Consider the following 230,686-nt stretch of genomic DNA (forward strand, 5'->3'; position numbering starts at 1 on the left):
GAAAATACCGGCGTAGGGCTGTTCTTTCGCACAACGCGAAGCGTCTCGTTGACGGCGGCGGGCTCTCACCTTCTCTCTCAGGCAAAAGACTGGCTTGCGTGGCTGGACAGTATGCCTGACGAGCTACGCCAGGTTAACGACGGCGTAGAGCGTCAGGTCAATATTGTGGTTAATAACCTGCTCTATAGCCCGCAAGCGGTCGCCAGTCTCTTATCGTGGCTTAATGCGCGTTACCCTTTCACTCAGTTTCACTTTTCCCGGCAAATTTATATGGGCGTCTGGGATTCGCTCCTGTATGAAGGTTTTTCGCTGGCGATTGGCGTAACTGGCACCGAGCCGTTGGCTAATACCTTTATGCTCGATCCTTTAGGTTCCGTACAATGGCGTTTTGTGATGTCTGCGGATCATCCTTTAGCTCACGTCAGCGGGCCTCTAACAGAAGCGCAGTTGCGCCGTTTCCCGGCAATTAATATCGAAGACAGCGCGCGTACGCTGACCAAACGGGTAGCCTGGCGCCTTCCGGGGCAGAAGGAAATTATCGTGCCTGATATGGAAACCAAAATCGCCGCTCATCTGGCAGGCGTCGGTATCGGTTTTGTCCCGCAGCCGCTCTGTCAAACGCTGATCGACAAAAACGAACTGGTAAGCTGTACCATCCCGACGATGCGTCCGCCCTCACCGTTAAGCCTCGCCTGGCATAAATTTGGCGGAGGCAAAGCGGTAGAAGACATTGTGAAATTATTTACCCAACGACAACCCGAAATAGCCGGTTTTTTATCCATTTTCAACACGGTACGCTGTTAAAAATCAAGCCACTTTGCGAATTGGCGCGTAAAATAGCGCAAAGGATGATTTAAGGTTACGTTTTACGTTATGCAAGACAGACAAAAAGCACAGGACTATCGCGCGCTCCTCCTTGCCGATACGCCTTTAATTGATGTACGCGCGCCGATTGAGTTTGAACAGGGCGCCATGCCGGGCGCCATCAACCTGCCATTGATGATGGACGACGAGCGAGCCGCCGTCGGCACCTGCTACAAACGTCAGGGCGCGGATGCGGCGTTAGCGTTGGGGCATCGGCTGGTTTGCGGCGACATTCGCCAGCAGCGGCTTGAGGCCTGGAAAGCCGCGTATCAACGTTTCCCCAACGGGTATCTGTGCTGCGCGCGCGGCGGTCAGCGGTCACATATCGTACAACGTTGGCTGAAAGAAACAGGGATTGACTGCCCGCTTATTGAAGGCGGCTATAAAGCGCTGCGCCAGACAGCAATTCAGGCGACCTGGCAACTGGCGCAAAAACCGATACTTTTAATTGGCGGCTGTACGGGCAGCGGCAAAACGCAACTGGTGCGACAACAGCCCAACGGCGTGGATCTGGAAGGTCTCGCGCGTCATCGCGGCTCCTCTTTTGGCCGCACGCTGAACCCCCAGCTCAGCCAGGCCAGTTTTGAAAACAAACTTGCCGTTGAATTGCTGAAAATTAACGCGCATCAGACGCTAAAAAGGTGGGTACTGGAAGATGAAGGGCGAACGATCGGCGCCAACCATCTGCCTGAGTGTTTACGCGAAAGAATGGCGCAGGCCCCCATTGCGGTAGTGGAAGATCCGTTTGCGCTTCGTCTGGAACGACTGCGTGAAGAGTATTTCATCCGTATGCATCACGACTTCACCCACGCCTACGGCGATGAAGCCGGTTGGCAGGCGTATAGTGAATATCTTCATCATGGACTGTTCGCTATTCGCCGCCGTCTGGGGTTGCAACGCTTTGCCGAACTGACGGACACGCTGGATAGGGCGCTGGCAGAGCAATTATCCAGCGGCAGCACCGACGGCCATATGGCATGGCTGGTTCCGCTACTTAACGAATATTACGACCCGATGTATCGCTATCAACTGGAGAAAAAAGCCGCGAATATCGTTTTTCGCGGCCCATGGCAAGAGGTTGCCAACTGGCTAAAAGCGCAATAGCTTACTTTTATTGCCGGCTGACGCTACATTGAGCCGGCTTAGTGTCTGTCGCGCTTGTCGGCACGTTTTGCCAGCCAGTCGCCCAGCATCTGAACGACCTGAACCAGCACAATCAGCGCCACTACGGTAACAACCATCACTTCGGTTTCGTAACGGTAGTAGCCATAGCGAATCGCCAGGTCGCCTACCCCGCCGCCGCCGACAATCCCGGCCATCGCCGAGTAGCCGATTAAGCTTACCAATGTAATCGTCAGGCCGCGCAGCAGCCCTGCGCTGGCTTCCGGCAACAGTACGGTACAGATAATACGCATCGGACTAGCGCCGAATGCCAGCGCCGCCTCAATAATCCCTTTATCGACTTCACGGAGCGCGCTATCTACCAGGCGTGCATAAAACGCGATTGCGGCCACCGACAGCGGGACGGAGGCTGCAATCGGGCCAATGGTATTGCCCAGCAAAAGCTGCGTTAGCGGCAGTAACAGCACCAGTAAAATAACAAATGGAACCGAGCGGATAATATTCACCAGAACCGAGGCGACGAGATAAATAAAACGGTTCTGCCAGAACAGATGACGATCGGTGACAAAAATCAGAAAACCGAGCGGTAGACCGCCAAGAATCGCCAGCACCGTTGAAATACTCAACATCTGGAAAGTTTCATTGAACGCCAGCGTTAAATCCGGCAATAAATCATCCACGGATCACCTCCACCTGTGCGGTACGTTGACGGATATGCTCCACGGCGGCGGCCACCGCCGTTGGATTATGCGGCGCGGTTAATTGCACCACCAGAATGCCCAACGCGCGTTCGCCGATATATTCAATCTTGCCATGCAGGATATTGACCGCGACGCCAAACTTGATCGCCACCTCCGACAGTACCGGCTGCTCCGCCGAATCGCCGATAAACAAAATTTTCAGCAACTGCCCGGGCAGGTGTTCCCGTAAACGTTCCGGCAGGGTCAAATTAAGGGTATGAGACACCAGTTGCTGTGTGAAAGCGTGTTGCGGGTGGGCAAACACATCAAACACCTCGCCCGATTCCACAACCTTACCGCCCGACATCACCGCCACGCGATCGCAAATAGATTTGATCACGTTCATTTCATGGGTGATCAGTACAATAGTAATCCCGAGCTGTGCGTTGATCTGTCTGAGCAGGGCCAGAATCGTGGCGGAAGTTTCCAGATCCAGCGCGGAAGTCGGTTCATCACACAGCAAAACATCCGGATGGTTAGCGATGGCGCGGGCTATCCCCACCCGCTGTTTTTGCCCGCCGCTGAGCTGTACCGGGAAACGGTTCGCTTTATCGGCAAGGCCCACCAGCGTTAAAATTTCCGCCACCCGCGGCGCGATTTTGCTGCGTTCCCAGCCAGCCGCTTTCAGGCTAAACGCCACGTTTTGCGCCACTGTCCGGGTATGCATTAAGTTAAAATGCTGGAAAATCATACCAATACGCTGCCGCGCCTGGCGTAACGCTTTTCCGTCCAGCGCCGAAATTTCCACGCCGTTGACGTTGACGCGCCCCTGGCTGGGACGCGTTAAGGCGTTCAGGGTACGCAGCAGAGTGCTTTTTCCTGCGCCGCTGGTACCAACAATGCCAAAAATCTCGCCCGCGGCGATATGCAGGCTCACATCATCCACCGCGCGCGTGGGGGTACCGCGACCGGCGGTAAAATCGACGCAGACTTTTTCTATTTCAATCATATTCACCTCAGAAATTGGGGATGGCTACCGCTGCGATCAGGGTGTCGCGGTCATCCATTCCGGTTTCTGGAAGGCGCTATAAATATTCTTTGGATCGTCGATAACCGCGCGATAAGCCGGCGATTTCACCGCCTCGACAATATCTTTGGCAAACGGCTTATCGGCATCTTCACTGCGTACCGCAATGATATTTTTCAGGTTCTCATCCAGGTGTTCCTGCTTAATCGCGCTGGAGAGATCGAGTCCTGCCGCCACCGCAAAGTTCCCGTTAACCAGCGCGCCGGTCACGCCATCCAGCGTGCGCGGTAGCTGTGCGGCTTCCAGCGGTTTGAAAACCAGTCCTTTTGGATTGCTGGCGATATCTCGTTCAGAGGCTTTGGTCGGATCGATATTGTCCTTAATCGTGATAAGCCCCAACGATTGCAGGAAGCGAAGGCCGCGCGCCAGGTTAGTCGGATCGTTGGAGAGGGTAATAATGTCCCCTTTTTTAAGCGCATCCAGACTGTTGATTTTACGTGAATAGAAGCCCATCCCGGCGGTCGGTACCACAATAAGTTTGCTGAGCTTCAGCCCTTTGTCAGCGGTGAATTTGTCAAAATAGAGGGTATGTTGAAAGAGGTTGGCGTCAATGCTGCCGTTAGCTAACGCCATATTGGGCTGGACATAGTCGCTAAACTCGCGCACCACGACCTTATACCCTTTTTCTTTTAATGTCGGCGCAATCGCCTGCTTCACCATGTCGCCATACGGCCCTGGCGCGACGCCAAATACGATCGTTTGCGGGGAACCATCGGCATGGGCAAACTGTAATCCGCAGGCCAGTAATAGCGTGCTGGCCGCAATGCGTAAACTCTGACGCAATCCCATAATTTCTCCATTTTAAATAGTGTGATGCTGTGCCGGATGCCGTTCATGCGGCATCGTCTGTTTTGGCCCAAACGAAAGGCTATTTCTTAACATGACACAGATCACAGCCTGCTGTCCTTGAAATTATTTCATGATGTTTCCTGGTGTGTCGTTAAATGTACGAGGCAGGCGCTCAGGCGTGTGTCAGGCGGGAATAGCGTAGAGGGAAATGCCGGATAAGAGGTCTTAACGCCAACATCCGGCAGAGGAAAACGCTTTAGAAATCGTAACGCAGACGCACCAGGTTCATATCGCCCAGATTGTCAGTGCTGGAGGTGAAAACATGTTCATAATCAACGCGGAAACCATAATCCAGTTGGAAGGTGATCCCCACGCCGTTATCGGTGCGCAGATAGTCGCGGCCATTCACATATTCAATGCGGTCGCCCATAAAGTACGGTTGAATAGCTTTCACGGCATACTGACCAATCGGGAAAGCGTAACCGACAAAATATTCCAGACCCCACGCATCGCCGGCAAAGTAATCATTCACAGACACTTTTTTGGTCGTCATAAAGTTCTGATACCAACCGCCGCCTGCGGCGATAGTCCAGTTTTCCGGCGTCCAGCTTAACGCGGTACCGACAATATTTTGATCGTAAGTTTTATTGCCGTTGCCGCGCATCTCCGCACGGGTATAGTTCCATGCCGTCCCCCAGGTCAGATCGTCGGTGAGATGGTAATCCGCGCCTAAAGAACCGCCGCCTTTACGTTTGTAATTCAGACCGTTATTGGCATTATAATCGTCGCTGAACAGATAAGACGCGTAGAGATCGACATTGCCAATGCTTTTCTTATACTTCAATGACTTACGCGTACGGTAAGAACCATCGTAGTCGCCGTTAATCCCGTTGCCCGGCGCCTGACCTATCATGTCGTAATCCCAGATATCGGTTTTTACGCCCACCACATCGTAATAAATGCTGTTCTGTTGACCGAAGGTCAGCGTTCCCCACGTCGCGCTCTTGAAGCCGGTATACAGCATACGGCGAGTGGTATCAGTCGCGCCCTTCGCATAATGGTTATCCCAGTCAAATACCGCAGGGATATTGACGCCCAGCTCGTAATAGCTAATCCAACTGATATCATCAAACAGATAGTAATCCGCGGCGAAGCGGAAACGCGTCCCGCCATCAAAACCATTACGTTTATAACCGTTCGCGCCGTCATTGCCGGTCATATTCTGGAACTGCGGACGAATACTCCCGCCGACGGTGAAATTGAGTCGGCTGAGTGGATTACCCGCCTGGGGATCTTGTTTTAAAACGGTGATTTCCGCCTGAGTGGCGAAAGGCATGAAAGCCATTGCCGCGCCGATCGATGCCGCCAACGCTGTTATTTTAATTGTCATTATATTTTCCTTGATAGATAGCCAATCCAAATCATTTAGCAGGCAAATAATAACTGTTATAAAACCTTACGTGTTGTGTATTTTTTAATGATTTGTGCTACTAAAAATCAAGGAGTTATCAATTTGTGCGACTAAAAAAGTACGCGCCGTTTTAAAAACCGGCGCGAAATTATTCACATCATGAATCATCCGTTAAACTGTCGGAATAGCGCTTTGCCTTTCAGCAAACGAACGCCAAGCCAGCCGCCGCATACGGAAAGCAGCAGCGCGCCGCAAAACGGCAGTGCGCCCCATAAACGCCAGTCCGGCTCCCAGGGGAAATCAAAAACGTTGATTTGTAAGATCGCCAGCGCCGTTTCCGCGCCAATCGCGGCGACCAGCCCGGCAACTAACCCCAGCATGGCGAATTCGCACCAGAGTGTGGTACGCAACAGTTTCTTTCCGGCTCCTAACGTGCGCCACACCACCAGCTCCTGATGGCGCTGACGCATCCCGACCTGTACCTGGGCCAGTAATAGCAACATGCCGCAGAGGGTGACTAGCACAACCATCACCTCCAGCGCCCGACTGACCTGCTCCAGCACCTGTCCCACCTGTTTCAGGATCGCCCCGATATCTAACAGGCTGACGGTAGGAAACTCGCGGTTAAGCTGCGTTAACATGCCGTTGCCATTCTCCCAGCGAAAACTGGTCAACCAGCTTTGCGGTTGCCCGTCCAGCGCCCCGGAAGGAAAAATGAAGAAAAAGTTGGGCCGCAGGCTTTCCCAGTCCACTTGACGCAGGCTGGTGACTTTAGCGCTAAATGCCTGGGTATCGCCCATAAAGGTTACGCTATCGCCGAGTTTGACGTTCAGCCGCTTCGCCAGCCCCTCTTCCATGGAGACTTCGCCCGGTTTTGGCGGCCAGTGACCAGCGACCAGCGGATTATGCGCCGGGCGCGTATCCTGCCAGGTCAAATTCAGTTCACGGTTGAGTGACTCATCCTGCTGACCTTCCGTCGGATTACCGTTTATCCTGGTTAACCGCGCCCGCACAATCGGATAAAACGTCTGCGGAATCACCTGATGTTCCGCCAAAAAGGCTTTCAACGGCGCGACCTGCTCTGAAGCAATATTGATAAGGAAATAGTTCGGGCTTTCCGGCGGGAGCTGCTGTTGCCAGCGATCAAGGAGGTCGCCGCGCAGCACCAGCAAGAGCGCCAGCAGCATAAACGAAAGCGAAAACGCCGAAAGCTGACTCAACGTTGACCACGGCTGACGCAGAAGTCGGCTGACGGCCAGACGCAGCGGTAGCGACGTCAACGTCATGCCGCGCAGCACGTTAAGCAGCATCCAACCCACCAGACCGCACAGCAGCGCCAGTATCACGGCGCCCGCCAGAACCGCCCACAACAGCATGCTTCCGCCCATCAATCCGGCGAGCAGCGCCACCACGACGGCGCAGGCGACAGGCAAATAAATTTTTAACGGCCAGACGCGAGCGACAACGTCGCGGCGCAGCACCCGTAGCGGCTGGGTCGCCAGCAACAATCGATAAGGCCGTAAACCGACCAGCAGAGAGATGACCGTCATCGCGCCCAGCGCCCACAGCCAGGGCCACAGGCTGGCGGGCGGCAAATCGGCGGGCAGTACCGGTTTTAGCAGCACCAGCAATATGTTTTCAAACAGTAACCCAATCGCGCCTCCCGTGACGGCGGAAAGCCCCAGCACCATCAACCACTGTCCGATGATAAGTTTACGTAACTGGGCCCGGCCCGCGCCCAACGTTTTTAAAATCGCCACCAGATCGTAGCGGCTACGGCAGTAATGGCTCATCGCCACCGCGACGGCAGCTACCGCCAGCAGTAGCGTTAATAACGCCGAAAGCAGCAAAAACTGCTGCGAACGTTCGAGCGATTTCCCCAATGCCCCGTCATCCTGCTCCAGTCCGTACCAGCGATGTTCCGGTTTAAGCTGCGGTAACAGCCAGCTTTCATAGCCAGCAAGCTGTTGCGGCGTTCCGCCGAATTTATACCGCCACATCACGCGGCTCCCCGGCTGTATCGCACCGGTTTTTGCCACATCGGCCATATTCATCATCAGACGCGGCGCCATCTGAAAAGGGTTAAATCCGGAATCCGGCTCCTGCACCACTTCACCGGCAATACGCAAGGTCACGTCGCCGACATCAATGGTATCGCCCGTTTTCAAATTAAGCAGCGCCATCAGACGCGGCGCCAGCAGTACGCTACCCGGCTGCGGTTTCACTCCGTCAGGACGGGTTTGCAATTCGCCGTACATCGGATAAACGCTATCTACCGCCTTCACGCTGGCCAGTTGCGGCGTATCGCCGGCAAACGTCATGGTCGCAAAGGTTAACTGCTCGCCCACGTTAAGGCCGCGTTTACGCGCCTCTTCAAGCCAGGCTTTCGGTACCTCCCGCGAACTTTGCAGCGTCCGATCGCCTGCCATAAACTCGCGGCTTTGCTGACTTAACCCTTTTTCCATCCGGTCGCTAATACTGCCGAGCGCCAGTACGCAGGCCACCGCCAGACTCAACGCCAGCCAGACAATAATCAGCGACGGCGAGCGCCATTCGCGCCAGAACCAGCGAGCTATCATGCCTCCTCCTGTAACTGACCGTTGACCAACCGCAGCCGCCGGTCGCAGCGCGCCGCCAGCGCCGGGTCGTGCGTCACCAGAATCAGCGTGGTGCCGTGCTCGCGGTTAAGCGAAAATAGCAGGTCGGCGATTTTATCTCCGGTCTGACGGTCAAGGTTGCCCGTCGGCTCATCGGCAAACAGCACATCAGGACGCCCGTTAAACGCGCGCGCCAGCGCTACACGCTGCTGTTCGCCGCCGGAAAGCTGTGCCGGAAGGTGGTCAAGCCGTTTTCCCAGTCCCAGTTGTTCGAGCAGCGCTTTCGCCCCCGCCTTACTCTGACCGCTGTTTTCACCGCGTAGCAGGGCCGGTAGCTCAACGTTTTCCAGCGCGTTAAGCGTAGGAATAAGCATAAAGGATTGAAAAACAAAACCGACATGCTGAGCGCGAAGCTGCGCCCGCGCCTCTTCGTCCATCTGGTGAAGCGGTTTCCCCACCAGACTAACCTCTCCGCTACTGCCGTCATCCAGTCCGGCGAGAATCGCCAGCAGCGTAGATTTTCCCGATCCTGATTCGCCAATCAGCGCAATGGTTTCGCCGCGTTTGACAACCAGTTCAACTCCGGTAAGGATGGAAAGCTCATGCTCACCCTGACCGACGGACTTCCTGAGACGATGAACTTCAACACTGTTTTCCGCTGGCATTTGCCCTTCCTGTTTTTGATCCTGTTAACTTTCCGTGCCGCCGCCGCAGACACCTTATTAATTCTGGGCGATAGCCTCAGCGCCGGTTACCGTATGGCCGCCAGCGCGGCATGGCCGTCGCTCCTTAATGATAAATGGCAAAACAAAACGTCGGTCGTTAATGCCAGTATAAGCGGAGATACCTCGCAGCAGGGACTGGCGCGTTTGCCAGCGCTGTTGCAACAGCATCACCCGCGCTGGGTAGTGGTGGAACTTGGCGGCAACGATGGCCTACGCGGTTTTGCGCCTGCGCAAACCGAACAGACGCTACGTAAAATCATTCAGACGGTGAAAGCCGCCGATGCCCAACCGTTACTGATGCAAATTCATCTGCCCGCTAACTACGGTCGCCGTTATAATGAATCCTTTAGCGCCATTTATCCTAAGCTCGCCAAAGAGTTCGATATTCCTCTGTTACCGTTTTTTATGGAAGAGGTGTATCTGAAACCGCAGTGGATGCAGGATGACGGCATTCATCCCAACCGCGACGCCCAGCCGTTTATTGCTGACTGGATGGCGAAGCAGTTGACCCCTTTTCTCTCCTGAATAATTCGAGTTGCATGAAGGCGGCACGTAAGAGAATTTCCAGGAGCACAGATACCTATGTGACTGGAGTAAACGAACGCACAGGCAACTTGAAGTATGACGGATATAGTTAACCACGACTCTTAAATCAACGGAGATCCTGACAGGTAAAGTTATGCAAAAATCGGTCTTAATAACAGGATGTTCCAGCGGAATCGGTCTGGACAGCGCGCTTGAGCTTAAACGCCAGGGCTTTCAAATCCTGGCGGGCTGCCGCAAACCTGATGATGTCGCCCGGATGAACAGTATGGGATTTACCGGCGTGTTGATCGATCTCGACTCCTCTGAAAGCGTGGATCGTGCCGCCGATGATGTGATCGCCCTGACCGATAATCGTCTGTATGGGATCTTTAACAATGCCGGCTACGGCGTGTATGGCCCCCTTTCCACCATCAGCCGTGAGCAGATGGAGCAACAGTTTTCCAGTAATTTCTTCGGCGCGCATCAGCTTACCATGCGCTTACTTCCCGCCATGTTGCCGCATGGCGAAGGACGCATTGTGATGACCTCATCGGTGATGGGGCTGATTTCCACCCCAGGGCGCGGCGCTTACGCCGCCAGCAAATATGCGCTCGAAGCCTGGTCTGACGCGCTACGTATGGAGCTACGGCACACAGGCATTAAAGTGAGCCTGATAGAACCGGGGCCGATTCGTACCCGTTTTACGGATAACGTTAACCAGACGCAGCGTGATAAACCGGTAGAAAATCCCGGCATCGCCGCACGTTTCACCCGCGATCCTGACGCGGTAGTAGCGAAAGTACGTCATGCTTTTGCAAGCGATAAACCCAGGCTGCGCTATCCCGTTACGCTGGTCACCTGGGCGGTGATGGCGCTGAAACGCCTATTGCCGGGCCGGATGCTGGATAAAATTTTACAAAGCTGAGTTGAAGCGCGCCAGTCAGCCCCCATGTAAACGTGACACAGACAAAAGAGAGCGACGCCATGTCCGTACAGAACATTGTCAATATTAATGAATCCAACCTGCAGCAGACCTTAGAGCAGTCCATGACCACGCCGGTACTGTTCTATTTCTGGTCTGAACGCAGCCAACACTGTCTGCAATTAACGCCAGTGCTGGAAAGTCTGGCTGCCCAGTACCACGGTCAGTTTATTCTGGCAAAGCTGGACTGCGACGCCGAACAGATGATCGCCGCTCAGTTTGGTCTGCGCGCCATCCCGACTGTCTATCTGTTCCAGAATGGCCAACCGGTCGATGGTTTCCAGGGGCCGCAGCCGGAAGAGGCGATCCGCGCTCTGCTGGATAAAGTACTGCCGCGTGAAGAAGAGCTAAAAGCGCAACAAGCGATGCAGTTAATGCAGGAGGGCAACTACATTGACGCTCTGCCGTTGCTCAAAGACGCCTGGCAGCTCTCTTCGCAGAACAGTGAGATTGGCCTGTTACTGGCGGAAGCGCAAATTGCGCTGAACCGCTCTGAAGAGGCCGAAGCGGTGTTAAAAACTATCCCGCTACAGGATCAGGATACCCGTTATCAGGGGCTGGTTGCGCAGATCGAACTGCTTAAACAGGCGGCGGATACGCCGGAAATTCAGCAACTTCAGCAGCAAGTCGCGGAGAATCCGCAGGATGCGGCTTTGGCAACGCAACTGGCGTTGCAGTTGCACCAGGTCGGACGTAATGAAGAAGCGCTGGAATTGCTGTTCAGCCATCTGAGAAAAGATCTTGCCGCCGCCGAGGGACAGACGCGCAAAACCTTCCAGGAGATCCTTGCCGCGCTCGGCACCGGCGACGCGCTGGCGTCGAAATACCGCCGCCAGTTGTACGCGCTACTGTATTAATCCTCTCTTGCCTGATGGCGCGCTTATCTGGCCTACCTGTCGTCCTCAGGCCGGATAAGGCGCTTGCGCCATCATCCGGCAACTATCATGATTTCTTGAGCGGCATCACTACCAACTGATGACGCGAATTATAGAACTTCCGGTAGGTTAAATAGCAGGCAATGATGGTAGACAGGCTGGCTGTCGACAACAGCATAAACGTTACCATAATTTGATATTTAATCGCTTTTACCGGATCGATCCCGGCAAAAATCAGCCCGGACATCATCCCCGGCAGGCTCACCAGCCCAACGGTCTTTGCCGAGTCGATCGTCGGGATAAGCGATGCGCGGATGCTATCGCGGATAAGCCCGGCGGAGGCCATTTTCGGCGTTGCGCCCAAACTTAACTTTTCCTGGATTTGCTGCTGCTCGCTATGAAAACGCAGCCCCAGTTGGTTGTAGCACAGCCCTACCGCTACCATCGCATTACCGGCGACCATGCCAGCGATGGGAATCACCTGCATCGGCGCAAATTCAATCGAACCGGTAAGCACCAGTACCGTCAGCGTTAGCCCGGCACCGACGGTGATGGCGATAAACGAGGAGAGAAATGCCTTATCGATATATTTACTGCGCTTTTGCGCGTTCCATGCGGCGTTAAAACAGATGAACAGCACCATCAGTAGCGTCAGGGCGGCATGATTAACGCCAAAGATGTATTTCAGTACATAGCCGACAATAATGAGCTGTATCACCGCCCGGCATACGCTCCACAGAATATCTTTTTCCAGCGCCAGCTTTTCCTTGTGACTGATGAGCATCGCGACCACCACCAGCAGCATCGATAACGCCAGCGAGATATTGGTAATATTATGCTCGTTCATAACGCGCCTCCTGCATCTCTCCGGCAGATGGCGTTAACGTTATCACCTTATCCGCGTGTTGAATTTCATCTTTATCATGCGTTACCCACAAGACAGCGACCTGCTTATCGCGAACATAGCGATGAATAATATCATTCACATTCCGTTTGTTATGTTCATCCAGCGCGCTGGTTATTTCGTCGAGTAACAGTATTTTCGGCAGAAACTGTAGATTACGAATTAGAGCAATACGCTGTTTTTCCCCGCCGGAAAGCGCGGCAATCGGTTTTTGCAGAATCGTCTCCGGCAGTTCAAAACGCGCCAGATCGTCTGCGAAGGCTGTCGGCTGCGGGCGCTGATGGCGAATTTGCCAGGGAAAAATCAGGTTATCGTAAACCGTATCGCCAAATAGCGCTGGCGTCTGAGCGCAATAAGAAACGTGCTGGCGATAGGCTTCCGGACTCAGAGTAGTAATATCCTGCCCCTCAAAAAGAATCACGCCGATATCAGGGCTTATTAACGAGGCCACCATTTTCAACAACGTACTTTTTCCGCAGCCAGAAGGACCGGTAATTAACTTAAATTCGCCGCGTTGCAGCGTAAAACTGATGTTATTCACTATTTTTGTCGTCGCAGTCCGGTAACCGACCTGCTTTAACTCAAGCAACATGCTACGTTCTGTCATTTATTGCGCATCCGTTGTTCATATTTTTATAGCGATAGTGTATCCCTGTAATTAATAAGGGGGGAACATGCTTTACTGAATCAGGTATAATTCGCTTAATTCGTCAGCAAAATCGGTTTATGGACAACGCAACAGGAGGTTTAGCTATGCTCATTCTTATCCCTATTCTCATTTTCGTCGCGCTGGTGATCGTCGGCGCGGGCGTCAAAATCGTTCCGCAGGGGTACCAGTGGACGGTGGAGCGCTTTGGACGTTACACCAAAACCCTGCAGCCGGGATTAAGCCTTGTTGTACCGTTTATGGACAGAATTGGCCGCAAGATCAATATGATGGAACAAGTGCTGGATATTCCGTCGCAGGAGGTGATCTCAAAAGATAACGCCAACGTCACTATCGATGCGGTCTGTTTTATTCAGGTTATCGATGCGCCGCGCGCCGCTTATGAAGTCAGTAACCTGGAACTGGCAATCATTAACCTGACCATGACCAATATCCGTACGGTGCTCGGTTCGATGGAGCTGGATGAAATGCTCTCCCAGCGCGACAGCATCAACACGCGGCTGCTACATATTGTCGATGAAGCCACCAATCCGTGGGGAATTAAAGTTACCCGTATCGAAATTCGCGATGTCCGCCCGCCCGCGGAATTGATCTCCTCGATGAACGCCCAGATGAAAGCGGAACGTACCAAACGCGCCTATATCCTTGAGGCCGAAGGGGTACGTCAGGCGGAAATCCTGAAAGCCGAGGGGGAAAAACAGTCGCAGATTCTGAAAGCCGAAGGCGAACGTCAGTCCGCTTTCCTGCAGGCGGAAGCGCGCGAACGTTCCGCCGAAGCGGAAGCCCGCGCTACGCAGATGGTGTCTGAAGCCATCGCCGCCGGGGATATTCAGGCGATAAACTACTTCGTGGCGCAGAAATACACCGAAGCGTTACAGCAAATCGGCTCGGCGAATAACAGCAAAGTGGTCATGATGCCGCTGGATGCCAGCAGTCTGATGGGCGCTATCGCCGGGATCAGCGAGCTGGTTAAGGACAGCGCCAGCGAACGGAAAAAAGCATGATAGCGATGATTCTGGTACATCCGCATATCTTCTGGCTTAGCCTCGGCGGCCTGTTGTTGGCTGCGGAAATGCTCGGCGGTAACGGCTATTTGCTGTGGAGCGGCGTGGCGGCAGTGATTACCGGCTTAACCGTCTGGCTCTTACCGCTCGGCTGGGAATGGCAGGGCGTGCTGTTTGCGGCCTTAACGTTGCTGGCGGCCTGGCTTTGGTGGCGCTGGCTGGCGCGTCGCGTGCGGGAGCAGAAGCCGACCGACAGCCGCCTTAACCAACGCGGACAACAACTGGTAGGCCGCCGGTTTATGCTTGATGCCGCGTTAGTTAACGGACGGGGTCATATGCGTGTCGGCGACAGCTCGTGGCCGGTATGCGCTGACGAAGACCTGCGCGCAGGTACGCATGTCGAAGTGATCGCCGTGGAAGGCATCACCTTACGCATTCGCGCCGTTTAATCAACGTGACTTTTGCGCCTTGTGATGACAGCAGCCGGAAAGATTATCAATAATCGGGCAGTCGGCGCTGTCATCGCCGGGACAACTCTCCGCCAGCGCCAACAGTTGATCGCGCATTGATTGCAGCTCGCTGATATGGCGCTCGATCTCCGCGACCTTTTCCAGCGTCCGCTTTTTCACATCTGCGCTATGGCGTCGCGGATCGTTAAACAGATTGACCAGTTCGCCACACTCTTCCAGATTAAACCCCACCTGCCTCGCCTGTCGCAGCAACGTCAGCTCGTTTAAATGCTTCTGCGTGTAGGTGCGATAACCATTTTCGCTACGTAATGGCGGCGTCACCAGCCCTTTCTCTTCATAAAACCGAATGGCTTTGCTGGTTAAACCGGTTTTTTTCGCCACATCGCTAATATTCATATTTCCCCCTTGACCTTAACCTTGCTGGAAGGTTTAACCTTTATCACAGTGAGTCACTACGATTACTAAGGTCAATGAATTGATGACCAATCATAAAGGAGTTTTTACTATGTCTCAAACTATCGACCTGACCCTGGACGGTTTGTCCTGCGGTCATTGCGTTAAACGCGTGAAAGAAAGTCTTGAACAACGTCCGGATGTTGAGCTGGCGGACGTCACCGTAACCGAAGCGCACGTTACCGGTACCGCCAGTGCGGACGCGTTAATTGAAACCATCAAACAAGCCGGGTATGGCGCGACGTTAAGCCACCCAAAGGCTAAACCGCTGACGGAGTCATCAATCCCGTCGGAAGCACTGGCAGCGGTTCCTCATGAGCTTCCGGTAGCGACGGCCGATGAAGAAAGCCAACAGTTGCTGTTAAGCGGCATGAGCTGCGCCAGTTGTGTCACCCGCGTACAACATGCGCTACAAAGCGTACCGGGCGTCACGCAGGCACGGGTAAACCTGGCGGAACGCACTGCGCTGGTGATGGGCAGCGCGTCCGCCGCTGATTTAGTGCAGGCGGTGGAAAAAGCCGGCTACGGCGCAGAGGCGATTGAAGATGACATCAAACGCCGCGAGCGCCAGCAGGAAACCGCCATCGCCACCATGAAACGTTTTCGCTGGCAGGCCATCGTCGCTCTGGCGGTCGGTATACCGGTCATGGTCTGGGGGATGATCGGCGATAACATGATGGTGACCGGCGACAACCGCAGCCTGTGGCTGGCTATTGGCCTGATCACGCTTGCGGTGATGGTCTTTGCGGGCGGTCATTTTTACCGTAACGCGTGGAAAAGCCTGCTGAACGGCACGGCGACGATGGATACGCTGGTGGCGCTCGGCACCGGGGTCGCCTGGCTCTACTCCATGAGCGTCAACCTGTGGCCGCAGTGGTTCCCGATGGAAGCGCGGCACCTCTATTACGAAGCCAGCGCGATGATTATCGGTCTGATTAATCTCGGACACATGCTGGAAGCGCGCGCCCGTCAGCGTTCCTCAAAAGCGCTGGAAAAATTACTCGATCTCACCCCGCCCACCGCACGCGTCGTGACAGAAGACGGCGAAAAAAGCGTCCCGCTGGCGGACGTTCAGCCTGGGATGCTGCTGCGGCTCACTACCGGCGATCGCGTGCCGGTGGATGGCGAAATTACCCAGGGCGAAGCGTGGCTTGATGAAGCCATGCTGACCGGCGAACCTATTCCGCAGCAAAAAGGCGAAGGCGACAGCGTTCATGCCGGCACCGTCGTCCAGGACGGCAGCGTCCTGTTCCGCGCCAGCGCGGTGGGCAGTCATACCACGCTGTCACGCATTATTCGCATGGTACGCCAGGCGCAAAGCAGTAAACCGGAAATTGGCCAACTGGCCGATAAAATCTCCGCGGTATTCGTTCCCGTCGTCGTGGCCATTGCGCTGTTCAGCGCCGCTATCTGGTATTTCTTCGGACCGGCGCCGCAAATTGTTTATACGCTGGTCATCGCCACCACCGTACTGATTATCGCCTGCCCTTGCGCATTAGGCCTGGCGACGCCAATGTCGATTATTTCCGGTGTAGGCCGCGCTGCCGAATTCGGCGTGCTGGTACGCGACGCCGATGCCCTGCAACGCGCCAGTACGTTGGATACCCTCGTTTTTGATAAAACCGGGACGCTGACGGAAGGCAAGCCGCAAGTGGTGGCGGTAAAAACCTTTAACGGCGTTGATGAAGCTCAGGCATTACGTCTGGCAGCCGCGCTCGAACAAGGCTCCAGCCACCCGCTGGCCCATGCGATTCTGGAAAAAGCCGGCGACGATAAACTGCCGCAGGTGAACGGTTTCAGAACTCTGCGCGGACTGGGCGTCAGCGGTGAAGCGGAAGGCCATCAACTGCTTCTGGGGAACCAGGCGTTGCTGAACGAACAGCACGTCGCCACGGATGATATGACGGCGGAAATCACCGCGCAGGCCTCGCAAGGCTCGACTCCGGTCCTGCTGGCGATTGACGGTAAAGCGGCGGCGTTACTGGCGGTACGCGATCCATTGCGCAGCGATAGTATTGCCGCGCTTGAACGCCTGCACAACGCCGGATACCGTCTGGTAATGCTCACCGGGGATAACCCAACGACGGCTAACGCGATTGCCAAAGAAGCGGGTATTGACGAAGTCATTGCGGGCGTTCTGCCGGATGGCAAAGCCGATGCGATTAAACGTCTTCAAAGCCAGGGTCGTCAGGTTGCGATGGTCGGCGATGGTATCAACGATGCGCCCGCGCTGGCGCAGGCGGACGTCGGTATCGCGATGGGCGGCGGCAGCGATGTGGCGATTGAAACCGCGGCGATTACGCTGATGCGCCATAGTCTGATGGGCGTGGCGGATGCGCTGGCCATTTCGCGCGCGACGTTGCGCAATATGAAGCAAAACCTGCTTGGCGCATTTATCTACAACAGCATTGGTATCCCGGTGGCCGCCGGTATTCTGTGGCCGTTTACCGGTACCTTGTTAAACCCGGTAGTAGCGGGCGCGGCAATGGCGCTGTCTTCCATTACCGTCGTAAGCAATGCCAACCGGCTATTGCGCTTTAAACCGAAAGCGTAAAAACGCTATATCAGGCAGCATTAGCTGCCTGATATATTATTAAGCCATCAGTAATTTACCGTATCAATATATAAAAATTTAACCGCACATCCTATAGAAAAATAAAAATCAACATTTTATAATGTTTTTTTGAATCATAAGGATGTGTTATTTATGTTTAGAAAAGCAGTTACGCTTCTTTTCCTGCTTTCTCCCGCCGTCAGTTATGCAGGGTTATTTGATTCCACTCCAGAGTTAAAATGTGGCAACGATAATGCAGTCACGGCGGCAAAAGAATGGATTTACAATGAAGCATTAGGTCGTTTACAGCAAGACTATATTAAAGAGCCCTCCACGCTTTTCTTCGATATCCCCCAGACTCAATACGAGCAACAACTCCGGGCTATTCCTGTTCAATTCAGTGATGTAATCACGCAGAACCCTCAAGCAGAAAATGCCAACTTACGAACTTGCTCGGCTACCGTCGCCATGGGTATTCCTCAGCCATTATTTAAATTAATGAAAGACTTACCAAACACTCTATTCTATATTTCACAAGGGGATGGACAGGTAATAAACAATACGGTGACCTGGAAACAGGTTAACTACAATATTCAGCTAGCAGACAACAACAAAGATATTGTTGTCACCCCTGTGCAAAAAACCGATAAATTGGCGCGGTCTATTTATGTAATGGCAAGAATGACGGTATCTGGTGATAGCATTATAAAGAAAAAAAATAACTCACTGATTGAAATCGCAGCAAAGAAATTTGAGAGTAGAGATCGCGAGCTTAATCAGGTCTGGAAATCGCTACCCGCTTCTGCCCGAACGGCATTAAAACAAGAGCAGCGAGTCTGGGTGACAAAAAAAGAGCAGCAGTGCGGCAAACTTAGCGATGCAAAATCCGAGGCCATACCCGCTGAAAAGCGCATCAGTATTTATAAATGCCAGCTTGAAATGACCATCGCCAGAACGGCCTATCTCGACGGCAGCGAATAACCCGACCGATCGTTGACGTCCCGTCAGGGCGCATTGCGCCCTTTTCTCCAACGCGCTAGCATGAGCTTTTTCAAAGGGAGCGCGTATGGAGTTATTAAATCAACTTAAACGTTTATGGCGCGCGCTGCGTGGTACCCCAAATAGTTGGCCTGCTATCGATCTCTCCCTGCCCGGCGGTCGTCATCTGCATCTGGTTGGCAGTATTCATATGGGGACACGCGATATGGCTCCTCTTCCAGCAAAGCTGGTGAAAAAGCTACGCCAGGCCGACGCGCTGGTCGTTGAAGCGGATATTTCCGGTAACGAAACGCCATTCAGCAATCTCCCCAAATGCCCGCCGTTGGTCGAACGTCTCAGCGCCGGGCAGCTAAGCGCACTGGAAAAACGGGTCAGTGAGTTGGGTATGCCGCTGATCCATTTTGATAATCAACCTTTATGGCAGATAGCTATGGTTCTACAGGCCACGCAGGCGCAACGGCTGGGATTGCGTCCGGACTATGGCATTGATTATCAGCTATTACAGGCTGCCCGCGAAATGTCGCTGCCGGTGCAAGAGCTGGAAGGGGCGAAACACCAGCTCGAACTACTCTGCGATCTGCCCGATGGCGGGATGGCACTGCTCGACGACACGCTGACGCACTGGCACACCAACGCACGGCTTTTGCAGGTGATGATCGGCTGGTGGCTTGAGCAGCCGCCGACCAGCGTCGGCGCTTCGCTCCCCAGAACGTTTAGCCAGCCGCTGTATGATGTACTGATGGTGAAACGCAATGAAGCCTGGCGCGACGCGCTGCTGGCACTGCCGCCGGGACGCTACGTGGTAGCCGTAGGGGCGCTACATCTGTACGGCGAAGGCAACCTACCGCAAATATTGAAATAAAAAAATGGCCAATATCGCTATTGGCCCGTCAAAGAGGAATTTCATCGTTATTATTATCCCGACGCTTTCGCTTCGGATCTTCAGATTGTCGCTCAAAGTTGCCGCAACTGCCAAGACCTAATGCACAAGATTATACTATTTTTTAGTCCGCTTTCGGGCGTATGCTGATGGCAAATCACGTCTGTAGTAAGAAGGAACGTTATGACACCCGCAGTTAAGTTACTCGAAAAAAACAAGATTCCGTTTAACATTCACACCTACGATCACGATCCGAATGAAACTAACTTTGGCGATGAAGTGGTGCGTAAGCTCGGGCTAAACGCCGATCAGGTGTATAAAACGCTTTTGGTTGCCGTGAATGGCGATATGAAGCAACTGGCCGTCGCCGTGACGCCTGTAGCCGGGCAGCTGGATTTGAAAAAAGTCGCCAAAGCTCTGGGCGCGAAAAAGGTCGATATGGCCGACCCGATGGTGGCGCAACGCACCACGGGATATCTGGTCGGCGGGATCAGTCCGCTGGGACAGAAGAAACGGCTGCCTACGCTGATTGACGCGCCAGCCCGCACGTTTGCCACTATTTATGTTTCCGGTGGTAAACGCGGGCTGGATATTGAACTGGCGGCTGACGATTTGGCCGCCATACTGGGGGCTAAATTCGCTGATATCGCGCGTCGGGATTAAGCCTGCGTAAAATACATTGCCGGATAGCGGCGCAAACGCCTTATCCGGCCTACAGCAGACATAATCCGTAGGCCTTAAGGCTGCGCGCCATCAGGCAGTGATGGCTATCCGTACCGCTACAACCAGCTCACCTCGCCTTTTGGCGTAAACGCCGCCGCATCCAGCGGTGAATTTTGCTGAATAAACTCTTTCAGCACTTCCGCATCAATAAACCCGGTATTCACGTATCCCGGTTTGTTATCGATGCGCGGATAACCATCGCCGCCCGTGGCGTTGAAACTCAGCGTCGCCATGCGGTAGGTTTTGGCCGGATCAACAGGCTCGCCTTTGATTTTCAGATCGGTGAGCTTGCCCTCTTTGGCGACAAAGCTCACATTGGCGAACTGTGGATAGGCGCCGGAGTCCGGTTTCATCTGTGCTACGGCGGTGAGATAATCAACTACCTCTTTGCCGCTCATATCGGCATACACCACAATGTTGCCGAACGGCTGTACCTTGAGCACGCTTTTATAGGTAATATCTCCCGCCTCAATCGAGTCGCGAATACCGCCGCCGCTCATCACGCCAAAATCGGCGCCGGTGCGCGCGATCTGCGCAGCCAGAATCACCCGTCCCATATTGGTCTGGACAAATCTGACCTTACTGCGATCGCCTTCAAGAAGGCCATTCACGCTACCAATTTTCACCTCCAGTTGCGCTTTACCTTTATTCTGGAACGGCGTTAATAACGAGAGCATTTGCGGATTTTCGGCGATTTCCGGCGTGTAAAGTACACGCTCGCTTTTCCCGTTATCCCAGGTCACTTTTTTCTTGAGATTTACCGGAATAAGCTGGTAGTTAACCATTTTCATCTCGCCGTTACGGAATTCGAAATCCGCGCGGCCCACATATTTACCCCACTCATGCGCCTGCACGATCCAGATGCCATTTTGCTTATCCGGCGCGCAGGGCGTTCCCGGTACGTAATTCACCTGTTTTTTATTTTCCGACGCCATGCATACCGGGTCTTGTGAGTGACCGCCCACAATCATCGCCAGCGAACCGGCAGGCAGGCTACGCGCCATCTCAACGTCGCCCGGCGCGTTCGAACCGTGATCGCCGTTGTCATAATGCCCCATATGTGTGGTCGCGATAATCACGTCCGGTTTTTCATTCATATTAAGTTCCTGAATCACCACCTTTGCTTCTTCAGCAGGTTTACGAAACTCAATATCGGTGAAATATTCCGGGTTGCCTATTTTCGCCGTGTCATCGGTGGTTAAGCCGATTACCGCGATTTTTATATCCTGGCGTGTAAAAATAGCCCACGGCTTAAACAGACGCTCGCCGGTACTTTTTTGATAAATATTGGCGGAAAGAAAGGGAAACTTCGCCCACTTTTCCTGCTGGCGCAATACGGTGAGCGGATTATCAAATTCATGATTACCGACGGCCATAGCGTCGTAGCCAATCAGATTCATCCCGCGGAAATCGGGCTCCGCATCCTGGAGATCGGATTCCGGCACCCCGGTATTAATGTCGCCGCCGGATAACAACAGGACGCTTCCCCCCTCTTGCGCCACCTCTTTACGGATACTGTCCACCAGCGTTTTTTGCGCTGCCAGACCATATTCGCCATATTCGCTGCGCCAGAAGTGACCGTGGTGATCGTTGGTATGCAGGATAGTAATTTTATAGGTTTTATCTTTTTCGTAAGCCTGTGCAGGCTGAGTCGTCAGCGCGAACGCCGCCAGTAACGCTAGCGCCACACCCCGTTTCAAAAATTTCATCTTTCTCTCCCTGACTCAATATCAACCGCAGAAATTACCTTTCCTTGCAATAATAGACAAATATGTTTTCAGAATTGAGACTTCCTTCAAACACATTTCACAGGTATGTTAGGCAAGTAATAATTACACATCCTACTATCTCCAACATCGCATAAAATTTAAGTGACTTTCTATGGCCATGAGTGAACCAACCCAGCCGTTAGCCGGCGCGCCCGCAGCGGCCGCTAAAGCACGTACTTCGTTTGGTATTTTGGGCGCGATCAGTCTTTCCCATCTGCTGAACGATATGATCCAGTCGCTAATCTTAGCCATTTATCCCCTGTTGCAGGCGGAGTTCTCACTGACTTTCGTCCAGATAGGTTTGATCACCCTGACGTTCCAGCTCGCCTCATCGCTACTGCAACCGGTCGTCGGCTACTGGACGGATAAGTATCCCATGCCGTGGTCGCTGCCTGTCGGCATGTGTTTTACCCTGAGCGGGCTGGTACTGCTGGCAATGGCGGGAAGTTTTGGCGGCGTATTGCTCGCTGCGGCGCTGGTGGGTACCGGCTCGTCCGTTTTTCACCCGGAATCATCCCGCGTGGCGCGCATGGCCTCCGGCGGACGTCATGGTCTGGCGCAGTCTATCTTCCAGGTCGGCGGTAACTTCGGCAGTTCGTTGGGCCCGCTGCTGGCCGCCGTGATTATCGCGCCCTATGGCAAAGGGAATGTCGCCTGGTTTGTGCTGGCCGCGCTGCTGGCGATCGTGGTGCTGGCGCAGATCAGCCGCTGGTATGCCGCCCAGCACCGGATAGCGAAAGGTAAGCCAAAAGCGATAATCGCTAACCCGCTGCCGCGCAATAAAGTCGTGCTGGCGGTCAGCGTGTTATTGCTACTCATTTTCTCGAAATATTTCTATATGGCGAGCATTAGTAGCTATTACACCTTTTATCTGATGCAAAAATTCGGATTATCAATACAAAACGCGCAGCTCCATCTGTTTGCCTTCCTGTTTGCGGTGGCTGCTGGGACGGTTATCGGCGGGCCGGTGGGCGACAAAATCGGCAGGAAATATGTGATTTGGGGCTCTATTCTCGGCGTCGCGCCGTTTACCCTTGTTTTACCCTACGCCACGCTGTACTGGACGGGGATTTTAACGGTGATTATCGGCTTTATTCTCGCGTCGGCGTTTTCCGCCATTCTGGTGTATGCCCAGGAGCTGCTGCCAGGACGCATCGGTATGGTTTCCGGCCTGTTTTTCGGGTTTGCCTTCGGGATGGGAGGCCTGGGCGCAGCGGTGCTGGGGCTGATTGCCGACCATACCAGTATCTATTTAGTTTATAAAATCTGTGCTTTCCTGCCGCTTCTGGGGATACTGACCATATTCTTACCTGATAATCGACATAAAGCGTGATTTTATGGCGGTTAAAGGTACGCTTTAACCGCCTGTACATCCTGATGCCATCTTGCTTTGTCCATCTCATACTTATCACTTTTACGTTCCGTGCTCTTTTTGCCTTCAGATCGTATCTTTTTATAAAACACAACCATTTTTTATAAACATCCTGATTGAAATTGTCATAAACTATTACCCGGAGTTTTGGAGTCCAGCAACCAAAGGAGACGGAATGCATCACGCTACCCCGCTTATCACCACCATTGTCGGCGGCCTTGTGCTCGCTTTTATTCTCGGCATGATTGCCAACAAATTGCGTATTTCTCCACTGGTGGGATATCTGTTAGCGGGCGTTCTGGCGGGACCTTTTACCCCGGGTTTTGTTGCGGATACCAAACTGGCGCCGGAGCTGGCGGAGCTCGGCGTGATTCTATTGATGTTCGGCGTCGGGCTGCATTTTTCGCTGAAGGATTTGATGGCGGTAAAGTCTATCGCCATTCCCGGCGCTGTCGCTCAGATAGCGGTGGCGACATTGCTGGGTATGGCGCTTTCCGCCGTGCTGGGATGGTCATTAATGACCGGCATCGTTTTTGGGCTTTGTCTGTCTACCGCCAGTACCGTCGTCCTGCTGCGCGCGCTTGAGGAGCGACAACTCCTTGATAGCCAGCGCGGGCAAATCGCCATCGGCTGGCTGATTGTCGAAGATCTGGTGATGGTGCTGACGCTGGTCTTGCTGCCCGCCGTTGCCGGCATGGTGGAAAAAGGCGATGTCGGCATAGCCTCGCTGGCAGTCGATATGGGGATAACCATTGGTAAAGTGGTGGCGTTTATCGCCATCATGATGCTGGTCGGACGCCGCCTGGTGCCGTGGATTATGGCCCGCAGCGCCGCCACCGGCTCGCGCGAATTATTTACCCTTTCCGTACTGGCGCTGGCGTTAGGCATTGCGTTTGGCGCGGTAGAACTGTTTGACGTCTCTTTTGCGCTGGGCGCGTTCTTCGCTGGAATGGTACTTAATGAGTCGGAACTGAGTCACCGGGCGGCGCACGATACGTTGCCGCTGCGCGACGCCTTTGCCGTCCTGTTTTTTGTTTCCGTCGGCATGTTGTTCGATCCGTTAGTCTTGATTCAACAGCCGCTGGCGGTGTTGGCGACGCTTGCCATTATCGTCTTTGGTAAATCGATCGCTGCGTTTTTCCTGGTGCGTATGTTCGGCCACTCGCCGCGAACCGCGCTGACCATTGCCGCCAGCCTGGCGCAAATCGGTGAGTTCGCCTTTATTCTCGCCGGACTCGGCATGGCGCTCAACCTGCTGCCGCAGGCGGGACAGAACCTGGTGCTGGCAGGCGCTATTTTGTCGATTATGCTTAATCCCGTACTGTTTACCCTGCTGGAGAAGTATCTGGCGAAAACCGAAACGCTGGAAGAGCAAACTCTGGAAGAGGCTATCGAAGAAGAGAAGCAAATTCCGGTGGATATCTGTAATCATGCCCTGCTGGTGGGTTTTGGCCGCGTAGGCAGTCTGCTGGGAGAAAAATTACTGGCGGCGGGGATTCCGCTGGTGGTTATCGAAACGTCCCGTACCCGCGTGGATGAACTGCGCGAACGCGGGATTCGCGCCGTGCTGGGCAACGCTGCTAACGAAGAAATCATGAATCTGGCGCATCTGGACTGCGCTCGCTGGCTGTTATTGACCATCCCCAACGGTTACGAAGCCGGTGAGATTGTCGCCTCAGCGCGGGAAAAAAGTCCTGATATCGAGATAATCGCCCGCGCGCACTATGATGATGAAGTGAAATATATTACCGAGCGGGGAGCTAATCAGGTAGTGATGGGCGAGCGAGAAATTGCCCGGGCGATGCTGGAACTGCTTGAAACGCCGCCCGCGGGTGAAGTCGTCGCCAGTTAAGGGTTTGCCGGGCGGCCCGATGCGCGCAGCGCCATCGGGCAAGACAGATTAGCGATCCCAGTACGACTCTTCCAGGCTGTCCTCACGCTCCGGCAGCCCGCGTGTCAGACGCGGAGAATGCTGGTTCAGTACCTGATAACTGACACGGTTAGCATATTTACACACCTGCGCCAGCGACGAATAGGTCAGCCAGGTGAATTTGTGCTTACTGGAGTTCGGTACGTTGCTACGATGGTAACTGTTCGCCGTAATATCGTGCAGCAGCGCCGCCAGCGCGCCATCGCCCGCGCCGTTGGTGTTCATGATTTTTTCCGGCCCGCCCATATACGGCGCAATATGCGAATAAACGCGTAGCGGATTAATACAATCTTTATGGCGCATTGCCCGGCTAAATTCATACTGGTTAAATTCAGCAATAGCCCCCGGCAGCAGCGGATGCTGGGTTTTACGTTTTGCTTCCTCTTCGGTGAAGCCCGCCATATATAACCCTATCGGTCCGGCGGTGCATAACACCAGGTCGACCCAGTCCAGCGCCTTATCCGCCGCCAGCAGCGGGTCGTTTTCGCCGGTCAGCGCTTCCGCTTCTTCTTCATTCATTGCCAGAATCGAGACATTCTCTTTGAGAAACGCCTGCCACCACTGCGGATTATCGGCGATCACAAATTTGGTGCCCAGCGTCATGACAACCGGCACGTTATGCTTTTTCGCGTATTCGATCGCTTTCATCGTCGCGTCAGGCATCGGTTCGCCAGGCTTACAGCGCACCAGATATGAGGTCAACACCAGCGCAGAAGCGCCAGCGATCACCGCTTCCGGAATACTTTCCGCCCGTAGCTGATTCATATGGCCGGGGCTGATAGCGAAGGTACGCTCGCCGGATTCGCCAATCAGCGTGAAACAGCGGCCAATCGGGCCATCTACCGCTTGCAGATAATTCAGGTCGGTACGGCTGGAAGTATTACACAGGTAGCGATAAGCGTAGCTGCCAATCTCAATGTTGCTGCACATCACGCCCAGTAACACCGAACGGTCATCCGCCAGTACCGAGTAATTGTGCATCGTATTGCCTATGGTGCCGCCAGCAAACTGATGGGTGATCAGATTTTCCCGCGTCAGTTCCTGATACAGCTTCTCCGCCACCTCGTCTTCTATCACCAGAGAATGCCCGGCGCTTAATCCATAGCGTGTAATAAAATCGTCATCCACTTTCGCCTCAATATCCACCAACGTCTGGTCGATACCGACGACCCAGGAGGCGTTGGTTTCCTGTTCTGGCTGAATTTGTTGCAACAACGGGTCACGCGCATTGACGGGAAAATAGTGTTTGGATTTACGTTTACCGGGAAATTTCATGATTGTGCTTACGGATGAATAACGGAGCGCTGCATGGTAGCACATTCCCCCTGCTGCGCGCGACGGACGATGGCGTTTCAATATCGGACGACGAGATCGCAGTTTCTCCAGCCGCGTTTTTTACAATGGTTCACTTTCACAAGGAGCGTTTTATGAAGCCGGAAAATAAAATTCCCGTACTCACCCGACTGTCTGACGAAATGAAAGCCGTCGTAAACTTCCAGCAACCAGGCCTTCCCCCCTGGCCTGCCGATGGCGATATTGAGACCCAGCGTCAGTATTATCTTCTTGAGCGCCGTTTCTGGAATGCCGACGCGCCGTCCATGACCACCCGCACCTGCGTCGTCCCTACGCCTTATGGCGATGTAACAACCCGGCTCTACTCGCCGCAGCCGACCAGCCAGGCCACCTTATACTATCTGCACGGCGGCGGATTTATCCTCGGTAACCTGGATACGCATGACCGGATAATGCGTCTGCTGGCGCGTTATACCGGCTGCACCGTGATCGGCATTGATTATTCGCTGTCGCCGCAAGCGCGTTATCCACAGGCCATTGAAGAAACCGTCGCGGTATGCAGCTACTTCTCTCAACATGCCGATGAATACTCGCTCAACGTGGAGAAAATCGGTTTCGCCGGGGATTCCGCAGGCGCCATGCTGGCGCTTGCCAGCGCGCTCTGGCTACGTGATAAGCACATTCGCTGCGGTAACGTTATCGCGATTCTGTTGTGGTATGGGCTGTATGGGTTGCAGGACTCGGTAAGCCGCCGTCTGTTCGGCGGCGCATGGGACGGCCTGACGCGTGAAGATCTGGACATGTACGAAAAGGCCTATCTGCGTAACGATGAAGATCGGGAATCGCCCTGGTATTGTCTGTTTAATAATGATCTCACGCGGGATGTGCCGCCCTGCTTTATTGCCAGCGCGGAGTTTGATCCGCTCATTGATGACAGCCGCTTGCTGCACCAGACATTACAGGCGCACCAGCAGCCCTGCGAATACAAAATGTATCCCGGCACACTGCACGCCTTCCTGCACTATTCGCGAATGATGACAATCGCCGACGATGCCTTGCAGGACGGCGCGCGATTCTTTATGGCGAGGATGAAGACACCGCGTTAACGGTACGGCGCCGTGAGTTTCAGCATCATATCAATATGTTCCGGCGTCGCGTTCAGCGCCGGAATGTACGCATATTTTTTACCGCCCGCTTCAAGGAAAATCTCGCGGTTCTGTTCCGCTATCTCTTCCAGCGTCTCCAGACAATCCGCGGCAAATCCCGGACACATGACCTGAATATGGCCAGTCCCCTTTTCACCCAACATTTTTAGCGTTTCATCGGTGTACGGCGTCAGCCACGGTTCACGGCCAAAGCGCGACTGGAACGTCATCATTACCTTTTCCGGCGGCAGTCCCAATGCGGAAACCAGTTCGCGCGTGGTATCGCGACAGCGCTGCGGGTAGTCATCGCCTTCATCCGCATAACGTTGTGGAATGCCGTGATAGGAGAGCAGAAGTAAATCCGGCTCGCCGTGTCTGGCGAACGACTCACGCGCGCTTTTCGCCAGCGCATCGATATAAGCGCCGTCATCCGCGTAATCGCGAATAAATGAGATACCGGGAATACGACGTTTACGCGCCAGTATCCGCCCCAGTTCGTCCCAGACTGCGCCCACCGTTGAGCAAGAGTATTGCGGGTACAACGGCAGCACGACGATATGGTCGACGTCGCTTGCTAACAGTTCATCGACAGCGCTTTCCAGCGAGGGCGAGCCGTAGCTCATCCCCAGCGCGACGGGCGTGTCTGGCAACCGCGCGGCCAGCGCCTGTTGCTGTTCGCGGCTATATACCATGAGCGGCGAACCGCCATCCATCCAGATAGATTGATAGAGTTTCGCGACGCGCGGCGAACGCAGCGGTAAAATAACGCCACGCAGCAGCGGCCACCACAGCAGACGAGGAGTATCCACCACGCGTCTGTCGCTTAAAAATTGTTTCAGGTAGCGCTTTACCGCTTCAGGAGTTGGGGCATCTGGCGTGCCAAGGTTAGCCAGCAGGATACCGGTTTTCGTCTGACGCATTGCCGCCTCTTATCTATTCAAATTGTTGATAATTGTAGCGGAAAAGCGATAAAGAAGAACTAATTGCTGCGAGAGGTAAGACGAGAATTTGCCGAATGGCGCTAACGATACCAGCAGGCCGGATAAGGCGTTCAGGCCGCCATCCGGCACCGATTGCCTGATGGCGTTACGCTTATCAGACCTGTGGGATAACAGCAGGCCTGATAAGCGGTTCACTACGCGAAAAAATTAACCGAGGATTTTTTCCAGCGCTGCGCGCACGTCGGCAACGGCCTGCGTACCGTCAACTTTAGCGTATTTGGTGTTGCCCGCTTCCGCTTCTTTCTGGTAGTAGCCAATCAGCGGCGCGGTCATCTGATGATATTCCACCAGACGTTTGCGAACGGTCTCTTCCTGATCGTCTTTACGGGTGGTCAGATCTTCGCCGGTGACGTCATCTTTGCCTTCCACTTTCGGCGGATTAAACTTTACGTGGTAAACGCGGCCAGAGGCGGCGTGTACGCGACGACCCACAATACGGTCAACGATCAGTTCGTCCGGTACGTCGAATTCCAGCACGTAATCCACGACAATACCCGCTTCTTTCATCGCGTCAGCCTGCGGGATCGTGCGCGGGAAACCGTCCAGCAGAAAACCGTTACGGCAGTCTTCCTGGGCGATACGCTCTTTAACCAGCGCAATCACCAGTTCATCGGTCACCAGTTTACCGGCGTCCATGATATCTTTCGCCTGTTTGCCCAACTCGGAGCCTGATTTCACTGCGGCGCGCAGCATATCGCCAGTGGAGATTTGCGGAATACCATATTTCTCCATGATGAACTGAGCCTGAGTTCCTTTACCCGCGCCCGGAGCGCCAAGCAGAATAATACGCATTACGAAAATCCCCTCAAAGGTTGTCGATATTTTTTAAAAAGCGCTAAACGATACCACCATCACGCATTTCGCTCAAGGAAGCCGCCTGATGCTGAAACGGTTAACGAAGAGAAATCCAGAAAAGAGAAGGTATTATAAAAAATGCCGGATGGCGCTGGCGCTTATCCGGCCTACAAACAGTACCAGTCCGTAGGCCGGATAAGATGCTTCGCGTCGCTATCCGGCAATCAGATGAGCGTTATCAGGACACCAGCAACTGGTTCATACGGCGGATAAACTGGTTCGGATCTTCCAGCGTACCGCGTTCAGCGAACAGCGCCTGATCCAGCAGCAGCTCGACCCACTCTTTAAACTGCGCTTCATCCTCGGTATCGGCAGTGCGTTTAACCAGCACATGATCCGGATTGAGCTCAAAGATGTATTTCACTTCCGGCACGGACTGACCGGCCGCGGCGAACAGTTTCGCCATCTGGGTGCTCATTTCATCCGCATCGGTGGTGACAATCGCCGGCGTGTCGGTTAAACGGTGCGTCAGACGCACCTCTTTCACGCGATCGCCCAGCAGGGTTTTGACACGCTCCACGAACGGCTCAAGCGCCTTTTCCGCTTCTTTCGCATTTTCGTCGACTTCATCCGCCAGTTTTTCGATGGACTCATCGGCTTTAGCGACCGACTGGAATGCTTTACCGTCAAACTCGGTCAGGTAGTTCATCATCCACTCGTCGATGCGATCGGAGAGCAGCAGCACTTCGATGCCTTTCTTACGCAGCAGTTCCAGGTGCGGGCTGTTTTTCGCCGCCGCATAGCTGTCTGCGGTGATGTAGTAGATTTTTTCCTGCCCTTCTTTCATCCGGGAGACGTAATCTTCCAGCGACACGGTCTGGGCGGAAGAGTCCGTATGGGTGGAGGCAAAGCGCAACAGTTTAGCGATCGCTTCCTGGTTGGCGTGATCTTCCGCCGGGCCTTCTTTCAACACCAGACCGAACTGTTTCCAGAAGGTTTGGTATTTTTCCGCGTCATCTTTCGCCAGTTTTTCCAGCATTTGCAGGACGCGTTTGGTCAGAGCGCTACGCAGATTACGCGTTACCGTGCTGTCCTGCAGGATTTCACGGGAGACGTTCAACGGCAGGTCATTAGAATCAATCAGGCCGCGCACGAAACGCAGATAGTTCGGCATGAACTGCTCGGCATCGTCCATAATGAACACGCGCTGTACGTACAGCTTCAGACCATGTTTGTGATCGCGGTTCCACAGATCCCACGGCGCCTGCGTCGGGATATACAGCAGGCTGGTGTACTCCTGCTTACCTTCCACGCGGTTGTGGCTCCAGGTCAGCGGATCGGTGAAATCATGCGCGATGTGCTTGTAAAACTCGTTGTACTCGTCGTCTTTAATTTCCGACTTGTTGCGGGTCCACAACGCCTGAGCCTTGTTGATTTTCTCCCAGGAAATCACGGTTTCGCCGTCTTTTTCTTCCCGTTTTTCAATCTCTACCGGCAATGCGATGTGATCGGAATATTTACTGATAATTGAGCGTACGCGCCAGTCATCAAGGAATTCATCTTCGCCTTCACGCAGGTGTAAGGTGATTTCCGTACCACGGTCATTTTTGGTGATATCGGCAACGGTGTATTCGCCTTCGCCTGCCGATTCCCAGAACACGCCATTTTCCGGCTTGTCGCCTGCCGCACGAGTACGTACGGTCACTTTATCGGCCACAATAAACGCGGAGTAGAAGCCTACGCCAAACTGACCAATGAGCTGGCTATCTTTCGCCTGATCGGACCCCATTGATTCGAGGAAAGATTTGGTGCCGGACTTGGCAATGGTGCCTAAGTGGTCAATCACCTCATCACGATTCATCCCCACGCCGTTATCGGCAATGGTCAACGTACGCTTATCTTTATCGAAAGAGACGCGCACACGCAGCTCGCCATCTCCTTCATACAGGTCCGGGTTTGACAGAGCGCGGAAACGCAGCTTGTCCGCCGCATCTGAGGCGTTAGAGATGAGTTCACGCAGGAAGATTTCTTTATTGGAATAAAGAGAATGGATCATCAGGTGCAGAAGTTGTTTAACTTCTGACTGAAAACCACGCGTTTCTTGTCCTTTCATGTGGATAGACCTCAACAATGCCATTTTTAATGGTAAAAATACGTTGAGGGTGAGATGGGGACAAGCGGGTGTGATTTCAAGCGGAGGCCGCGAATGCCGCCTCCGTTTGTTCAGAAAATAATCTTATGGCGTCCCGCCAGCGAGTGGGACAGCGTCGTACCGTCGACCATCTCCAGTTCGCCGCCAACCGGCACGCCGTGGGCGATACGACTGGCTTCGACGCCGGCCTCCGCGCACAGCTCGGCAATATAGTTCGCGGTAGCCTCCCCTTCAACCGTCGGGTTGGTCGCGAGGATCAGCTCACTGATTTTTTCTGACGCCAGCCGCTGTTCCAGACGATCGAGACCGATATCATCCGGCCCGATGCCGTCCAGCGGCGACAGGTGGCCCATCAGCACGAAATACCGCCCGGAAAATTGCCCGGTCTGCTCAATGGCGTAGATATCCGCAGGACTCTCCACCACGCAAATCTGGCCGTTTTCCTGACGCCGCGGGTTCGAGCAGATATTACAAACCTCCTGCTCGGTAAAGGTGCGGCAGTCGGCGCAGTGGCCGATTTCCGACATCGCCCGGGTCAGCGCCTGCGCCAGGCGCATTCCGCCGCTGCGATCGCGCTGCAACAGGGTAAACGCCATCCGCTGCGCCGACTTAGGGCCAACGCCCGGAAGGCAGCGCAACGCTTCCATAAGCTGAGTTAACAGCGGACTGGTTTGCATCAGAATGGCATCTTAAAGCCTGGCGGCAGTTGCATACCGGAAGAGACGGAAGCCATCTTCTCTTTTTGCGTCTCTTCAATGCGGCGCGCCGCATCGTTGAAGGCCGCAGCGACCAGATCTTCCAGCATCTCTTTGTCATCTTCCAGCAGGCTTGGGTCAATTTCCACGCGGCGGCAGTTATGCGCGCCGTTGATGGTAACCTTCACCAGACCCGCGCCGGATTCGCCGGTCACTTCCAGCTGCGCAATCTCTTCCTGCATTTTCTGCATTTTTTCCTGCATCTGCTGGGCCTGTTTCATCAGATTGCCCAGACCGCCTTTTCCAAACATAAGCTCTCTCTCTTGATGGTTCACAATCGCAAGCCGGGCTTACGATCAAATGGGGCGGATACTCTCTTCATCCAGCTCGGCGTCGAAGAATCGACGCAGCGTCTGAATGTTATTATCCGCAATAATTGACTCACGCGCTTGCGCGAGTTTCTCTTCATAAATGGCCTGACGCCATTCCAGCGGCGTACGCACCGCGGGATTATCATCTTCAACGATGGTCAGTTCAACCGTCGTTCCCGTCAGATCGCTGAGCGCTTGCGCCAGCTTTTGCTGCGCGCCGCTGGAATTGAGGTGCCGCTGCGTCGAGCGCAGATGCAGACAAACCGCGTTGCCGTTCTGCTCCTTCCAGGCATTAAGCGCCACCTGCTCCACCAGCTTAGGCAAAGAAAGCTGGCTTACCTGCGCCGCCCACGGATCGCGCTCAATCGCTTCCGCCGCCAGTTTAGCCGCCAGCTCCGGCGTTTTTTCATGCTCCAGAGCTTTCTTAAGCGCTTTTGGCGTAGCCACCACTTCTTTGGTTTGCACTACCGGCGTGGTGGCCTTCCAGCGATAAGCCTCTTTCTTTACTGGCGCCGTTTCCAGCGCAGACGGCGCCGGGCGAGCCTGTACGCGCTCCGAAACCGAGGCCAGCCGCTCCAGCGCAGAGTTATTCACCGGCCGCGCGCGGGATGCGGCTGCCGGTTCACTCTTTTTTGTTTTGGTTACTCCCTGCGCGCGCTGTAGCTGATTGCGCGCCGCCAGCACCTGACTGGTAGACGCCGGCAGCGGCGCTGGCGATGTCTGCGGCGCGGGCACCGACGGCTGCTGCAGCTGCGGCGGCGTCATTACCGCCGTTGGGGCCACGGGTGCAAAAGACTGCCGCGGCGTTTCAGGCTCCGGCAAGGGCATACGCGGGTGAAACGCCAGCGCACGCAGTAACGTCATTTCAACGCCCATCCGCCGGTCCGGCGCCCAGGGCAATTCTTTGCGACCAATCAACAACGTCTGATAGTAGAGCTGAAGATCGCCGGGAGGCACCGTCCGGGCAAGTTCGCGCATCCGTTGCTCGATAGCCGCCCTATCGCTGCCTAACGCGGCAGGCGAAAGTTGCACCATCGCAATACGGTGCAGCAGGCTAAGCATTTCGACCAGCAGCGCTTCCCATTCAATACCGCGCGCCGCCGCCTCGTTGATAAGCGACATGACGCGTTCGCCGTTAGCGTCAACCACCGCCTCGACTAATGACAAAGCCTGGTCGTCGTCCAGCGTACCGAGCATGGCGCTTACCGCCTGCGTCGAAACCTGCCCGTCGCCGCTGGCGATCGCCTGGTCAGTCAGACTTAATGCATCGCGCAGGCTGCCGTCAGCCGCACGTGATAACAACTGCAACGCGCGGGGTTCGTGAGCGATATGTTCCTCATTAAGAATATGCTCAAGCTGATGGCGAATCTGTTCAACATCCAGCGCTTTGAGATGAAACTGTAGGCAGCGCGACAAAATGGTCACCGGCAGCTTCTGCGGATCGGTGGTCGCCAGTAAAAATTTCACATGCGCTGGCGGCTCTTCAAGCGTTTTAAGTAGCGCATTAAAGCTGTGGCGCGACAGCATGTGGACTTCATCGATCAGATAGACTTTAAAGCGACCGCGCGCAGGCGCGTACTGGACGTTATCCAGCAGGTCGCGGGTGTCTTCGACTTTGGTACGCGATGCGGCGTCAATCTCAATGAGATCGACAAAACGCCCCTGCTCAATTTCCCGACAGTTATCGCAAACGCCGCACGGCGTCGCGGTAATACCGGTTTCGCAGTTCAGCCCCTTCGCCAGCAGTCGGGCGATAGAGGTTTTACCGACGCCGCGCGTGCCGGAAAAAAGATATGCGTGATGAATGCGCCCTAACGACAAGCCGTTCGCCAGTGCGGTCAGCACATGTTCCTGGCCGACGACGTCAGCAAAGGTTTGTGGGCGCCATTTTCTGGCTAAGACCTGATAACTCATTGGCAGGCTCTGAAACGCTGGAAGGTGGATTCATAGAAGGGTAATGCTAACACAACCTCGCCGATACAGCGAGGTTGTCTCTCTGGCTAAAATAGCAGTGTGGATAGCCTGAATCAATGCCCTGGAAACGGCACCAGGCTGTAACAGGTAATCCCCTGCTTTTCCAGACGCTGCTCGCCGCCTAGATCGAACAAATTGATGATGAACGCCGCATCGGTGACTTTCCCGCCCAGACGACGGATCAGCTTCACGGTCGCCTCAATGGTGCCGCCAGTCGCCAGCAGATCGTCCACGACCAGCACGTTGTCGCCAGGTTTAATCGCGTCGACATGGATTTCCAGCTGATCGGTGCCGTACTCTAATTCATAGGTCTCGGCAATAGTTTCACGCGGTAATTTGCGCGGTTTACGTACCGGAACAAAACCAACGCCCAGCCCAAGCGCAACCGGCGCGCCAAACAGGAAGCCACGCGCTTCGGTGCCGACCACTTTGGTGATACCCGCATTTTTATAACGCTCAACCAACAGTTCAATACTGAGCGCGTAGGCTTTCGGGTCTTCCAGTAAGCTGGTGACATCACGGAAAAGAATGCCCGGTTTCGGGTAATCCTGAATGCTTTTGATGCTGTTTTTGAGAAACTCAAGCTGCTGTGCAGTCGCGGTCATGGATATATGCCTGCTAAGTACGGTGTTACTCACGGCGCAATACTTTTCGGTCAGGGGTAACGCTCGGTTACTCTTTGACCGCCTGCGCCTGTGCTCGAAAACGGTCGAATTTACTGGCTGTGAACGACAATTGCAACAGCGATTCGTGTGCTTCAGCGCTTTTGTTGCTTTTCATCAATCACCGGTATCCGCCACATAAAAATCAGCAGACAGGCCAAAATAACCAACAGCAGCACCCGCACCCACATCATATTCACCAGCCACAGCGAGATACCAAAGGTCAGCAATATCAACGCGATCGCTCGCGGTTTCGCTCCCGGCGGCATGGCCCGATAGCGCTGCCAGTGGCGCAGATAACCGCCAAACCATGAGCGGTATAACAACCAGGCATGGAAACGCGGCGACGAGCGGGCGAAACACCAGGCCGCCAGTAAAATGAACGGCGTAGTCGGCAACAGGGGCAAAACCACGCCCAATGTCCCTAATACTACCGCCAGCCAGCCAATGATGATTAAAATAGTACGTTGCATAATGCGAATCGTTATCAAACAGAAGGCTACTGTAGCACAGCCTGTCTTATTTTCATCGGGGTGTTGAATTGAAAACCGCTATGCTGTTACAGACGCTGGAAGAGAGGCTGGCGACGCTACGCCAACGCTGCGCGCCGCTGGCGCAACATGCGACGTTAAGCGCGCGCTTTGACCGACATCTTTTCCGTACCCGCAGTACTCTGTTGCAGGGATATCTGGAAGAGGCTGACGCCAATCTCGCCGCGTTGCGTCAGGCGGTAAAACATGAGCAACTGCCGCAAGTCGCCTGGCTGGCGGAACATCTGGCTTCGCAACTGGAGGCGATATCGCGTGAAACCGCCGCCTGGTCGCTGCGCCAGTGGGACGCCGCCGCGCCAGGGCTTGGCCGTTGGCAGCGCAGACGAATACAGCATCAGGAGTTTGAACGTCGACTACTGGCGATGACACAGGAGCGCAAAATTCGTCTGGCGCAGGCGACCGGCCTTGTCGAACAACAAACGCTGCAAAAGGAAGTCGAGATCTATGAAGGACGGCTGGCGCGCTGCCGACATGCGCTGGAGAAAATAGAAAACGTACTGGCGCGTTTAACCCGTTAATCCTGGAGAAAGTATGTCGCTTGAAAATGCCCCTGATGAAGTCAAACTGGCCGTGGATTTAATTGTGCTGCTTGAAGAGAATCGCTTACCGGCACGAACGGTGCTACGCGCGCTGGAAATAGTTATGCGAGATTATGAAAACAAGTTAAAAAGTACGGAAGACGACTCGCAAACAGAGTAATTGCCCTCTGGTTTGTCCTCGTTGTCGCTGACAGAGTGGTCGCTACAGTCAGGCAACAAGGGATGGGTCATGGAACGTCTACCCACCACGCCGCACGATGCGGTATTTCGACAAATGCTGATGCAAAAAGAGGTCGCCCGCGACTTTCTGGCTCTCCACATGCCAGAAGACTTTCTTGCAATCTGCGATCTGGATTCACTGAAGCTGGAGTCGGGGAGTTTTGTTGAAGACAATTTACGCAGCCGCTATTCAGATATTCTCTACTCTCTGCATACCCAACACGGCCCCGGGTATGTTTACGCGCTCATTGAACATCAGAGCAAATCAGACCGGCTGATGGCTTTTCGCCTGATGCGGTACGCCATTGCCGCCATGCAGCGTCATCTGGATGCTGGTCATGATACCTTGCCGCTGGTGGTGCCAATCCTTTTTTATCACGGTCCGGAAAGCCCGTGGCCCTATAGCCTTAACTGGCATAATATGTTTGTGAAACCGGATATGGCGAAGGCCTTATACAGCCGCGAATTTGCGCTGGTCGACCTGACGACAATGCCGGATAATCAGCTTTTGCAGCATCGGCGGATAGCGATGTTAGAGCTCCTGCAAAAACATATTCGTCAACGCGATTTAAGCGAACTGCTCGACCCCCTTATCACGCTTTTAACGCAGGATCATTTGACGGACACGCAGCTCAGTGTGCTGATCAACTATATGTTGAAAGCAGGAAACGCCGCAGAACCCGGGGCGCTAATTCGTCAACTGGCGCAGGGCGCGCCGCAGTATAAGGAACAACTGATGACAATAGCGGAATGGCTGGAAGAAAAAGGCCGAACGGAAGGGTTGCAAAAAGGCCTTGAGCAAGGGTTAGCACAAGGCCGAGAGGCCGAAGCGCGCGCTATTGCCCGCAAAATGCTTGCCAACGGGCTGGAACCCGGGCTCATCGCCAGCGTCACTGGCATTACGCCGGAAGAGCTTTCTACGCTTTCGCATTAGCGGCGCCGCGCGCACTCATAAAGCGCGCGGCCCACCGCCTTTTAGCTTGCCGTAGGCGCCAGATCGCCGCCGTTGAGATCGCGCTTCACTTCAGTGACTTCGTCACCCTTCGCGTTATGCAGATGCACCTCAAGCTGGTTAAAGGCGATATTGATATCATTTTCACGGCACAGTCGATCGATCGCGCGGTTCAGTTCATCCACCGTATGGCTACGATCGCGCAATTCACGCACGTACAGACGCAGTTCATGATCCAGAGTGCTGGCGCCAAAGGTGGTGAAGAATACGGCAGGTTCCGGATCGTGCATCACCTTCGGATGCTCCATCGCCGCCTGTAGCAAGACTCTTTTCACTTTCTCCAGATCCGAGCCATAAGCCACGCCAAGCCGGATAACCAGACGGGTCGTGGTATCGGAGAGGGACCAGTTAATCAGCCGCTCCGTTACGAATGCTTTGTTCGGAATGATCACTTCTTTACGATCAAAATCGGTAATAGTGGTGGCGCGAATACGAATCTTACTGACCGTGCCGGAATAGGTGCCGATCGTTACCGTATCGCCAATGCGTACCGGACGTTCGAAGAGGATGATTAAACCCGAGACAAAGTTACCGAAGATCTCCTGTAGCCCAAAACCGAGACCCACCGACAACGCCGCCGCCAGCCACTGGAGTTTATCCCACGAGACGCCGAGCGATCCGAATACTGTCATCGCGCCAACAGCGATAATGACGTAGTTAAGGATCGTGGTGATCGCATACGAAGCCCCCTGGCGCATATTCAGGCGTGAAAGCACCAGCACTTCCAACAGGCCGGGTAAGTTGCGGATGAGCGCCCAGGCCACCATCGCGGCAATAATGGCGAATAGCAAACTGCCCATCGTCACGCTTTTCACCACCGCAGCGCCAGCTTCGGAGCCGTTGTAGTGCCACAGCGTGATGCTATCAAGATAGCTGAATACGGTGATCAAATCGGACCAAATCGCCCAGAACATAACGCCGAACAGGGCAAGCATTAGCAGCATCGTGATACGTAATGTTTGCTGGTTAATCTGCTCCAACGCGATGGCGGGTTCTTCCTGTGGCTCCGCGCCTTCCGCTCCCTCTTTTACCAGGTTCTGACGACGAGCCAGCGCGCGTCGCCAGGCAATCCGGCGCGCCGCTACGCTTAACCCGCGCAGCACCGTTTGATAAAGCAGGTTCCAGATAATGACCAGATAGACGGTTTCAATCCAGCGCCCCGCCAGGCGCAGCGTGGTATAGAAATAGCCGGTCGCCGTTAATACCATTAACGCCACCGGAATAATGGAAAGAATCGTCACGGTCACCAGTCGAATGCCGTGAGATTCTTTATCGCGCCAGCTTTCCCGGCACAGTGGCCACACCAGCAATGTTATGACCAGCAGATTGAGGAAAATAACCGCCTGCCCCAGCACGTCATCCATCAGATTCAGCGGCGACAACTCCGCCACCACAGACCAAAAGTGCAGCGGCAGCAATGCGAGGCTAATGCGTACAATCTGGCGACGCCAGTGGCTGGTCAACTGCGCTGGCATACCAAAATGGCGTATCGCCACGCCCTCTTTTTCCAGCACCTTCCAGCACAGCCCAAAGACCAGCCAGAACATTGCGAGCTTTTTACTAAAGGCCCAGAGCAGATCGCTGATATTTAGCTGCATGGTCAGCAGGATCAGTCCAAGCGCGAGGATAATCAGACACACCGGCAGCGCGCGGATCAGATCGATCAGAATAGCTTTTGGCGTATTGAGTTGACTATCGTTACGCAGCGATCCCACGGCGGCGGCCAGCTTCTGTTGATACGCTTTTAACCATTTCAGACGCCAGCGGATTAAACCGGCGATGAGCAAGAGCGGCAACCCGGCCAAAAAAGCAATAAATACCGCGGGCCAGGCTTTTTGCCAGTTCACCGTGATTTTCATGGCGCTGAATTGCTCTTTTAACGTTTGGGGGAACGCTTTAAGCCAGTCCCAGTCCATAGGGCGGTTACTGTTCACCCAAAAAATCTGCTGCGTCAGAATGGCTTTCAGATTTTTCGAGACGCTCATCAACTGCTGCTGGTTAACTTGCAGGTTAATCGCCATCATCAGCTGGTTACCCAACTGTTTATTTAGCTGATCCAATAGCTCACGGCGCATCTCCACCACCTGAAGCAACGCATCATGAACTTCATCATTTACCTCGCTGGTATGCCCCTCCTCCAGCTTGTCGACAAAGGCATCGCTTTGGAATAAGGCATCACGCTGCTGGTTGATTTCAAACTGCTCCAGACGCAAATCCGCAATACGGTTGGTCATATCTTCGAGTTCGTCGGCGGAGGGCAGGGTTTGCTGCTGTTGATAAAGAATACGCGACAGCAACAGGCTGCCTTTTAAGACGGCAATCTGTTCTTTGATATTTCTTTCCGACTGCAGCGCGCGATCGAGCCAGTTTTTTACTTTAATGTTTTGCTGCATCAACATATTGCCGTTTTCGGTCGCGACAATCAGACGCTGGCTGAGTTGATGGTTAATATCCAGTTCCTGTTTTACCAGCGGGTTCGCCTGGATACGCGCCGTTTCGTCCGGCGAAATGGCCTCCTGGGCCGTTTTTTCCGTTAGCGTAAGTCGTTTGCTGTTGACCGCCTCCTGTAAAAGTTGAAGCTGATGTTCAAGGCGATTACTGTTGGCCGTCACGTAATCCCGCTGTTTTTGCAGGGTGTCCTGCAAAACGGTATTTCCTTCAAGACTCTTACGTTGCTGGTCGATCTGCGCATTAAGCAGCGCCTGTTGTGCCTGTAATAACACCTGTTGGCTGGGGCGAAGCGCGGCTTCGCCGACGTTATTGCCGTCCAGACGGTTACGGATTTGCTGTATTTGCTGTGAGGCGGTATACATGGCGTTTTGCACGCGCTCAGGCTGGGTCTGTAGCGAAACAAGCTGGCTGTTATAAGCGGCAAGATCGTTTTGCGAATTTTGCAAATCATCCAGTACCTGCGCCACGCGCAGCTCAAGCTGACGTAGCGAAAGCGCACTCAGCGTTTTTCGCATTTCATCATCATTATCGACGTCGCTCAGCGCATTCAACGCAGCCGTCGCCTGACGCATTTTTTCAGGCGCCTGCGCCACCTTCTGCCGTAGCTGTACGGTCTCCTCTTTCACCCGCTCGATTTTATCCAGCGTAGCTAACGTATCAATAAGGTCCTGCTGGACGAGCTTATCCTGGGCGGAGAGATCTTTTTGCTTATTCAGCGTATCCAGCTGGTTTTGCACATCCGCTTTTGACGGCAGGTCGCCATTCGTTTGCCCCCGGGCAAATGCCAGAGGCTGACAGGACAGCAGGATAATAAGGACGCTAATTGTAATAAAAACAAAATGCTGTGAACGTTTATAAAGCTGCAACATAGTCATGAGAATGAAGTGTCTGAACCGGCAAGCAGACCGGAAATAATTGAGTCGCAAGAATATCACGCCTGTAACAAACAGAATAGCGACACAGAAAATGTCCAGGAGTTTTCCTGGAATATTATCAGGGGGAGCCGTTGACCGTCGACGCGCGCAGCGTCGGACACAATTGATACATCTCCAGCAGGATCGTGACGTAGGCGCGAGCTTCTTTTTTTAAATCAAACGATTGCGGAGCAAATAACCAGTTTTCCATGAGCCCTGAAATAAAGCTGCGCATCAGTATCGCCGCACGACGGGTCAGCAGATTTTCAGGCAGCATTTTAGCATTAATACAATGTTTTAACGTTTGTTCAATCCGATCGTAACTTTCCAGACAAAGGCTACGTTGCGCCTGTTGAACCACAACCATTTCTCCGACAAACTCACATTTATGGAATATAATCTCCATCAATAAGCGGCGTCGTTCTTCTGTTACAGTAGCTTCAAGAATATGAACTAAAATTTCTCTTAATACAGATAGTGGATCGTCGGGGAATTTTGCCTGATACTCAATCTCAAGCTCACCAATATTGGATTCTGATAGCTCCCAGATCTCACTGAATAAATCCGACTTATTTTTGAAATGCCAATAGATTGCGCCGCGCGTCACGCCAGCAGCGTTCGCAATCTCCGCCAGCGAGGTTGCTGATACGCCTTGCTGCGAGAACAAACGCAGGGCCACATCCAGGATGTGTTGTCGTGTCTCCAGCGCTTGTTGTTTGGTTTTTCGTGCCATATGTCGGTGAATTTACAGGCGTTAGATTTACATACATTTATGGATGTATGTACCATAGCACGACGATAATATAAACGCAGCAATGGGTTTAAGGACCTTTGACCATTGACCAATTTGAAATCGGACACTCGAGGTTTACATATGAACAAAAACAGAGGGTTAACGCCTCTGGCGGTCGTTCTGATGCTCTCAGGCAGCTTAGCGCTAACAGGATGTGACGACAAACAGGACCAGCAAGGCGGCCAGCAGATGCCAGAAGTTGGAGTTGTCACACTAAAAACGGAACCACTGCAAATCACAACTGAACTTCCGGGTCGTACCGTTGCTTACCGTATCGCCGAAGTTCGCCCACAGGTAAGCGGCATTATCCTGAAGCGTAATTTCGTTGAGGGAAGTGATATCGAAGCGGGAGTCTCTCTCTATCAGATTGATCCTGCGACCTACCAGGCGACTTACGACAGCGCTAAGGGCGATCTGGCAAAAGCGCAGGCCGCCGCGAATATCGCTGAACTGACGGTGAAGCGTTATCAAAAGCTGCTGGGTACGCAGTACATCAGTAAGCAGGAATACGATCAGGCGCTGGCTGACGCACAACAAGCGACTGCCGCCGTTGTCGCAGCAAAAGCCGCCGTTGAAACCGCACGTATCAACCTGGCGTATACCAAAGTCACCTCGCCGATTAGCGGTCGTATTGGTAAGTCGTCCGTAACGGAAGGCGCGCTGGTACAGAACGGTCAGGCGTCGGCGCTGGCGACAGTGCAGCAGCTGGACCCTATTTATGTCGATGTGACCCAGTCCAGCAATGATTTCCTGCGCCTGAAGCAGGAGCTGGCAAATGGTTCGCTGAAGCAGGAAAACGGCAAAGCGAAGGTCGATCTGGTGACCAGCGACGGTATCAAATTCCCGCAGTCCGGTACGCTTGAATTCTCCGACGTGACCGTTGACCAAAGCACCGGGTCTATTACTTTGCGCGCCATCTTCCCTAACCCGGATCACACCTTATTGCCAGGAATGTTCGTTCGCGCACGTCTGCAGGAAGGGACAAAACCGACGGCATTACTGGTTCCACAACAGGGCGTTACCCGTACTCCACGCGGCGATGCCACGGTGCTGGTGGTTGGCGCTGATAACAAAGTGGAAACCCGCCAAATCGTCGCAAGCCAGGCGATCGGCGATAAGTGGCTGGTGACTGACGGATTGAAAGCGGGCGACCGCGTAGTCGTCAGCGGGCTGCAAAAAGTACGTCCTGGCGCACAGGTTAAAGTGCAGGAAATTACCGCGGATAACAAACAGCAAGCCGCAAGCGGTGATCAACCTGCTCAGCCCAGGTCTTAACTTAAACAGGAGCCGTTAAGACATGCCTAATTTCTTTATCGATCGCCCTATATTTGCGTGGGTGATCGCCATCATCATCATGTTGGCAGGGGGGCTCGCGATCCTCAAATTGCCGGTAGCGCAATATCCGACGATTGCGCCACCAGCAGTGACGATCTCCGCAACCTACCCTGGCGCTGATGCGAAAACGGTACAGGATACCGTCACGCAGGTTATCGAACAGAATATGAACGGTATCGATAACCTGATGTATATGTCCTCCAACAGTGACTCCACGGGGACCGTGCAGATCACGCTGACCTTTGAATCCGGCACCGATGCGGATATCGCGCAGGTTCAGGTTCAGAACAAGTTGCAACTGGCAATGCCGTTACTTCCCCAGGAAGTACAGCAACAGGGCGTGAGCGTTGAGAAGTCCTCAAGTAGCTTCCTGATGGTAGTGGGCGTCATTAACACCGACGGCACCATGACCCAGGAGGATATTTCGGATTACGTTGCCGCCAATATGAAAGATCCGATCAGCCGTACCTCTGGGGTGGGCGACGTCCAGCTGTTTGGTTCGCAGTATGCGATGCGTATCTGGATGAATCCGACAGAGCTAACCAAATACCAACTGACGCCGGTCGACGTGATTAACGCGATCAAAGCGCAGAACGCCCAGGTCGCGGCAGGTCAGCTCGGTGGTACGCCGCCGGTAAAAGGCCAGCAGCTTAACGCATCGATTATTGCCCAAACGCGTCTGACCTCAACGGATGAGTTTGGCAAAATCCTGCTGAAGGTGAATCAGGATGGCTCTCAGGTTCGTCTGCGGGATGTAGCGAAAATTGAGCTTGGCGGCGAAAACTACGACGTCATCGCGAAATTTAACGGTCAGCCAGCGTCAGGTCTTGGCATCAAACTGGCTACCGGCGCCAACGCGCTGGATACCGCTACCGCTATTCGCGCCGAACTGAAAAAAATGGAACCGTTCTTCCCGCCAGGGATGAAAATCGTCTACCCGTATGACACCACGCCGTTCGTGAAGATCTCTATTCATGAAGTGGTAAAAACGCTGGTCGAAGCGATTATCCTCGTGTTCCTGGTGATGTACCTGTTCCTGCAGAACTTCCGCGCGACGTTGATTCCGACTATTGCGGTTCCGGTGGTGTTGTTGGGAACCTTTGCCGTACTTGCGGCATTCGGTTTCTCGATAAACACGCTGACGATGTTCGGGATGGTGCTCGCCATCGGCTTGCTGGTGGATGACGCCATCGTGGTGGTCGAGAACGTCGAACGTGTTATGACGGAAGAAGGCCTTCCGCCGAAGGAAGCGACGCGCAAATCCATGGGCCAGATTCAGGGCGCATTGGTGGGTATCGCGATGGTACTGTCGGCGGTATTTATTCCGATGGCCTTCTTTGGCGGCTCAACCGGGGCAATTTATCGTCAGTTCTCTATCACCATCGTATCGGCGATGGCGCTGTCGGTGCTGGTCGCGCTGATCCTGACGCCCGCGCTGTGCGCGACGATGCTCAAACCCGTCGCCAAAGGCGATCATGGCGAAGGGAAAAAAGGCTTTTTCGGCTGGTTTAACCGCCTGTTTGATAAGAGCACGCATCACTACACCGATAGCGTAGGCAATATTCTGCGCAGCACCGGGCGTTATCTGCTGCTCTATCTCATTATCGTCGTCGGTATGGCTTATCTGTTCGTTCGTCTGCCAAGCTCTTTCTTGCCGGATGAAGACCAGGGCGTATTCCTGACAATGGTCCAGCTCCCCGCCGGCGCGACGCAAGAGCGCACGCAAAAAGTGCTGGATGAGGTCACGGATTACTATCTGAACAAAGAGAAAGCCAACGTTGAATCGGTATTCGCCGTCAACGGCTTCGGTTTTGCAGGGCGCGGTCAGAATACCGGTATTGCATTCGTGTCGTTGAAAGACTGGGCCGATCGTCCAGGCGAAAAAAACAAGGTTGAAGCGATTACCCAGCGGGCAACCGCAGCGTTTTCACAAATTAAAGATGCGATGGTCTTCGCCTTTAACCTGCCGGCGATTGTTGAACTGGGCACCGCAACCGGGTTTGACTTCGAGTTGATTGACCAGGCGGGACTTGGTCATGAAAAACTCACCCAGGCACGTAATCAGTTGTTCGGCGAGGTGGCGAAATATCCTGATCTGCTGGTCGGCGTTCGACCTAACGGTCTGGAAGATACGCCGCAGTTTAAAATCGATATCGACCAGGAAAAAGCTCAGGCGCTGGGCGTGTCTATTAGCGACATTAATACCACGCTGGGCGCAGCATGGGGCGGCAGCTATGTAAACGACTTTATCGATCGCGGTCGTGTGAAGAAAGTTTACGTGATGTCCGAAGCGAAATACCGCATGTTGCCGGATGATATTAACGACTGGTACGTTCGTGGTAGCGATGGTCAGATGGTGCCGTTCTCCGCATTCTCCTCTTCCCGCTGGGAATATGGTTCGCCGCGTCTGGAACGCTATAACGGTCTGCCTTCGATGGAAATTCTGGGTCAGGCGGCGCCAGGCAAGAGTACCGGTGAAGCGATGGCGATGATGGAAGAACTGGCCAGCAAGCTGCCGTCAGGCATTGGGTATGACTGGACCGGGATGTCCTACCAGGAACGGTTGTCCGGCAACCAGGCCCCTGCCCTGTATGCTATCTCGCTGATCGTCGTCTTCCTGTGTCTGGCGGCATTGTATGAGAGCTGGTCTATCCCGTTCTCCGTAATGCTGGTTGTTCCGCTTGGGGTTATCGGCGCGCTGCTGGCTGCGACCTTCCGCGGACTGACTAACGACGTTTACTTCCAGGTGGGCCTGCTCACAACCATTGGGTTGTCGGCGAAGAACGCGATACTTATCGTCGAATTCGCCAAAGACTTAATGGATAAAGAAGGGAAAGGTCTGGTAGAAGCGACGCTGGAGGCCGTCCGGATGCGTTTGCGCCCGATTCTGATGACCTCGTTAGCGTTCATGCTGGGGGTTATGCCGCTGGTTATCAGTTCCGGCGCGGGTTCCGGCGCGCAGAATGCGGTAGGTACTGGCGTACTGGGCGGGATGGTAACGGCAACCGTACTGGCTATTTTCTTCGTACCGGTCTTCTTCGTGGTGGTACGCCGCCGCTTTAGCCGTAAAAGCGAAGATATTGAGCATAGTCATTCGACAGAACATCGCTGATTTGCTCACTGTTGATAAGGCCGCGCAAGCGGCCTTTTTTACACAAAAATCATAAAATACGCTTATTGTTAGATTGATTATTTTTTGCCATATTAATAAAAGGTATAATCCTTACTGCGTTAAAGGCTTTTCTTAGGAAAGTTGGCCATTTCTTAATTCAGCCATTAATTAAGAAATATTAAGAATATTCCTGGCTATTTTCTCCTGTCAGAGTCTATTGTTTTAGCCTGAAAAGCTAAAAAACGTTAACCCAATGATTACACAAACAATAAAACTGGTTCCTTTTTAGGCGACCGACGATCACTGTTAAAATTCGAAAAAGTATGGCAACACGCGGCTTTCACGCAATTGTAATTTTTCGTAATATGACGATGAAAAGTTTTTTAGAGTAGATTATAGTTAAATCATAAGGTGACGTGGGAAGTACCAGGTTAGTTAGTTGTATCCATCCCGAAGGTGTTCGGTTAGTTTAAGCCACTAAAAAGGGGATGCATTATGGACGAATACTCACCCAAAAGACATGATATAGCACAGCTTAAATTTCTTTGCGAAACCCTGTATCATGACTGTCTTGCAAACCTTGAAGAAAGCAACCATGGCTGGGTTAATGACCCGACCTCAGCAGTCAACCTGCAGCTCAATGAGCTGATAGAGCATATTGCAACTTTCGCGCTTAATTATAAAATTAAGTACAATGAAGACAATAAATTGATTGCGCAGATAGATGAATACCTGGACGACACCTTTATGTTGTTCAGCAGCTATGGTATTAATACGCAGGATTTGCAAAAATGGCGTAAATCGGGCAACCGCCTGTTCCGTTGTTTCGTCAACGCCACCAGGGCTAATCCTGTTAGTTTGTCTTGTTAAAAATTATTACAATCATAGGTAGAATTTATGTCTGATAAACCATTAACTAAAACTGATTATTTGATGCGTTTACGGCGCTGTCAGACAATTGACACTCTGGAGCGCGTCATTGAGAAAAATAAATATGAATTGTCCGACAATGAGCTGGCTGTATTTTACTCAGCTGCGGATCACCGTCTTGCAGAATTGACGATGAACAAACTCTACGACAAGATCCCCTCTTCAGTATGGAAATTCATTCGTTAATCACGCTACATTACTTTTTAGAGAACACGCAGGTGTTATCTGCCTCCTCGTTCTGGCTAATAACACAACGGGCTATTATAGAACAGTGATATAGATCACATACCAATAGCAGGGAACGTTCCCTCTAATACTTTATTATTGCTTCTATTGCGATAATATCCACCAAGGGGAGCGCGCGATGAGTGACGAAAAACAAAAAATGATCGCTGGGGCACTGTATTGCCCGACCGATGAAACTTTATGCCAGGATCGACTGCGGGCGCGTCAACTCATCCATCAATACAATTATACTACGCCTGATGAAATAAATAAGCGTCAGGCGATTTTACGCGACCTGTTGGGTCGATGCGAAGACGCCTATATTGAACCTTCCTTCCGTTGCGACTACGGCTATAATATTTTTCTTGGCCACTCCTTTTACGCTAACTTCGACTGCGTCATGCTTGATGTTTGCCCAATTCATATTGGCGATAATTGTATGCTCGCGCCAGGGGTACATATCTATACCGCCACGCACCCGCTGGACGCCGTCGAACGCAACAGCGGCAGAGAATTAGGTAAACCCGTCACTATCGGAAATAACGTCTGGATAGGCGGACGAGCCGTCGTTAATCCTGGCGTAACCATCGGCGATAACGTCGTCGTCGCTTCAGGCGCTGTGGTGACAAAAAACGTACCGCCAGACGTCGTGGTAGGCGGAAATCCGGCGCGAATCATTAAAAAATTGTAGTCAAAATGATAACTGTTATGCTAATTCGTGGTTAATCTGTTACTTTTTTCACGTTACACCTCCCTTTAAAATGGGCTGTTACTACCCCTATGTCGCAGAAATCATGAAGGCAAAAGATGACAGAGATACAGCGCCTGCTTAGCGAAACTATTGATGACTTAAACGTCCGTGAAAAACGCGATAACAGGCCGCGTTTTAGTATCAGTTTTATCCGCAAGCATCCTGGGTTATTTATCGCGATGTATGCAGCCTGGTTTGCGACGCTGGCGGTCATGCTGCAATCAGAAACGCTGGTGGGGTCAGTGTGGCTGTTAGTGGTGTTATTTATCGCATTTAATGGCTTCTTCTTTTTCGACATCGCCCCGCGTTATCACTATAACGACATCGATGTGCTGGACCTCCGGGTCTGTTACAACGGCGAATGGTACAACACCAGGTTTGTTCCCCCCACGCTCATTGAGACGATTCTTCAGTCTCCACAGGTGGATAATGAACATAAAGTCCAGCTGCAAAAAATGGTTGCCCGTAAGGGCGAACTTTCCTTCTACGATATTTTTACGCTGGCCCGCGCAGAAGCCAGCCGGTAATAAAAAAGTGCGCACCCTCCCTGGTACGCACTGCTTTCCCTGAACCGTTGGTTTTTAACGTCTTTTTTTACGCCCCTGAACCGCCTTAAAACGCGGATTTGTTTTACAAATCACGTATAAGCGTCCTTTGCGTTTGACTATCTGGCAATCCGGATGCCGTTGTTTTGCATTGCGAAGTGAGTTTAACACCTGCATTTCATTTACCCCCTTTTAGCGCCGATAAAATGACCAAAACGTTTCTGGAAGCGTGCGGCGCTACTTTCGCTATCAAACGTTTTCTGTCTACCGGTATAAAAAGGATGCGATTTTGATGACACATCAATAGTGACATACGGATATGTCACGCCGTCCAGTTCGATTTCACGTTCAGTTTTGATAGTTGATCCCACTTTCACATATTCATTTACGCTGGTGTCGTGAAATACGACGGTGCGGTATACAGGATGAATATCAGGTTTCATTGCGCCCTCTCAATTATGTTATAACATAACAATAAAATACGCTATCAACGCTCCTTTTTCAACCGGTAAACATTCACGATCTCTTCCTGGCGGCAAAAGCAACGTGGCGTAACGCGTTAGTCTGGCCCCTGTATCTGTAAAATCGATAAAATAGCTTTATCATTCAAGGGCGCGATTTACGATCGGATATACTTTCTCTACGCTGTGTTTATAAGGACATCACTGTGACAACACGACATCTGGTCAGCCTGGTAACGGGAGTGCTTATCCTGTCTGTCCTTTTCCCGATAGGATTGAGCCTGTGGCTGGCGCACCGTCAAGTTGAAAAAAGGTTTAACGAAGAGCTGGATATCTTCTCGTCCCGGGTGGCGCTACGTACAGAAAGGGTCAGTGACCAGGCAAAAGCCGCGTTAACGCATATTGCCTCCTTTAAAGGCGAGCCCTGCAGCAGCGCCCATTTACTCGCCATGCGCCGCGTGTCTTATAGCTTTCGGTATGTCCAGGAAGTTCTGTATCTTAAAAATTCGATTCCCGTTTGCTCCTCACTTGAAAAAGAGAGCCATATTCCCGCGTTCCCTCCGCCCATGAAAATCACTCGCGACGGTTATCGCGCCTGGTTTACGGCGCAAAACGATCTGGGTATAAAACGCTATATGGCGGCACTCGGGAGCGACAGCTATATCGTGATGATCGACCCGGCGTCCTTTATCGATGTGATTCCGTTTGGCGCATGGCCGATTGACGTCGCTATTATTGGCCGGGAACGCAATACTGTGGTTGCCAGCAGCGGTAACCTTGACCCCGCTATTCTTCCGCTCATTCACCATGAGACGCCCCTGCGGCTGGAAAACCGAGGCATTCAGTATGCTATCCACCCCTTTCCGGAAATGGGCATTACTATCGTAAGCTGGGCACCGACCGCTCCGCTGGAAAGGAGCTGGTATCGACAGGCGTTTATCTGGCTACCGGCGGGCATCGTAACGGGTCTGCTGGCCGCGGCCTTTATTCTGCGTATTTTGCGTCGGCTACAGTCGCCCCGCCACCGTCTCCAGGATGCGATAGACAATCGCGAAATTAACTTACACTATCAGCCTATTGTCTCCCTGAGCAGCGGAAAAATTGTCGGTGCCGAAGCCTTAGCTCGCTGGCAACAGGCGGACGGCACCTTCCTTTCGCCGGAAATTTTTATCGCGCTGGCTGAACAAACCGGGCTCACGGAGCCGCTAACCCGGCTAATCATCGAAACCGTTTTTGAAGACATGGGGAGTTGGTTAAAGTCCCATCCCGAACAACATATTTCAATCAATCTTGAGGCATCCGATCTGGCGTCGGAAACGTTGCCGACGCTGTTAAGCACGCTGCTGAACCGTAGCCAAATTTCTCCGTCGCAAATCGCGCTTGAATTAACGGAACGCGAGTTCGCCGATCCGAAAACCAGCGCGCCAATTGTCGCCAGATACCGTAACGCGGGACATTCAATTTATATTGATGACTTTGGCACCGGCTATTCCAGCCTCAGCTACTTACAAAATCTGGATGTGGATGTCCTTAAAATTGATAAATCTTTTGTCGATGCGCTGGAATATAAAAACGTCACGCCGCATATTATTGAAATGGCGAAAACGCTCAAACTCAAGATGGTCGCAGAAGGCATCGAAACGACCAGGCAAGAACAGTGGCTACGCCAGCATGGCGTACATTATGGTCAGGGCTGGTTATACAGTAAGCCCCTACCCGCTACGGCATTTATTCTTTGGGCGGAACAGCGGCTATAACGTCGCACAGCAGAAAAGAACAGTGTGGAGAGGCACAAATGGGTGGGGGCCCTGCCAGCTACATCCCGGCACACGCGTCATCTGCCTTGGCTGCTTCCTTCCGGACCTGACCTGGTAAACAGAGTAGCGTTGCGGGAGAACCAACAGAGCCCCCATTGAGAGCGTTGTGAACCAACGCGCAGGCGCATTATCACTGCTATATCGTGCAATTGCAACCCATCAGGCATCGGATGCTGGTTTCTTGCGCATCCGGGCTTTCCTCCCCCCTTATTCCAGATTATCCTGAAGCATTAACGCAGGATTCTATTATGGATATTCAGGACACTTTTCCTCAACGCGTCTGGCAAATCGTCGCCTCGATCCCGGAAGGATTTGTCACGACCTACGGTGATGTCGCCCGGCTTGCCGGTTCGCCTCGGGCGGCGCGTCAGGTCGGCGGAGTTTTAAAACGTCTGCCGGAAGGCAGCACTTTACCATGGCATCGGGTGGTGAACCGCCACGGCGCAATATCACTTACCGGGCCGGATCTACAGCGGCAACGTCAGGCATTACTGGCGGAAGGCGTGGTGGTGTCGGGAAGCGGACAAATCGATTTACAACGCTATCGCTGGGTGTATTAACCCTCTCCGTAACGGAGAGGGTTGGCGCAGGATTAATACTGGGTAGGCGCAGGAACGGCAGAAGACGGATTGACCTGGGTCGGTGAGGTCGATGGAACCGTCGTCGTCGCACCGCCGCTGGCCTGCACAGGCACCGCCGTTTGCTGTACCGGTACCAGCGTCAGATCCGCTTTAGTGCCGCCATTATTAATCACCGGTTTCACGCTATCGGTAATAAATACCAGCTTATTGTCAACGGTGATGGCCGCGCTCAGGAGAATACGCGCGTTAGGTTGAATATCTGATGGGTTAAACGGCAACACAAAACTGAAAGGCGCCTGTTTACCTTCGGTACGTACCGCTTTTTGCGACAGCACCTTAGACGGCACATCAGCCAGCGAAGCATCTGAAAGCGTCACGGTCAGCACCGCATCTGGCGGCAGAGCGACCTTCTGGCGGATCCAGACGGTACCGGAAACATTGGGTTGCTGAATAGTAGACTGGTTAGCTGTAATCGACATGTTAGGGTTTGGCGCAGGCGTCTGGATATCAGCGCTTTTATCAGCGCAGGCCGCCAGAGATATCGCAACCGCTAAACCACTTACGATGTGCACGAGTTTCATTCAATTCTCCTTATCATCAATGCACCAGCAGGCCTTTCCCCCCGCCGGAAGAGTGGTTAACAGAAACATAACGTGATTAAGTGTGGCACATGTCACTCATTTTTGCCTGGAATTGGTCTGTTATTCAGACTTTTGTACCCATCGGACCACTTGCAAAATTGCGTTATACTCTGCCCTACCTCGCTTCGGCATCGTTGTCACCTGGAGAGTATGTATGAGTCAGACACTGAATAATTTGCTGACATTATTGAATCTGGAAAAAATTGAAGAAGGACTCTTTCGGGGCCAAAGTGAAGACTTAGGGCTGCGCCAGGTATTTGGCGGTCAGGTGGTGGGCCAGGCGCTCTATGCCGCCAAAGAAACGGTGCCGGAAGCGCGACTGGTACATTCATTCCACAGTTATTTTCTGCGGCCCGGCGATAGCCAAAAACCCATTATCTATGACGTAGAAGTGCTGCGCGATGGGAATAGCTTCAGCGCCCGCCGCGTTGCCGCTATTCAGAACGGGAAACCCATCTTTTACATGACCGCCTCATTCCAGGCGCCGGAACCGGGTTTTGAACATCAAAAAACCATGCCGACGGCAGTCGGGCCGGAAGGACTACCGTCAGAAACGGAAATCGCGCAATCGCTGGCGCATTTACTGCCGCCGATTCTGAAAGAAAAGTTTCTCTGCGATCGCCCGCTGGAAATTCGTCCCGTCGAATTTCACAATCCGTTGAAAGGTCACGTCGCCGCGCCTGTGCGTCAGGTATGGATTCGCGCCAACGGCACCGTTCCGGATGACATTCGCGTCCATCAATATTTACTGGGATATGCCTCGGATCTGAATTTCCTTCCCGTCGCGCTTCAGCCTCACGGCATCGGTTTTCTGGAAAAGGGCATTCAGATCGCCACTATCGATCACTCTATGTGGTTCCATCGTCCGTTCAATTTTAATGAATGGCTACTTTATAGCGTGGAGAGCACTTCCGCCTCCAGCGCCCGGGGCTTTGTTCGCGGCGAGTTTTATACTCAGGATGGCGCGCTGGTCGCTTCAACCGTGCAGGAAGGGGTAATGCGTAATCACAATTAAAAAACATGCCGCTATGCGGCGTTAATGGCCTGATGACGCTGCGCTTATCCGGCCTACAGTAGACTGGGTAAGCGCAGCGCCATCAGGCATGTTGCGCAATCACGCGTTATACGCATTCTCGCCGTGACTGTTCACATCCAGCCCCTCGCGCTCCTGCTCTTCCGGTACACGCAGTCCAACAAGGATATCCGCCAGTTTGTAACCAACAAACGCGACAACGCCGGACCAGACGACCGTAATAGCAATACTTTCCAGCTGTACCATCACCTGATGTCCCATCGTAACGCCGTCGACAAAGCCAACGCCGCCCAGCGAACTGGCGGCAAAAACGCCGGTCAGGATACAGCCGACTATTCCGCAAACACCGTGAACGCCAAATACGTCGCACGGATCATCTACCCGTAGCAGACGTTTAAGCATGGTGACTCCCCACAATCCCGCCAGACCCGCAATAACGCCGATAACCAGCGCGCCGCCAACGCCAACATAGCCACAGGCTGGCGTCACGCCGACCAGACCGGCAATCGCGCCGGAACAGGCTCCCAGCAGGGAAGGCTTACCGCGTAGCGTCCACTCGCCGATAATCCACCCCAGAATCGCGGCGGCGGTCGCCACCACGGTGTTCACAAAGGCCAGCGCTGCTATCTCGTTTGCGCTACCAGCAGAACCCGCGTTAAATCCAAACCAGCCGATATACAGAATTGCAGTACCGGTAAAGACCATCGGCAGGTTATGGGGTTTAAATGCTTCTTTCCCAAAGCCGACGCGTTTGCCAATTAAGTAAGCCCCCACCAGCCCGGCGATAGCGGCGTTAATATGCACCACCGTACCACCGGCAAAATCCAGCGCGCCGTGAGCAGCCAGCAGGCCGCCGCCCCACACCATGTGCGCAATCGGAATATAAGAGAGCGTGAACCACACCACGACAAAAATCAGTACCGCCGAAAAACGAATACGCTCCGCCAGCGCGCCGACAATCAGCCCGACGGTAATACAGGCGAAAGATCCCTGAAACGCGACATGAATATACTGATAAATCGTACCCGTTACCGCCGTCAACGCGATATTCTTCAACATCGCCCCATCAGCATTACCGAAGAAATGATTCCCTTCGCCAAAAGCCAGCGAATAGCCGTACACCACCCATAAAATACAGACCAGCGCAAAGGTGACGGTCACTTGTGTTAACATTGACAGCACGTTCTTGGCGCGAATTAATCCGCCGTAAAACAGCGCGATACCCGGTATCGTCATGAACAGCACCAGCGCGGTGCAAATCATCATAAAAGCATTATCCGCTTTATCGGCAACCGCCGGCGCGGCTATCGTTAGCCCAGGCAGCAGCGCCAGTGAAGCCAGTGTGGTTTTTATCATCGCTATCTTCATTTTTTCATTTCCTGTTGCTGTGTGGCGGGTCTTACAGCGCTGCTTCGTCAGCTTCGCCGGTACGAATCCGAATAACGCGCATGAGCTCCGCGACGAAAATTTTGCCGTCGCCAATTTTTCCGGTGTAAGCCGCTTTACTGATGATATCGATCACCTCTTCCAGTTGGTCGTCGGCGATAGCCACATCAATTTTGACCTTCGGCAGGAAATTCACGCTGTACTCCGCGCCGCGATACAGTTCGGCGTGTCCTTTCTGACGGCCAAACCCTTTCACTTCGGTGACGGTCAGTCCCTGAATGCCAATGGAAGAAAGCGCCTCCCGCACGTCCTCCAGCTTGAACGGTTTGATAATCACGGTAACCAGCTTCATAGAACCCTCCAGTCAGAATTAGGTAACGGCTGCCGCCGCGCATGGACTCTTCAGAATGGATATTGCAAAGGATGTGCCAGAAGCTGGCGAGCGAGGAAAAGCGCGGTTAGCGGCGCGTCTTTATATTGACGCGCCCCAAAATCGAAGCAGGGAAAGAAAAACGCACCATGACGGTGCATGATGGGCGAGGCTTTGCCCTGTGGTGCCAAACCTTATGCCGCAGGGCCGGGTTCTTCGTGTACGCTGGCGGCTAACTCCTCGCCAACTAACTGTAATTGATACATTTGCCAGTAGCGCCCTTGCGCCGCCAGCAATTGTTGATGCGTCCCGCGCTCCACCGCCTGGCCGCGATGGAGAACCAGAATGGTATCCGCCTCCACGATTGTCGATAGCCGATGGGCAATAACCACCAGCGTGGTGCGCTCGCGAATCGCCGCCAGCGCCTGCTGTATCGCCTGCTCAGTGCCGGAATCGATGCTGGCCGTCGCTTCATCAAGAATTAATATTTGCGGGGCGTCAACCAGCACGCGCGCCAGCGCCAATAGCTGTTTTTGCCCGACGGACAGCGTATTTCCCTGCTCGCCGAGATGCGTATGCAGCCCGTCGCTCAAGCCGCGCGCCAGATCTGCCAGTTGTACCGTTTCCAGCGCCTGCCACACCTGCGCCTCGGAGACATCGCGCCCCAGCGTCACATTAGCCAGAAAGGTATCCGCCATCACTACCGGGTCCTGTTGAACCATCGCCACGCCCTGGCGTAAAACGCGATGATTAAGAGAGGAGATCTCTCGCCCATCCAGCCGAATTTCGCCTTGTGTCAGGGGGTAATACCCCATTAATAAGCTGGCGAGCGTGCTCTTCCCGCTGCCGGTGTGCCCCACCAGCGCCACAAAGCTACGGGACGGTACTGAGAGCGTAATGTCCTGTAAAACAAGATTATCGTCGCGGTAAGCAAACGACAGATGATCAATATCAATCGCCCCGCTTTGTAACGGCCTGTCGTCGCTGCCATAGCGCTGGCGCGGGCGATCCATCAGTTCAAAAACACGCTCTCCCGCCACAACCGCCTGCTGTAGCATGGATTGCTGGGTGGTCAGTTCAATGAGCGGCTCGTTCAGACGTGACAAATAGCTAATGAACGCATACAGCACCCCGACCTCAATCGTGCCGGCAGACGTAAAGCTGAAAAGCATCAACAAACCGCATAAAATGAGCGCGGAAAAGAGGCTAAGCAGCGGACGCAATAAAAAGCCGTCTAAGCGTAGCGTCTGCATCCGCGCCATGTAGTGCGAGCGGCTGGCCTCGCCCATGCGTTCGCCGAAGCGCGCCTGCTGGCGAAACTGCTGAATTACGCTCATCCCGTTGATGATTTCGTTAAAGCCGTCGTTAATATCCGCCAGGTATGCCCGCACGCGGCGTACAATCGGCGTGCTGTAGCGCTGATAAATGATCATCACGGTCAATACCGCCGGAAAAATCAAAATCGCCACCAGCGCCATCCGCCAGTCAAGGCTGAACATGGCGACCAGCATGGCGCCGATCAACGCCGCGCTACGTAATACCGTTGCGACGACCGTGACGTACAGATCGCGGATGACTTCCGTATCGTTGGTCACGCGTGAAATTAATTGTCCGACAGGCTGCGTGTCGAAGGCGCTTAGCGGCTGGCGCAAGGCGGCATCCATGACGTCCGTGCGCAAAGACTGAACCACGCCAACGGCCGCCCGGTTAAATAATAAAGACTGGGCGTAATGCAGACCCGCCGCCAGAAACTGTAGCCCCACATAGGCGGCCGCCAGCCCCGCGACCTTGCCCAACGGTAAATGGTGGCGGGCCACCATGTTATCAATGAAATAGCTGATCAGCAGCGGACCGCTAACCTCCGCCGCCGCCGCAATCCACAGCATCATCACCGCGACAGAGAGCGGTTTTCGCCATGGCGAGCCATACGCCAGCAACCGTTTCAGCGTCGGCCATAGCTGTCCAAAACTACGCATTCACCGCCTCCTCGCCGCGTTCCGGCGCGTCATCCAGAGCGGCCTCCAGTTGCTGATAGCGATACATATCGCGATACCAGCCAATCTGCTGCGCCAGTTGATCGTGATCGCCGCGCTGAACAACATGACCATGTTGCATAACGATAATTTCATTGGCGTCGGTCAGCGCGGATAAACGATGCGCGCTGATGATGACCGTACGCCCTTCGCCCCACTGGCGCAAATTATGCAAAATCTGATGCTCCGTGCGACCATCTACTGCTGAGAGCGCATCATCAAGAAGCAGAATTTCCGCATTCAACAGCAGCGCTCTGGCAATCGAGATACGCTGTTTTTGCCCTCCCGATAACATGACGCCACGTTCACCTACCTGCGTGTCGTAGCCCTGAGGCAAACGGAGAATATCCTCATGTACGCTGGCTAAACGCGCCACCCGTTCAATCTCTTCCTGGGTCGCCTCCGGGCGTCCGAGCGCAATATTATTGGCAATAGAGTCCGAGAACAAAAACGGCGTCTGGCTGACGACCGCCAGTCGGCTACGCCAGCTATCCAGTTGCAGATGCGTCAACGGCATGTCATGGAATCGGATCTCTCCCTGCGTCACATCAAAATGGCGCTGGATAAGCGACAATATTGTGCTTTTCCCCGCGCCGGTCGGACCGCATATCCCCAGCATCTGACCCGGTTTAAGACGAAAGTTCACATTCTCCAGCGCCGGATGCGTCGTTTGCGGATAGCAAAACTCACGAATGGCCGCCGTCAGTTCGCCGCGCCCCGCCGGGACCGGCTCTTCGCCATCCTTAACTACCGGCGCTTCCGCCAGCATGGCGCGGATGCGGCTGTATGCGGCGCTACCCCGCTCCACGATATTAAACATCCAGGCCAGCGCCAGCATCGGCCAAATCATCAACCCCAGATACATCATAAAGCTGGTGAGTTCGCCCAGCGTCAGGCTGCCGTTAACCACCATCCAGCTTCCGCCGCTAATCGCGAGCAGGTTCGCCATGCCAATGGCGATGTAAATGGTTGGATCAAAACGCGCGTCAATACGCGCCACGCGCATATTTTTCTTGCCGGTATCTTCGGCATCCGCCGCAAACAGCGAAGACTGGCGATCCTCCAGACCAAACGCTTTGATCATGCGGATGCTGGTCAGACTCTCCTGCGTGCGATCGTTCAGGCTGGAGAAGGCGGCCTGCGCCAGTTTGAAATAATCATGCAGCCGATCGCCGTAACGTTTGATCATCAGCGCCATAATCGGCATCGGCAACAGCGCTAATAGCGTTAGCTGCCAGCTAATTTGCGTCGACATGACAATCAGTACCGCGCAGCCCATTACCAGCGAGTCAACCAGCGTCAGAACGCCCTCGCCCGCTGCAAATACGACGCGATCCACATCATTCGTCGCGCGCGCGATAAGATCGCCCGTCCGATGGCGCTGATAAAATTCAGGATGCTGACGACTCAGCTGGCGATAATAATCTTCACGCAGTTCGACGGCTAATTGATAAGAAGCGCCAAATAGCAGCACGCGCCAGACATAGCGCAACAAATAGACCACTACGGCGATCAGGGCAATGGTGCCAATCCACATCGCTATTCGGCCTGGAGTAAAATGCTGTGCGGTTACGCCATCCACGACAATCCCCACCACTTTGGGCGGGATCAGCTGAAGCATCGCAATAAGCATAAGCAGGGCCACCGCGCCAAGATAGCGACGCCATTCCCGGCGAAAGTACCAGCTTAATTGAGCAAATAATCGCACGCGTTATTTCCTGATATGATTTCCGGCAATACCGGGAGAATTATTCAATGGGCAGAGAGGTGGTGTACTTAATCTGTTCCATCGCAAAACTGGAGGTGACGTCTGACAGTCCTGGGACGCTATTGACCAGACGTTTATAGAAGTCGTCATACCGCTTCATGTCGGCCACCTGAACTCGCATCAGATAGTCGTATTCCCCCGCCATTCGCCAGAAGCCAAGCACTTCCGGCATCTCAGAGACGACGGTCACGAACCGACAGTACCATTCACTGCTGTGGTGCTGCGTTTTTATCAACACAAAAGCGGTTAATCCCAGACCCAGTTTTTCCGGGTCCAGCAGCGCGACCCTGCCAAGCAGGATACCGTCATCTTCCAGGCGTTTAAGCCGCTTCCAGCAAGGCGTTGTCGTCAGATTAACGGCATCCGCCAGCGCCTGCAAAGAGAGGGTACAATCCTGCTGCAATAAGCAAAGCAGCTTACGGTCAATTTTATCTAACATACCCACTCCATAGAGAATATTTTTCTCCTTACATTGTAATTTAAAGGTCAAATAGCAACAATTTTTTCCGTACTTTTCGCTACTCTTGGCACAAAATGATAAATGGATATTAATGATGAGTAGCAATTGGGTTAAAAATGCCATTAATGAAATTAACGCTGACCACCAGCGCTCAGCGGATACGCATCTTATTCGTTTGCCCCTGCCGGCATTTCCAGGTATCCAGCTTTACCTGAAAGATGAAAGCACGCATCCCACCGGTAGCCTCAAGCATCGCCTGGCGCGCTCGCTGTTCCTTTATGGGCTGTGCAATGGCTGGATTAAAGAAGGCACTCCGATTATTGAAGCGTCATCAGGCTCAACGGCGATTTCCGAAGCCTGGTTCGCGCGTTTACTGGGACTGTCGTTCATCGCCGTCATGCCCGCCTGTACCGCAAAACGTAAAATCGAACAGATTCAATTTTACGGCGGCCACTGTCATTTTGTGGAGAGCGCCTGCGAAATTTATGCCGCCTCCGAGCGGCTGGCACATGAACTGAACGGTCACTATATGGACCAGTTTACCTACGCAGAACGAGCTACCGACTGGCGGGGCAACAATAATATTGCCGACAGTATTTTCCGCCAGATGCGCAACGAACCCCATCCGGTACCGCGATTTATCGTCATGAGCGCCGGAACGGGCGGAACCTCTGCGACGATTGGGCGCTATATTCGCTGCCAGGGCTATGATACTCAGCTCATGGTGGTGGATCCGGAAAATTCCGTCTTTTTACCTTACTGGCAGGATCGCGACGCTTCATTACGCAGCCCGGTGGGCAGTAAAATTGAAGGAATTGGTCGTCCGCGAGTAGAGCCTTCTTTTATTCCGGATGTCGTGGATGAGATGCTGCGCGTGCCGGACGCCGCCAGCGTTGCCACCGCACACTGGCTGGAAACGCAGCTAGGCCGTAAAGTCGGCGCCTCTACCGGCACGAATATGTGGGGAGCGCTGCAGCTTGCGGCCCGGATGCGCGAGGCTGGAGAAACCGGCGCTATCGTGACGTTATTGTGCGATAGCGGCGATCGCTATCTGGATACCTATTACCATCCGTCCTGGGTTAGCGACCATATCGGCGATTTGACGCCGTGGTCAGCGGCCATCGAAAAATTACTTACCGGCGACTAGAAACAAAAAAAAGCCAGACTGAATGTCTGGCTTGCTGGAAGAGATCTCTCATTCGGGGGAATAAGGTAGATGCGGATTGTCCAGCCAATGCGTCAAAAAGTGTGATACCGCTTGATTACCACAATGTCCGATAACCGAAAGGTGTGGCAGCGCGGCGATAAGCTGCGGCATGGCATTGCCCATAATGAGCCCCCGCCCGACGCTGCCCAGCATTTCCCGATCGTTCATCGCGTCGCCAAACGCCATGCAATCTGCCAGTGAAAGCCCTAAATGGTTGCTCAATACCGCCAGCGCCGATCCTTTATTGCACCCCAGCGGTAGCACTTCCAGGCAGTCGACGGCAGAGAAACAGAGGTGAGCGCGTTCTTCCAGCGCCTCATTGAGCTGAATGCGCAAACGGATCAGATCGTCATGATCGCCGCAAAAACAGATCTTCGTCACCTGATGGGCCGGAATGCTTTTTATATCGATAACCTGATAACGAAAGCCGCTGTAGACGTGCGCCTGGAGTAGCGCGGGGATCTCCTGGCCTGTAAACCAGCCGTTGTCATTAAACACATGCATACTGGCTCGGGTATCCCAGGCATGGTGCATCACCGTATCGGCAACCTGAGGATCGAGATCCTGACGATGCAGCACGTCGCCTTCCAGCGAGTGAATTCGCGTCCCGTTACCGGTAATAAGATAAGCATCCAGTGAAAGCGTCCCCAGAATATGCCGCATTTCCAGCACATGACGACCCGTAGCGAATGTCAGGGTGATATCGCGTTCGCGCAGACGCGCCAGCGTGGCGATCGTTTCTCTACCCAAATGGTGATCGGGCATTAATAACGTGCCATCCATATCAAATGCTGCCAGACGGGCCATCTCTTTCTCCACACTGTGACGCGGTTAACTTGTTGTTCAGTATTACCTGAGATATACGGAAGTAATAGTGAACAGATAAAAGGAAGTGTTCCGGGTTTCTATGAGGCTACTGAATCGGCTTAATCAATATCAACGCCTCTGGCAGCCTTCCGCCGGGGAAACGCAACATGTCACCGTTAGCGAACTGGCCGAACGCTGTTTTTGTAGCGAGCGCCATCTGCGAACGCTGCTGCGTCAGGCCCAGCAGGCGGGTTGGCTAAGATGGGAGGCGCAGTCCGGGCGCGGGAAACGTGGACGGCTCCAGTTTCTGGTCACGCCGGAATCGCTCCGCACCGCCATGATGGAACAGGCGCTGGAAAAAGGGCAGCAGCTCAACGTACTGGAACTGGCGCAGCTGGCGCCGGGCGAGTTACGGGCGATGCTCCAGCCTTTTATGGGCGGCCAATGGCAAAACGATACGCCGACATTGCGTATTCCATACTATCGTCCGCTTGATCCGCTGCAGCCGGGTTTCCTGCCAGGCCGCGCGGAACAGCATCTCGCAGGGCAAGTTTTTTCCGGGTTAACGCGCTTCGACCGCGATAGCCAATATCCTTGCGGGGATTTGGCGCATCACTGGAAGGTTTCCGCCGACGGTTTACGCTGGGATTTTTATATTCGCTCCACGCTGCACTGGCATAATGGCGATGCGGTGGATACCGCGCAGCTACACGAACGCCTGGAAAGGCTGCTTACCCTACCCGCGCTAAGCAAATTGTTTATTAGCGTCGCACGGATCGAAGTAACGCATCCTCAGTGCCTGACCTTTCTCCTTCACCGACCTGATTACTGGCTGGCGCATCGTCTGGCGAGCTATTGTAGCGGTCTGGCGCATCCTGACCTGCCGCTTATCGGCACCGGTCCTTTTCGCCTGGCGTTGTTCACGCCGGAACTGGTGCGTCTGGAAAGTCATGACCATTATCACCTCAGCCATCCGCTGCTGAAAGCGATTGAATTCTGGATCACCCCGCAACTGTTTGCCCAGGATCTGGGCACCAGTTGCCGCCATCCGGTGCAGATTGCCATCGGCAAACCGGAAGAGCTGGCGACGCTGAGTCAGGTAAGTAGTGGTATCAGCCTGGGCTTTTGTTATTTAACCCTCAAAAAGGGCTCACGGCTCAACGTACAGCAGGCGCGGCGTCTGATACATATTATCCATCATACTTCGCTGCTGAAAACCTTACCGGTAGATGAGAACTTGATTATGCCAAGTCAGGGGCTGCTACCCGGCTGGACAATCCCGCAATGGCAGGACGTTGATGAAACGCCATTGCCGAAAAAACTTACCCTGGCGTATCACCTTCCCGTAGAGCTGCATACGATGGCGGAACAGCTTCGACATTACCTGGCGACGCTCGGCTGTGAGTTAACGTTGATTTTTCATAATGCCAAAAACTGGGATAACTGCCCTGCGTTGGCGCAAGCGGATCTGATGATGGGCGACAGGCTGATCGGCGAAGCGCCGGAATATACGCTGGAGCAGTGGCTACGTTGCGATCAGATCTGGCCGCATGTCCTGGACGCGCCTGCGTTTTCCCATCTGCAGGCTACGCTTGACGCTCTGCAAATTCAGCCCAATGAAAAAGATCGCCGCGCCGCGCTACAACAAGTTTTTGCCAACCTGATGGATGACGCCACACTTACGCCGCTGTTTAATTATCACTATCGCATCAGCGCCCCACCGGGCGTTAACGGCGTTCGACTCACCCCTCGCGGCTGGTTTGAATTTAGCGAAGCCTGGCTTCCGCCGCCTTCGCCGTGAAGAAGCTGGTCGGGATTATCCGTACGCGTTACCATATTGGCTTTCGTCATTGATCAGGATAACTATGAAACGCGCCGTTGTTGTATTTAGTGGAGGTCAGGACTCCACCACTTGTCTGGCGCAAGCGCGGCATCAGTATGATGAAGTGCATTGTGTCACGTTTGATTATGGTCAGCGCCACCGCGCAGAGATTGATGTCGCGCGCGCACTGGCGTTAAAACTTGGCGCACGCGCGCATAAAGTGCTGGATGTCACTTTGCTGAACGAACTGGCGGTCAGTAGCCTGACGCGGGATAGCATTCCGGTGCCGGACTATGAACCGAACGCTGACGGTATCCCCAATACTTTCGTACCGGGACGCAATATTCTCTTTCTGACGCTGGCGGCGATTTACGCTTATCAGGTCAAAGCCGAAGCGGTGATCACCGGCGTTTGCGAGACCGATTTTTCCGGCTATCCAGACTGTCGCGATGAGTTCGTCAAAGCGCTGAATCACGCGGTGAATCTGGGCATGGCCAAAGATATCCGTTTCGAAACGCCCTTAATGTGGATTGATAAAGCTGAAACCTGGGCGCTGGCCGATTATTGGGGCCAACTGGATTTGGTTCGCGAAGAGACGCTGACCTGCTATAACGGCATTAAAGGCGATGGCTGTGGTCATTGCGCGGCCTGTAATCTGCGCGCTAACGGCCTGAATCATTATCTGTCGAATAAAGCGGCGGTGATGGCAGCAATGAAGCAAAAAACCGGGTTAAGGTGATTGTTTTGCCGGATGGCGGCGCACGCACCTTATCCGGCCTGGCGATATTCACCATGGTCAATATCGCCAGGCCGGACAAGTTCAACGCCATCAGACTGCGAGGCGTTATTGCACCATCTGTTCCAGCTTTTCACGCAATTCGCCTTCCAGCGGCAGCGCTTTTTGCGTTTTTAAATCAATACAAACAAACGTGATGAGCGCATCAGCCACCACCTGCCCTTCTGGCTCCAGCGTAATCGTCTGGCTTAATACGCCGCTTTTACCGTTAAGCTGTTGTACCTGGCTGGTCACGGTCAGTAGATCGCTCAATACCGCCGGATGACGGTAATTTATATTGATGTTTACCACCACAAAGGCAATATTGCGGGCCGTCATCCACTGAAAGCTGTCGCTGTTTTCCAGCCCATCCCAACGGGCCTCTTCCAGAAACTCCAGATAGCGGGCATTATTAACATGTTGATAAACATCAAGATGATATCCACGAACTTTGATTTGTGTTTGCATAGCGCAATAACCTTACGTTGTTGTTATAAGTAAACGACAAGTACAGAGGTCATAACTGGTATGACCTCTACAGTCTGGCAAATTTTGGCCACTGTGCAAGTGATTACAATGTTAAAACTGCCAGATTACGCTCCACCAGCGCGCTTCCCATTCCCGGCACCTGCTTTAAATCATCCACCGTTTTAAAAGGACCATACTCCTCCCGATAGCTCACAATAGCCTGCGCTTTTTTCAGCCCAACGCCGTTCATCACCCGCGCCAGATCCTCCGCAGACGCGGTATTAATGCTCACCCTGGTACCTTCATCATCGCTGGCTTTAGCAGGTAATGCCGCTTTGGCGGAGGATGAAGAAGGCGTATCCGCTTTTGTTTCCACCGCTGCATTTTTTGCGACAGGCGTCGCCGCCAGCGCGCTATGGGCCATGCCCGCGCAGGTTAAAGAAAGCGTAATAAGCAGTGCTTTAATTCCGTGTTTCATACTGTTTTCTCCTTGTTTGTTAACAGTGCAGCCACGATAGCGGGGCGGAGAAAAACGAACAAACGGCAATTCTCAGAAATGGAAAAGGCCGCGAAAGCGGCCTTTGTGGGATACAACGTTTTGCAATTTTTTGCGAAGCGCCTCGACGATTACTGCTGTTCCAGAGCGTCGCCGATTTTGATTTTCGCCTCTTTACGCAGATTGCTCATCAGCGCCTCAAAGACAATTTGCGCATTGTTCTGCGTGATGCCCTGCACCATCGCTTTTTTCTGCGCTTCCGGCATGGCGCCCGCTTTCACCTCGTCAAACGCCAGCAGAACGACGTTACCCTGCATATCGTTCGCCACGCCATAAACTGGCTTATCTTTCGTCGGAAGGCTTAACGCAAAGGCCGCCTGACTCACCGGATCCTGACTGGTACGACTTAACGTTTTAGGCTCGCCAAAACTCAGACCCGCCGCTTTCATCGCTTCCGCGCCTTTGCCCGCTTTCAGCTCGACCAGCAGTTTTTCCGCATCCAGCTTCGCCTGTTGTTCCGCTTTGTTATGCTTCACCAGGGCAGTGACCTGTTCTTTCACTTCTGCCAACGGCTTCACGGCTTCAGGTTTATGTTCGCTCACGCGCACGACAAAAGCCCGGTCGCCATCCACGGTGATAATGTCTGAATTCGGCCCCGGCGTACCGTTTTCGCCCACCAGACCGCCATTAAAGATAGCATCGGCTACCGGTTTGAAGTTCAGCTCTTCCGGTAAGGTGTCACGGCTAAACCAGCCGGTTTCAACCGCTTTTACGCCAGCGACCTGTTCAGCGCCTGCTAACGACTCATTGTCGTTGCTTGCCGCATCGCTCACCTTCTGCTGCAACGCATAGTAAGCATCCAGCGCTTTTTCTTGTTTCACTTTCGCGGCAATGTCGTCGCGAACCTCGCTTAACGGTTTCACTTTGGCAGGCTGAATATCATCCAGACGCGCCACCAGAAAACCGACAGACGACTTAATCACGCCAGATATCTGGCCTTTTTCTTTTAATCCGGCGTTTTTCAGTTCCGGCACCGTGGCAGACTCTTCCAGCCAGCCCATGTCGCCGCCATTACGCGCAGAGATGATATCGGTGGATTTCTCTTTCGCCAGCGTGGCGAAATCTTCGCCCTTGTTCAGCGCATCCAGTACCGCTTTCGCATCATCTTCCGTTTTGGTCTGAATAATGCTGTAACGAATGCGCTCCGGCTGAGTAAACTGATCTACATGCTGGTCATAATAGGCCTGAATATCCGCATCGCTGACCGGTGCCTGCATCGTCGCGGCATCCAGCTTGATATAGCTTACGCGGAACTGTTCCGGCGTCATAAAGCGGACTTTATTCTGATCGTAGTAGCTGGACACTTCCTGATCGGTCACCTGCTGCTTCGCCGCCAGCGCGTTGACATCAATAACGGCTTCACGCACCACGCGCTGTTGAGAGACTAATGCCGCCAGTTCGTCGGTTTCCCCTTTCAGCATAAAATCAGTACCGGCCACGCCGTTGATCAGTTGCTGAGTGGTAAGCTGGTTACGCAGCGCCTGAGCATACTGATCGGCCGTCATTCCCATCTGATTCACAATCGCGTTATAGCGGTTGTTGTCAAACTTACCGTCCACCTGAAAAGCGGGAGTGGCGAAAATCGCCTGCTTTACCTGCTCATCGCTGATGCCCAGTTTCAGTTCGCGGGAATATTGATCCAACAGCGCTTCATCTATCAGACGATTCAGCACCTGCTGGCGCAGGCTTTTCATATAACCTTCGTTGGCCGCCAGTTCAGAATACCTGTCGCCCAACTGCTGCTGCATACGGTTACGTTCGTTATTAAACGCATTCTCAAACTGTGCCCGGCTGATTTCCTGGCCATTCACTTTTGCGGCGTAGTTATTGCTTCCGCCAATCAGGTAACCACTAACGCCGGTCAAAATGAACGACACGATAATGATAACGAAAATAATCTTGAGCACGAGACTGTTTGCAGCCGTGCGTAAGCTGTCCATCATGGTGTAACCACACTCCGCTGTAGGTGACTTTACACTTTATCTTTCAGGCGGCTTCTCTGCTGGCTACCGAGTGATTCGCTCAGTTGCCGCGTCGACGCAACCTGAATGATTTGCGTATAGAGACTTCACGCGCATCGCATTTTCTGAACGCGGCGCACAAAAGCCTATTGTGACAAGAAACGAGGGCAATTGTCAGCCCGCAACGCACAGAAAGTCCCGAATCGCCAATAAAAAAGGCACATCAGTTGATGCGCCCTTGTACTTTGTCACATCCCCCGAGGGGATCACGCTTAGTTTACCGCGTCTTTCAGCGCTTTACCTGCACGGAAACTCGGCACTTTGGCAGCGGCGATGGTGATCTCTTTACCTGTTTGCGGGTTGCGACCAGTACGGGCAGCACGCTCTTTAACAGCAAAAGTACCAAAGCCTACCAGTGCAACGTCATCCCCTTCTTTCAGAGATTCGGTAACAGAAGCAATAATCGCATCTAACGCACGTCCAGCCGCAGCCTTAGAGATATCAGCCCCTGCAGCAATTTTTTCGATCAGTTGAGATTTATTCACTCTTCTCTTCCTCTTTATAATTTATATCGCACCTGAATCCTTCGAAGTACGACCGCGCAGCAGTTATATCAGGCCTGCCACGCCCTTACAACACCCGTTAATGGTGGCAGACCCAATCAACCATCTAAATTAGCTATACAAAAAAAGGCTGGCAAGTCCGAAATAGCCTGCCAGCCCTGTTTTTATTAGCGCTATTTGCGCGAGGTCACTATTTTGCGGTTACAACCTGCATTCCAGACGGTTCGTTTTGCAGAGCAAGCGTCAGAACTTCCTCAATACGCTTAACCGGGTGAATATCCAGATCGGCAATGACGTTGTCCGGAATTTCCTCCAGGTCACGTTTATTTTCGAATGGAATTAAGACCGTTTTAATCCCGCCGCGATGCGCCGCCAACAGTTTTTCTTTCAGGCCGCCGATCGGCAACACCTGACCACGCAGCGTGATCTCACCGGTCATTGCCACATCTGCGCGCACCGGATTACCGGTCAGGCAGGAAACCAGCGCGGTACACATCGCGATACCGGCACTTGGACCGTCTTTCGGCGTTGCGCCTTCCGGCACGTGAACGTGGATATCGCGTTTTTCGTAAAAGTCCGGATTAATACCCAGTTTTTCCGCGCGCGCGCGCACCACGGTCAGCGCCGCCTGAATAGATTCCTGCATCACTTCACCGAGCGAACCGGTGTAGGTCAGCTTGCCTTTGCCCGGTACGCAGGCGGTTTCGATGGTCAACAGATCGCCGCCCACTTCCGTCCACGCCAGCCCCGTCACCTGACCTACGCGGTTTTCGCTATCCGCGCGGCCATAATCAAAGCGCTGCACACCGAGGTAGTCGTGCAGATTATCGCCGTTAATTTCGATATGTTTTAACGACTTATCGAGCAACAGTTGTTTAACCGCTTTGCGGCACAGTTTGGAGATTTCACGCTCCAGACTACGCACGCCCGCTTCACGCGTGTAATAGCGGATAATACCGATAATCGCGCTATCGTCGACCGTCAGTTCGCCTTTCTTCAGCGCGTTACGCTCGATCTGCTTCGGCAACAGGTGACGTTTAGCAATATTCAGCTTCTCGTCTTCGGTATAACCGGACAGACGGATCACTTCCATACGATCCAGCAGCGGCGCCGGAATGTTCATGGAGTTGGAAGTGGCGACGAACATCACATCGCTGAGATCGTAATCCACTTCCAGGTAATGATCGCTGAACGCCACGTTCTGCTCCGGATCCAGCACTTCCAGCAGGGCGGAAGCCGGATCGCCGCGCATGTCAGAAGACATTTTGTCGATCTCATCGAGCAGGAACAGTGGGTTTTTAACCCCCACTTTGGCCATTTTTTGGATCAGTTTACCCGGCATAGAGCCAATGTAAGTCCGGCGATGACCGCGGATTTCCGCTTCATCACGCACGCCGCCCAGCGCCATACGGATGTATTTACGCCCTGTTGCTTTAGCGATGGACTGGCCCAACGAGGTTTTACCTACCCCCGGCGGCCCCACCAGACACAGGATCGGCCCCTTGATTTTATTTACACGGCTTTGAACCGCGAGATACTCAAGGATGCGGTCTTTCACGCGCTCCAGACCATAATGGTCAGTATCGAGGATTTCCTGCGCCTGACGCAGGTCTTTTTTGACCTTGCTACGCGCATTCCACGGCACCTGCACCATCCAGTCGATGTAGCCGCGCACCACGGTCGCTTCCGCCGACATCGGAGACATCATTTTCAGCTTCTGCAGTTCCGCTTCCGCTTTCTCTTTCGCCTCTTTCGGCATTTTCGCCGCGTCGATCTTACGCTTCAGCGCTTCGTTTTCGTCCGGCGCGTCGTCCATCTCGCCAAGCTCTTTCTGAATCGCTTTCATTTGCTCGTTCAGATAGTACTCGCGCTGGGATTTCTCCATCTGCTTTTTCACGCGGTTGCGAATGCGTTTCTCAACCTGCAGCAGATCGATTTCAGATTCCATCATCGCCATCAGATATTCCAGACGTTCGTTAACGTCGGACATCTCCAGTACGGACTGTTTATCCGCCAGTTTCAGCGGCATATGCGCGGCGATGGTGTCAGCCAGACGTGCAGGGTCGTCAATGCTATTGAGTGACGTCAGCACTTCCGGCGGAATTTTTTTGTTCAGCTTGATGTAGCCTTCGAACTGGCTGATAGCGGTACGCACCAGCACTTCTTGTTCTCGCTCATCAATGGCTGGCGAATCAAGGTACTCCGCCTTCGCGGAGAAATGTTCGCCGTTGTCAGACAGCGCGGAAATACGCGCGCGCTGTAACCCCTCGACCAGCACTTTTACGGTGCCGTCAGGCAGTTTCAACATCTGCAAAATAGAGGCCACGGTCCCGACGGTGAAAAGATCGTTTACACCCGGCTCATCCGTTGATGCTTCCTTCTGGGCGACCAGCATGATTTTTTTATCATGGTCCATAGCCGCTTCCAGACAACGGATAGATTTTTCCCGCCCTACAAATAAGGGTATGACCATGTGCGGATAAACCACCACATCGCGCAAGGGCAATACGGGGATTTCAATGCGTTCAGAACGCTCAGGATTCATAGAGCTCTCTCTTAGTTTAGTGTCCGCCAGGTAATCAGATAGTATAGCTGTGCTCCATACCACCTATAACATGTACGTCAGTATATGGGGATGTTTCCCACACATTCAACGGCGTGTTTACAGGAAAAACGAAAGGGGAGATAAAATCCCCCCTTTTTTGGCTAACTGATTGTATGAATGTTTAATTATTCGCCAGAAGCCTGCGCTTCCGGTTTGCCGTAAATCAGCAACGGCTTACTCTGACCGGCAATAACGGACTCGTCGATCACCACTTTTTCGACGTCTTCCATAGATGGCAAATCGTACATGGTATCCAGCAGCGCCGCTTCGACGATAGAACGCAGGCCACGGGCACCGGTTTTACGCGCCATTGCTTTCCTGGCGATAGCGTCCAGCGCTTCGTCACGGAATTCCAGATCGACGCCTTCCAGGTTAAACAGCGCCTGATACTGCTTGGTCAGCGCATTTTTCGGCTCTTTCAGGATTTGAATCAGCGCTTCTTCGCTGAGTTCGTTCAGCGTCGCCACCACTGGCAGACGACCGATAAACTCAGGAATCAGACCAAATTTGATCAAATCTTCCGGTTCAACCTGCGACAACAGCTCGCCTTCGCTGGCTTTGTCGGACTTCGCTTTCACCGTCGCGCCAAAACCAATGCCGGAGCCGGTTTCAACACGGTTAGCGATCACTTTATCCAGACCGGCAAACGCGCCGCCGCAGATAAACAGAATCTTAGAGGTATCTACCTGTAAGAACTCCTGCTGCGGATGTTTGCGACCGCCCTGCGGTGGAACCGCGGCGACAGTGCCTTCGATCAGTTTCAGCAACGCCTGCTGTACGCCTTCGCCGGAAACATCGCGGGTAATGGACGGATTGTCTGATTTACGCGAAATCTTATCGATTTCATCAATGTAGACAATCCCACGCTGCGCTTTTTGCACGTCGTAGTCGCATTTCTGCAACAGTTTCTGAATGATATTCTCGACGTCTTCCCCCACGTAACCCGCTTCGGTCAGCGTGGTCGCATCCGCCATAGTGAACGGCACATCCAGCAAGCGCGCCAGCGTTTCCGCCAGCAGCGTTTTACCGGAACCGGTCGGTCCAATCAGCAGAATGTTGCTTTTACCTAACTCGACGCCATTGCTGGTATCGCCGTTACGCAGACGCTTGTAGTGGTTATAGACCGCCACCGCCAGCACTTTTTTCGCCTGCTCCTGACCGATAACGTAATCGTCCAGGTGGGTACGAATTTCATGCGGCGTCGGCAGCGCACTACGTTCACGGTGCGGAGCAACTTCTTTAATTTCTTCGCGAATAATGTCGTTACATAAATCGACGCATTCGTCGCAGATATACACGGATGGACCGGCAATCAGCTTGCGCACTTCATGCTGGCTTTTGCCGCAAAAAGAGCAGTACAACAATTTGCCCGAGCCATCTTTGCGTTTATCTGTCATGAGTCAAAACCTCTTCTTTGTTCTTTGTGCCGCACACGACGACGCAAATGCCATTCTCAGGCGCAAGCCGCTAATCAGCGTTGTGCCGCCCTTCATTAGTATATACACAAAATCATTCGAGCTACATCAAGGCGGCAACTCGGCGACTCCGCAGGCGCTTACATAAGTAAGTCACCGGGAGGCGCGCTGGCAACCAACACCGAGGTAGCGTGAAGGATGAAGTGTATAGCGGCACACTTGCGTCCAGGGCATCAATTACGATGGGTCAAAATTGAGTCAACCAAACCGTACTCTACCGCTTCAGGCGCGGAGAGGAAGCGATCGCGCTCAGTATCACGTTCAATCTGCTCAAGAGATTGACCCGTATGATGCGCCATAAGTTCATTCATGCGCCCTTTTACTTTCAAAATTTCGCGGGCGTGAATTTCAATATCCGTCGCCTGGCCCTGGTAGCCGCCCAGCGGCTGGTGGATCATGACGCGAGAGTTCGGCAAGCAGAAACGTTTGCCTTTCGCCCCGGCAGTCAGCAGAAACGCCCCCATAGAGGCCGCCTGTCCCATACAAATGGTGCTGACGTCTGGCTTAATAAACTGCATGGTGTCATAGATGGACATCCCCGCAGTAATTACGCCGCCAGGAGAATTAATGTACAGATAGATATCTTTTTCCGGGTTTTCCGCTTCCAGGAACAGCATCTGCGCCACGATCAGGTTAGCCATATGGTCTTCGACCTGGCCGGTCAGAAATATGACGCGTTCCTTAAGTAGACGAGAATAGATATCAAAAGAGCGCTCACCGCGTGAGGTCTGTTCAATGACCATCGGCACCAGCGCCATATGAGGGGCCAAATTATCTCGTTCTCCGCTGTATGACATTTCCGTCTCCTGGATAAAAATTGAAAAAATCTGCTGTACTGATTGTAACCTGATGGACGGATTATCAGCCAGTCCCTCTGTAATGGGTACGGCATCGCCATAATTCAAGCATAACAATCTTTTGTTCTAACGCTAACACTGAAACGCGGTTTTCGCACCCTTACCATGCAAAATGCGTGACAAAAAAAACCCGTCACTGAAAGGTGACGGGTTTTTGTGCAAATTTCGTGCTTTTAACGCGAAAAATTACGCCTGCTGGTTCATCAGCTCATTGAAGGAAGTGGCTTTTTCAGACACTTTCGCTTTTGCCAGAACCGCTTCAACAGCCTGTTCTTCCAGAGCGACGTTACGCATATTGTCCATCAGCTCTTTATTTTTGCTGTAAAACTCAATCACTTCTTTCGGATCTTCGTAAGCAGACGCCATCTCTTCGATCAGGCCTTTAACGCGTTCTTCGTCCGCTTTCAGCTCGTTGGTACGAATGACTTCGCCGAGCAGCAGACCGACAACTACACGACGCTTAGCCTGTTCTTCGAACAGTTCGCGCGGCAGCTCCAGAGCCTGTTTCTCGTTACCACCAAAACGCTGCGCAGCCTGACGACGCAGAACGTCGATTTCGCTGTCGATCAGCGCAGACGGTACGTCGATGTCGTTAGCTTTTACCAGACCTTCGATCGCCTGAGACTTAACGCGGTTACGCACCGCGCCTTTCAGCTCGCGTTCCATGTTTTTACGTACTTCAGCGCGCAGACCGGCTACGGAACCATCTTCAACGCCGAAACGTTTGATGAATTCTTCGGTCAGTTCCGGCAGTTCGCGTTCTTCAACTTTCTTCAGGTTGATAACGAACTTAGCCGCTTTACCTTTCAGGTTTTCAGCGTGGTACTCTTCCGGGAAGGTCACATCGATAGTGAACTCTTCGCCAGCTTTGTGGCCTTTAACGCCGTCTTCAAAGCCCGGAATCATACGACCCTGGCCCATCGCCAGAACGAAATCGGTCGCTTTGCCGCCTTCGAACTCTTCGCCGTCTACAGAGCCGGTGAAGTCGATGGTCACGCGGTCTTCCGCATCCGCAGCGCCGTCTTTTTCTTTCCAGGTCGCCTGCTGCTTACGCAGGGTGTCCAGCATCACATCAACGTCAGCGTCGGTGACTTCAACAACCGGCTTTTCAACTTCGATAGACTCGAGGCCAGTCAGCTCAACTTCCGGATAGACTTCAAACTCGACGGAGTAAGTGAAGTCTTCACCCACTTTGTATTCGCCCGGAACATAGTTCGGCGCGCCTGCCGGGTTAATTTTTTCTTTGATGATCGCGTCAACGAAGTTGCGGCTCATCAGATCGCCCAGCACGTCCTGGCGAACAGAAGCGCCATAACGCTGAGCGACGATATTCATCGGTACTTTGCCTTTACGGAAGCCGTCAATACGTACTTTTTTCGCTACGTTGACCAGCTCGCTTTTTACAGCGGTCTCGATGCTGTCAGCAGCGATTGTAATCGTTACACGGCGGCCAAGGCCCTGAGTGGTTTCAACTGAAACTTGCATCTTGTTACCTCAAAAAATCACAGTGCTCGGTCAACTCTACTCCGCAAGCACGTGCTATTTGCTTCGCGGAACCGGGATGTTCTCATAATCAATCACATTCCCTGTCGTCAGAATCATCCCGAAGACGTTCATATATAAGACGGCGCATTATAGCGGCATCACTTTTGTGAGTCGAGAACGGTGATTGTGCGATGCTGCGGCGGTTTTCACAATTCTCGGCTAATTTTTGTCTGAATACTGTACGACACGCTCAAAATTCAGACAAAACAAAACGGCCCGCAGGCCGTTTTCACATAATTCTGTAGCAACATACTGGAAAAGCGGAGGTAGTTGCAAATCCGTTTTGCTACGCGATGCTTCCCGCGCCGCGACAAGGAGGCGACGCGAAGATAGTATCCTGCAACCCTTCCCACTCTTTGAGGGTATAAGTATGCAGTGCCAGCGCATGTACGGTTGTGGAGAGTTCCGCCGTTAACGTACCGTAAATCATCCGATGACGATTAAGAAAACGTTCGCCTGTAAAGCGATCGCTCACCAGCACGACCTTAAAATGGCTTTCCGATCCTGCAGGAACATTGTGACGATAGCTTTCATCCACAACTTCGAGAAACACGGGGTCGAACGCTGTCCTTAATTTTTCTTCTATTTGCTCACGTATCATCATGAAAATCTCCTCCGACAACGCTGTGATGTCACCCATCCCTTTAAATACTAGCCGCTTTTACCGTTTCCATTACAGCATGACAACAAAAATTTAGCTTTCGTCTGGTTATTTCAGCCAAACGTATGAAGTTTACTGCCTTAATCATTCTTTTAGCGCTCAAAATCCCCGCTCGCGCCGTTATCAATACCAAATCGGACATTACGACGAATTTACCTGCGTTGACCACTTCCCCTCGCCGTTAGCGGTGTTATGATGGCGGGAATTTTTACCTATCACGTTTTAAGCGTCATTGAGAGCCTGAATATGTTAAAAAAACTTCTCTTTCCGTTAGTCGCTCTGTTTATGCTGGCAGGATGCGCCACACCGCCGACGACCATTGACGTCGCGCCGAAGATCACCTTGCCACAGCAGGACCCGAGCCTGATGGGCATCACCGTTAGCATTACCGGCGCGGACCAGCGCCAGGATCAGGCGTTAGCGAAAGTCACGCGTAACAACCAGCTGGTAACGTTAACCGCCTCCCGCGATTTACGCTTCCTGTTACAAGAAGTCCTGGAAAAACAGATGACGGCGCGGGGCTATATGATCGGGCCTAACGGCGCGGTTAATCTGCAGATTATTGTTAACCAACTGTATGCTGATGTTTCCCAGGGCAGCGTGCGCTACAACATCGCGACCAAAGCGGATATCGCGATTATTGCGACCGCGGCAAATGGCAACAAGATGACCAAAAACTATCGCGCCAACTACTCTATTGAAGGGGCGTTCCAGGCCTCTAACCAGAATATTGCCGACGCGGTGAACAGCGTTCTGACCGATACCATTGCTGATATGTCTCAGGACACCAGTATTCACGATTTTATCAAGCAAAACGCCCGTTAATAGCAACAACAAGACCCGGCAGAAGCCGGGTCTGTAGATGCCTATGTCAAGTCAATATTTACGTATTTTCCAGCAACCGCGTTCAGCCATTCTGCTGATATTGGGTTTTGCCTCCGGTCTCCCGCTGGCGCTCACTTCCGGTACGCTACAGGCGTGGATGACCGTCGAGAATATCGATCTTAAAACGATTGGCTTCTTCTCGCTGGTTGGTCAGGCCTATGTGTTTAAGTTTCTCTGGTCCCCGCTGATGGACCGCTACACGCCGCCTTTTTTAGGTCGTCGTCGCGGTTGGTTACTCGCCACCCAACTGTTGTTACTGGCGGCGATTGCGGCGATGGGCTTTCTTGAACCCGGCACGCAGCTACGCTGGATGGCGGCGCTGGCGGTGGTGATTGCTTTTTGCTCCGCCTCGCAGGATATCGTGTTCGACGCCTGGAAAACCGATGTTTTACCCGCAGAAGAACGCGGCGCTGGCGCGGCAATCAGCGTGCTTGGCTACCGGTTGGGAATGCTGGTTTCCGGCGGACTGGCGCTATGGCTGGCCGATCGCTGGCTCGGCTGGCAGGGCATGTACTGGCTGATGGCGGCATTGCTGATCCCCTGCATTATCGCCACCTTACTGGCGCCGGAACCGACCGATACTATCCCGTCCCCGAAATCGCTGGAACAGGCCGTCGTCGCGCCGCTACGCGATTTCTTTGGCCGTAACAACGCCTGGCTGATTTTACTGCTCATTGTGCTTTATAAACTGGGTGACGCCTTCGCCATGAGCCTGACCACCACCTTTTTGATTCGCGGCGTCGGCTTTGACGCCGGCGAAGTCGGCGTGGTCAATAAAACGCTGGGCCTGCTGGCAACGATCGTCGGCGCGTTATACGGCGGCATATTAATGCAGCGTCTTTCGCTGTTTCGCGCGCTGCTGATTTTCGGCATTTTGCAAGGCGCGTCCAACGCCGGTTACTGGTTGCTCTCCATTACCGATAAAAACATGTTCAGCATGGGCGCGGCGGTCTTTTTCGAAAATCTGTGCGGCGGGATGGGTACTGCCGCCTTTGTCGCCTTATTAATGACGCTATGTAATAAGTCGTTTTCCGCAACACAGTTTGCCCTACTGTCGGCCCTCTCCGCAGTAGGCCGGGTTTATGTTGGTCCTGTAGCGGGCTGGTTCGTTGAAGCGCACGGCTGGCCGACATTCTACCTCTTCTCGGTTGTCGCCGCCGTTCCCGGGCTGTTACTGTTGCTGGTCTGTCGGCAAACGCTGGAATATAGCTGGCAGAGCGAGCGTTTCATTCCCCGCACGCAATACCGTGGCGCCTACAATTTCGCGCTTTCAATCCTGCTCGCGGGCGTCGCTTTGCTGGCGGTCTGGGTACTCCTGCTGACCATGAACGCGTTGGATTACACTAACTTCTCATTCCTGTCCGGATTGCTTGAGACTGCGGTAGCGGTTGCCGTGTGCGGCATTGTCTTTGGCGGGTTACTGGATTACCTGGCGCTACGAAAAACACGCCTGCTCTAAAACATTATTTGCCGTTGTAATAACGACCCGGAATTATAACGGCTAAATAACCATCAATTGATAAAAAATATATTTGTCTTTTTGTGCGCAACAGAATTTTGGAAATTATTGGTAATTTCTACGCTACCTATTTTCTTTACACGATTCAGCCGATTAAATTTAAATTTCTGCCGTTGATTGTCCTTTTATTGATAATAAATTGTTAAGTAATTGTTTTATTTTTACATTGGTTATACCAATTATCCCTCAACATCCCACTTACAGACCTCATCCGTTATAACGCAAAGTTTCAACAGTGTCTTAAAGTTATTTCGACATACTTGGCAACATATGTGACATGCGCGGCAGAACTTGGTAACACAGAACCAATCATGTTTACAGTAATGTAACCTTACCGTAAAATGCCCCTACACTTTAAACGCCACCAGGTCCCGTGGAATTGAGGTCGTTAAATGAGACTCAGGAAATACAATAAAAGTTTGGGATGGTTGTCATTAATTGCAGGCACTGCATTACTCAGTGGCTGTAATTCTGCGCTGCTGGATCCCAAAGGACAGATTGGACTGGAGCAACGTTCGCTGATACTGACGGCATTTGGCCTGATGTTGATCGTCGTTATTCCCGCCATCTTGATGGCTGTTGGTTTCGCCTGGAAGTATCGTGCGAGTAATAAGGATGCGAAGTATAGCCCGAACTGGTCACACTCCAATAAAGTGGAAGCCGTGGTCTGGACGGTGCCTATCTTGATCATCATTTTCCTTGCCGTACTGACCTGGAAAACCACGCACGCGCTTGAACCAAGCAAGCCGCTGGCGCATGACGAAAAACCGATCACCATCGAAGTGGTTTCCATGGACTGGAAATGGTTCTTCATCTATCCGGAGCAGGGTATCGCCACCGTCAACGAGATCGCCTTCCCGGCGAACACGCCGGTTTATTTCAAAGTGACCTCCAACTCCGTGATGAACTCCTTCTTTATCCCGCGTCTGGGTAGCCAGATTTATGCCATGGCCGGTATGCAAACACGTTTGCATCTGATCGCCAACGAACCCGGAACCTACGATGGCATCTCCGCCAGCTATAGCGGCCCGGGCTTCTCTGGTATGAAGTTTAAAGCTATCGCCACCAAAGACCGCGCAGAATTCGACCAATGGGTCGCAAAAGCGAAGCAGTCTCCGAACACCATGAATGATATGGCGGCGTTCGAGAAAGTGGCTATGCCAAGCGAGTACAACAAGGTGGAATATTTCTCCAGCGTGAAACCAGATTTGTTCAAGGACGTTATTAACAAATTCATGGGCCACGGTAAGAGCATGGACATGACCCAACCTGAAGGTGAGCACAGCTCGCATGAAGGAATGGAAGGTATGGACATGAGCCACGCGGAATCCGCCAACTCCAAGGGTTGAGGAAGATAAGATGTTCGGAAAATTATCACTGGATGCAGTACCGTTCCATGAACCTATCGTCATGGTAACGATCGCTGCAATTATCGTCGGGGGACTGGCGATACTGGCAGCGATTACTTACTTCGGTAAGTGGACCTACCTATGGAAAGAGTGGTTAACGTCAGTTGACCATAAACGCCTCGGCATCATGTATATCATCGTCGCGATTGTGATGCTGTTACGTGGTTTCGCCGATGCCATCATGATGCGTAGCCAGCAGGCACTTGCCTCCGCAGGCGAAGCGGGTTTTCTACCGCCGCACCACTACGATCAGATCTTTACCGCTCACGGCGTAATCATGATCTTCTTCGTGGCGATGCCCTTCGTTATCGGTCTGATGAACCTGGTGGTTCCGCTGCAGATCGGCGCGCGCGACGTTGCGTTCCCTTTCCTGAACAACCTGAGCTTCTGGTTCACCGTTGTCGGCGTTATCCTGGTTAACCTCTCGCTGGGCGTGGGTGAATTCGCGCAGACAGGGTGGCTGGCTTATCCGCCGCTATCGGGAATAGAGTACAGTCCCAGCGTCGGGGTCGATTACTGGATATGGGCGTTGCAACTCTCGGGTATTGGTACGACGTTAACCGGTATCAACTTCTTCGTGACGATCCTGAAGATGCGTGCGCCGGGTATGACGATGTTCAAGATGCCGGTCTTTACCTGGGCCTCTTTGTGCGCCAACGTACTGATCATCGCCTCTTTCCCGATTCTGACGGTTACCGTCGCGTTGCTGACCCTGGATCGCTATCTGGGCACCCATTTCTTTACCAACGATATGGGCGGCAACATGATGATGTACATCAACCTGATTTGGGCCTGGGGCCATCCGGAAGTGTACATTCTGATTCTGCCGGTCTTCGGGGTATTCTCCGAAATCGCAGCGACCTTCTCGCGTAAACGTCTGTTCGGCTATACCTCGCTGGTTTGGGCGACCGTCTGTATTACCGTACTGTCGTTTATCGTTTGGCTGCACCACTTCTTCACGATGGGCGCAGGCGCGAACGTTAACGCCTTCTTCGGTATCACCACCATGATTATCGCCATCCCGACCGGGGTGAAGATCTTCAACTGGTTGTTCACCATGTATCAGGGCCGTATCGTCTTCCATTCCGCAATGATGTGGACCATCGGCTTTATCGTGACCTTCTCGGTCGGCGGTATGACCGGCGTGCTGCTGGCGGTACCGGGCGCGGACTTCGTCCTGCACAACAGTCTGTTCCTGATTGCGCACTTCCATAACGTGATCATCGGCGGCGTAGTGTTTGGCTGCTTCGCGGGTATGACCTACTGGTGGCCGAAGGCGTTTGGCTTCAAGCTGAACGAAACCTGGGGTAAACGCGCCTTCTGGTTCTGGATTATCGGTTTCTTTGTAGCCTTTATGCCGCTGTATGTACTGGGCTTCATGGGCATGACCCGTCGCCTCAGCCAGCAAATTGATCCGCAGTTCCATACGATGCTGATGGTTGCCGCCGCCGGCGCCGCGCTGATTGCGCTGGGTATCCTGTGCCAACTGATTCAGATCTTCGTTTCTATTCGCGACCGCGATCAGAACCGCGATCTGACCGGCGACCCATGGGGTGGCCGTACGCTGGAGTGGTCAACCTCTTCTCCGCCGCCGTTCTATAACTTTGCCGTTGTGCCGCACGTTCACGAACGTGACGCCTTCTGGGAAATGAAAGAAAAAGGCGAAGCGTACCAACAGCCTGGACAGTATGAAGAGATTCATATGCCGAAAAATAGCGGTGCCGGTATTGTTATCGCCGCCTTCGCGACGGTATTTGGCTTCGCCATGATCTGGCATATCTGGTGGCTGGCGATAGTGGGTTTCGCAGGCATGATCATCAGCTGGATTGTAAAAAGCTTTGATGAAGATGTGGATTACTACGTGCCGGTCCCGGAAGTCGAAAAACTGGAAAGCCAGCATTTCGATGAGATTACTAAGGCAGGGCTGAAAAATGGCAACTGATACTTTAACGCACGCGACTGCCCACGCGCACGAACACGGGCACCATGACGCAGGCCAGAACAAAATCTTCGGATTTTGGGTCTACCTGATGAGCGACTGCATTCTGTTCTCTATTCTGTTTGCTACCTATGCCGTTCTGGTGAACGGCACCGCTGGCGGCCCGACAGGTAAGGACATTTTCGAACTGCCGTTCGTTCTGGTTGAAACCTTCCTGCTGTTATTTAGCTCCATTACCTACGGCATGGCGGCGATCGCCATGCACAAGAACAACAAGAGCCAGGTTATCTCCTGGCTGGCGTTGACCTTCTTGTTTGGCGCCGGATTTATCGGGATGGAAATCTATGAATTCCATCACCTGATTGTTAACGGTATGGGCCCGGATCGCAGCGGCTTCCTGTCTGCGTTCTTCGCGCTGGTCGGCACGCACGGTCTGCACGTCACTTCCGGTTTGATTTGGATGGCGGTGCTGATGGTGCAAGTCGCCCGTCGCGGTCTGACCAGCACTAACCGTACCCGCATCATGTGCCTGAGCCTGTTCTGGCACTTCCTGGATGTGATTTGGATTTGCGTATTCACTGTTGTTTATCTGATGGGGGCGATGTAATGAGTCATTCTACCGAGAGCGGCGGCGCATCCCACGGCAGCGTAAAAACGTACATGACCGGCTTTATCCTGTCGGTCATCCTGACGGTTATTCCATTCTGGATGGTGATGACCGGCGCTGCCTCTCCGGCCGTTATTCTGGGATCTATCCTGGCAATGGCAGTGGTGCAGATTTTGGTGCATCTGGTGTGTTTCCTGCACATGAACACCAAATCTGATGAAGGCTGGAACATGACGGCCTTCATCTTTACCGTGCTGATCATCGCCATCCTGGTTGTGGGCTCCATCTGGATTATGTGGAACCTCAACTACAACATGATGATGCACTAAGAGCGGCGAGTATGATGTTTAAGCAATACCTGCAAGTAACGAAACCAGGCATCATCTTTGGCAACCTGATCTCGGTGATCGGGGGATTTCTGCTGGCCTCAAAGGGCAGCATTGACTATCCCCTGTTCATCTATACGCTGGTCGGGGTGTCACTGGTTGTGGCGTCGGGTTGTGTATTTAACAACTACATCGACAGGGATATCGACAGGAAGATGGAAAGGACCAAGAATCGGGTGCTGGTCAAAGGCCTGATTTCTCCTGGCGTCTCGCTGGTATACGCCACCCTGCTGGGTATTGCTGGCTTTATGCTGCTGTGGTTTGGCGCTAATCCTCTGGCCTGCTGGCTGGGGGTGATGGGCTTCGTGGTCTACGTTGGCGTGTACAGCTTGTACATGAAGCGTCACTCCGTTTACGGCACGCTGATTGGTTCTCTCTCCGGCGCAGCGCCGCCGGTGATTGGCTACTGCGCCGTAACGGGCGACTTTGACAGCGGCGCGGCGATCCTGTTGGCTATTTTCAGCCTCTGGCAGATGCCGCACTCTTACGCCATCGCCATTTTCCGCTTTAAGGACTATCAGGCGGCCAATATCCCGGTTCTGCCGGTGGTAAAAGGAATCTCAGTCGCTAAAAACCACATCACGCTGTACATCATTGCGTTTGCCGTTGCAACGCTAATGCTAACGTTGGGCGGTTATGCCGGTTACAAATACCTGGTGGTCGCCGCGGCGGTCAGCGTCTGGTGGCTCGGCATGGCGCTACGCGGTTACAAAGTGGAAGATGATAAGGTCTGGGCGCGCAAGCTGTTCGGCTTCTCTATCATTGCGATTACCGCGCTGAGTATCATGATGTCCGTTGATTTTATGGTGCCGAATTCGCAGAATCTGCTGACTTACGTCTGGTAAGACTTTTGATGGCGTATCGCTTGATACGCCATTATTTTCGCTCACAGTTACAGAAAAACGCCTGCCTTAAGCATATCCATCTCTTTACCGTTAACCATTCCCGTCACAGCAGTCACGCTATAGCTATCAACATCGCAAAATTCCGGCTGATAGACAGGTTGTAATGTCGATTCACGGAGCGTATCAGACTTATACCCTTGTAAATTGCGGTCCTGCGTATTTAGCCCAAAAGGCTCAAATGCGATAACCTGCTGTGACATCGCTCCGGCCTTATTTTTCAGCGCCAGTGAGACGCGTAAATTCTCTATACTGCTGATTCTGTCCGTTTTGACGACAAACTCCAGCTCGCATGCATAGCCGCTGCCCTGGCTCGCACCGAAAACACGATCACGATTGAAGGTTAACTTCGGCAAATTCTTTTCACGCATTGCCACAGCCTCAGCGCGGGCCTGTCGGTCTTTTTCGCAGGTCACCTGAAAATGGGGATCGTCTGCAAAACTTGTTCGCCCCTGAGCAAACAACTCCGCTGCCTTCCGGCAGTCTGTGTCGACAAACTGACCGTTGGTATACATCCAGGCAAGATAGTTTAAAGCGCGAGACTTGCCCATCTTCGCCGCCCGTTCAAAGAATTCAAACGCCCGAGCGTAATCAAGCGGAACCTGCGTCCCGGAGTAATAGATCTCACCAAGATTTATGAGCGCATCGGCATTACCCTGCGCAGCCGCCAACTCGTACCACTGCACCCCCTTCTGCAGATCGCGCTTAATCCCTCGTTTTCCATTCAAGTAGAAGTAACCGAGTATATTCTGCGCATCAGCCTGGCCCAATTCAGCAGCCTTGCGGAACCATTGCAACGAACGCGCCTCTTTATCGTCGACCTCAACAAAACCAGAGTCATAGAGGCTACCAACGATAAAGTTAAGTTCAGGGTCTCTCTCCTGCGCCCACAGCTCCGCAAGGTGCAGGATATCCGCCTTTGAATAACCCAGGCGCGTGATGCGCGCGGCCATCGCGCTCCCGCCGCCGGCATACTGGCGTAATGTTTCAATAAACCGGGAACGCTGAGTAATATCGCTTTCCGCGGCTTGCTTTGCCGTATCTATTTCGTCGGCTATCAGGCGCGTCACCGTCTGCGCATCAGTATCGATGTCTGCTTTACTGGTTTTATCCGCAAGCTCTTTTGCCAAAACGTCATCCTGCATCACCCCCAGGCCATGCAGATAAAAATAACGAGCGTTGTAGCAGCCATAGGGTTCTTCAACATGACAAGCCTGCTCATAATACTTGATAGCCTGTATCGTATCTTTCGGCACAGCAACGCCGTACTCATAAATAAACCCCAACTCCGCCAGCGCTTGAGCGTTATTATCTTTGGCTAACGCTTTTAGCTCATTTAGCGCCTGAATATCTTTCTGCGCAATACGGCTATACAACGCGTCAATATCATCACCTGCCTGGCATACCGATGCGAAAGAAAGCCCAAGCAGAAGCAAAAGATTCCATTTCCGTTTTATCATTTTTCATTCCCTTATTTTTTATCTAAAAAGCGCACACTGTCAGCTTTCAGCAAATCAACATTCTTATCGTTAATCGTTGCCGTAGCGGATTTCAGCGTAAAATGGATATCGCCGATCCCGTGACAAAAATCTTGAGTATACAGAGGGAGATCGTATGAGGTAACGAGAGGATCAACAGCATGATTTTGCATATCTATCCCCAGAGTATTCAAACCGAATGGCGGAATCATTAACGTTTCCTCAGTTGCCACTCCATCATCATTTTTCAGCTCAAGCGTAATATGCAAATTCGCCATGTTACGGATTTTATCTGTGCCAATCTGAAAAATTAGTGCGCATTCTTTCGGCTTAGCCGTTATCCCGCGAGAGAAAATACTCTCTTTTTTTAGGGTTACTTTGGGTAAAGCATCCGCGTTGTTTTTTCGACTCTGAATATCCGCTGCGCATTTACTTAAAAATATTTTTTCCTCAACCTTCTTACCTACATATCGAGATGCTTTCTTGTAATACGACCAGGCTTTATCACAATCAGGTGCAGTACCTAAACCGTTATAATACATCCAACTCAACGGCATCGTTGAGCGCGAATTAGTACCATCATTTTCAACCTGCGTAAATAATGCCAGCGCTTTAGCGTAATCAGTGCGCCCTGTTGCGCCAGAATAATAGATTTTACCTAGCGCAATCTGTGCATCGCTGTCACCCTGCTCAGCCGCCTGCCCATACCATTTTTGTGCTTCCTGAATGTCTGGCTTAATCCCCCACTCATCGCCCTCTCCCCCCGAATAAATACCCCCCAAGAGAGATTGGGCCTCAACGACGCCTTTTTCCGCGGCGGCGCGAAACCATTTCAACGAGGCTGGCCTGGCCTTATAAGGCTCATCCACATAATGACCGGAGAAATCATTAAGGGCGAGTAACCCCAGTTGATAATCCATTTGTGGATCGCCGTCCTGCCCCCATAGCGTAGCAAGGCGGAACGTTTTTTCCTGATTAAATCCGATACGACTAAAAAAAAGCGCATCGCTCTCTGGCCTATTATTTAGAAGATTAAATAGTGCATTAATAAATTCTGGCCGCTGCGATTTATCCGTATCGGCCAATGCTTTTGCCGCGTAAATTTCTTGCGAAAACTTATCGATATACTCTTGCTCAATCAATAAATTATCCAGATTCATTTTCTTAGCATACATATTGGCCTGAGCGCTATCTTTCGCCACTCCGTCGCCATACTGATAAGCATACTTCACATTATAACAGCCGTAGTTACCGCCAAGTTCACAGGCCTGCTTGTAATACTGCAACGCCCGCTCGCGATTCATCGGTACATTAAGGCCGTATTCATGGATAAACCCCAGTTCATCCAGAACCGAAGCTCTTTTTTCCACAGGCAAAGCATCAAGATCCTTCTGGGTAAGCGCAGCATATTTTACATCATCTTTACCGTTGTTCGCTGAAGCATTCACCTGGCTAACAAATAAAACACCCGCTAAAATACATAATGATAAGAATTTAATTTTCACAACGAATTCACTCCTTGAATAATATAATAAATAAGACTGATGACAAACCTTCTGCCTGATGGCGCTGCGCTTATCAGTATCTACAGGGTAGTTGCACAATTTATTGATATCAATAAATTTGTAGATCGGGTAAGATATATCCGCCACCCAGCATAAACGTGAATCTCTACTTTGTCAGCAATCTGACGATTTATAATCGTTTTAATCGCTGGATGGCAGTAATATCCGAGTCTACCATTATACAGTTAGCTCCCCAAAAAACATCCTGAGATCACCACAGATAACACGCTGGGCCGCTCGCCAGCGCGATTATGGCCCCCAAAGCCATCTGGCAACAAACGAACAGGGCTTACCGCTGAATATTGTTCTGAGTACAGGCGGGTTCATGAAAGTCAGTATGCGCTCAGGCTTCTGGATGGCATTGATGTAGTCCATAAAGACGGCGACCTCACCTTATAAGATCAACGAGAAAGTAGCGGAAAATTATCAATCAGCGCCCCCGATACCGTCTTTCAGATGAAGCCTGTTATTGATGAGTACAAAATCAAGTATTGCCCGCTGGTGTTCACAATATTCAGATCCCCCCGGAATTTGTTTATTCGGAGCCGATCCTACCGTTACCGATAATTCGCTATCATAAAATTCGGCGGTACTGACGACGTTATCGCATACGCCTTTAACATAATGTTTCTGATCGCCTTCCTGGTAATAATACAAATACTGGTCACTATCATCATCTCCCGTTGAATAATACTTGCGCTTTTGTGCTTCAGCAGTAAGGCTGTTTTCCCGATATTCCATTGTGGTAAGTGTTTGTAAATCAGAATCGATATTTACCAGTGGATTGAGAAACTTTGCTATATCAGAGAAATGTTGTTCAAACGTTTCTTTATCTACTTTAAGGCTGGCTACAGGAAGGTCCTGAAGATCGCCTTTTTGCCAGGGGACCTCTGTCTCCCAGGATAATGGGAAAGTGAAAAATGACTCTACTGTTGAAATGTCCTGATTTTTTAATGCCTGCTGAAACTGCTTAAATTGAGTCAGCATCTCACGCTTTTGGCCGTCGTTCAGCGTAGTCTGTCGGTTTGTATCACTGTCAGTGGTTTGCCCCAGCACCTGTGTAGATGTCAGAACGAGCGTTGCCCCTTCAGCAACATCGGAGTGCTGAAGCCCCCCGGTGACGGTAATGTGCTCACCTGCAAATGCCCGCAGACTGTTATTCGTTCCATCGTTCGACGTCAGTGCGATTTCCATATCGTCTTTCTCTGCTTCAGCGCTATCCGTGCCGATGGTACAGACTGGCTGATCCAGTAAGAGGTTAACCTCAACGTCCCGTCTGTCTATTTTCTGGTCTTCCGGGGTTTCACCGTAACCTGGAGGGCCAAAATTAACGACGACCTGCACATAGCCGCTGAGGGTGACTTCTTTCTGGTAACTGAGACATGCGCCATCGTTTGCATAAACCTGGCTGGTACCTGCAAGTAAAAGCAGAGCCGGAATAATAACTCCATATCGCATAGCAAAAACCTTTTTAATCATGTAGTTAGTCGTAAGTGTTAATTGAGCGCCACGCTGCGGCTCAAATTGCTGACAATTGACGAGTTCTGCTATTGCTACATGGAGCAACAGCGCACACAGCTTAAAGGCCGTGGCCGACCACTACACTATACTGAGATGGCTCAGATAGCCACTTACAGCCCATCAGCTCAAGGAGATCGGAATATGAATGAGCACAAGGCTATGCTGACTCTCCCGATCGCCCTATCGTGTTAACAATTTATCTCTTTTTTAGCTCAACTGTTTCAAAAACATAATATTTGCTAATTAACCCTCTATTTACCCGGCACACTCCCCGCACTACACTACTCCCAGCTTTTATACAGAGGTGGCAATGAACGATTATAAAATGACGCCAGGGGAGCTGCGCGCCACATGGGGTTTAGGGACCGTCTTTTCGTTGCGTATGCTGGGCATGTTTATGGTTCTACCAGTACTGACCACATACGGTATGGCGCTACAGGGCGCCAGCGAAGCATTAATCGGCATTGCGATCGGCATTTACGGGCTGGCGCAGGCTATCTTTCAAATTCCCTTTGGGCTGCTGTCCGACCGCATTGGCCGCAAACCGCTGATTGTCGGCGGACTGGCGGTATTTGTCGCGGGCAGCGTCATTGCCGCGCTCTCCCACTCAATCTGGGGCATTATTCTGGGGCGAGCGCTACAAGGGTCCGGCGCTATTGCCGCCGCCGTCATGGCGCTCCTGTCTGACCTCACCCGCGAGCAAAACCGTACCAAAGCGATGGCGTTTATCGGCGTCAGCTTTGGTATCACCTTCGCGATTGCGATGGTATTAGGGCCGATCGTTACCCATAGTCTGGGATTGAACGCGTTGTTCTGGATGATCGCCGCCCTCGCCACTCTGGGCATTCTTCTGACGATCTGGGTGGTTCCCAACAGTACTAACCATGTGCTGAATCGCGAATCCGGGATGGTCAAAGGCAGCTTCAGTAAAGTGCTGGCGGAGCCGAGGCTGCTCAAACTCAATTTCGGCATTATGTGTCTGCATATTTTATTGATGTCCACCTTTGTCGCCCTGCCCGGCCAGCTTGCCGATGCTGGTTTCCCTGCCGCCGAACACTGGAAGGTGTATCTGGCAACCATGGTGATCGCCTTTGCCGCCGTCGTGCCTTTTATCATCTATGCTGAAGTCAAACGGCGGATGAAGCAGGTATTCCTGTTCTGCGTGGGGCTCATTATCGTCGCGGAAATCGTGTTGTGGGGAGCGGGCCAACATTTCTGGGAGCTGGTGATTGGCGTACAACTCTTTTTCCTCGCCTTTAATCTGATGGAGGCGCTGCTGCCTTCGCTTATTAGCAAAGAGTCGCCCGCGGGGTATAAAGGAACGGCGATGGGCGTCTATTCTACCAGTCAGTTTCTTGGCGTGGCGCTTGGCGGTTCGCTGGGCGGCTGGATAGACGGCACGTTTGATGGGCAAACCGTTTTCCTTGCCGGGGCCGTACTGGCGATGGTATGGCTGGCAGTGGCAAGTACCATGAAAGAGCCGCCCTATGTCAGCAGCCTGCGCGTGGAAATTCCAGCGGATATTGTTGCTGACGACAGGCTAAAACAGCGACTGTTGGCAATGAAAGGCGTAAGCGAAGCGCTGATCGTGGCGGAAGAGCATTCCGCTTACGTCAAAATCGACAGCAAAGTGACCAATCGCTTTGAAGTTGAACAGCTTATCAGCAAAGGATGAATGCTGCATTGCCGGATGGCGGCGAGGCTCTATCCGGCATAACAACTTAATCGCGGAAGTTTTTGAACTGGAACGGCTGGCCCAAATCGCCGCCGCGAACCAGCGCCATTACCGATTGCAGATCGTCACGTGATTTGCCCGTCACGCGAATCTCTTCCCCCTGAATTTGCGCCTGCACCTTCAGTTTGCTGTCTTTAATCAGCTTGACGATTTTCTTCTGCACGGCGCTTTCAATGCCCTGCTTCAGCTTCGCTTCCACATACCAGGTTTTACCGCTATGCACGAACTCGTCCGGTACATCCAGCGAAGCGCCTTCAATACCGCGTTTAAGCAGCTTGGCGCGCAGAATATCGAGCAACTGATTGACCTGGAAATCGGACTCGCTCAGCACCTTGATGGTTTTATTGGCATCGTTCAGTTCAATAGTCGCCTCTACGCCACGAAAGTCAAAACGAGACTCAACCTCGCGAACCGCGTTATCCACGCCGTTACGCGCTTCCTGCAGATCAACTTCAGAAACAATATCGAAAGATGGCATCTTTTCTTCTCCCTTCATTTTCGTTGCGTTGCATAATACCTGCAACGAGGCTTAACGAGAAGCTTAGCTGATGACGCTATAATTAGCGCCATAACACCTGGCGCTGTTGCAGGTGAGGAGGAACAATGAAAATTACTGTACTGGGATGCGGAGCCTTAGGACAACTTTGGCTTTCGGCACTGTGCAAACACGGACATGACGTACAGGGCTGGCTACGGGTGCCACAACCTTATTGCAGCGTAAATCTGATCGATACCGATGGTTCCTTTTTCAACGAATCACTGACGGCAAACGATCCGGATTTTTTGGCGAAGAGCGAACTGTTGTTAGTCACGCTGAAAGCGTGGCAGGTTTCCGACGCAGTACGAACCCTGGCGTCAACCCTACCGGTGACGTCGCCTATCCTGCTCATTCATAATGGAATGGGAACCATAGAAGAGCTGCAAAATATCCAACAGCCGATGTTGATGGGGACTATCACCCATGCTGCGCGCCGCGACGGTAATATCATTATTCATGTCGCTAACGGTACTACGCATATTGGCCCGGCGCGCGAGCAAGACGGCGATTACAGTTATCTCGCCGATATCCTGCAGGGGGTACTGCCCGATGTCGCCTGGCATAACAATATCCGCGCAGAGATGTGGCGCAAACTGGCCGTCAACTGTGTTATCAACCCGCTCACCGCGCTTTGGAACTGCCCGAACGGCGAGCTGCGCCATCATCCTGATGAAATCAACGCGATTTGTGAAGAGGTCGCCGCCGTGATTGAACGTGAAGGCTACCACACATCGGCAGACGATTTACGCTATTATGTTGAGCAAGTGATTGACAGTACGGCAGAAAACATCTCATCCATGTTGCAGGACGTGCGTGCCATGCGCCATACCGAAATTGACTACATCACCGGTTATTTACTCAAGCGCGCCCGTGTGCACGGTCTCGCCGTTCCGGAAAATAGCCGCCTGTTTGAAATGGTAAAGCGAAAGGAGAGTGAGTATGAGCGCTCAGGCACTGGTATGCCTCGCCCCTGGTAGTGAAGAGACCGAAGCGGTCACCACTATCGATCTGCTGGTTCGCGGCGGAATCCACGTCACTACCGCCAGCGTCGCCAGCGATGGCAACCTGACGATTGTCTGCTCGCGCGGCGTGAAGCTGCTGGCGGATGCGCCGCTGGTTGAAGTTGCCGACGGCGATTATGACATCATCGTGTTGCCCGGCGGAATTAAAGGCGCCGAGTGCTTTCGCGACAGCCCGCTGCTGGTCGAAACCGTAAAACAGTTTCACCGCTCCGGGCGCATTGTCGCAGCCATTTGCGCCGCAGCCGCCACAGTGCTCGTGCCGCACGATATCTTCCCTATCGGCAATATGACCGGCTTTCCGGCACTGAAAGATAAAATTCCCGCCGAACAGTGGCAGGATAAGCGTGTGGTGTGGGATGCGCGGGTAAAATTATTAACCAGCCAGGGACCGGGTACCGCTATCGATTTTGGTTTGAAAATCATCGACCTGTTGGTTGGTCGTGAAAAAGCGCATGAAGTGGCTTCGCAACTGGTGATGGCGGCGGGGATTTATAACTACTACGAATAAGAATGATTGCCGGATGGCGGCGTAAACACCTTATCCGGCCTACAAAACGGTACAGTCTGTAGGCCGAATAAGCGACAGCGCCATCCGGCAGTTATTTTACGGGCGTTCGCCCTGCGCCAGACGCGCATTAATATGCGCAATCACCCCAGGTAAATCCGCCAGTGAATCCACCACGTAATGCGCCCCGGCGGCGTACAGCTTGCTGGCCGCGTGCTCGCGGCGGACCGCAACGTCCTCTTTCGACATAGTCTGATAGGCGTCCCATGTTGCGCCGAATTCGTTACCCGATACCGCCAGCCCCACCGTCCACATCCCCGCGTTAAGCCCCTCGCTAATGCCCGGCGCGGCATCATCTACCTTCACACAGTGCGCGACCGCATCAATGCCCAGCGCAATCACGTTTTGCAGCGCCATCCACGGCCCCGGGCGACCACCCGCGGCCAGGTCGTCCGTTGCCACCCAATGATCCGGACGATAACCATGCTCAGTGGCGGCAGGGACCAGGCGCTCCATCACCGCTCGTGGGTAACCGGAACAGGAGCCTATCTTAATGCCCTCGGCTCGTAGCGCCGCGATCGTGTCGATAACTCCGGCAATAGGAGAAGAAAAATCGACAACTTTAGCAATCTGTAACGGCATGAAAGCGGCGTAGATGGCATCAATATCTGCTGCGCTCATGGAGCGGCCAAACTTTGCCTGCCAGCGCGCGTCAACAGCAGGTAATTTTCCCAGCGCTTCAATGTGTTGCCATTTACCCAGCCCCATTGGCACGCGTGCTTCGGCGAGGGTGATCTCCACATCAAATGCCTGACGGAACGCCTCGACGAAAATTTGCGTCGGCGCGAAGGAGCCAAAATCGACGGTGGTGCCCGCCCAGTCGAGAATAACAGCGTGAATACGGTTCATCATGGTTCCTTATTTCGTCCAGTACATGGCGGTACGAATGGCGGTCAGCAGGGCCGTGATATCGGCGGCATATACTTCGCCAATGTTGCCGATGCGGAAGCAGTCGCTTTGCGACACTTTGCCAGGATAGATAACAAAGCCCTGCTCTTTGAGGCGGCGATAAAATTCGCTAAAGCGATACTGCGGGTCTTCCGGTGAATAAAAGGCGGTGATAATGGGTGAATGAAGTTCGTCATCCAGCAGCGTGTTAAAGCCCAGCGCCCGCATTCCGGCCACCAGGCTGCGCTGATTTTGCTGATAGCGTTGATGACGTGCCGCCACGCCACCTTCTTTCGCCAGCTCTTTCAGCGCCTGGGCAAACGCCAGGACGGTATGAGTGGGCGAAGTAAAACGCCATTTGCCGTGGTTATCCTCCATGCAGCGCCACTGGGCGTAGAGATCTAACGACAGCGAGCGGGAACGCCCTTTGCACGCGGCCAGTTTTTGCTCGCGGGCAATCACGAAGGCAAAACCCGGCACGCCCTGAATGCATTTATTGGCGGAGCTGATCAGATAGTCGATGTGTAATGTTGCAATATCCATGGGGATGCCGCCGAAGCTGCTCATGGCGTCAACGATGTAGGTTTTGCCATAGCGATGCGCCAGATCGCCCACCTCATCAATGGGGTTGAGCATCCCGGTGGTCGTTTCGCTATGCACCATGGCGATATGGCTGATCGTCGGGTCGGCATTGAGGATCGCGTCGATCGCCTGCACGTCCGGGCGCGCAACTTCGCCGCAGTCGTAAGCGTGATGGGCGATACCCATAAGGCCGGCCATCTCGACCATTCGTGCGCCGTATGCACCGTTGCTGACGATCAGCACCTTATCCTGCGGCCCCAATGCGCTGCCCAGTACGGCTTCCACAGCATAGCTGCCGCTGCCTTGCAGCAGTACGGAGGTGTAGCCTTCGGAGGCCGTTGCCAGTGCGGTTAGCTGCTGGCGAATCTGTTCCACCACGCCGATATTGTAATCATCATCCCAGGTACAGCTATCGAACAACATCGCTTCTTTCACGGTACGAGAGGTGGTGAGCGGGCCAGGAGTCAGCAGCAGATAGTTACGCGAAGTCATGTTATTTACCTTTGGTCTATACCAGATTGCATTTATCATGACGATCTTTGCCGCGACGGGTCAAAGAGAAAATCGCGCTGCAACAAAAAATTCATCTCTGCTTGTATAATGGCGGCAGGCAAAACGGAAGCGAGTAAGCATGAAATCTATCCCGGGCGATATCCCGCAGTACCTGTTGATCAAGGCGCAGCTTCAGGCGCGTATTCAGAGCGGTGCGTTGAAAAGCGGTGATAAACTGCCGTCTGAACGCGAACTGTGCGCGATCTTCAACACCACGCGCATTACTATTCGCGAAAGTCTGGCGCAGCTGGAGTCCAGTGGGCTTATCTGGCGCGCCGATCGTCGCGGTTGGTTCGTTACGCCGGAACGCCTGTGGCTGGATCCGACCCAGAACACCAACTTCCATAAGCTTTGCCGCGAGCAGGGGCGGGAGCCAAAAACCGCGCTACTGAGCGGCGTGTTAACCACCGTGCCTGTCGAGGTCATGGAGCCCCTCCAGCTCCAGCCGTTTGATCAAATCTATCTGCTGACCCGTCTGCGTTACGCCGATGGCCGCGCCGTGTGCTACTGCGAAAACCATTGTTTGCCCGCCCGCGTGCCTGAGCTGCTGCAGTACGATCTCAACGGCAGCCTGACCGAGGTATACGAGTCGCACTACAACCTCGTCTATACCAGCATGCATCTGTCGTTCTACCCCACCGCCATGCCTGCGCAGGCCGCACAGGCGCTGGGAGTTATGGAAGGACGCCCGGCGCTGTTGCTGCGCCGTCTGAACTACGATCAACACGGGCGAGTGCTGGATCTGGATATCGAATACTGGCGTCACGACAGCCTGCGCATTGAGGTAGATACCCACTAGCGGGTGCGCGGATGTTGGCTGCGGGCCTTATCCGGCCTGTCAATCGTATCGTCTCACGGCTATCCGGATAAGCGCAGCATCATCCGGCGTGGACTGATTTATTTCTCTTTCATCGTTTTGTCATATAAGCCGTTTAGCGTAAAAAGCAAACCTGGTATAGGCCAGAAAATGCAACGTACGCTATGAGGCTATTACGATGAAACTTTCCCGACTTGCTCTGCTGTCTGTCTTCGCTCTCGCCAGCGCCCCGTCATGGGCGGAATCGGTGGTCACGGTGTACTCCATCGACGGGCTGCACGATGGCGATAACAGCTGGTACCAGGTGCAGTTTGGCGCATTCACCAAAGCGACCGGCATTACAGTACGCTATGTTGAAGGCGGTGGTGGCGTGGTAGTGGAACGTCTGGCAAAAGAGCGCACGAATCCACAGGCCGACGTGCTGGTAACCGCGCCGCCATTCATTCAGCGCGCCGCCGCCGAAAAGCTGCTGGCGAACTTTAACACCGACGCCGCCTCGGCTATCCCCGATGCCAACAACCTTTATTCGCCGCTGGTAAAGAACTATCTGAGCTTTATCTACAACAGCAAGCTGCTGAAAACTGCCCCGGCGAACTGGCAGGATCTGCTTGACGGTAAATTCAAAAATAAACTCCAGTATTCCACGCCAGGTCAGGCCGCTGACGGCACGGCGGTGATGCTGCAGGCTTTCCACAGCTTCGGCAGTAAAGATGCCGGTTTTGCGTATCTCGGCAAGCTGCAGGCCAATAACGTCGGGCCATCTGCCTCTACCGGCAAGCTAACCGCGCTGGTTAATAAAGGTGAAATCTACGTCGCTAACGGCGACCTGCAAATGAACCTCGCGCAGATGGAACGTAACCCGAACGTGAGAATCTTCTGGCCGGCCAACGACAAAGGCGAGCGCAGCGCGCTGGCCATCCCTTATGTCATTGGCCTGGTCCAGGGGGCGCCGCAGAGTGAAAATGGTAAAAAGCTGATTAACTTCCTGCTGAGTAAAGAAGCGCAGACTCGCGTCAGCGAACTCTCCTGGGGAATGCCGGTACGCAGCGACGTAACGCCGAGCGACGAACATTATAAGGCCGCCACTGCCGCGTTAGAAGGCGTGCAGAGCTGGCAGCCAAATTGGGATGACGTAGCCGTTTCGCTGTCGGCAGATATTAGCCGTTGGCACAAAGTGACCGAAAGCGAGTAAGCCTGATGCTGATGAAAACGACCGCCGTTCACGCCCCTGCATCGCAGGGGACATCGGGGATAGTCCTCGACTCGCTGCGCGTTGCGTATCACGGCAACGTGGTGCTTAAACCGCTCTCTTTGACGATTGAACCTGGCGAAGTGCTGGCGCTGATTGGCCCATCAGGATCTGGAAAAACGACGGTGCTGCGTGCGGTTGCGGGCTTTGTGCAACCTGCAGGCGGTCGTATTCTGATTGGCGATACGGACGTCACCCATCTGCCACCCTATAAACGCGGGTTGGCGATGGTGGTGCAGAACTACGCCTTGTTCCCGCATCTGAAAGTGGAAGACAACGTCGCTTTTGGCCTGCGTGCGCAGAAGCAGCCAAAGGCGCTAATTAATGAGCGTGTAACGCAGGCGCTGAAAACGGTTGGCATGAGTGATTACGCCGCCCGTTATCCGCATCAACTTTCCGGCGGCCAGCAGCAACGCGTGGCCATCGCCCGCGCGATTGCCGTGCGCCCGCGCGTGCTGTTGCTGGATGAACCACTGTCAGCGCTGGACGCACAGATTCGTCATAATATGGTGGAAGAAATCGCCCGTCTTCACCGTGAGCTGCCGGAACTCACTATTCTCTACGTCACCCACGATCAAACGGAAGCGCTCACCCTGGCCGATAAAATCGGCATTATGAAGGATGGTTCGCTGATTGCTCACGGCGAAACCCGCGCGCTATATCAGCATCCGCCCAATCGTTTTGCCGCCGAATTCTTAGGCCGCGCCAATATTCTCTCCGCCATCGCGCTGGGGATAACGGAGGCTCCGGGGCTGGTGGACGTCAGCTGCGGCGGTGCGGTGATTCGCGCGTTCAGCCGGGGCAGCCACCACGGTTACAACAAACTGCTGTGCATTCGTCCTCAGCACCTCAGCCTAACGCCGCGTTCGGCCTACAGCAACCGCTTCAACGCCACACTGCAATCGGTGCACTGGCAGGGCGATTTAACCCATCTGCTGTGTGACGTTGCTGGCGAAACGGTGCGGATGGTGTTGACGCATGTCAATCCGCTGCCGCGCGTGGGCGACAAGCTGGCGCTGTGGTTCGAACCGGATGATGCGGTCCTGATTGAGGTATAACCATGTCACTCATTTTACCTCTGGAAAAACCGGCGCTTAACCTACGCCCGCTGCTGTGGCTGCTGCTCCCGTTGCTGGTGCTGGCGACGCTGTTTTTCTGGCCTCTGTCGCTCATCGTTGAACAGGCGCTACGCGGTGCCAATGGCGAGATCGGGCTCGAGACCTTCCGCCAGGTGGTCGACTCGAAACGCTTTGTCGGCGCGTTGCTGAACACGTTGCAAATCGCCTTTTTCGCCACCGCCGGTTGCCTGCTGCTGGGCAGCGTGATGTCGCTGATTCTGGTGTTTATTCCTTTCCCCGGAAGCGAGTTGATTGGTCGGGTCGTCGATACTTTTATTGCGCTGCCGACCTTCCTGATTACGCTGGCGTTCACCTTTATTTATGGGTCAGCGGGTCTGCTCAACGGTACGCTGATGAGCCTGTTTGCCTTTGAGCTACCGCCGGTGGATTTTCTCTACTCAATGCAGGGCGTCATTCTGGCGGAGATCACGGTGTTCACTCCGCTGGTGATGCGGCCACTGATGGCCGCGCTGCGGCAAATTGATAAAAGCCAGCTAGAGGCAGCCAGCATTCTGGGGGCGCACCCGTTACGGGTGATTGGGCAGGTGATTTTCCCGGCGGCGCTACCGGCGCTGATGGCTGGTGGCAGCCTGTGCCTGCTGTTGACCACTAACGAGTTTGGCATCGTACTGTTTATTGGCGCGAAAGGGGTTAACACCCTGCCGATGATGGTTTACAGCAAAGCGATTCTGGAGTCCGACTATACGGTCGCCTGCATGATTGCGTTGATTAACATTGTCTTGTCGCTGGGGCTGTTCTCCCTCTATCGCCTGGCGGCATCGCGTACCGGCGTAAGGAGCTAGCCATGCTAATTTGGTCACCTAAAGGACGCGCAGCGGCGGGCGTTGTGGCTAGCGTACTGTTTATCGTGTTCTTTTTCCTGCCGCTGGCGGTGATTCTGATGTCCAGCCTTAGCCAGCAGTGGAACGGTATTCTGCCGAGTGGCTTCACGCTGAACCACTTTGTTAACGCTCTGCACGGTGCGGCATGGGATGCCCTACTTGCCAGCCTCACGATTGGCTTTTGCGCCAGCCTGTTTGCGCTGCTTTGCGGCGTTTGGGCGGCGCTGGCGCTGCGTCAATATGGGGTGAAAACGCAGAAATGGTTAAGTATGGTGTTCTATCTGCCGAGTGCGATTCCGTCAGTGTCCGTGGGCCTGGGCATTCTGGTTGCTTTCAGCCAGGGGCCATTGCAAATGAACGGCACCCTATGGATTGTGCTGACAGCGCACTTTGTGCTGATTTCCGCCTTTACCTTCAGTAACGTGTCGACCGGACTGGCGCGAATTTCCGCCGATATTGAAAACGTCGCGTCGAGTCTGGGGGCATCGCCCTGGTATCGTCTGCGTCACGTGACGTTGCCGTTATTGATGCCGTGGATGATGTCAGCGCTGGCGCTGAGTTTATCGCTCTCCATGGGGGAGTTGGGCGCGACGATGATGATTTATCCGCCGGGCTGGACGACGCTGCCGGTGGCTATCTTTAGCCTGACCGACCGTGGAAATATCGCCGACGGCGCGGCGCTGACCATTGTGCTGGTGGCCATTACGCTGCTGCTGATGATGAAGCTGGAGCGCATTGCAAAACGGTTGGGGCAGAAATAAAACGGTAGGCCGGGTAGGACATAACCGCCACCCGGCAAAGGAATTACGGACGATACACCTTCACATTGGCAAACCCCTGCTCGCGCAGATAGAGCGCCTGCAGGCGACTCATTACGCCGCGTTCGCACCATAGCAGCCAGGTTTTGCTCTGATCGAGGTCGCCAAATTTAGTGCTCAGCTTGTAGAAAGGCAGTGAAACCACGTCCACACCTTCCACTTTCAGCGGCTTGTCATCCTGCTCATCGACAGAACGGATATCCAGAATCACATCGTTGGCGCCAAAACCGCTCACGGTTTCAACTTCCACCACCTCCTGCTGGGTCTGCTGGGCGATTTCACGAATATCGACGTTGTTCGCTTCTTCTACCACCTTATCGAGAATACTGAAGTCGAAATTTTCTTCTTCGGCTTCAATTTTCGCTTTAATGGCTTTCACCGTCGGACTTTTTGAAATCACGCCACAGTATTCCGGCATCGTACGGGCAAAATCTTCCGTACCAATCTGGCGCGCCAGGTTGATAATGTGCTCTTTATCGTAAGAGATCAGCGGGCGCAGGATCAGCGTGTCAGACACGTTATCGATCAAGCGCAAGTTGGTTAGCGTCTGGCTGGACACCTGGCCCAGCGCTTCGCCGGTCACCAGCGCCTGTACGCCGTAACGTTCCGCCACTTTCGACGCCGCGCGTACCATCATACGTTTGAGCACCACGCCCATCTGGCCGTCGTCAACTTTCTCCAGAATCTCGCCGACCACCGGTTCGAAGTTAATCGCCACAAAACGCACGCGATGGGAGCTGCCAAAGCGGTTCCACAGGTAATGCGCCACCTGGCGAACGCCGATTTCATGCGCCGCGCCGCCAAGGTTAAAGAAGCAGTAGTGTACGCGACAGCCGCGACGCATCAGCATATAGCTGGAGACGCCGGAGTCAAAACCGCCGGAGATCAGCGACAGCACATCTTCCTGGGTGCCAATCGGGAAACCGCCAATACCTTCATAACGCCCTTTGATCAGCAGCAGGCGATCATCTTCCACTTCCAGATGCACCGTCACATCCGGGTTAGTGAGCTTCACGCGCGCCGATTCAATATGCTGATTTAATCCGCCGCCAACATAGCGCTCCACCTCAATGGAGCTAAACTCATGCTTACCGCGACGTTTTACGCGCACGCAGAAGGTTTTGCCTTCAAGCTGCTCGCGATACTGCGCCAACGCTTTCTCGAAAATGTCGTGCATATCGGTGAACGGCACATCTTCGACTTCAAGAATATGGTGGATCCCCGGAATGCGGGTCAGCGCGTCGCGAATCGCCAGACGCTGGTTTTCATCTTTGGCGCGAACTTCAATGTTATCCCAGTGACGGACAACCGCGAGGGTCTCATCGTAGTGCTTTAAAACGTTACGGATGTTCCCGGTTAAAATTTTTATAAAGCGCAAACGCACAGATTGGCTTTTGATAGTGATTTCCGGGAACAATTTAATGATAAACTTCATGGCGGCAATGGTTCTTTAGCAAGCTATCTAAGGCTTGTCGTGGAGAAATAGTACAGCAGCCCATACCTACGGCTGCATCCAGGCGCGGAAGTATATCACTATCACGGACATCTTGCGCATTTCCCCTTACCATTGCGCGTTATTTGCTTATCAGTGTGAGTCCGTTACCATAGACTTGTGCTGCCATTACAGAGAGTCAAACAGTCATCATGCCGAAGAAAAATGAGGCGCCCGCCAGCTTTGAAACTGCGCTGAGCGAGCTGGAACATATTGTTACCCGCCTGGAAAGCGGCGATTTGCCGCTGGAAGACGCGCTGAATGAATTCGAGCGCGGCGTACAACTGGCGCGTCAGGGGCAGGCAAAACTGCAGCAGGCGGAACAGCGCGTGCAAATTTTGCTGTCTGATAATGAAGAGGCTTCACCTGAGCCTTTTATCGCGGATAATGAGTAAATGGACTTTACGCAGCAGCTACAGGCTTGCGTAACGCAAGCGAATCAGGCGCTGAGCCGTTTTATCGCGCCACTGCCCTTTCAGAACACTCCCGTGGTCGAAGCCATGCAGTATGGCGCATTATTAGGCGGTAAACGCCTGCGGCCATTTCTGGTTTACGCCACCGGTCAAATGTTTGGCGTCAGTACGGCAACGCTGGATGCGCCAGCTGCGGCGGTCGAATGCATTCATGCCTATTCGCTGATCCATGACGACCTGCCAGCAATGGACGATGACGATTTGCGTCGCGGCCTGCCGACTTGCCATATTAAATTTGGCGAAGCCAACGCAATCCTGGCGGGAGACGCGTTGCAAACGCTGGCGTTTGCCATTATCAGCGACGCGCCGATGCCGGAAGTCGCCGATCGCGATCGTATCGCGATGATCGCCGAACTGGCGAACGCCAGCGGCATCGCCGGTATGTGCGGTGGTCAGGCATTGGATCTGGCGGCAGAAGGCCAGCGGATCACTCTGGACGCGCTGGAACGCATTCATCGCCATAAGACCGGCGCGCTCATTCGCGCCGCCGTTAGACTTGGCGCGTTGAGCGCGGGCGATAAAGGACGGAATACTCTGCCGATACTTGACCGCTATGCAGAGAGTATCGGCCTTGCCTTCCAGGTTCAGGATGACATTCTGGATGTGGTGGGCGATACTGCAACGTTAGGTAAACGTCAGGGCGCAGACCAGCAGCTTGGCAAAAGTACCTACCCTGCACTTCTGGGTCTTGAGCAAGCCCGGAATAAAGCCCGGGACCTGATAGAGGACGCCCGTCAGTCGTTACATCAGCTGGCCGCGCAATCACTGGACACCTCGGCACTGGAAGCGCTAGCGAACTACATAATCCAGCGTGATAAATAAACCCCATATCCAATGAGCTTGCGATGAGTTTTGATATAGCCAAATACCCTACCCTGGCATTGGTCGACTCCACCCAGGAGTTACGACTGTTACCGAAAGAGAGTCTGCCGAAACTCTGCGACGAGCTACGCCGCTACTTACTCGACAGCGTAAGCCGTTCCAGCGGGCACTTCGCTTCCGGGCTGGGCACGGTAGAACTTACCGTGGCGCTGCATTATGTCTACAACACCCCGTTTGACCAGCTAATCTGGGATGTTGGACACCAGGCTTATCCACATAAAATCCTTACCGGTCGTCGCGACAAAATCGGCACCATTCGCCAGAAAGGCGGTCTGCATCCGTTCCCGTGGCGCGGAGAAAGTGAATACGATGTGCTGAGCGTTGGGCATTCCTCCACCTCCATCAGCGCCGGTATCGGTATTGCCGTGGCGGCGGAGAAAGAAGGCAAAGATCGCCGCACCGTCTGTGTGATTGGCGACGGCGCCATCACCGCCGGTATGGCGTTTGAAGCAATGAATCACGCAGGCGATATCCGGCCCGACATGCTGGTCATTCTGAACGACAATGAAATGTCGATTTCGGAAAACGTCGGCGCGCTCAACAACCATCTGGCGCAGCTACTTTCCGGTAAGCTTTACTCTTCTCTGCGCGAAGGCGGAAAAAAGGTCTTCTCCGGCGTACCGCCAATTAAAGAACTGCTCAAGCGTACCGAAGAACATATTAAAGGCATGGTTGTGCCGGGCACACTGTTCGAAGAGCTGGGCTTTAACTACATCGGGCCGGTCGATGGTCACGATGTCATGGGGCTTATCAGCACATTGAAGAACATGCGCGACCTGAAAGGCCCGCAGTTCCTGCATATCATGACCAAGAAAGGCCGCGGCTATGAGCCCGCGGAAAAAGATCCGATCACTTTCCATGCGGTGCCTAAATTTGATCCTTCCAGCGGATGTTTGCCGAAAAGCAGCGGCGGTCTGCCCGGTTATTCAAAAATCTTCGGTGACTGGCTGTGTGAAACCGCCGCCAAAGACAGCAAGCTGATGGCGATCACCCCAGCAATGCGCGAAGGTTCCGGCATGGTGGAATTTTCACGTAAATTCCCGGATCGCTATTTTGACGTCGCCATCGCCGAGCAGCATGCCGTCACCTTCGCCGCAGGTCTGGCGATTGGCGGCTATAAGCCCGTTGTGGCGATCTACTCTACTTTCCTGCAACGCGCCTACGATCAGGTCATCCATGACGTCGCTATCCAGAAACTGCCGGTCATGTTCGCCATCGATCGCGCCGGTATCGTTGGCGCGGATGGACAAACACACCAGGGCGCGTTCGATCTCTCCTATCTGCGCTGCATCCCGGATATGGTGATCATGACGCCAAGCGACGAAAACGAATGTCGCCAGATGTTATTTACCGGGTATCACTATAACGACGGCCCGACGGCAGTACGTTATCCACGCGGTAATGCGCAGGGCGTGGCGCTAACCCCGCTGGAAAAACTGCCTATTGGTAAAGGCCTTGTGAAGCGTCATGGCGAAAAACTGGCGATTCTGAACTTTGGCACCTTAATGCCTGAGGCGGCGAAAGTCGCCGAAGCGCTGAACGCCACGCTGGTCGACATGCGCTTTGTTAAGCCGCTGGACGACACGTTAATTCTGGAGATGGCCGCGCAGCATGACGCGCTGGTGACGCTGGAAGAAAACGCCATTATGGGCGGCGCTGGCAGCGGCGTAAACGAAGTGCTAATGGCCCATCGTAAACCTGTACCTGTGCTGAATATCGGTCTTCCGGATTTCTTTATCCCGCAAGGAACGCAGGAAGAAGCCCGCGCGGAACTGGGGCTCGACGCCGCAGGCATTGAAGCCAAAATCAAGGCCTGGCAGGCATAATCCCCTCTTTGCTCCTGCTATGCTTGAAGAGTGACGGGTATAACAGGAGCGGAGTCATGCAATACAACACGTTAGGAAATACAGATCTTCGGGTGTCCCGCCTTTGTCTGGGCTGTATGACATTCGGCGAGCCGAGTCGCGGCAATCACGCCTGGACGCTTCCCGAAGAGAGCAGCCGTCCCATCATCAAGCGCGCCCTTGAGGGCGGCATTAACTTTTTTGATACCGCCAACAGCTACTCCGACGGCAGCAGCGAAGAGATTGTCGGTCGCGCGCTGCGTGATTTCGCCCGGCGCGACGAGGTGGTGGTAGCGACGAAAGTCTTCCATCGCGTCGGCGATCTGCCGGAAGGATTGTCCCGCGCGCAAATCCTGCGCTCTATTGACGATAGCCTCACCCGTCTGGGAATGGAGTATGTCGATATCCTGCAAATCCACCGCTGGGATTACACCACGCCGATAGAAGAAACTCTGGAAGCGCTAAACGACGTGGTGAAGGCGGGTAAAGCCCGCTATATCGGCGCTTCCTCAATGCACGCCTCACAATTTGCCCAGGCACTGGCGCTACAAAAACAACACGGCTGGGTGCCGTTTGTCACCATGCAGGATCACTATAACCTGATCTACCGCGAGGAAGAGCGTGAGATGCTACCACTGTGCTGGCAGGAAGGCGTCGCCGTGATTCCGTGGAGTCCGCTGGCGCGCGGGCGCTTAACTCGCCCCTGGGGAGAAACCACGGCCCGGCTGGTCTCGGATGACGTGGGCAAAAATTTATACGCTGAAAGCGATAAAAATGATGCGCAAATAGCGGAACGGCTGGCTGGCGTCAGCGAGGCGCTTGGCGCAACGCGAGCGCAGGTCGCGCTGGCCTGGCTACTCAGTAAACGAGGCGTCGCCGCGCCGATTATCGGCGCTTCGCGTGAAGAGCAGTTAGATGAGTTGCTGAATGCCGTTGATTTAACGCTCAAACCGGAGCAGATTGCCGAACTCGAAACACCGTACAAACAGCATCCGGTGGTGGGATTTAAATAATCCGCCATTGCCCGATGGCGCGGCGCTTATCGGGCCTGCGAAATCGACATATTGTTCGGGGATAGGCCGGATAAGGCGTTTACGCCGCCATCCGGCAAACCCTTTAAATAATACCGAGCGGCCAGTGATGACCGATAAAATACAGTATGCCGGCGGATATCACCCCGGCGACGATATCATCGATCATAATCCCCATGCCGCCGTGCACGTTGCGATCAAACCAACGGATCGGCCAGGGTTTCCACATATCCAGAATGCGGAAAATAACGAACCCGGCAGCCACCCACTGCCAGTCCGTCGTCGGCAACGCCATTAGCGTTATCCACATACCGATAAATTCATCCCAGACAATACTGCCGTGGTCGTGTACGCCCATATCTTTCGCCGTCTGATGGCAAAGATAAACGCCAATGCAGATCCCAAACATCACGACCAGCGAATAAAGCTGCCACGGCAGAAACGTCATCAAATACCAGAAGGGGATCGCCGCCAGCGAGCCCATCGTGCCCGGCACCACGGGGCTCAGCCCACTGCCAAAGCCGGTAGCGAGCAGATGCCACGGATTGCGCAAATTCAGGCGGCTTTTCGCAACATCTTTATGGCGTGGCAAAATGGTCATATCCTTTCCAGTCAAAAGTGACAGGTTCTCCGTCACGCACAAAGGAGATCCCTTCGATATCCGCCGTCATTTGCCCGATACAGGTAAACGGCACGCCCAGATGACCAAGCGCGACATCCAGCGCGCCACGGTTCAGCTCCGGGACGGTAAAGCACAGTTCATAATCTTCGCCGCCGGATAACATCCAGCGAAGCTTTTGTTCGGGATCATTGGCATGTCCCCACAGTTCTTCGGAGTCAGGCAGCGCCTCCAAATCGATTCGCGCGCCGCAGTTGCTGGCTTGAAGAATGTGACCAAGATCGGAGATCAAACCGTCGGAAAGATCGATCGCTGAACTGGCGAGATCGCGTAGCGCCTGCCCTTGTAAAATACGCGGCGTCGGGCGCAGATGGCGTTTGACCAGATAGTCGGCATCTCCCCAGCTTCCCACGCGAAAATCACCCCGTAGAATCGCCAGCCCGGCAGCGCTATCGCCCAACGTGCCAGTAACATAAATCCAGTCGCCCGGTTTTGCGCCAGAACGTTTCAGCGCCCGACCGGCTGGCACAAGGCCATGAATACCGAGCGTCATCGACAGCGGGCCGCGCGTGGTATCGCCGCCAATGAGCTGCATGTCGTAGTAATCCAGTTGTTCAAACAGGCTGTCGCTGAACGCGGCAAGCCACGCCTCATCGACGTCAGGAAGCGTGAGCGCCAGCGTTAACCATGCCGGATCGGCGCCCATCGCCGCCAGATCGCTTAAATTCACCGCCAGCGCTTTATACGCCAGATCGGCAGGATCGATATCGGGTAAGAAATGGATGCCCGCCACCAGCGTATCGGTACTGATCGCCAGGGTCTGCTTTTCAGGAATATTCAGGAGCGCGCAATCGTCGCCAATACCGGTTTCAACATCAAGACGAGAGCTTCTTACACGGTCAAAATAACGGGCAATCAGGGAAAACTCGCCACATGCCATACGTTATGCCTCAGCAGAAAAAAAGAAAAGGCCGGAGACGGCGGGTATCATCCATCGCCCGCTATCTTTCCGGCCTGTGAATCACTTTTTGTTGGGACGAATCACCGGAGCTGCTTTATCCAGTACGCCGTTGACGAATTTGTGGCTGTCTTCAGCGCCAAAGGTTTTCGCCAGTTCAATCGCTTCGTTGATGGCCACTTTATAAGGCACATCGCTGCGTTTTGACAGCTCAAACAACGCAATACGCAGCACGGCTTTTTCAACCTGTCCCAGCTCTTCAAGCAGGCGGGACAGATACGGTTTCATTAAACCATCCAGGTACGCGCTGTTAGTCGCCACCCCGGATAGCAGTTCACGGAAATAGAGAACGTCGACGTCTTTTACGTCCTGTTCCGCCAGGAACTGGTATTCAACATCAGCGATGTCGTTCTGGGACAACTGCCAGGAGTAAAGTGCCTGGACGGCACACTCACGGGCGCGGCGACGAGCAGCAGGTTTCACGGAATTCCCCTTACAAAAAATCAGGCCTTAATGGCTTTCAATACATTAATCATTTCAAGCGCGGTCAGCGCAGCTTCTGCGCCTTTATTACCGGCTTTTGTACCAGCACGTTCGATGGCTTGTTCAATACTCTCGGTGGTCAGAACACCAAAGGCTACCGGCACGCCGCTGTCCTGGGCAACGCTTGCCAGGCCATTACTGGCGCCGCCTGCCACATATTCAAAGTGCGCAGTCCCCCCGCGAATCACGGTTCCCAGCGCAACCACGGCGTCGTATTTACCGCTTTTCGCCAGCGCTTCGGTCGCCAGCGGCAGTTCATAGGCGCCAGGCACCCACACTACGGTAATATTATCATCTTTTACCTGACCAATACGCGTCAGGGCATCAACCGCGCCATCCAGCAGACTGTCGTTGATAAACTGATTGAAACGCGCAATAGTGATGGCGACACGAGCGTCAGGGGCTGCAACGTTAGCTTTAATAATGTTCATATTCTCTCTTCCAGGGTTCATTTGGCCCCGCAGGGGGGCGGATTTTATCATAATAATTTGAGCGCTGCTCCCCTTTCGACGGGAGAACTCATGCGCTCACCATATGCAGGCAAACATCCGGGCCGACATGACGTATTTCGCTGAAGGTAAATTGCGGCGCGTCGGCGAGCTTCTCAAGCCCCGGCAATTCGCATAATCCCCGCGCCTGGGTTCCCAATAATTTAGGCGCGACATAGACAATCAGTTCATCCACCAGCCCGGCTTGCAGCAACGCGCCCGCCAGTCCCGGTCCGGCTTCAACCCATATGCTATTAATCTGCTGCCTGCCTAACTGCATCATCAGCACAACCAGATCCAAATGTCCGTTGTGCGCCGGCACGCTGATAGTACGAACCGAATCGGGCCACGCGCGGCTATCTTCCTGGGTACGCGCAATCCACGTTTCGCCAGGCTGCTGCACAATACGATGCGCAGGCGTTACCCGGTTTTGGCTGTCGATAACAATTCGCACCGGCTGGCGCAGATTTTCCTGCGGGTAAGACGCCTGCGTAGAGGCGTCTAACTCCGCCCAACGCACCGTCAAGGCCGGATCGTCAGCCAATACCGTCGCGCTACTGGTTAAGATAGCGTGACTTTGCGCACGCAAGCGCTGAACGTCGCGCCGGGCCTGCGGCGAGGTGATCCACTGGCTTTCGCCGCTGGCCATCGCCGTCCGTCCATCCACGGAGGCGCCCAGTTTAAGCTGAAGATAAGGGAATCCGGTACGCATCCGCTTGAGGAAGCCTTTATTGAGCGCCTCCGCTTCACTCATCATTAACCCGTGGCTGACCGCAATACCCGCCTGTTGCAGGCGATACAGCCCGCGCCCGGCGACCTGTGGGTTCGGGTCCTGCATCGCGGCGACCACGCGCGCGACGCCGGCCGCAATCAGCGCATCACAACATGGCGGCGTTCGCCCATGATGGCTACAGGGTTCAAGCGTGACATAGGCGGTTGCGCCTTTGGCTTTTGCGCCCGCCATCCGCAGCGCATGGACCTCGGCGTGCGGCTCTCCGGCGCGATGGTGATAACCTTCGCCGACGATGTCGCCATTGTTAACAATGACACAGCCGACATTAGGGTTCGGGTGAGTGGTGAAACGTCCACGCTGCGCCAGTTTTAGCGCTCGCGCCATGTAAAACTCATCCTGCATGGCTTAGTCCTGTAGGCGAGCGATTTCTTCGCCAAAGTCTTTGATATCTTCGAAACTGCGATAGACGGAGGCAAAGCGAATATACGCGACTTTATCGAGTTTTTTCAGCTGCTCCATGACCAGGTTGCCAATCATCTTGCTGGGAACTTCACGCTCCCCAGTGGCACGTAATTGTGACTTAATATGGTTCAATGCCATTTCAACATCATCTGCGCTGACGGGTCTTTTTTCCAGCGCTCTCAACATGCCGCTACGCAGCTTATCCTCATTAAAGGGTTCGCGCACATCGTTGCTTTTTATCACGCGCGGCATGACCAGTTCAGCCACTTCAAAGGTCGTAAAGCGTTCATTACACACCAGGCACTGCCGACGGCGGCGCACGGACGAGCCCTCGCCTACAAGACGAGAGTCAATGACTTTGGTATCTACGGCGAAACAAAATGGGCAATGCATACGGCGTCCTGACCAGATGATTTAGAAAACGCTATTTTACCCTGAACTGGCGCGACAACAAAGGCGGAGCGCTTTTGAGATAAAGGATCGGTGCCTTTGTGCGTATAGCGCACTACCATTACGCTATCGGACCACGAAGGAAATGATCGACATGACAAGACGTTACCTAAGAATTCTCCTGGTGGGAAGTCTCTTGAGCCTGACCGCCTGCGCGCCGCAGAGCGAAGTTCGCCAGATGCATCAAAGCATTAGCACCCTGAATAAAGAGATGACCCAACTGAATCAGGAAACGGTAAAAATTACCCAACAAAATAAGCTGAATGCGGAGTCAACCCGCGGCGTCTATTTGTTGCCTGGCGCCAATACGCCTGCCCGGCTGGAGAGTCAGATCGGTACGCTACGTATGACATTGCTGGAGATTACGCCTGTCGCAGACGGCGCTCACGCAACGTTACGCATTCAGGGCGAGTCCCGCGATCCGCTGCCGGCATTCAGCGCTACCGTAGAGTACGGGCAACTTCAGGGCACTACGGAGAACTATCAGGAGGTGAATGCACAGAGCCTTCTGGTAAATGCCCCTGCCAGCTTGCTGGCGCCCAGTGATGTCAATATTTCGTTACCGTTGAAGGGGATCACACCGGCGCAGTTAGGCTTCATTCGCATCCATGATATTCAGCCTGTTAATCAATAAACGTTCTGGCGGAGCGTTTTGTGCGTTCCGCAACATCCCCCGCGCGGCTTTTGTTGCCCTACTGACATTTCCGTAATTTATGACACGGATTGTTAATATTCATGAAAGATAGTACTGTCGCCGCGCCTAAAGTGCGCAAACGTGAACGCAATCGATTACGTAAATGATAGATATGTGAAACAAGACATATTTTTGTGAGCAATGATTTTTATAATAGGCTCCGCAGAAACACGAAATATTTAGAAACGCAAATTGCGTTCTTTTCACTCCCGCAAGGGATTTCAAACAGTGGCATACATATGAAAAAAACTTTACTCGCAGTCAGCGCAGCGCTGGCGCTCACCTCATCTTTTACTGCTAACGCAGCAGAAAATGATCAGCCGCAGTATTTGTCCGACTGGTGGCACCAGAGCGTAAACGTGGTAGGCAGCTACCATACCCGTTTCTCGCCGAAATTGAACAACGACGTCTATCTGGAATATGAAGCATTTGCCAAAAAAGACTGGTTTGATTTCTACGGCTATATCGATATTCCCAAAACCTTTGATTGGGGTAACGGCAACGATAAAGGTATCTGGTCCGACGGTTCTCCGCTGTTCATGGAAATCGAACCGCGTTTCTCGATTGATAAGCTGACCGGCGCAGACCTGAGCTTCGGCCCGTTTAAAGAGTGGTATTTCGCCAACAACTACATCTACGATATGGGCGATAACAAAGCCAGCCGCCAGAGCACGTGGTATATGGGTCTGGGGACCGATATCGACACCGGCCTGCCGATGGGCCTGTCGCTGAACGTGTATGCGAAATATCAGTGGCAAAACTACGGTGCTTCCAATGAAAACGAATGGGACGGCTACCGTTTCAAAGTGAAATACTTCGTCCCCATCACCGATCTGTGGGGCGGTAAACTGAGCTATATCGGCTTTACCAACTTTGACTGGGGATCTGATTTAGGCGACGATCCGAACCGTACCAGCAATTCCATCGCTTCCAGCCATATCCTGGCGCTGAACTACGATCACTGGCACTACTCGGTCGTTGCGCGTTACTTCCATAACGGCGGACAGTGGCAGAATGGCGCAAAACTGAACTGGGGCGACGGCGATTTCAGCGCGAAATCTACCGGCTGGGGCGGCTACCTGGTCGTGGGTTACAACTTCTAAACCTGCAAAAAAGGCCAGAGGTCGCCCTCTGGCCCGTTTCGGGCGCATGCTGCCATGCGGCGGCGAGTCGCGCCCACTTCACATTACTTCCGGCGATGCCACCAGCCTAAAAACAGACCTGTCGCAATCCCGACCAGCGTTGGTGCCGCCAGATCGTGCCAGATAGTAATGCTCAACTCTGTGAGCGTCATATTGCCGCCTTTGTTGCAATGGCAACGGTTCGCGGCTATCCTCAACTTGTCTAGGGTCAAGTTAGCCCCCGTAATGTTGCCGGTGAATACCGAACAATGTGCGGGGGTTTTCTCTTTCCAGCGACAAGGCCACCGGGGATCAAGCCCCCGCAACATTGCGCCTCACCGGGTTGCCCCGGCTTACCGCTGATTTTACTCTGCTCGCCAGTATCGGCAGGACTTAAAAACAAAAAAATCCCAACCTTGCGATCGGGATTCCAGTGACAATGTATGCGTTACAGGACGTTTGGGGCTGGCGACAAACTCCGGGGCTGAAAAAATGTCGGATTGCATCCGATCTACGAAAACCAATAATTCATTTATATTGCGGATTCCGTTGGGTGGAGCGAAGCGTAACCTAACATTCAACAGCACCAACAGCTTTGTCAGCAGTCTGCTTATTTCTTTTTGTTCATCATCGCTTTCAGATCGGCAAACGGGTTATAAGTCGCCTCGCCGACATCTTTTTGCGCATCTTCCCCGGCAATGACCGTCGAACCGTACTGATCGGCTTCGGTATATTTGGAATGCTCGTGGTCGTGGCAGTAGAGGCACAATAGCTCCCAGTTGCTGCCGTCTTCCGGGTTATTGGTGTGGTCATGATCGATATGATGCACCGTCAGCTCACGCAGATTTGAATACACAAACTCACGAGAACAACGTCCGCACACCCACGGAAACAGCTTCAGCGCTTTTTCACGATAGCCGCTTTCCAGGCGCGCGTAGTTTTTTGGGATGATAGCCATGATAGTTCCTCATGCAATCGAGTTTATTCTGGATAATAAAAAGCCGCAGCACCCTGCGATGTTGCGGCTTTTCTCAGTCATGTTAACGCCAGCTTACGGCAGAATGGACGGCTGATCCGCCCCTTCTTTTTCGACTTTCTGCTGCAGCATATGCTCGCGCTTCATGCCGAGTTTCAGCGCCAGCGCCGATGCGACATAGATAGAAGATGCCGTACCAATAGAGACACCGATCAGCATCGTCAGCGAGAAGCCTTCCAGTACCGGACCGCCGAAGAGGTACAGCATCAGAATTACCACTAACGTCGTACCGGAGGTAATCAACGTACGGTGTAGCGTCTGGGTCAGCGACACGTTAAAGATTTCGTAAGGCGTCCCGCGACGGATTTTGCGGAAGTTTTCACGAATACGGTCGGAGACCACGATACTGTCGTTCAGCGAGTAACCGATCACCGACATCAACGATGCCACAATGGTCAGGTCAATCTCGATATGGAAAAGCGACAGTATCCCCAGCGTAATGATCACGTCGTGCGCCAGCGCGATGACCACCCCTGCCGCCAGTCGCCACTCAAAGCGGAAACCGACATAAACGAGGATAGAGATCAACGCCACCAGCAGCGCCATAGCGCCGGTTTGCGCCAGATCGGCGCCCACGCTTGGCCCCACGAATTCAATACGCTTCACGGCCGCGTTCTGGTTGGTGGCTTCATTAATGATCGTCACCACTTTGCTACCCAGTACCTGACCGCCGGTTTCACCTTCGGTTGGCGGCATACGCACCATAATGTCGTGACTGCTGCCAAAGTTCTGCAACTGCGGCTCTTCATAGCCCGCTTTTTGCAGCGCTTCGCGCATCACGTCCATTTCAGCCGGTTTTTCCAGCGTGATTTCAATTACCGTGCCACCGGTGAAATCCAGCCCCCAGTTAAACCCGCGTACGCCCATAATGACAATGGCCGCGATCAGCAACAGCCCGGAGATGCCGAATGCCCAGAAGTCCCAGCGCATAAAGTCATAGACTTTACGGCCGTGGTTTAGTTGTTCAACAGTGTATTCCTGTGCCACATCGCACTCCTCAGATTGACAGCTTAGTGACGCGCTTGCCGCCATATAGCAGGTTTACGATAGCACGCGTACCGATAATCGCGGTAAACATCGACGTCGCCACACCGATACCGGTCGTAATCGCGAACCCTTTAATTGCCCCGGTACCGACAGCATACAGAATGATGACTTTAATCAGCGTCGTGATGTTCGCATCGAAGATGGAACTGAACGCGCCGGCATAGCCTTCGTTTATCGCCTGCTGTACCGTGCGGCCATTACTCAACTCTTCTTTGATACGTTCGTTAATCAGAACGTTGGCGTCGACCGCCACCGCAAGGGTTAACACGATACCCGCAATCCCCGGCATACTGAGCGTTGCCCCCGGCAACAGCGACATGATACCGACAATCAACACCAGGTTAGCCACTAACGCGCTGGTCGCAATCAGACCAAACTTCTTATAGAAGAAGATCATGAACAGGATGGAGACCACCAGGCCGGCCAGACAGGCTTCCAGGCCCTGCTTGATGTTCTGCATACCCAAAGTCGGGCCAATGGTGCGCTCTTCAACGATCTGAATCGGCGCAATCAGGGCACCCGCACGCAGCAACAACGAGAGCTGACGCGCTTCGTTCGGGTTGCTGATACCGGTAATACGGAAGCTGTTACCCAGCCGAGACTGGATGTTGGCAATGTTAATCACCTCTTCCTGTTTCACCAGTACGGCGCGACCGTTAGCGTCTTTCTTACCGCTGTCTTTATACTCCACAAACAGGGTCGCCATCGGTTTGCCGATATTGTCCTTAGTGAAGTTAGACATGATATTGCCGCCTGCGCTATCCAGCGAGATGTTAACCTGCGGTTGGTTATATTCATCCTGGCTGGACGTCGAGTCGGTGATATGGTCGCCGGTGAGGATCACGCGTTTGTACAATACCACCGGCTGGCCTTCGCGGGTCTGTTTCACTTCGGAATCGCCCGGTACGCGCCCGGCAGCAGCGGCGGCCTGGTCAACGTTGGTATTCACCAGACGGAATTCCAGCGTCGCGGTCGCGCCGAGAATTTCTTTCGCGCGAGCGGTATCCTGGATACCCGGCAGCTCAACCACAATACGGTCTGCGCCCTGGCGTTGTACGACAGGCTCCGCGACGCCCAGTTGGTTAACACGGTTACGCAGAATATTAATGTTCTGCTGAACGGCGTATTCACGCGCTTCGCTCAGGCGCGCATCGGTCATTACCGCGCGAAGTTGATTACCGCTCTGGCTGGAAATCACCAGGTCACGATGACGCGGCGTCAGATAGGCGATCGCCTCATCACGCGCTTTGCTGTCACGGAACGTGATGCTCAGCCCATAATTATTTTCTTTACGAACGGTGGTATAAGGAATGCCTTTTTCACGCAGATCGCTGCGCAGGCTATCGATATTTTGTTCCTGGAGTTTACCTAACGCGGTATCCATATCCACTTCCATCAGGAAGTGAACGCCGCCGCGCAGATCAAGACCGAGCTTCATCGGATCGGCGTGAATAGCCGCCAACCAGCGCGGCGTAGCCGGCGCAAGGTTAAGCGCCACGACATATTTATCCCCCAGCACGCTCATCAGCGCTTCACGGGCGCGTAGCTGGGTATCGGTGGTGTCGAAGCGCGCAAGAATAGCGCCCTCTTCCAGTGCCACAGACTTAGCGGGAATTTTTTCTTCTTGTAACGTTTTCTGGACCTGGATCAGCGTTTGCTCACTGGCGGCGACGCCGCGCACGCCAGTGATTTGAACAGCCGGATCCTCACCATACAGGTTGGGAAGTGCGTAAAGCAGGCCGACGATAATCACGACGACCAGCATGATGTACTTCCACAAAGGATAACGGTTTAACACGGCAGTTCCCTTTGGGAAAACGAAATATTACAGCGCCTTCATGGTGCCTTTCGGCAGAACGGCAGCTACGAAGTCACGTTTGATAACCACTTCCGTGGTGTCATTCAGCGCGATGGCAATGTAGCCGGCTTCCGCTACTTTGGTCACTCGACCGACCAGACCGCCATTCGTCAGAACTTCATCACCTTTCGCAATGGAGTCCATCAGCTTTTTGTGCTCTTTGGTGCGCTTCTGCTGCGGGCGCAGGATCATGAAATAGAAAATCAGACCAAACACCACCAGCATTAAAATCAGAGACATCGGGCTGCCCTGCGCTGGAGCACCTGTTGCCGCTACCGCATCAGAAATAAAAAAGCTCATTCAAATTCCCTCATTATTAAAATTAATCAACGTTCAAAGGTGGAACGGGTCGCCCCTGACGTTGGTAAAACTCGGTTACGAAGCTCTCTAATTTACCCTCTTCAATAGCCTTGCGTAAACCCGCCATCAAACGCTGGTAGTAACGCAAGTTATGAATGGTATTGAGACGCGCACCTAATATTTCGTTGCAACGGTCGAGATGATGCAAGTAAGCGCGTGAATAATTGCGACAGGTGTAGCAATCGCACTCGGCGTCAAGCGGGCTGGTGTCGCTTTTATGCTTTGCATTACGAATCTTCACCACGCCGTCGGTCACAAACAGATGACCATTACGGGCATTTCGCGTTGGCATGACACAGTCAAACATATCAATACCGCGACGCACCCCTTCCACCAGATCTTCCGGTTTACCCACGCCCATCAGGTAACGCGGTTTGTCAGCCGGAATCTGCGGGCAAACGTGCTCCAGAATGCGGTGCATATCTGCTTTCGGCTCACCGACAGCCAAACCGCCGACAGCGTAGCCATCAAAGCCAATCTCTACCAGACCTTTCACCGAGATATCGCGTAAATCTTCGTAAACGCTACCCTGAATGATGCCAAAAAGCGCATTCTTATTGCCAAGGCTATCAAAACGGTCGCGGCTACGCTTCGCCCAACGCAACGACATCTCCATCGAGCGTTTAGCATAGTCCCAGTCTGCCGGGTACGGCGTACATTCATCAAAGATCATCACGATATCGGAACCGAGATCGTACTGGATCTCCATCGACTTTTCCGGATCGAGGAAAATCGGATCGCCGTTGATCGGGTTACGGAAGTGCACGCCTTGCTCGGTAATCTTACGAATATCGCCGAGGCTGAAAACCTGGAAGCCGCCGGAATCGGTGAGAATAGGCCCTTTCCACTGCATAAAATCGTGCAGGTCGCCATGCAGCTTCATGATTTCCTGACCCGGGCGCAGCCACAGGTGGAAAGTGTTGCCGAGAATAATCTGCGCGCCGGTCGCTTCCACTTCTTCCGGCGTCATGCCTTTCACGGTACCGTAAGTACCCACAGGCATAAAAGCAGGCGTTTCCACTACGCCACGATCAAACACCAGACGACCGCGACGCGCGCGACCATCGGTGGTATCTAACTCAAATTTCATTATCACTCCTGCGTCAGAAAAACAGTCCGACGTTTAACGACTCGCTACGGAATGATTCCATAGCTAATAAATTCCCGAAGGCGTCATCGGCGCAGCCAGTTTGGGGTCGACCAGCGCACAACCACCGGAGCGTACACGCAGTACGTGAGGATGGCGAGCACTGCCCGGCGTCAAAATGGCAAGTGAGATAGCCTTCTTACGGACGCTCAGAAATAGCCTGCGGATTGTACGTGATAAACATCGCGTCCCCGTAGCTAAAAAAGCGATATTTTTGTTCTACCGCAGTCTTATAGGCATTCATGGTGTGTTGATAACCGGCAAATGCGGAAACCAGCATAATCAACGTCGATTCCGGCAGATGGAAGTTGGTGATCAGAGCATCAATCACTTTGTATTGATAACCTGGATAAATAAAGATTTGCGTATCGCCGAAGAACGGCTCTATCAAATCGCTTTTTGCCGCCTGCGCCGCGCTTTCCAGTGAGCGTACCGAGGTCGTGCCGACGGCGATAACCCGGTTGCCGCGCGCTTTCGCCGCCAGCACCGCGTCGACCACCTCTTGCGGCACCTCAGCATATTCGGAGTGCATGATGTGATCTTCAATGGTATCGACACGCACCGGCTGGAAAGTGCCCGCGCCGACGTGTAGCGTAACAAACGCCATTTCGACACCTTTCTCACGAAGCGCCGCCAGCAGCGGCTCATCAAAGTGCAGCCCTGCGGTCGGCGCGGCGACGGCACCCGGTTTTTCACTGTAAACCGTCTGATACAGTTCGCGGTCGGCGTCCTCGTCCGGACGGTCGATATACGGCGGCAACGGCATATGGCCGATGGCGTTAAGAATATCCAGCACCGGACGCGGGTCATTAAACTCAACTTCAAACAGAGCGCCGTGACGCGCGGTCATGGTCGCGTGAATACTTTCGTCGTCGCCCAGCAGCAGTTCCGTACCCGGTTTTGGCGCTTTAGAAGCGCGAATATGCGCCAGGATGCGTTTATCATCGAGCATACGTTCGACCAGCACTTCTATCTTGCCGCCGCTGGCTTTACGGCCAAAGAGCCGCGCCGGGATCACGCGGGTATTATTGAAGACCAGCAAATCGCCAGGGTTGAGCTTATCGAGCAGATCGGTGAAAGTACCGTGCGTCAGCGCGCCCGTCGGCCCCTCTAATGACAGCAAACGGCAGCGACTGCGTTCCGGCTGTGGGTAGTGGGCAATCAGGGATTCGGGTAGTTCAAAGGAAAAATCGGTAACGCGCATGACTCTGACTCAGACTAAAATAAGAGGCGGGTAGTCTAGTGCCGGGGCGTTCCCGCTGCAACCGTTACCCGCTTTTTGGACAGAGAATCAATAATGAATTTTCTTGCTCACCTGCATCTGGCGCACCTTGCCGACAGCTCGCTTCCCGGTAATCTGCTGGCCGATTTTGTCCGCGGTAACCCGGCAACGCATTATCCTCCTGACGTGGTAGAGGGTATTTATATGCATCGGCGTATTGACGTCATGACCGACAACCTGCCGGAAGTTCGTGAGGCGCGAGAATGGTTCCGCCATGAAACGCGGCGCGTGGCGCCCATTACGCTGGACGTCATGTGGGATCATTTTTTATCGCGCCACTGGACGCAAATCTCCCCTGATTTTCCACTTCAGGCGTTCGTCGGCTACGCCCATGCGCAGGTCGCGACGATTCTGCCCGACTCCCCGCCGCGCTTTGTCAACCTGAATGATTATCTTTGGTCAGAAAAATGGTTAGAGCGGTATCGCGATATGGATTTCATTCAAAACGTGCTGAATGGCATGGCGAATCGCCGTCCCCGGCTGGATGCCTTGCGTGATTCCTGGTACGATCTGGACGCGCACTACGACGCGTTAGAAGAGCGCTTCTGGCATTTTTATCCGCGTATGATGGCACAGGCCGCCCGCAAAGCGCTGTGACGGCCTGATAGCGAGGGCGTGCGTCAGATCCGCCATTGGCAGAAAGATCGTTCGCTGTCATAAAGGGGTCATCATTACGATTTATAATGACCCGATCGATAGGCAAAAGCTGTCTCATTGATTGTCAAGACCGCATTGTTTTGTCGCTTCGCCCTCCCTATACTGCCCGCGTTGCGTTCTAAAACCCTTAATATTGCAGGAGAATTATTATGGTACTGGTTACTCGTCAGGCCCCGGATTTCACCGCTGCGGCGGTACTGGGTAGCGGTGAGATTGTTGATAAATTCAACTTCAAACAGCACACCAATGGTAAAACGACCGTTCTGTTCTTCTGGCCGATGGACTTCACTTTTGTTTGCCCGTCTGAGCTGATCGCCTTCGATAAACGTTATGAAGAATTCCAGAAGCGCGGCGTTGAAGTAGTCGGCGTTTCTTTCGACTCTGAGTTCGTCCACAACGCATGGCGTAACACCCCTGTCGATAAAGGCGGCATTGGCCCGGTGAAATACGCAATGGTCGCCGACGTGAAGCGTGAAATTCAGAAAGCTTACGGTATCGAACATCCGGACGAAGGCGTTGCGCTGCGCGGCTCTTTCCTGATTGACGCAAACGGTATTGTTCGCCACCAGGTCGTGAACGATCTGCCGCTGGGTCGTAACATCGACGAAATGCTGCGTATGGTCGACGCGCTGCAGTTCCACGAAGAGCACGGTGATGTCTGCCCGGCGCAGTGGGAAAAAGGCAAAGAAGGCATGAACGCCTCTCCGGACGGCGTGGCTAAATACCTGGCTGAGAACATTTCCAGCCTGTAAGTCAGTACATTGATAAAAGGCTCGCAATCGCGAGCCTTTTTTATGCGTGAGGTGTTACGAACCACCTCGCCTCAACGATTCATCCATACCGTCGCGGAAATCGCGGGTAAACGAAGTCTTCCCTCGCGGATGTCACCGCTTCCCGTTTTACATTGCCATCCGGCCACGTTCAGCAATGGTAACGCTTCCAGCGCCACTTCACAGGCCTCGCCCCGGTTAATCGCCACCAGCGCCCGCTGCTGCTGATAAACCCGCACGAATACCACTACGTCACCTTCGGCATACAGCGCCTGGCATCCGCCACGACGCAGCGCCAGACTGCGCTGGCGCAGTTTCGCCATACGCTGGTACAGCGCCAGCAAGTTGCCGTCCTGCTTGCGTTCATCCCACGGGAACGGTTTGCGGCACATGGGGTCATTTGCGCCGTCCACGCCGACCTCATCACCGTAATAAATACATGGCACGCCGGGCCAGGTAAACAGCCAGACCACCGCCAGCGGCAGGCGCGCCGCGTCTTTACCCAGCAGGGTTTTAAAGCGCGCAGTATCATGGCTGTCGAGTTGATTAAACATGCGTAGTTGTTGCTGGTGTGACAGCCCGGCGCGGTAGTTATCCATCCACGCGATACAGGTCCGGGCATCAATATGCTGTGGTTCGTAAGCGATATCAGTATTGGCGAGAAATCCCCATAGCGGGAAGGTGAAGCCGCGATAATTCATGGCGGCATCTTCCGCATCGGCCTGTAGCCACTGCCGCGCATCGCCGAAATGTTCCCCCACAATATAGGCTTCGGGCTGCGCCTCTTTTGCCGCCCGGGTAATACCGGCGACGTGATGCAAATTATGACGCGCCCCGCCCGCCTCGCCCAGCATATGTACGACATCCAGCCGCCAGCCGTCCATATTCCACGGTGCCTTTAGCCAGTGACGAACGATACTGTCCTCACCGCGATAGATCTCATCCACCAGCGTTTCTGATTGATAATCGAGTTTCGGCAGGCTCGGATAACCCAACCAGTCCAGCGCCACGCCTTGTGGTGAAAAGGAGTACCAGTCGCGCCACGGCGAGTCCGGGTGATGGCACGCGCCGCCAATGCTACGGTTATGCCTGTCAAACCACGCATGCGAGTCGCCGCTATGATTAAACACGCCATCCAGCACCAGCCTCATGCCCTGCGCCTGGGTTTCACGCCGCAGGCGTAGCAGCGCCCGATCGCCGCCAAATTGCGGATCGACATGGCGATAATCTTCCGTGTCGTACTTATGGACGCTCGGCGCGGTAAATACCGGATTCAGATATAGCGCTGTGACGCCCAGTTTTTTCAGATACGGCAGCTTCTCACAAATGCCATTCAGACAGCCGCCGTAAAAGGTGGAACCGCCCGCCTGGGGGGTTAAAGGATCGTCCCAGTCGCGCAGCACAATCTCCTGACCTGCGGCATGATGGTAATACACCCGGTCCTGATCGGCTTCACGCGTCGCGCTGCGGGCAAAACGATCCGGGAAGATCTGATAAAAAATTTGATCGGCGACCCACTGCGGTCCGCTATCCGGCACATCAACCGCAAATTGTTCCAGACGCGCAGGCGGAAAACAGCTAAATCCCTGTGGCGTAAACCAAAGCTGGCGGTCGTGCCAAAGCAATTTAAAGCTGTAACGGCGACGGGGTTGCCCTAACGCGATATTGAGCGTCGCTCGCCACGCCGTCACGCCCGGCTGCGGCTGGCGGCGCTGTTTGCGCATCGCCAGTGAGATTTCTTCATTATCGAATTCTGAGCGCAACGTCACGCGAGACGGCGGATTTTCTCCGCTCAGCCACAGCGTAATGGTTAATTTATCGTTATGTTGCTTCACAAATGGGGCAACCGGTAAGTGCCAGGCATTCAACATCTCGTATCCCCTCTACTGAAAATGGGGCCACCTTGCCATAGAGATTTAAAGGATAACTCATCATCCAGGGGTTTATTAGGGGAGGAGGCTCCAGGAGGAGAAGCGGCTCCGCTTATCCGGTCTACCGTTGCCTGCAGACCGGATAAGGCAGAGAAAAACGACTACGCCTGCGCCAATTGACGGTCGCGACGGCGTTTAAATATCCAGCCAATCAACAGCAGAACTATCCAGGCGAAGCCCACATACAGTGAGATGCGGGTATCCGGATGGTAGCCGATAAGCGCAATAATGAAGACCAGGAAAATCAACCCCGCTATCGTCGTTACGACACCGCCCGGCACCTTAAACTTCAGCGCTTTTACCTCTTCCGGCGGTAAACGACGACGGAAGGCGATTTGCGACAGCAGGATCATAATCCATACCCATACCGTCGCAAACGTCGCCAGCGAAGCAATCACCAGGAAGACGTTTTCCGGCATGATGTAGTTCAGGTAAACCGCAAACAGCAGCGCAATCGTCATCACCAGCACAGTAACCCACGGAATACCACGACGTGACGTTTTGGCAAAGACTTTCGGCGCGCTCCCCTGCTCCGCCATACCATGCAGCATACGGCCTACGCCAAACACATCAGAGTTGATAGCGGAAAGCGAGGCGGTCAATACCACAAAGTTCAGAATGCTGGCGGCAAAGGTAATCCCCATATGCTGAAACGTCAGCACAAATGGACTGCCGTTTGTGCCGACCTGATTCCACGGATAGATAGACATAATGACGAACAGCGTGCCGACATAAAATACCAGGATACGCATCGGTACTGAGTTAATGGCGCGCGGAATGGATTTCTCCGGGTCTTTCGCTTCCCCGGCGGTGATACCGATAATCTCAATCCCGCCGTAAGCGAACATCACCATTTGCAGCGACATGATCATTCCCAGCCAGCCATTGCTGAAGAAGCCGCCGTTACTCCACAGGTTATGAATGCCGGTCGGCTGCCCGCCGTTGCCAATTCCCCACACAATGATGCCGATACCCGCGACAATCATGATAATAATGGTGGCGACTTTGAAGAAGGAGAACCAAAACTCCAGCTCGCCGAACACCTTGACGCTCATCAGGTTGATGGCGCAAATGATCAGCACCACGCTAAGTACCCAAATCCAGTGCGGCACGGCGGGGAACCAGACTCCCATGTAAATGCCGAACGCGGTCACGTCGGCAATGGCGACGATCAGGATCTCAAAACAGTAGGTCCAGCCGGTAATGTAGCCCGCAAGCGGGCCGAGGTTTTCCTGCGCATAGCGCGAAAATGAGCTGGCGGCAGGGTTGTGAACGGACATTTCCCCCAATGCGCGCATAATGATATATGCCGCGACCCCGCCAATAATATAGGCCAACAGCACGCTCGGCCCCGCCATTTTGATGGCGTCCGCCGAGCCGTAAAACAGGCCGGTGCCGATTGCCGAACCTAATGCCATAAAGCGAATGTGCCGGGTGCTCAGCCCACGCTTTAGCTTATTATTGCTTTCCATCAATTTCTGACCTATCAACACAATAAAAAACCACGGGGCGTTAAGCCCCGTGGTGTACACATATGTCAGCGATTTTAGTGAGCGCTGGAGGTCACCTGCCGACCCGCCGCGCGATCCCAGATAATCGCCAGGATCACCATCACCACCGTTGGCATCAACCACGCCAGTCCCTGTTCCGCCAGCGGCAAACGCTGACTCCAGGCTGGCAGCATATCGCCAAAGGCAGATGCTTTGATGCCGTCAAGGATACCAAAAAGCAGACTGATAAACATGGCCGGCGCGATGATGCGGGTGGAATTATGCCACCATGAGCGGGTAAAACTTAATACAACCAGTGCGATACACGGCGGATAGATGGCCGTCAGCACCGGAATGGAGATTTGAATCAGATGGCTCAGTCCGAGGTTTGACACCACCATAGAGAAGCCGCCGAGAATAAAGACCAGCGTGCGGTAAGACAGCGGAATATACTGCGCGAAAAACTCAGCGCAGGCGCAGGTCAGCCCCACCGCCGTCACCAGACACGCGATAAAGATCAGCGCCGCCAGCAGGAAGCTTCCCGCGCCGCCAAAGGTATGCTGAACGTAGGCATGAAGAATCGCCGCGCCGTTCGCTGACTGATCGACCAGCGTCGCGCTATCAGAACCTAAGCGGAACAAGGCAAGGTAAAGCAGCGTCAGCCCCACGCCCGCCATCAGGCCGGCCCAGACCGTGTAACGCGTCAACAGGCGCGCTTCGGTCACGCCGCGAGAACGCGCCGCGTTCACAATAACGATACCAAACACCATCGCGCCCAGCGTATCCATCGTCAGATAGCCGTTCACAAATCCGTTAGAAAAGGCCGCATTCTGATAAGCGTCCAGGGCGTTGCTGATTGGACCGGCAGGCCAAACGATAGCCGCGACGGAAAGGATGACCAGCGCAATAATTTTCAACGGCGCCAGGAAATTCCCCACCGTATCCAGCAGCTTACCCGGATAGAGGGAAACCAGAATAACGATAGCGAAATAGACCACGCTGTAAATCAGCAACGGCATTGCAGAATCGCCGGTCAACGGAGCGATACCGACCTCAAACGACACCGTCGCGGTACGCGGCGTCGCAAATAACGGCCCGACGGCCAGATAGCAAACGGTCGCCAGCAGGAGTCCCGCCACTTTACCAATCGGCGTACTGAGGCTGTCTACGCCGCCGCCGACTTTCGCCAGCGCCACAACAGTAAGAACCGGTAGCCCTACGGCGGTAATCAGAAAGCCAATAGCGGCTGTCCAGACGTGCTCACCCGCCTGCAAACCGACCATAGGAGGAAAGATAATATTGCCTGCGCCAACGAACAGCGCAAATGTCATAAAGCCCAGGGCGATGATATCGCGCGATTTTAACTGATGGGTCATAAAGTCTTACTGCCTGTGGATGGTGATGTTGTAAACATTAAAATTTTTGCCTTTCCCGGAGGATTATAAAGCGGCGTTTTTTATCAATTTCAGCGGGAAAAGCTCCCGGACCGATGCGGCGAAGAATTGTTTTTCGATTTACCGCGCAAATGCAGTCGTAATGACAGCACCTGAAGCGCAATTTAAACGCTTATAACGTTTTAAAGCAAGGTGGGATCTAAAAACCAGATGAATATAGCGATATGAAATTTACAACCAGAATAAAACACCATTCTCATGAAAAAGTTATGGCTAATCATGCGAACAAAAAATCACCAAACGTTGAATGTTTCAACGAGCCCGTCTTAACTGCAAAGAAAATAAGCCAGCATCCGCTGGCTTATGGAAAGTTATACTTACGAAAGGCAATTAATCGCTATTTTTGGCAATTAAACGTTCCGGCAGCACAAAGCTAAATCGCGTTCCTTTGCCAGGCGAACTGTCGATTTCAAGGCGGCTTTCATGGTGATTCAACGCATGTTTCACAATCGCCAATCCCAGGCCGCTGCCGCCCGTTTGCCGCGAACGCGCTTTATCTACGCGGTAGAAGCGTTCGGTCAGACGAGGAATATGCTCGGCAGCAATCCCCGGACCGTTATCTTGAATGCAAAATTCAGCGCCATGCGCGACACGTCGCCAGCTCACCGTAATATGCGTTCCCGCCGGCGTATGGTTTACCGCGTTATACACCAGGTTTGAGATCGCGCTACGTAGCTGCTCTTCATTGCCCAGAACGCTAAGACTATCGTCGACCTCAAACGTAAAGGTATGTTTCTGCTGGCTGAGCGTCTGCGCTTCACGCTCCACGACCCGCAGCATCATCGGTACATCCACTTTTTCATTTAATAACAGCGCCGGGGCCGCCTCAATTTTAGACAACGTAAGCAGTTGTTTTACCAGCCCTTCCATACGATACGTTTGCTCGCGCATCGTATGCAGCGCTTTCTCTCGCGTCGCCCCTTCCAGCGCTTGTTCCTGCATCATTTCCAGATAGCCTTGCAATACCGTCAAGGGCGTACGCAACTCATGGCTAACGTTGGCGAAAAAGTTACGTCTGGCGCCTTCAAGCTGATGCATTTGCGTCACATCGCGCGCCACCATCAGGAGTTGTTTATCGGTATAAGGCATGACGCGGATCTCCAGATGCCGCCCGGTATTGAGCACCAAATGAAGCGGACGGGTGAAATCACGCGTTTTTAAATACTGGGTAAACTCCGGATAACGCAGTAGATTGAGAATATTCTGCCCGTTGTCATCCGGCCAGCGTAGCCCCAGTATCTGTTGCGCCAAACCGTTACACCAAAAAATACCGCCCTCTTCTGTGGTCAGTACCACGGCATCAGGCAGCGACTCCGCGCCGCTGCGAAAACGTTTAATCAGGTTCCCCAGCTCGCGGCGACGCTTCTTATTTCGCAACTGCATCTGGTGTAAACCGTATAACAGCGGTTCCCAACTTCCCCGCCCCGGCGGCGGCGTCATACTTCTGTCGACCCAAAGCCACCAGGAGAGGCGTAACAAATTCCAGAAATGCCAGACAAGCAGTCCCGTCACCGCCGCCAGTAAAAACCACGGCAGATAACCAAAAAAAGCGCTAAGGATAAGCGCGGGGATGCAACAGAGCACCAGCTCCAGCACCAGCCTTTTCCATGACAGCCGTTCCAGCACGCGTCATACTCCCTCAAGAATGGAAAGCCTTCTCCGCCAGAAACCTGTGTTCTACTGGCGGAAAAGGCATTAAAAGCGGGTCGAAAAACGATACCCTGTCCCGCGTACCGTTTGCACCATCCGGTCGTGGCCGCTGTGCTCCAGCGCCTTACGCAAACGGCGAATATGCACGTCGACCGTCCGGTCTTCAACGTACACATTGGTGCCCCAGACATGATTGAGTAGCTGTTCGCGGCTGTAAACCCGTTCCGGGTGCGTCATAAAGAAATGGAGTAATTTAAATTCGGTCGGCCCCATATCCAGCGGGCTGTCGCCGGTCATCACGCGGTGAGAGCCAGGATCAAGGCTCAGTCCCTGCATCTCGATCACCTCTTCGACCGCCATCGGCGAGATGCGCCGCATAACAGCTTTAATGCGCGCCACCAACTCCTTGGGGGAAAACGGCTTGGTAATGTAATCGTCAGCGCCGGTTTCCAGCCCGCGCACGCGATCTTCTTCCTCACCTCTCGCGGTCAGCATAACCACCGGAATATCCCGGGTCAGGGCTTCACGTTTGAGATGTTTAATAAACTGTAACCCTGACCCGCCGGGCAACATCCAGTCAAGAAGGATGAGATCCGGCCAGGGTTCATTAAGTTTATTCACCGCACTGTCATAATCTTCGGCTTCTACGGGCTGAAAGCCATTTTGTTCGAGCACGAAGCACACCATTTCACGGATCGGCGCCTCATCTTCTACGACCAGAATACGTCTCGCCATAATTTGCCCTGTTAGTCGTTAGTTATCAATGCCGCGCCATTATGCGTCAGATTTATGACAGATTTATGAAAAAAAAAGGCGGCATTGACAGCATGTTGATGATTTATGACACCGGTGAAACCGTGCATTACCGTGTACCGGCGGTAAATTGCGCCCAAAAATGGAGGGGATGACGTGTATAATCCCGTTCACGCTTTTTTTTGCATGGAACAATTATGCGCATCCTCCACACCTCTGACTGGCATCTGGGACAAAACTTCTACAGTAAAAGCCGCGCCGCGGAACATCAGGCTTTTCTGGACTGGCTGCTGGAGACCGCGCAGGCCCATCAGGTGGATGCCATTATTGTCGCTGGCGATATTTTTGATACCGGTTCGCCGCCCAGCTATGCCCGAGAACTTTATAACCGTTTCGTCGTTAATTTACAGCAAACGGGCTGTCATCTGGTGGTGCTGGCCGGTAATCATGATTCCGTCGCCACGCTAAACGAGTCGCGCGACATTCTGGCGTTTCTCAATACAACCGTGATCGCCAGCGCGGGCTATGCGCCGCGGCTACTTCATCGTCGCGACGGTTCTCCGGGCGCCGTACTGTGCCCCATTCCCTTTTTGCGCCCGCGCGACATTATTACCAGTCAGGCGGGGTTATCCGGCAGCGAGAAACAGCAGCAACTTCTTCATGCGATTGCCGATTATTATCAACAGCAGTATCAGGAAGCGTGCCTGCTACGCGGCGAACGAAAGCTGCCGGTTATCGTGACGGGACATTTAACCACCGTCGGCGCCAGCAAAAGCGATGCGGTTCGCGACATTTATATCGGTACGCTGGATGCCTTTCCGGCGCAGCATTTCCCCCCCGCGGATTATATCGCATTGGGACACATTCACCGCGCGCAATGTGTCGGCGGCACAGAGCATATCCGCTATTGCGGCTCGCCCATCGCCCTCAGCTTTGATGAGTGCGGCAAAAGCAAATGCGTGCATCTGGTGACCTTCGAGCAGGGAAAATGGCAAAGTACCGAAAGTCTGGCTGTCCCCGTGACTCAACCGTTGGCGGTTTTAAAAGGCGACCTGGCGTCAATTACCGAACAGCTTGAGCAGTGGCGCGGCGTTGAGCAATCGCCCCCCGTCTGGCTGGATATTGAAATCACCACCGATGATTATCTGCACGATATCCAGCGCAGAATACAGACGCTAACGGAGTCGCTACCCGTAGAGGTATTACTGGTGCGCCGTAGCCGCGAACAGCGCGAGCGCTCGCTGGCGAACGAACGGCGGGAAACATTAAGCGAGCTTAGCGTGGAAGAGGTTTTTGCGCGGCGTCTGGCGCTGGAAGCGTTAGATCCCCCGCAGCGCGAGCGCCTGAATCAGCTCTTTTCCAGCACGCTCTACGCGTTGAATGAGGAGCATGAGGCATGAAAATTCTCAGTTTGCGTCTGAAAAACCTGAACTCGCTGAAAGGAGAATGGAAGGTCGACTTTACCGCCGAACCGTTTGCCAGTAACGGGTTATTCGCCATTACCGGCCCGACCGGCGCGGGAAAAACCACCTTGCTTGACGCCATCTGCCTGGCGCTGTACCACGAAACGCCGCGCCTGAATACGGTATCGCAGTCGCAAAACGATTTGATGACGCGCGATACGGCGGAATGTCTGGCCGAAGTGGAGTTTGAGGTAAAAGGCGAAGCCTGGCGCGCGTTCTGGAGCCAGAACCGAGCCCGAAATCAGCCCGACGGCAATCTCCAGGCCCCACGCGTGGAGCTGGCGCGGTGTTCAGACGGAAAGATCTTTGCCGATAAGGTAAAGGATAAACTGGAGATGATCGCCACGTTGACCGGGCTGGACTACGGGCGCTTCACCCGTTCGATGTTGTTATCACAGGGGCAGTTCGCCGCCTTTCTTAACGCCAAAGCGAAAGAGCGCGCAGAGCTTCTGGAGGAGCTCACCGGCACTGAGATTTACGGGCAGATCTCCGCACAGGTATTTGAAAAACATAAATCAGCCCGTCTCGAACTGGAAAAGTTACAAGCGCAGGCCAGCGGCGTCGCCCTATTGGCGGACGAACAGTTACAGCAACTGGAAGCCAGTTTGCAGGCGCTGACTGACGAAGAGAAACGCCTGCTGGCCGACCAGCAGGGACAGCAGCAGCACCTTCACTGGCTGACCCGAAAAAACGAGCTCCACACTGAATTACACGCCCGGCAGCAGGCGCTGTACGCGGCGCAAGAGGCGCGAGAAAAAGCGCAGCCGCAGCTCGCGGCGCTGACGCTGGCGCAACCTGCTCGCCAGTTGCGCCCGCATTGGGAGCGCATTCAGGAACAAACCCGCGCCGTTGAGCGTGTTCGCCAGCACAGTGATGAAGTGAATGCTCGCTTACAAAGCGCGTATCGCCTGCGCCAGCGTATCCGCGCCTGCGCGCATCGACAATTCACGCAACTGAACGCCACAGGGCAGCGGTTGAAGACATGGCTGGCGGAACACGACGGCATCCGCGTCTGGCGCAGCGAACTGGCGGGGTGGCGAGCATTATTAACACAACAATCCCACGATCGGGCGCAACTGAGCCAATGGCAACAGCAGTTGCTGAGCGATACGCGTCAGCGTGATGCGCTACCGCCGCTCACGCTCGACCTCACGCCACAGGCGCTGGCGGAAGCCAGAGCATTGCATACCCGGCAGCGTCCGCTACGCCATCGTCTCGCCGCGCTTCAGGGGCAAATTGTCCCGAAACAAAAGCGTCAGGCGCAGCTACAGGCAGCTATCGCGCGTCATCATCAGGAACAGGCGCAATACACCCAACGTCTGGCGGATAAGCGTTTGAGTTATAAGACTAAAGCGCAGGAGCTTGCGGACGTTCGCACTATTTGCGAGCAGGAGGCGCGCATCAAAGATCTGGAAAGCCAGCGGGCGCACTTACAGTCCGGCCAGCCGTGTCCGCTTTGCGGCTCGACGACGCACCCCGCCATCGCCGCCTATCAGGCGCTGGAACTGAGCGCGAATCAAACCCGCCGCGACGCGCTGGAAAAAGAGGTCAAAACGCTGGCGGAAGAAGGCGCGGCGCTGCGAGGACAGTTAGATGCCTTAACGCAACAATTACAGCGGGATGAAAGCGAGGCGCAGTCGTTGTTGCAGGAGGAGCAAGCGCTTACTGAGGAATGGCAAACGCTGTGCGCTACGCTGGGCGTTCAGCTCCAGCCGCAAGAAGACCTCGCGGGCTGGCTGACCGCCGCGGAAGAGCATGAGCAACAGTTGGATCAGCTCAGCCAGCGTCATGCTCTACAAACGCAAATCGCGGCGCATACTGAACAGGTAGCGCGCTTTACCGCGCAGATTGCGCAGCGTCAGGCGTCGCTGACGGCTGATTTGGCGCAGTATACGCTTTCCCTTCCAGCGCCAGAAGACGAGGCTTCGTGGCTGAATGAGCGCGCCGACGAAGCGAAAATATGGCAACAGCGTCAGACCGAGTTCGCGGATTTGCAAACGCAGATCGACAGGCTTGCCCCGTTGCTGGAAACGCTACCGCAAACGGATACCGCGGATTCCGACGACGACGTGCCGCTGGATAACTGGCGGCAGGCGCATGATGAGTGCGTGTCATTACAAAGCCAGTTGCAAACCCTGCAGGAACAGACGACGCAGGAACAGCAGCGCGCCGCCGAGGCGATAGCGCACTTTGATGCGGCGTTAAAAAATAGCCCGTTTGACAGCCAGGCAACGTTCCTGGCGGCGTTGTTGGATGAAGAGACCGTGACCCGTCTGGAAAAACAACAACAAACGCTGGAAAGTCAGCTACAACAAGCGAAGGCGTTAAGCGCGCAGTCCGCGCAGGCGCTGGCTGACCATCAGCAACAGCCGCCCGCCGGTCTGGACCCAACGTGTACGGCGGAGCAGCTCGCGCAGCGGCTGGCGCAGTTGGCGCAACAACTGCGCGAGAACACAACACGCCAGGGGGAAATCCGCCAGCAAATTAAACAGGATGCAGATAATCGGCAGCGCCAACGCGCGCTGATGGCAGAAATGAAACAAGCCTCTCAGCAAGTGGAAGACTGGGGCTATCTCAATGCGCTGATCGGCTCTAAAGAAGGTGATAAGTTCCGCAAATTCGCCCAGGGACTGACGCTGGATAATCTGGTCTGGCTGGCGAATCATCAGCTCACCCGCCTGCATGGCCGCTATTTATTGCAGCGCAAAGCCAGCGACGCGCTGGAACTGGAGGTTGTCGATACCTGGCAGGCCGACGCCGTGCGCGATACGCGAACGTTATCAGGCGGCGAAAGTTTCCTGGTCAGCCTGGCGCTGGCGCTGGCGTTATCAGATTTGGTCAGCCATAAAACGCGCATTGATTCTTTGTTCCTCGACGAAGGCTTCGGCACGCTTGATAGCGAAACGCTGGACGCCGCGCTGGATGCGCTCGACGCGCTGAATGCCAGCGGGAAGACCATCGGTGTGATTAGCCATGTGGAAGCCATGAAAGAACGTATCCCTGTGCAGATAAAAGTGAAAAAAATCAATGGACTTGGTTATAGCAAACTGGACAAAGCGTTTGCCGTGGAGTAACACGAGTGTCATCCTGCGCACAGCATACTGTCATGACATAGCATAATAATGAATACACAAAGACGGATAAGGAATGGTATTACCTCGCGCTTATCCGCAAGCTATACGTTGATTGGCTGTGACAATTCACAGCTACAGCGCGCAACATGCGCCTTTATTTTCGGCAGGTGGTATGAAAAAAGTTATTTTTTCTTTGGCGCTGGGTACGTTCGGACTGGGGATGGCCGAGTTTGGCATTATGGGCGTGCTGACGGAGCTGGCACGCGATGTCGGGATAACGATTCCCGCCGCCGGGCATATGATCTCGTTTTACGCCTTCGGCGTCGTGCTGGGCGCGCCTGTTATGGCGCTCTTTTCCAGCCGCTTTTCGCTTAAACATATACTGCTGTTTCTGGTCACGCTGTGCGTGATGGGCAATGCCATATTTACCTTTTCCTCGTCATATCTGATGCTCGCCGTCGGCAGACTGGTTTCCGGCTTTCCGCACGGCGCCTTTTTTGGCGTCGGCGCCATTGTCCTGTCAAAGATTATCCGCCCCGGGAAAGTCACCGCCGCCGTCGCGGGTATGGTTTCAGGAATGACGGTGGCGAATCTGGTGGGCATTCCAGTCGGCACTTACCTGAGCCAGGAATTTAGCTGGCGCTACACCTTTTTATTGATCGCGGTTTTCAACATCGCTGTGCTCACCGCAATTTTCTTCTGGGTGCCGGATATCCGTGACAAAGCCCAAGGCAGTCTGCGCGAGCAGTTCCACTTCTTGCGTAGTCCTGCGCCGTGGCTCATTTTCGCCGCCACGATGTTCGGCAATGCGGGCGTTTTTGCCTGGTTCAGCTATATCAAGCCATTTATGATGTACATCTCCGGTTTTTCGGAGACGAGCATGACGTTTATTATGATGCTGGTCGGGCTGGGGATGGTGTTAGGCAATCTGTTAAGCGGCAAACTCTCCGGCAGATATACTCCGCTGCGCATCGCGGTAGTGACTGACCTCGTTATCGTGCTCTCTCTCATGGCGCTCTTTTTCTTCAGCGGATACAAAACGGCATCGCTGACTTTCGCGTTTATCTGCTGCGCTGGTCTGTTTGCGCTCTCTGCGCCGCTGCAAATCCTGCTGCTGCAAAACGCCAAAGGCGGCGAACTGCTGGGCGCGGCGGGAGGGCAAATCGCCTTTAATCTCGGTAGCGCGATTGGCGCCTGGTGCGGCGGGCTGATGCTGACACTAGGTTTTACCTACCACTACGTGGCGCTTCCCGCCGCCCTGCTCTCGTTTTCCGCCATGTCGTCGTTGCTGGTATACGGACGTCTAAAACACAAGCAGCCATCGGTCACGCCGGTTGCCGGATGACGCGCCATCCGGCTAACAACGTTACGCCAGCGGCCACAGCCAGGCCGCGCCGCGCACGCCGCTTGAATCGCCATGCCGCGCCTTACGTACCGGCGTCTCGCACTCGCCGCCAAAAACAAACGATTTCATCAGCGACGGAACCGTCTTGTACAGGCGCTCAACATTGCTCATACCGCCACCCAGCACAATGACATCCGGATCCAGAATATTCACGACATGAGATAATGCTTTCGCCAGCCGCAGCTCATAACGGCTTATCGCCAGTTCCGCCACGGCGTCCTGCGCGTCGACCAGACGAATAATCTCATCGCCTTTTAGCGTTTTACCGCTCAAACGCTGGTAATCCGTGGCAAATCCCGTACCGGAAATAAAGGTTTCGATACAGCCTTGTTTACCGCAATAACAGGGAATTTCTTCGCGGTAACGCAACTCATCGTCATCCATCCACGGCAACGGATTGTGGCCCCATTCACCTGCCGTACCGTTGCCGCCGATGTGCGCCCGGCCATTTAGCGCTACGCCCGCGCCGCACCCGGTACCGATAATCACCGCAAATACCGTTTGCGCCCCCGCCGCCGCGCCATCTACCGCCTCTGATACCGCCAGGCAATTGGCATCGTTGGCTAACCGCACTTCACGCTTCAGACGACGGCTCACATCGCTATCGAACGGCTGGCCGTTAAGCCACGTAGAGTTAGCGTTTTTCACCACGCCGGTGTAAGGCGAGAGAGAACCGGGAATGCCAATGCCGACGCTACCGGTCTGGCCGGTCGCCTGTTCCGCCATGTCGACCAGCGTAGCGATGGTTTCTATCGTTTGCTGATAATCCTCCCGCGGCGTAGGCAGACGATGGCGAAACCGCTGCTCTCCTGCATCATCAAGCGCAATGACTTCCGTTTTTGTGCCGCCTAAATCGATACCAATACGCACATACCGCTCCTCATTTTTTGGGAATATCAACAGGGTAGAATTCACCGTTCTGATTGGCAATGCAAGCCTGCCGACAATTCGTTACTATACCGCCTGGATTTAACGACAAGGCCGTGGAAATTATCATGCTGTGGTTCAAAAATTTAATGGTTTACCGTCTTAGCCGCGATATTACATTACGCGCCGAAGAGATGGAGAAACAGCTTGCCTCAATGACGTTTACCCCATGCGGTAGCCAGGATATGGCCAAAATGGGCTGGGTTCCGCCGATGGGCTCTCACAGCGATGCGTTAACGCACACCGCCAATGGCCAAATTATTATTTGCGCGCGCAAAGAAGAGAAAATCCTGCCATCGCCAGTGATCAAACAGGCACTGGAGGCGAAAATCCAGAAACTGGAAGCCGATCAGGGACGCAAGCTGAAGAAGACGGAAAAAGATTCCCTGAAGGATGAAGTGTTGCATTCGTTGCTGCCGCGCGCGTTTAGCCGCTTCAGTCAGACAATGATGTGGATTGATACCGTTAACGGCCTGATTATGGTTGACTGCGCCAGCGCGAAAAAAGCGGAAGATACTTTGGCGCTACTGCGTAAAAGTCTTGGCTCGCTGCCGGTCGTCCCGCTGGCGCTGGAAAATCCGATTGAGCTGACGCTCACCGAGTGGGTGCGCTCCGGTACGGTCGCTCAGGGTTTCCAGTTGCTGGACGAAGCCGAATTGAAAGCGATGCTGGAAGATGGCGGCGTGATCCGCGCGAAAAAGCAGGATCTGGTCAGCGACGAGATCGCCGTTCATATTGAAGCGGGTAAAGTGGTCACGAAGCTGGCGCTCGACTGGCAGCAGCGTATTCAATTCGTCATGTGCGACGACGGCTCCATTAAGCGTCTGAAATTCTGCGATGAGCTGCGCGATCAGAACGAAGATATCGACCGGGAAGATTTTGCCCAACGTTTTGACGCGGACTTTATCCTGATGACCGGCGAGCTGGCGGCGCTGATTCAAAGCCTGGTGGAAGGATTAGGCGGCGAAGCGCAGCGCTAACCAGAGGGCCCCTCTCCGCCGGAGAGGGGACTCACCGTTACAAATAGCGGCACAGATACGAGGTGGGCTCAGCAACCTGTAGATGAAACTCGCTGTGGCCAGGCACGTTAAACACCTCACCGGCTGTATACACTTTCCATTCGACAGTTCCCGGCAACAGTACCTTCAACGCGCCGCTCACAACCGTCATCTCTTCGGGTTCGGCGGTGCCAAAGGTATACTCCCCTTCCGCCATCACACCAACGCTGGCCCAGCCGGTGCTACTGCTGGTAAATCCAATAGACTTCACTTTCCCGGAAAAGTATTCATTGCTTTGTAGCATAATCAGGCCCCGTCTCATTATTAAATTAACACCCAATATAGAGTCCTGACGTTCGGCCTGTCACGTAAAATTAGACAAGCAGTTCTGAAGCTAACCGCGCAATCAAAACGTTAGAGAGTAAAACCGGCACATCCAGCGCCTGCTGTAAAATATCCCGATGACGCTGATGAAAACCCAGACAATCCAGCATAATGACGTCCGCGCCTTGATCCAGTAGCGCCTGCCCGGCATCAATTAACTGTTGCTCAGAACCGTGAACCGGATTCGCCAGCGAATACACCGGCGGCATTTGCAATACCTGCCATTTTTTCTCCTGGGCCGCCAGAAGTTCTGCAACAGGCACAATCACGCCCACCTGATGTCCATCCACAATAGAGGCGACAAGCGGTGGAATAATACGCAGCGGTTCAAGCAAAATAGAATTACGGGCTGCCATACTTTTAATCGCCGCGGTGCTCATCAGTATAATGACATCGTAACCCTGATTATCCAGCACCTCGACAACGCTCTGTAAATCTCGCTCCACTTTCTGGCGGGAAACATGGGCTATCTGGTTATCATTCAGCAACGTCAAAAGCGGATCGTCGCCAGGCTCTACAGCGTAATCCGCCATAACGTCTTCCCGGCTCATTTTTCCCAGCAGGCTATGATGGGTGATGTGTTGTTCGTCGATGTATTCCGTCAGAAGCGGTAACACTTCGCTCATTGGCACAACGCCGATTGTGAGGATTGCCAACGACGCACTCATTTTTATTCCACCTTATTACTTCGTCGTAATTCCCGGGCAAATATTCACACGCTCACCGCGCTACCTGCCCTACAAATCTCAGAAAGCGTAGCAGCAGATGAGCAACGTATTGTGTAAAGATTCCAAATAACTCCAATATTGTATTGTTATCGCTTAATTTACGGTTTTAGTTGCCAGTATAAATGTTTCAAGAATGTGATGGAGATACAATTTAGGGGTACTCAGAATCCCTTCCGAGTGGTTCATGCGTCTATGATTTATCCGGATCTTCGTAACGTTTTTTCGCATCCATCGCTTCTTCTGCGGTCGGATGCTCGCTGATGAGCGAATCAGGTTTCGGATGGTCAGCCCGTAGCTGATACCACGTCACCGTCTGGCCCGGCGTGCCTTTTTCAATGGTGACGATATAAGCTTCCCGCGGATAAGGTGGTCTGGTTGGCATAGCGTTTCCTTTATTCTGGGTGAGCATTAAGTATAGACATCTCCCTGTAACCGTTGCGTCGACGGCGGCAGCGCCGCAATAATTTCAGAAACGACCTGGGCCGGCGCTTTCGTCGCGTCAATAATGTAATGCGCCGTTTCGCGATACAACGCGTCACGCTGCTCAAGCACTTCCCGAACCTCTTCGCTCAACGGCTTGCCGGTGAGGGTCGGGCGCAGATCCGCTTCAGGTTCAGCCTCAAGCCGGTTAACCAGCGTGGATACCGGCGCGCACAGATAAATCACTACGCCAACACGGTGCATATAACGTCGGTTATACTCCGTGAGAATAATACCGCCTCCCGTCGCCACGACAGTCGAAGGCGCGCTTACCGCCTCCAGGGCCGCGGTTTCCCGGGCGCGGAACCCTCCCCAGCCTTCTTTTTCAACGATATCAGCGACGCTCATCTGCACGTGCGATTGCAGCCAGCGGTCGGTATCTGCAAACCGAAAACCGGTTGCCTGCGCCAGCGCCATACCGATGGTGGTTTTCCCACAGCCCCGCGGGCCAACAAGATAAAGAGGTTGCATCATAGCAGGCGTTCCCCCAGGAACTGCGCATACGCAGGATTTGATATCAGCAATGTTATAATCATATCATCTAACTAGTACAACGCATAAATGTAAATAATAATTTACACAAAGGTACTAAAGTCACAATATTAGTACTATAGCAAGAATCAGAAATGAATAAACTGTAAATTTTTCATTACAGGATTTATTTTTTACGCTGGCTTTCCAGCCACCACTTATCCAGCTCGGCGGCAAAATGCTGACGATCGCGCGGCGAGAGAGTGTTTGGTCCCCCCGTTTGTACGCCGCTGGCGCGTAGCGTGTCCATAAAGTCACGCATCGTCAGACGTTCGCGAATCGTGGCGTCGCTATAGCGTTCTCCCCGGGGATTAAGAGCCGCAGCGCCTTTTTCCAGCACTTCAGCCGCCAGCGGAATATCCGCGGTAATCACCAGATCGCCCGCTTCGCATTGACGCACGATTTCGTTATCCGCCACGTCAAACCCGGCGGCCACGCGAAGCGTGCGGATAAAACGCGAAGGCGGCACGCGCAAGGCCTGATTGGCAACCAGAATAAGCGGCAACTGCATCCGCTCGGCGGCGCGGTACAAAATTTCTTTAATGACATTCGGACACGCATCCGCATCCACCCAGATGGTCATAATGTCTCCCGTACGGTATACAATCTTTTATTGTCTCGCGCTTTTGTCTTTCATCAAAGTGCTGTTTCTCCTTCTGCCCGTTTTCAATCCGCGTTAAGCTAACCATTCCCCATAACACACAAACATAGGGAGTGACGAGATGGAGAAGAAAATCGGTTTTATTGGCTGCGGTAATATGGGCAAGGCTATTCTTGGCGGACTGATTGCCAGCGGTCAGGTACTTCCCGGTCAGATCTGGGTCTACACCCCCTCCCCCGATAAAGTTGCCGCCCTGCATGACCAGTACGGCATTAATGCGGCGCAAAGCGCGCAGGAGGTCGCTCAGGTCGCGGATATCGTTTTCGGCGCGGTAAAACCGGGCATTATGGTGAAAGTGCTCAGTGAAATCTCCTCCAGCCTGAACAAAGACTCGCTGGTGGTCTCTATCGCCGCAGGCGTAACGCTTGATCAGCTTGCGCGCGCGCTGGGACACGACCGTAAAATCATTCGCGCTATGCCGAATACGCCGTCGCTGGTCAACGCAGGAATGACCTCCGTCACGCCCAACGCGCTGGTCACACCGGAAGATACGGCTGATGTCCTGAATATTTTCCGCTGCTTTGGCGAGGCGGAAGTGATTGCTGAGCCGATGATCCATCCGGTGGTTGGCGTGAGCGGATCTTCGCCGGCCTATGTCTTTATGTTTATCGAGGCGATGGCGGACGCAGCCGTTCTGGGCGGTATGCCTCGCGCTCAGGCTTATAAATTCGCCGCGCAGGCCGTCATGGGGTCGGCGAAAATGGTACTCGAAACCGGAAAGCATCCCGGCGAACTGAAAGATATGGTGTGCTCGCCTGGCGGAACGACGATTGAAGCCGTACGCGTTCTGGAAGAACGTGGCTTCCGCGCTGCGGTAATAGAAGCGATGACGAAGTGTATGGAAAAATCAGAGGCGCTCAGTAAATCCTGAAGCCCGGCTGGACGTCATGCCGCCACTTCGGTGCGGTTACGTCCGGCATTCTTTGCTTTGTAAAGCGCCATATCCGCAGACTTTAACCATTCCCGATAATGACCGATTTGTGGCGTTAACGGCGCCACGCCCACGCTGATACGTAACATGACCTGCGGCGCGCCCGGCAAGCGTAAGGTATTTAGCCGTTCATGCACTCGCGACATGGCGGTAATCGCGCTGTCTGCCGGCGTTCCGCACATAATCACCGCAAATTCGTCGCCGCCAAAGCGCCCGATAATATCACTCCCGCGTAGCGTTATCTGTAATTGACGCGTCAGGGCGATAATAGCCTCATCCCCAACATCATGTCCCCAGGTGTCGTTAATGCTCTTAAAATGATCGATGTCGATAATCAACAATGTCGCCTCCCGATGGTGGCGTCGGCTGTGATCGAATTCATTACGTAATAAAATTTCCCAGTGGCGTCGGTTATAGACGCCGGTCATGCCATCCCGCGAGCTCATCGCCTGCAAGCGTCGCTTATGTTCCGCTAATTTAATGGCCGTTTGATAACTTACCCAGGCGAACAGAAGCGGATACAACATAATGACGGGCAAAGAGAGCGTGACTTCCAGCGATGAGCTTCGCATAGCGACGGGTAGCCCGGTAAGCTGCAACGTCACCAGACATGACGCCAGCAAAAGGCCCATTCCGACAGTGAATAGCCGCCGCCCGCCAGCCCCCATCAGATTCATGCTCATCATCATAAACAGCGCGGCGGCAGGCAACATATTGACGCCCATCAACGCGATCCACATGCCGGAGAGGATCGCATCCACTTTCAGGTTGTAAATTTCCTGGCGTAGCGGATCAAGGGCTTTCGCCGCCCACTGCCACGCCAGATGCGGCCAGACAAAAGACCAGCCGACCAGCAATAGCCACCAGCCGCCAAAGACAGGTTGCGACACTAACACGGCGGCCACCGGTAAAAACATCCCCCCTAACCCCACCGCGCGCGGTAGCCTGATGCGCCGGGCGAAGCGCAACCCGGAGCGCTGACGATTATCAGGAGGGTCAGGCGGCGCTACCGCCTGCTCAACCGCTTTTCGGTAAAAATTTTCATCATTCATTATTTTTGGGAACATTTAGAAACAATTTTCCCAAATTATAGAAACAGAGCGCATGGAGGGAGTATGAAATTTCGGGTGAGTGTTTTTCAGGGCTCACCCGATAGCACTACGCCGCTTTTTTCAGGCAGGCGCTCATAAACTTGCTACGGTCATCGCCTTTCAGTGATTGTTCCGTCGCCTGAACATTGCATTCACGCATTTTCTGCTGTTGCGGCGTCAGGCTTTTCTCGCCAGGGGCTGACTGACTGTTTTTCAGGCAGTCGCTAAGGTAGGTTTTACGCGCATCGCCTTTCAACGCTTGCGCTGTCGCCTGCTGATTACAGGTCGTCATGCGCTGCTGTTGCGGCGTTAACGGTTTCTCGGTTGCGCCGACGGCGGTTAAAAAGACCAGGCCAAAAAGTAAAGTCACCAGTAATGTTATTTTCATAGCACCATCCTTTTGTCAGTGTACACATTACACGTTGTCCCTTTGGGAAATATCCCAGGGACTTTATATAAGTCTGGCTGTTACTGGCAAAAATACCACCCGGCTGTAAAAGTATTACTTACCGTTAGCAATAGATGTTTTATTGATTGACAAACCGTAGGCTAATGTGCAATTCGATTATCCACAGTCACACTGGCAGGATGCAGAAGAACAGCGCATAACGTTACACTGTTATTACCATAGCCGCTTCGTTTTTATTTTCTTCTGGTTAATACAGAGCAAAATAAAAACGAAGCGGCCAGGGCTATTTTATAAAAGTAACGTTATAACAACTGTGTTGTTTTAAATACGATTAGTGCCGGGGGTGTCTCAGCAACTTTTTTACATATTGGCGCAGCAATTCCGTATCGTGATCAGGAACGCTGGCATCCGGCTTTACGCCTTCAAGTGCCCCCTCTACCTGACGTATCAACATCTCCTGCTCGTTTTGCGCCATGTTACGTAACATTGCTGTGACGATAATCTCTAACGCTTCTACCTGAGCAACCAGTTCTTTCGACTCTTCTTCTTTTTGGGCTAGCTTAAGCAACAACTCTGCTATGAGATTTTTCATGACCATATTTCCTTATTAGTTCCAGGGTGACGTTATCACTATGAAGAACCACTGCCTAGAGGCTGAAAGTACTATTTTTATGATACAGGAAGAACTTTACACAAATAATTATCACTGTCGCCGCAGCGAAACGTTTCTCAGACCGAAAACGAGACGATAATAAACCATCAAAAAACAATAATCACGCTATATCATAATTTAAGGTTATGCCATCTATAGAAAAACTTCACGGATAAAGAATATATCTTTTAATTTAAACCATATCGTAACGGCAGAAGCGCCGTTACGATGCACCGCTATTGGCCTTTCGCTTTTTGCGCGTTACGCCGACGACGTAACGCCAGGGTCAGTTGCCCGATATTGATCAACACGATCGCCGCCGTAGCGATAAAAACCCAGCGGAAACCGGCCATCGCCGATACCGTCGCGCCCATCAACGGCCCAACCACGTTGCCCAGGTACATAAATGACTGGTTGTAGCCAAAAATACGTCCGGTAATTTGATCGCTGGAGTATTTCACCAATAACGTTTGTACGGCGGGTAACATCGCGCCATCGGCAAAGCCTAACAAGAAACGTAACAGCCCCAACTGGAACGGCGTGGTGACCCAGGACATCGCGAAGAAAAGCAGCACTGCGCAGATAAGCGTGGCCATCAGAATTCTTTCCGTGCCGATTCTGTCGCCAAGTTTTCCCAGGCGAGGCGCGGAGATAAGCGCAGAGATACCGGGCACCGAGGCGATTAACCCGCTAAGAAAGGCGATGTTATTACTGTCCGGCATCATTGATTTGATAAACAGCGCCAGGATTGGACTGATGGAACCATTACAGAGTTGAATGACCATCGTGGTAAAAAACAAACTGATCACCAGCGCAGGATAAGGTAACGACGCAAAAACGGCTTTACCGCTCAGGCGTTCGCTTTTCCTGATGACCGGACGCACGCCTTCTTTAATTAAAAATAGCGTGACCAGAAAGCTCACCACCAACAGCATGGCGGTAATCAGAAATACCGCCCGCAGCCCGATATGATCCGCGACAAAGCCGCCCATTAACGGCCCGCCGATAACGCCGCTGATCTGCGCGGTAGAAAGCGTACTGAGCGCCCAGCCGCTACGTTCGCGCGGTACCTGAGAGGCTACCAGCGCCATAGCATTGGGGATATAACCTGACGTTAACCCCATGATTCCGCGCAGCAGGAAAAGTTGCCAGACATGGGTCGCGAATGCCTGCAGTAGAATAGCTATCGCCATCCCGAGCGACGCGCGCAATAGCATCAGTTTACGCCCTTTGCGATCGGCGAGACTGCCCCACATCGGCGACACAATGGCGGAAATAAGAAACGTGATGCTAAACGTTAACCCGGACCACATTGATAACGCTTCATGGGAAGAGACGCCAAGCTGGGAAATATAAAGGGGTAAGAATGGCAGGATTTGGCTGATTGCCAGCCCGGTAAAAAAACATCCAAACCAAACGGAAATTAGATTAACTTTCCAGGATTCCATAAGACTCGTAACGGTAAGTAGCTGAAAATACGCGTTAGCTTAGCAAGTTCTCTTTTTCCTGGTGGTTCCAGAGGTGCGATACGTCACACTTTGCTATTTTGTCTCCCCGTTCATCATTTTTGTGAAACATGTCACATTATATAGCCGCGCAAGGCAGACGTTTATGCTTTAACGACACACGCCGTAGCCCCGCATTCCAAGATGAAAATGGTTAGCATGCGCAGCGTTATAGTCAGGCCCGAGCCCATTGCCATAATAATGGCAACTGGCGTTTAACATAGCGCGTAACCAGGGCCCCGTCTCCTGACGCCCCCAGCCGCGCAGAACAGTGATTTTTCGGCCATCTGATAGCTGAAACCCGCTGACATCCAGCGCTTCTGCGCTGGCATGTTCACTGCGACGCGCATCCGGGCGGTGATAAATATTACGGCAGGCGTAGCTGCCCAGATGTTCGATGCGGGTCAGGCGGCGCTTCATCCACGTTTCTGTTAAAGGTTTTGCCTGCTGTTCGACAAACAGCGCGGAGCGCAGCGCCAGCGGGCAGGAGGCTAAAAAACTGCTGCTCAGTTTGACCTGGCCAAAATCTCTGACGCGCACAACATGGGACAAGGGACATTCACCAGCGCTATCCGCAACAGGTTGTGATGAAATTAATCCCTGTTGATTGGCCGCCGTCAACAGCTCCCGGCACTGCGACGGCGTAAGGCGCTGTAGTTTGAAGGTAGTGATCCAGCCTGGCGGATCGGCAAGTTGTAGCGGAGAAAAAGGATTATAATAAGAGGGAAGATAACGATATCCCAGCCCGCCAATGCCGCCCAACAGCACAATAATCAGAAAACCCTTACCTCTCACGCGGCCTCCGTTCTCACATCCCATAAACATTATGGCAGAAGCCCGCGAAACCCGCGTTTTGTCGTGGTAATGTATACGCTTTGCATTCGATGGAATGGGTTTTTAAGATGGCGAAATTGCGGGTAGGAATAGTATTTGGCGGTAAGTCGGCGGAACATGAAGTGTCTTTGCAATCAGCGAAAAATATCGTTGATGCGATCGATAAAACCCGCTTCGACGTGGTGCTGTTAGGGATAGATAAGGCGGGACAATGGCATGTTAACGATGCGGAAAATTATTTGCAGAATGCAGACGATCCGGCACATATCGCGCTACGTCCTTCGGCAATCAGTCTGGCCCAGGTGCCTGGCAAACATCAACACCAATTGATTAACGCCCAGAACGGGCAGCCGCTACCGACGGTAGATGTTATTTTTCCTATCGTCCACGGTACGCTGGGCGAAGACGGCTCATTGCAGGGGATGCTGCGCGTCGCAAACTTACCGTTTGTCGGTTCAGACGTGCTAAGCTCCGCAGCCTGCATGGATAAAGACGTCGCCAAACGACTGCTACGCGATGCAGGACTGAATATCGCCCCGTTTATTACACTCACCCGAACGAATCGTCACGCGTTTAGTTTTGCCGAGGTTGAATCCCGTCTGGGACTGCCGCTGTTCGTTAAGCCCGCCAATCAGGGCTCTTCGGTCGGCGTCAGTAAAGTCGCTAACGAAGCGCAATATCAGCAGGCGGTCGCGCTGGCTTTCGAATTCGATCATAAAGTGGTGGTGGAGCAAGGGATCAAAGGGCGCGAGATCGAATGCGCCGTATTAGGTAACGATAACCCACAGGCCAGTACCTGCGGCGAAATCGTACTGAATAGCGAATTTTACGCCTACGATACTAAGTATATTGATGATAACGGCGCACAAGTTGTCGTGCCTGCGCAGATCCCTTCCGAGGTGAATGACAAGATCCGCGCGATCGCGATCCAGGCTTATCAGACGCTGGGGTGCGCGGGTATGGCGCGTGTCGATGTCTTCTTAACGGCAGACAATGAGGTCGTGATTAACGAGATTAATACGCTGCCAGGTTTTACCAATATCAGTATGTATCCAAAACTCTGGCAGGCGAGCGGATTGGGCTATACCGATTTGATTAGTCGCCTGATTGAGCTGGCGCTGGAACGCCATACGGCGAATAACGCCTTAAAAACCACGATGTAATAGCGCACGCCCGATAGCGCAACGTTTATCGGGCGTCTTTTACCTCATCCTCTTCGCGCCGGCGAATGATGAACCCCGCCAGCCAGAAGCTGATAATCCACGTTACCAGCCCAACGCCATAGGTTTGCCATCCTTTCGCCTCAAAACCCAGCAATCCTACGACGCCATTCAAAATAAAGATAAGGCCAATAGAGAAGGCATAGTAGTGCCAGTCACGACGAATTTTTACAGGCAAACGCATAACGACTCCGACGTATTAACAGCAACAAAAACGTATTTTTGCATACTTCTTGCGGGCGAGTCTGTGGGAGATACGGAATTTCTTAAATGTTAATTGATTTTGATAAAAGTGATCGTTTTGTGACAACTAACAAAAATTTACGCGATGGATACATTCCGTATGTGAAATTACCATGATTCTGATATTGACAAACACAATGACCTGTCAGACTTCACAGTAAGCCGATGGCATAACGCCAGATCGTAGCCGATCATCCTGGAGGTCTTTATGGCTGATTTCACTCTCTCAAAATCGCTGTTCAGCGGGAAGCATCGAGAAACCTCCTCTACGCCCGGAAATATTGCTTACGCCATATTTGTACTGTTTTGCTTCTGGGCCGGAGCGCAACTCTTAAACCTGCTGGTTCATGCGCCGGGCATCTATGAGCATCTGATGCAGGTACAGGATACAGGTCGACCGCGGGTAGAGATTGGGCTGGGCGTCGGGACGATTTTTGGCCTGGTGCCCTTCCTCACGGGCTGCCTCATTTTCGCCGTTATCGCCGCGTTTTTACGCTGGCGTCACCGTCACCGTCACCAATAAACCTTAGCGCGCTGGAGAAAATATCCCAGCGCGGAATTTATCGCCCCATACAGCGCGCCCGCCGCTCATCAACTCGTTTAGCAAACCAGGCGGTCGTCAGCTTGCGCGTGATCTTCGGACTTTCCAGTTGAATACCGGGCAACATTTCCCGCGCAAGCGTCTTGCCCGTTTTGGCCTCGGCCAGTTTATAGACTTTCTTGTAGAGCGCCGTTTTTTCAAACGCCAGGCTATCGCCTTTCTCCAGTTGGCTGCGAATTTCACGCTCACTCATTCCCAACTGCCCTGCCAGTTTGCGCACCGCTAACTCTGTTTTGCCCGGTTCCTTGCTGTTATAACGAATCAGATCGCCATCCAGCGCCAGTTTTACCCCACTGGCTTTACTGACGGCATTCTGGAACGCAGCGTTACGGCTGGCGTACCATCCCGCGTTGAAGTCGGCGAAGCGGAAAACAGGCGCGCTGTAGTTCGCCGGGTAATTCAGCAAATGGTAGGTTCCAAACCACAATCCGCCACGGCGCGTAAAGACCTCCTGACGTACCGTACCCGCCATCTTCCACGGATAGCCTTTCGCGTGCTGTTCGGCAAAGGCAATGCTGACCTGCATCGGGCCGCCCGTATGCACCGGGTTATATGAGCCAAATAGCGTCTGCCCCATAGGAACCATATTGATAAAATCGTCAAAAATAGCGCTAAGCTGTTTTTCGGTTTTTACCGTGTCCAGGCGTTCGCTATAGCTCTTGCCGTTGGGGGAGTTAATTTTCAGCGCGGTGTGCACCAGAAACAGCGGAATGTGTAGTCGTTCAGCGCGGCGATCAATCTCCTGCCAGGCGATTTTACTTAGCCCCGGCACGACAGGATCCGCCTGATAACCGGACTCCTGCTGGGCGACAGCCAGCACCGAACAGATATTTTCTACCGTCGGCGCCAGCCCCTGGCTCTTAAACGTTGTCGCGATATCTTTCGCCCAGGCCTCTCTGTCTTTGACACTGGCCGGCATTTTCTGACGTACTACGCTTGCCACGTCGACAGGCTTCTCGCCCTTGCTCACCGGCTGCCCGGATTGACTACTACAGCCAGCCAATATGGCAACCGCCAGAAAAGGCAGAGGATAAAGACGGGACGCCGCCGACATAACGTTTCCTTCTGTTAGCTAAAAGAGTGGGTCACTTCCTGAACTGGCTGACCATCCAACTGACGTTCAAAGCTACGTAAACGTTTATAAATAGACATCAGCTCCACCAGCGTCGTCCAGGAGTTAATCAAATACTGGAACGAACCGCGCACCTGGCCAAACACGTTGGTGATTTGCGTCATCAGCCCCAGCGTAATCGTACCGGCAACAATGGAAGGAAACAGCAGGAACAAACCGAAAACGTTATCGACCTGCAAATAGAGAATGCGCGCGATGTTGAAATACATATAGTGAAAGTAGAGACGGAAGTAGTTATGGCGCACCGCGCTAAACAGTTCACGGACGGTGGGCGGCGTGGCGCGGCTGGCGTCATCTTCACCGTAGACCAGCTCCTTACGATAAGCGGCTTCCACTCGCTGATTTTTAAATTCCAGCCCCGGCAATTTGATCCCGACGACCGCCAGCAGGCCCGTCCCCATTAATGACCAGACTATAGCGGCAATGACCAGGCCGTAAGGGATATGCCCTACGATGGGTAAATCCGGCACATGCGCTGACAGGGTGACCAACACCGGCAGAAAGGCGATAAGCGTCATGATGGCATTGATAAAACTCACGCCCATGTTCTCCAGTGTAGAGGCAAAACGCATGGTGTCTTCCTGCACACGCTGGGCGGCCCCTTCGATATGGCGCAGGTACTGCCAGTGCGCCATATAGTGCTCATTCATTGCGGTACGCCAGCGAAATACATAGTGGCTGACAAAGAAGTTGTTCAGCACACCGATCACCACGGCGATAAGCGCAATACCGAGAAACACCCCCACTTCATGATAAAATTGACCAAGAGTGACCTTGTGCGGCGAGCTGAGCGCCGTTTGAATCAAATCATAGAATGGTGCGTACCAGGCGTTAACCGCAACGCCAACCTCCACCAAAAACCAGGTGACAAAAATAATGAGCGAGGTGCCAAGTATCGACCAGTACTGCCAGCGGTGCGGGCTATAGATGAACCAGAACGTTGCAAATAATCCCACGCAAATCAGGTAATAAGCATAAAAAATCAGATAGTCCAGCGACCAGAAGCGCGCTGCGCTGATAGGCACTTCATCGGATGCCCCTACAAGTCGCGCCACCCAATCTCCTCCTCCCGCCTGCCAGAAAATGACGGCGATCAGCGCCCAAACAAACGCCGACATGAAAAACGGCCCTGGCTTTGGGAAAAAAGATTTAAACATCATGCTCTCCTGCTAACTTCTTATCTTTATTACGGCTGCTGTGACGGCGGCAATAGCACGCCATGCCCACGCAAATGAAAGGGCTAAACCAGGCATTGTGACCTACGTTGTGACGCTTAGTTCGCATTTCTGCTCAACAGAATTGTTTCGACGAGTTTCATACACAGCAGGCACGCTGACGCTATCAGGTTATCACAAGCGCTCTATCACAAAAGTAAACATTCTCCATCACGAAAACCCGCCGTTACGTTTTTTCACCCACTTTTTTCTCTTTAACGTTTTGCAATGTGCCGCCGGGTAGTATAAATACGCATAACCACCGTTATTTCACTTATGGACATCACCGTTGAAACGTAGTCTGCTTTTTACTGCCATGCTGTTTGCGGCATCACTTACTTCTGTCCAGGCGGCTCAGCCGATTGCCGATCCGGTTTTTGCCTCTGATATCGTTGATCGTTATGCCGAGCATATCTTTTATGGTAGCGGCGCCACGGGCATGGCGCTGGTGGTGATCGACGGCAATCAACGCGTGTTTCGTAGTTTCGGTGACACCAGACCGGGAAATAATGTTCGTCCACAGCTTGATTCGGTCATTCGTATCGCTTCTCTCACCAAGCTCATGACCAGTGAAATGTTGGTAAAATTGCTCGATCAGGGAACGGTAAAATTAAACGATCCGCTCAGCAAATATGCGCCTCCCGGCGCGCATGTCCCGACGTATCAAGGCACGCCGATTACGTTGGTCAACTTAGCGACCCACACCAGCGCGCTTCCGCGAGAACAGCCCGGCGGCGCGGCGCATCGTCCGGTATTTGTCTGGCCAACCCGCGAACAACGCTGGAACTGGCTCTCCACAGCAACGTTAAAAGTCGCGCCAGGCTCGCAGGCGGCCTATTCCAATCTGGCGTTCGACCTGTTAGCCGACGCGCTGGCGACCGCCTCCGGCAAACCTTATACGCAACTGTTTGAAGAAAAGATTACCCGCCCGCTGGGAATGAAAGACACCACGTTTACCCCCTCTCCCGATCAGTGTAAGCGTCTGATGGTGGCAGAAAAAGGCGCAAGCCCCTGTAATAATACGCTGGCAGCCATTGGCAGCGGCGGGGTCTATTCTACGCCAGGAGATATGATGCGCTGGATGCAACAGTATCTGTCGTCAGATTTCTATCACCGTAGCCAACAGGCCGATCGTATGCAAACGTTGATTTATCAGCGCACACAGTTAAAGAAAATCATTGGGATGGACGTACCGGGTAAAGCCGACGCGCTCGGTCTGGGCTGGGTCTATATGGCGCCAAAAGACGGACGTCCTGGCATTATCCAGAAAACAGGAGGCGGCGGCGGTTTTATTACCTATATGGCGATGATCCCGCAATATAATATTGGCGCTTTTGTGGTCGTAACCCGTTCCCCCCTCACTCGTTTTACCAATATGAGCGACGGGATTAACGATTTGGTTACTGAGCTAAGCGGCAATAAACCGATTGCTATTCCTGCATCCTGAGTCGTCGCGCCTCGCGCTATATCAGACGAGGCGCAACATTCTTGTTAATATTCGGAGGGCAAACGGTTAATACTGATCAGTTTGCCTTTATTCATTTCAATGTAATTACCCTTACGCAGGGCCGCGAGAACTTCCGCCACCACCGATCGCGATACGCGCGTTCGTTGATGAATATAATTCATAACACCAATACGTGAGCGAAGTTCTTCATCCCACTCAATCATTGTCATTAACGTCGCACGAATTTGGTCGTAAGAATTATTACCAATGAGCTGCTTGTCACGAAGTTCCAGTACCTGACTTTTCCATACTATCCAACAGAAGGCTTCACGCCACAGTTGGTTTTGCTCAATGATGGCAAGAGTTTGTGATGATGAGAGGCGATAACCAATGCAACCGCTCTCCGCAATTAATTTATATTGTGCCTCTTTTTTCGCCACACCATCGGCTAAACCGAAAATAAAGGGGGCCTGCACAATACCAATAAGAACTTTATCACCGCGAACTAACGAAACAACCCCCTCTAAAATAACAAAGGTATGGGTATTACTTTCATCAGGTGAACAGATAATCTCTTTATCATTAACAAACTCGAAACGCGTACCATGCTTAGAAAGGCATTTATCGAGTCTGTAGAATTCCTGTAGTGGCTTGCTTAAAGATAACATATGCATTCCTTGCAATAATGCCCGTCAAGTCCTTGACGGGCATTTTTCAGTTTAAATTACCTTTATTTCTCCTGAGAGAAAATGATTACCAGGTATATTTAACACCAACGTTTGCAGACCAGTCTTGATCAACATCACCGCCGCCGAGGTAGTTAGCATCGGTGTAGGCGCTGAAGTTCTTCGTGAAGCTGAACTGAGTACCCAGACCAACACGTACCGCAGAACCTTCTACGCCGTTGTCGATAGAGTCGCCGTTTACGTCAGCATCGTTGTTGGAGTCGTCGTAAACGTAAGCCAGTTTGAAGTACGGGGTCAGCGCCTGATCTTCGCTGTAAGTGAAGGTATAACCTGCATCTACACCGAGTTCATAACGCATGCTGTCGTAAGACTGACCGTCAACTTTCATGTCGTTGCTCAGCTGGTAGTCGTCGCCAGACTGGAACAGACCGGATACGCTGCCGTAAGGCGTTACGTAGCCTGCATCACCCAGCTTCAGATCATAACCCAGTTTCAAGCCAAAGCCCCAGGCGTCAGAAGAGGTGTTGCCGTCAACGTAAGTACCGTCGCTCATGTTAGCAGACAAATCGTTGTTGAAGTGAGAGTAGCTTAAGTTACCGTCAACAAAGATGTTGTTTGCGAAACGAGCGGAAGAGTAGATGTAGGCAGACTGGCTGTCCTGATCCACCTGACCGGTACGATCGCTCAGATCGCCTTTCGCGAAGCCTGCTGCCGCACCAACGATCCACTTAGCGTTGTTACCGTCAACTTTGGTATCAACACCGACCATGATGCCATTAACATCCTGATCGTAGTTAATGGTGCCGTTGTCGCCGTTGAAGTTACCGCCGAAGTAGCTTACCCATGCGCCGCCGTTATCCGCCAGGCCATGACGAGCGTTGGTCAGACGAGTACCAACGGTGTCTTGTTCCAGGTTCCAGATATTGGTGTTCGCAGAAGGAATGCTCAGCGCCATGTTAGCGTAGTCGGTCAGTTCCATCTGTTCCAGCACGACAGTGTTGCCTTCCTGCTTAGCCTGATAGGTGTAAGCACCCAGGTCAGCTTTGTTTGCTGCAGAGAAGGTCGCGTCGGTGTTTATGTCATTGACATAAATCAGCTCGTTGCCTTTGTAATCCGCAACAGAACCGGCACCAGTAGCGTTGTCGATGCGCACTTTATAGTTACCAGTTGCGGCTACAACGTTGTCAGTGGTGCTACTTGCATCAGCCTCGTCACCATTGTTGATATCGCCGTTACCATTGATAGTCAGGTGACCGTCAGAGTTCATCGCAACAACGCCGTAACCGTAGTTAGCCTGAGTAGTATCCCAGGTACGGTCGTTCACCAAATCGGCATTTAGGGTATAGTCATTGCTATGAATGTTGAGCACACCAGCATAAACATTGCCATTATTATCCGCAACGTTACTGCTAGTCAGTTCTAACGTATCAGTATCAATGACGCTATCTGCGTTTGTATTGTTGGTTTGAATATCTAACATACCACCGTGAGTTACGGTAATAGTATTAGCATACAGTGCATCATCACTCCATGCACTGCTGACATCATCAGCCAAAGTAACTGTACTGAAAGTATCAACGGTCAGGTGATCAGTATCAACGTAGCCACCTTCCCCGATGTTCATAGCTGAACCACCGTTTAGAGTAATGGTATCAGCGGTTAACTTGGAGCCATTAGCAACATCAACCTGAGAGCCGCTATTTACTGCTAAGGTATCTATTACAGATGTTTTTGTGGTATCCCACTCAGATCCATTATTCAAGCTGACGTCAAAGATACCGCTCTGGAAGGAAGCAGCACTATTAACACGTCCCCAGGCATCATAATTAGTCGAGTCTGGATCTAAGCTATTGGCATCAACATCATAGAATTGCACTGGATCCATTGACTGTGAATCATTAAACGCCGCACCAACCCATTTAGTGTTATTCAGGGTCAATGTCAGGTGATCAACGTTTTGATCATCATCTGCCCAACCACCATTCGTATAGACGGTAGTGGAATCATCGACTAAACGGCCGTCAGAATAGAAATTATAATTCCAGGAGCTCTGAAGGACGACATCCCCCAGTAACTGCGAGTCGGTAAACGTAACGTTGTTTACCATACGGTAATTTGAATAAGGATCGTCAACAAAAGCTAAAGCAACATCATCTTTATTCCAACCATTGCCATTATAATCGCTTGGTTCACTTGAATTGCCAAAATGGCCTTGTTCTTCATCTTCGGACCAAGAACCTGAAGTTACAGTTGAATTCGCTACGTTAATAGTGTTATCCCACTGATGTGCTTCGGTTGTATATGTTGAATTGCCAAGATCTTTTTGGTAAAGAGCAATACCAGCCACATGAGAATTGTTAGTAATATTAATATTACTTTCAACATCAAGGGTTATAGCAGTGCCTAAACCAGCAGTAACCAATTTGTCATAATCGGTTTTGACTGTTTTTCCATCAGAATCGAGATAGGTATCAGTGAAGTAAAACGCCTCAAAGTCATCATCGATTGTAGAATTAGAAATGTTTAGATTAAAAGTATCATCATCAACCCAATCATGGGTCGTATAATCACTACCGTTAGTCCAAACATATTGACCGTAGCCAATCTGGTAAGAAGTAATCATACCATGAATGGTTGAGTTGGTAACATCCAATGTATTCGCAGTATCATTGGCGTAATCATGATTCAGATAAAAAGTTGAAATGACGCCATTTACAGTGTCACCAGTAAATTTTGTATCAAAATAGCCGCTATCACTAGCTGGGGTATTGTAGACATAACCACCATAAGTTAGATAGTCATGATCGTTGGTATTATCCCAGCCAAAAACAGTGGCTGCATCGTCATGGTACCCAAAAGTATCATATGTAGTAGCATTCGCCTGAGAAGTGATTGCCAGAGTGCAAGCCAATGCTAATTGTGAGACTACAAGTTTCTTTTTCCAGGAGTGCATTTGTCATCCCTCCTCAGGGACGTAATATAGTTGATCCATCAATTATCAATGCATAAAAACATACAGATGTTTAGCAAGAAGGATTATGCGGCGTCATTGCTAAAAGGTTCAATTATTCTTTATCCTCAGTCCGGATTCGGACATGAATTAAAAAGACGTAATAAAAGGAAGTTTTATAATTGAAAAGCATTCTTTTTCATGACCTTACAAGAAAACAAAAAAACAAAATACATATAATATAAATATGGATTAAAGAAAAACAAAATAAACATGAATAATGTTAAAACCCTCATTTACTTAAATGACGATGAAATAAAACTAAAAACAACGTAAAACTAATTCTTATTTAAAATGATATAGTGCCTGAGGTATTAATCTTCAGTATATAAAAGAAGCGCCATGTTCTGCCGCAGCCGGGGCTGCGCCTGCTACGTTAAGGACCGTTTTCGTAAAACATCTGCCTGCAGATTCAGGTATACTGGGCCTTCGATTCCACAAACATCAGGCAGACCATGACAGACCTTATCCATCGCCCTCGCCGCCTGCGCAAATCCGCTGCGCTGCGCGCTATGTTTGAAGAGACAACACTTAGCCTGAACGACCTGGTGTTGCCGATCTTTGTTGAAGAAGAACTCGACGATTACAAAGCTATTGATGCCATGCCCGGCGTAATGCGTATCCCGGAAAAGCAGCTGGCGCGAGAGATTGAACGTATCGCAAATGCTGGCATTCGTTCCGTTATGACCTTCGGCATTTCTCACCATACTGATGACACCGGCAGCGATACCTGGAAAGAAGACGGCCTGGTGGCAAGAATGTCCCGCATCTGTAAGCAAACCGTACCGGAGATGATCGTCATGTCCGACACCTGCTTCTGCGAATACACCTCGCACGGCCACTGCGGCGTGTTGTGCGAACACGGTGTGGATAACGACGCGACGCTGGCCAACCTCGGCAAGCAGGCCGTTGTCGCGGCGGCGGCTGGAGCAGATTTTATTGCGCCCTCCGCGGCCATGGATGGACAAGTCCAGGCTATCCGCCAGGCGTTGGATGCCGCCGGTTTTACCGATACGGCAATAATGTCCTACTCCACTAAGTTCGCCTCTTCTTTCTACGGCCCCTTCCGTGAAGCAGCGGGTACCGCGTTAAAAGGCGACCGCAAAACGTATCAAATGAATCCGATGAACCGCCGTGAAGCGATTCGTGAATCACTGCTCGACGAAGCCCAGGGCGCGGATTGCTTAATGGTGAAACCGGCCGGCGCGTATCTGGACGTGCTGCGTGAAATCCGCGAACGCACAGAGTTGCCGCTTGGCGCTTACCAGGTGAGCGGTGAATACGCCATGATTAAATTTGCTGCTATGGCTGGCGCCATCGATGAAGAAAAGGTCGTGCTGGAAAGTCTGGGCTCGATTAAACGCGCCGGCGCCGATTTGATTTTCAGCTACTTCGCACTGGATCTGGCTGAGAAAAATATTCTGCGTTAATTCTGTTACAGGGCGGCGCGCTGCCGCCCTTTCCCGACGTTACACCCCACTATTCAGTCGCTGAGCCTGACCCGTTGCCGGACGCGGCTTATCCGGCTTACGGCTATTCCTCGATCGCCTGGCGAATTTGCTGCAACGACGCGAGATCGTCAATGGTTGTCAGATCGCCCGGATCGCGGCCTTCGCAGATCGCCTGGATCGTGCGGCGAAGCATCTTTCCGGAACGCGTTTTGGGAAGCTGCGAGACAAACCAGACATGCGCCGGACGACCAAAGTGACCGATCTGGTTGTCCACCAGCGCCATAATCGCGTTTTCCTCATCGCGCGCCGCCTCGCGATCCGCCAGCGTATCGCTCTGCTTCGGAATGACAAACGCCACCGCTACCTGCCCTTTCAGAGCGTCTTTTATCCCCACTACCGCCACTTCCGCTACGTTCGGGTAGCTGGAGATACTTTCTTCTATTTCTCGCGTCCCCAGCCGATGACCCGCAATATTAATCACATCATCGGTACGGCCCAGAATAAAGTAATACCCCTCGGCGTCGCGGATCCCCCAGTCGAAAGTGGCATAAACCTGACGGTTAAACAGCGACCAGTAAGTCTTCACAAAACGCGCATCGTCGCCCCAAATAGTCTGAATACAGCCCGGCGGCAGCGGCCCCTCGATCACCAGCATCCCCTTTTCATTTATGCCGCAGGGCTCGCCGGTGACTTCATTGAGTAGCTGGACGTTATAACCGTACATCGGCACCCCGGGACTTCCCAGACGCGGCGGCCTGTCATCCAGCGCACGCGCCAGCGCCATGATCGGCCAGCCGGACTCCGTCTGCCAATAATTGTCGATAACCGGCACACCCAGCGTCTCCGTCACCCAACTGGCCGTCGGCTCGTCCAGCGGCTCACCGGCCAGATAAAGCGCCTCCAGCGAGGAGAGATCGTGATTGCGGATTTGCGCCGTCGGGAATTTTTTCAGCACGCGAATCGCGGTCGGGGCGGAAAACATCCGGTTAACCTGGTATTTCTCGACAATTTTCCACCAGACCCCGCAGTCCGGGTACGTCGGCAGTCCTTCGTAAACAATAGTCGCCATGCCTGCCAGCAGCGGCGCGTAAACGATATAGGAGTGGCCGACGACCCAGCCGATATCCGATGCGCAAAAGAATACGCCGCCCGCCTTGCCGCCAAAAATGGTGTCCATCGAGGTTGCCAGCGCCACCGCATAACCGCCGACGTCGCGCTGGACGCCTTTCGGTTTGCCGGTAGTGCCGGAGGTGTAAAGAATGCATGAGGTTTCATTGGATTCCAGCCACTCCACCGGCACGCTCGCGCCGAGATGCTGCTGGCGCAACGTGGCAAAATCCAGATCGCGCCCATCCACCCACGCCATTTTCGCCAGCCCTCTGTCCACCAGCAGAACGTGTTTCGGCTGATGCTGCGCCTGCGCAATAGCGTCATCGAGCAGCTTTTTATACGGCAGGATTTTACCGCCCCGCGCTCCGGCATCCGCCGACACAATCAGCGCCGGTCTGGCATCGTCAATCCGCGCCGCCACGCTGTGCGAGGCAAAACCGCCAAAGACCACCGAATGGATCGCGCCAATGCGCGCGCAGGCCAGCAGCGTTATCTGCGCTTCGGCAATCATCGGCATATAGACCAATACGCGATCGCCACGCTGCACGCCCAGCGACAGCAACATGGCGGCCACAGCGTTGACTTCATCATGCAACTGGCTGAAGGTAAATGTACGCTCTTCATCGGTCTCTGATGAGACGGCAATCAGCGCCAGCGCCTCCGGCTGTTTATCCAGCCAGCGGTCAACGGCGTTATGACATAAGTTAGTAGTGCCGCCGCAAAACCAGCGGGCAAACGGTGGACGGCTATGATCCAGCGTCTGCGTAAACGGCTGTCGCCAGTCGATACGTCGGGCCTGCTCGGCCCAGAACGCCTCCGGTTCGTTAATGGAACGCTGATAAAATTCGCTAAAAGACATCACGCTCTCCTGTTGAACTTACGCCTTACTGCTGGCTGGTTCAGATGACATATAAATCGAGGTATTCGTTAACCGGCATCTGCTCCAGGCGGGCTCTGTCCAGGGAGACATCCAGAATGCGTTGCTGCTGGCGAGTCGGGAACTGACGCGCCAGGTTAATTTTAAATTTTTCGATAAGCTTCGGAATACCGTCGGCGCGGCGACGCGCATGACCAATCGGATACTCCACGACAACCTCGCCAAAGCGTGAGCCATCAGTAAACTCCACGGTGATCGCATTGCCGATAGCTCGTTTTTCCGGGTCGTGATAGTCGGCGGTAAAAGCCGGGTCCTCATAACACACGATTTTCTCGCGCAGGGCGTCAATACGCTTGTCCTGCGCCACCTCATCTTCATAATCCGCCGCGGTTAACCGTCCGAACAGCAGCGGCACGGCGACCATATACTGGATACAGTGATCGCGGTCCGCCGGGTTATTGAGTGGGCCTTTTTTATCGATAATGCGAAGACAGGCTTCGTGGGTACGGATGGTCACTTTCTCGATATCCGCTGCCGTTTTGCCCGCGGCCTGCATCTGCTCGTACAGCGTCATCGCCGCTTCGACGGCGGTTTGCGAGTGGAATTCGGCCGGGAAAGAAATTTTGAATAGCACGTTTTCCATCACGTAGGAGCCGTAAGGACGCTGGAAACGGAACGTTTCACCTTTGAATGAAACGTCGTAGAAGCCCCAGGTTTTGGCGGTGAGCGCCGAGGGATAGCCCATCTCGCCGGTTTTCGCCATCAGCGCCAGACGTACCGCGCGCGAAGTCGCATCTCCCGCCGCCCAGGATTTGCGCGTACCGGTATTCGGCGCATGACGATAGGTACGCAGCGACTGGCCGTCGACCCACGCCAACGATACCGCGTTGAGGATCTCATCGCGCGTCAGCCCCAGCATTTCAGCGACCACCGCAGTCGAGGCCACTTTCACCAGCAGCACATGGTCAAGCCCGACACGGTTGAAGGCGTTTTCCAGCGCGATGCAGCCCTGAATTTCATGGGCTTTGATCATCCCGCTCAATACCTGTTTCATGGTCAGCGGCGCTTTGCCGGCGGCGACGGCGTTGCGTGACAGCCAGTCAGCCGTCGCCAGAATACCGCCGAGGTTATCAGAAGGATGGCCCCACTCGGCGGCAAGCCAGGTATCGTTAAAATCGAGCCAGCGGATCATCGCGCCAATGTTAAAGGCTGCCTGTACCGGATCGAGCTGAAACTGGGTGCCCGGCACGCGTGCGCCGTTGGGCACCACCGTGCCTGGCACGATTGGCCCAAGCAATTTTTTACAGGCCGGGTATTCCAGCGCTTCCAGACCACAGCCGAGCGTGTCGAGCAGGCAGTAATGCGCGGTGTCGTACGCCACCTTTGAGGTGATGTCGTAATTCATAACGTAATCAACGATATCAACGATTTCACGGTCAAAGTCTGGGCGGATGTTCAGTTCTTGGGTAGACATAGGGTACGTTTCCTGCGTTTTATTTTTAATAAGAGTGAGTTAGCAACGATCGTCTATCGAGACAAACGGACGATCTTCCGGCCCGGTATAGTTGGCAGAGGGGCGAATAATTTTGTTGTCCTGACGCTGTTCAATAATGTGCGCCGCCCAGCCGGTAACGCGGGCGATGACAAACAGCGGGGTGAACATTTCGGTAGGGACGCCCATCATGTTGTAGGAGACCGCCGAAAACCAGTCGAGATTCGGGAACATCTTTTTGGTCTCCCACATCACCGTTTCCAGACGGTCGGCGATGTGGTACATCTTCAGCGAGCCGCCTTCTTCTGAAAGCTGTTTCGCCACCCGTTTGATCACCTGATGGCGCGGGTCGGCGATGGTGTAAACCGGATGTCCAAAGCCAATCACCACCTCTTTGTTTTCCACGCGTTTACGGATATCCGCCTCTGCCTCGTCCGGCGTTTCATAACGCTGTTGAATTTCCAGCGACACCTCATTCGCCCCGCCGTGTTTCGGGCCGCGCAGCGCGCCAATCGCGCCGATAATCGCGGAGTAAACATCCGAGCCGGTCCCGGCAATCACCCGGCTGGTAAACGTCGAGGCGTTGAACTCATGCTCGGCATACAGCACCAGCGAAATATGCATCGCCTTTTCCCAGCTTTGGGTTGGCTTTTCACCATGCAGCAGATGCAGGAAATGGCCGCCGATGGAATCATCGTCGGTTTCCGGCTGAATACGTTCGCCGTTGTGGCTGTAGTGATACCAGTAAAGAAGGATAGAGCTGAGCGAGGCCAACAGCTTATCGGCAATATCGCGCGCGCCGGAGACGGTATGTCCCTCTTTTTCCGGCAGGGTGCAGCCCAGCGCAGAAACGCCGGTACGCATCACGTCCATCGGGTGCGAGGCCGCCGGTAACGCTTCCAGAACGGTACGGACATTGGCGGGTAATCCGCGCAGCGCTTTTAACTTGCTTTTATACGCGTTCAGCTCGTCGCGGGTCGGTAATTTTCCGTGGATCAGTAAATGCGCGACTTCTTCAAATTCGCAGTGCTCCGCCAGATCGAGAATGTCGTAACCGCGATAGTGCAGATCGTTACCGCTTTTTCCCACGGTACACAGAGCGGTATTTCCGGCAGGTACGCCGGAAAGCGCGACCGATTTTTTAGGCTTAATGACATGCGTGTTGTTTTGCAGGATCGTCGTGTCTGTCATATTGTCCTCGTCATTTTTTTAATGTGTAGGATATTGAGGCGTGTAGGCCGGATAAACGTAGTGCCATCCGGCATTGCCTGATGGCGCCTTCGCCTTATCAGGCCTACAGGCTACGATTTTTTATTCCTGTACAGCGCGTCCAGCTTCTCTTCGAACTGGTAGTAATTGATGCTTTCGTACAGCTCGTTGCGGGTCTGCATGATGTCGATCACGTTCTTTTGTGTCCCTTCCTGGCGCAGCACGGTATAGACTTTTTCTGCGGCGCGGTTCATGGCGCGAAACGCCGACAGCGGATAGAGCGCCATCGCCACGTGTGCGCTGCGCAACTCGTCGGTCGTAAACAGCGGCGTCGCGCCAAACTCAGTGATGTTGGCGAGGATCGGCACCTGCGCCACGTCGGCGAACTGGCGGTACATCGACAGTTCGGTGATCGCCTCCGGGAACAGCATGTCAGCCCCCGCGTCCACGTAAGCCTGCGCGCGATCGAGAGCCGCCTCCAGCCCTTCCACCGCCAGCGCATCGGTACGCGCCATGATCACAAAGTTCGGATCGGTGCGCGCATCCACTGCCGCCCGAATTCTGTCTACCATCTCCTCTTTCGAGACGATCGCTTTGTTTGGACGGTGTCCACAGCGCTTAGCGCCAACCTGGTCTTCAATATGCAGCGCGGCGGCGCCCGCTTTGGCTATGGACTTTACCGTCCGCGCGACATTAAAGGCGGAGGAGCCAAAGCCAATATCCGCATCCACCAACAGCGGCAGCGGGCAAACATCCGTGATGCGCCGGATATCGGTTAACACATCATCCAGCGTAGAAATCCCCAGATCCGGCAGTCCGAGCGAGCCCGCCGCTACGCCGCCGCCAGAAAGATAGATAGCCTGATACCCGGCCCGTTGGGCCAACAGAGCATGGTTGGCATTAATAGCGCCGACAATTTGTAATGGATTCTCTTTAGCGAGCGCGGCGCGAAATGCCTGCCCCGGCGAATGTAAAGACATATCTCGTCCTCATGTTAGTAAATTGTTACTCAGAATGTATTCACCAAAGCAAAGGCTATGCCAGGCAAAGAGGCTGCGAGAAAATTAAATACAATGAGATTTAAAAACAGGTAATTACAGTTATTCCTGTTATGAATAAGCGCGATTAAGGGAAAAGAAAAACGTGTCAGCTAACGTTTCATGAAACGAATCGCTCCGTTTCATTGCAACATTTATGAAACACGTTTAAAACAAAAAATCGCCCCTTAAAGATGAACCTACTGCGATGACGACTGCTCACAGCGCTCCGCGCGATAATAGCGATAAACCGGTGATCTGGACGGTCTCCGTAACGCGTCTGTTCGAACTGTTTCGGGATATCAGCCTGGAATTCGATCATCTGGCGACCATCACGCCTATTCAACTCGGCTTTGAAAAGGCGGTGACCTACATTCGCAAAAAACTGGCGACCGAGCGCTGCGACGCGATTATCGCGGCGGGTTCGAACGGGGCCTATTTAAAAAGTCGCCTGTCAATACCGGTGATCCTCATCAAGCCCAGCGGATTCGATGTATTACAGGCGCTGGCGAAAGCGGGAAAGCTCACCTCGTCTATCGGTATCGTGACCTATCAGGAGACCATTCCGGCTTTACTTGCCTTTCAGAAAACGTTTCACCTCCGTCTTGAACAGCGAAGCTATGTCACCGAAGAGGACGCGCGCGGGCAAATTAACGAACTTAAGGCCAACGGTATTGAGGCCGTCGTCGGCGCGGGATTAATTACCGATCTGGCGGAAGAAGCGGGTATGACCGCCATCTTTATTTATTCCGCGGCGACCGTTCGTCAGGCTTTTCATGATGCGCTGGATATGACCCGTCTGACACGGCGACAGCGCGTGGATTACCCATCCGGCAAGGGATTACAAACCCGGTATGAACTGGGCGATATACGCGGCCAGTCGCCGCAAATGGAGCAGCTCCGCCAGACGATTACGCTCTATGCCCGCTCCCGTGCTGCAGTGCTGATTCAGGGGGAAACAGGGACCGGAAAAGAGCTGGCGGCGCAGGCGATTCACCAGACGTTTTTTCACCGCCAGCCTCACCGTCAGAATAAGCCATCCCCTCCCTTTGTCGCCGTCAATTGCGGCGCGATTACCGAGTCGTTGCTGGAAGCGGAACTGTTTGGTTATGAAGAGGGTGCGTTTACCGGTTCACGACGAGGAGGCCGGGCGGGGCTATTTGAAATCGCACACGGCGGCACGCTGTTTCTGGATGAAATCGGCGAAATGCCCTTGCCGTTACAAACCCGACTTTTGCGCGTACTGGAGGAAAAAGCCGTCACTCGCGTCGGCGGACACCAGCCGATCCCGGTGGATGTCCGGGTGATCAGCGCTACGCATTGCGATCTGGATCGGGAAATAATGCAAGGACGTTTTCGCCCCGATCTCTTTTATCGCCTGAGTATTCTGCGTCTGACGCTTCCTCCTTTGCGCGAGCGGCAGGCTGATATTTTGCCGCTGGCGGAAAGCTTTTTAAAACAGTCGCTGGCGGCGATGGAAATTCCGTTTACCGAATCGATACGTCATGGATTGACACAGTGTCAGCCGCTTTTGCTGGCCTGGCGCTGGCCCGGTAATATTCGCGAACTGCGTAATATGATGGAGCGCCTGGCGCTTTTTTTAAGCGTCGATCCCGCGCCAACGCTGGACAGGCAATTTATGCGGCAGTTATTACCTGAGCTTATGGTGAACACAGCAGAACTGACGCCTTCAACCGTGGATGCGCACACGTTACAGGATGTACTGGCGCGCTTTAAGGGCGATAAGACCGCGGCGGCGCGTTATCTGGGGATTAGCCGCACCACTCTGTGGCGTCGTTTAAAAGCAGGTGCCAAAGACCAGTCGGGTGATTAAGACAAATGACAGCGTCCTGAATGCCTGATGGCGCTACGTTTACTGCAGGCCGTCATCCGGCAAAACGGATGCCGGTTGCCAGGAATAAAAATACCCGCCGGAAACCCAGGCGGGTATTTTTATGATGCAACGCTTTTATTTCTTTTTATAAATATCAGCCGTACCATGAATTTTATTTTCTGTCTGCCCGGACGTCAGCACCACCACATCCGCCCCTTTTTCATCCGCCTTTTTGATTAAATCTTCTCTGGCGTCCAGCGGCGACATTTCCCCGGTGGTGGAAATCGTGCCAATTTTCGTGTATTCGGAGGCGACTTTATCAAAGTCCGTTTTTTTCATGATTTCTGCGGCATAAACGTTTGTCACGACAAACGCTAATGCGCCAAGCATAACCTTGTAGCCAGTTTTCATAGCAAAACCCTCGTTTTATTATTACGCCATCATCGCTTTATCAGAACAAAAAGGCCGTTCGGACTGATTAAATAAGTAGTGTAGATTGCTGGAAAAATCCAGTCAGCCCCCGCTCTGTCGGCGTAACAACGCGGATTAAAACGCCCCTGCTTTGTGATCTCACTCGCAATCATCTGGTTTGACTATTAATAAGATGAAGGTTATTTCTTGAGGCTAAGAGAAGAGTTGCCTATGGAGCCGTTTCATGCCGTTGTGCTTACCGTCAGTCTGTTTGTGTTAACCTTTTTTAATCCCGGCGCGAATTTGTTTGTGGTGGTGCAAACCAGCCTCGCATCAGGACGCCGGGCGGGAGTCATCACCGGCCTGGGCGTCGCCACGGGAGACGCCTTTTATTCCGGGCTGGGGCTTTTCGGTCTGGCGACGCTCATTACGCAATGCGAAGCGGTATTTTCTCTTATCAAAATTGTCGGCGGGGCCTATTTATTATGGTTCGCCTAGAACAGTATTCGCCACCAGGCGACGCCGCAAATGAGCACGCTCCAGACGCCGATTGCCGCCCCGTGGACAATTTTCTTTCGCCGGGGATTAATGACCGATTTATCCAATCCGCAAACCGTACTGTTTTTTATCAGTATTTTTTCCGTAACGCTTAGCGCAGAAACGCCCACATGGGCAAGGTTAATGGCCTGGGCCGGAATTGTGCTGTCATCCGTTATCTGGCGTATTTTTCTCAGCCAGGCCTTTTCGCTCCCCGCAGTCCGCCGCGCTTATGGACGAATACAGCGCATTGCCAGCCGTGTTATCGGCGCCATTATCGGGATGTTTGCGCTCAGACTTCTCTATGAAGGCGTGACGCACCGCTAATGTTTGCCCGGTAGCCTTTGCTACCGGACGATAAGCGTTATCAAAACGCCCATGACACGCTGCCTACAATGCTACGCTCGGCGCCAAAATAACAATAAGAGAGCGAATTACAGGCAGCGACATAGCGTTTGTCCGTCAGATTATTTATGTTGAGCTGGGCGCTCAAGCCATTTAACCCAATGCTGGATAAATCATACCCAACCACCATGTCGACCAGTGTATAGGACGGCAACGTGTGGGTATTCAGGCGATCGCTGGTCACGCCGTTGACGTACCGAATGCCGGAGCCCAAAGTCAGCCCCTCTAACAGACCGCTTTTCACATCGTAACTTAGCCAGGCGCTGGCCTGGTTTCGTGGAGCATAAACCGCGCGCTTACCCTGCTCTTGCGGGCTACTTTTCTTATAACGGATATCAGTATAGGTATACGCCGCCTGCAAACGGACGCTATCCGACAAATGGCTAATGGCCTCCAGTTCAACCCCTTTAGACTCAATTTCACCAATCGAGCGGTACGGATCGGTAGGTTCTTCTTTGGTCGCGATATTGGTCTGGTTAATACGATACACGGCGGCGCTAAACTGGCTGTTCCCCCCCAGCGGTTCGTATTTTACCCCCGCCTCCCACTGCTTGCCTTTCATCGGTTCCAGCACATTGCCGTTTTCGTCGGCGAAGCTGGTCGGCGTAAACGCGGTAGAATAACTGAGATAGGGGGCGACGCCATTGTCGAACAGATAAAGCAACGCGGCACGGGTGCTTACGTTGTTTTTATCGAGATCGCTGCGTGAATCATGAAGTTTGTCGATGTTAGACACGCTGACCCGATCGTAACGACCGCCCAACGTAAAGCGCCAGCGATCCCATGACATCTGATCCTGTAAATAGTATCCGGTCTGCCGCAGCTTATGTTTTTCACGGCTATACAACGTAATGTAATCCGGCTGAGCGCCATAAACAGGGTTGAAAGCGTCAATCGGCGGAAACGCGCCATAATAGCCAGTAGTATGGTTACTGCGATCCTGATAATCGATCCCCACCAGCAGACGATGATTAATCGCCCCGGTATCCACGCTGCCGTCAAGCTGATTATCCAGCGCGATAGCCGACATTTTCTCCCCGGAGCCGGAATAGCCGCGATTCAGCGCCGTTTCATTCAACCAACCTGCGGCATAGACCTGATTCAACGTCACTTTGGTATGCAAATAGCGCAATTTTTGCCGTACCGACCAGCCGTTATCGAACAGATGCTCAATGTTATAACCCACCATATTTTCACGGCGATCGTATTTGTCGTAGTCATCTTCACCTTCAAAGAAAGTGTTAGAAATTTTTCCGCCGTTATAAGGTACAACCGTGCCTTGATAAGGCAGTCCGGAGTGGCTACCGCCTTCCGGATCACGGTGCAGATAGGCCATAAGATCAAGACGCGTCCGATCGGTAATTCGCCAGGTCAGGCTCGGCATCAGCGCATAACGTTCCTCTTTCAAGGGGGTAAACTGCGAATCGGCGTAACGTGTCATGCCGCTAAGACGCGCCGCCACACGTTCATTGTCATCCAGTGGGCCGGTCACATCAAAAGCCGCCCCGCGCTGGTTGTGATTGCCGGCAAACAGCTTCACCTCTCCCCCGGCATCAAACGCCGGTTTTCGCGACGTCAGCGCGACAATGCCGCCTGGCGATGAACGTCCATACAGAACGGACGCCGGGCCGCGTACCACCTCGATATCTTCCAGAAACCAGGGGTCAACCACCAACGAACTGTGCGAATTGGTGTCGCCCATCATTTTTAACCCGTCGAGATAGACGTTATCCAGACTACCGTCCGAAAAACCACGCAATACGATGTAATCAAAGCGGTTAGAGGCGCCTATCTGATTACTGTATACGCCTGGGGTGTAGCTGACCGCCTGACGCACGCTGGTTGCGCCCTGCTCTTCAAACTGCTGGCGGGTAATAATGGATACCGACTGCGGCGTTTCAATATCTGGCGTCGCCAGCTTAGTCGCGCCACTCTGAACGGGCGAGGTGACAATGACGGTATCATTTTTTGTGGTTTCCTGGGCAGAAAGAGGAAAAGTCGCGCCGCCGATAGCTCCGCCTATCAATAGCGCCATACGCGTTGTCGCAAACATGAACATCTCCAAAGGCATCTTTATTGTAAATAAGAATTATTACCCTTTAGAGATAACGGACCACTATGCGTAACGCCAGATTGCCTATGCGCAATGATAAAAAATCACCCAAAGCGGCAGAAAACCGGGTTAGCGGCGGATATTACCGCTCTGGCGGGGCGCGTTACGCACAGTGTCGGGACGCCGTCAGAGACGCGTCACGCAGCTCGCCGGGCGAGCAGCCATAACGCCGACGAAATGCCGTCGCAAAGTTTGTGGCATGTTGATAGCCTGACATCCAGGCGGCCTGCTGCACGCTGTATCCCTCCATCAGATAACGACGCGCGCGCGCCAGGCGGCAATCGCGCAGATAATCAAACACGGTACACCCATAGGCATGGCGAAACTTGCACCGCAGGCTACTTGGACTCATTGCCGCCCGACGCGCCAGTTCGTTCAGCGTGTAGGCTTTTTCCGGCGTCTGCTCCAGTAAACGCCGAATGAGCTCCAGCCGCTGATATTCACCGGTGACGGGAAGCCCGCGTTTTTGCGTTGCGGGCTGACATAGATTTAGCGCATAGCCCAGCAATTGCAGCATGATGCCTTCCAGCATTAACTGGCGTGACGCCGCATGAGGTCCGAGCTGCTGCGCATAGCGTAGCCCTGAAAGCAGAAACTCCGGCACCTGCCAGACCCTCGCCGAGGTTGCGCTATGTTCCCACTCGTCTGCCAGCGAGACAGGCAAACGCTCCCGCCATCCGCCGTCCGGGTACATTCCCAGCGACAAGGTGCGCAATTTACTGTCTGCGCCGTGATGGGCGCGTATCGTCTGCTGCTCACTCAGTTGCGAGCAAAACGCCATCCCCGCGCTCAACAAAAAGGTCTGCTCATTGACAGCCAGCGCGACGTTACCTTCCAGCACCACCAGCATATACAGCGGACTGCTATGGCGAGAGGTGGTTTCATAAGGTTGTAACACGTGAACATCCGAGCGTGTAATGCAAATCCCGCCGGGAAGCGCTATCTCTTCGATATCGCCATGAAGTACGGGACTACTCTGCGTATACTGCGGTAACGCAGGGAAGCGGTAATCAATGCCATAACGCTCGCCAAACGCGATGAAATCGCTGACGGAAAAGATCTTTTTCATCGCCGGGGCGGCGGAAGAGTGACAGGAGATCGGAGACATTATCAATACCGTTTATCTGCGTTATACCAGAGCGTTAGCCACTGTGTAACCATATCACTGCGGCCCGGGAACGACAATAAAGATGAGAATAATTATCAACCGCTATTGAGGGGAGAGATAAGGCGAGCAAAGGTGATCGATAAACGCCGATCTGTCGATAAAAACGCGCTTTCGCCAGCGACGAAAGCGCGTCCGGGGGGTATCAGTCAGGAGCGAAATCCTGCGGAGGTCATGAGCAGTCTGAATAACATTCCGACGCCCGCCAGCAGAAGCACGCTGGCGCACCATATCGCAACCATCCATACGACTCGCCGCGACCATTTTTTCACTTTAACCATCAGTGATATCCCTCTCCATGTCGCACTTTTCCACGGAAGACGTAGTAGCTCCAGAAGGTATAAGCCAGAATAATCGGGATGATTATCAGCGCCCCAACCAGCATAAAGCTTTGACTTTGCGGCGGCGCGGCGGCGGCATACAACGAAATATCCGGTGGAATAATATTCGGCCAAATACTGATGCCTAACCCGCTGAACCCCAGAAAAATCAACCCTAGCGTGAGAATAAATGGACGCGCATGGGATTCTGGTTTTTTCACGCTGCGCCATAGCCAGACGCTAAAAGCCAACACCAGCACAGGCACCGGCAGGAAGTAGTATAAATTGGGCTGCGTGAACCAGCGCTCGGCGATGTCGTCGTGGGTGAGCGGCGTCCACACGCTGACGCCTCCCATCACCAACAACAAGACGATCAACAACGGGCGCGACAGCGCGCACATCCGGCTATGCAGCGGATCTTCGCTTTTCATAATCAGCCAGGTAGCGCCCAGCAGCGCGTAGGTGACAACCAGACCGACACCGCAGAACAGATTAAACGGCGTCAGCCAGTCAAGCTGCGAACCGCTAAAGGTTCGCCCTTCCACCTGAAAACCGCTCACCACCGCGCCCACCACAACTCCCTGGGCAAAGGTCGCCAGGATTGACCCGACGATAAAGGATTTATCCCAGAACGCGCGATGCGACTCGGTGGCTTTAAAACGGAATTCAAAAGCGACGCCGCGAAAGATAAGACCAAGCAGCATAACCACCAGCGGGATAGTCAGCGCGTCGGTGATGACGGCATAAGCCAACGGGAACGCGCCAAAAAGCCCGGCCCCGCCCAGCACCAGCCAGGTTTCGTTCCCGTCCCATACCGGCGCGACTGAGTTCACCATAACATCGCGATCGTGTTTATCGCGAATAAATGGAAACAGGATACCGACGCCCAGATCGAAACCATCCATCACGATATACATCAGCGTGGCGAACACGATAATAGCAAACCAGATAACCGGAAGATCGATGGTCATTCGCGTTTCTCCTGCTCAAGCGATTCTCCCACGGCAGAGATAGGACGCGCGGGTCTGCCATCGGTTTCAGCGGTCGGTGTCTCCGCCGGCTGCGGCCCTTTCTGGATAAGGCGAATCATATAAATATAGCCAACCCCAAAGACCAGGGAATAGACCACAAAGAAGGCCAGCAAACTGATGCTCATCTGCAAGGTGCTGTGCGCGGAAACCGCATCACGCGTTCGCAGCAGGCCATAGACCACCCACGGCTGACGTCCTACTTCAGTCGTCACCCATCCGGCAAGGATGGCGATAAGCCCGGACGGCCCCATCCACAGCGCAAAGTGCATAAAGGGCCGCGAATGATACAGTCGGCGTCGGTAGCGTAGCCACAGGCTGGCCAGCCCCAGGAAGATCATCAGTACGCCCATGCCCACCATCAGACGGAAAGACCAGAACACCACGGTAGAGTTGGGGCGATCCTCTTTGGGATAATCTTTTAGCGCAGGCACCTGTTTGTCCAGGCTATGCGTCAGGATCAGACTGCCCAACGCCGGGATCTCAAGCGCATAGCGGGTCCGTTCCGCCTCCATATCCGGCCAGCCTACCAGCGTAAGCGGCGTTGGCTCGCCGGGCGTATTTTCCCAGTGCCCCTCAATCGCGGCGATTTTGACCGGCTGATGCTTCAGGGTGTTAAGGCCATGCATATCGCCAATCAATGCCTGAACGGGCGCCACCACGACCGCCATCCATAACGCCATCGAGAACATACGGCGGATAGCCGGCGTATCGTTACCTTTCAGTAAATGCCAGGCTGCGGACGCGCCGACAAACATCGCGCTACTTAAAAACGCCGCAACGGACATATGCAACAGGCGATACGGGAACGACGGGTTGAAAATCACCGCGAACCAGTCCACCGGGACCACCTGACCGTTATGAATTTCAAATCCCTGCGGGGTATGCATCCAGCTGTTAGACGCCAGAATCCAGAACGTCGACATTAACGTGCCCAACGCCACCATACAGGTAGACAAGAAATGCAGGCCCGGCCCGACTTTGTTCCAGCCAAAAAGCATCACGCCTAAGAATCCCGCTTCCAGGAAGAATGCGGTGAGCACTTCATAGGTTAATAAAGGCCCGGTGATACTGCCGGCGAACTGGGAGAAACCGCTCCAGTTCGTTCCGAACTGGTAAGCCATGACCAGACCGGAGACCACGCCCATCCCGAAGTTGACGGCAAAAATTTTGAGCCAGAACTGATAGAGCGAGCGCCAGACAGGATTACGCGTTTTTAGCCATAAACCTTCCAGTACCACCAGGTAACTGGCTAAGCCAATCGTAATCGCGGGGAAAATAATATGAAAAGAGACGGTAAAGGCAAACTGGAGTCTCGCTAAAAAGAAGGCATCAAACTCCATGTTCCCTCCCGTTTATATATAGTCACTTCGTGTAAAATATTCACTGTTCGCAACCAGGTTGAAACGAAACGGTTATTTTCCCCAAACGTAAAAACGTCGGGGAATATCCAGATAAATTACGATTTTTTTTGCGGCTGGCTGTCAGGCTTATCGCCCGACTCTGGCGCTTCGGAGGGGTCGTCTTTTTCGACAGCGAAACGGTAGTATCTATTTAGCATAACATGTCTCCCTTAGTTACATTCACTTGGCAATATCTACCTGGCCGTTATAAAAATAACGGCAAAACAAAAAAACAGCGTCTTCAAGACTATTTGCAATTTCAGCAAAATACGCTTAGCTGAAAGTTAAGAATAGACGTAAAACGATAACCTTCAAGTCAACGCGGTTTACGGGACGGGGGATTAGCACAGGGAGAATGACCGCAACGCTCGCTGCGCGGCGGCCATTTTATATGGTCTATCAAAAAGATAACCGTTAAGGTCCATTCAAACCCGTTAGTTTGCCTTCCCCTCAATCAAGCCATTGATCGTAGAAAATACCGCCGGCGCGCTGGTCGCTTCCGCAAACTCGACATTAATATTTTGCCGACGCAGCATATCGAAGAATTTACGTTGCGCATCAAGAATAACCTGATCGCCTACGCGCATATTTTCTGCTTTAGTTTCAACCAGTAAATAAACGCTGTCGGCGTCCTGACGCTCAATACGGTACACAAAATCCGGCGTAGTAGAGCCCCCCGTATATTTGGGGATCTGAATGGCCCGCTTAGGCAGTTTGCCAAACACAGAAACCTGTTGCGGATAATCGTATTTTAATAGCGGCAATTCTGGATCGACGCTGTCATAACGCAACGGCGGTATTTGATAGAGAGAACGAGGATCGTCTATCGCATTCTCATCCACATTTTTCCCCACAATTTCAGCGCTAATCTCCTCTCTGAACTGCCGTGCCGTGGAATCAAATACCGACGTTGAAGCCTGGAAGTCGAGAGGCAGATAATCGTGGCGCTGCGCAAAATGCGCATTAATCCGCGTCTGTAATGCGCGGGTCATATTGTCCAACGAGATCTCGCTTAAATAGCGTGAATCTCCGTGCAAAACATCACGCAGCATCGCCATTAACACCGGGTGCAGGACGTTAACCGGCAGACTGGTGCGTAACGCCAGTTGCTTAAGAAAATGGCCATATTTCATGCCCGCCATAAATTCGCTGGCGGCTAATTCGCCTTCCCGCTGCGCCACTTCAAAACGGCCATTATCTTCATTCGATACCAGCCGTTGTTGCACCTGGCTTGGCTTCTGGCGTATATACAGCGACGGATCGCGCAGCACCTCGGCGGCAATCTGTTCCAGAGAAGCGCCGCTACGCTCGAATTGCAGCATATAACGGCGGGAAAACTGCTCCCAGATACTGCTAAGTTGTTCCCAATTCTCTTTGCGTAACCTGACTCGCAGTCGGGAGGCGGGCTTATTGTCACGAATGCGATCCGCTCGCACCCGCGCCTGCGTCAGCTCAGGGTAGAACTCCAGTAGCCACGCAAAACCACTTTTGGTTTCCCCGTTAAGCGTGACGCTGGGTTTAAACTCATTACTCCGATTGATCAGTTTTTTATCATCCAGATCTTCCAGCAAACGAAGCTCCGTAAACGCAGGATCGACTTTTTGCCGCTCGGTGACGATGAGTGTGATCATCGCCTCATCCAGTTTCTGCTCGTTAAGCTGAACTTTGCTGTCGCGATTAATCTCATCAACCAGCATACTGGCAAACGCTTTTTCATCATAACCAATCAGAAACGACAGCCGGGACGGCCACTCTTCCTGATGAACGCGATGGCCGTTTTCATCTACCGGTAGCCGCAGGCCGCGCCCCACTTCCTGAATTTTGCTCGACTCGCTACCGGAAGAACGTAATTTAGCAATGACAAAAACATTCGGGTTATCCCAGCCTTCGCGAAGCGTCCATTTTGAAAACAGAAAGCGGCGCGTTTCCCAGTTGCCGTGATGGTCTGAAAAACTGAGCAACTTCTCTTTATTTTTCAGAATATCATCTACCTCAGCCTGGATCGCCTCATCGCCGCTTCCGCGGTCTTCGCCAAAGTAACCAGCGTGGACGTTTTGGTTATCCGAGTGCAGGCTGGCGAGCGTGGCCTGCAGAAACGACAGATACTCCACTTCTCGCGGCAGGGTCTTGCGCTGATAATCGTCAATCAGTTGCGTCAGTTTCTTTTTCAGCAAACGCTCAAAAGTGACTTTCAACCAGCCTTCGTCATCACGATAGCTTTTAATACTGTCAATAAAGAAAAGGCTTAAGGTCTTAATACGCGGGGCATTATTTTCTGGCTCATTGCTGCGTAAGAAATTTGCCTGCTCGGTATCAAAATGCTTATCAATGGCTTCCTGAATAATCAGTTCCTGGTAGCTCGCGCCAAAGGTTCCTGGCACCAGCGCCATCCCTGCCTCCAACTCCAGATCGTTCGACAACATTTTACTGCCGGCATATTCAATACTGCCCTCAAATCCTGCATCGACATCGGCGAGATTTTCGCCCACGCCAACCTCGGCAATTTTGCTCCCCCGTCGGAGGATTAATTTCTTTGCCGTGACGCTGTCAACGATATAACGATTGTTGGCCTGTTCTTCGGGGAGATTCGGGTAATAAATATCAATACCTTTCACCAAACCATCGTTAAAACTGTCCACCGCGTTGAGATCAAACTGCGGTTGCCGGCGATAGTAATCTTTACGTACACATTTATTTTTACCCTTACCTTCGACAATATCCGGGAAGGTAGCGCCAAAGCGGACGATCATTTGCGGCTGAATAGCCTGAATCGCTCGATAAAATTTGTTATCTCGCGCAAAACGATGCGGTTCATCAATAATGACCACCGGTCGCGTCATTTGCAGCCCTTTAACAGGCGACGTCAGCCCGCCCAGTAGCGTTTGATCGTAATCGTCTCGCGTCATACTGGCGGAATTGAGCATTTGCGCATTGATCAGCAAAACCTGAATCGTATGGCTATCACGACGGCTGGCATCAGTAAAACTTAATAGCTGGGCCGGAAAATTTTTACGCCCCGACTTTACTTTAAAATCACCGGCGTTAATGGTGCAAAGTTCCATCCGCGTATTTTCGTAGAACTGTGAAAAATGCTGTCTGGCGTAATCGCTGGTGATAAAGTTCCGCGCGCCTTCTTTAATGGCTGGCGTCGGCACCACCAGCACAAATTTGAAGAGCCCGTAGTTCTGATGCAGTTCATACATCAATCGGGTATAGACATAGGTTTTGCCCGTCCCGGTCTCCATTTTAACGTCAATATTGGCCTTATCGTCGTAACGTTCCTTAATCAGCGGATTAGCATAGTGATTATGATCGGCCTGCGCGTGATCGATACCGGTGAAACTCGCCAGAATCGCCGCTAACGCCTGTTCCTGATGGGGAAGTTCTTCCAGTAAAATATTCATCATCATCCCCTCTTAATAACGCTTCACCAGGTTCACTTTTTGATCAAGCTGTTTTAAGCCGATTTCCAGTTCACGAATGGATTCAAGGTCGAAAGAGTAGCCGTAAATGACAATAGTCTGAACCGGAAGCTGGTGCGTACCAATGTGGTTGAGAAGATCGCGGGTCTGCTCTGTTCCCCATCGTTCATCAATCAGATACAGGCGCGTATTATCAACATACCTGGCGCAATAGCCGGAAAAATCAACGGCCTGTACGTCAATATCCATTTTATAACCATCGGCGACCAGCCATGTCGTTAATAAGGTCTCTTCGCCGCTTGCGCCGCCCGGCACGCCCAATCCTCTGGCGGAAAAAGGATTGATCATGTCGGTAAATCCTGACTCGGTGAAAGCGGCCAGTTGACCGCTGGTATTGATAAAATGGCCGGTAGCAATATCGAAGCTATCCAGATCGTCCAGCGTCTGCTGTGTCGGAGTGGCAAAACGATAATGTTTAAAACCGAGATCGCTATTGGTCGCGGGATTGTTGGCGCGGATCTTCGCCGCAACGCGTGTAATTCGCTCGCGGCTGATTTCATCAATAGTGTTATAACCTGCTTTTTTCGCGATAGTGTTATTGCTTAATGCCTGATCGATAGTACACAGAATAAACGTGCGCTGCCCCCCATCTTCTTCATTCAGCGCCATTACCGCATGGGCCGTGGTGCCGGAACCGGCAAAAAAGTCCAGAACGACGCCGTCTTTATCGATAGCGAGCTTGATGATTTTCTTCAATAATGCGGTCGGTTTCGGCGTATCAAAAACGTTGTCGCCGAAGAGATCCAGAATCTCCTTTTTCCCCTCTTTATTCGACGCTACGTTATCCCAGTAATTGGTCGTTGGCTGCCCTTTACTGTGATGCGCGTACATGACTCGCTGGGGAATACCGCCGTTATCTTTGCCAAAATAGACCAGATTATCGGCCACCAGTTTTTGGTAACTGGCTTCAGGATAAGCCCATAGTCTTTCGTGTACCGTACCGTTCGGCGTGGTAATTTTATAGGTATAGCCGCCGCCGCTTAGCCCTTTTGACACCGTTAACGGCACCGGGCGCCATTTCCCTTCTGGAAACTGTTCGGTCGGTTCTTTATAGGATTTCTGAATATACTCTTTAGAAAGCGGTTCTAAACGTAAAGCGCCCTGACCGGTTTTGGCGTAAACAAGAATGTATTCCCCCTGGATGGAAACGTTATCAGAGTCGTTAGAAATCTCTTTTTTGCGCTTCCACATCACATTGGTGACAAATCCGCCTTCGCCAAAAATCTCATCCATCATTAATTTAAGATTGGCGTACTCATTATCGTCGATAGAGATAAAAATAAATCCGGTATCTTTCAGGAGCTTCCTGGCCAGGAAAAGACGCGGATACATGAAAGATAACCATGCAGAGTGCGTCGATTTACCCTGAATGGATTTTAAACGTGCCAGTTCAGTATCATTAAGACCAAACATATCCTGCAACGCCCGATCGCTATATTCAAAATGATCGGGATAGACAAACCCGTCCGACCCGGTGTTATAAGGGGGATCGATATAGATCATATCGACGGTATCGGCGTAATTATTTTGCAGATGGCGTAACACATCCAGATTATCTCCGGTCAGAAAAAGATTATGGCTATTTTTATTTTCTGCCAGAGTATTGTGTTCCACGTCAGGAACGATAACAGTAACGGATTTTTCACCCGCCTGTTTTTTTGCGTAATCTTTGCCAATAAAATCAATCTGATAACCGCTAGTCAGCTCATCAATATTACGTGCTTTCAGCGCGCGCTCAAATCTGGCGAGATCAAATCCGCCTTTCGCGATCAGTTCGCCCTGCTCGTTATAGCGATCGGCGGTAAAAAATTCCGGTAATGCACGTTGTAACTCAGACAGAAAGGCGCTATTCGGGGCAACAGACTCGTTGTGTTTTTGGTTATCTTTCAACATGATATCTTCGCTCCGTTGATAATTTTAAGGTGAAGCAATCAATTTCTTATAAAGAAAAAAGTAAGCGATGATTGTAATGGTCACGAACGGCAGATGCCATCATTAACCTTTGTTGTTCGTTGAAAGGGCGTGAAAACGACGGGAGGAAGGCGTGCTCCCGGCGACAGTATGCGCCAGGAGCGTAGTGTTTACGTGCGATGACTGATGGCCGACTCCGGGAGGGCGTCGCTATCTGTACCGGAGATGACGACTCCCCGGGTCTCGCGACCAAATGCCACAAATACACAGATTAAAATAGCCACCGCGCCAGCCACGATCGCCATTGCCAACCCGTAATTTCCGCCATGCGTTTCCGCGATGCGGGCCTGTAACGTCGCATTAACCGACGCCAGTAAATTACCGAGTTGGTAAACAAACCCTGGCAGCACGGCGCGCGCATTCGCCGGAACCAGCTCGTTCAGCCAGGTCGGCACGACTCCCCAGGCGCCCTGCACCATAAACTGCATCAGGAACGCGCCCAGGCCAATCGTGAATGATCCGCTGGAAAATGCCCATAGCGGGAGTACCGGAAGCGCAAGAAAGGCGGCGATCATGATCGCTTTTTTACGCCCAATACGTTCCGATAGCGTACCGTAGAAAATACCGCCGAGCATGGCGGCAATGTTATAAAAAATCGCAATGATACTGATCAGATGCGGATCAAAACCATGCTGCATCTTCAGGAAGGTAGGATAGAGATCCTGCGTGCCGTGACTGAAAAAGTTAAAGAACGCCATGACCAGCACCAGATACAGACACAACTTCCACTGTTTGCGCAGAACAGGAAGCAGCGCGGTATTCTCTTTACGCGCTCTGGCCGCCAGCCAGACGGGGGATTCCGGCACTTTAAACCAGATATAAGGCAGTAAGACAACAGGCAGGGCGCCAATCAGGAACATGCCGCGCCAGCCTACCATACTGTAGAAGAGGCCAAAAATAACCGAGGCGAACAGATAGCCGCAGGGATAGCCCGCCTGAAAAATGCCCGACATCAGGCCACGCGAACGATCGGGAATGGTTTCCATCGCCAGTGATGACGCAACGCCCCATATCCCGCCCATCGCCACGCCGTACATGACCCGAAAAATCAGAAATGCCATGAAGGTGGGCGACCAGGCGGAAAGCAGTTCAAACACCGTAAAGAACAGAATATTGAGCATCAGTATCGGTCGACGTCCGTACTTTTCCGCCATTCGGCCAAATAGCAGCGCGCCAATGGGACGTACCGCCAGGGTCAGCATAATCGCAATGGAAACGTCCGATACGGAAGCGTGAAACCATTCGGCGAGATCGCTAAGTACAAAGACAAGGATAAAGAAATCAAACGCATCCAGCATCCAACTGGTAAAGCTGGCAAACGCCACATGTCGTTGTGTCGTCGTCCAGTTCAGGGGGGTGTACATAGGTAGTGTCCTGCATCAAAAAATAACATCAAGCTTTGAAGCGGCGAAACGCTGGAGCGCTCCCGTCGTCAAAGCGACGTAACAAGGTAGCGTTGCGCTACTTATTTGTTATCTTTTTGTATATAGCAGGTAAAATGTTAGCAAAAATAGACAAATCATTACATATTATTAACAAAGCTTACTGGCACATGATTTGTCACATTTTTTATGGGGATTATCTCACGCAAAGAAAAGCGAAGCGTGGCTAGCGTATCGCGACCGGCCTGTCGCCAGACCGATCGCCATTGACGATTACCTTTCGCGCGGCGGGAAACCGGCCTTTTGCAGGGCGGCGGCAATCTGCTCCGCGGATAGCGACGTTTCAACGTCTACCAGACGCGTCGCCGGGTCAGTTCTCACCGTCGCATTAGCATCGAGAGTCAGAATCGTCTTTTTTACCGTACTGGCGCAGCCGCCGCAGGTCATGTCATCAATATGGAACTGCATAGTGAACTCCTTTTGTGTGGGAACTGTTGCCAGTCTGGGCCTTGCCAGTGTTGGAAGGTCAAGCGTAATCTCAGGACTTACAGACGCTTTGCCAGTCCGTGGCGACGAGGACGGCGCAATACCGCTCCGGTACGCGCCTCCAGCTCGCTATCGTCAGGTTGTCCAAGCGTATGCAGAATGGGGCAATCTGGCAGCGCGTCGCCGGCGCAGCAGTGAATCAGCGCTTTGAGGGTTTGCGCCATGTGCTGCATGTTCTGGATACGTCTGTCCAGTTCATCAATGTGCGTCTGCGCCAGGCGTTTGACGTCAGCGCTTTGCCGCGACTGGTTATTCCAAAGATTCAGTAAGTCGCTGATTTCAGCAACTGAAAAGCCGAGGTCGCGCGCGCGGCGTATAAAATGCAATTGATTAACATCAGCCTGGGTATAGGCCCGATAGCCGGAATCCGTCCGACTTGCCGCGGGAATCAGACCAATCTGTTCATAGTAGCGAATCATTTTGGCCGAAACTTTCGATGCTTTAGCTGCTTTACCGATGTTCATGACGCTCCTCCTCAGGTCGTGGATGTGTCGGATGGGGTTGCCATCGGCGCCCGGAAACGGCGCAGCCGCAAAGCGTTGCCCAGCACGAACACGCTCGACATCGCCATCGCCCCTGCGGCGAATACCGGGGACAATAATATGCCCCAGACCGGAAATAGCGCGCCTGCCGCGACAGGAATCAGCGCCGTATTGTAAGCAAAGGCCCAGAACAGATTCTGGTGGATATTGCGGATGGTCGCTTTAGACAGCGCGATAGCATTCGGCACGCCTTGCAGGTTGCCGGACATTAGTACGACGTCGGCGGATTCCACCGCCACATCGGTGCCGGTGCCAATCGCCAGCCCCACGTCGGACTCCGCCAGCGCTGGCGCATCGTTGATGCCATCGCCGACAAACGCCACCTGCCCATACGCCGCTTTCAGGCGCCGTATCGCCTCGACTTTCCCTTCTGGCAATACCTCGGCGACCACGTCATCAATTCCTAACTGTCTGGCGATAGCCTGTGCCGTGCGGGCATTATCGCCAGTGATCATGGCGACCTTAATCCCGAGCTGATGTAAAGCGTTAATTGCGGCGGGTGTGCTGGGTTTGATCGGATCGGCCACGGCGATAATCGCTGCCAGTTGACCGTCAATAGCCGCATAGAGCGGCGATTTCCCTTCCTGTCCTAACCGTTCGGCGGTGGTGGCGAAGCCGCTAATATCCACGCCAATTTCGCGCATATAGCGATCGGCCCCCACGTCAACACGCGTACCGTCAACGGTAGCGTATACGCCCATCCCGGTCACCGATTCGAAGCCGCTCATGCCTGGTAGCGCGATCCCTTCCTCTTCTGCCGACACGACAATCGCACGGGCAATCGGATGCTCTGAACGCGATTCTACCGCCGCGACTTTCGCCAGCACCTCACGGCGCTCAAAGCCGCTGGCCACGTCGAGATCGGTCAGTACCGGGCGGCCTTCGGTAAGCGTCCCGGTTTTGTCTACGGCCACCACCTTAGCGTCTTTGAGTAGCTGTAACGCCTCCCCCTTACGGAACAGCACGCCCATTTCCGCCCCACGACCGGTTCCCACCATAATGGAGGTCGGCGTCGCCAGGCCCATCGCGCAAGGACAGGCGATAATCAGCACCGCAACGCCATTGATCAGAGCGAAAGTCAGCGCTGGCGACGGCCCAAACGCCAGCCATACCACAAAGGTCAGCGCAGCAATAAGCATTACCATCGGGACAAACCACAGCGTCACTTTATCCACGACGGCCTGAATCGGCAGTTTTGAACCCTGCGCCTGTTCCACCAGACGAATGATTTGCGCCAGCATGGTCTGTCCGCCGACGGCGGTCGCCCGCAGCGTGAGCGCGCCTTTTTGGTTTACGGTACCGCCCACCACCGCGCTTCCTGCGGATTTCTCAACCGGTATCGGTTCGCCGGTAATCATCGACTCGTCAACGAAGCTGCGGCCTTCGGTTACTTCGCCGTCAACCGGTATCCGCTCGCCTGGCCGAACCTCCACACAGTCGCCCAGCACAACCTCGTCGACAGGGATATCCACGATGCGGCCCTCGCGTAACACATGCGCGACCCGCGCCTGTAGCCCCACCAGACGTTTAATCGCTTCGGAAGTCCGCCCCTTCGCCCTTGCCTCCAGAAAGCGCCCCAGCAGAATAAGCGCGACAATCACTGCGGCGGCCTCGTAATAGACGTTTACCGTCCCTTCAGGCAACAGGTCGGGCGTAAAGGTCGCCACCAGCGAGTAGCCGAATGCCGCTGCGGTTCCCACGGCGACCAGCGAGTTCATGTCCGGCGCCAGACGCGCCAGCGCCGGGAACCCTTTAAGGTAAAAACGGCGACCGGGGAGCGTCAGCACCAACAGGGTCAGTGCAAATTGCCAGTACCAGCTTTGTTGCAGGCCAATCGTTTTTATCACCCACTCGTGCATACCAGGAATAAGGTGCGAGCCCATTTCAAGCACAAAAACGGGGAGCGCCAGCACACTGGCGAGAATCAGATCGCGCTTCAGCCTGACGCGCTCGGCCTCTTTTTTCTCTTCAGAGTCGTCTTCACCCTGCCCCGCCGTCTCTATCGGTCGCGCCTCATACCCCGTTTTTTCAATCGCCGCGATCACCGCCTCCGCCGACGCCGTCCCGCGGACGGTGGCGCGCTCCGTCGCCAGATTCACCGTAGCGTCCGTTACGCCAGGCACAGCCTTAATACCTTTTTCAACGCGAGCGACGCACGACGCGCAGGTCATACCTTCAATAAGCAAGCTTATCGTGTCGTGACGATTTTCTGACTGACTCATGACGACTTCCCCATCCTGACTATTCGGTATCAGAAAGCCTAAAGCTTGCCATTGTGGGAAGGTCAAGCGTATTCAGGCTGCACGGTTCGGCGAGAATGTGAGATGGCTCATAAAAGAGGATGATGCGAGACATTTACGCCACGATGCCGACCCACGCCCCGAAAAAACCCGTCAGGAACGCTTGACCTTTCCTTCGTTGTAACGCCTAGCCTTTGCCAAAAATTCTGCGGCAGCGTTGCGGAATGGCCGACACGCTGCGGTAAAGAGGGAAACGACATGCGTAGAACATTCAAAATTATGTTGATAGCCGGCGTCATCGCCGCCATCGGGGGCGTGATTTACATGGCCGGCGAAGCACTATGGGATAAAGACAACGCCGTCGGCCCCCCGGCCAGCGCGCCGCCTCCACCGTCGGTACCGGTTGCTAAAGCCCTTAGCCGCACACTCGCGCCTACGGCGGAATTCACCGGTTTTCTGGCCGCGCCGGAGACCGTGGAGCTGCGTTCGCGCGTGGGAGGAACCCTTGACGCCGTCAGCGTTCCTGAAGGACGTCTGGTAAGCCGCGGACAACTGCTGTTCCAGATCGATCCGCGCCCGTTCGAGGTCGCCCTCGACACCGCCGTCGCGCAATTACGTCAGGCTGAAGTACTGGCCCGCCAGGCGCAGGCGGATTTCGATCGCATTCAACGACTGGTCGCCAGCGGCGCCGTATCACGTAAAAACGCTGACGATGTCACCGCCACGCGTAATGCGCGACAGGCGCAGATGCAATCGGCCAAAGCCGCCGTCGCCGCAGCGCGCCTTGAACTCTCCTGGACCCGTATTACCGCGCCCATTGCCGGACGCGTTGACCGCATACTGGTGACCCGGGGCAATCTGGTCAGCGGCGGCGTAGCGGGTAACGCCACGCTTCTGACGACTATCGTGTCTCACAATCCCATGTATGTGTATTTCGATATCGACGAAGCCACCTGGCTGAAGGCGTTACGGCATACCCGCTCCGACAAAAATCCACCGGTAGTCAACATGGGGTTAACCACCGATAACGGGCTGCCTTATCAGGGCGTACTCGACTTTATGGGCAATCAGATGAACCGCAGCACCGGCACTATCCGGGCGCGCGCCGTGATTCCTGACCCCGACGGAATGCTTTCTCCCGGCCTGTTTGCCCGAATCAGTTTGCCCATCGGCGAGCCGCGGGAAACCGTGCTGATTGACGATCTGGCGGTGAGCGCCGATCAGGGCAAAAACTATGTGCTGATCGTCGGCAAGGAGAATCAGGTGGAGTATCGTCCGGTTGAGCTGGGACAAATGGTCGATGGACTCCGCGTCGTTACACAGGGAGTACAGCCGGGAGAAAAAATCATCCTCAAGGGGCTGGTGCGTCCTGGCATGACCGTTGCGCCGCGTCTGGTGCCGATGCGGCAGAATGTGACCGATAAACAGACCGCGACATTGACTAAAGCGGACGGCGACAGTGCGCCGAAGGCGGTGCGCCAATGAAATTCACCCACTTTTTCATTGCACGACCCATCTTCGCCATCGTCCTGTCGCTGTTAATGCTGCTGGCTGGCGCTATCGCCTTTTTAAAACTGCCGCTGAGTGAATATCCGGCCGTTACGCCGCCCACGGTACAGGTTAGCGCCAGCTACCCCGGCGCTAACCCGCAAGTGATTGCCGATACGGTAGCCGCGCCGCTGGAACAGGTGATCAACGGCGTTGACGGCATGTTGTATATGAATACCCAGATGGCCATTGATGGTCGCATGGTTATCTCTATCGCCTTCGAACAGGGAACCGATCCTGATATGGCGCAAATTCAGGTGCAAAACCGGGTATCCCGCGCGCTGCCTCGCCTGCCCGAAGAAGTCCAGCGAATTGGCGTTGTAACGGAGAAAACGTCCCCCGATATGTTGATGGTGGTCCATCTTGTCTCGCCGCAAAAACGCTATGACTCGCTTTACCTGTCTAACTTCGCCATCCGGCAGGTTCGCGACGAACTGGCCCGTTTACCCGGCGTCGGCGATGTTCTCGTCTGGGGCGCGGGCGAGTACGCCATGCGCGTCTGGCTGGACCCGGCGAAAATCGCCAACCGCGGTCTTACCGCCAGTGATATCGTTACGGCGTTGCGGGAACAAAACGTACAGGTCGCCGCCGGTTCCGTCGGGCAACAGCCGGAGGCCTCCGCCGCTTTTCAGATGACGGTAAACACGCTGGGCCGCCTGACCAGCGAAGAACAGTTCGGCGAGATTGTGGTAAAAATCGGCGCTGACGGCGAGGTGACGCGTCTGCGTGATGTCGCCCGCGTCACGCTGGGCGCAGATGCCTATACGCTGCGCAGTTTACTGAATGGCGAAGCGGCGCCAGCGTTACAGATTATTCAAAGTCCGGGCGCCAATGCGATTGACGTTTCTAACGCGATTCGCGGCAAAATGGATGAGTTGCAGCAAAACTTCCCGCAGGATATCGAATACCGGATTGCCTATGATCCTACGGTCTTCGTGCGCGCATCGCTACAATCGGTGGCGATTACGTTGCTGGAAGCCCTCGTGCTGGTCGTCCTTGTCGTGGTGCTGTTCCTGCAAACCTGGCGGGCGTCCATTATTCCTCTGGTGGCGGTTCCCGTTTCGCTGGTCGGCACCTTTGCCTTGATGCACCTGTTTGGCTTTTCGCTGAATACGCTTTCGCTGTTTGGTTTGGTCCTGTCGATAGGTATCGTTGTCGATGACGCCATCGTTGTGGTCGAAAACGTGGAACGGCATATCTCGCAGGGCAAAAGTCCCGGAGAAGCGGCAAAGAAAGCGATGGATGAAGTCACTGGTCCCATTCTTTCTATTACCTCGGTGCTGACGGCGGTCTTTATCCCTTCCGCATTCCTGGCGGGCCTGCAGGGTGAGTTTTATCGTCAGTTCGCGTTGACCATCGCTATTTCGACCATCCTTTCGGCCATTAACTCGCTGACGCTCTCCCCTGCGCTGGCCGCCATTTTGCTAAGACCGCACCACGATACTGCGAAGGCTGACTGGCTAACGCGGTTGATGGGCACGGTCACTGGCGGTTTTTTCCATCGCTTTAACCGTTTCTTCGACAGCGCGTCGAACCGCTATGTTAGCGCCGTCCGTCGGGCCGTGCGCGGCAGCGTCATTGTGATGGTGCTCTATGCTGGCTTTGTGGGGCTGACCTGGCTTGGCTTCCATCAGGTGCCGAACGGGTTTGTGCCTGCGCAGGATAAATACTATCTCGTCGGCATCGTCCAGCTCCCAAGCGGCGCATCGTTGGATCGCACAGAGGCGGTCGTAAAACAGATGTCCGCTATCGCGCTGGCGGAACCCGGCGTTGAAAGCGTCGTCGTCTTCCCCGGTCTGTCGGTTAACGGCCCGGTAAATGTGCCAAATTCGGCGCTGATGTTCGCCATGCTGAAACCCTTTGACGAGCGTGAAGATCCTTCGCTTTCCGCTAACGCTATCGCCGGAAAGCTAATGCACAAATTTAGCCACATTCCCGACGGGTTTATTGGCATCTTCCCGCCGCCGCCGGTTCCAGGGCTTGGCGCGACGGGCGGCTTTAAATTGCAGATTGAAGATCGTGCGGAACTGGGATTTGAAGCGATGACAAAGGTGCAAAGCGAGATTATGTCTAAGGCGATGCAGACGCCCGAACTGGCCAATATGCTGGCCAGTTTCCAGACGAATGCCCCGCAATTACAGGTGGATATCGACCGGGTAAAGGCGAAATCAATGGGGGTATCGCTCACCGACATCTTTGAAACGTTGCAAATTAACCTCGGCTCGCTTTACGTCAACGATTTCAACCGATTTGGCCGCACCTGGCGGGTGATGGCGCAGGCCGATGCGCCATTCCGTATGCAGCAAGAGGATATCGGCCTGCTTAAAGTCCGCAATGCGAAGGGCGAGATGATCCCGCTTAGCGCTTTCGTCACGATTATGCGCCAGTCAGGGCCGGACAGAATCATCCATTACAACGGCTTCCCCTCGGTAGATATTAGTGGTGGACCGGCTCCGGGCTTCTCCTCCGGACAGGCGACGGACGCGATTGAAAAGATCGTGCGTGAAACGTTGCCGGAAGGGATGGTCTTCGAATGGACCGATCTGGTTTATCAGGAAAAACAGGCCGGCAACTCCGCGCTTGCTATCTTTGCGCTGGCGGTGCTGTTGGCCTTCCTGATCCTGGCGGCGCAGTATAACAGTTGGTCGCTGCCCTTCGCCGTCCTGCTTATTGCGCCTATGTCATTACTCTCAGCCATTGTCGGCGTGTGGGTATCTGGCGGAGATAACAATATCTTTACGCAGATTGGTTTCGTGGTGCTGGTCGGCCTGGCGGCCAAGAACGCCATTTTGATTGTCGAGTTTGCCCGCGCCAAAGAACACGACGGCGCAGACCCGCTGACCGCCGTACTGGAAGCGTCCCGCCTGCGTCTGCGTCCTATCCTGATGACCTCATTCGCCTTTATCGCAGGCGTAGTACCGCTGGTACTCGCGACGGGTGCCGGCGCGGAAATGCGACATGCGATGGGCATCGCCGTGTTTGCCGGAATGTTGGGCGTCACGCTCTTTGGCCTGTTATTGACGCCTGTATTTTACGTGGTGGTTCGCAGGATGGCATTAAAGCGTGAGAACCGCGTTGATGCGCATGATCAGCAAGCATAATGATGGGAATGGCATAATGAAGATCACTTTTACAGGCTATCGGCAGACCGCCACGCTGGCGACGCTTGCTTTCGTCACCACGCTTGCTGGCTGTACGATGGCGCCGAAGCACGAACGCCCCGCATCGCCGACTGCGATGGTCTATCCCTACGCAACGTCAACCGTTTCTGGCGCGCCGGATGCCGCTGACATTGGCTGGCGTGATTTCTTCCACGATCCGCTTCTACAGGAACTGATTGCGATCGCGTTACGCAATAATCGGGATTTACGCAAGGCAGGGCTCAATGTTGAAGCCGCCCGGGCGTTATACCGCATTCAGCGCGCGGAGATGCTGCCGACGCTCGGCATCGCCACCGCCATGGACGCCAGTCGCACTCCCGCCGATCTCAGCGTCATGGACGAGTCTGAGATTAACCGACGCTACGAGGCGGCTGGGGCGACGACGGCCTGGGAACTGGATCTCTGGGGGCGAGTGCGAAGCCTTAGCGACCAGGCATTAGCCGCCTATATGGCGCTTGATGAGACGTACATTGCGGCGCGAATGAGCCTGGTTTCCGAAGTCGCCAGCGCCTGGCTGACGCTACGGGCTGACCGGGAGCTGCTGCGCTTAACCGAAGATACGCTGGCCGCGCAAAAAAGTTCATACACATTGACAACCCAGCTTGCCCGGACAGGCAACGCCACACAGCTCGATCTGCGTATGGCGGAGATCGCGCTGCGTTCTGCGGAAATCAATCGCGCGGCGTATACGCGACAGTTGGCGCGGGATCGTAACGCGCTGGAATTGCTGTTGGGCCAGCCGCTCACGCCTGAACTGTCGCGTCGACTAAACGAGGCGGTCACGCTTACGGAAGGCGCGATCCCGACCACACTGCCAGGCGGATTACCGTCAGATCTGCTGGTACGCCGCCCGGATATTCGCGCCGCCGAGTACAGGCTGCGTGGCGCAAACGCCCGAATAGGCGCAGCGCGCGCCGCCTTCTTCCCGACCATCAGCCTGACAGGCACGGCGGGAACGGCCAGCGCGTCTCTTAGCGGACTCTTTGAACCGGGATCGGGAAGCTGGCGTTTTCTACCGCAAATCACCTTGCCTCTCTTTCACGGCGGCGCATTACGCGCTGACCTGGATAGGGCGCATGTCCAAAAACAGATTGAAATCGCCAGGTATGAAAACGTTATTCAGCAAGCCTTTCGCGACGTGGCGGATGGTCTGGCGGGACAGCGTACGCTGAGTGACCAGGTGCAATCAGAACAACGCGCGGTTGAAGCCAGTCAAATCGCCTATGAGCTGGCCGGACTCCGTTTTCAGGAAGGCGTCGATGACTACCTTACGCTGCTTGATACCCATCGTATGCTTTATGGCGCGCAACAGCGCCTGGTACGCACACGTCTCATGCAACAGTTAAATATCATTAACCTGTATAAAGCATTAGGCGGCGGTTGGCGGGAATACAGCGAGAAAAAGCAAGGTTAGCCCAAATAGCGCGCGCGTCGCCAGTGCGGCGCGCGCGCTAAACAGGCATATATTGCCTGCAAAATAAGGTTAACGAGGGCAACGATAAACGTTCCCGCTTAACGTGACATTGGTTTGTTTGCTTGAGCCAGAACCGTGCCATGAACTTCCTGTCTGGCCTGCACGCTGGGTTAACAGGACTACCGTATTTCCGCCCATTTTATAAGCTTTGTTTTTCAGATCGTTACGGGCACCCGTTTCCAGGTTACTGTTGGAAGTCCAGCCACCGGTAAAGAAATTCCCCTGGCTGCCCGTGATATCCCCTAAGTAGCTGCATTCCTTACCTGGCTCGCTGGTCATCACCCGTACCTGTTCAGCGCCATAATTCAACGAATTAGCGCTACATGCGGTTAAAGCCAAGCCGACGAAACATACTAAGATCTTTTTCATACTAATACCTGGTCTATTAATCATTAAATAATAACGCGTTCTTGCTTCTGAACGCCGTCAAGGAACTATATTTAAGATGTAACGAATGTCTTTCATTTGCTGAAGAAAAGTCTCTGTCATGATGCTATCATGTATGCTTGAGGCTATTTCTTGTTCAGTTTTTTCAATATGCTCTCTGAGCCTTATTTTTGTTTTTTCGTCAAGCGCCGAGATAAGTATCTTAATGGCAAGCAGCATAGTAGGATTGATGCTTTCACACTCTCTCATCGTTAACTTTTTCATCTTGTTTGCTTCAAGCCTGATCGGCGTTTTTGTCTACACGGCAAATTTTAGATGCGAAGATATGGCGACTTCTTTGGTAAATAAATAGCAAATGGAAAAAGCGTTTGAAGCCATATTTACGACAGATACGCAATCTATGAATGTACAAAGTCTTACGACTCATGCCATAGCTACTGGCGATCTGACTCATCGACTTTTTATATAAAAAGTGCCATAACAACTCCTCCTCCTTTTTTGTCAACGGCGCAAGTTCACCGACCGCTACTTCGTTTGCACAAGCGTATTTAATGAAATGCTCAATAAAAACAGGCTTTGCCAAATCGGGATCGATATCAGGATCTCTATCGCAGCCATGTGGATAAAGTTTTCCAATATCTCTGCGCGTGAGCCAGATTCGACGAGCATGTGGATAATGCTGCATGAGCGCCTTAAAACCTTTCCAGACCCCCTGAATCAAAACTCGTCCATCAATAATAATTATGATATCTTCGCTAGCTGATATCTGACACGAATTATATTCTCCATTGAGTGGGAACATAAAGCACTTCCCATCCTCAAAGAGTGAAGCGATGCCTAAATAAGTATAATAATCATCCGTTAAAACTATACCTATCGTTTTTAACGGAAGTTGTTCCGATAGTGAATTTATCATAATTTCATCAATAGAATAACGCTACGGTGAGTGTTTTATCTTCCTCTTAAGATTACCTGAGCGCTCATAACCATCCCTATTCTGTAGCAGCGCCATATTATTTTTAATTCCTTGCCATAAACGTAACGCTTATACTTTTAATGTCAGAAGCGATAACCTACGCTGACACCAAATGTATTGGTATCCACAGCGAAGAAACGACTGGCTTCCCATGATGCATCGATAGATATACTCTTAACTGGATTAAATATTACGCCAGCGCCGTAGGCAAAGGAGTCTTCTTTTGAGTGTTTATTAAATTTCATCGTCGCTATACCCGCATTGCCGTACAGGCTCACATAGTCATTAAAACGATATGTTGGTCCAAACATCAAAGAACCATAGTCCACAGAATCGGAACCATTTTTATGCAATTTCCCCTCTTTCCAGGTGTAGTTCTCCATTTCATTGCGCGTCGCGGTGAATGAGCCTAACATCCCCCAGGTCTCATTAAACTCGTAACGATATTTAAAATTAAAGCCTCGCAGATCTTTGCTATCGCTATTTTTCAATGAACTGAGATGAGTTTGTGCATAACCAAACGATATGGTGTGCTGATCGTTAGCCAAAGCTAAAGGTGACGCTAATAATAAACCTAAAAAAACAAGGAACGAAGACCGTCTTTTCATTAAAACCACTCCATTTTTGATATATAATTAAGGCGGTACCGGAACTTATGGCACACAAATAGCATTTAGATTAAGAGCACCTAATGCGCTTATTACCAGTCATGCCAACTGCGGAGGTAATATAACCTGATATATTCGATAATGGATATGAAATCAGTCTTACAGAGTTCTTACTTTTTTATTAATAGCGGATTCATAGTTGCTTCAGACCCGATCCTGGCATCGCATCCATCAGGCGGACTGCGAGAGGTTATCAGCGAGTATCAGTTACCTCCCTGAAGAGTAAAAAATTCATAACTAATTGTTTTTAATGCTCTTTAACTGGTGTTCGAGTTAACCTTTACCCTTGCGGAGGGCAATTTCGCAACTCGCTTTCTGACGCATTCAGACAACATTCAGATCTACTGCGCGGTACAAACGTTATAAAGCTGCCGATTAAGAGAATAAAAAAAGGTTTTCTCACCCACTTTAGATATTCGAATCTCATTAGCCGCTTCCGGATGCAGAACCCGTAAATATGATAACAGATCGCCAGCCGTGTCCGTGGCAAAGACTTTTACCTGGGATACTTCGAACGTATAAACACCAGGCGCTGTTCGATGTAAATTTTTCATATATACGTCCCGGTATAATATTTTTACACCGTTATCTTTTGTTTTTATTTCATATTGAAGCGTAATTCTCTTCATCTTAAAATCAAGAACAAGACTGCCATCGGCATGGATATCTTTAGGCTGTATCGTCGTTACCGTTCTTGTCGTGCATAAAAATTCATTAGTATTAATAGAACTATGGCTACTGTTTCGTACCCAAACTACCATCAGTACGACTGAAACAGCCAACATACCAAGCGTCGCCACGCTTAATAACGTTCTTTTATGGAAATGCATTTCGGCTCCGCTATATCAAGTTGGTTAAGACACTGGACAAAAATATTTGTATTAGGAACGCGAATGTAATAAATGATTTTTCCGTTTTGTTTATGTATTTCATTACTCATCTCAGAGTACGCTTCAACGATATCCGTCAGATGGGTTTTATCATGCCCGACACTATAAAAAGTGTATCCATCATACGAACCCTGGAGGGTAAAGTAATCAATATTTTCACCCTTAACTTTATACATCATAAAAAACATCAGAAGCGCGGCCAGGCAAAAGTAGAGCCAATCTTTTTTATTCACAGCGCCCGGTATTGGGGGGATAATAGTGTCATCGCGTCGCACTTCAACTGTCGATAATTCTGTTTCAGCAACAGCAGGCAACGGCGTATTTTGCGCCTCATCACTCAACGGTTCAATGGAAACTGAGAGTAAAACACCCACGCGAGGGCGAGTCACAACAGATGCCCCCTTAAGACCAATTTTATCAAATGATCCTCGTAGCTGGTTAATCAGTTTATAATAACTGGCATCAGAGACCACGACACCTTTGCGACCCCAGACATAGTTAATTAAATCATCTTTTTTAAAAAGGCCTTCATGAAAAGCGATAAGCAAACTGCGTTCCGATTCAGATATCGTTATCGACTCTCCGGCGCAGGAAAGCGTCATTCGTTCACAATCAAGAATAACTCTTTTGTCAATCAGATAATTGTTCTGACTCATAAAAATATCCGCCCCAGTGCTATCACGTTTCTTCACGGCATAAACATATTACCAGGATATATCGCACTATTGAATTTTTTTCCGTAGCGAGCTCCTGTATTATTCAGCCACCAGGCCACTCGCAGATTCGTTTTCCCCCTTGAGCAGACCATTTTGCCTCTGGGCTGACTTGCCAAGCCAGCTCATAAAGTCATTAGCCTCCATCGGCCTGGCATAAAGAAATCCCTGAACGAATCCTACCCCGTGGCTTAAGATATAACGCAATTGGTGCTGGGTACTGACCCCTTCGGCAACCACATTGAGCCCCAGTCGCTGACTCAGCGTAATGATAATATCCAGGACAGGAACATCATCGCTGCTGGTATCAATGGTATCGATAAACGTTCTGTCTATTTTAAGATAGTCTACAGGTAATTGTTGGAGATAGGAGAGTGAGCAATAGCCGGTCCCAAAATCATCAATCGCTATTAACACGCCTTTTTCACGGAGCGTTGAAAGTTTTTCCGCGACCTGTGAAGGTTCTACAATCAGGCTACGTTCGGTGAGCTCCAACATAAGCGTTATCGTTCCCAAACGAGTCCTGAGCGCCTCTATATCTTGTATAAAACCGTCATCCATAAGATGCGCAGGCGATATATTTACGCTGATATAGAAATCATCCGGTACAGTCCAGTTTATCACGTCATGAGCAATCAGTTCGAACAGATGACGAGAGAGTGGAATAATCATGCCTTCATTTTCTGCGGCGGTAATAAAAATATCCGGGGTTATAAAACGGCCATCCGGTTGCGGCCAGCGCATTAGCGCCTCCACGCCGCCGCAACTACCGTGTTTAACATTAAAAACAGGCTGATAATGTACCGTAAACTCATTGTGCGTTATTCCCCTGGCAATCTCCCGGGCCAGAGATAAACGTTTTAAATACCAGCGCCTGTAGAACAACATCATCCCTACAGAAAAACACAATGACAGCGGAACAAAAATAAAAAGGTTTTGTAACCAGTATGCCGATAACGTTGAGAAAGGGGTTCGCACCATCAGTTGGATAGTGTGATCGGTTGAGGTGAACCGCTGCGTTAAAAACGCCTTACCGCGCAACGTCGCAGCGCTGGTAATCGCCTCTCCTGCGCCGAATGTCAGGCTAAAGGCTGATGCTCTCTCTGCTGCCAATATCTCCATGAGCTCCTGGACATACTGCGAATCCACAATGACGAAGGCCGCTTTATTCGCTGCTACTTTTTTCACATAAACCACAACAAGGCGATCGGGTCCTTCGGCCATACTACCGATAGATCGCAACCACCGTTTCGGATAAGAAGCAGGTAAAGAAAGCCCTGCCAGCCGGGAAAAATGATAGCGTTCGGTTCCTGTGACAAAGGAGCAAGTGATATCACCATTTTCCAGAAACCCAATGTCACGTACATAAGGAGTGAAGGCCCGCGTTCTGGACAGTTCTTTCAGCGTATCAGTGCAGGAACTCTCAGCCAGTCTGGCGGCTTTTCCGGCGACTTGCCAGGAGGCGGCAGATATATCCGCGCTAAACCGCAGCAGCGTATTGGCGCTGACGGCGATATCTCGTTTTAGCTGGAAAATACCCGCGAGTAACCCCACCAATATCATTACGATCAGTGGAACGGCAATAAACAACATCAGAAATAGCTTTCTTACTTTCAAATCATTGCCCTCTTACCGGCCTTCCTTTTGCCACTGTACGCTTTTATAGGATAACTAAAGTAACATTAATATAGAAAAGCAATATTGAGAGATAGGTTATACGTTCTTAATGATAGCAAGATGGCACTCCCTGTGCCGAAAATAGACAAGAAAATATCAATACCCAACAGGTGCAGGATACTATCGTTAAAATAAGCGATAGCAGATATCTAAATTCAATATGTTAGCCAGATGCCAGGTTCGCTGCCTGATGAGGCATAACCATCACGGAACGAATTCCCATCAATACAGGGATTATTTGCTACAACTCAACGTTACTACTGGTGGTACACACATTATACAAATGTCGATTAAGCGAAAACATGTAGGTATTTTTCCCAATTTTGACCATCTTTAACTCATTAATCGTACCAGGCTGTAACAGTCTCAACCAGGAAAACAAATCGCCAGCAGTATCAGACTCAAAAGTCTTAACTGAATTGACTTTAAAAGTAAATGTTTTCATACCCGTTCTGCGCAGTTTGCTGATGCAGATATCACGAAAAAAAAGCCGTTTCTCTTTCGTATCGGTAGTAACATCGTAGTGCAGGGTAATCCTGCCGGATTTAAGATCCAGCACAAGTCCACCATCCATGTACAATTTTCGTGGTTCAATATACGCTTCTGATTTTGTCGTGCATATAAGATTATTGGTTCTATAAGAGTCACGATTTACCCACTCAAGCGCTATTATCGATCCGATTGCGACAATGGCGATAAATATTACAAATATAATCAGTAACGTTCTTTTACTGTAATACATTTTGGCACCGCCATTTCAACAGGATTTAAGCATTGCAGAAAAATATTCATATTAGGCTCCCTGATATAATAAATATGGCGTCCATTTTGCCGGTAAATTTTAATTTTTAGAGAGTTAAAAGCAAAAACTACTTCACTTAATGTGACCTTATCCTCTTTTGTTTTATAGATTGCATAATCGTTATATTCGCCAAGATATGTAAAAAAACTATCAGGGCTGTTACGAACAGGCGCTTTATAGATAGTAAATACACCATAGAGCAATGCCAGAAGAATGGCTCCTGTTAATACCACAAATACGCTGTGACGTTTAATTTTGTAAAATATGTTCTCCCGAGTCGGGGTGCCTTTAACGTTTTCATCACTCACCTTTAGGGAGGTGATTTTTTTTATAGGTTCAATGGCAACAGACAGCGACACCCCCACCCGAGGGCGAGTTACGATGTCAGATGACTGTAGACCGATGCTACTAAAATCATTTCTCATTTGATTAATGAGTTTATAGTAACTTGATTCTGAGACGCAGCCTCCACGATTTTCCCAAACAAAATGAATAATATCTTCTTTTTTGTAAAGACCATGCCAAAAAGCAAGAAGCAGATGGGTCTCAGCTTCTGATATTCTGATTATCTCATTACCATGCGATAAGGTCATCTTCGTACTATCAAATACAACACGCTTATCAAGTAAAAATATGCTTTCATTCATGACAATCCTAAAGGTAACTGCATCCATCATTCAGACGACATATTATCATGCTCAAAAAAGAATTCAGCCCCCTAATTAACCTGAGTTTAACTTATAAGTATCACTTATAGTAAACAATAATTGACACAAGCATTACCTGCACATTACAAATCAAACAGTTATAGGTAAATCTGAACACTTTTCTTTACCTTAACGCAAACTCAGGAAACTTCTGAAAGGCCAAAAGTAAGAAAAAAGTAAGACTAATTATACTGTTTCAGAAGCACATTTCAGAAAATTTACCTTAATCTCACCATCGTATTATCCATCGGGAGGTTTAACTGATACGGATTTTACATAGCAAAAATGTGCAGGTTTGTATTGCAACATAGTCTATCTATTCAGACGCGGAGAGAATTGTTATCGGATTACACTCAATCAAATGATAACACTATCAGTTGTACTAATGAGATGTATGGACGAAAGCGCTTATCGCTCTATTTCATGATAAGAGAAATAAGTCTGTTTGTTTTATATCGCATTATCAATAGTCAGGAGGGTATAGCTCACATCCAAAAATAGAGTTAATGATCGTTATTTTTACCACTCCTCCATAAGCACGAAACATTCGGGCGAATTGCACTCGTCCTGAAAAAGTAAAGATTAATACAGGAACATTATCATATGTCTATGAAAAAATATTTAGCAATGATCACAGGCTCGCTTCTTGTCTCCAGCAGCGCGATGGCTGTTTCTGATAACACCATCACCTTTCAAGGGGAAGTCTCTGATGAAACATGCTCTGTCGTGATTAATGGTAATCAGGCTAAACCCGTCGTGTTATTGCCAACAGTAAGTACTAAAGATTTATCAGAACAAGGGAAAACTGCGGGGCCAATAACGTTTGATATTGGGCTGTCCGGGTGTACCGGCTCTAAGGACAAAACAACAAAAATTTCCACTGTCTTTGTCGGTAATCAGGTCACCAGTAACGGTAACCTGGGTAATACTGGCAGCGCGAAAAATGTTGAAGTCCAATTACTCGACACTTCAGGGGAGCCAATCAATCTGACCGGCGGCTTTACTGGCGACGGCGACCTACAGCTGGAACCAAATGCTTCTGAAGCGAGCGCGACTTATACCGCGCGGTATTACTCTACCGGGAAAGCAGAGGCTGGGACAGTCGCTGCCACCCTACAATACGCCGTTTCGTATAAATAATTGTCGCTACGGTCTGGCGTTGAAACGCCAGACCATTTTCAATCGCCAGGGAGTTGTTGAGATGAAAATGGATACCCGACATTCCGCATTATATTACTTAATAGTTTTTCTATTGCTGGCCCTACCCGCCACAGCATCGTGGGCGAGCGTTACTATTTTGGGTAGCCGAATAATTTACCCATCAACAGCCTCCTCCGTAGATGTGCAGTTAAAAAATAATGATGCAATACCTTATATCGTACAAACCTGGTTTGACGATGGCGATATGAATACCAGCCCGGAAAATAGCAGCGCGATGCCGTTCATTGCCACGCCGCCGGTATTTCGTATTCAACCCAAAGCAGGCCAGGTGGTACGCGTAATTTATAACAACACGAAAAAATTGCCGCAGGATCGTGAGTCAGTATTCTGGTTTAACGTATTACAGGTACCACCAACGAATATTGGCAGCGACAGCGGGCAAAATAAAATGTTGGTGATGCTGCGCTCAAGAATAAAACTTTTCTATCGTCCTGACGGGCTAGGTAAACCTGATACTCTGGCGAAAAAACTACAGATTAAAACGGTAAATAAGGGTTCCGGAAAAAGCGGTATTGTTATTGTTAATCCGCAGCCCTGGTTTGCCTCTTTAAGTAACCTGAATGTAAAAGTGAACGGCGCTTCGTATAACCTGGATGCTGACATGATTGCCCCTTTCTCCAGTCAAACCTGGTGGCTGCCGGGCAAACAGTCACTCAAATCCTTCTCCGGTACAGTCACCGTTACTTTGGTTAACGACCTGGGCGCAAGGATAAGCGAGAGCTACGATGTCCCCCACCATTAATTTGAACCGCAAAAGCCTTGCGCTATTGATCGCCATAGTTTGCTCAGGCTCCGCGCAGGGTGAAGAGTATTATTTTGATCCTGCGCTACTTCAGGGGGCCACTTACGGACAAAATATTGCCCGTTTTAATGAACAGCAAACGCCTTCCGGAGACTATCTTGCCGACGTTTACGTTAATGGCACGCTGGTAACCTCGAGCACTAATATTCGATTTAATGCTGTAAAAGAGGGTCAACAGACTGAACCCTGCCTGCCCTTATCGGTGATGAAAGCGGCACAGATAAAATCACTCCCCGCGACCGACGCTGCGACCGAGTGTCGCCCGCTCAGGGAGTGGGTGCCTCATGCCGGCTGGCAATTTGATAGCGCCACGCTTCGCCTGTTGCTGACGATTCCAATGACCGAACTTACGCACAAACCGCGCGGTTATATCTCCCCTTCAGAGTGGGATAGCGGCGCGCTGGCGCTGTTTTTACGCCATAACACAAACTGGACCCACACCGAAAATACCGACAGCCATTATCGCTACCAATACTTATGGAGCGGTTTAAACATGGGCGTTAACCTCGGACTTTGGCAGGTCCGTCATCAAAGTAATCTGCGCTATGCCAATAGCAACCAGAGCGGAAGCGCCTGGCGCTATAATAGCGTTCGAACCTGGGTGCAAAGACCTGTCTCGTCTATTAACAGTATCCTGTCGCTGGGCGATAGCTATACGGACTCCAGCTTATTCGGCAGTCTGTCTTTTAACGGGGCTAAGCTTGTCACCGACGAGCGGATGCGCCCGCAGGGCAAACGCGGTTATGCGCCGGAAGTTCGGGGCGTAGCGGCCAGTAGCGCGCACGTGGTAGTAAAACAACTGGGGAAAGTGATTTATGAAACCAACGTTCCGCCGGGCCCATTTTATATTGACGATCTGTACAACACCCGTTATCAAGGCGATCTGGAGGTAGAGGTTATCGAGGCCAGCGGTAAAACCTCACGTTTCACCGTGCCTTATTCTTCCGTGCCGGATTCGGTACGTCCCGGTAACTGGCACTATTCGCTGGCCTTCGGCAGGGTCCGTCAGTACTACGATATTGAAAATCGTTTCTTTGAGGGAACGTTCCAGCACGGCGTTAATAACACCATTACCCTCAACCTCGGTTCACGAATTGCGCAGCGTTACCAGGCATGGCTGGCGGGCGGCGTCTGGGCCACCGGTATGGGCGCGTTCGGCCTTAACGCCACCTGGTCGAATGCGCGCGCAGAGCATAACGATCGCCAGCAAGGCTGGCGCGCGGAACTCAGTTACAGCAAAACGTTTACCACCGGCACTAACCTGGTGCTGGCGGCTTATCGTTATTCAACCAACGGCTTTCGCGATCTTCAGGACGTGCTCGGCGTACGCCGGGAAGCAAAAACGGGGATTGATTACTACTCCGACACGCTGCATCAGCGCAATCGCCTGTCCGCGACGGTAAGCCAGCCGTTAGGACGGCTTGGCACGCTTAACCTCAGCGCCAGCACCGCAGACTACTACAATAACCAATCGCGTATAACACAGCTACAAATGGGGTATAGCAACCAGTGGCGGAATATAAGCTACGGGGTGAATATCGCACGACAGCGCACCACCTGGGATTACGATCGCTTTTATCACGGTGTCAACGAACCACTGGACGTGAGTAGCCGACAAAAATATACCGAAACCACAATGTCGTTTAATGTCTCTATACCGCTGGATTGGGGCGAAAACAGAACGTCTGTCGCTATGAATTATAACCAGTCCAGTCAAAGCCGTTCCTCAACCGTATCCATGACCGGCAGTAGCGGTGAAAACAGCGACCTGTCATGGTCGGTTTATGGCGGCTACGAGCGTTATCGCAATAGTAATAGCGATAGCAGCGCGCCAACGACGTTTGGCGGTAATCTACAACAAAACACCCGGTTTGGCGCACTTCGCGCCAACTATGACCAGGGTGATAACTATCGTCAGGAAGGGCTGGGCGCGTCCGGCACCCTGGTACTCCACCCTGGCGGTCTGACGGCTGGCCCCTATACCAGCGATACCTTTGCGCTTATTCATGCCGATGGCGCGCAGGGCGCGATCGTACAAAATGGCCAGGGCGCTGTGGTTGATCGCTTTGGTTACGCCATTCTGCCTTCGTTATCTCCTTACCGCGTCAATAACGTTACGCTCGACACCCGTAAGATGCGCAGCGATGCCGAACTGACGGGAGGAAGTCAGCAGATTGTGCCGTATGCTGGCGCCATCGCGCGTGTCAATTTCGCCACTATCAGCGGCAAAGCAGCGCTGATCTCCGTGAAGATGCCGGATGGCGGCATACCGCCAATGGGCGCTGATGTTTTCAACGGTGAAGGCACAAACATCGGCATGGTCGGCCAGAGTGGGCAGATTTATGCCCGTATCGCCCATCCGTCGGGTTCTCTACTGGTACGCTGGGGAACAGGGGCAAACCAGCTTTGCCGGGTTGCCTACCAACTCGATCTTCACACCAAAGAACCGTTTCTCTATCTGAACAAAATCTGCGAGAAGGAATAGCACAATGCTTTTTAGTTTCCGAACGCTATTGTTTATCACCAGCCTGTTCGTCAGCGCCGGAACATGGTCGTCCTGTATCAAAGTCACCGATAAGAGCGCGCTCTCTGACGCGGCGATAAAAGCGGGCTACACGGCGCAAAACTGGATCGGCGCAACTGACACGAATACCGGTAATATCGGTTTGCCAACGGTGATTAGCGTCAGTAATAGTGAAACATTTCAACCCTCCGGCACACTATTGGCCAGTGGGATCGGTAACTTCCTGACGGCCGCCACCGGAACGCCCTATTCCAGTAAACAGGTACTTTACCGCTGCGATACCGCCGATGCCGGGAAGCTCTATGAGATGTATTCGACAAATGGCGATAGCGCTTTTGCGGGGGCATTTTTTACTCCCGAAGTAGAAGGCGCCTATTATGATGTGGAGCGTAATGTTGCTGTCCGTATGACAAACCTCAGTACCGGCGAATATTACAGCCGTTTCTGGAAAGAACGCCAACTTACCGCAGACAGTTGGTTTCAGGATGACAAATATATTTATATTCCTGCCAGCGCGTTTAGCAACGTGCTATATGAGATGTTTAAAATTGACTCAAGAAAATATTTTGCCTACCAGAATCCAATGGACCGAGATACCTGGACGCAGCCTCGGGGTTATATCGCGTTTAAAGGCCCAGGCTTGATTACCGAGCGGATCAAAGCGGGACTGGATCATGCCAGCGATTATTATGGCTGGCCCAGCTATTGGCCCGGGGCATGGAGTACATATAATAGCGTCACCTATGTTCGCGGCGCGTTATGTAAAATCACAGATTATCCTGCGATCGTGAAAATTCCCCCTGTCGCCGTCGGCATATTAGCCGCCGGAGGCAATAGCCAGGCGCCTTTCCACGTCAGCCTGGAATGTGAGTCCGGCGCAGTGTCCAGCGCCCTCCCGTCCACCAGCGCCGCTAATGTCGCAATGGGGTTTGTCGTTAATCAACCCACCGCCGTGGCGGCGGCGCGTCGCCTGGGGCTAACCACATCCGCAGGCGGTCTGTCGTGGCTACTGGACACCCATTATGGCGAACCTGGCGTAGCTTCCGGAGTGGGTATCCGCATCTATAACGATGCCGGTACGCCGATTAACCTGTTACCCGATCGGATCAAGACAGGCACTGGCAACGCCCGAGGCTGGTATGGCTATAAAGATTTAACCACACGGGTATCATCCGGTTCAGTAGAAACCTATAGCGGTGATTTTACTGCCTCGCTTGAGGCGATCGGCGGACAAACAGTAACGGCAGGAAGCGTGAATGCGCAATTACAGGCAGTGGTTAGTTTTCAGTAAAGTCATATTAACGCTACTTGGGTTGACGGGATGGTATGGCCCGGCACAAGCCGCCGTTAATATTGACAGAACCCGAATTATTTTTGCTTCAGATGATATCGCTCAATCGTTGACATTATCCAACGATAATACAACGCCGATGCTGTTACAGGTATGGACCGACGCAGGAAACATTGACGCCTCTCCGGATAATAGCAAAACGCCGCTGGTGGCGCTGCCGCCGGTATTTAAAATGCAGCCAGGGGAACTGAGAACGCTTCGCCTGCTCCTGAGTTCCCGCCAGCAGCTTGCAACGGACCGGGAGAGTCTCTTCTGGCTAAACATTTATCAGATACCGCCACTCCCCCATGACATTAAAAACAACCCGCGAAAACTGGTATTACCGCTTCGTTTGCGGCTAAAAATTTTAATTCGCCCGACCGGGCTAAAAGCGCCAACGGAAGCGGAGGAGAAAAAATTACGTTTTATTGCTAAAGAGAATACTATACGGATAGTTAACCCCACCTCGTGGTATATGAGTTTAACGTTAACGATGGATAACAAGAAAAGTATCGGCGATATCATGGTTGCGCCGAAAACAGCACTTGATGTGCCGCTAACACGCTCGCCAACGCCGGGAGCATCGATAAATTATGCAGTAATCAATGATTCCGGGAACTGGCGACAATATACCGCCATGCTGGAAAAATATATTAGTAAGAGTAATTTTATTCCTGAGTTTTGATGGGAAATATTCAGGGATACGATCGTATCCCTGAGACAAGCCAGAATTCAGCATGTACCATTGTCAAAAATAGCATTAAGCTGATATTTTACTTTTTGCACGGCATCTTTGTTCTGTTGAGTTCCCTTCTCCTCAACAGACATATCCCATACTTTTTCATTATCTGATTCAATTAATGTGTAGGACGTATTATTATTACGTATCATATAACCGCGAAAATTATTTTCGATGCCCGTTGTCACAGGCTTAGCAACCCCTGAAATAACAGACTCCGTCTCTTTATTGAAAAGCTGATATTGAATATTTGCGCAGTTTAAATCACAGGGGGAACATTTAAGATTTAAAACAAGCAGTATCGTGTTATTTTCAAAAACAAGGGCATAATGATTGCTGGCAGATGAACATAACGGGAATAACGCGAGAAGGAGAATTATTATCAATTTCATATTTTTATATAGACTCCGTCAAAGAAAACTTTCATTTCACGCCCCTGAGAATAGCGAAAGGCATACCATGCAGAACGAATGCTTTGCGGACTGACGTCCTCATAGACATCTATACCATGCTAAACAAGTACGCGAGAAAGAAAATGAGAAGATTGTTATGAAAGAAAAGGTTGTGACGATAATAGGAACAATACCTATTTCATATTCATTTAATTAATAATATTAATTTTCTATTTCATCTTTGGTGATACCCCCAATGGATTTTCCGCCTATAATGCTGCACAGGTAGCTACTTCTCTTTTGCTGTGAGAAAACATTACATTGGTATAACTAATGAGAATGAGCAGAGGCATTAAGTCACGTAATATTGCGTTTCCTCTGTTAAGGCTTTTGTGTGAAAAGAGCATTACTTTTAGTCAGTTAGGTAGCATTACATAAGCAGAACTAAATTTGAGAAAACCTCGAAAAATCAGCAGATTGAATTGATGGATGGTATTGTTTTTTTAAAAGAATTTTAATTGCTAACCTGCGATAATACGCTTAAGATGAACACATATCTATTGAGCTAAAGTAGTCGCTCAATCAATCTGATTGTTATGGAGTGAGTGTGTGATACTTACAATGCCATCCAGCCGATACCAATAGAATCCTCAACCTCCGATAATTGTCACCCAAAAATCAGGAGATAAAATATGACGTTAAAACCAGGTGAGAAATCCGGTAATAATGGAGGTATCTATGTGGAGGTTGGGCCGCGTGGTGGGATAAAAGATAACTTCGCCACGATAGCGGAAACAAAACCGCGCCACCAACGCAACGCCCTAAAAGCTACTGGGTGCTGGCAAAAAGAACACCTAACAGTAAACGTAAGCCAGAGCATCTGGCGCCACGACAGTTGGCGCCGACTGATCACAGTACGCCCGGTGCTTTACCGCCTGGCAAGCATTGTGCAAGATGCTCCGTGAGGAAATCGATGCAGATTTTGATACGATCAGAACTTGATGAACGCCGGGTATATACAGCCCAGATATTCGCTTCCTGATACCACTGAGGCAACACGCGAACCAGTTCACCTCGTTCAATATACTGCGCAACATCCCATTCCGACCGCAATGTAATGCCATGGCCTTTCAGGGCCCAAATAAGCACCACACTGCCGCTGTTGGAAGAATGAAAACCGTTTAGTCGGCAATGTGTCTGCTGCTTACCGTCCGTTAATATCCAATTTCCAAATGCCGAGTTTTTTTCCTGAATCATTAGGCAATCGTGCTGCACAAGCGCACTAACAGACTCTGGCTTGCCGTGGCGTTCGAGGTATTCAGGGGAAGCACACAGGATCCGTCGATTAGTGGCTAACTGCCGTGCGATATACAATTCGTTGATATCATCCCCAACGCGAATTTCAATATCGATCCCCTCTTCCACCAGATCCACTTCACGATCCGTTAGCGTGAGTTTTACCGTAATATCAGGATAGGAGATCATAAATGACGACAGCGCCTCTGCGACATATTTATGCCCAAAACCAAATGAGCAGTTGATGGTGATATTACCAGCCAACACACCACGTTGATTATCCAAACGACTGACAAAACCATCCATTTCACTGACGACCTGCATAGCCCCACCCAGCGCATTTTCGCCTTCCGGTGTGAGACGCATCACTCTGTTATTTCGAAAAAAAAGCCGGGCGTTGAGACATTTTTCAAGGATAGCGATACGTTTGCTGATATAGGAGGGAGATAACCCCAGCTCCAGCGCTGCCCGGGCAAATCCACCGTTGCGAGCAACGGTGACAAAAACGAAAAGATCTTCAACAGAAGGCCAGCCCTCAAGGGGCTGGCGATGTTTTTTTCCTACAGGTGTCGTTTTCATAGCATCAGTGCGAAGTTGCAAAGGATGACCGAGTTATAACACTGAATGTAAAAAGGACTGAAGTTTCTGGATAAAGTACTCAGGACACTCTTCCTGCGGGGAGTGTCCGCAAGGCAATGCTTCCCCCTGAACGTTCAGCGCCTTTTCTTTCCAGGTACCAACCACATCATATAGTTGCCCTACCGTTCCCAGCCCTCCCCACAGCAACTGTAACGGACACCGGATACGCGCCGACGTATCTGCGGCATCATCGTCCAAATCAATCGTCGCAGCAGCCCGGTAGTCCTCACAGATCGCGTGGATCATCTCAGGGTTCTGGTAACAGCGCAGGTATTCATTGAATGCTTCCTGCGAGGTCGCGCCCTCTATTTTTAGCTGGCCAGAAATATGCTTACGCAGAAAAAATGCCGGATCGTGCGCAATCATCGTTTCGGGTAACGGGAAAGGTTGAATCAGGAAAAACCACCAAAAGTAACGCGTAGCAAAGGATTTATCGGTCAAGGCGTACATCGTCGCGGTTGGAGCAATGTCGATAAAAGTACAACAGGTCACACGATCCGGATAATCCAGCGCGAGCCTGTGTCCTACGCGTCCGCCACGATCATGCCCTACAAAGGCAAAACGGGAAAAGCCGAGCGCGTCCATTAACATGGCGATATCCTGCGCCATGGTGCGCTTTGAATAGGTACGGTGCGCCGGATCGCTCGTTGGTTTATCGCTGTCGCCATAGCCACGCAAATCCGGCAAAATGACTGTATGATTTTGCGCCAATGTCGGTGCGACTTTCCGCCATGTTGTATGATTCTGCGGATGCCCATGTAGCAGTACCAAAGGTGAACCGCTGCCTCCGATAGCCACTCTTACCGTCAGACCATTTTCCAGACGAACATCCTTGAGCGCAAACCCCGGAATAAACGGAGAGGCGCCGCATTCAATCAGTGTACTCATCACTTTCTCCCGTCATGCCAGCTAACAGATGATGTTAAATAACGGCTATCCCGGACGACATTGCGCAGGGTTCCAATATGTTCAATCTCAACTTCAATAACATCACCATCGTGTAAAAACAGCGGTGGAACGCGTTTTTTGCCCACTCCACCAGGCGACCCTGTGAGGATCGTGTCGCCAGGGGAAAGCAGAGTAAAGGTGCTTATATAAGCAATGAGTGAAGCGATAGGATGGATCATATTTGCCGTAGATTCGTTCTGCACCTCCCGCCCGTTTAGTCGTGTCAGTAAACGTAGCATCTGGGGATCGGGAATATCGTCTGTGGTCACCAGACACGGACCGAATGATCCTGTCGAAGGCCAGTTTTTTCCAGCCGTAAACCAGCTATGCTGCCAGTCCCTCACTGAACCATCCATATAGCAGCTGTATCCGGCGACATAATCTAAAGCATCCTCAGCGCTGACCCGGGAGCATGGCCGCCCAATCACTACGGCTAATTCACCTTCGTAGTCGAACTCATTGGTATTTTCAGGCTTCAGCAGCAGGCTATTATGCCCGGTCTGAGAATCCGCAAAGCGGACAAAAAGGGTTGGGGCCGGGTTGGTTTCATTAAACTCAATACGCTTATCGGCGTAATTCATTCCGACACAGATGATCTTCTGCGGATCGTCAATCACCGGCAGAAAAGTGACTTCCTGGTAGTAATAATCCGCCGGCTCATCACACCATAACGCCGCATCCGTCAGCGCATTAGCGCACAGTAGAGATTTCAAAGTGGGATATTTGTCGCCAAGCCGCTGCGAGAGATCAATTATTCCGGTTTCCTGCATAATGCCGTAGCGTTTGCCACCGTTCACAAGATATTGAACCAGTTTCATTGCAGTCTTCTTCCTTAACCGCGCGGGGATGCAGGGCGTTTTAACCACGGCCGCCGTGAATAATGCGCAACCTCAAAATTTTCAATCTCCGGCAAGTATTGCAATGTCCAGGCTATCGCATCTTCGCCTGCGGCCAGCATCGCCCGTTTGAGTTCACTGATCACAAAGGAGATCGTTTCCTCTGCCGTCGTAATTTCGCAGCGATCGAGTGAAACAGTGATAGAATTGGTATCAGCACTCGCGGCAAGCTGCGCCAGGCGCGCCAAAGCAGGTTCATCTAATGAGACCGTGAGGATCCCGTTGCGTTGGCAGTTATCATTGAAAATGCCTGCAAATGTGCTACCTATCAGCCCCCGTATTCCCAGTTGTTTTAATCCCCATACGGCGTGTTCACGACTCGATCCACAGCCAAAATTGGGGCCAACCAGCAGGAATGTCGCGCTCTGCCAGCCCGGCATGTTCAGAATAAAATCAGGATTTGGTTGGCCGCCAGCCATAAAGCGACGATCGAAAAACACCCCTTTATCCAGCCCCTGGCGATCGATCCCTTTCAGGAACTGTTTTGGCATAATCACATCAGTGTCGATATTCGGTTCCAGCATCGGCGCAATTCGCCCGCTGATTTGCTTAAACGTATCCATCTTATTCCCCTGCCTGAAGTAATGACCGAACATCGACCAGATGCCCCGCTACCGCCGCCGCCGCAACCATCGCCGGGCTCATCAAATGCGTTCTTGCTCCAGCGCCCTGTCGTCCAGGGAAATTACGGTTCGTACCTGATGCACAGCGATCGCCGGGCGACAACACATCTTCATTCATCGCAAGGCACATTGAGCAACCCGACTGCCGCCATTCAAAACCGGCAGCAATAAAGATTTTCGCCAGTCCTTCTTCTTCCGCCTGGCGTCTTACCATTGTTGAGCCAGGCACAATGATCCCGCGAACATGGCTGGCGATTTTGCGCCCTTCAAGCACCTTCGCAACGGCACGCAAATCCTCAATGCGACCATTTGTGCATGAACCAATAAAAGCGTGAGAGATACGAATATCTTTCAGCAACATGCCAGCCGTTAATCCCATGTAATGAAGGGCCTTCTCAAGCGCCAGGCGCTTAAGCGGATTGGTTTCCTGTTCCGGGAAAGGGACACGTCCGGTGATGGAACCTGTTTGATCCGGACTGATTCCCCAGGTGACTTTAGGCTCAAGATCATGGCAGTTGATCGCCACCGTCTTATCAAATACTGCATCAGCATCGCTGCTCAACTGTGACCATTCCAGCAATGCCTGCTGCCAGAGTTCACCTACAGGCATTTGCGGTTTACCGTAGATATAGTCAAAAACCTTTTTATCCGGCGCAATAATGGCACCACGCGCCCCCGCTTCTACCGCCATGTTGCAGAGCGTCATTCGTCCTTCAACGCTCAACGCGCTGATGGCCTCACCCACAAATTCAATGGCATATCCCGTCGCGCCATCAGCGCCAATACGTTCAAGCAATTCAAGAACAATATCTTTTGCGGAACAGGCGAAAGGTAGCTCTCCCTGAACACTTACGCGCATGGTTTTGAGCTTGCGGTAAACCAACGTCTGCGTGGCCAGCAGATGTTCAATTTCCGACGTCCCGATACCAAAGCCCAGCGCGCCAAATGCACCGTAGGTTGTCGTGTGACTATCCCCGGCGGCGATCACCATGCCAGGCATCACTAGCCCTTGTTCATGAGCAACCACGTGTTCAATCCCCTGACGCGGATCCAGCACATCAAATAATGTGATGCCAAAGTCAGCGGCATTTTCCCGAAAGTAATCAACCTGTAGCTGTCCTCCCGGATCGGTCATTAAGACATCCCGTTGCGACCGCGTGGGATTAACATGGTCAATATTCAATAAAAACGTGTCGGGGTGCCGAACGGTGCGACCGCGTTCTCTTAACCCGCTAAATGCTTGCGGGCTGGTATATTCATTCAGTATTGAACGATCAATATAAAGTAAAACATGTCCTTCGTTATCAAGTTCACGAATGGTATGTGACTCAACTAATTTTTCATACAGCGTTTTAGCAGACATATATATTCCTGGGGCAACGAATATCCGGGTAGCCAAATATTCACAATTTAAGCTTTTAGCTATAGTGACACATTAATGAAAAAATGATGATTCCATTATGGAAAGTATAAAAACACACTTCGTGTCTATAATCAGAAACTCTCCTGAACTGACTGTTTTTTGATTTGCGGTTGTTTCTCATATTTTGCGAAAATAAACCGGCAGATAAATAATCCTATCCCCAGCATCATCAGACATGATGCCGCAATAGCATTCCATCCCTGCCAGGAGAAAAGATACCCGTTTAAATACCCCATTACTGCACCGCCAGAGTAGTAGCAAAGTAGATAAAACGATGTCGCCTGTCCTTTTGCGTTTGGACTCCGTGAACTGACCCAGGCTAATACGGTGGAATGAGCAGAGAAAAATGCGACTGATAGTAAAACGATACCTGAAATGAAAACCCACAGAGAAGGGGCGATTAGCGTGAGAAATGCACCGACCATCATACAGATGATCAGCATACTGAGCGCATTCATCGACCCAATATTCAACGCGACACGGGCAGCATATGGCGCAAGAAAAAAAGTTAATGAGAAGCTAACTGGAATCAAACCTATCCAGGTGTAGCTCAGCTCATAAGGCGGTCGATGCAGGTAAAACGCCAGAAAATTAAAGATGGACGTAAAAGAGCCGAAAAGAATAAATCCAATGACAAAACATAATGATACGCGGATATTCTTAAAATGTTCCAACCCGCCTTTCAACACTGCACCAAGCTGTAGTGAAGGTGTAGGAACAAACTGTCGGGATGTCGGGAGAAACAACTTCACCGCGAGTGCCATAGCAATCAGAACACCACCGAAGATAAAGAAAATCGTATCTATAGATACATGCTCCATCATCAAAGTTGCAAACACACGACCAGACATACTCCCTAGCGAATTGCCAAAAATAAAATATCCAGTAACAATCCCTGCCAAAGCAGGAGAGACTTCTTCACTGATATAGACTGTAACGGCCGCCGTAATACCACTTACTGCAATGCCGAGCAAAGCGCGGTATACCACCAGCATCGGCCATGATGATGCAGTTGCGCACAATAGAGTTAAAATACCTCCTGCCAGCAACGAATAAAAAATGATTGGCTTTCGCCCAAAACGGTCAGATAACGTGCCGCTAAATAACATGGCTAATGCCAGAAACCCCACCTCAGCAGACAAAATCATCCCTACCTGATTCAATGGGATATTATAAACCTCACTTAACTTTGGTAATAAAGCCTGGATTGAATATAAAGAAGCTAACTCTGCCAAACCCGCCAGAGGTAATATCATTAAAATAGGCAAGTACTTACCTATTGTCTCTTCAATATTATTTTTCATACACAATGTTCCGTAAAAGATCCTGATTACCATCTGCCTGTTTGCCAACAAACATCCGTGTATACAATATTTATCTTTTACGTTTGCAGAATTGACAGCGTTCACATTTTATTTTTCTTAATAGAGACAAAATGGAATCAAGTGTTTTATGAAATGTAGATCATCTAAGAATGACGCGGTAATGGCAACGTAGTAAGTTATGAATTATATATTTATTCAATAAATATATAGACATTAATTTGACGAAAAGAAATGAATCGGCAGCCCAAAACTGTCACTGGCAACCCTTCTGGACGCCGCCATCCTTAGATGGAAACGTCCGTTAGCGTTTTATTCGATAGTCAGCTCACACGAGTTCTTTGAGCTGCTCCTGCATATAGGTCGAAAAATACTCTGGGTTTTTGATAAGGATGCGGTTACCGGAGGCGACTTTTTCTGCCCATCCGGCCACTTTTTTCGTGAACTCAGGATTCCATCCCTCCTGCTCACCCCTTGCCATCACAACTTCCGGACTCGCTGGCACACCTAAGTCATGCAAATACTTTAGAATTCCCTTAGCGGTACTTTCATCCATTGAATGGGGTACTGACGCCGAAGTGTTCATACCACCAATAAAATCCAAGGCTTTTTCAATTGCTGTTGGCATGCTCTTATCCTTAAAATTAACCACGTGAGAGGCACCTTGATACTATGTACCCAACTCCGCCGGGATATCAAAGAGAACATCGCCTTTCTTTGACTTACCCCGCAGCTAAACGCTTGCGCGGCTGTTTTCTGCGCTATTTTTTGGCTTCTCCGGCTAAAACCAGCCCGGTCGCCACCGCATTGCGCGGGCCTTCAGTACCACGGATATTACCCTGCCCGGCGACAACGCTGTACTACGCCATCGTTATTGATAATGGCGGCATCGGTGGATCCTGCGCCTAAATCGAGGATCGCCAGCGGAGCGGCGCATCCAGGCGTCGTTAACGCGCCAGCCACAGCCATGTTGGCTTCCACACCACCGACTTCAACTGGGGTATTTAACCGGGCGCTTAGCTCGCTGGCGATAGCCTGCATCTGTAAGCGATCGGATTTCACCATCGCCGCAATGCCAACGGCGTTTTCCATTGAACATTCCCCGGCAATGCCACCCTGTACCGCGCGGGGAATAAACGTATCCACCGCCAGAAGATCCTGGATATGCACGGCGTTCATGTCATGACAGGTCAGCGAGGCCATTGATCTTACCCAGCAATAGTGGACATGCGACTAAGTGAGTAAACTCTCAAGTAAGAGGTGACTCACATGACAAAACCAGCATCAACCACCAAAAAGCCACGCAAGCAGCACACGCCTGAATTTCGTCAGGAAGCCCTGAAACTGGCTGAACGCATTGGGGTGGCCGCTACCGTCCGCGAGCTTAACCTGTATGAATCACAACTCTATAACTGACGAAGCAAACAGCAAAATCAGCTCTCTTCTTCTGACCGCGAACAGGCGATGCCCGCAGAGATCGCCCATCTAAAACGTCCACTGGCAGAAGGGGATGAGGAACTGGCCATTCTCCAGAAGGCCGCGACATACTTCGCGAAGCGCCTGAAATGAAGTATGTCTTCATCGAAAAACATCAGGCTGAGTTCAATATCAAAGCCATGTGCCGTGTACTTCAGATTGCCCGTAGCGGCTGGTACGTCTGGCATCAGCGTCGTCATCAGATAAACCGGCGTCAGCGGTTCCGCCTTGTCTGTGATAACGTCGTCCGGGAAGCATTCAGTGACGCAAAATAACGCTATGGTGCGCCACGCCTGACGGATGAGCTTCGTGCTCAGGGTTACCAGTTCAACGTGAAAACCGTGGCGGCCAGCCTGCGTCGGCAGGGGCTGCGGGCGAAAGCCTCGCGCCGGTTCCGTCCGGTCAGTTACCGCAAACATGGTCTGCCAGTCTCAGAGAATCTGCTGAAGCAGGACTTTTACGCCAGCGGCCCGAATCAGAAGTGGGTGGGTGACATCACGTATCTTCGCACTGGTGAAGGCTGGCTTTATCTGGCCGTGGTTATCGATCTGTGGTCGCGGTCAGTCATTGGCTGGTCGATGTCCTCGCGGATGACAGCACAGCTTGCCTGCGATGCGTTACAGATGGCGCTGTGGCGGCGTAAATGTCCGGAAAATGTCATCGTGCATACAGACAGAGGCGGTCAGTACTGTTCAACGGATTACCAGAGCTTACTGAAACGCCATAATCTGCGGGGAAGTATGAGCGCCAGAGGTTGTTGTTACGACAATGCCTGTGCGGAAAGCTTCTTCCATACGCTGAGGGTAGAATGTATCCACGGAGAGGACTTTGTCAGCCGGGAAATAATGCGGACAGCAGTGTTTAATTATAGTGAGTGTGATTACAATCGGTGGCGTCGTCACAGTGCCTGTGGCGGTCTCAGTCCGGAACAATTTGAAAACCAGAACCTCGCTTAGGGTTGTGCCCATATTACGCGGGTAGGATCACAGCTCTTTCCTTCTGCCACAAGTTTTCGGGCATCATCACGACGAGAACTGGCATCTGCAAGTGTGATCGTCGGATACACACCCAGCGAGATCATTTTTGGCTTACCGGCAAAACGATAACGGAACCGCCAGCTCTTGCTTCCATTAGGTTCAATTAGCAATGACAACCCTTGCCCATCTCCGAGTGTATAGGCTTTAGTTTCAGGCTTAGCGCGGCGAATCTGCATATCGTTTAAAAGCATGTGTACAGGAATCCAAGACCGAACAGGAACATATACACAATCCTATACACCTTCAGTGTCGGATTCTACTGGATGGTTACGGACGGTGATGGACAAAAAAGCAATAAAGTCGTTATAAATCAGTGTATTTATGGATGAATACGGACGTTTGAGGAACTTGAGATGGTGCCGATAATAGGAGTCGAACCTACGACCTTCGCATTACGAACTGACTAAACCACTGTTCTAGTATGTTTTATACCGTCTTTAAAATTCAATTTTATTAAATAAAATCAATACCATAAATAAAAAACCTGTTTGTTATCGTTTCTCTCTGTTTCTCCTGATATCATGCTAATTGTGTACCCGAGAGTGTACCCCAAAAAGGACCTGAATATGGCGCTCAGTATCACTCAAGACAGGCAATTAGCATCTCTATCCGCCACTGAAGAAGAGAAAGAAATCGTTGTCTCTGTTAAATCAAAAGCGGGTGGAGGCCTCTATGTTCGTGTTCGCCACGGTAGCGAAAGTAAAAGCTGGATTTATCGCTACCGGATTGCACAAAAACAGATCAAGCTAACATTGGGTAGCTATCCCGCAATGGGATTAGCCCAGGCTCGCCAGGCTCACGCTGAAGCTGCTGACTTCGTAAAAAAGGGAATTGATCCTCGCTACGCAAAAAAAATCGAGAAACAGCAGAACGAGAAAATGCCAATATTTGCCGACTTATGGAAAAATTGGCTGGCATTCAGAAAAGAAAGTAAACCTATAAGCGCTCGAACTCTTGCAGACTATGAAGGCGCTTATCGCCGCCACCTTGAAAAAGCATTAGGTAACAGACGTGTCGACGATCTCAGCCGCGCGGTTCTTTTCGAGCACCTCAGCCATGTCAGAAAAAGTAGCGCAGAAGCCGTCCGTAAGGGATTAATCATCCTCAACATGACACTTGACCATGCAAGTTTACAAGGTCTAATTGAGCATAATCCTGCTCGTTTGCTCAAACCGGCAATGTTTGGTGCATCCATGAGTAAACCTCGCGATCGTTGGCTGCCGCGAGAGGAGCTACAGATGCTCTGGAAGGTGCTGGATGAAGCAACTATAGGTGGCGGCTCTGTCGTCTCAGGTGGCCGTGGATTAGCCTCCAGCGTCGTGTTATCTCGATCGGTGGCAAATGCACTACGTCTAATTATTTTCACTGGGGCTCGCCGCTCTGAAGCAGCAGAAATGCGTTGGGATCAAATCAATGGCGATCGCTGGACCATCCCGGCAACGAAGAACGGTAAAAACCATGTAGTTACGCTGCACCCATCAGCCCTTTCTTTACTAAAAGAACAGCGTCTCATTACTGAAGGGGCATATGTCTTTGGCTCCACCAGCAAACCGGGATTTCCCATAACCGGCGACGCCCTTACCCGCGCTCTGGAACGAGTACGAGTTAAATATATGGGAGAGATTGATCCCTTTTCCCCTCATGATTTACGCCGAAGCGTTGCTACCGGCTGTGCCGAGTATCTGGATGCGCCTGAGCGTTTAATCGAGCTCTTGCTTAACCATGTACCTAAAGATCGGTTAATTCGAACATATCAGGTTGGGCAGCAGGCTGAAAAGCTGAGAAAGTTATTTCTAAATTGGGGTGATTTTATCCAGCAGGAAGTGATTAATACGCCTACAGCGATGCCAGATAACGTGGTCCAGGTGCAGTTTGGTAGTCGATAGAATAGATACATGGCCTATATGCCATAGGCCATGTATGTCATTGAGCAACGTGGTTAGGTATCCAGCCTTTACGATGTAAAGTATCTACTGCTAAAGAGATCTGCCGGGGCGTAAATTGCCGTTTTCTCTCATTCCAGGCATAAATGTATTCTGTGACGTCCTCGGGCGAGGTCAGGGACTCGTGTCTCATAGCCCAGTGAACCGTTGACAGTAGTTCCAGACCGAAAGGTGACTCAAATCCGTCAACCAACTCCGAAACCTTCTGAAAGCGCATCCAGGTATCTTCCTGCCGTTCAAGATACCTTTTTGCCTCTTCTGCCGCCCCAGGAACCAGCATTAGCTGCTTGTCAGGTATATCACCGCCATCGGAATAACCGGAGATCATATGCCCTTCAATTGCATTCAGCACATGTCGTAAGTTTTCAGCATAGGGTCCGTAATGTGCTTTCTGATACTTAAGGCGTAATGGCTCACCAGATTCTTGCATGAAATACATCAATTTATGTAATTCAAGCAATGAGATAAACGGATCGAGTAACCCATTGAGATAACGCTGCATCAATTCAACCAACGCAGCCCGACCCGGTGTCATCTTTGGCACTTCAGTTTTATGGGCCATACGCTCTGATGATGGCGCACCTTTGGGATCGTAAATCTCTACCTGCACGCCCTCCAGCGGTCGAACCGCTGACTCTATCAAGGGTTTGACATCCAGCCAATCCAACCCCCCTAAGCCACTGCCCAGTGGGGGGATCGCAATTGAGTGAATATCATAGTGCCTGATAACTGATACCAGATCGTCCAGGCCCGCTACGATATCTTCAATGCGGCTTTTCCCTTTCCAGTGGCGCTTGGTCGGGAAATTGATGATATAGCGAGGTCCGGTTAGCCTTCCGGTCTCAAACACAAACATTTTGCCAGGAATAACCTGCCCAGCTTTACAAGCCGCTGCATAAGCTTTGAAGTTATCCGGGTAAGCATTTTTAAACTGCAAGGCAATGCCCCGCCCCATAACCCCAACACAATTAACCGTGTTGATGATAGCTTCGGTCTCTGACTGGAGAATGTCACCATGTCTGTATTCAATCATTTTGAAATCCTCATCAGTAGTACCATTCTCGTTTCACCTCAACAGGAGGACGGTGTCCATCTGGTGGAAGCATGTTAGCAACCTGCTGATAAATCAAAGGTGAATGAACTCCGATGCATTCAACCAAATGCCAGGGAAAACTATGCTCAATCAGGAACTCCGATTGTTTCGCCTCTTTAACACCATTACCACCGCTCCACTGATGAGTTTGTATCGCAGGCCAATTCAGCTCTCCGAGTTGATCTGGTTGGCAGCGATCCTCAAAGTAAAGCGACCCGGCATTAGACAATGTGAATGCCCAGCGTTGGTGATGTTGTTCCGCCCACGCCATGACAGTATAGAGGTCAGCCTCAAGATGCAAAATCGGCTCCTGACCTCCATGATAAGCCAGCTCTGGATGGTTAGCCTTATGTATCAGGTATAGCATTACCGAGCGCGGGCAAAAATAAAAAGGCACACATTGCCCCACATGCAGGTCAGGATAACTGGTTAGCGTCAGCTCATGGAGCCGACGCTGTTTAATACTGCTCATGCCGATCATTGTACCGGTTTCACTACGAGCCGAGATGAGCGCATCAGACAACAATCCTTCGGCAATGACAGACCTGAGTCGATCAAGATGAAGAATATGATAAATCTTAGGGCGTTCAGGGATCGACATGTAAACCAGCTCCTTTCAGCAATCCAATGCCAATTAGCCGCAATAATAACAAATTTTGGGAACAGAAATAGGATGAACACCATGCTTACTGGATTGAGGACTACATGACCGTCAGCATTCCTGGATAATGTTTAGCAATGATATCATTCATCTTCTCTACCAGATCCAACCGTTTGAACGTAATGTGCCCGCTCCCCTTCTGAAAGTAACGAATAGTGAAAAGTTCGTCTTCGAAAACCTGCTGATGCGGATTGTCACGCACGAAGTCCATAAACCGGATGGAGACATCATGCCGGTTATCGGGAATGGTCTTCCCGTCAAGCAGGTACAGCATCCGCTCCAGATCGGCGAGCTGATCGCGCCGCCAGCCCCAGTTCAGACTGAAGCCCCATCTGTCATGCTTCACCAGATTATTGACGATAATCTTCTTACCGAAATAACAGGGATTATTGGTTTTGTAGTTCCAGCTTAACCCTTTAAATACATTGATAATCCCACGTTCGAAAACCTCCTGCTTATTGCGGTGGAGTTGTTCAAAGGTACTCAGGATATTGGCTTCGCTAATAGCTGGGAGATCCCCCTCCTCCAGGTTCTTCGCCCACTGGCTGCGGGCTTCAGCGTCCATCAAAGTCAGCATCCCCGATTTCAGCATCAGATCGCGCCAGATGCTGCGATCGATATTGCGGGCGATTACCGGCAAGGCTTTATCCACCGGTTGCATCAGCCAGCAGTCAAAAGCTCGCCCCTGCCGCATCGCCCAGTGCTCCGCCGTGTTGCCGCCAATACTGGATGCCAGACGGGAAATCTCATTAAGCTGGTGGATGACGGCTTCAATTTGTTGCAGCGCAGCATTCCGCCCGGTGACGATCCGTTCAATATTTGTCGAGCAGATAAGTTCGTTATGGTTAGTTAACACTTCAGCTTCTGTTTGCATAATTTTTCGTCCGTATAAAAGCAAACACGCCTGCCGGGAATGGCAGGCGCATTATGCAGGGAGTTAACAGGGAAGAAAGATCGGGAATGTAATACGGGAAGGCTGCTCGCAAGATTCAGTGTGCCGCGAGATAGCGTTGACGTCGCAACAGACCCGTAGCCTGTCGCGCCCGCAGAATGTCTACAGCCCGAAGATAGGGTGATTGTTCCTGCCAGCTAAATCCCTTGCGATCGATACGAACCAGCTCGTATTTCTCTACAATAAAGTTCACGGCATTAGCCAGCGTGATACCGGCGTCAATGTGTTCCTGAATCACCTTCTCTACGCTAAACGGCGTGTCACTGAGTTCGAGCCCATAATGTTTAGCCAGTAAATGGGTCAGCAGTTTTTGCCAGATTTCGACAGGCGACGGCTGTGACGGGGTCGCCCGGTGTGGGTGGTTGTATTGGGTTTGCATAATGAAATTCCGTTAGTAAACAGATATTGAGGGGGGATGCCGGTCAGTTTTTAACGACGGTTGGGTAAAGCGAAAGATAAACGTAACCGAACGATCCGCGAGTGTCGGCTTCGCAGATTATGCCCCGGAGTGCAGTCGTAAAGCGTCTGGCTTCGCGCGGATTGAGTGCGCCAGTGCGTAAAGCGACCTCCATGCGTTTAATAAACATTGGAAATACGATATTCAGAGTCTTTAGTTGCGCCGGGGTAAATTCACCGTAAATACCCGCCCGGTCAGCCAGATAGTGCAGGCGATTACCTTCCTGAACTAACCGTGCGCCAAATGACGGGAAGACATCGTTCCGTAGTCCCCATACTGGCGTGGATTGTGTTTCATTTGTGTCCATTTTGGATTTTCCGTAAATATGATTAATTCAGGGTCACACAGCGCAGGAGTGCATACGGGCCATGCCGATCCTGACGGCGTTCGGCAAATACAGCCAGCACGCCGCTGATATCGGGTACGTGACGACCTGCGTAATGGCAAACACTGCCGGTCCAGCGGTAATGACCGGTGCAGTAAGAGGCCAGCCGTGAGCCGGGTGTCTGCCGGTAAATCGTCATCGCCTGGCGCTTACTGATGATTTTCACAACCAGCCCCGTTCGGCAAAGGACAGGATATCCCGGTGGCCGACCACGAAGTGGTCGAGAACGCGGATATCGACCAGCTCCAGCGTGTTCACCAGCCGTGTGGTAATTAGTCGATCGGCCTGACTGGGTTCGGCATCCCCGGACGGGTGATTATGAGCCAGCACCACTGCCGCAGCGTTATGGCGCATGGCGGCGCGCAGGACTTCCCGTGGATGAACTTCCGTATGGCGGACACCACCGGTGAACAGCGTCTCATGCGCCAGTAACTGGTGTTGATTATTCAGAAACAGCACCATAAATACCTCCCGTTCCAGCGGCGAAAGTTGCAGACGCAGCCAGTCGCGAACGGATGCTGCGGAAGTAAAAATCACGCCGGGCTGGCGCAGGTGTTTATCCAGCAGATTCACGGCCCTTCTGATAGTGCGCTGTGCATACGGCGTTAAGGCGGGTGGCGCAGCGGGCGCGGATGCCGGTATCAGTGATATTGCAGTATTCATTTGTCCTCCTCTTCAACTCAGTACCTGCTGGAGTTCTTCGGCCATTACCCATAACGCCCGGTTGAGCTTCAGGTCGCCATCAATGCCCTGAACGGCGCGGGTACGACTGCGTTTGCCCTGTGCGGAATGGCCGGACAGACCGCCTTTTATCAGCGACTCCTGGACGCGGTTATAGACCGTCCACAGGTCGCCGGACTCGTCCTGCCAGCGGCGGGGAGCCAGAATTTGTGCTTCAGTCACCGGCTGGTGGTCTTCGCCAAAGCGGTAGGTCAGCGCAGCTCTGGCAAAAGCCTGCTGCGCCAGGGCCGGGAGTTGCAGCGACTGCATGGCCTCGCGCTTTTCCTCCACGCGTTCAAACACGCCGAGCACCTCGTAAGCCCCTTCGATAACCTTCTCCACCACGTCTCCCCGGTGCGGCACGCGGATTTCACCCAACGACTGACCGCAGACGAGCGAATTGGTACAGACGCTTCTGAAGTACCCCGGTAGCATCTGGTACGAACTGGAACCATCGTGGCTGTTGAGCAAAATAATCTCCGGCACCTGCGCCCCGGTGATTTGCCCGGCACGACGCAGGCGCAGCAGATGTTTGGTGTGTTCACGTTTGCCGGGGTCCCGGACTCTGGACTGGCAGGCAAAGAAGGGCTGAAACCCTTCGCGTTGCAGATTCTCCAGTAGCGTGATGGTGGGGATGTAAGCGTATCGGTCACTGCGGGATTCGTGGCGGTCTTCACTGAACACGCTGGGAACCACCTGCATCAGTTCCTCATGGGTTAATGGACGGTCGCGGCGTATCTGGTTTATCCGCCCGAAGCGGCTGGCTAATCGCATGGTTTTTTCCTTAGTCGTGGGGTAACGGTGTAAAAAAGACCATGCTCCTGGCGGGAACATGGTCTGATGGTGTGGTTATGGGTAGGTAATACCGACTGTGGTCAGGCGTTGTCCGGGGCTTCAGGGACCGGGATGCCGTAGTCGGCAATAAAGCGGTTCAGCCCCTGACCGGCTCCGGCGGCAAAATTCCAGTCCCGCCAAATAAGGCTTCCGTCAGTATCACGAACGACCAGACGAAAGTGGGTCTGCTGGTCATCTTCGATAGCGACATTCTGATAGCAGGCGGAAACCGCGCTGGCCTCAGCGCGGGTAAATGGCCCGTCGGGCAGGCGTAAAGGTTGAGACATATCCGGCTCCTTAAAAACAAAAAGGCCCCTGCTGCTAATGCAACAGAGGCCGGGGGTGACGATAACAGAAGGGGTTAGTGCTGATTTTTTTGTTTCGTTTTCGACCAGGAAGGCCGGTTGCCGCCGGAGAATGATTTCTGTGCTGACCAGTAACCAATAGGGAACTGCTTCACCAGCGACCCGTTGATAAGAATATCGACCGATGAATATTGGCCGTGGCTGATACTGCCCTCCTGGATGTAGGCATCGGCGCTACAGGTGCCGGTGTCGTACCGGTGCCACGACGCTGAACTCCGGTCAGCAACATAAAAGTCACCAAAAGCGCAGCCGGTCGCCGAACGACGGTTCAGCACCGCAACGTACCATTTTGAATTTCCCACAATCGCACAGGCGCTGTTCTGACCGCCACAGGCCTGCCAGAGCGTCGTGCCGTTATTGCTAAACGTCCAGATGGTGTTGGCTGGCGGCGCATCCGGTGATGCAGGCGCGGAAGCGGGTGCAGTGGCAACCGGCGCAGTACCTGTTTCACCGGGGCCGGTTTTTATCTCACCGTCCGTCAGGATACTGGCCTCTTCGTTATCAGGCTTACCCACCCAGACCCCTTTACCATCGAAATAGTATCCCAGTAACTGATGACTATCAGGTTGATACAGAAAGTTGAAATAGTGATAACCACAATTACCCGCCTCGCACACCATACTCTTCAGCCAGGTCTTGCCCCCAATCTGTACGGGTGACAGCGGATCTTCCGGCCCGCCCAGCTTACCAGAAGGGCCAATCAGGTTTGCCATTCCCGCCGCGCTTAAATTGCTTTCAATATCGTGGGCATAAACCGGATCGGATTTATAGAGATCGGTCGGATATGGACAACTGTCGTCCGTGCAGTTCAGTGCATCTACGGCGGTTTTTGCCGCACCCGCAGCCCATGCCCCGGCGCTTGCAGTCATCAGCGATGCGACCAATAACCCTTGTGTGATTCTGTTTTTCATCTTCACTCTGTTTATTTCCTTCAATAAGAACGGGGCCGTAAAAGGCCCCGGACAACGCAGACAATTATCTTTCACCGCGATCGCGCAGGATCTTGTGGGCAAGCCGCCTTTCAATCTCCCCCGCCCTGCGGCTATCGGCGATCTGCTCCAGTTGCGAGCTGCTTTTCCCTTCCAGTTGATCGTGCGTTTCTTTCATATCCCTGACGGTGTTCAGCCCCTCTTTTGCCGCGCTGAGCGCGAGGCGACCCGCTGTATCCCAGAATCCCATGACATCGCTCCCTGAATCAGTAACCGTTATTTTTTCCCCACTCACAGCCGCAGTCGCGGCACATCCAGCCGTCGCCCCACGGAATGATATCGTCCGATGAACCGCAGTCCGGGCAGCGACGCCCGGCATGACAGAGGCGAAGCGTAATTTTCTGGATTTTCATGATGTACTCCTTTTCGTTCAGATAAACCGGCAGTGAACTCCATCCGGTGGTGTTGTGCTGAATCATCAGCATTTATTTGTCGGCACCGTTCGGGAACGGGCCGGATTTAAAGGTGGCGAGCAGATCCCGGATAAACCGGTAATGCGGTAAGGCATTAATAAAGTTGGGATGACGGGTAAGACGGCTGATGGTTTCATTACGTGTATAGGTGTCCGCCAGCACCGCCACATTCTGGATCTCGGCCAGTGGGAACACGGCAATGTCATTCCATAACTCGCCCATCAGATACCAGTTGCGATCAAGACAGATAAGACGGTAAGGCGCGAGGCACTCGCAGCGCTGCCCTTCCGCCAGCAGGGAGATACGGTTACGCCGGTTAATCGCGGTGACGAGATGGCTGAAAATCCCGGTAAATGAACCCGCAGTCAGTGCCACGGGGGGCCAGATACAGCAGGGGCTATGTTCAGTTTCATCCAGCAGCGCACCTGCCAGACGAAGATCCAGCCCTGGAAACAGCGCTTTCATATCGCTTTGCCGGGCAAGCGTCAGCCCACTTCTCTCGCGTTGACCTGCACTGTCGGCAGTCACCAGGCGGCAATGACCGTCGTTATATTCCAGATCCAATCCGGTCAGGCGTTCGCGGAGATCCCGGCGCAGGGTACGAACGGAAACACCAAACTCTTCTGCAAGATGGCGCATATTGAGATTCTCCCCGGCAAACAGACGGCGAATGATTTGCGTCAGCCTGTCGGCAAGCCGCTCATGGCGGCGTTCAGTCTGAGGCATAAAAGACTCCGTTTTAATGCCATGAAAAATATGTGGTTATGATAAAGAGGGGCGCGGACAGGGTGTGGACACGGCGAAAAATATTTTTCCCGATGGCCCGACACCTGTCACCACGGGCGCTGGTGGACAAAACTGATGGTTTTTACATCACTTTCTGGCGAGCCAGGCGGACAGGGTGTGTCCACATGACGCCCGAGAGTGATGGGGCAGCACTCCGGCGATCCGTGACGAACCAGAGTGAAAGCATGAAAATAAAGCCCGGCCCTGTCGCGGGAAGCGACAGGGCTACAGCAGGAAAATCGAGGTTAAACCGTACAACGCGGAATGATGCCTGAGGCCAGAACCAGAAAATATTTAATCATTGAATGTCAGCAGACAGTCATGGCAGAGATACTCATCAAGCACCTCTCCATCCAGGCTCCCGCCAGTCATTGCGCCCAGCGCAGCGCCACTTCCCATTCCAACGAGGAAGCCAATCACGCCTCCGGCGATCGTTCCAATGCCGGGAATAATGGAGCCTGCCGCTGCGCCGATCGTGGCACCCTCCGCACCGGCAACGCCGCCTGCGATGGCACCAATCCCGCCACCGATTTTTCGGCCAATATTTCGCTTCTGCGTATTCGTAGAACCACAATGAGGACAGATCATTTTTATCTCCTTCGACAGTTAAAAGAAAACCCGCCGGAAGGTGATTCGCGGCGGGTCGTTAAGTGTTGTCACAGAGATAATATCTGTCTGAAAATATTTTAAATGCTACCGGGTGGCTTATACCCGCACTTAGATTAAGGTCTCATCATCTTCTCTAATGGTACGTCGTCGCACTAGTTGTCAAGACGGTTCTAGCCTGGCTAGCGTATAGCTGAGGGATCGGCATATTCTGTCTGATTTATAAGATGGTTACGAGATGTGGCGCAATTTAGCAAGAAATGCACCCGATTGAAAAAATCGACTACTATGCCCATAAAATCATTAAGGCGCTAATCGCTGCACAATCCCCCAATAAGAAAGGTACTCAATGAAAAGTGCACCTAAAATACTGGCAAAGTTAAACCAGATTCTGACACGTGCCATAGCCGCATCTGAGGTAGCACACGAACATGCAAGCACTGCCTATGCCCGGCTTGTAAAGGCTAGTAATGAAGATGCCCCTCCAGCACGCATACAAACCGCAGTTGAAACTATGTCACATTTTGCAGAGAACATGCGCCGGTGTCATCGTGCATCCTGGTTAGCTGCCGCTCGTATTGCAAGTTATGCAGAGTGGTTGCCTGACATGGTTGCAGCTAAAAAGGCCCGGACACTGCCCCAGGTAATCCTTGCTGACTGGGACAATTTCGAACGAGATATGTCAGAGGCAGAGGAAGCATTGAGCCTTTCACCAGGCAAATTGGGAAATCTAAAAGATTGTTCCTATCAACAACAATCAGCCCTCGAAGAGGTTACAACGACCCCTTCTTTGCCAAATGCATTTCATTGGAATGGGGACGTGACTCCGCTTGATTATGAGTTGAATATTGAAACAGCAACCACAGTCGAGCTACGTAATGCGTGTGAAAAAATAATGGGTGTTAGCGGTGCAGTTACGGTGCAGTTTAAACCTGGAACTTGGGAAATTGACAACTATCAGGTAATAGCAGGTATGTATCTGTGTATGGTTGGGTTTACATGCGAAAGAGAGGCGTATATTGCCTTGTATACAGAGTTACTAAGGGAATTAGAATGTACAGAAAAGCAGCCCCTCCAACAATCATCAACTATACCAGCATTAGTAGAGGAATATTCTACCATAGAACAAAAAATCAACGAACTTACGACGCAAGAAAACGCATTAATGCAGAATATGTGGAGTAACGTGCAAATAATGAGCCGGATAAACATTCCTGATATGCTTAAACTGGAGAACCTGGTTAAGGAAAAAAGAGAGCTATTCCAGCATGCCCACACAATTCGTTTAAAAATAGTGGAATTTGCTGAACTAAATACTACTCCGTTGGCAGTCAACCAATTTAGAATCTCTGCACAACAAATCGCCAGGATGTGGGATGCATATGAAGCAGGATTATATCAAACGGAAAAAGCATTTGGCCTTCCGCTACACAGTCTGGTAAACCTGAGCCATAAATATAACGATTAACAAAATGTAGGAAAAAAAGTAAAAACTCCATTCAAAATAGAAAGTTACACATAAATTATAACTATTACAAATGCAGATTAAAATAAATCCTCACAGGAAATATAGTGTCAAACGATCCAAACGGTATCTACTCAAGAGGGAAATGTGAAAAACTTCACAATCGCTGATTTAACTGCTGCTGCCAAAATCGGAGCATCGGTCGTAATTGAGGTACACCCGAGGGAGCTAAAAAAAGGTGATGTTATTTTTATATATGGCTCCTGGCGGAAATTCGATAGTACAAGCACTTATCGAATGAAGGATAATCGTAAGATTTACGCATCCTCTCTGCATCCAAATGAGTCAGATGCAATATATCGCTATGATATCTCTTATTCTCAAAAGGTATTGATGCGACTCGACGCTAATTTTTCAGAAAACTTCACCGAATGAAAAATCAAAATTGATGAATACAAATAAATCTAAGCTATTCTATACATGATGGCAGCGTTTTAAAGCCAGGCAAAATCACACTAAAGATTCTTATAGCGAGAGTGCAGATCTACCTGCACTCTTTTATGATCTGGCTGGTTAGATCTGCCCACCAACTCCTTTGAATTTCTCAATAAAAGCACCGATTTTCTGGAAAACAGTTTGCTTCTTGGTTTTATACTGTGGGTTCAGAGGGCTAAGTCTTGGCAGCGTTTCGTTAAGCTCAGTGCCATTCTCGCTGGCATACTCGCGTTTCAGGGAGACGCTGATATAGCGTTTCGCGGCTTCCTCGTTCAGGTTTTCGCTGCGAATAAGCGCTTCCACTTCCCGCTGCTGTTCCCGTTGAGCAAAGGTGAAGAATGCGTCAATAATACCGGCCTTGTCCGATTGTTCATCCAGATTGGTTTGTTCGATAAAATCAACAATCAGGCTTTCTTTGGCCCGGTTTCCCAGACTTGAACGAATAAGACGCCGCACTTCCTCTATCAGGGTAGCTTTGCTTTTGTTCTGCTTGTTATGTTCGAAAATCAACCCGAGGATATAGTCCAGGTTAATCTCCTGAGACTTCAGCAGATCCACTTCGAAGATGATGTCATCCCAGTCCACAGTGGATTTATCTTTTTCTTCCGCCGCTTTCTCCCGACGCTGCCAGTCACGAATATCGTTATACGTTGAGCGATAGTCCTGAATTTTCCGTTCGGGGGGAAGGCGAATAGTTTGCAGTTCAGCCAGCTTTTCATCATCGAGATAATGTTTCGCCTTAAACTCGTCCAAGGCTACCGGGTCGCTAAGGTCAACGCTTTGCAGCGCTTTCAGCATGGCAAATTCATCATAATTTTGCAGAATATTTTCAGCACGTAAATATTCTCCGAATAATTTCACAAACGCCTTTTTCTCTTTTTCCGATTCAATCTCACCCGGCTGTGGGAAATTCTGCTCTAACGCCGTCACAATATCCATAAAACCGCGTTTGGTTTCCCCCGTTACAGCATCGGTAAAACCTGACATATACTCTTCGTAGCTTTTCTCCAGCACGACATTTTTGGTGTTTTTATCACCGAACAAGGTGATTGCATCGATCGTCGCCTGCTCCAGATTACGGAACGTGACAATGTTACCGAACGTCTTGGTGGCGTCGTAAATCCGGTTGGTACGCGAAAACGCCTGCATTAACCCGTGATAACGCAGATTTTTATCAACAAACAGTGTGTTAAGCGTTGGCGCATCGAAACCCGTTAAAAACATTCCCACCACAATCAGCAGGTCGATATCCTGATTTTTGACCCGCTGCGCTAAGTCGCGATAGTAGTTCTGGAAGCCGTTGCTGTCCGTACTGAAGTTGGTCTTAAACATCGCGTTATAGTCGTTAATCGCCGCATCCAGAAACTCTTTTGCACTGCTGTTCATAGCGGTAATTTCAAAACTTTCATCGGAAATTTCACCGATGGAATTTTGTTCTTCATTCGCAGCAAACGAGAAGATAGTCGCCACACGCAGCGGCTTATGTGTACTCGCTTCTTGTTGTAGGGTGTTAAAGGTTTCGTAGTAGGCTTTCGCGGCATCAACGCTGCTGACAGCCAGCATCGCATTAAACCCTTTGGCACCCGGAAAAGCCCGATGGGTTTTCTGGCGAAAATTGCTCAGTATGTATTGCGTAATCTCCCGGATACGCTGTGGATGCAGGAAAGCCTGCTTGTTCTCTGCAGCGCTGAGTTTTGTCTCGTCGGTCTCGGTTTCAATACTCTTGAACTGCGGACGCACATCGTTGTAATCAACCTTGAATTTCAGCACTTTCTCATCACGAATGGCATCAGTGATGACATACGAATGCAGCTCACGGCCAAACACACTGGCGGTAGTTTCCGCACCAGAGGCATTCTGCGGGAAAATCGGCGTGCCCGTAAAACCGAACTGGTAAAACTGGCGGAACTTTTGTTGCAGGTTTTTCTGCGCTTCACCAAACTGGCTGCGGTGACACTCGTCAAAAATGAAGACAACCTGCTTCTTGTAAACAGGTAAATTCCCTTCGCTTTTCATCAGGTTATTCAGCTTCTGGATAGTGGTGACGATGATTTTATTATCGTCTTTGTCCAGGTTTCGTTTCAGCCCAGAGGTACTGTCGGAGCCGTTAACGCTGTCTGGTGAGAAGCGCTGATACTCTTTCATCGTCTGGTAGTCGAGATCTTTTCGATCAACGACAAAAAACACCTTGTCGATGAAATCCAGCTCAGTCGCCAGACGAGCCGCTTTAAAGCTGGTCAGGGTTTTACCAGAGCCTGTGGTATGCCAGATATAACCACCGCTTTCCGTATCGCTCCAGTTTTTGGATTTGTAAGAACTATTGATTTTCCACAGGATGCGCTCGGTAGCTGCAATCTGGTAAGGGCGCATAACCAGCAGTGTCTGGCTGCTGTCAAATACGCTGTAGTTGAACAGCACATTGAGCAGGGTTTGCTTCTGGAAAAAAGTGGCGGTGAAGTCCTTCAGGTCTTTGATAAGCGTATTATCGGATTTCGCCCAGTTCATGGTGAAATCAAAGCTGTTTTTGTCGCGTTTGGTGGTATTAGCAAAGTACCGGGTATCCGTACCGTTAGAAATCACGAACAACTGGAGATAGCGGAACAATGAGTTCTCAGCGTTAAAACTTTCCTTGCTGTAACGGTGGATTTGGTTAAACGCTTCACGAATGGCAACCCCGCGCTTTTTCAGCTCAATCTGGACTAGCGGTAGACCATTGACCAGCACCGTGACATCGTAGCGGTTAGCATGGGAGCCAGTCTGCTCAAACTGGCGAATAACCTGCACCTTGTTACGGGCGATATTTTTTTTATCAACGAGATAAATATTTTCCAGACGCCCGTCATCAAACGTGAAGTCACAGATATAGTCGATGTGGATTTTGCGGGTTTTATCCAGGGCGGTATCGCCGGGGTTATCCAGATACTGTTCGGTAAAGCGCCGCCATTCCAGGTCGGTGAACGTCACGTTATTCAGTTGCTGTAACTGGGTACGGACGTTTTCCAGCAGTGTGGCCGGAGAGGTCAAATTGGGGAGATACTCGTAGCCCTGATTGCGGAGATCCTGCACAAGTTCTCGTTCGAGGTCTGATTCACTCTGGTAACTGTCACTGCCTGCCCACTCTCTGGTGTAGCGATCCAGTACGATAAAGTTGTTTGATTCGGCAATCGTTTTTGTCTGCTGTGTCATTCTGTTCCCTTACTACAAACCTTGGATAAAATCTGCCTCCGTCCTTCCATCTGCCTTAGTCTATAGCGACTTCTGGTTTCGGGAAGCTGAACAGCAAATCACGGTAGTGTTCGTACTGCTTCTGGCGCAGCGCAATTTCGCGGGGCAGACCTTCGGTAATTGAGCTAGTCAGGGTGTCGAATTTGTCCAAGATGGCAACGATGCGGGCTTGTGCTTCTGGTGACGGAACCGGAATAATCACTTTTTCCAAGCCTTTGGCATTGATGGCAGATATTTTCCCTGAGGAGATTGATTTTTTGATCTGGTCGTGGAAGAAATTTGTTCTTGAGAAGTATGCCACATACTTGGGATTTAATGAGCTTTTATAGAAAAAGCATGCGTCGTGAATAACAACATCTTCATCGCCTAGCCATGCTGTTCCACGACCAATATCCGCAATTGTTTCGCCCGCAGAGACGAAAACAACATCTCCGTATGTTGCTTTTCTTAACTTGGAAGCTAATTCAGTAGAAATATACGATTTTGCTTTATCCGCCCAGATGCTGTAATGGGTATACATCTCACCGTAGTGAATACACGGTACGCCTTTGGGAATTATATCGGTTTTCACAAAACGTTTACCTCTGATAAGCACCCCAAGTTCCCCCAACGTCCTCCATTCAACCTCGCCGTCTTCAAAACTCAGCAACTGGTCGCGATAGTAGTTGTACTGCTTTTTGCGTGTGCTAAGCTCAGCGGTTAGCTCAGCGGTTAGGGCGGTAAATGTATCCAGAATCCGCACGATTTCAGACTGGATAGCGAGAGATTTTTCCGGGTTGTCCGGGCAGGGGATTGGAAATTTATACGATGATAATTTTTTAATTCCTATAATAGATAAGCCGCCACTTTTGTTAGCATTTTCCTTGCACCACTCCCCAAAGTGGTGGAATCTATAGAATAAATACTTTATATCTACAATTTCTTCAAACTCGTTCTTTAATGAAAAGTTGGTGATTTGTTGATTGGTCAGGTGTGGTATTTTGACCAAAGCAAACTCTCCTATTGTTGCCGTTGTTGACATAAATATTGAATCTTTAGGAAAGAGATTACCTTTAACTCCCGCTTGATTTACGTACAAAATAGAATCATTAAGCTCTCTGCCATTAGTTCGTATATCCTCAAGCCTAAACCAAGGGATATTTCCATCTTCCCAAAATTCTTTTTTAGCTTTAGATGGCGTGTAACCATTTTTAATGTTGAAAATCTCAGAGGCAGTCAACCACTCAACCTCAACGCCATCCAGCAACTTATCTAGATAACTCAGAGTACTCATGCCTCAACCTCACTACATTCGATCTCAGCCACTATCGCATCAATGTCTCTGCGTAACTGATCGATTTTAATGACGGTAGTTTTCAGCTCAGCATTCAGCTCCGTGATATCGACAATTTCACGGGTGTCTTTGGCTTCTACATAGCTACTGACAGACAGGTTGTAATCATTCCCGGCCACCTTATCAAAAGTCACTGATTTCGCCAGATGATCAACATTAGCCTTGCTGCTAAACATCTGCATGATCTGAGCAATGTGGTCATCGGTGAGGATGTTGTTATTGGTTTCTTTTTTGAACAAGCCGCTGGCATCAATAAACTGCACTTTGGTATCGGTTTTGTGCTTCGACAGCACCAGAATATTTACCGCAATGGTCGTGCCAAAGAACAGATTCGGTGCGAGTGAAATCACCGTCTCAACATAGTTGTTATCGACCAGATACTGACGGATTTTTTGCTCAGCGCCACCACGATAAAAGATCCCCGGGAAGCAGACTATCGCCGCGCGGCCTTTGGCGGACAGGTAGTTCAGTGCGTGTAACACAAAGGCAAAGTCGGCTTTGGATTTTGGCGCGAGCACGCCAGCCGGGGCAAAGCGTTCGTCATTAATCAAAGTCGGATCATCGCTACCCACCCATTTCACCGAGTACGGCGGGTTAGACACAATCGCATCAAAAGGCTTTTCATCGCCAAAATGGGGATCTGTCAGGGTATTGCCCAGCATGATATTGAACTTGTCGTAGTTGATGTTGTGCAAAAACATGTTCATACGAGCAAGGTTGAAAGTGGTGTGGTTGATTTCCTGACCAAAAAAACCTTCTTCGATGATGTGAGCATCAAACTGTTTTTTGGCCTGCAACAACAGTGAACCAGAGCCTGCCGCCGGGTCGTAGATTTTGTTAACGTGGGTTTGACCGTGCATTGCCAGTTGAGCAATCAGCTTAGAGACATGCTGCGGTGTGAAGAACTCCCCGCCTGATTTACCCGCATTCGCCGCATAGTTAGAAATCAGGAACTCATACGCATCACCAAATAGGTCGATTTGGTGGTTGTCAAAGTCACCCAGCTTTAAGCCCTCAACACCTTTCAGTACAGCCGCCAGACGGGTATTTTTATCTTTGACTGTGTTACCCAGACGGTTACTGGTCGTATCAAAATCAGCAAACAAGCCACGGATGTCAGCTTCAGACGGATAACCATAAGCAGAGCTTTCAATGGCGACAAAGATGCTGTTTAGATCAGCATTCAGCCTGTCGTTGGTATTGGCTTTAGCTGCAACATTGCAGAAAAGCTGGCTAGGGTAAATGAAGTAACCCTTGGTTTTGATCGCATCGTCTTTGATATCATCGGTGATGATACTGTCGTCGAGCGCAGCATAGTGGACGCTGTCATCACCGGCTTCGATGTAGCTGGCGAAGTTTTCACTGATAAAGCGGTAAAAAAGCGCACCGAGGACATACTGTTTAAAATCCCATCCGTCTACCGAGCCTCTGACATCGTTGGCGATTTGCCAGATTTGACGGTGTAGTTCTGCACGTTGCTGGAGGCTTGTCATTATTTGATCCCATTGAAATAGGTTTGATACTCGTTACGCATCCTGTTGCTCTGGTACGGCAATGCTTACCTGGTATTCCTTAGCTTTAGATGCATGACTGTACCCACGCTGATACGTCGTATTGGGGGCATTATACCTCAGAATTGGGTGGATCAAGCCTAGAGAGTGGAAGGCGATTGCACATCCGACAACACTGGCATCACTACTGATAATTTATGCTTTTTACTTCAGTACAGAAACAGAAGGTTTTCCAGAAGAGGTGTATTTCAACATTATGTTTTATAATAAATTGTACGGTTCACAGACAACCATCACATGGTGCTACAAGCCGTTCTGAGAGGTTTTGAGTCACGGTCAATAGAATCCTAATCCATAATAAAAAATACGCCTACGGGCTTCTCAGGAGGCCTAACAAGGTATTATCGCTGGTATGTACATTAACGGTGAAATAGAGCGTCATTCATTGATTTAAATGACGATCTTTGCAGAAAACAAAAATAACCCAACACTACCTAACCAGGATAGTTCAGCAGTGTTGAGTTATTAGGGCTATAGCAGGCTGAATTAATTGTTACTGCACCCAAACGAGCGATACCCATCCTCAAAAACTTTCGTTCTTACTTTGGTAAGGTAATCAACCCGTTCAACAAAGTCACCAGGATAATGACCATTCATAACCTTCTCCCTATCAAGGAAATATATCCCATTCGCAGGGAATTGGACCAGGTGGGCGTGGTCTTCAGGAGGCAGGCCTAACGCACTGCACCATGCCGTAATAATCATCGTTCTTAACGTGTTATTATCGAGATCGTAATCTCCTAAGTGGTAGTAGGCATCTTTATTCAGAAATAAGAAAATGTGGTAGTGACGCTTATTAGTCAGGGAATACTCCCGCACCCAGGCATAACGCAGGGTATTAGAGTATACCCGTTTACCCTCTCGTTGCTTACGCTGAGTATCAGCAACCACCTTTGCTTTCATAGACCTGGTAAAGCGGGATATTGCATCTTCAGTATTAGCAAAACAGGTAATGGTATCACCATTATCCAAAATAGCTGGGTCATGGAGATCCACCCGTATAGCCAGTGTTCTGGGGTGATCCAATACTGCCTTATGGACAGTATTGATGATACTCTCTTTGTATTCCACAACGTGATCACCATATATGGTTTGATAGATTTTCATTGCTATATTTCCTTTGATACTGGATATAGCCATCACAGGTACTGGGTATATAGATATCCTATAACATCTTACACTGGTGTATAGGTAATCTATCTACATGGGTATACCAGTAGTTATATTACACTACTATTATTAGATGTATATTAACTATCCAACAATGAAATTGAATATAAATGTAGCCCCAGTCTGTGATGACTGTATATAAGTTACTCGCTAATTAATTCATAAAAATATCATGGCAGTATAATCAGACTAAAGTATAAGACCTGATTGTTGAGCTATTGGTTGTATATATACAGTCTTTCCTGATTTATAGGCATGTATCCTGTTCTGCGAGTAAAGTGTATATAGTAATTCATTTAATTTATTTCGTTCTCTAAAACGATTTGGACCATATTGTAGTATGGTATTTTTCCTAATATAAAAAACTGAAAGCCTATAGCAATATTCGTTTATCCAGTTATACAGTTCATCGACCTCTGGAACAACAAGTGCTTGAGGCTTGGAAAACAACCTGATGTGCGCATCCATATACCATGTAATTATTTCTATTGCTGAGTTAACAGTGATCAGTGAAATATTTCCTACATCATTACTAAAACAATGTAAAAGCGCTGCAACTCTCGCTGTATTTTCAGCCATCTTGGAGGCATAATCTTTAAAATCACAGAGATAACCAGGCATTCCCATAGACATCTCAACTTGGTTATAAAAATCTATCCATCGTTTTTCTGCTTCAGGAGAAAAACGTAAGCAGAGCCGCTCAGCTTTACCATTTCGGGTTATGCCATCATTTACAATATCCAGTAACCGTTGATGGAATACAGGTAAATGCTCCGTTGATTCAACGGGGTTAGTAATCTGCCGGAATCCCTGCTTTGAAGAAGGTTTACAAATCAGGCAACGAGCAAAAAAACCAATACCTTTTGCCGTATCCCCTTTGCGTTCAAGATATTTATTAAATATATCAGGCTGTATCATCAAGGACAGCGTTAACCGTGCCTCTTTGATGAGTTGCTCAGGGGTATTTTTTCTCACGACAGAGAACGTTGCACCATCCCACATTTTGTTAATGAAAGGCAATTCATTCAATGCGTAACCATTAAATATAGTTCCTGCTTCATCTGACATAATACCAATAGAGCGCCAGTCACCACAGAGATAGTCTTTTATCGCTGCTGGTGTCGCATCATTAAGAATGAATTTATATTTAACAGGCTTCTTCGGATAAGTTTTCAAAAAAGTCTTCAATCGTGCATTTGTTGCTGTAGAGTCTTTACCCTCACGAACGTCTGATTTGAGTTTTGACTCAATACCATTCCTTTCAACATTAAATATCGCTACGTCGTTCCTCCAGTCAGCAAGTTCCTGTGAGTATTTCTCTACCAGCTGTTCTTCCAGTTGGTATAAAGGTTTCATTAGTAGATTATCTACCGTACTTTTACGCTCACCTGACTCTGCCAGAGTGACTAAGCAAAGTGATACAGGGCTACGCAATGCATTCAGACGACATACATCGACACTGTTTTGACAAGCAAGGGAAATTGCTCCAAGCGCTGATGCCGCGATCAAAGATAATGGCGCTTGAGTATTACGCTCAATCTCGTAAATTGCATTTCTAATAATGGATGGCAATACATCCACGGGAAATGTTTTTTCAAGTAACATAGGTAATTCCTTCTGTTATTAAGAATAAAAATTTTTACTTATTAAGCAATTCCGCGATGAATAGCGGAAATAGCAAGATATAGACCCCGGTAGTTAAAGAAAACGAAGAAAAAATGATAAATTTTTTTCCATTCTCTTAACGCTCATTGATCCAACAGAGCAATTCGCTTAACAGCCAACCACAGGACTTCAGACCGATAGATTTACGCCGTGGGAACTGCCCCACCTGCTCTAGCTTCCAGGCTGTAGATCGGGAGATGGATGTAATACGTTGACGCTCTCGCTCACGAACCAGACGATCATTGAGTTCACCGTTGTCCTTAAGGACCTGCAAGCGTCGCTCTGGCGTTGGGGGATTAAATGTTGTGCTCATACGGCCTCCTTTGTTTTGGTGGAGGCATCATGTATCAAGGGAAAAAAATAGAAAAGAGGGTTGGGTCTTACTAAGCAGCTTAGTAAGACCTATTTTTAGCCAAAAAATCATCCATTAACTAATTGATTAATATACTAAAAATAGATGATAAAACCATTATTCTAAAATGGTTTCAAAACAGCCTGTAAAGAAGTTACTGACGGATAAGAAATCAGTAATAAATGAGACGGCATCAAGAGAATGGAACATGCCAATCCAGGGCTGGCGGCTGGCGATGAGTCGTTTCCTTATCGAGTTTGGCGGCCCTCAGAGCGATCACCTTTAACACGATGGTAGTTATACAGAATTACGTGATAGGCTCACAGAGTCAGTTAGATTGTTTTTTATTTAACAACCACGCCTTCACCTCCTCTTTACTAAAGGAAATATCGAATTTATATTCATCCTTGTGTGCTAATTCTGTCAGCATTTTCGCTATCGCGGATGTACTATTTTTAACATTTTTATCTTTACAAACCATCTTAAGAAAGATAGATAATGCTTCTATCTGTATAGGACAGATTCTAGGCTTATGTATTGTTTCTTCTGGTCTAGTTATCCACCCCATAACTGTTCCATCTTCAGTACTATACTTATGAAAATTTCTAAGATGTAATGCTGCATTATGGGCTATTTTTTTGTCATCCTTATCTTCTCTTGCCCACCACTCACGGATAATTATACACAATGCTATTCTATGTTTTAGAATAGGGTAACATTTTTCAGGTTTGATTTCCCCCTCATGTTTATCTGAGCATGATAAATCAATTTTATTGAGAGAAGGTTTAATTCGTCCTTTTACATTTTCAACCTCCATGATTTTCTCTATATCTTCATGCTTCACAAACAACTCAGGGTTATCAATTAATGTATCCTGTGACGTCATCAAATAATCTGACATGGTATAGTCATAAATAGTTATCGATTTTGTTCTTGATGCCCCTAATGATAAAATATGGATCATATCAGGTAATGTGTACTCTTTCTCGTGGAAACAACCATCAATAGGTTTTATCAACCAATAGCCGTGAGCAACACCATTATAATTAATACGATTACCTACTTTGCGATAAGTATTTTCCAGTTCAATTAAAATATTTGACATATTTACATTCTTGGCAGCAAGATGTTTCATTAAAATTTTAGGATAATGACTCTTAACTTTATTTGTGTAAAATTGCCTTATTCTAAATTCAGGTAAACGGTTATTCTGATAAGAATCCTCACCATTATCTATAGTTTCTTCAAAGCTTCTTTTTCCTTCAGCAGAATTTATTGATGTCACAGAACGAGAAATACGGCAAGGCTCTCCATCCAGTTTAATATAAAGACAAATATCACCGTCAACCCAGGCTTTAATCAACAAACGAGGATCTATATTAAATTCCTCATATAGTTTTACGAGAGGAAATGGTTTAGTCCAGTTGTCCATTACTTCACCTATTAGATTGTTAAAATCAATCAATTAATTAACCTATGAAGAATCTTCACTTCAACATTTTCACCAACTACGGAACAGATCTCAATGATAGATATCAAAGAACATCGCCAAAGGTAATGCCCTAACGCGGTTGAATCCCGCAGTAGACAGATACAGGAAACATTCGTGCTAAGCTGAGACAGACTCAGAGAGTTTCACTAAATAGCCACAATATAGATGGGTATGGATACGGTAATACAACGCTCAGCAGTGCGGCTGCTACATCACTGCTGAACCGGTAGGTTAATGGTTATTCTCCATACAAGATTCGTTATGTACGTAAGCTCACAAAAGATACGTGAGTACATAGCTCTGAGACGGAATCATTAACATGATGGAATGTAGAATCTTTCCAATACGTATTCAGCCTATCAAATGGTAGGCCAACTCATGGCGCATGGTAAACAAGAAATCATCTTTGGGTTAGGTGGGATACTGCTTATGTTTTGTTAGTTGTGTACCCGAGAGTGTACCCGAGAGCAAAAAATGGTGTTTTTGAGAAATGAGGTTGTACATAAGTGATTGATTTAGATGGTGCCGATAATAGGAGTCGAACCTACGACCTTCGCATTACGAATGCGCTGCTCTACCAACTGAGCTATATCGGCCCTGAGAAGGGTGTGTTCACATGGGTGAATCACGGGGTAGAAGGTTAAAACTAACCGGGCGGTGCGTCAATAGCCTTGCTACTCAACCGGCTATTTTTGCACCGCTCGACATTAATTACGCACGAATCGTACCATCGCCAAAGCCGATCCACTTATAGGTGGTAAGCGCTTCAAGCCCCATCGGACCGCGGGCATGTAATTTCTGCGTGCTGACCGCCACTTCTGCGCCAAGCCCAAACTGCCCGCCGTCGGTAAAACGGGTAGAGGCGTTGACATAAACCGCAGCGGAATCCACTTCGTTCACGAAACGCACAGCATTATGCATATCACTCGTCAAAATCGCATCGGAGTGCTGAGTACCATGTTCGCGAATGTGAGCGATAGCGCCATCCATATTTTCGACCA

209 protein-coding genes, 1 tRNA gene, 1 other RNA gene, 8 pseudogenes and 1 other annotated feature (2 of these 220 cut by a window edge) are annotated in these 230,686 nt (G+C 51.9%); of the genes and pseudogenes, 77 read left to right on the forward strand and 142 right to left on the reverse strand.

The window, feature by feature from the left end; all coding sequences use genetic code 11:
- Both allS and mnmH read left to right on the forward strand, forming a co-directional pair.
- Window positions 1–804, forward strand: the 3' portion of a protein-coding gene (gene allS, locus NA330_RS11430) for an HTH-type transcriptional activator AllS (RefSeq protein WP_000460169.1). The gene continues 123 nt to the left of window position 1, outside the view; only the last 804 of its 927 coding nucleotides appear in the window; its start codon lies off the left edge, out of view; the stop codon is at window positions 802–804.
- 69 nt (window positions 805–873) lie between these two features.
- Entirely contained in the window at window positions 874–1,968 is a 1,095-nt protein-coding gene (gene mnmH / locus NA330_RS11435; RefSeq protein WP_023241814.1) for a tRNA 2-selenouridine(34) synthase MnmH, read from the forward strand.
- A gap of 38 nt (window positions 1,969–2,006) precedes the next feature.
- On the opposite strand, the gene NA330_RS11440 is transcribed toward mnmH, so the two are convergent.
- From NA330_RS11440 to ybbA, 6 genes are all read right to left on the reverse strand, one after another.
- Window positions 2,007–2,666, reverse strand: a complete 660-nt coding sequence (locus tag NA330_RS11440; RefSeq protein ID WP_000342247.1) for a methionine ABC transporter permease — start codon at window positions 2,664–2,666, stop codon at window positions 2,007–2,009.
- Entirely contained in the window at window positions 2,659–3,675 is a 1,017-nt protein-coding gene (gene sfbB, locus NA330_RS11445; RefSeq protein ID WP_000569660.1) for a virulence-associated ABC transporter ATP-binding protein SfbB, read from the reverse strand. Before sfbB ends, NA330_RS11440 begins: the two co-directional genes overlap by 8 nt.
- Window positions 3,676–3,711: 36 nt before the next feature.
- Complete coding sequence (locus tag NA330_RS11450; RefSeq protein ID WP_000524311.1) at window positions 3,712–4,542, reverse strand: MetQ/NlpA family ABC transporter substrate-binding protein; 831 nt, start codon at window positions 4,540–4,542, stop codon at window positions 3,712–3,714.
- Window positions 4,543–4,798: 256 nt separating this feature from the next.
- Window positions 4,799–5,932: a porin gene (locus NA330_RS11455; RefSeq protein ID WP_000152862.1), complete on the reverse strand. Its 1,134-nt coding sequence runs from the start codon at window positions 5,930–5,932 to the stop codon at window positions 4,799–4,801.
- 185 nt (window positions 5,933–6,117) lie between these two features.
- Window positions 6,118–8,532 carry a putative ABC transporter permease subunit YbbP gene (ybbP, locus tag NA330_RS11460; protein WP_023241813.1) on the reverse strand — a complete coding sequence of 805 codons (2,415 nt, stop codon included), beginning with the start codon at window positions 8,530–8,532 and terminating at the stop codon, window positions 6,118–6,120.
- On the reverse strand, window positions 8,529–9,215 hold the full coding sequence (gene ybbA / locus NA330_RS11465) for a putative ABC transporter ATP-binding protein YbbA (protein WP_001110598.1): 687 nt from the start codon (window positions 9,213–9,215) through the stop codon (window positions 8,529–8,531). Before ybbA ends, ybbP begins: the two co-directional genes overlap by 4 nt.
- Between ybbA and tesA the strand changes: the two genes are divergently transcribed.
- From tesA to cnoX, 3 genes are all read left to right on the forward strand, one after another.
- Window positions 9,186–9,800: a multifunctional acyl-CoA thioesterase I/protease I/lysophospholipase L1 gene (gene tesA, locus NA330_RS11470; RefSeq protein WP_001010574.1), complete on the forward strand. Its 615-nt coding sequence runs from the start codon at window positions 9,186–9,188 to the stop codon at window positions 9,798–9,800. The genes ybbA and tesA overlap by 30 nt on opposite strands.
- A gap of 154 nt (window positions 9,801–9,954) precedes the next feature.
- A complete protein-coding gene (locus NA330_RS11475) occupies window positions 9,955–10,725 on the forward strand; it encodes an SDR family oxidoreductase (protein ID WP_023241812.1) in 771 nt (256 codons plus the stop codon).
- A gap of 59 nt (window positions 10,726–10,784) precedes the next feature.
- Window positions 10,785–11,639: a chaperedoxin gene (cnoX, locus tag NA330_RS11480; RefSeq protein WP_000116060.1), complete on the forward strand. Its 855-nt coding sequence runs from the start codon at window positions 10,785–10,787 to the stop codon at window positions 11,637–11,639.
- An 85-nt stretch (window positions 11,640–11,724) separates the two neighbouring features.
- On the opposite strand, the gene fetB is transcribed toward cnoX, so the two are convergent.
- Together fetB and fetA are read right to left on the reverse strand one after the other, a co-directional pair.
- Window positions 11,725–12,504 (reverse strand): iron efflux ABC transporter permease subunit FetB, encoded by a 780-nt coding sequence (gene fetB / locus NA330_RS11485; protein WP_023203772.1) that lies wholly within the window; start codon window positions 12,502–12,504, stop codon window positions 11,725–11,727.
- Window positions 12,491–13,168, reverse strand: a complete 678-nt coding sequence (gene fetA / locus NA330_RS11490; RefSeq protein ID WP_023241811.1) for an iron efflux ABC transporter ATP-binding subunit FetA — start codon at window positions 13,166–13,168, stop codon at window positions 12,491–12,493. The genes fetB and fetA overlap by 14 nt, the downstream gene beginning before the upstream one ends.
- 146 nt (window positions 13,169–13,314) lie before the next feature.
- Between fetA and NA330_RS11495 the strand changes: the two genes are divergently transcribed.
- Window positions 13,315–14,232: an SPFH domain-containing protein gene (locus NA330_RS11495; RefSeq protein WP_000906146.1), complete on the forward strand. Its 918-nt coding sequence runs from the start codon at window positions 13,315–13,317 to the stop codon at window positions 14,230–14,232.
- A complete protein-coding gene (locus tag NA330_RS11500) occupies window positions 14,229–14,681 on the forward strand; it encodes an NfeD family protein (RefSeq protein WP_000561177.1) in 453 nt (150 codons plus the stop codon). The genes NA330_RS11495 and NA330_RS11500 overlap by 4 nt, the downstream gene beginning before the upstream one ends.
- Here NA330_RS11500 and cueR read toward each other — a convergent pair whose 3' ends face one another.
- Window positions 14,682–15,098, reverse strand: a complete 417-nt coding sequence (cueR, locus tag NA330_RS11505; protein WP_001026761.1) for a Cu(I)-responsive transcriptional regulator — start codon at window positions 15,096–15,098, stop codon at window positions 14,682–14,684.
- 109 nt (window positions 15,099–15,207) lie between these two features.
- On the opposite strand from cueR, the gene copA reads away from it, so the two are divergent.
- The 4 genes from copA to ybaK all read left to right on the forward strand — a co-directional run bounded on the left by copA (window position 15,208) and on the right by ybaK (window position 20,251).
- Window positions 15,208–17,709 (forward strand): copper-exporting P-type ATPase CopA, encoded by a 2,502-nt coding sequence (gene copA / locus NA330_RS11510; RefSeq protein ID WP_000083910.1) that lies wholly within the window; start codon window positions 15,208–15,210, stop codon window positions 17,707–17,709.
- 153 nt (window positions 17,710–17,862) lie between these two features.
- On the forward strand, window positions 17,863–18,690 hold the full coding sequence (locus NA330_RS11515) for a lysozyme inhibitor LprI family protein (RefSeq protein ID WP_000488545.1): 828 nt from the start codon (window positions 17,863–17,865) through the stop codon (window positions 18,688–18,690).
- 85 nt (window positions 18,691–18,775) lie between these two features.
- The gene (locus NA330_RS11520; protein WP_000421861.1) at window positions 18,776–19,570 is read left to right on the forward strand and encodes a TraB/GumN family protein; all 795 of its coding nucleotides are present in this window, start codon (window positions 18,776–18,778) and stop codon (window positions 19,568–19,570) included.
- Between the two features lie 201 nt (window positions 19,571–19,771).
- Window positions 19,772–20,251, forward strand: coding sequence for a Cys-tRNA(Pro)/Cys-tRNA(Cys) deacylase YbaK (gene ybaK / locus NA330_RS11525; RefSeq protein WP_000186618.1), 480 nt, complete (start codon window positions 19,772–19,774; stop codon window positions 20,249–20,251).
- Window positions 20,252–20,367: 116 nt separating this feature from the next.
- Here ybaK and ushA read toward each other — a convergent pair whose 3' ends face one another.
- Window positions 20,368–22,020 carry a bifunctional UDP-sugar hydrolase/5'-nucleotidase UshA gene (gene ushA / locus NA330_RS11530; RefSeq protein ID WP_000670398.1) on the reverse strand — a complete coding sequence of 551 codons (1,653 nt, stop codon included), beginning with the start codon at window positions 22,018–22,020 and terminating at the stop codon, window positions 20,368–20,370.
- A gap of 172 nt (window positions 22,021–22,192) precedes the next feature.
- On the opposite strand from ushA, the gene NA330_RS11535 reads away from it, so the two are divergent.
- Together NA330_RS11535 and ybaL are read left to right on the forward strand one after the other, a co-directional pair.
- A complete protein-coding gene (locus NA330_RS11535) occupies window positions 22,193–23,413 on the forward strand; it encodes an MFS transporter (RefSeq protein ID WP_001251593.1) in 1,221 nt (406 codons plus the stop codon).
- A 214-nt stretch (window positions 23,414–23,627) separates the two neighbouring features.
- On the forward strand, window positions 23,628–25,304 hold the full coding sequence (ybaL, locus tag NA330_RS11540; protein WP_000546202.1) for a YbaL family putative K(+) efflux transporter: 1,677 nt from the start codon (window positions 23,628–23,630) through the stop codon (window positions 25,302–25,304).
- 48 nt (window positions 25,305–25,352) lie between these two features.
- Here the strand turns inward: ybaL and gsk are convergent, their stop codons facing one another.
- Entirely contained in the window at window positions 25,353–26,657 is a 1,305-nt protein-coding gene (gsk, locus tag NA330_RS11545) for an inosine/guanosine kinase (RefSeq protein WP_000671592.1), read from the reverse strand.
- Window positions 26,658–26,809: 152 nt separating this feature from the next.
- Here gsk and aes point away from each other — a divergent pair, with 152 nt between their 5' ends.
- Window positions 26,810–27,781 (forward strand): acetyl esterase, encoded by a 972-nt coding sequence (aes, locus tag NA330_RS11550; RefSeq protein WP_001748996.1) that lies wholly within the window; start codon window positions 26,810–26,812, stop codon window positions 27,779–27,781.
- Here the strand turns inward: aes and hemH are convergent.
- The 8 genes from hemH to NA330_RS11590 all read right to left on the reverse strand — a co-directional run bounded on the left by hemH (window position 27,778) and on the right by NA330_RS11590 (window position 35,943).
- On the reverse strand, window positions 27,778–28,740 hold the full coding sequence (hemH, locus tag NA330_RS11555; RefSeq protein WP_023195374.1) for a ferrochelatase: 963 nt from the start codon (window positions 28,738–28,740) through the stop codon (window positions 27,778–27,780). The genes aes and hemH overlap by 4 nt on opposite strands.
- Before the next feature lie 228 nt (window positions 28,741–28,968).
- A complete protein-coding gene (adk, locus tag NA330_RS11560) occupies window positions 28,969–29,613 on the reverse strand; it encodes an adenylate kinase (protein ID WP_001220237.1) in 645 nt (214 codons plus the stop codon).
- A gap of 241 nt (window positions 29,614–29,854) precedes the next feature.
- Window positions 29,855–31,729, reverse strand: a complete 1,875-nt coding sequence (gene htpG / locus NA330_RS11565; RefSeq protein ID WP_023241810.1) for a molecular chaperone HtpG — start codon at window positions 31,727–31,729, stop codon at window positions 29,855–29,857.
- 110 nt (window positions 31,730–31,839) lie between these two features.
- Window positions 31,840–32,445, reverse strand: coding sequence for a recombination mediator RecR (recR, locus tag NA330_RS11570; RefSeq protein ID WP_023194514.1), 606 nt, complete (start codon window positions 32,443–32,445; stop codon window positions 31,840–31,842).
- Window positions 32,445–32,774: a YbaB/EbfC family nucleoid-associated protein gene (locus tag NA330_RS11575; RefSeq protein WP_000467098.1), complete on the reverse strand. Its 330-nt coding sequence runs from the start codon at window positions 32,772–32,774 to the stop codon at window positions 32,445–32,447. The genes recR and NA330_RS11575 overlap by 1 nt, the downstream gene beginning before the upstream one ends.
- 45 nt (window positions 32,775–32,819) lie before the next feature.
- Entirely contained in the window at window positions 32,820–34,748 is a 1,929-nt protein-coding gene (gene dnaX, locus NA330_RS11580; protein WP_023241808.1) for a DNA polymerase III subunit gamma/tau, read from the reverse strand.
- Window positions 33,423–33,487 (reverse strand) — a sequence feature (DnaX frameshifting element). Its footprint overlaps the gene before it by 65 nt.
- A 113-nt stretch (window positions 34,749–34,861) precedes the next feature.
- Window positions 34,862–35,413 carry an adenine phosphoribosyltransferase gene (apt, locus tag NA330_RS11585; RefSeq protein WP_000127350.1) on the reverse strand — a complete coding sequence of 184 codons (552 nt, stop codon included), beginning with the start codon at window positions 35,411–35,413 and terminating at the stop codon, window positions 34,862–34,864.
- A 152-nt stretch (window positions 35,414–35,565) separates the two neighbouring features.
- Entirely contained in the window at window positions 35,566–35,943 is a 378-nt protein-coding gene (locus tag NA330_RS11590) for a DUF454 family protein (protein ID WP_001189860.1), read from the reverse strand.
- A 68-nt stretch (window positions 35,944–36,011) separates the two neighbouring features.
- On the opposite strand from NA330_RS11590, the gene priC reads away from it, so the two are divergent.
- The 3 genes from priC (at window position 36,012) to NA330_RS11605 (ending at window position 37,713) form a co-directional block, all read left to right on the forward strand.
- A complete protein-coding gene (gene priC / locus NA330_RS11595; protein WP_001575715.1) occupies window positions 36,012–36,539 on the forward strand; it encodes a primosomal replication protein N'' in 528 nt (175 codons plus the stop codon).
- A gap of 13 nt (window positions 36,540–36,552) precedes the next feature.
- A complete protein-coding gene (rsmS, locus tag NA330_RS11600; RefSeq protein WP_000051161.1) occupies window positions 36,553–36,720 on the forward strand; it encodes a pleiotropic regulatory protein RsmS in 168 nt (55 codons plus the stop codon).
- 69 nt (window positions 36,721–36,789) lie between these two features.
- Window positions 36,790–37,713, forward strand: a complete 924-nt coding sequence (locus tag NA330_RS11605) for an Rpn family recombination-promoting nuclease/putative transposase (protein ID WP_000440527.1) — start codon at window positions 36,790–36,792, stop codon at window positions 37,711–37,713.
- Window positions 37,714–37,754: 41 nt separating this feature from the next.
- On the opposite strand, the gene mscK is transcribed toward NA330_RS11605, so the two are convergent.
- The gene (mscK, locus tag NA330_RS11610; RefSeq protein WP_023241807.1) at window positions 37,755–41,117 is read right to left on the reverse strand and encodes a mechanosensitive channel MscK; all 3,363 of its coding nucleotides are present in this window, start codon (window positions 41,115–41,117) and stop codon (window positions 37,755–37,757) included.
- A 118-nt stretch (window positions 41,118–41,235) separates the two neighbouring features.
- Window positions 41,236–41,889, reverse strand: a complete 654-nt coding sequence (acrR, locus tag NA330_RS11615; protein WP_000101755.1) for a multidrug efflux transporter transcriptional repressor AcrR — start codon at window positions 41,887–41,889, stop codon at window positions 41,236–41,238.
- Between the two features lie 141 nt (window positions 41,890–42,030).
- On the opposite strand from acrR, the gene acrA reads away from it, so the two are divergent.
- The 6 genes from acrA to NA330_RS11645 all read left to right on the forward strand — a co-directional run bounded on the left by acrA (window position 42,031) and on the right by NA330_RS11645 (window position 48,829).
- On the forward strand, window positions 42,031–43,224 hold the full coding sequence (gene acrA / locus NA330_RS11620; protein WP_001039199.1) for a multidrug efflux RND transporter periplasmic adaptor subunit AcrA: 1,194 nt from the start codon (window positions 42,031–42,033) through the stop codon (window positions 43,222–43,224).
- 22 nt (window positions 43,225–43,246) lie between these two features.
- The gene (gene acrB, locus NA330_RS11625; RefSeq protein WP_001132508.1) at window positions 43,247–46,396 is read left to right on the forward strand and encodes an efflux RND transporter permease AcrB; all 3,150 of its coding nucleotides are present in this window, start codon (window positions 43,247–43,249) and stop codon (window positions 46,394–46,396) included.
- 495 nt (window positions 46,397–46,891) lie between these two features.
- Window positions 46,892–47,266, forward strand: coding sequence for an Hha toxicity modulator TomB (tomB, locus tag NA330_RS11630; RefSeq protein WP_000344807.1), 375 nt, complete (start codon window positions 46,892–46,894; stop codon window positions 47,264–47,266).
- Between the two features lie 27 nt (window positions 47,267–47,293).
- Entirely contained in the window at window positions 47,294–47,512 is a 219-nt protein-coding gene (locus NA330_RS11635; RefSeq protein ID WP_001280991.1) for an HHA domain-containing protein, read from the forward strand.
- 178 nt (window positions 47,513–47,690) lie between these two features.
- Window positions 47,691–48,242 (forward strand): maltose O-acetyltransferase, encoded by a 552-nt coding sequence (gene maa / locus NA330_RS11640; protein WP_001278793.1) that lies wholly within the window; start codon window positions 47,691–47,693, stop codon window positions 48,240–48,242.
- Between the two features lie 116 nt (window positions 48,243–48,358).
- Entirely contained in the window at window positions 48,359–48,829 is a 471-nt protein-coding gene (locus NA330_RS11645; RefSeq protein ID WP_000136183.1) for a YlaC family protein, read from the forward strand.
- 54 nt (window positions 48,830–48,883) lie between these two features.
- Here NA330_RS11645 and ykgO read toward each other — a convergent pair whose 3' ends face one another.
- Window positions 48,884–49,024 carry a type B 50S ribosomal protein L36 gene (ykgO, locus tag NA330_RS11650; protein WP_001197749.1) on the reverse strand — a complete coding sequence of 47 codons (141 nt, stop codon included), beginning with the start codon at window positions 49,022–49,024 and terminating at the stop codon, window positions 48,884–48,886.
- Between the two features lie 5 nt (window positions 49,025–49,029).
- A complete protein-coding gene (locus NA330_RS11655) occupies window positions 49,030–49,290 on the reverse strand; it encodes a type B 50S ribosomal protein L31 (protein WP_000801421.1) in 261 nt (86 codons plus the stop codon).
- Window positions 49,291–49,514: 224 nt separating this feature from the next.
- On the opposite strand from NA330_RS11655, the gene NA330_RS11660 reads away from it, so the two are divergent.
- Complete coding sequence (locus NA330_RS11660; protein ID WP_023241806.1) at window positions 49,515–51,065, forward strand: EAL domain-containing protein; 1,551 nt, start codon at window positions 49,515–49,517, stop codon at window positions 51,063–51,065.
- A 49-nt stretch (window positions 51,066–51,114) separates the two neighbouring features.
- Here the strand turns inward: NA330_RS11660 and ffs are convergent.
- Window positions 51,115–51,211, reverse strand: an RNA gene (gene ffs / locus NA330_RS11665) — signal recognition particle sRNA small type.
- Window positions 51,212–51,295: 84 nt separating this feature from the next.
- Between ffs and NA330_RS11670 the strand changes: the two genes are divergently transcribed.
- Complete coding sequence (locus NA330_RS11670; RefSeq protein ID WP_000961285.1) at window positions 51,296–51,685, forward strand: MGMT family protein; 390 nt, start codon at window positions 51,296–51,298, stop codon at window positions 51,683–51,685.
- Between the two features lie 32 nt (window positions 51,686–51,717).
- On the opposite strand, the gene NA330_RS11675 is transcribed toward NA330_RS11670, so the two are convergent.
- The gene (locus NA330_RS11675) at window positions 51,718–52,287 is read right to left on the reverse strand and encodes a YbaY family lipoprotein (protein ID WP_023241805.1); all 570 of its coding nucleotides are present in this window, start codon (window positions 52,285–52,287) and stop codon (window positions 51,718–51,720) included.
- 214 nt (window positions 52,288–52,501) lie between these two features.
- Between NA330_RS11675 and tesB the strand changes: the two genes are divergently transcribed.
- On the forward strand, window positions 52,502–53,362 hold the full coding sequence (tesB, locus tag NA330_RS11680; RefSeq protein ID WP_000084176.1) for an acyl-CoA thioesterase II: 861 nt from the start codon (window positions 52,502–52,504) through the stop codon (window positions 53,360–53,362).
- Window positions 53,363–53,461: 99 nt separating this feature from the next.
- On the opposite strand, the gene amtB is transcribed toward tesB, so the two are convergent.
- The 5 genes from amtB to decR form a co-directional block, all read right to left on the reverse strand.
- On the reverse strand, window positions 53,462–54,748 hold the full coding sequence (gene amtB, locus NA330_RS11685; RefSeq protein WP_023241804.1) for an ammonium transporter AmtB: 1,287 nt from the start codon (window positions 54,746–54,748) through the stop codon (window positions 53,462–53,464).
- A 31-nt stretch (window positions 54,749–54,779) separates the two neighbouring features.
- Window positions 54,780–55,118, reverse strand: coding sequence for a P-II family nitrogen regulator (gene glnK, locus NA330_RS11690; RefSeq protein ID WP_000780341.1), 339 nt, complete (start codon window positions 55,116–55,118; stop codon window positions 54,780–54,782).
- A 212-nt stretch (window positions 55,119–55,330) separates the two neighbouring features.
- Complete coding sequence (locus tag NA330_RS11695) at window positions 55,331–57,112, reverse strand: SmdB family multidrug efflux ABC transporter permease/ATP-binding protein (RefSeq protein WP_001256074.1); 1,782 nt, start codon at window positions 57,110–57,112, stop codon at window positions 55,331–55,333.
- Complete coding sequence (locus tag NA330_RS11700) at window positions 57,105–58,877, reverse strand: SmdA family multidrug ABC transporter permease/ATP-binding protein (protein ID WP_001235563.1); 1,773 nt, start codon at window positions 58,875–58,877, stop codon at window positions 57,105–57,107. Before NA330_RS11700 ends, NA330_RS11695 begins: the two co-directional genes overlap by 8 nt.
- A 40-nt stretch (window positions 58,878–58,917) precedes the next feature.
- Window positions 58,918–59,376 (reverse strand): DNA-binding transcriptional regulator DecR, encoded by a 459-nt coding sequence (decR, locus tag NA330_RS11705; protein ID WP_000884593.1) that lies wholly within the window; start codon window positions 59,374–59,376, stop codon window positions 58,918–58,920.
- 112 nt (window positions 59,377–59,488) lie between these two features.
- Here decR and cdsH point away from each other — a divergent pair, with 112 nt between their 5' ends.
- Complete coding sequence (cdsH, locus tag NA330_RS11710) at window positions 59,489–60,544, forward strand: cysteine desulfhydrase (protein WP_072103210.1); 1,056 nt, start codon at window positions 59,489–59,491, stop codon at window positions 60,542–60,544.
- A gap of 48 nt (window positions 60,545–60,592) precedes the next feature.
- On the opposite strand, the gene cof is transcribed toward cdsH, so the two are convergent.
- Window positions 60,593–61,411, reverse strand: coding sequence for an HMP-PP phosphatase (cof, locus tag NA330_RS11715; RefSeq protein ID WP_000113030.1), 819 nt, complete (start codon window positions 61,409–61,411; stop codon window positions 60,593–60,595).
- Window positions 61,412–61,511: 100 nt separating this feature from the next.
- Between cof and NA330_RS11720 the strand changes: the two genes are divergently transcribed.
- Window positions 61,512–63,212 (forward strand): SgrR family transcriptional regulator, encoded by a 1,701-nt coding sequence (locus tag NA330_RS11720; protein ID WP_001238174.1) that lies wholly within the window; start codon window positions 61,512–61,514, stop codon window positions 63,210–63,212.
- A gap of 64 nt (window positions 63,213–63,276) precedes the next feature.
- A complete protein-coding gene (gene queC / locus NA330_RS11725) occupies window positions 63,277–63,972 on the forward strand; it encodes a 7-cyano-7-deazaguanine synthase QueC (protein WP_000817201.1) in 696 nt (231 codons plus the stop codon).
- Between the two features lie 105 nt (window positions 63,973–64,077).
- Here queC and NA330_RS11730 read toward each other — a convergent pair whose 3' ends face one another.
- The 9 genes from NA330_RS11730 to bolA all read right to left on the reverse strand — a co-directional run bounded on the left by NA330_RS11730 (window position 64,078) and on the right by bolA (window position 74,642).
- A complete protein-coding gene (locus NA330_RS11730; RefSeq protein WP_023241802.1) occupies window positions 64,078–64,476 on the reverse strand; it encodes a YbgC/FadM family acyl-CoA thioesterase in 399 nt (132 codons plus the stop codon).
- Window positions 64,477–64,579: 103 nt separating this feature from the next.
- Window positions 64,580–64,954: a helix-hairpin-helix domain-containing protein gene (locus NA330_RS11735; RefSeq protein WP_000680322.1), complete on the reverse strand. Its 375-nt coding sequence runs from the start codon at window positions 64,952–64,954 to the stop codon at window positions 64,580–64,582.
- A gap of 149 nt (window positions 64,955–65,103) precedes the next feature.
- Window positions 65,104–66,975: a peptidylprolyl isomerase gene (gene ppiD / locus NA330_RS11740; RefSeq protein ID WP_000969434.1), complete on the reverse strand. Its 1,872-nt coding sequence runs from the start codon at window positions 66,973–66,975 to the stop codon at window positions 65,104–65,106.
- 290 nt (window positions 66,976–67,265) lie between these two features.
- On the reverse strand, window positions 67,266–67,556 hold the full coding sequence (gene hupB / locus NA330_RS11745) for a nucleoid-associated protein HU-beta (protein ID WP_254888479.1): 291 nt from the start codon (window positions 67,554–67,556) through the stop codon (window positions 67,266–67,268).
- A gap of 190 nt (window positions 67,557–67,746) precedes the next feature.
- Entirely contained in the window at window positions 67,747–70,101 is a 2,355-nt protein-coding gene (lon, locus tag NA330_RS11750; RefSeq protein WP_001067723.1) for an endopeptidase La, read from the reverse strand.
- Between the two features lie 185 nt (window positions 70,102–70,286).
- A complete protein-coding gene (clpX, locus tag NA330_RS11755; RefSeq protein WP_000130314.1) occupies window positions 70,287–71,558 on the reverse strand; it encodes an ATP-dependent protease ATP-binding subunit ClpX in 1,272 nt (423 codons plus the stop codon).
- Window positions 71,559–71,809: 251 nt separating this feature from the next.
- Window positions 71,810–72,433 carry an ATP-dependent Clp endopeptidase proteolytic subunit ClpP gene (gene clpP, locus NA330_RS11760; RefSeq protein ID WP_000122257.1) on the reverse strand — a complete coding sequence of 208 codons (624 nt, stop codon included), beginning with the start codon at window positions 72,431–72,433 and terminating at the stop codon, window positions 71,810–71,812.
- 246 nt (window positions 72,434–72,679) lie between these two features.
- Window positions 72,680–73,978 (reverse strand): trigger factor, encoded by a 1,299-nt coding sequence (gene tig, locus NA330_RS11765; protein ID WP_001198406.1) that lies wholly within the window; start codon window positions 73,976–73,978, stop codon window positions 72,680–72,682.
- Window positions 73,979–74,324: 346 nt separating this feature from the next.
- Complete coding sequence (bolA, locus tag NA330_RS11770; RefSeq protein WP_000973433.1) at window positions 74,325–74,642, reverse strand: transcriptional regulator BolA; 318 nt, start codon at window positions 74,640–74,642, stop codon at window positions 74,325–74,327.
- 303 nt (window positions 74,643–74,945) lie between these two features.
- On the opposite strand from bolA, the gene NA330_RS11775 reads away from it, so the two are divergent.
- The 7 genes from NA330_RS11775 to cyoE all read left to right on the forward strand — a co-directional run bounded on the left by NA330_RS11775 (window position 74,946) and on the right by cyoE (window position 82,289).
- Window positions 74,946–75,524: a lipoprotein gene (locus NA330_RS11775; RefSeq protein WP_023241801.1), complete on the forward strand. Its 579-nt coding sequence runs from the start codon at window positions 74,946–74,948 to the stop codon at window positions 75,522–75,524.
- Window positions 75,525–75,567: 43 nt separating this feature from the next.
- Entirely contained in the window at window positions 75,568–77,043 is a 1,476-nt protein-coding gene (gene ampG, locus NA330_RS11780) for a muropeptide MFS transporter AmpG (protein ID WP_000098479.1), read from the forward strand.
- A gap of 452 nt (window positions 77,044–77,495) precedes the next feature.
- Window positions 77,496–78,452, forward strand: a complete 957-nt coding sequence (gene cyoA, locus NA330_RS11785) for a cytochrome o ubiquinol oxidase subunit II (RefSeq protein ID WP_001239449.1) — start codon at window positions 77,496–77,498, stop codon at window positions 78,450–78,452.
- A gap of 10 nt (window positions 78,453–78,462) precedes the next feature.
- On the forward strand, window positions 78,463–80,454 hold the full coding sequence (gene cyoB / locus NA330_RS11790) for a cytochrome o ubiquinol oxidase subunit I (RefSeq protein WP_000467159.1): 1,992 nt from the start codon (window positions 78,463–78,465) through the stop codon (window positions 80,452–80,454).
- Window positions 80,444–81,058 carry a cytochrome o ubiquinol oxidase subunit III gene (locus tag NA330_RS11795; protein WP_000179831.1) on the forward strand — a complete coding sequence of 205 codons (615 nt, stop codon included), beginning with the start codon at window positions 80,444–80,446 and terminating at the stop codon, window positions 81,056–81,058. Before cyoB ends, NA330_RS11795 begins: the two co-directional genes overlap by 11 nt.
- Entirely contained in the window at window positions 81,058–81,387 is a 330-nt protein-coding gene (locus tag NA330_RS11800; protein WP_000019878.1) for a cytochrome o ubiquinol oxidase subunit IV, read from the forward strand. The genes NA330_RS11795 and NA330_RS11800 overlap by 1 nt, the downstream gene beginning before the upstream one ends.
- Before the next feature lie 11 nt (window positions 81,388–81,398).
- Complete coding sequence (gene cyoE, locus NA330_RS11805; RefSeq protein WP_000971352.1) at window positions 81,399–82,289, forward strand: heme o synthase; 891 nt, start codon at window positions 81,399–81,401, stop codon at window positions 82,287–82,289.
- 47 nt (window positions 82,290–82,336) lie between these two features.
- Here the strand turns inward: cyoE and NA330_RS11810 are convergent, their stop codons facing one another.
- The 3 genes from NA330_RS11810 to NA330_RS11820 form a co-directional block, all read right to left on the reverse strand.
- Window positions 82,337–83,806: an SEL1-like repeat protein gene (locus NA330_RS11810; RefSeq protein WP_023241800.1), complete on the reverse strand. Its 1,470-nt coding sequence runs from the start codon at window positions 83,804–83,806 to the stop codon at window positions 82,337–82,339.
- Window positions 83,807–83,817: 11 nt separating this feature from the next.
- On the reverse strand, window positions 83,818–85,329 hold the full coding sequence (locus NA330_RS11815) for an SEL1-like repeat protein (protein WP_023241799.1): 1,512 nt from the start codon (window positions 85,327–85,329) through the stop codon (window positions 83,818–83,820).
- Between the two features lie 486 nt (window positions 85,330–85,815).
- Complete coding sequence (locus tag NA330_RS11820) at window positions 85,816–86,847, reverse strand: hypothetical protein (RefSeq protein WP_023241798.1); 1,032 nt, start codon at window positions 86,845–86,847, stop codon at window positions 85,816–85,818.
- A 373-nt stretch (window positions 86,848–87,220) separates the two neighbouring features.
- Here NA330_RS11820 and NA330_RS11825 point away from each other — a divergent pair, with 373 nt between their 5' ends.
- A complete protein-coding gene (locus NA330_RS11825) occupies window positions 87,221–88,585 on the forward strand; it encodes an MFS transporter (RefSeq protein WP_001000935.1) in 1,365 nt (454 codons plus the stop codon).
- Window positions 88,586–88,631: 46 nt separating this feature from the next.
- Here NA330_RS11825 and NA330_RS11830 read toward each other — a convergent pair whose 3' ends face one another.
- Window positions 88,632–89,123 (reverse strand): YajQ family cyclic di-GMP-binding protein, encoded by a 492-nt coding sequence (locus NA330_RS11830; RefSeq protein WP_001138913.1) that lies wholly within the window; start codon window positions 89,121–89,123, stop codon window positions 88,632–88,634.
- 125 nt (window positions 89,124–89,248) lie between these two features.
- On the opposite strand from NA330_RS11830, the gene panE reads away from it, so the two are divergent.
- Both panE and yajL read left to right on the forward strand, forming a co-directional pair.
- Window positions 89,249–90,160: a 2-dehydropantoate 2-reductase gene (gene panE, locus NA330_RS11835; RefSeq protein WP_000705814.1), complete on the forward strand. Its 912-nt coding sequence runs from the start codon at window positions 89,249–89,251 to the stop codon at window positions 90,158–90,160.
- Complete coding sequence (gene yajL, locus NA330_RS11840; RefSeq protein ID WP_001275809.1) at window positions 90,123–90,713, forward strand: protein deglycase YajL; 591 nt, start codon at window positions 90,123–90,125, stop codon at window positions 90,711–90,713. Before panE ends, yajL begins: the two co-directional genes overlap by 38 nt.
- 96 nt (window positions 90,714–90,809) lie before the next feature.
- Here yajL and phnX read toward each other — a convergent pair whose 3' ends face one another.
- Both phnX and phnW read right to left on the reverse strand, forming a co-directional pair.
- Window positions 90,810–91,619 (reverse strand): phosphonoacetaldehyde hydrolase, encoded by an 810-nt coding sequence (gene phnX, locus NA330_RS11845; RefSeq protein ID WP_023241797.1) that lies wholly within the window; start codon window positions 91,617–91,619, stop codon window positions 90,810–90,812.
- A 9-nt stretch (window positions 91,620–91,628) separates the two neighbouring features.
- Window positions 91,629–92,732: a 2-aminoethylphosphonate--pyruvate transaminase gene (gene phnW, locus NA330_RS11850; RefSeq protein WP_023241796.1), complete on the reverse strand. Its 1,104-nt coding sequence runs from the start codon at window positions 92,730–92,732 to the stop codon at window positions 91,629–91,631.
- A gap of 139 nt (window positions 92,733–92,871) precedes the next feature.
- On the opposite strand from phnW, the gene phnR reads away from it, so the two are divergent.
- The 5 genes from phnR to phnV all read left to right on the forward strand — a co-directional run bounded on the left by phnR (window position 92,872) and on the right by phnV (window position 97,579).
- Window positions 92,872–93,591 carry a phosphonate utilization transcriptional regulator PhnR gene (gene phnR, locus NA330_RS11855; protein WP_000836268.1) on the forward strand — a complete coding sequence of 240 codons (720 nt, stop codon included), beginning with the start codon at window positions 92,872–92,874 and terminating at the stop codon, window positions 93,589–93,591.
- A 196-nt stretch (window positions 93,592–93,787) separates the two neighbouring features.
- Window positions 93,788–94,801 (forward strand): 2-aminoethylphosphonate ABC transporter substrate-binding protein, encoded by a 1,014-nt coding sequence (gene phnS, locus NA330_RS11860; protein ID WP_017441698.1) that lies wholly within the window; start codon window positions 93,788–93,790, stop codon window positions 94,799–94,801.
- A gap of 5 nt (window positions 94,802–94,806) precedes the next feature.
- Complete coding sequence (phnT, locus tag NA330_RS11865) at window positions 94,807–95,916, forward strand: 2-aminoethylphosphonate ABC transport system ATP-binding subunit PhnT (protein ID WP_000928787.1); 1,110 nt, start codon at window positions 94,807–94,809, stop codon at window positions 95,914–95,916.
- A 2-nt stretch (window positions 95,917–95,918) separates the two neighbouring features.
- Window positions 95,919–96,779, forward strand: coding sequence for a 2-aminoethylphosphonate ABC transporter permease subunit (gene phnU / locus NA330_RS11870; RefSeq protein WP_000052716.1), 861 nt, complete (start codon window positions 95,919–95,921; stop codon window positions 96,777–96,779).
- Between the two features lie 2 nt (window positions 96,780–96,781).
- On the forward strand, window positions 96,782–97,579 hold the full coding sequence (gene phnV, locus NA330_RS11875) for a 2-aminoethylphosphonate ABC transport system, membrane component PhnV (protein WP_000909791.1): 798 nt from the start codon (window positions 96,782–96,784) through the stop codon (window positions 97,577–97,579).
- A gap of 43 nt (window positions 97,580–97,622) precedes the next feature.
- On the opposite strand, the gene thiI is transcribed toward phnV, so the two are convergent.
- On the reverse strand, window positions 97,623–99,071 hold the full coding sequence (gene thiI / locus NA330_RS11880; RefSeq protein WP_000668648.1) for a tRNA uracil 4-sulfurtransferase ThiI: 1,449 nt from the start codon (window positions 99,069–99,071) through the stop codon (window positions 97,623–97,625).
- 209 nt (window positions 99,072–99,280) lie between these two features.
- Between thiI and xseB the strand changes: the two genes are divergently transcribed.
- The 5 genes and pseudogenes from xseB to NA330_RS11905 form a co-directional block, all read left to right on the forward strand.
- On the forward strand, window positions 99,281–99,523 hold the full coding sequence (xseB, locus tag NA330_RS11885) for an exodeoxyribonuclease VII small subunit (RefSeq protein WP_001124944.1): 243 nt from the start codon (window positions 99,281–99,283) through the stop codon (window positions 99,521–99,523).
- The gene (ispA, locus tag NA330_RS11890; RefSeq protein ID WP_000348074.1) at window positions 99,524–100,423 is read left to right on the forward strand and encodes a (2E,6E)-farnesyl diphosphate synthase; all 900 of its coding nucleotides are present in this window, start codon (window positions 99,524–99,526) and stop codon (window positions 100,421–100,423) included.
- A gap of 23 nt (window positions 100,424–100,446) precedes the next feature.
- The gene (dxs, locus tag NA330_RS11895; RefSeq protein WP_000006778.1) at window positions 100,447–102,309 is read left to right on the forward strand and encodes a 1-deoxy-D-xylulose-5-phosphate synthase; all 1,863 of its coding nucleotides are present in this window, start codon (window positions 100,447–100,449) and stop codon (window positions 102,307–102,309) included.
- A gap of 56 nt (window positions 102,310–102,365) precedes the next feature.
- Window positions 102,366–103,340, forward strand: a complete 975-nt coding sequence (locus tag NA330_RS11900; RefSeq protein ID WP_017441696.1) for an aldo/keto reductase — start codon at window positions 102,366–102,368, stop codon at window positions 103,338–103,340.
- A gap of 7 nt (window positions 103,341–103,347) precedes the next feature.
- Window positions 103,348–103,439, forward strand: a pseudogene (locus NA330_RS11905) (hypothetical protein); the annotation flags it as partial.
- A gap of 4 nt (window positions 103,440–103,443) precedes the next feature.
- Here NA330_RS11905 and pgpA read toward each other — a convergent pair.
- From pgpA to nrdR, 6 genes are all read right to left on the reverse strand, one after another.
- Entirely contained in the window at window positions 103,444–103,959 is a 516-nt protein-coding gene (gene pgpA / locus NA330_RS11910; RefSeq protein WP_000154063.1) for a phosphatidylglycerophosphatase A, read from the reverse strand.
- Window positions 103,937–104,917, reverse strand: coding sequence for a thiamine-phosphate kinase (gene thiL / locus NA330_RS11915; protein ID WP_017441695.1), 981 nt, complete (start codon window positions 104,915–104,917; stop codon window positions 103,937–103,939). Before thiL ends, pgpA begins: the two co-directional genes overlap by 23 nt.
- An 81-nt stretch (window positions 104,918–104,998) precedes the next feature.
- Entirely contained in the window at window positions 104,999–105,418 is a 420-nt protein-coding gene (gene nusB, locus NA330_RS11920) for a transcription antitermination factor NusB (protein ID WP_000801129.1), read from the reverse strand.
- Between the two features lie 20 nt (window positions 105,419–105,438).
- Window positions 105,439–105,909 carry a 6,7-dimethyl-8-ribityllumazine synthase gene (gene ribH, locus NA330_RS11925; RefSeq protein ID WP_001021372.1) on the reverse strand — a complete coding sequence of 157 codons (471 nt, stop codon included), beginning with the start codon at window positions 105,907–105,909 and terminating at the stop codon, window positions 105,439–105,441.
- Window positions 105,910–105,997: 88 nt separating this feature from the next.
- The gene (ribD, locus tag NA330_RS11930; protein ID WP_001150218.1) at window positions 105,998–107,101 is read right to left on the reverse strand and encodes a bifunctional diaminohydroxyphosphoribosylaminopyrimidine deaminase/5-amino-6-(5-phosphoribosylamino)uracil reductase RibD; all 1,104 of its coding nucleotides are present in this window, start codon (window positions 107,099–107,101) and stop codon (window positions 105,998–106,000) included.
- A gap of 3 nt (window positions 107,102–107,104) precedes the next feature.
- Window positions 107,105–107,554 (reverse strand): transcriptional regulator NrdR, encoded by a 450-nt coding sequence (gene nrdR, locus NA330_RS11935; RefSeq protein WP_000543533.1) that lies wholly within the window; start codon window positions 107,552–107,554, stop codon window positions 107,105–107,107.
- A 151-nt stretch (window positions 107,555–107,705) separates the two neighbouring features.
- Here nrdR and NA330_RS11940 point away from each other — a divergent pair, with 151 nt between their 5' ends.
- On the forward strand, window positions 107,706–108,245 hold the full coding sequence (locus NA330_RS11940) for a DUF3251 domain-containing protein (RefSeq protein ID WP_000198488.1): 540 nt from the start codon (window positions 107,706–107,708) through the stop codon (window positions 108,243–108,245).
- Between the two features lie 299 nt (window positions 108,246–108,544).
- Window positions 108,545–109,408, forward strand: coding sequence for a nucleoside-specific channel-forming protein Tsx (locus NA330_RS11945; RefSeq protein ID WP_000752021.1), 864 nt, complete (start codon window positions 108,545–108,547; stop codon window positions 109,406–109,408).
- A gap of 83 nt (window positions 109,409–109,491) precedes the next feature.
- Here the strand turns inward: NA330_RS11945 and NA330_RS11950 are convergent, their stop codons facing one another.
- From NA330_RS11950 to queA, 7 genes are all read right to left on the reverse strand, one after another.
- Complete coding sequence (locus NA330_RS11950; protein ID WP_000176312.1) at window positions 109,492–109,599, reverse strand: type I toxin-antitoxin system toxin Ldr family protein; 108 nt, start codon at window positions 109,597–109,599, stop codon at window positions 109,492–109,494.
- A 437-nt stretch (window positions 109,600–110,036) separates the two neighbouring features.
- A complete protein-coding gene (yajD, locus tag NA330_RS11955) occupies window positions 110,037–110,384 on the reverse strand; it encodes an HNH nuclease YajD (RefSeq protein ID WP_000974818.1) in 348 nt (115 codons plus the stop codon).
- 93 nt (window positions 110,385–110,477) lie between these two features.
- Window positions 110,478–111,449, reverse strand: coding sequence for a protein translocase subunit SecF (gene secF, locus NA330_RS11960; RefSeq protein WP_000046629.1), 972 nt, complete (start codon window positions 111,447–111,449; stop codon window positions 110,478–110,480).
- Window positions 111,450–111,459: 10 nt separating this feature from the next.
- Entirely contained in the window at window positions 111,460–113,307 is a 1,848-nt protein-coding gene (gene secD, locus NA330_RS11965; protein ID WP_000934811.1) for a protein translocase subunit SecD, read from the reverse strand.
- A 27-nt stretch (window positions 113,308–113,334) separates the two neighbouring features.
- Entirely contained in the window at window positions 113,335–113,667 is a 333-nt protein-coding gene (gene yajC, locus NA330_RS11970; protein ID WP_000007628.1) for a preprotein translocase subunit YajC, read from the reverse strand.
- Between the two features lie 22 nt (window positions 113,668–113,689).
- Entirely contained in the window at window positions 113,690–114,817 is a 1,128-nt protein-coding gene (gene tgt, locus NA330_RS11975; RefSeq protein ID WP_000667305.1) for a tRNA guanosine(34) transglycosylase Tgt, read from the reverse strand.
- A gap of 196 nt (window positions 114,818–115,013) precedes the next feature.
- Entirely contained in the window at window positions 115,014–116,078 is a 1,065-nt protein-coding gene (gene queA, locus NA330_RS11980) for a tRNA preQ1(34) S-adenosylmethionine ribosyltransferase-isomerase QueA (protein ID WP_001266530.1), read from the reverse strand.
- Between the two features lie 93 nt (window positions 116,079–116,171).
- On the opposite strand from queA, the gene acpH reads away from it, so the two are divergent.
- Window positions 116,172–116,753, forward strand: coding sequence for an ACP phosphodiesterase (gene acpH / locus NA330_RS11985; RefSeq protein ID WP_017441692.1), 582 nt, complete (start codon window positions 116,172–116,174; stop codon window positions 116,751–116,753).
- Between the two features lie 209 nt (window positions 116,754–116,962).
- Window positions 116,963–117,565, forward strand: coding sequence for a peroxiredoxin (locus NA330_RS11990; protein ID WP_000244731.1), 603 nt, complete (start codon window positions 116,963–116,965; stop codon window positions 117,563–117,565).
- Window positions 117,566–117,636: 71 nt separating this feature from the next.
- Here the strand turns inward: NA330_RS11990 and malZ are convergent, their stop codons facing one another.
- From malZ to phoB, 5 genes are all read right to left on the reverse strand, one after another.
- Window positions 117,637–119,454: a maltodextrin glucosidase gene (malZ, locus tag NA330_RS11995; RefSeq protein ID WP_023241795.1), complete on the reverse strand. Its 1,818-nt coding sequence runs from the start codon at window positions 119,452–119,454 to the stop codon at window positions 117,637–117,639.
- Between the two features lie 161 nt (window positions 119,455–119,615).
- Window positions 119,616–120,986 (reverse strand): proline-specific permease ProY, encoded by a 1,371-nt coding sequence (gene proY, locus NA330_RS12000; protein ID WP_001555879.1) that lies wholly within the window; start codon window positions 120,984–120,986, stop codon window positions 119,616–119,618.
- 74 nt (window positions 120,987–121,060) lie between these two features.
- On the reverse strand, window positions 121,061–122,380 hold the full coding sequence (brnQ, locus tag NA330_RS12005; RefSeq protein ID WP_000149625.1) for a branched-chain amino acid transporter carrier protein BrnQ: 1,320 nt from the start codon (window positions 122,378–122,380) through the stop codon (window positions 121,061–121,063).
- A gap of 408 nt (window positions 122,381–122,788) precedes the next feature.
- Window positions 122,789–124,084 (reverse strand): phosphate regulon sensor histidine kinase PhoR, encoded by a 1,296-nt coding sequence (phoR, locus tag NA330_RS12010; RefSeq protein WP_000893645.1) that lies wholly within the window; start codon window positions 124,082–124,084, stop codon window positions 122,789–122,791.
- A gap of 69 nt (window positions 124,085–124,153) precedes the next feature.
- Window positions 124,154–124,843, reverse strand: a complete 690-nt coding sequence (gene phoB, locus NA330_RS12015) for a phosphate response regulator transcription factor PhoB (RefSeq protein ID WP_000113918.1) — start codon at window positions 124,841–124,843, stop codon at window positions 124,154–124,156.
- 215 nt (window positions 124,844–125,058) lie between these two features.
- Here phoB and sbcD point away from each other — a divergent pair, with 215 nt between their 5' ends.
- The 3 genes from sbcD (at window position 125,059) to araJ (ending at window position 130,743) form a co-directional block, all read left to right on the forward strand.
- Complete coding sequence (gene sbcD / locus NA330_RS12020) at window positions 125,059–126,261, forward strand: exonuclease subunit SbcD (protein ID WP_023241794.1); 1,203 nt, start codon at window positions 125,059–125,061, stop codon at window positions 126,259–126,261.
- Window positions 126,258–129,398 carry an exonuclease subunit SbcC gene (gene sbcC / locus NA330_RS12025; protein WP_052894737.1) on the forward strand — a complete coding sequence of 1,047 codons (3,141 nt, stop codon included), beginning with the start codon at window positions 126,258–126,260 and terminating at the stop codon, window positions 129,396–129,398. Before sbcD ends, sbcC begins: the two co-directional genes overlap by 4 nt.
- A 172-nt stretch (window positions 129,399–129,570) precedes the next feature.
- Complete coding sequence (araJ, locus tag NA330_RS12030) at window positions 129,571–130,743, forward strand: MFS transporter AraJ (RefSeq protein ID WP_023137926.1); 1,173 nt, start codon at window positions 129,571–129,573, stop codon at window positions 130,741–130,743.
- A 21-nt stretch (window positions 130,744–130,764) separates the two neighbouring features.
- On the opposite strand, the gene mak is transcribed toward araJ, so the two are convergent.
- Window positions 130,765–131,673 carry a fructokinase gene (mak, locus tag NA330_RS12035; RefSeq protein WP_001219273.1) on the reverse strand — a complete coding sequence of 303 codons (909 nt, stop codon included), beginning with the start codon at window positions 131,671–131,673 and terminating at the stop codon, window positions 130,765–130,767.
- 125 nt (window positions 131,674–131,798) lie between these two features.
- Between mak and rdgC the strand changes: the two genes are divergently transcribed.
- On the forward strand, window positions 131,799–132,710 hold the full coding sequence (gene rdgC / locus NA330_RS12040) for a recombination-associated protein RdgC (RefSeq protein ID WP_000964305.1): 912 nt from the start codon (window positions 131,799–131,801) through the stop codon (window positions 132,708–132,710).
- Between the two features lie 37 nt (window positions 132,711–132,747).
- Here the strand turns inward: rdgC and ppnP are convergent, their stop codons facing one another.
- From ppnP to NA330_RS12065, 5 genes are all read right to left on the reverse strand, one after another.
- Entirely contained in the window at window positions 132,748–133,032 is a 285-nt protein-coding gene (gene ppnP / locus NA330_RS12045; protein ID WP_023242198.1) for a pyrimidine/purine nucleoside phosphorylase, read from the reverse strand.
- Window positions 133,033–133,102: 70 nt separating this feature from the next.
- Window positions 133,103–133,780 carry an AroM family protein gene (locus NA330_RS12050; RefSeq protein ID WP_001276437.1) on the reverse strand — a complete coding sequence of 226 codons (678 nt, stop codon included), beginning with the start codon at window positions 133,778–133,780 and terminating at the stop codon, window positions 133,103–133,105.
- 250 nt (window positions 133,781–134,030) lie between these two features.
- Window positions 134,031–134,222 carry a protein YaiA gene (yaiA, locus tag NA330_RS12055; RefSeq protein ID WP_001143161.1) on the reverse strand — a complete coding sequence of 64 codons (192 nt, stop codon included), beginning with the start codon at window positions 134,220–134,222 and terminating at the stop codon, window positions 134,031–134,033.
- Window positions 134,223–134,248: 26 nt separating this feature from the next.
- A complete protein-coding gene (aroL, locus tag NA330_RS12060) occupies window positions 134,249–134,794 on the reverse strand; it encodes a shikimate kinase AroL (RefSeq protein ID WP_000983569.1) in 546 nt (181 codons plus the stop codon).
- A 184-nt stretch (window positions 134,795–134,978) separates the two neighbouring features.
- Window positions 134,979–135,434 (reverse strand): YaiI/YqxD family protein, encoded by a 456-nt coding sequence (locus tag NA330_RS12065; protein WP_000158137.1) that lies wholly within the window; start codon window positions 135,432–135,434, stop codon window positions 134,979–134,981.
- A gap of 139 nt (window positions 135,435–135,573) precedes the next feature.
- Here NA330_RS12065 and proC point away from each other — a divergent pair, with 139 nt between their 5' ends.
- Window positions 135,574–136,383, forward strand: a complete 810-nt coding sequence (gene proC / locus NA330_RS12070; RefSeq protein ID WP_000412193.1) for a pyrroline-5-carboxylate reductase — start codon at window positions 135,574–135,576, stop codon at window positions 136,381–136,383.
- A 14-nt stretch (window positions 136,384–136,397) separates the two neighbouring features.
- Here the strand turns inward: proC and adrA are convergent, their stop codons facing one another.
- From adrA to NA330_RS12095, 5 genes are all read right to left on the reverse strand, one after another.
- Window positions 136,398–137,510 (reverse strand): diguanylate cyclase AdrA, encoded by a 1,113-nt coding sequence (gene adrA / locus NA330_RS12075; protein ID WP_023242199.1) that lies wholly within the window; start codon window positions 137,508–137,510, stop codon window positions 136,398–136,400.
- Between the two features lie 91 nt (window positions 137,511–137,601).
- Entirely contained in the window at window positions 137,602–137,922 is a 321-nt protein-coding gene (gene psiF, locus NA330_RS12080; RefSeq protein ID WP_000705165.1) for a phosphate starvation-inducible protein PsiF, read from the reverse strand.
- A 352-nt stretch (window positions 137,923–138,274) separates the two neighbouring features.
- Window positions 138,275–138,535, reverse strand: coding sequence for an anti-adapter protein IraP (gene iraP / locus NA330_RS12085; RefSeq protein ID WP_001518423.1), 261 nt, complete (start codon window positions 138,533–138,535; stop codon window positions 138,275–138,277).
- Window positions 138,536–138,831: 296 nt separating this feature from the next.
- On the reverse strand, window positions 138,832–140,043 hold the full coding sequence (locus NA330_RS12090; protein WP_000446772.1) for a multidrug efflux MFS transporter: 1,212 nt from the start codon (window positions 140,041–140,043) through the stop codon (window positions 138,832–138,834).
- A gap of 168 nt (window positions 140,044–140,211) precedes the next feature.
- Complete coding sequence (locus tag NA330_RS12095; RefSeq protein WP_023242200.1) at window positions 140,212–140,925, reverse strand: extensin-like domain-containing protein; 714 nt, start codon at window positions 140,923–140,925, stop codon at window positions 140,212–140,214.
- 77 nt (window positions 140,926–141,002) lie between these two features.
- Here NA330_RS12095 and ddlA point away from each other — a divergent pair, with 77 nt between their 5' ends.
- Window positions 141,003–142,097, forward strand: coding sequence for a D-alanine--D-alanine ligase (gene ddlA / locus NA330_RS12100; protein ID WP_001096588.1), 1,095 nt, complete (start codon window positions 141,003–141,005; stop codon window positions 142,095–142,097).
- A gap of 25 nt (window positions 142,098–142,122) precedes the next feature.
- Here the strand turns inward: ddlA and NA330_RS12105 are convergent, their stop codons facing one another.
- On the reverse strand, window positions 142,123–142,338 hold the full coding sequence (locus NA330_RS12105) for a DUF2754 family protein (RefSeq protein WP_001239243.1): 216 nt from the start codon (window positions 142,336–142,338) through the stop codon (window positions 142,123–142,125).
- Between the two features lie 267 nt (window positions 142,339–142,605).
- On the opposite strand from NA330_RS12105, the gene NA330_RS12110 reads away from it, so the two are divergent.
- Complete coding sequence (locus NA330_RS12110) at window positions 142,606–142,920, forward strand: YaiY family protein (protein ID WP_023242201.1); 315 nt, start codon at window positions 142,606–142,608, stop codon at window positions 142,918–142,920.
- Between the two features lie 37 nt (window positions 142,921–142,957).
- On the opposite strand, the gene yaiW is transcribed toward NA330_RS12110, so the two are convergent.
- On the reverse strand, window positions 142,958–144,052 hold the full coding sequence (gene yaiW, locus NA330_RS12115; RefSeq protein WP_001271418.1) for a surface-exposed outer membrane lipoprotein YaiW: 1,095 nt from the start codon (window positions 144,050–144,052) through the stop codon (window positions 142,958–142,960).
- Between the two features lie 14 nt (window positions 144,053–144,066).
- Window positions 144,067–145,287 (reverse strand): peptide antibiotic transporter SbmA, encoded by a 1,221-nt coding sequence (sbmA, locus tag NA330_RS12120; RefSeq protein WP_000477023.1) that lies wholly within the window; start codon window positions 145,285–145,287, stop codon window positions 144,067–144,069.
- Window positions 145,288–145,633: 346 nt separating this feature from the next.
- On the opposite strand from sbmA, the gene ampH reads away from it, so the two are divergent.
- The gene (gene ampH, locus NA330_RS12125; RefSeq protein ID WP_000830777.1) at window positions 145,634–146,791 is read left to right on the forward strand and encodes a D-alanyl-D-alanine-carboxypeptidase/endopeptidase AmpH; all 1,158 of its coding nucleotides are present in this window, start codon (window positions 145,634–145,636) and stop codon (window positions 146,789–146,791) included.
- Window positions 146,792–146,835: 44 nt separating this feature from the next.
- Here the strand turns inward: ampH and iprA are convergent, their stop codons facing one another.
- Both iprA and NA330_RS12135 read right to left on the reverse strand, forming a co-directional pair.
- Complete coding sequence (gene iprA, locus NA330_RS12130; RefSeq protein WP_000950242.1) at window positions 146,836–147,459, reverse strand: hydrogen peroxide resistance inhibitor IprA; 624 nt, start codon at window positions 147,457–147,459, stop codon at window positions 146,836–146,838.
- 85 nt (window positions 147,460–147,544) lie between these two features.
- Window positions 147,545–150,430: an autotransporter outer membrane beta-barrel domain-containing protein gene (locus NA330_RS12135; RefSeq protein WP_023242202.1), complete on the reverse strand. Its 2,886-nt coding sequence runs from the start codon at window positions 150,428–150,430 to the stop codon at window positions 147,545–147,547.
- Between the two features lie 512 nt (window positions 150,431–150,942).
- On the opposite strand from NA330_RS12135, the gene hemB reads away from it, so the two are divergent.
- A complete protein-coding gene (hemB, locus tag NA330_RS12140) occupies window positions 150,943–151,917 on the forward strand; it encodes a porphobilinogen synthase (RefSeq protein ID WP_000130728.1) in 975 nt (324 codons plus the stop codon).
- 103 nt (window positions 151,918–152,020) lie between these two features.
- Here the strand turns inward: hemB and prpE are convergent, their stop codons facing one another.
- From prpE to prpB, 4 genes are all read right to left on the reverse strand, one after another.
- Window positions 152,021–153,907: a propionate--CoA ligase gene (prpE, locus tag NA330_RS12145; protein WP_023242203.1), complete on the reverse strand. Its 1,887-nt coding sequence runs from the start codon at window positions 153,905–153,907 to the stop codon at window positions 152,021–152,023.
- Between the two features lie 40 nt (window positions 153,908–153,947).
- Complete coding sequence (locus NA330_RS12150; protein ID WP_000107068.1) at window positions 153,948–155,399, reverse strand: bifunctional 2-methylcitrate dehydratase/aconitate hydratase; 1,452 nt, start codon at window positions 155,397–155,399, stop codon at window positions 153,948–153,950.
- Between the two features lie 39 nt (window positions 155,400–155,438).
- The gene (gene prpC / locus NA330_RS12155) at window positions 155,439–156,608 is read right to left on the reverse strand and encodes a bifunctional 2-methylcitrate synthase/citrate synthase (RefSeq protein ID WP_000132749.1); all 1,170 of its coding nucleotides are present in this window, start codon (window positions 156,606–156,608) and stop codon (window positions 155,439–155,441) included.
- A gap of 110 nt (window positions 156,609–156,718) precedes the next feature.
- Window positions 156,719–157,606 carry a methylisocitrate lyase gene (prpB, locus tag NA330_RS12160; RefSeq protein WP_000052221.1) on the reverse strand — a complete coding sequence of 296 codons (888 nt, stop codon included), beginning with the start codon at window positions 157,604–157,606 and terminating at the stop codon, window positions 156,719–156,721.
- A 265-nt stretch (window positions 157,607–157,871) separates the two neighbouring features.
- On the opposite strand from prpB, the gene prpR reads away from it, so the two are divergent.
- Window positions 157,872–159,497, forward strand: a complete 1,626-nt coding sequence (gene prpR / locus NA330_RS12165) for a propionate catabolism operon regulatory protein PrpR (RefSeq protein WP_023242204.1) — start codon at window positions 157,872–157,874, stop codon at window positions 159,495–159,497.
- 135 nt (window positions 159,498–159,632) lie between these two features.
- On the opposite strand, the gene yahO is transcribed toward prpR, so the two are convergent.
- The gene (gene yahO / locus NA330_RS12170; protein WP_000848026.1) at window positions 159,633–159,908 is read right to left on the reverse strand and encodes a DUF1471 family periplasmic protein YahO; all 276 of its coding nucleotides are present in this window, start codon (window positions 159,906–159,908) and stop codon (window positions 159,633–159,635) included.
- A 231-nt stretch (window positions 159,909–160,139) separates the two neighbouring features.
- On the opposite strand from yahO, the pseudogene NA330_RS12175 reads away from it, so the two are divergent.
- Window positions 160,140–160,772, forward strand: a pseudogene (locus NA330_RS12175) (LysE family transporter).
- A gap of 40 nt (window positions 160,773–160,812) precedes the next feature.
- Here NA330_RS12175 and foxA read toward each other — a convergent pair.
- From foxA to golT, 13 genes and pseudogenes are all read right to left on the reverse strand, one after another.
- Complete coding sequence (gene foxA, locus NA330_RS12180) at window positions 160,813–162,921, reverse strand: ferrioxamine B receptor FoxA (RefSeq protein WP_107973997.1); 2,109 nt, start codon at window positions 162,919–162,921, stop codon at window positions 160,813–160,815.
- A 145-nt stretch (window positions 162,922–163,066) separates the two neighbouring features.
- On the reverse strand, window positions 163,067–164,071 hold the full coding sequence (gene foxR / locus NA330_RS12185; protein ID WP_023242206.1) for a ferrioxamine uptake transcriptional regulator FoxR: 1,005 nt from the start codon (window positions 164,069–164,071) through the stop codon (window positions 163,067–163,069).
- Between the two features lie 95 nt (window positions 164,072–164,166).
- Window positions 164,167–164,359, reverse strand: a pseudogene (locus NA330_RS12190) (hypothetical protein).
- On the reverse strand, window positions 164,278–164,463 hold the full coding sequence (locus tag NA330_RS12195) for a DUF2474 domain-containing protein (RefSeq protein ID WP_305954967.1): 186 nt from the start codon (window positions 164,461–164,463) through the stop codon (window positions 164,278–164,280). The pseudogene NA330_RS12190 and the gene NA330_RS12195 overlap by 82 nt, the downstream one beginning before the upstream one ends.
- On the reverse strand, window positions 164,409–165,419 hold the full coding sequence (cydB, locus tag NA330_RS12200; protein WP_023242207.1) for a cytochrome d ubiquinol oxidase subunit II: 1,011 nt from the start codon (window positions 165,417–165,419) through the stop codon (window positions 164,409–164,411). The genes NA330_RS12195 and cydB overlap by 55 nt, the downstream gene beginning before the upstream one ends.
- On the reverse strand, window positions 165,416–166,819 hold the full coding sequence (locus NA330_RS12205) for a cytochrome ubiquinol oxidase subunit I (RefSeq protein WP_000393711.1): 1,404 nt from the start codon (window positions 166,817–166,819) through the stop codon (window positions 165,416–165,418). Before NA330_RS12205 ends, cydB begins: the two co-directional genes overlap by 4 nt.
- Before the next feature lie 116 nt (window positions 166,820–166,935).
- Complete coding sequence (ssaA, locus tag NA330_RS12210; protein ID WP_000934834.1) at window positions 166,936–167,037, reverse strand: small effector SsaA; 102 nt, start codon at window positions 167,035–167,037, stop codon at window positions 166,936–166,938.
- Between the two features lie 276 nt (window positions 167,038–167,313).
- Window positions 167,314–170,286 carry a type III restriction-modification system endonuclease gene (locus NA330_RS12215; RefSeq protein ID WP_077943763.1) on the reverse strand — a complete coding sequence of 991 codons (2,973 nt, stop codon included), beginning with the start codon at window positions 170,284–170,286 and terminating at the stop codon, window positions 167,314–167,316.
- A 9-nt stretch (window positions 170,287–170,295) separates the two neighbouring features.
- Window positions 170,296–172,254 (reverse strand): site-specific DNA-methyltransferase, encoded by a 1,959-nt coding sequence (locus NA330_RS12220; protein WP_000910369.1) that lies wholly within the window; start codon window positions 172,252–172,254, stop codon window positions 170,296–170,298.
- 188 nt (window positions 172,255–172,442) lie between these two features.
- Window positions 172,443–173,696, reverse strand: coding sequence for an MFS transporter (locus NA330_RS12225; RefSeq protein ID WP_000288503.1), 1,254 nt, complete (start codon window positions 173,694–173,696; stop codon window positions 172,443–172,445).
- Between the two features lie 291 nt (window positions 173,697–173,987).
- Window positions 173,988–174,182 (reverse strand): gold resistance metallochaperone GolB, encoded by a 195-nt coding sequence (gene golB, locus NA330_RS12230; RefSeq protein WP_001159470.1) that lies wholly within the window; start codon window positions 174,180–174,182, stop codon window positions 173,988–173,990.
- A gap of 77 nt (window positions 174,183–174,259) precedes the next feature.
- On the reverse strand, window positions 174,260–174,724 hold the full coding sequence (gene golS / locus NA330_RS12235) for an Au(I) sensor transcriptional regulator GolS (protein WP_438796412.1): 465 nt from the start codon (window positions 174,722–174,724) through the stop codon (window positions 174,260–174,262).
- A gap of 11 nt (window positions 174,725–174,735) precedes the next feature.
- Window positions 174,736–177,024, reverse strand: a complete 2,289-nt coding sequence (golT, locus tag NA330_RS12240; protein WP_000083304.1) for a gold/copper-translocating P-type ATPase GolT — start codon at window positions 177,022–177,024, stop codon at window positions 174,736–174,738.
- 276 nt (window positions 177,025–177,300) lie between these two features.
- Between golT and mdsA the strand changes: the two genes are divergently transcribed.
- Genes mdsA through mdsC form a run of 3 tightly spaced genes read left to right on the forward strand, consistent with a single transcriptional unit; the run spans window position 177,301 to window position 183,165 of the window.
- On the forward strand, window positions 177,301–178,527 hold the full coding sequence (gene mdsA / locus NA330_RS12245; protein WP_023193432.1) for a multidrug efflux RND transporter periplasmic adaptor subunit MdsA: 1,227 nt from the start codon (window positions 177,301–177,303) through the stop codon (window positions 178,525–178,527).
- Window positions 178,524–181,691, forward strand: coding sequence for a multidrug efflux RND transporter permease subunit MdsB (gene mdsB / locus NA330_RS12250; protein WP_023242209.1), 3,168 nt, complete (start codon window positions 178,524–178,526; stop codon window positions 181,689–181,691). The genes mdsA and mdsB overlap by 4 nt, the downstream gene beginning before the upstream one ends.
- A 16-nt stretch (window positions 181,692–181,707) precedes the next feature.
- Window positions 181,708–183,165 (forward strand): multidrug efflux transporter outer membrane subunit MdsC, encoded by a 1,458-nt coding sequence (gene mdsC / locus NA330_RS12255; protein WP_023242210.1) that lies wholly within the window; start codon window positions 181,708–181,710, stop codon window positions 183,163–183,165.
- Between the two features lie 69 nt (window positions 183,166–183,234).
- Here the strand turns inward: mdsC and NA330_RS12260 are convergent, their stop codons facing one another.
- The 9 genes and pseudogenes from NA330_RS12260 to NA330_RS12300 form a co-directional block, all read right to left on the reverse strand.
- Window positions 183,235–183,594, reverse strand: coding sequence for a DUF4156 domain-containing protein (locus NA330_RS12260; protein WP_000722978.1), 360 nt, complete (start codon window positions 183,592–183,594; stop codon window positions 183,235–183,237).
- A gap of 57 nt (window positions 183,595–183,651) precedes the next feature.
- Entirely contained in the window at window positions 183,652–183,876 is a 225-nt protein-coding gene (locus NA330_RS12265) for a membrane protein (protein WP_000737127.1), read from the reverse strand.
- Window positions 183,877–183,886: 10 nt separating this feature from the next.
- A complete protein-coding gene (locus NA330_RS12270) occupies window positions 183,887–184,528 on the reverse strand; it encodes a helix-turn-helix transcriptional regulator (protein ID WP_000610827.1) in 642 nt (213 codons plus the stop codon).
- A gap of 143 nt (window positions 184,529–184,671) precedes the next feature.
- A complete protein-coding gene (locus NA330_RS12275) occupies window positions 184,672–185,196 on the reverse strand; it encodes an Ail/Lom family outer membrane beta-barrel protein (protein WP_023242211.1) in 525 nt (174 codons plus the stop codon).
- 401 nt (window positions 185,197–185,597) lie between these two features.
- Window positions 185,598–186,086: a hypothetical protein gene (locus NA330_RS12280; RefSeq protein WP_000545426.1), complete on the reverse strand. Its 489-nt coding sequence runs from the start codon at window positions 186,084–186,086 to the stop codon at window positions 185,598–185,600.
- Window positions 186,059–186,802 (reverse strand): transcriptional regulator, encoded by a 744-nt coding sequence (locus NA330_RS12285; RefSeq protein WP_000081365.1) that lies wholly within the window; start codon window positions 186,800–186,802, stop codon window positions 186,059–186,061. The genes NA330_RS12280 and NA330_RS12285 overlap by 28 nt, the downstream gene beginning before the upstream one ends.
- Window positions 186,803–186,901: 99 nt before the next feature.
- A complete protein-coding gene (locus NA330_RS12290; protein WP_072103219.1) occupies window positions 186,902–188,476 on the reverse strand; it encodes an EAL domain-containing protein in 1,575 nt (524 codons plus the stop codon).
- A 501-nt stretch (window positions 188,477–188,977) separates the two neighbouring features.
- Window positions 188,978–189,278, reverse strand: a pseudogene (locus NA330_RS12295) (hypothetical protein).
- Entirely contained in the window at window positions 189,251–189,985 is a 735-nt protein-coding gene (locus tag NA330_RS12300) for a winged helix-turn-helix domain-containing protein (RefSeq protein WP_023242213.1), read from the reverse strand. Before NA330_RS12300 ends, NA330_RS12295 begins: the two are co-directional and overlap by 28 nt.
- A 663-nt stretch (window positions 189,986–190,648) precedes the next feature.
- On the opposite strand from NA330_RS12300, the gene NA330_RS12305 reads away from it, so the two are divergent.
- The 5 genes from NA330_RS12305 (at window position 190,649) to stbE (ending at window position 196,607) form a co-directional block, all read left to right on the forward strand.
- The gene (locus NA330_RS12305; protein ID WP_000062033.1) at window positions 190,649–191,185 is read left to right on the forward strand and encodes a fimbrial protein; all 537 of its coding nucleotides are present in this window, start codon (window positions 190,649–190,651) and stop codon (window positions 191,183–191,185) included.
- A 61-nt stretch (window positions 191,186–191,246) separates the two neighbouring features.
- Window positions 191,247–192,008 (forward strand): fimbrial biogenesis chaperone StbB, encoded by a 762-nt coding sequence (stbB, locus tag NA330_RS12310; RefSeq protein WP_023242214.1) that lies wholly within the window; start codon window positions 191,247–191,249, stop codon window positions 192,006–192,008.
- Entirely contained in the window at window positions 191,992–194,553 is a 2,562-nt protein-coding gene (locus NA330_RS12315) for a fimbrial outer membrane usher protein (RefSeq protein WP_023242215.1), read from the forward strand. The genes stbB and NA330_RS12315 overlap by 17 nt, the downstream gene beginning before the upstream one ends.
- Before the next feature lie 4 nt (window positions 194,554–194,557).
- A complete protein-coding gene (stbD, locus tag NA330_RS12320) occupies window positions 194,558–195,883 on the forward strand; it encodes a fimbrial usher protein StbD (RefSeq protein ID WP_000899100.1) in 1,326 nt (441 codons plus the stop codon).
- Complete coding sequence (gene stbE, locus NA330_RS12325) at window positions 195,849–196,607, forward strand: fimbrial biogenesis chaperone StbE (protein ID WP_023242216.1); 759 nt, start codon at window positions 195,849–195,851, stop codon at window positions 196,605–196,607. The genes stbD and stbE overlap by 35 nt, the downstream gene beginning before the upstream one ends.
- A 47-nt stretch (window positions 196,608–196,654) precedes the next feature.
- Here the strand turns inward: stbE and NA330_RS12330 are convergent, their stop codons facing one another.
- Window positions 196,655–197,053 (reverse strand): hypothetical protein, encoded by a 399-nt coding sequence (locus NA330_RS12330; RefSeq protein ID WP_023242217.1) that lies wholly within the window; start codon window positions 197,051–197,053, stop codon window positions 196,655–196,657.
- A gap of 692 nt (window positions 197,054–197,745) precedes the next feature.
- Here NA330_RS12330 and NA330_RS12335 point away from each other — a divergent pair.
- Window positions 197,746–198,018, forward strand: coding sequence for a hypothetical protein (locus NA330_RS12335; protein WP_001675688.1), 273 nt, complete (start codon window positions 197,746–197,748; stop codon window positions 198,016–198,018).
- On the opposite strand, the gene NA330_RS12340 is transcribed toward NA330_RS12335, so the two are convergent.
- From NA330_RS12340 to NA330_RS12380, 9 genes and pseudogenes are all read right to left on the reverse strand, one after another.
- Window positions 197,963–198,928 carry a LysR family transcriptional regulator gene (locus tag NA330_RS12340; protein WP_023242218.1) on the reverse strand — a complete coding sequence of 322 codons (966 nt, stop codon included), beginning with the start codon at window positions 198,926–198,928 and terminating at the stop codon, window positions 197,963–197,965. The genes NA330_RS12335 and NA330_RS12340 overlap by 56 nt on opposite strands.
- 33 nt (window positions 198,929–198,961) lie before the next feature.
- Window positions 198,962–199,876, reverse strand: coding sequence for an alpha/beta fold hydrolase (locus NA330_RS12345; RefSeq protein ID WP_023242219.1), 915 nt, complete (start codon window positions 199,874–199,876; stop codon window positions 198,962–198,964).
- Window positions 199,876–200,754, reverse strand: coding sequence for a fumarylacetoacetate hydrolase family protein (locus NA330_RS12350; protein ID WP_023242220.1), 879 nt, complete (start codon window positions 200,752–200,754; stop codon window positions 199,876–199,878). Before NA330_RS12350 ends, NA330_RS12345 begins: the two co-directional genes overlap by 1 nt.
- A 14-nt stretch (window positions 200,755–200,768) precedes the next feature.
- On the reverse strand, window positions 200,769–201,395 hold the full coding sequence (gene leuD, locus NA330_RS12355) for a 3-isopropylmalate dehydratase small subunit (RefSeq protein ID WP_023242221.1): 627 nt from the start codon (window positions 201,393–201,395) through the stop codon (window positions 200,769–200,771).
- Window position 201,396: 1 nt separating this feature from the next.
- Complete coding sequence (gene leuC / locus NA330_RS12360; protein WP_001274861.1) at window positions 201,397–202,818, reverse strand: 3-isopropylmalate dehydratase large subunit; 1,422 nt, start codon at window positions 202,816–202,818, stop codon at window positions 201,397–201,399.
- Between the two features lie 131 nt (window positions 202,819–202,949).
- The gene (locus NA330_RS12365; RefSeq protein ID WP_012543325.1) at window positions 202,950–204,188 is read right to left on the reverse strand and encodes an MFS transporter; all 1,239 of its coding nucleotides are present in this window, start codon (window positions 204,186–204,188) and stop codon (window positions 202,950–202,952) included.
- Between the two features lie 340 nt (window positions 204,189–204,528).
- Window positions 204,529–204,852 (reverse strand): DUF1889 family protein, encoded by a 324-nt coding sequence (locus tag NA330_RS12370; protein WP_001573898.1) that lies wholly within the window; start codon window positions 204,850–204,852, stop codon window positions 204,529–204,531.
- 109 nt (window positions 204,853–204,961) lie between these two features.
- Window positions 204,962–205,037, reverse strand: a pseudogene (locus NA330_RS12375) (diol dehydratase reactivase ATPase-like domain-containing protein); the annotation flags it as partial.
- Window positions 205,038–205,403: pseudogene (locus tag NA330_RS12380) on the reverse strand (diol dehydratase reactivase ATPase-like domain-containing protein); the annotation flags it as partial.
- Between the two features lie 66 nt (window positions 205,404–205,469).
- Here NA330_RS12380 and NA330_RS12385 point away from each other — a divergent pair.
- A pseudogene (locus NA330_RS12385) lies at window positions 205,470–206,632 on the forward strand (IS3 family transposase).
- Between the two features lie 17 nt (window positions 206,633–206,649).
- On the opposite strand, the pseudogene NA330_RS12390 reads toward NA330_RS12385, so the two are convergent.
- Window positions 206,650–206,904: pseudogene (locus NA330_RS12390) on the reverse strand (Arm DNA-binding domain-containing protein); the annotation flags it as partial.
- A gap of 375 nt (window positions 206,905–207,279) precedes the next feature.
- Between NA330_RS12390 and NA330_RS12395 the strand changes: the two are divergent.
- Window positions 207,280–208,599, forward strand: a complete 1,320-nt coding sequence (locus tag NA330_RS12395; RefSeq protein WP_023242226.1) for a tyrosine-type recombinase/integrase — start codon at window positions 207,280–207,282, stop codon at window positions 208,597–208,599.
- Between the two features lie 37 nt (window positions 208,600–208,636).
- Here the strand turns inward: NA330_RS12395 and darG are convergent, their stop codons facing one another.
- The 14 genes from darG to NA330_RS12465 form a co-directional block, all read right to left on the reverse strand.
- Window positions 208,637–209,689, reverse strand: a complete 1,053-nt coding sequence (gene darG / locus NA330_RS12400; protein WP_023242227.1) for a type II toxin-antitoxin system antitoxin DNA ADP-ribosyl glycohydrolase DarG — start codon at window positions 209,687–209,689, stop codon at window positions 208,637–208,639.
- Between the two features lie 13 nt (window positions 209,690–209,702).
- On the reverse strand, window positions 209,703–210,350 hold the full coding sequence (gene darT, locus NA330_RS12405; RefSeq protein WP_000026701.1) for a type II toxin-antitoxin system toxin DNA ADP-ribosyl transferase DarT: 648 nt from the start codon (window positions 210,348–210,350) through the stop codon (window positions 209,703–209,705).
- A 100-nt stretch (window positions 210,351–210,450) separates the two neighbouring features.
- Window positions 210,451–211,284, reverse strand: coding sequence for a DUF4942 domain-containing protein (locus tag NA330_RS12410; protein WP_023242228.1), 834 nt, complete (start codon window positions 211,282–211,284; stop codon window positions 210,451–210,453).
- Window positions 211,285–211,399: 115 nt separating this feature from the next.
- The gene (locus tag NA330_RS12415; protein ID WP_001194750.1) at window positions 211,400–211,741 is read right to left on the reverse strand and encodes a TA system toxin CbtA family protein; all 342 of its coding nucleotides are present in this window, start codon (window positions 211,739–211,741) and stop codon (window positions 211,400–211,402) included.
- A 43-nt stretch (window positions 211,742–211,784) separates the two neighbouring features.
- Window positions 211,785–212,126, reverse strand: a complete 342-nt coding sequence (locus NA330_RS12420; protein WP_023242229.1) for a type IV toxin-antitoxin system YeeU family antitoxin — start codon at window positions 212,124–212,126, stop codon at window positions 211,785–211,787.
- 22 nt (window positions 212,127–212,148) lie between these two features.
- Window positions 212,149–212,370, reverse strand: coding sequence for a DUF987 family protein (locus NA330_RS12425; RefSeq protein ID WP_023242230.1), 222 nt, complete (start codon window positions 212,368–212,370; stop codon window positions 212,149–212,151).
- The gene (radC, locus tag NA330_RS12430; protein ID WP_023242231.1) at window positions 212,367–212,867 is read right to left on the reverse strand and encodes a RadC family protein; all 501 of its coding nucleotides are present in this window, start codon (window positions 212,865–212,867) and stop codon (window positions 212,367–212,369) included. The genes NA330_RS12425 and radC overlap by 4 nt, the downstream gene beginning before the upstream one ends.
- 12 nt (window positions 212,868–212,879) lie before the next feature.
- On the reverse strand, window positions 212,880–213,698 hold the full coding sequence (locus tag NA330_RS12435) for a DUF932 domain-containing protein (RefSeq protein ID WP_023242232.1): 819 nt from the start codon (window positions 213,696–213,698) through the stop codon (window positions 212,880–212,882).
- Between the two features lie 101 nt (window positions 213,699–213,799).
- Entirely contained in the window at window positions 213,800–214,045 is a 246-nt protein-coding gene (locus NA330_RS12440) for a DUF905 domain-containing protein (protein WP_000082136.1), read from the reverse strand.
- A gap of 74 nt (window positions 214,046–214,119) precedes the next feature.
- Window positions 214,120–215,034: a hypothetical protein gene (locus tag NA330_RS12445; RefSeq protein WP_023242233.1), complete on the reverse strand. Its 915-nt coding sequence runs from the start codon at window positions 215,032–215,034 to the stop codon at window positions 214,120–214,122.
- A gap of 64 nt (window positions 215,035–215,098) precedes the next feature.
- Window positions 215,099–215,302, reverse strand: coding sequence for a hypothetical protein (locus NA330_RS12450; protein ID WP_023242234.1), 204 nt, complete (start codon window positions 215,300–215,302; stop codon window positions 215,099–215,101).
- A 16-nt stretch (window positions 215,303–215,318) separates the two neighbouring features.
- Entirely contained in the window at window positions 215,319–215,465 is a 147-nt protein-coding gene (locus NA330_RS12455) for a hypothetical protein (protein ID WP_023892166.1), read from the reverse strand.
- Window positions 215,466–215,537: 72 nt separating this feature from the next.
- The gene (locus NA330_RS12460) at window positions 215,538–216,251 is read right to left on the reverse strand and encodes a helix-turn-helix transcriptional regulator (RefSeq protein ID WP_023242235.1); all 714 of its coding nucleotides are present in this window, start codon (window positions 216,249–216,251) and stop codon (window positions 215,538–215,540) included.
- A 354-nt stretch (window positions 216,252–216,605) separates the two neighbouring features.
- Complete coding sequence (locus NA330_RS12465) at window positions 216,606–216,899, reverse strand: hypothetical protein (RefSeq protein ID WP_023240998.1); 294 nt, start codon at window positions 216,897–216,899, stop codon at window positions 216,606–216,608.
- A gap of 367 nt (window positions 216,900–217,266) precedes the next feature.
- Here NA330_RS12465 and NA330_RS12470 point away from each other — a divergent pair, with 367 nt between their 5' ends.
- Both NA330_RS12470 and NA330_RS12475 read left to right on the forward strand, forming a co-directional pair.
- Window positions 217,267–218,385 carry a hypothetical protein gene (locus tag NA330_RS12470; RefSeq protein WP_023242236.1) on the forward strand — a complete coding sequence of 373 codons (1,119 nt, stop codon included), beginning with the start codon at window positions 217,267–217,269 and terminating at the stop codon, window positions 218,383–218,385.
- A 144-nt stretch (window positions 218,386–218,529) separates the two neighbouring features.
- Entirely contained in the window at window positions 218,530–218,817 is a 288-nt protein-coding gene (locus NA330_RS12475; RefSeq protein ID WP_023242237.1) for a hypothetical protein, read from the forward strand.
- A 138-nt stretch (window positions 218,818–218,955) separates the two neighbouring features.
- On the opposite strand, the gene NA330_RS12480 is transcribed toward NA330_RS12475, so the two are convergent.
- The 9 genes from NA330_RS12480 to proA form a co-directional block, all read right to left on the reverse strand.
- Window positions 218,956–222,063: an HsdR family type I site-specific deoxyribonuclease gene (locus NA330_RS12480; RefSeq protein WP_023242238.1), complete on the reverse strand. Its 3,108-nt coding sequence runs from the start codon at window positions 222,061–222,063 to the stop codon at window positions 218,956–218,958.
- A 55-nt stretch (window positions 222,064–222,118) separates the two neighbouring features.
- Complete coding sequence (locus tag NA330_RS12485) at window positions 222,119–223,375, reverse strand: restriction endonuclease subunit S (protein WP_023242239.1); 1,257 nt, start codon at window positions 223,373–223,375, stop codon at window positions 222,119–222,121.
- Window positions 223,372–224,928 carry a type I restriction-modification system subunit M gene (locus NA330_RS12490; RefSeq protein WP_023242240.1) on the reverse strand — a complete coding sequence of 519 codons (1,557 nt, stop codon included), beginning with the start codon at window positions 224,926–224,928 and terminating at the stop codon, window positions 223,372–223,374. The genes NA330_RS12485 and NA330_RS12490 overlap by 4 nt, the downstream gene beginning before the upstream one ends.
- Window positions 224,929–225,492: 564 nt before the next feature.
- A complete protein-coding gene (locus NA330_RS12495; RefSeq protein WP_023242241.1) occupies window positions 225,493–226,113 on the reverse strand; it encodes an inovirus Gp2 family protein in 621 nt (206 codons plus the stop codon).
- A 252-nt stretch (window positions 226,114–226,365) separates the two neighbouring features.
- Window positions 226,366–227,781 (reverse strand): YfjI family protein, encoded by a 1,416-nt coding sequence (locus NA330_RS12500; RefSeq protein WP_023242242.1) that lies wholly within the window; start codon window positions 227,779–227,781, stop codon window positions 226,366–226,368.
- Between the two features lie 136 nt (window positions 227,782–227,917).
- Window positions 227,918–228,154, reverse strand: a complete 237-nt coding sequence (locus tag NA330_RS12505) for a helix-turn-helix transcriptional regulator (RefSeq protein WP_013991366.1) — start codon at window positions 228,152–228,154, stop codon at window positions 227,918–227,920.
- 367 nt (window positions 228,155–228,521) lie between these two features.
- Window positions 228,522–229,625: a hypothetical protein gene (locus NA330_RS12510; protein ID WP_000371010.1), complete on the reverse strand. Its 1,104-nt coding sequence runs from the start codon at window positions 229,623–229,625 to the stop codon at window positions 228,522–228,524.
- Between the two features lie 580 nt (window positions 229,626–230,205).
- Window positions 230,206–230,281, reverse strand: a tRNA-Thr gene (locus NA330_RS12515).
- A 115-nt stretch (window positions 230,282–230,396) separates the two neighbouring features.
- Window positions 230,397–230,686: the end of a glutamate-5-semialdehyde dehydrogenase gene (proA, locus tag NA330_RS12520; protein ID WP_023242243.1), read on the reverse strand. Its footprint extends 961 nt past the window's final position; 290 of the gene's 1,251 nt are visible here — the last part of the coding sequence; its start codon lies beyond the right edge, outside the window — the gene reads right to left on this strand; it ends in the stop codon at window positions 230,397–230,399.

Source organism: Salmonella sp. NW722 (assembly GCF_051702785.1).
In the GTDB taxonomy this organism is placed as follows: Bacteria; Pseudomonadota; Gammaproteobacteria; order Enterobacterales; family Enterobacteriaceae; genus Salmonella; species Salmonella enterica.

What these genes read in the sequence shown, in the direction of transcription:
- mnmH (WP_023241814.1), top strand. Translation starts at nt 874, where the DNA reads ATGCAAGACAGACAAAAAGCACAGGACTATCGCGCGCTCCTCCTTGCC.
- sfbB (WP_000569660.1), bottom strand. Translation starts at nt 3,675, where the DNA reads ATGATTGAAATAGAAAAAGTCTGCGTCGATTTTACCGCCGGTCGCGGT.
- NA330_RS11450 (WP_000524311.1), bottom strand. Translation starts at nt 4,542, where the DNA reads ATGGGATTGCGTCAGAGTTTACGCATTGCGGCCAGCACGCTATTACTG.
- NA330_RS11455 (WP_000152862.1), bottom strand. Translation starts at nt 5,932, where the DNA reads ATGACAATTAAAATAACAGCGTTGGCGGCATCGATCGGCGCGGCAATG.
- ybbP (WP_023241813.1), bottom strand. Translation starts at nt 8,532, where the DNA reads ATGATAGCTCGCTGGTTCTGGCGCGAATGGCGCTCGCCGTCGCTGATT.
- tesA (WP_001010574.1), top strand. Translation starts at nt 9,186, where the DNA reads ATGAACTTCAACACTGTTTTCCGCTGGCATTTGCCCTTCCTGTTTTTG.
- ybbA (WP_001110598.1), bottom strand. Translation starts at nt 9,215, where the DNA reads ATGCCAGCGGAAAACAGTGTTGAAGTTCATCGTCTCAGGAAGTCCGTC.
- NA330_RS11475 (WP_023241812.1), top strand. Translation starts at nt 9,955, where the DNA reads ATGCAAAAATCGGTCTTAATAACAGGATGTTCCAGCGGAATCGGTCTG.
- cnoX (WP_000116060.1), top strand. Translation starts at nt 10,785, where the DNA reads ATGTCCGTACAGAACATTGTCAATATTAATGAATCCAACCTGCAGCAG.
- fetB (WP_023203772.1), bottom strand. Translation starts at nt 12,504, where the DNA reads ATGAACGAGCATAATATTACCAATATCTCGCTGGCGTTATCGATGCTG.
- fetA (WP_023241811.1), bottom strand. Translation starts at nt 13,168, where the DNA reads ATGACAGAACGTAGCATGTTGCTTGAGTTAAAGCAGGTCGGTTACCGG.
- NA330_RS11495 (WP_000906146.1), top strand. Translation starts at nt 13,315, where the DNA reads ATGCTCATTCTTATCCCTATTCTCATTTTCGTCGCGCTGGTGATCGTC.
- NA330_RS11500 (WP_000561177.1), top strand. Translation starts at nt 14,229, where the DNA reads ATGATAGCGATGATTCTGGTACATCCGCATATCTTCTGGCTTAGCCTC.
- cueR (WP_001026761.1), bottom strand. Translation starts at nt 15,098, where the DNA reads ATGAATATTAGCGATGTGGCGAAAAAAACCGGTTTAACCAGCAAAGCC.
- copA (WP_000083910.1), top strand. Translation starts at nt 15,208, where the DNA reads ATGTCTCAAACTATCGACCTGACCCTGGACGGTTTGTCCTGCGGTCAT.
- NA330_RS11515 (WP_000488545.1), top strand. Translation starts at nt 17,863, where the DNA reads ATGTTTAGAAAAGCAGTTACGCTTCTTTTCCTGCTTTCTCCCGCCGTC.
- NA330_RS11520 (WP_000421861.1), top strand. Translation starts at nt 18,776, where the DNA reads ATGGAGTTATTAAATCAACTTAAACGTTTATGGCGCGCGCTGCGTGGT.
- ybaK (WP_000186618.1), top strand. Translation starts at nt 19,772, where the DNA reads ATGACACCCGCAGTTAAGTTACTCGAAAAAAACAAGATTCCGTTTAAC.
- ushA (WP_000670398.1), bottom strand. Translation starts at nt 22,020, where the DNA reads ATGAAATTTTTGAAACGGGGTGTGGCGCTAGCGTTACTGGCGGCGTTC.
- NA330_RS11535 (WP_001251593.1), top strand. Translation starts at nt 22,193, where the DNA reads ATGGCCATGAGTGAACCAACCCAGCCGTTAGCCGGCGCGCCCGCAGCG.
- ybaL (WP_000546202.1), top strand. Translation starts at nt 23,628, where the DNA reads ATGCATCACGCTACCCCGCTTATCACCACCATTGTCGGCGGCCTTGTG.
- gsk (WP_000671592.1), bottom strand. Translation starts at nt 26,657, where the DNA reads ATGAAATTTCCCGGTAAACGTAAATCCAAACACTATTTTCCCGTCAAT.
- aes (WP_001748996.1), top strand. Translation starts at nt 26,810, where the DNA reads ATGAAGCCGGAAAATAAAATTCCCGTACTCACCCGACTGTCTGACGAA.
- hemH (WP_023195374.1), bottom strand. Translation starts at nt 28,740, where the DNA reads ATGCGTCAGACGAAAACCGGTATCCTGCTGGCTAACCTTGGCACGCCA.
- adk (WP_001220237.1), bottom strand. Translation starts at nt 29,613, where the DNA reads ATGCGTATTATTCTGCTTGGCGCTCCGGGCGCGGGTAAAGGAACTCAG.
- htpG (WP_023241810.1), bottom strand. Translation starts at nt 31,729, where the DNA reads ATGAAAGGACAAGAAACGCGTGGTTTTCAGTCAGAAGTTAAACAACTT.
- recR (WP_023194514.1), bottom strand. Translation starts at nt 32,445, where the DNA reads ATGCAAACCAGTCCGCTGTTAACTCAGCTTATGGAAGCGTTGCGCTGC.
- NA330_RS11575 (WP_000467098.1), bottom strand. Translation starts at nt 32,774, where the DNA reads ATGTTTGGAAAAGGCGGTCTGGGCAATCTGATGAAACAGGCCCAGCAG.
- dnaX (WP_023241808.1), bottom strand. Translation starts at nt 34,748, where the DNA reads ATGAGTTATCAGGTCTTAGCCAGAAAATGGCGCCCACAAACCTTTGCT.
- apt (WP_000127350.1), bottom strand. Translation starts at nt 35,413, where the DNA reads ATGACCGCGACTGCACAGCAGCTTGAGTTTCTCAAAAACAGCATCAAA.
- NA330_RS11590 (WP_001189860.1), bottom strand. Translation starts at nt 35,943, where the DNA reads ATGCAACGTACTATTTTAATCATCATTGGCTGGCTGGCGGTAGTATTA.
- rsmS (WP_000051161.1), top strand. Translation starts at nt 36,553, where the DNA reads ATGTCGCTTGAAAATGCCCCTGATGAAGTCAAACTGGCCGTGGATTTA.
- NA330_RS11605 (WP_000440527.1), top strand. Translation starts at nt 36,790, where the DNA reads ATGGAACGTCTACCCACCACGCCGCACGATGCGGTATTTCGACAAATG.
- mscK (WP_023241807.1), bottom strand. Translation starts at nt 41,117, where the DNA reads ATGACTATGTTGCAGCTTTATAAACGTTCACAGCATTTTGTTTTTATT.
- acrR (WP_000101755.1), bottom strand. Translation starts at nt 41,889, where the DNA reads ATGGCACGAAAAACCAAACAACAAGCGCTGGAGACACGACAACACATC.
- acrA (WP_001039199.1), top strand. Translation starts at nt 42,031, where the DNA reads ATGAACAAAAACAGAGGGTTAACGCCTCTGGCGGTCGTTCTGATGCTC.
- acrB (WP_001132508.1), top strand. Translation starts at nt 43,247, where the DNA reads ATGCCTAATTTCTTTATCGATCGCCCTATATTTGCGTGGGTGATCGCC.
- tomB (WP_000344807.1), top strand. Translation starts at nt 46,892, where the DNA reads ATGGACGAATACTCACCCAAAAGACATGATATAGCACAGCTTAAATTT.
- NA330_RS11635 (WP_001280991.1), top strand. Translation starts at nt 47,294, where the DNA reads ATGTCTGATAAACCATTAACTAAAACTGATTATTTGATGCGTTTACGG.
- maa (WP_001278793.1), top strand. Translation starts at nt 47,691, where the DNA reads ATGAGTGACGAAAAACAAAAAATGATCGCTGGGGCACTGTATTGCCCG.
- NA330_RS11645 (WP_000136183.1), top strand. Translation starts at nt 48,359, where the DNA reads ATGACAGAGATACAGCGCCTGCTTAGCGAAACTATTGATGACTTAAAC.
- ykgO (WP_001197749.1), bottom strand. Translation starts at nt 49,024, where the DNA reads ATGCAGGTGTTAAACTCACTTCGCAATGCAAAACAACGGCATCCGGAT.
- NA330_RS11655 (WP_000801421.1), bottom strand. Translation starts at nt 49,290, where the DNA reads ATGAAACCTGATATTCATCCTGTATACCGCACCGTCGTATTTCACGAC.
- NA330_RS11670 (WP_000961285.1), top strand. Translation starts at nt 51,296, where the DNA reads ATGCTGGTTTCTTGCGCATCCGGGCTTTCCTCCCCCCTTATTCCAGAT.
- NA330_RS11675 (WP_023241805.1), bottom strand. Translation starts at nt 52,287, where the DNA reads ATGAAACTCGTGCACATCGTAAGTGGTTTAGCGGTTGCGATATCTCTG.
- tesB (WP_000084176.1), top strand. Translation starts at nt 52,502, where the DNA reads ATGAGTCAGACACTGAATAATTTGCTGACATTATTGAATCTGGAAAAA.
- amtB (WP_023241804.1), bottom strand. Translation starts at nt 54,748, where the DNA reads ATGAAGATAGCGATGATAAAAACCACACTGGCTTCACTGGCGCTGCTG.
- glnK (WP_000780341.1), bottom strand. Translation starts at nt 55,118, where the DNA reads ATGAAGCTGGTTACCGTGATTATCAAACCGTTCAAGCTGGAGGACGTG.
- NA330_RS11695 (WP_001256074.1), bottom strand. Translation starts at nt 57,112, where the DNA reads ATGCGTAGTTTTGGACAGCTATGGCCGACGCTGAAACGGTTGCTGGCG.
- decR (WP_000884593.1), bottom strand. Translation starts at nt 59,376, where the DNA reads ATGTTAGATAAAATTGACCGTAAGCTGCTTTGCTTATTGCAGCAGGAT.
- cdsH (WP_072103210.1), top strand. Translation starts at nt 59,489, where the DNA reads ATGATGAGTAGCAATTGGGTTAAAAATGCCATTAATGAAATTAACGCT.
- cof (WP_000113030.1), bottom strand. Translation starts at nt 61,411, where the DNA reads ATGGCCCGTCTGGCAGCATTTGATATGGATGGCACGTTATTAATGCCC.
- NA330_RS11720 (WP_001238174.1), top strand. Translation starts at nt 61,512, where the DNA reads ATGAGGCTACTGAATCGGCTTAATCAATATCAACGCCTCTGGCAGCCT.
- queC (WP_000817201.1), top strand. Translation starts at nt 63,277, where the DNA reads ATGAAACGCGCCGTTGTTGTATTTAGTGGAGGTCAGGACTCCACCACT.
- NA330_RS11730 (WP_023241802.1), bottom strand. Translation starts at nt 64,476, where the DNA reads ATGCAAACACAAATCAAAGTTCGTGGATATCATCTTGATGTTTATCAA.
- NA330_RS11735 (WP_000680322.1), bottom strand. Translation starts at nt 64,954, where the DNA reads ATGAAACACGGAATTAAAGCACTGCTTATTACGCTTTCTTTAACCTGC.
- ppiD (WP_000969434.1), bottom strand. Translation starts at nt 66,975, where the DNA reads ATGATGGACAGCTTACGCACGGCTGCAAACAGTCTCGTGCTCAAGATT.
- lon (WP_001067723.1), bottom strand. Translation starts at nt 70,101, where the DNA reads ATGAATCCTGAGCGTTCTGAACGCATTGAAATCCCCGTATTGCCCTTG.
- clpX (WP_000130314.1), bottom strand. Translation starts at nt 71,558, where the DNA reads ATGACAGATAAACGCAAAGATGGCTCGGGCAAATTGTTGTACTGCTCT.
- clpP (WP_000122257.1), bottom strand. Translation starts at nt 72,433, where the DNA reads ATGTCATACAGCGGAGAACGAGATAATTTGGCCCCTCATATGGCGCTG.
- tig (WP_001198406.1), bottom strand. Translation starts at nt 73,978, where the DNA reads ATGCAAGTTTCAGTTGAAACCACTCAGGGCCTTGGCCGCCGTGTAACG.
- bolA (WP_000973433.1), bottom strand. Translation starts at nt 74,642, where the DNA reads ATGATGATACGTGAGCAAATAGAAGAAAAATTAAGGACAGCGTTCGAC.
- NA330_RS11775 (WP_023241801.1), top strand. Translation starts at nt 74,946, where the DNA reads ATGTTAAAAAAACTTCTCTTTCCGTTAGTCGCTCTGTTTATGCTGGCA.
- ampG (WP_000098479.1), top strand. Translation starts at nt 75,568, where the DNA reads ATGTCAAGTCAATATTTACGTATTTTCCAGCAACCGCGTTCAGCCATT.
- cyoA (WP_001239449.1), top strand. Translation starts at nt 77,496, where the DNA reads ATGAGACTCAGGAAATACAATAAAAGTTTGGGATGGTTGTCATTAATT.
- cyoB (WP_000467159.1), top strand. Translation starts at nt 78,463, where the DNA reads ATGTTCGGAAAATTATCACTGGATGCAGTACCGTTCCATGAACCTATC.
- NA330_RS11795 (WP_000179831.1), top strand. Translation starts at nt 80,444, where the DNA reads ATGGCAACTGATACTTTAACGCACGCGACTGCCCACGCGCACGAACAC.
- NA330_RS11800 (WP_000019878.1), top strand. Translation starts at nt 81,058, where the DNA reads ATGAGTCATTCTACCGAGAGCGGCGGCGCATCCCACGGCAGCGTAAAA.
- cyoE (WP_000971352.1), top strand. Translation starts at nt 81,399, where the DNA reads ATGATGTTTAAGCAATACCTGCAAGTAACGAAACCAGGCATCATCTTT.
- NA330_RS11810 (WP_023241800.1), bottom strand. Translation starts at nt 83,806, where the DNA reads ATGATAAAACGGAAATGGAATCTTTTGCTTCTGCTTGGGCTTTCTTTC.
- NA330_RS11820 (WP_023241798.1), bottom strand. Translation starts at nt 86,847, where the DNA reads ATGCGATATGGAGTTATTATTCCGGCTCTGCTTTTACTTGCAGGTACC.
- NA330_RS11825 (WP_001000935.1), top strand. Translation starts at nt 87,221, where the DNA reads ATGAACGATTATAAAATGACGCCAGGGGAGCTGCGCGCCACATGGGGT.
- NA330_RS11830 (WP_001138913.1), bottom strand. Translation starts at nt 89,123, where the DNA reads ATGCCATCTTTCGATATTGTTTCTGAAGTTGATCTGCAGGAAGCGCGT.
- panE (WP_000705814.1), top strand. Translation starts at nt 89,249, where the DNA reads ATGAAAATTACTGTACTGGGATGCGGAGCCTTAGGACAACTTTGGCTT.
- yajL (WP_001275809.1), top strand. Translation starts at nt 90,123, where the DNA reads ATGAGCGCTCAGGCACTGGTATGCCTCGCCCCTGGTAGTGAAGAGACC.
- phnX (WP_023241797.1), bottom strand. Translation starts at nt 91,619, where the DNA reads ATGAACCGTATTCACGCTGTTATTCTCGACTGGGCGGGCACCACCGTC.
- phnW (WP_023241796.1), bottom strand. Translation starts at nt 92,732, where the DNA reads ATGACTTCGCGTAACTATCTGCTGCTGACTCCTGGCCCGCTCACCACC.
- phnR (WP_000836268.1), top strand. Translation starts at nt 92,872, where the DNA reads ATGAAATCTATCCCGGGCGATATCCCGCAGTACCTGTTGATCAAGGCG.
- phnS (WP_017441698.1), top strand. Translation starts at nt 93,788, where the DNA reads ATGAAACTTTCCCGACTTGCTCTGCTGTCTGTCTTCGCTCTCGCCAGC.
- phnT (WP_000928787.1), top strand. Translation starts at nt 94,807, where the DNA reads ATGCTGATGAAAACGACCGCCGTTCACGCCCCTGCATCGCAGGGGACA.
- phnU (WP_000052716.1), top strand. Translation starts at nt 95,919, where the DNA reads ATGTCACTCATTTTACCTCTGGAAAAACCGGCGCTTAACCTACGCCCG.
- phnV (WP_000909791.1), top strand. Translation starts at nt 96,782, where the DNA reads ATGCTAATTTGGTCACCTAAAGGACGCGCAGCGGCGGGCGTTGTGGCT.
- thiI (WP_000668648.1), bottom strand. Translation starts at nt 99,071, where the DNA reads ATGAAGTTTATCATTAAATTGTTCCCGGAAATCACTATCAAAAGCCAA.
- xseB (WP_001124944.1), top strand. Translation starts at nt 99,281, where the DNA reads ATGCCGAAGAAAAATGAGGCGCCCGCCAGCTTTGAAACTGCGCTGAGC.
- ispA (WP_000348074.1), top strand. Translation starts at nt 99,524, where the DNA reads ATGGACTTTACGCAGCAGCTACAGGCTTGCGTAACGCAAGCGAATCAG.
- dxs (WP_000006778.1), top strand. Translation starts at nt 100,447, where the DNA reads ATGAGTTTTGATATAGCCAAATACCCTACCCTGGCATTGGTCGACTCC.
- NA330_RS11900 (WP_017441696.1), top strand. Translation starts at nt 102,366, where the DNA reads ATGCAATACAACACGTTAGGAAATACAGATCTTCGGGTGTCCCGCCTT.
- pgpA (WP_000154063.1), bottom strand. Translation starts at nt 103,959, where the DNA reads ATGACCATTTTGCCACGCCATAAAGATGTTGCGAAAAGCCGCCTGAAT.
- thiL (WP_017441695.1), bottom strand. Translation starts at nt 104,917, where the DNA reads ATGGCATGTGGCGAGTTTTCCCTGATTGCCCGTTATTTTGACCGTGTA.
- ribH (WP_001021372.1), bottom strand. Translation starts at nt 105,909, where the DNA reads ATGAACATTATTAAAGCTAACGTTGCAGCCCCTGACGCTCGTGTCGCC.
- ribD (WP_001150218.1), bottom strand. Translation starts at nt 107,101, where the DNA reads ATGCAGGATGAGTTTTACATGGCGCGAGCGCTAAAACTGGCGCAGCGT.
- nrdR (WP_000543533.1), bottom strand. Translation starts at nt 107,554, where the DNA reads ATGCATTGCCCATTTTGTTTCGCCGTAGATACCAAAGTCATTGACTCT.
- NA330_RS11940 (WP_000198488.1), top strand. Translation starts at nt 107,706, where the DNA reads ATGACAAGACGTTACCTAAGAATTCTCCTGGTGGGAAGTCTCTTGAGC.
- NA330_RS11945 (WP_000752021.1), top strand. Translation starts at nt 108,545, where the DNA reads ATGAAAAAAACTTTACTCGCAGTCAGCGCAGCGCTGGCGCTCACCTCA.
- NA330_RS11950 (WP_000176312.1), bottom strand. Translation starts at nt 109,599, where the DNA reads ATGACGCTCACAGAGTTGAGCATTACTATCTGGCACGATCTGGCGGCA.
- yajD (WP_000974818.1), bottom strand. Translation starts at nt 110,384, where the DNA reads ATGGCTATCATCCCAAAAAACTACGCGCGCCTGGAAAGCGGCTATCGT.
- yajC (WP_000007628.1), bottom strand. Translation starts at nt 113,667, where the DNA reads ATGAGCTTTTTTATTTCTGATGCGGTAGCGGCAACAGGTGCTCCAGCG.
- tgt (WP_000667305.1), bottom strand. Translation starts at nt 114,817, where the DNA reads ATGAAATTTGAGTTAGATACCACCGATGGTCGCGCGCGTCGCGGTCGT.
- queA (WP_001266530.1), bottom strand. Translation starts at nt 116,078, where the DNA reads ATGCGCGTTACCGATTTTTCCTTTGAACTACCCGAATCCCTGATTGCC.
- acpH (WP_017441692.1), top strand. Translation starts at nt 116,172, where the DNA reads ATGAATTTTCTTGCTCACCTGCATCTGGCGCACCTTGCCGACAGCTCG.
- NA330_RS11990 (WP_000244731.1), top strand. Translation starts at nt 116,963, where the DNA reads ATGGTACTGGTTACTCGTCAGGCCCCGGATTTCACCGCTGCGGCGGTA.
- malZ (WP_023241795.1), bottom strand. Translation starts at nt 119,454, where the DNA reads ATGTTGAATGCCTGGCACTTACCGGTTGCCCCATTTGTGAAGCAACAT.
- proY (WP_001555879.1), bottom strand. Translation starts at nt 120,986, where the DNA reads ATGGAAAGCAATAATAAGCTAAAGCGTGGGCTGAGCACCCGGCACATT.
- brnQ (WP_000149625.1), bottom strand. Translation starts at nt 122,380, where the DNA reads ATGACCCATCAGTTAAAATCGCGCGATATCATCGCCCTGGGCTTTATG.
- phoB (WP_000113918.1), bottom strand. Translation starts at nt 124,843, where the DNA reads ATGGCGAGACGTATTCTGGTCGTAGAAGATGAGGCGCCGATCCGTGAA.
- sbcD (WP_023241794.1), top strand. Translation starts at nt 125,059, where the DNA reads ATGCGCATCCTCCACACCTCTGACTGGCATCTGGGACAAAACTTCTAC.
- sbcC (WP_052894737.1), top strand. Translation starts at nt 126,258, where the DNA reads ATGAAAATTCTCAGTTTGCGTCTGAAAAACCTGAACTCGCTGAAAGGA.
- araJ (WP_023137926.1), top strand. Translation starts at nt 129,571, where the DNA reads ATGAAAAAAGTTATTTTTTCTTTGGCGCTGGGTACGTTCGGACTGGGG.
- rdgC (WP_000964305.1), top strand. Translation starts at nt 131,799, where the DNA reads ATGCTGTGGTTCAAAAATTTAATGGTTTACCGTCTTAGCCGCGATATT.
- ppnP (WP_023242198.1), bottom strand. Translation starts at nt 133,032, where the DNA reads ATGCTACAAAGCAATGAATACTTTTCCGGGAAAGTGAAGTCTATTGGA.
- NA330_RS12050 (WP_001276437.1), bottom strand. Translation starts at nt 133,780, where the DNA reads ATGAGTGCGTCGTTGGCAATCCTCACAATCGGCGTTGTGCCAATGAGC.
- yaiA (WP_001143161.1), bottom strand. Translation starts at nt 134,222, where the DNA reads ATGCCAACCAGACCACCTTATCCGCGGGAAGCTTATATCGTCACCATT.
- aroL (WP_000983569.1), bottom strand. Translation starts at nt 134,794, where the DNA reads ATGATGCAACCTCTTTATCTTGTTGGCCCGCGGGGCTGTGGGAAAACC.
- NA330_RS12065 (WP_000158137.1), bottom strand. Translation starts at nt 135,434, where the DNA reads ATGACCATCTGGGTGGATGCGGATGCGTGTCCGAATGTCATTAAAGAA.
- proC (WP_000412193.1), top strand. Translation starts at nt 135,574, where the DNA reads ATGGAGAAGAAAATCGGTTTTATTGGCTGCGGTAATATGGGCAAGGCT.
- adrA (WP_023242199.1), bottom strand. Translation starts at nt 137,510, where the DNA reads ATGTTCCCAAAAATAATGAATGATGAAAATTTTTACCGAAAAGCGGTT.
- psiF (WP_000705165.1), bottom strand. Translation starts at nt 137,922, where the DNA reads ATGAAAATAACATTACTGGTGACTTTACTTTTTGGCCTGGTCTTTTTA.
- iraP (WP_001518423.1), bottom strand. Translation starts at nt 138,535, where the DNA reads ATGAAAAATCTCATAGCAGAGTTGTTGCTTAAGCTAGCCCAAAAAGAA.
- NA330_RS12090 (WP_000446772.1), bottom strand. Translation starts at nt 140,043, where the DNA reads ATGGAATCCTGGAAAGTTAATCTAATTTCCGTTTGGTTTGGATGTTTT.
- NA330_RS12095 (WP_023242200.1), bottom strand. Translation starts at nt 140,925, where the DNA reads ATGTTTATGGGATGTGAGAACGGAGGCCGCGTGAGAGGTAAGGGTTTT.
- ddlA (WP_001096588.1), top strand. Translation starts at nt 141,003, where the DNA reads ATGGCGAAATTGCGGGTAGGAATAGTATTTGGCGGTAAGTCGGCGGAA.
- NA330_RS12105 (WP_001239243.1), bottom strand. Translation starts at nt 142,338, where the DNA reads ATGCGTTTGCCTGTAAAAATTCGTCGTGACTGGCACTACTATGCCTTC.
- NA330_RS12110 (WP_023242201.1), top strand. Translation starts at nt 142,606, where the DNA reads ATGGCTGATTTCACTCTCTCAAAATCGCTGTTCAGCGGGAAGCATCGA.
- yaiW (WP_001271418.1), bottom strand. Translation starts at nt 144,052, where the DNA reads ATGTCGGCGGCGTCCCGTCTTTATCCTCTGCCTTTTCTGGCGGTTGCC.
- sbmA (WP_000477023.1), bottom strand. Translation starts at nt 145,287, where the DNA reads ATGTTTAAATCTTTTTTCCCAAAGCCAGGGCCGTTTTTCATGTCGGCG.
- iprA (WP_000950242.1), bottom strand. Translation starts at nt 147,459, where the DNA reads ATGTTATCTTTAAGCAAGCCACTACAGGAATTCTACAGACTCGATAAA.
- NA330_RS12135 (WP_023242202.1), bottom strand. Translation starts at nt 150,430, where the DNA reads ATGCACTCCTGGAAAAAGAAACTTGTAGTCTCACAATTAGCATTGGCT.
- hemB (WP_000130728.1), top strand. Translation starts at nt 150,943, where the DNA reads ATGACAGACCTTATCCATCGCCCTCGCCGCCTGCGCAAATCCGCTGCG.
- prpE (WP_023242203.1), bottom strand. Translation starts at nt 153,907, where the DNA reads ATGTCTTTTAGCGAATTTTATCAGCGTTCCATTAACGAACCGGAGGCG.
- NA330_RS12150 (WP_000107068.1), bottom strand. Translation starts at nt 155,399, where the DNA reads ATGTCTACCCAAGAACTGAACATCCGCCCAGACTTTGACCGTGAAATC.
- prpC (WP_000132749.1), bottom strand. Translation starts at nt 156,608, where the DNA reads ATGACAGACACGACGATCCTGCAAAACAACACGCATGTCATTAAGCCT.
- prpB (WP_000052221.1), bottom strand. Translation starts at nt 157,606, where the DNA reads ATGTCTTTACATTCGCCGGGGCAGGCATTTCGCGCCGCGCTCGCTAAA.
- prpR (WP_023242204.1), top strand. Translation starts at nt 157,872, where the DNA reads ATGACGACTGCTCACAGCGCTCCGCGCGATAATAGCGATAAACCGGTG.
- yahO (WP_000848026.1), bottom strand. Translation starts at nt 159,908, where the DNA reads ATGAAAACTGGCTACAAGGTTATGCTTGGCGCATTAGCGTTTGTCGTG.
- foxA (WP_107973997.1), bottom strand. Translation starts at nt 162,921, where the DNA reads ATGCCTTTGGAGATGTTCATGTTTGCGACAACGCGTATGGCGCTATTG.
- foxR (WP_023242206.1), bottom strand. Translation starts at nt 164,071, where the DNA reads ATGTCTCCGATCTCCTGTCACTCTTCCGCCGCCCCGGCGATGAAAAAG.
- cydB (WP_023242207.1), bottom strand. Translation starts at nt 165,419, where the DNA reads ATGACCATCGATCTTCCGGTTATCTGGTTTGCTATTATCGTGTTCGCC.
- NA330_RS12205 (WP_000393711.1), bottom strand. Translation starts at nt 166,819, where the DNA reads ATGGAGTTTGATGCCTTCTTTTTAGCGAGACTCCAGTTTGCCTTTACC.
- ssaA (WP_000934834.1), bottom strand. Translation starts at nt 167,037, where the DNA reads ATGCTAAATAGATACTACCGTTTCGCTGTCGAAAAAGACGACCCCTCC.
- NA330_RS12215 (WP_077943763.1), bottom strand. Translation starts at nt 170,286, where the DNA reads ATGATGAATATTTTACTGGAAGAACTTCCCCATCAGGAACAGGCGTTA.
- NA330_RS12220 (WP_000910369.1), bottom strand. Translation starts at nt 172,254, where the DNA reads ATGTTGAAAGATAACCAAAAACACAACGAGTCTGTTGCCCCGAATAGC.
- NA330_RS12225 (WP_000288503.1), bottom strand. Translation starts at nt 173,696, where the DNA reads ATGTACACCCCCCTGAACTGGACGACGACACAACGACATGTGGCGTTT.
- golB (WP_001159470.1), bottom strand. Translation starts at nt 174,182, where the DNA reads ATGCAGTTCCATATTGATGACATGACCTGCGGCGGCTGCGCCAGTACG.
- golS (WP_438796412.1), bottom strand. Translation starts at nt 174,724, where the DNA reads ATGAACATCGGTAAAGCAGCTAAAGCATCGAAAGTTTCGGCCAAAATG.
- golT (WP_000083304.1), bottom strand. Translation starts at nt 177,024, where the DNA reads ATGAGTCAGTCAGAAAATCGTCACGACACGATAAGCTTGCTTATTGAA.
- mdsA (WP_023193432.1), top strand. Translation starts at nt 177,301, where the DNA reads ATGCGTAGAACATTCAAAATTATGTTGATAGCCGGCGTCATCGCCGCC.
- mdsB (WP_023242209.1), top strand. Translation starts at nt 178,524, where the DNA reads ATGAAATTCACCCACTTTTTCATTGCACGACCCATCTTCGCCATCGTC.
- mdsC (WP_023242210.1), top strand. Translation starts at nt 181,708, where the DNA reads ATGAAGATCACTTTTACAGGCTATCGGCAGACCGCCACGCTGGCGACG.
- NA330_RS12260 (WP_000722978.1), bottom strand. Translation starts at nt 183,594, where the DNA reads ATGAAAAAGATCTTAGTATGTTTCGTCGGCTTGGCTTTAACCGCATGT.
- NA330_RS12265 (WP_000737127.1), bottom strand. Translation starts at nt 183,876, where the DNA reads ATGAAAAAGTTAACGATGAGAGAGTGTGAAAGCATCAATCCTACTATG.
- NA330_RS12270 (WP_000610827.1), bottom strand. Translation starts at nt 184,528, where the DNA reads ATGATAAATTCACTATCGGAACAACTTCCGTTAAAAACGATAGGTATA.
- NA330_RS12275 (WP_023242211.1), bottom strand. Translation starts at nt 185,196, where the DNA reads ATGAAAAGACGGTCTTCGTTCCTTGTTTTTTTAGGTTTATTATTAGCG.
- NA330_RS12280 (WP_000545426.1), bottom strand. Translation starts at nt 186,086, where the DNA reads ATGCATTTCCATAAAAGAACGTTATTAAGCGTGGCGACGCTTGGTATG.
- NA330_RS12285 (WP_000081365.1), bottom strand. Translation starts at nt 186,802, where the DNA reads ATGAGTCAGAACAATTATCTGATTGACAAAAGAGTTATTCTTGATTGT.
- NA330_RS12300 (WP_023242213.1), bottom strand. Translation starts at nt 189,985, where the DNA reads ATGAATGAAAGCATATTTTTACTTGATAAGCGTGTTGTATTTGATAGT.
- NA330_RS12305 (WP_000062033.1), top strand. Translation starts at nt 190,649, where the DNA reads ATGTCTATGAAAAAATATTTAGCAATGATCACAGGCTCGCTTCTTGTC.
- stbB (WP_023242214.1), top strand. Translation starts at nt 191,247, where the DNA reads ATGAAAATGGATACCCGACATTCCGCATTATATTACTTAATAGTTTTT.
- NA330_RS12315 (WP_023242215.1), top strand. Translation starts at nt 191,992, where the DNA reads ATGTCCCCCACCATTAATTTGAACCGCAAAAGCCTTGCGCTATTGATC.
- stbD (WP_000899100.1), top strand. Translation starts at nt 194,558, where the DNA reads ATGCTTTTTAGTTTCCGAACGCTATTGTTTATCACCAGCCTGTTCGTC.
- stbE (WP_023242216.1), top strand. Translation starts at nt 195,849, where the DNA reads ATGCGCAATTACAGGCAGTGGTTAGTTTTCAGTAAAGTCATATTAACG.
- NA330_RS12330 (WP_023242217.1), bottom strand. Translation starts at nt 197,053, where the DNA reads ATGAAATTGATAATAATTCTCCTTCTCGCGTTATTCCCGTTATGTTCA.
- NA330_RS12335 (WP_001675688.1), top strand. Translation starts at nt 197,746, where the DNA reads ATGACGTTAAAACCAGGTGAGAAATCCGGTAATAATGGAGGTATCTAT.
- NA330_RS12340 (WP_023242218.1), bottom strand. Translation starts at nt 198,928, where the DNA reads ATGAAAACGACACCTGTAGGAAAAAAACATCGCCAGCCCCTTGAGGGC.
- NA330_RS12345 (WP_023242219.1), bottom strand. Translation starts at nt 199,876, where the DNA reads ATGAGTACACTGATTGAATGCGGCGCCTCTCCGTTTATTCCGGGGTTT.
- NA330_RS12350 (WP_023242220.1), bottom strand. Translation starts at nt 200,754, where the DNA reads ATGAAACTGGTTCAATATCTTGTGAACGGTGGCAAACGCTACGGCATT.
- leuD (WP_023242221.1), bottom strand. Translation starts at nt 201,395, where the DNA reads ATGGATACGTTTAAGCAAATCAGCGGGCGAATTGCGCCGATGCTGGAA.
- leuC (WP_001274861.1), bottom strand. Translation starts at nt 202,818, where the DNA reads ATGTCTGCTAAAACGCTGTATGAAAAATTAGTTGAGTCACATACCATT.
- NA330_RS12395 (WP_023242226.1), top strand. Translation starts at nt 207,280, where the DNA reads ATGGCGCTCAGTATCACTCAAGACAGGCAATTAGCATCTCTATCCGCC.
- darG (WP_023242227.1), bottom strand. Translation starts at nt 209,689, where the DNA reads ATGATTGAATACAGACATGGTGACATTCTCCAGTCAGAGACCGAAGCT.
- darT (WP_000026701.1), bottom strand. Translation starts at nt 210,350, where the DNA reads ATGTCGATCCCTGAACGCCCTAAGATTTATCATATTCTTCATCTTGAT.
- NA330_RS12410 (WP_023242228.1), bottom strand. Translation starts at nt 211,284, where the DNA reads ATGCAAACAGAAGCTGAAGTGTTAACTAACCATAACGAACTTATCTGC.
- NA330_RS12415 (WP_001194750.1), bottom strand. Translation starts at nt 211,741, where the DNA reads ATGCAAACCCAATACAACCACCCACACCGGGCGACCCCGTCACAGCCG.
- NA330_RS12420 (WP_023242229.1), bottom strand. Translation starts at nt 212,126, where the DNA reads ATGGACACAAATGAAACACAATCCACGCCAGTATGGGGACTACGGAAC.
- radC (WP_023242231.1), bottom strand. Translation starts at nt 212,867, where the DNA reads ATGAATACTGCAATATCACTGATACCGGCATCCGCGCCCGCTGCGCCA.
- NA330_RS12435 (WP_023242232.1), bottom strand. Translation starts at nt 213,698, where the DNA reads ATGCGATTAGCCAGCCGCTTCGGGCGGATAAACCAGATACGCCGCGAC.
- NA330_RS12440 (WP_000082136.1), bottom strand. Translation starts at nt 214,045, where the DNA reads ATGTCTCAACCTTTACGCCTGCCCGACGGGCCATTTACCCGCGCTGAG.
- NA330_RS12445 (WP_023242233.1), bottom strand. Translation starts at nt 215,034, where the DNA reads ATGAAAAACAGAATCACACAAGGGTTATTGGTCGCATCGCTGATGACT.
- NA330_RS12450 (WP_023242234.1), bottom strand. Translation starts at nt 215,302, where the DNA reads ATGGGATTCTGGGATACAGCGGGTCGCCTCGCGCTCAGCGCGGCAAAA.
- NA330_RS12455 (WP_023892166.1), bottom strand. Translation starts at nt 215,465, where the DNA reads ATGAAAATCCAGAAAATTACGCTTCGCCTCTGTCATGCCGGGCGTCGC.
- NA330_RS12460 (WP_023242235.1), bottom strand. Translation starts at nt 216,251, where the DNA reads ATGCCTCAGACTGAACGCCGCCATGAGCGGCTTGCCGACAGGCTGACG.
- NA330_RS12465 (WP_023240998.1), bottom strand. Translation starts at nt 216,899, where the DNA reads ATGATCTGTCCTCATTGTGGTTCTACGAATACGCAGAAGCGAAATATT.
- NA330_RS12470 (WP_023242236.1), top strand. Translation starts at nt 217,267, where the DNA reads ATGAAAAGTGCACCTAAAATACTGGCAAAGTTAAACCAGATTCTGACA.
- NA330_RS12480 (WP_023242238.1), bottom strand. Translation starts at nt 222,063, where the DNA reads ATGACACAGCAGACAAAAACGATTGCCGAATCAAACAACTTTATCGTA.
- NA330_RS12485 (WP_023242239.1), bottom strand. Translation starts at nt 223,375, where the DNA reads ATGAGTACTCTGAGTTATCTAGATAAGTTGCTGGATGGCGTTGAGGTT.
- NA330_RS12490 (WP_023242240.1), bottom strand. Translation starts at nt 224,928, where the DNA reads ATGACAAGCCTCCAGCAACGTGCAGAACTACACCGTCAAATCTGGCAA.
- NA330_RS12495 (WP_023242241.1), bottom strand. Translation starts at nt 226,113, where the DNA reads ATGAAAATCTATCAAACCATATATGGTGATCACGTTGTGGAATACAAA.
- NA330_RS12500 (WP_023242242.1), bottom strand. Translation starts at nt 227,781, where the DNA reads ATGTTACTTGAAAAAACATTTCCCGTGGATGTATTGCCATCCATTATT.
- NA330_RS12505 (WP_013991366.1), bottom strand. Translation starts at nt 228,154, where the DNA reads ATGAGCACAACATTTAATCCCCCAACGCCAGAGCGACGCTTGCAGGTC.
- NA330_RS12510 (WP_000371010.1), bottom strand. Translation starts at nt 229,625, where the DNA reads ATGGACAACTGGACTAAACCATTTCCTCTCGTAAAACTATATGAGGAA.